174 protein-coding genes and 2 pseudogenes are annotated in these 201,916 nt (G+C 61.9%); 66 read left to right on the top strand and 110 right to left on the bottom strand.

Features of this window, described 5'->3' with window-relative positions:
* Positions 1-960: 960 nt before the first annotated feature.
* The 7 genes from QOL82_RS11985 to QOL82_RS11955 form a co-directional block, all read right to left on the bottom strand.
* The gene (locus tag QOL82_RS11985; RefSeq protein WP_283442493.1) at positions 961-1,302 is read right to left on the bottom strand and encodes a hypothetical protein; all 342 of its coding nucleotides are present in this window, start codon (positions 1,300-1,302) and stop codon (positions 961-963) included.
* 265 nt (positions 1,303-1,567) lie between these two features.
* Entirely contained in the window at positions 1,568-2,464 is an 897-nt protein-coding gene (locus QOL82_RS11980) for a VWA domain-containing protein (protein ID WP_283442492.1), read from the bottom strand.
* Complete coding sequence (locus QOL82_RS11975) at positions 2,461-2,988, bottom strand: hypothetical protein (protein WP_283442491.1); 528 nt, start codon at positions 2,986-2,988, stop codon at positions 2,461-2,463. The genes QOL82_RS11980 and QOL82_RS11975 overlap by 4 nt, the downstream gene beginning before the upstream one ends.
* Entirely contained in the window at positions 2,985-4,007 is a 1,023-nt protein-coding gene (locus QOL82_RS11970) for a vWA domain-containing protein (RefSeq protein ID WP_283442490.1), read from the bottom strand. The genes QOL82_RS11975 and QOL82_RS11970 overlap by 4 nt, the downstream gene beginning before the upstream one ends.
* Positions 4,004-4,873 (bottom strand): calcium incorporation protein MxaA, encoded by an 870-nt coding sequence (locus QOL82_RS11965; protein ID WP_283442489.1) that lies wholly within the window; start codon positions 4,871-4,873, stop codon positions 4,004-4,006. Before QOL82_RS11965 ends, QOL82_RS11970 begins: the two co-directional genes overlap by 4 nt.
* On the bottom strand, positions 4,870-5,721 hold the full coding sequence (locus QOL82_RS11960; protein ID WP_283442488.1) for a DUF58 domain-containing protein: 852 nt from the start codon (positions 5,719-5,721) through the stop codon (positions 4,870-4,872). Before QOL82_RS11960 ends, QOL82_RS11965 begins: the two co-directional genes overlap by 4 nt.
* Positions 5,722-5,739: 18 nt before the next feature.
* Positions 5,740-6,711: an AAA family ATPase gene (locus tag QOL82_RS11955; protein ID WP_283442505.1), complete on the bottom strand. Its 972-nt coding sequence runs from the start codon at positions 6,709-6,711 to the stop codon at positions 5,740-5,742.
* Between the two features lie 382 nt (positions 6,712-7,093).
* Between QOL82_RS11955 and QOL82_RS11950 the strand changes: the two genes are divergently transcribed.
* Positions 7,094-7,408: a hypothetical protein gene (locus QOL82_RS11950; protein WP_283442487.1), complete on the top strand. Its 315-nt coding sequence runs from the start codon at positions 7,094-7,096 to the stop codon at positions 7,406-7,408.
* A gap of 100 nt (positions 7,409-7,508) precedes the next feature.
* On the opposite strand, the gene QOL82_RS11945 is transcribed toward QOL82_RS11950, so the two are convergent.
* Together QOL82_RS11945 and QOL82_RS11940 are read right to left on the bottom strand one after the other, a co-directional pair.
* Complete coding sequence (locus tag QOL82_RS11945; RefSeq protein WP_283442486.1) at positions 7,509-8,999, bottom strand: methyl-accepting chemotaxis protein; 1,491 nt, start codon at positions 8,997-8,999, stop codon at positions 7,509-7,511.
* A 705-nt stretch (positions 9,000-9,704) separates the two neighbouring features.
* Positions 9,705-10,949: a c-type cytochrome gene (locus tag QOL82_RS11940; protein WP_283442485.1), complete on the bottom strand. Its 1,245-nt coding sequence runs from the start codon at positions 10,947-10,949 to the stop codon at positions 9,705-9,707.
* 314 nt (positions 10,950-11,263) lie between these two features.
* On the opposite strand from QOL82_RS11940, the gene QOL82_RS11935 reads away from it, so the two are divergent.
* The 3 genes from QOL82_RS11935 to QOL82_RS11925 all read left to right on the top strand — a co-directional run bounded on the left by QOL82_RS11935 (position 11,264) and on the right by QOL82_RS11925 (position 12,940).
* A complete protein-coding gene (locus tag QOL82_RS11935; protein ID WP_283442484.1) occupies positions 11,264-11,935 on the top strand; it encodes an RNA polymerase sigma factor in 672 nt (223 codons plus the stop codon).
* Positions 11,936-12,038: 103 nt separating this feature from the next.
* Entirely contained in the window at positions 12,039-12,569 is a 531-nt protein-coding gene (locus QOL82_RS11930) for a DUF4142 domain-containing protein (RefSeq protein WP_283442483.1), read from the top strand.
* Between the two features lie 8 nt (positions 12,570-12,577).
* On the top strand, positions 12,578-12,940 hold the full coding sequence (locus QOL82_RS11925; protein ID WP_283442482.1) for a cupredoxin domain-containing protein: 363 nt from the start codon (positions 12,578-12,580) through the stop codon (positions 12,938-12,940).
* A gap of 117 nt (positions 12,941-13,057) precedes the next feature.
* Here the strand turns inward: QOL82_RS11925 and QOL82_RS11920 are convergent, their stop codons facing one another.
* The 4 genes from QOL82_RS11920 to QOL82_RS11905 form a co-directional block, all read right to left on the bottom strand.
* The gene (locus QOL82_RS11920) at positions 13,058-13,960 is read right to left on the bottom strand and encodes an MBL fold metallo-hydrolase (protein WP_283442481.1); all 903 of its coding nucleotides are present in this window, start codon (positions 13,958-13,960) and stop codon (positions 13,058-13,060) included.
* Between the two features lie 177 nt (positions 13,961-14,137).
* Positions 14,138-14,380 (bottom strand): hypothetical protein, encoded by a 243-nt coding sequence (locus QOL82_RS11915; protein ID WP_283442480.1) that lies wholly within the window; start codon positions 14,378-14,380, stop codon positions 14,138-14,140.
* A 235-nt stretch (positions 14,381-14,615) separates the two neighbouring features.
* Entirely contained in the window at positions 14,616-16,613 is a 1,998-nt protein-coding gene (locus tag QOL82_RS11910) for an alkyl/aryl-sulfatase (RefSeq protein WP_283442479.1), read from the bottom strand.
* A gap of 37 nt (positions 16,614-16,650) precedes the next feature.
* Entirely contained in the window at positions 16,651-18,327 is a 1,677-nt protein-coding gene (locus tag QOL82_RS11905) for an alkaline phosphatase D family protein (RefSeq protein ID WP_283442478.1), read from the bottom strand.
* On the opposite strand from QOL82_RS11905, the gene QOL82_RS11900 reads away from it, so the two are divergent.
* Positions 18,326-19,402: a LysR family transcriptional regulator gene (locus tag QOL82_RS11900; protein ID WP_283442477.1), complete on the top strand. Its 1,077-nt coding sequence runs from the start codon at positions 18,326-18,328 to the stop codon at positions 19,400-19,402. The genes QOL82_RS11905 and QOL82_RS11900 overlap by 2 nt on opposite strands.
* A 341-nt stretch (positions 19,403-19,743) precedes the next feature.
* Here QOL82_RS11900 and QOL82_RS11895 read toward each other — a convergent pair whose 3' ends face one another.
* From QOL82_RS11895 to QOL82_RS11870, 6 genes are all read right to left on the bottom strand, one after another.
* The gene (locus tag QOL82_RS11895; RefSeq protein WP_283442504.1) at positions 19,744-21,060 is read right to left on the bottom strand and encodes an MFS transporter; all 1,317 of its coding nucleotides are present in this window, start codon (positions 21,058-21,060) and stop codon (positions 19,744-19,746) included.
* 536 nt (positions 21,061-21,596) lie between these two features.
* Positions 21,597-22,289 (bottom strand): dioxygenase family protein, encoded by a 693-nt coding sequence (locus QOL82_RS11890; RefSeq protein ID WP_283442476.1) that lies wholly within the window; start codon positions 22,287-22,289, stop codon positions 21,597-21,599.
* 132 nt (positions 22,290-22,421) lie between these two features.
* Positions 22,422-23,762 carry an MgtC/SapB family protein gene (locus tag QOL82_RS11885; RefSeq protein WP_283442475.1) on the bottom strand — a complete coding sequence of 447 codons (1,341 nt, stop codon included), beginning with the start codon at positions 23,760-23,762 and terminating at the stop codon, positions 22,422-22,424.
* Between the two features lie 317 nt (positions 23,763-24,079).
* Positions 24,080-24,916, bottom strand: coding sequence for a metallophosphoesterase (locus QOL82_RS11880; protein WP_283442474.1), 837 nt, complete (start codon positions 24,914-24,916; stop codon positions 24,080-24,082).
* Between the two features lie 184 nt (positions 24,917-25,100).
* A complete protein-coding gene (locus QOL82_RS11875) occupies positions 25,101-25,523 on the bottom strand; it encodes a VOC family protein (RefSeq protein WP_283442473.1) in 423 nt (140 codons plus the stop codon).
* A 179-nt stretch (positions 25,524-25,702) separates the two neighbouring features.
* Positions 25,703-27,253 carry a M20/M25/M40 family metallo-hydrolase gene (locus tag QOL82_RS11870; RefSeq protein WP_430438470.1) on the bottom strand — a complete coding sequence of 517 codons (1,551 nt, stop codon included), beginning with the start codon at positions 27,251-27,253 and terminating at the stop codon, positions 25,703-25,705.
* 642 nt (positions 27,254-27,895) lie between these two features.
* On the opposite strand from QOL82_RS11870, the gene QOL82_RS11865 reads away from it, so the two are divergent.
* Positions 27,896-28,213 carry a hypothetical protein gene (locus tag QOL82_RS11865; RefSeq protein WP_283442472.1) on the top strand — a complete coding sequence of 106 codons (318 nt, stop codon included), beginning with the start codon at positions 27,896-27,898 and terminating at the stop codon, positions 28,211-28,213.
* A gap of 229 nt (positions 28,214-28,442) precedes the next feature.
* A complete protein-coding gene (locus QOL82_RS11860) occupies positions 28,443-29,390 on the top strand; it encodes a diguanylate cyclase domain-containing protein (RefSeq protein WP_283442471.1) in 948 nt (315 codons plus the stop codon).
* Positions 29,391-29,592: 202 nt separating this feature from the next.
* Here the strand turns inward: QOL82_RS11860 and QOL82_RS11855 are convergent, their stop codons facing one another.
* The 3 genes from QOL82_RS11855 to QOL82_RS11845 form a co-directional block, all read right to left on the bottom strand.
* Positions 29,593-29,877, bottom strand: a complete 285-nt coding sequence (locus QOL82_RS11855; RefSeq protein WP_283442470.1) for a DUF433 domain-containing protein — start codon at positions 29,875-29,877, stop codon at positions 29,593-29,595.
* A gap of 171 nt (positions 29,878-30,048) precedes the next feature.
* Positions 30,049-31,878 (bottom strand): malto-oligosyltrehalose trehalohydrolase, encoded by a 1,830-nt coding sequence (gene treZ, locus QOL82_RS11850; protein WP_283442469.1) that lies wholly within the window; start codon positions 31,876-31,878, stop codon positions 30,049-30,051.
* 168 nt (positions 31,879-32,046) lie between these two features.
* On the bottom strand, positions 32,047-32,532 hold the full coding sequence (locus QOL82_RS11845; RefSeq protein ID WP_283442468.1) for a response regulator: 486 nt from the start codon (positions 32,530-32,532) through the stop codon (positions 32,047-32,049).
* A 431-nt stretch (positions 32,533-32,963) separates the two neighbouring features.
* Here QOL82_RS11845 and QOL82_RS11840 point away from each other — a divergent pair, with 431 nt between their 5' ends.
* Complete coding sequence (locus QOL82_RS11840) at positions 32,964-33,401, top strand: Hsp20/alpha crystallin family protein (RefSeq protein WP_283442467.1); 438 nt, start codon at positions 32,964-32,966, stop codon at positions 33,399-33,401.
* Positions 33,402-33,418: 17 nt separating this feature from the next.
* Positions 33,419-33,817, top strand: a complete 399-nt coding sequence (locus QOL82_RS11835; protein ID WP_283442466.1) for an Hsp20/alpha crystallin family protein — start codon at positions 33,419-33,421, stop codon at positions 33,815-33,817.
* 119 nt (positions 33,818-33,936) lie between these two features.
* Here the strand turns inward: QOL82_RS11835 and QOL82_RS11830 are convergent, their stop codons facing one another.
* The 10 genes from QOL82_RS11830 to QOL82_RS11785 all read right to left on the bottom strand — a co-directional run bounded on the left by QOL82_RS11830 (position 33,937) and on the right by QOL82_RS11785 (position 44,184).
* Positions 33,937-34,755 carry a class I SAM-dependent methyltransferase gene (locus QOL82_RS11830; protein ID WP_283442502.1) on the bottom strand — a complete coding sequence of 273 codons (819 nt, stop codon included), beginning with the start codon at positions 34,753-34,755 and terminating at the stop codon, positions 33,937-33,939.
* 491 nt (positions 34,756-35,246) lie between these two features.
* Positions 35,247-36,032: a helix-turn-helix transcriptional regulator gene (locus tag QOL82_RS11825; protein WP_283442465.1), complete on the bottom strand. Its 786-nt coding sequence runs from the start codon at positions 36,030-36,032 to the stop codon at positions 35,247-35,249.
* Positions 36,033-36,355: 323 nt separating this feature from the next.
* Positions 36,356-37,138, bottom strand: a complete 783-nt coding sequence (locus QOL82_RS11820) for an SDR family NAD(P)-dependent oxidoreductase (RefSeq protein WP_283442464.1) — start codon at positions 37,136-37,138, stop codon at positions 36,356-36,358.
* 9 nt (positions 37,139-37,147) lie between these two features.
* Entirely contained in the window at positions 37,148-37,864 is a 717-nt protein-coding gene (locus QOL82_RS11815; protein ID WP_283442463.1) for an ABC transporter ATP-binding protein, read from the bottom strand.
* Entirely contained in the window at positions 37,848-38,597 is a 750-nt protein-coding gene (locus QOL82_RS11810; protein ID WP_283442462.1) for an ABC transporter ATP-binding protein, read from the bottom strand. Before QOL82_RS11810 ends, QOL82_RS11815 begins: the two co-directional genes overlap by 17 nt.
* Before the next feature lie 15 nt (positions 38,598-38,612).
* Positions 38,613-39,866 carry an ABC transporter substrate-binding protein gene (locus QOL82_RS11805; protein ID WP_283442461.1) on the bottom strand — a complete coding sequence of 418 codons (1,254 nt, stop codon included), beginning with the start codon at positions 39,864-39,866 and terminating at the stop codon, positions 38,613-38,615.
* Positions 39,867-39,895: 29 nt separating this feature from the next.
* The gene (locus tag QOL82_RS11800; protein ID WP_283442460.1) at positions 39,896-40,891 is read right to left on the bottom strand and encodes a branched-chain amino acid ABC transporter permease; all 996 of its coding nucleotides are present in this window, start codon (positions 40,889-40,891) and stop codon (positions 39,896-39,898) included.
* Positions 40,888-41,748, bottom strand: a complete 861-nt coding sequence (locus QOL82_RS11795; RefSeq protein ID WP_283442459.1) for a branched-chain amino acid ABC transporter permease — start codon at positions 41,746-41,748, stop codon at positions 40,888-40,890. Before QOL82_RS11795 ends, QOL82_RS11800 begins: the two co-directional genes overlap by 4 nt.
* A gap of 287 nt (positions 41,749-42,035) precedes the next feature.
* Entirely contained in the window at positions 42,036-43,370 is a 1,335-nt protein-coding gene (locus QOL82_RS11790) for a metal-dependent hydrolase family protein (RefSeq protein ID WP_283442458.1), read from the bottom strand.
* A 37-nt stretch (positions 43,371-43,407) separates the two neighbouring features.
* A complete protein-coding gene (locus QOL82_RS11785; RefSeq protein ID WP_283442457.1) occupies positions 43,408-44,184 on the bottom strand; it encodes an alpha/beta fold hydrolase in 777 nt (258 codons plus the stop codon).
* A gap of 231 nt (positions 44,185-44,415) precedes the next feature.
* On the opposite strand from QOL82_RS11785, the gene QOL82_RS11780 reads away from it, so the two are divergent.
* A complete protein-coding gene (locus QOL82_RS11780) occupies positions 44,416-45,270 on the top strand; it encodes a helix-turn-helix domain-containing protein (protein ID WP_283442456.1) in 855 nt (284 codons plus the stop codon).
* A 24-nt stretch (positions 45,271-45,294) separates the two neighbouring features.
* Here QOL82_RS11780 and QOL82_RS11775 read toward each other — a convergent pair whose 3' ends face one another.
* The 14 genes and pseudogenes from QOL82_RS11775 to QOL82_RS11710 form a co-directional block, all read right to left on the bottom strand.
* A complete protein-coding gene (locus QOL82_RS11775) occupies positions 45,295-46,041 on the bottom strand; it encodes an ABC transporter ATP-binding protein (protein WP_283442455.1) in 747 nt (248 codons plus the stop codon).
* A gap of 1 nt (position 46,042) precedes the next feature.
* Positions 46,043-46,867, bottom strand: coding sequence for an ABC transporter permease (locus tag QOL82_RS11770; protein ID WP_283442454.1), 825 nt, complete (start codon positions 46,865-46,867; stop codon positions 46,043-46,045).
* Between the two features lie 8 nt (positions 46,868-46,875).
* A pseudogene (locus tag QOL82_RS11765) lies at positions 46,876-47,854 on the bottom strand (aliphatic sulfonate ABC transporter substrate-binding protein).
* Between the two features lie 43 nt (positions 47,855-47,897).
* Complete coding sequence (locus QOL82_RS11760) at positions 47,898-49,109, bottom strand: acyl-CoA dehydrogenase family protein (RefSeq protein ID WP_430438469.1); 1,212 nt, start codon at positions 49,107-49,109, stop codon at positions 47,898-47,900.
* 171 nt (positions 49,110-49,280) lie between these two features.
* Positions 49,281-49,877 carry an RBBP9/YdeN family alpha/beta hydrolase gene (locus QOL82_RS11755; RefSeq protein ID WP_283442453.1) on the bottom strand — a complete coding sequence of 199 codons (597 nt, stop codon included), beginning with the start codon at positions 49,875-49,877 and terminating at the stop codon, positions 49,281-49,283.
* A gap of 34 nt (positions 49,878-49,911) precedes the next feature.
* Positions 49,912-50,478, bottom strand: coding sequence for an NADPH-dependent FMN reductase (gene ssuE / locus QOL82_RS11750; RefSeq protein ID WP_283442452.1), 567 nt, complete (start codon positions 50,476-50,478; stop codon positions 49,912-49,914).
* Positions 50,479-50,770: 292 nt separating this feature from the next.
* The gene (locus QOL82_RS11745; RefSeq protein ID WP_283442451.1) at positions 50,771-51,523 is read right to left on the bottom strand and encodes an EAL domain-containing protein; all 753 of its coding nucleotides are present in this window, start codon (positions 51,521-51,523) and stop codon (positions 50,771-50,773) included.
* Between the two features lie 156 nt (positions 51,524-51,679).
* The gene (locus QOL82_RS11740) at positions 51,680-52,495 is read right to left on the bottom strand and encodes a MetQ/NlpA family ABC transporter substrate-binding protein (RefSeq protein WP_283442450.1); all 816 of its coding nucleotides are present in this window, start codon (positions 52,493-52,495) and stop codon (positions 51,680-51,682) included.
* A gap of 42 nt (positions 52,496-52,537) precedes the next feature.
* Positions 52,538-53,344 carry a MetQ/NlpA family ABC transporter substrate-binding protein gene (locus tag QOL82_RS11735; protein WP_430438468.1) on the bottom strand — a complete coding sequence of 269 codons (807 nt, stop codon included), beginning with the start codon at positions 53,342-53,344 and terminating at the stop codon, positions 52,538-52,540.
* 35 nt (positions 53,345-53,379) lie between these two features.
* Positions 53,380-54,735 (bottom strand): LLM class flavin-dependent oxidoreductase, encoded by a 1,356-nt coding sequence (locus QOL82_RS11730; RefSeq protein ID WP_430438474.1) that lies wholly within the window; start codon positions 54,733-54,735, stop codon positions 53,380-53,382.
* Positions 54,736-54,739: 4 nt separating this feature from the next.
* Entirely contained in the window at positions 54,740-55,966 is a 1,227-nt protein-coding gene (locus QOL82_RS11725; protein WP_283442448.1) for an SfnB family sulfur acquisition oxidoreductase, read from the bottom strand.
* 13 nt (positions 55,967-55,979) lie between these two features.
* The gene (locus QOL82_RS11720; RefSeq protein ID WP_283442447.1) at positions 55,980-57,254 is read right to left on the bottom strand and encodes an SfnB family sulfur acquisition oxidoreductase; all 1,275 of its coding nucleotides are present in this window, start codon (positions 57,252-57,254) and stop codon (positions 55,980-55,982) included.
* Between the two features lie 55 nt (positions 57,255-57,309).
* Positions 57,310-57,954, bottom strand: a complete 645-nt coding sequence (locus QOL82_RS11715) for a methionine ABC transporter permease (RefSeq protein ID WP_283442446.1) — start codon at positions 57,952-57,954, stop codon at positions 57,310-57,312.
* On the bottom strand, positions 57,947-59,065 hold the full coding sequence (locus QOL82_RS11710) for a methionine ABC transporter ATP-binding protein (RefSeq protein ID WP_283442445.1): 1,119 nt from the start codon (positions 59,063-59,065) through the stop codon (positions 57,947-57,949). Before QOL82_RS11710 ends, QOL82_RS11715 begins: the two co-directional genes overlap by 8 nt.
* A 211-nt stretch (positions 59,066-59,276) precedes the next feature.
* On the opposite strand from QOL82_RS11710, the gene QOL82_RS11705 reads away from it, so the two are divergent.
* Both QOL82_RS11705 and QOL82_RS11700 read left to right on the top strand, forming a co-directional pair.
* The gene (locus tag QOL82_RS11705) at positions 59,277-60,233 is read left to right on the top strand and encodes a fatty acid desaturase (RefSeq protein WP_283442444.1); all 957 of its coding nucleotides are present in this window, start codon (positions 59,277-59,279) and stop codon (positions 60,231-60,233) included.
* A complete protein-coding gene (locus tag QOL82_RS11700; protein ID WP_283442443.1) occupies positions 60,230-61,039 on the top strand; it encodes a phosphate/phosphite/phosphonate ABC transporter substrate-binding protein in 810 nt (269 codons plus the stop codon). Before QOL82_RS11705 ends, QOL82_RS11700 begins: the two co-directional genes overlap by 4 nt.
* A gap of 102 nt (positions 61,040-61,141) precedes the next feature.
* Here QOL82_RS11700 and QOL82_RS11695 read toward each other — a convergent pair whose 3' ends face one another.
* Entirely contained in the window at positions 61,142-62,290 is a 1,149-nt protein-coding gene (locus QOL82_RS11695; RefSeq protein ID WP_283442442.1) for a sensor histidine kinase, read from the bottom strand.
* 567 nt (positions 62,291-62,857) lie between these two features.
* Between QOL82_RS11695 and QOL82_RS11690 the strand changes: the two genes are divergently transcribed.
* A complete protein-coding gene (locus QOL82_RS11690; RefSeq protein ID WP_283442441.1) occupies positions 62,858-64,774 on the top strand; it encodes a hybrid sensor histidine kinase/response regulator in 1,917 nt (638 codons plus the stop codon).
* Positions 64,775-64,784: 10 nt separating this feature from the next.
* On the opposite strand, the gene QOL82_RS11685 is transcribed toward QOL82_RS11690, so the two are convergent.
* The 4 genes from QOL82_RS11685 to QOL82_RS11670 all read right to left on the bottom strand — a co-directional run bounded on the left by QOL82_RS11685 (position 64,785) and on the right by QOL82_RS11670 (position 69,177).
* Positions 64,785-65,927: a sensor histidine kinase gene (locus QOL82_RS11685; RefSeq protein ID WP_283442440.1), complete on the bottom strand. Its 1,143-nt coding sequence runs from the start codon at positions 65,925-65,927 to the stop codon at positions 64,785-64,787.
* A gap of 51 nt (positions 65,928-65,978) precedes the next feature.
* Positions 65,979-66,704, bottom strand: coding sequence for a Crp/Fnr family transcriptional regulator (locus QOL82_RS11680; RefSeq protein ID WP_283442439.1), 726 nt, complete (start codon positions 66,702-66,704; stop codon positions 65,979-65,981).
* A 379-nt stretch (positions 66,705-67,083) separates the two neighbouring features.
* Complete coding sequence (locus tag QOL82_RS11675; protein ID WP_283442438.1) at positions 67,084-68,013, bottom strand: DUF72 domain-containing protein; 930 nt, start codon at positions 68,011-68,013, stop codon at positions 67,084-67,086.
* Between the two features lie 717 nt (positions 68,014-68,730).
* On the bottom strand, positions 68,731-69,177 hold the full coding sequence (locus QOL82_RS11670; RefSeq protein ID WP_283442437.1) for a hypothetical protein: 447 nt from the start codon (positions 69,175-69,177) through the stop codon (positions 68,731-68,733).
* Positions 69,178-69,418: 241 nt separating this feature from the next.
* Between QOL82_RS11670 and QOL82_RS11665 the strand changes: the two genes are divergently transcribed.
* The 7 genes from QOL82_RS11665 (at position 69,419) to QOL82_RS11635 (ending at position 78,109) form a co-directional block, all read left to right on the top strand.
* On the top strand, positions 69,419-72,088 hold the full coding sequence (locus QOL82_RS11665; RefSeq protein ID WP_283442436.1) for an autotransporter family protein: 2,670 nt from the start codon (positions 69,419-69,421) through the stop codon (positions 72,086-72,088).
* An 80-nt stretch (positions 72,089-72,168) separates the two neighbouring features.
* Positions 72,169-73,005, top strand: a complete 837-nt coding sequence (locus tag QOL82_RS11660; RefSeq protein ID WP_283442435.1) for an alpha/beta hydrolase — start codon at positions 72,169-72,171, stop codon at positions 73,003-73,005.
* The gene (cysC, locus tag QOL82_RS11655) at positions 72,978-73,598 is read left to right on the top strand and encodes an adenylyl-sulfate kinase (RefSeq protein WP_283442434.1); all 621 of its coding nucleotides are present in this window, start codon (positions 72,978-72,980) and stop codon (positions 73,596-73,598) included. Before QOL82_RS11660 ends, cysC begins: the two co-directional genes overlap by 28 nt.
* A gap of 302 nt (positions 73,599-73,900) precedes the next feature.
* Positions 73,901-74,953, top strand: coding sequence for an ABC transporter ATP-binding protein (locus QOL82_RS11650; RefSeq protein ID WP_283442433.1), 1,053 nt, complete (start codon positions 73,901-73,903; stop codon positions 74,951-74,953).
* A 49-nt stretch (positions 74,954-75,002) separates the two neighbouring features.
* On the top strand, positions 75,003-76,304 hold the full coding sequence (locus QOL82_RS11645; protein WP_283442432.1) for an ABC transporter substrate-binding protein: 1,302 nt from the start codon (positions 75,003-75,005) through the stop codon (positions 76,302-76,304).
* 96 nt (positions 76,305-76,400) lie between these two features.
* A complete protein-coding gene (locus QOL82_RS11640) occupies positions 76,401-77,276 on the top strand; it encodes a carbohydrate ABC transporter permease (protein ID WP_283442431.1) in 876 nt (291 codons plus the stop codon).
* Positions 77,273-78,109 (top strand): carbohydrate ABC transporter permease, encoded by an 837-nt coding sequence (locus QOL82_RS11635; protein WP_283442430.1) that lies wholly within the window; start codon positions 77,273-77,275, stop codon positions 78,107-78,109. The genes QOL82_RS11640 and QOL82_RS11635 overlap by 4 nt, the downstream gene beginning before the upstream one ends.
* A 202-nt stretch (positions 78,110-78,311) precedes the next feature.
* Here the strand turns inward: QOL82_RS11635 and QOL82_RS11630 are convergent, their stop codons facing one another.
* Both QOL82_RS11630 and QOL82_RS11625 read right to left on the bottom strand, forming a co-directional pair.
* On the bottom strand, positions 78,312-79,886 hold the full coding sequence (locus tag QOL82_RS11630) for a sensor domain-containing diguanylate cyclase (RefSeq protein ID WP_283442429.1): 1,575 nt from the start codon (positions 79,884-79,886) through the stop codon (positions 78,312-78,314).
* A 227-nt stretch (positions 79,887-80,113) separates the two neighbouring features.
* Complete coding sequence (locus QOL82_RS11625; RefSeq protein ID WP_283442428.1) at positions 80,114-81,151, bottom strand: tyrosine-type recombinase/integrase; 1,038 nt, start codon at positions 81,149-81,151, stop codon at positions 80,114-80,116.
* A 392-nt stretch (positions 81,152-81,543) separates the two neighbouring features.
* On the opposite strand from QOL82_RS11625, the gene QOL82_RS11620 reads away from it, so the two are divergent.
* On the top strand, positions 81,544-81,729 hold the full coding sequence (locus QOL82_RS11620) for a hypothetical protein (RefSeq protein ID WP_283442427.1): 186 nt from the start codon (positions 81,544-81,546) through the stop codon (positions 81,727-81,729).
* Between the two features lie 270 nt (positions 81,730-81,999).
* On the opposite strand, the gene QOL82_RS11615 is transcribed toward QOL82_RS11620, so the two are convergent.
* A complete protein-coding gene (locus tag QOL82_RS11615; RefSeq protein ID WP_283442426.1) occupies positions 82,000-83,016 on the bottom strand; it encodes a sensor histidine kinase in 1,017 nt (338 codons plus the stop codon).
* Positions 83,017-83,978: 962 nt separating this feature from the next.
* On the opposite strand from QOL82_RS11615, the gene QOL82_RS11610 reads away from it, so the two are divergent.
* The gene (locus tag QOL82_RS11610; protein ID WP_430438473.1) at positions 83,979-85,109 is read left to right on the top strand and encodes a sensor histidine kinase; all 1,131 of its coding nucleotides are present in this window, start codon (positions 83,979-83,981) and stop codon (positions 85,107-85,109) included.
* A 161-nt stretch (positions 85,110-85,270) separates the two neighbouring features.
* Here the strand turns inward: QOL82_RS11610 and QOL82_RS11605 are convergent, their stop codons facing one another.
* The 5 genes from QOL82_RS11605 to QOL82_RS11585 all read right to left on the bottom strand — a co-directional run bounded on the left by QOL82_RS11605 (position 85,271) and on the right by QOL82_RS11585 (position 92,000).
* Complete coding sequence (locus tag QOL82_RS11605; RefSeq protein ID WP_283442424.1) at positions 85,271-87,652, bottom strand: hybrid sensor histidine kinase/response regulator; 2,382 nt, start codon at positions 87,650-87,652, stop codon at positions 85,271-85,273.
* A gap of 182 nt (positions 87,653-87,834) precedes the next feature.
* A complete protein-coding gene (locus QOL82_RS11600) occupies positions 87,835-88,629 on the bottom strand; it encodes a DeoR/GlpR family DNA-binding transcription regulator (protein ID WP_283442423.1) in 795 nt (264 codons plus the stop codon).
* Positions 88,630-88,733: 104 nt separating this feature from the next.
* Complete coding sequence (gene pdxA, locus QOL82_RS11595) at positions 88,734-89,729, bottom strand: 4-hydroxythreonine-4-phosphate dehydrogenase PdxA (RefSeq protein WP_283442422.1); 996 nt, start codon at positions 89,727-89,729, stop codon at positions 88,734-88,736.
* Positions 89,729-90,988: a four-carbon acid sugar kinase family protein gene (locus QOL82_RS11590; RefSeq protein ID WP_283442421.1), complete on the bottom strand. Its 1,260-nt coding sequence runs from the start codon at positions 90,986-90,988 to the stop codon at positions 89,729-89,731. Before QOL82_RS11590 ends, pdxA begins: the two co-directional genes overlap by 1 nt.
* A 10-nt stretch (positions 90,989-90,998) precedes the next feature.
* A complete protein-coding gene (locus tag QOL82_RS11585; protein WP_283442420.1) occupies positions 90,999-92,000 on the bottom strand; it encodes a 2-keto-3-deoxygluconate permease in 1,002 nt (333 codons plus the stop codon).
* Between the two features lie 690 nt (positions 92,001-92,690).
* On the opposite strand from QOL82_RS11585, the gene QOL82_RS11580 reads away from it, so the two are divergent.
* Positions 92,691-92,993, top strand: coding sequence for a DUF4148 domain-containing protein (locus tag QOL82_RS11580; RefSeq protein WP_283442419.1), 303 nt, complete (start codon positions 92,691-92,693; stop codon positions 92,991-92,993).
* Positions 92,994-93,032: 39 nt separating this feature from the next.
* On the opposite strand, the gene QOL82_RS11575 is transcribed toward QOL82_RS11580, so the two are convergent.
* From QOL82_RS11575 to QOL82_RS11560, 4 genes are all read right to left on the bottom strand, one after another.
* Positions 93,033-95,048: a hybrid sensor histidine kinase/response regulator gene (locus tag QOL82_RS11575; protein WP_283442418.1), complete on the bottom strand. Its 2,016-nt coding sequence runs from the start codon at positions 95,046-95,048 to the stop codon at positions 93,033-93,035.
* A gap of 10 nt (positions 95,049-95,058) precedes the next feature.
* Positions 95,059-96,222: an acyl-CoA dehydrogenase family protein gene (locus QOL82_RS11570; protein ID WP_283442417.1), complete on the bottom strand. Its 1,164-nt coding sequence runs from the start codon at positions 96,220-96,222 to the stop codon at positions 95,059-95,061.
* 876 nt (positions 96,223-97,098) lie between these two features.
* Entirely contained in the window at positions 97,099-97,452 is a 354-nt protein-coding gene (locus tag QOL82_RS11565; RefSeq protein ID WP_283442416.1) for a hypothetical protein, read from the bottom strand.
* A gap of 117 nt (positions 97,453-97,569) precedes the next feature.
* Complete coding sequence (locus tag QOL82_RS11560) at positions 97,570-98,223, bottom strand: TetR/AcrR family transcriptional regulator (RefSeq protein WP_283442415.1); 654 nt, start codon at positions 98,221-98,223, stop codon at positions 97,570-97,572.
* Between the two features lie 91 nt (positions 98,224-98,314).
* On the opposite strand from QOL82_RS11560, the gene QOL82_RS11555 reads away from it, so the two are divergent.
* Complete coding sequence (locus QOL82_RS11555; RefSeq protein ID WP_283442414.1) at positions 98,315-98,755, top strand: ester cyclase; 441 nt, start codon at positions 98,315-98,317, stop codon at positions 98,753-98,755.
* A 140-nt stretch (positions 98,756-98,895) separates the two neighbouring features.
* Entirely contained in the window at positions 98,896-99,651 is a 756-nt protein-coding gene (locus QOL82_RS11550) for an oxygen-binding di-iron domain-containing protein (protein ID WP_283442413.1), read from the top strand.
* A 72-nt stretch (positions 99,652-99,723) separates the two neighbouring features.
* Here the strand turns inward: QOL82_RS11550 and QOL82_RS11545 are convergent, their stop codons facing one another.
* Positions 99,724-100,749 carry a GlxA family transcriptional regulator gene (locus QOL82_RS11545; protein WP_283442412.1) on the bottom strand — a complete coding sequence of 342 codons (1,026 nt, stop codon included), beginning with the start codon at positions 100,747-100,749 and terminating at the stop codon, positions 99,724-99,726.
* A 210-nt stretch (positions 100,750-100,959) separates the two neighbouring features.
* Here QOL82_RS11545 and QOL82_RS11540 point away from each other — a divergent pair, with 210 nt between their 5' ends.
* Both QOL82_RS11540 and QOL82_RS11535 read left to right on the top strand, forming a co-directional pair.
* Positions 100,960-102,027 (top strand): class I SAM-dependent methyltransferase, encoded by a 1,068-nt coding sequence (locus tag QOL82_RS11540; RefSeq protein WP_283442411.1) that lies wholly within the window; start codon positions 100,960-100,962, stop codon positions 102,025-102,027.
* Between the two features lie 343 nt (positions 102,028-102,370).
* Entirely contained in the window at positions 102,371-102,715 is a 345-nt protein-coding gene (locus QOL82_RS11535) for a hypothetical protein (protein ID WP_283442410.1), read from the top strand.
* Between the two features lie 191 nt (positions 102,716-102,906).
* On the opposite strand, the gene QOL82_RS11530 is transcribed toward QOL82_RS11535, so the two are convergent.
* The 3 genes from QOL82_RS11530 to QOL82_RS11520 form a co-directional block, all read right to left on the bottom strand.
* On the bottom strand, positions 102,907-104,457 hold the full coding sequence (locus QOL82_RS11530) for a methyl-accepting chemotaxis protein (RefSeq protein WP_283442409.1): 1,551 nt from the start codon (positions 104,455-104,457) through the stop codon (positions 102,907-102,909).
* A 170-nt stretch (positions 104,458-104,627) separates the two neighbouring features.
* On the bottom strand, positions 104,628-105,098 hold the full coding sequence (locus QOL82_RS11525) for a cache domain-containing protein (RefSeq protein ID WP_346772294.1): 471 nt from the start codon (positions 105,096-105,098) through the stop codon (positions 104,628-104,630).
* A gap of 534 nt (positions 105,099-105,632) precedes the next feature.
* Positions 105,633-105,827 carry a hypothetical protein gene (locus QOL82_RS11520; RefSeq protein ID WP_283442408.1) on the bottom strand — a complete coding sequence of 65 codons (195 nt, stop codon included), beginning with the start codon at positions 105,825-105,827 and terminating at the stop codon, positions 105,633-105,635.
* Between the two features lie 750 nt (positions 105,828-106,577).
* On the opposite strand from QOL82_RS11520, the gene QOL82_RS11515 reads away from it, so the two are divergent.
* On the top strand, positions 106,578-107,432 hold the full coding sequence (locus QOL82_RS11515) for an OBAP family protein (RefSeq protein ID WP_283442407.1): 855 nt from the start codon (positions 106,578-106,580) through the stop codon (positions 107,430-107,432).
* Between the two features lie 105 nt (positions 107,433-107,537).
* Positions 107,538-108,104: a uracil-DNA glycosylase family protein gene (locus QOL82_RS11510; protein ID WP_283442406.1), complete on the top strand. Its 567-nt coding sequence runs from the start codon at positions 107,538-107,540 to the stop codon at positions 108,102-108,104.
* Positions 108,105-108,364: 260 nt separating this feature from the next.
* Here QOL82_RS11510 and QOL82_RS11505 read toward each other — a convergent pair whose 3' ends face one another.
* The 6 genes from QOL82_RS11505 to QOL82_RS11480 form a co-directional block, all read right to left on the bottom strand.
* Entirely contained in the window at positions 108,365-109,408 is a 1,044-nt protein-coding gene (locus tag QOL82_RS11505) for an aldo/keto reductase (protein ID WP_283442405.1), read from the bottom strand.
* Positions 109,409-109,838: 430 nt separating this feature from the next.
* Positions 109,839-110,846, bottom strand: a complete 1,008-nt coding sequence (locus QOL82_RS11500; RefSeq protein WP_283442404.1) for a Bug family tripartite tricarboxylate transporter substrate binding protein — start codon at positions 110,844-110,846, stop codon at positions 109,839-109,841.
* A 139-nt stretch (positions 110,847-110,985) separates the two neighbouring features.
* Positions 110,986-111,624 carry a maleylacetoacetate isomerase gene (gene maiA / locus QOL82_RS11495; protein ID WP_283442403.1) on the bottom strand — a complete coding sequence of 213 codons (639 nt, stop codon included), beginning with the start codon at positions 111,622-111,624 and terminating at the stop codon, positions 110,986-110,988.
* A gap of 84 nt (positions 111,625-111,708) precedes the next feature.
* Positions 111,709-112,416 (bottom strand): fumarylacetoacetate hydrolase family protein, encoded by a 708-nt coding sequence (locus QOL82_RS11490; RefSeq protein WP_283442402.1) that lies wholly within the window; start codon positions 112,414-112,416, stop codon positions 111,709-111,711.
* A gap of 24 nt (positions 112,417-112,440) precedes the next feature.
* Positions 112,441-113,493 (bottom strand): gentisate 1,2-dioxygenase, encoded by a 1,053-nt coding sequence (gene gtdA, locus QOL82_RS11485; protein WP_283442401.1) that lies wholly within the window; start codon positions 113,491-113,493, stop codon positions 112,441-112,443.
* Positions 113,494-113,549: 56 nt separating this feature from the next.
* Positions 113,550-114,806 (bottom strand): flavin-dependent oxidoreductase, encoded by a 1,257-nt coding sequence (locus QOL82_RS11480; protein WP_283442400.1) that lies wholly within the window; start codon positions 114,804-114,806, stop codon positions 113,550-113,552.
* Positions 114,807-114,932: 126 nt separating this feature from the next.
* On the opposite strand from QOL82_RS11480, the gene QOL82_RS11475 reads away from it, so the two are divergent.
* Positions 114,933-115,835, top strand: a complete 903-nt coding sequence (locus QOL82_RS11475; protein WP_283442399.1) for a LysR family transcriptional regulator — start codon at positions 114,933-114,935, stop codon at positions 115,833-115,835.
* 166 nt (positions 115,836-116,001) lie between these two features.
* On the opposite strand, the gene QOL82_RS11470 is transcribed toward QOL82_RS11475, so the two are convergent.
* Positions 116,002-116,988: a Bug family tripartite tricarboxylate transporter substrate binding protein gene (locus tag QOL82_RS11470; RefSeq protein WP_430438467.1), complete on the bottom strand. Its 987-nt coding sequence runs from the start codon at positions 116,986-116,988 to the stop codon at positions 116,002-116,004.
* Between the two features lie 118 nt (positions 116,989-117,106).
* Here QOL82_RS11470 and QOL82_RS11465 point away from each other — a divergent pair, with 118 nt between their 5' ends.
* Positions 117,107-117,316, top strand: a complete 210-nt coding sequence (locus QOL82_RS11465) for a hypothetical protein (RefSeq protein ID WP_283442398.1) — start codon at positions 117,107-117,109, stop codon at positions 117,314-117,316.
* Here QOL82_RS11465 and QOL82_RS11460 read toward each other — a convergent pair.
* Both QOL82_RS11460 and QOL82_RS11455 read right to left on the bottom strand, forming a co-directional pair.
* Positions 117,313-118,449, bottom strand: coding sequence for an acyl-CoA dehydrogenase family protein (locus QOL82_RS11460; RefSeq protein ID WP_283442397.1), 1,137 nt, complete (start codon positions 118,447-118,449; stop codon positions 117,313-117,315). The two genes, QOL82_RS11465 and QOL82_RS11460, sit on opposite strands and share 4 nt — an antisense overlap.
* Before the next feature lie 92 nt (positions 118,450-118,541).
* Entirely contained in the window at positions 118,542-122,063 is a 3,522-nt protein-coding gene (locus tag QOL82_RS11455; RefSeq protein ID WP_283442396.1) for an indolepyruvate ferredoxin oxidoreductase family protein, read from the bottom strand.
* A 133-nt stretch (positions 122,064-122,196) separates the two neighbouring features.
* Here QOL82_RS11455 and QOL82_RS11450 point away from each other — a divergent pair, with 133 nt between their 5' ends.
* Positions 122,197-122,655, top strand: a complete 459-nt coding sequence (locus tag QOL82_RS11450; RefSeq protein ID WP_283442395.1) for an Lrp/AsnC family transcriptional regulator — start codon at positions 122,197-122,199, stop codon at positions 122,653-122,655.
* Positions 122,656-122,892: 237 nt separating this feature from the next.
* Here the strand turns inward: QOL82_RS11450 and QOL82_RS11445 are convergent, their stop codons facing one another.
* Complete coding sequence (locus QOL82_RS11445; RefSeq protein WP_283442394.1) at positions 122,893-124,194, bottom strand: MFS transporter; 1,302 nt, start codon at positions 124,192-124,194, stop codon at positions 122,893-122,895.
* Between the two features lie 75 nt (positions 124,195-124,269).
* Positions 124,270-125,685 carry an FAD-linked oxidase C-terminal domain-containing protein gene (locus QOL82_RS11440; protein WP_283442393.1) on the bottom strand — a complete coding sequence of 472 codons (1,416 nt, stop codon included), beginning with the start codon at positions 125,683-125,685 and terminating at the stop codon, positions 124,270-124,272.
* 221 nt (positions 125,686-125,906) lie between these two features.
* Here QOL82_RS11440 and QOL82_RS11435 point away from each other — a divergent pair, with 221 nt between their 5' ends.
* Positions 125,907-126,854 (top strand): LysR substrate-binding domain-containing protein, encoded by a 948-nt coding sequence (locus tag QOL82_RS11435; protein WP_283442392.1) that lies wholly within the window; start codon positions 125,907-125,909, stop codon positions 126,852-126,854.
* A gap of 294 nt (positions 126,855-127,148) precedes the next feature.
* Here the strand turns inward: QOL82_RS11435 and QOL82_RS11430 are convergent, their stop codons facing one another.
* Both QOL82_RS11430 and QOL82_RS11425 read right to left on the bottom strand, forming a co-directional pair.
* A complete protein-coding gene (locus QOL82_RS11430) occupies positions 127,149-127,721 on the bottom strand; it encodes a nucleotidyltransferase family protein (protein WP_283442391.1) in 573 nt (190 codons plus the stop codon).
* A gap of 164 nt (positions 127,722-127,885) precedes the next feature.
* Positions 127,886-128,227, bottom strand: coding sequence for a YciI family protein (locus QOL82_RS11425; RefSeq protein WP_283442390.1), 342 nt, complete (start codon positions 128,225-128,227; stop codon positions 127,886-127,888).
* Between the two features lie 1,859 nt (positions 128,228-130,086).
* Between QOL82_RS11425 and QOL82_RS11420 the strand changes: the two genes are divergently transcribed.
* Positions 130,087-130,809 carry a type 1 glutamine amidotransferase domain-containing protein gene (locus tag QOL82_RS11420; RefSeq protein ID WP_283442389.1) on the top strand — a complete coding sequence of 241 codons (723 nt, stop codon included), beginning with the start codon at positions 130,087-130,089 and terminating at the stop codon, positions 130,807-130,809.
* Positions 130,810-131,028: 219 nt separating this feature from the next.
* Positions 131,029-132,171 carry a glutathione-independent formaldehyde dehydrogenase gene (locus QOL82_RS11415; RefSeq protein WP_283442388.1) on the top strand — a complete coding sequence of 381 codons (1,143 nt, stop codon included), beginning with the start codon at positions 131,029-131,031 and terminating at the stop codon, positions 132,169-132,171.
* A gap of 107 nt (positions 132,172-132,278) precedes the next feature.
* Here QOL82_RS11415 and dctA (QOL82_RS11410) read toward each other — a convergent pair whose 3' ends face one another.
* From dctA (QOL82_RS11410) to QOL82_RS11400, 3 genes are all read right to left on the bottom strand, one after another.
* The gene (dctA, locus tag QOL82_RS11410) at positions 132,279-133,643 is read right to left on the bottom strand and encodes a C4-dicarboxylate transporter DctA (protein WP_283442387.1); all 1,365 of its coding nucleotides are present in this window, start codon (positions 133,641-133,643) and stop codon (positions 132,279-132,281) included.
* A gap of 233 nt (positions 133,644-133,876) precedes the next feature.
* Positions 133,877-134,830 carry a tripartite tricarboxylate transporter substrate-binding protein gene (locus QOL82_RS11405; protein WP_430438472.1) on the bottom strand — a complete coding sequence of 318 codons (954 nt, stop codon included), beginning with the start codon at positions 134,828-134,830 and terminating at the stop codon, positions 133,877-133,879.
* An 82-nt stretch (positions 134,831-134,912) separates the two neighbouring features.
* Positions 134,913-136,079, bottom strand: coding sequence for a mandelate racemase/muconate lactonizing enzyme family protein (locus tag QOL82_RS11400; RefSeq protein ID WP_283442385.1), 1,167 nt, complete (start codon positions 136,077-136,079; stop codon positions 134,913-134,915).
* Positions 136,080-136,194: 115 nt separating this feature from the next.
* Here QOL82_RS11400 and QOL82_RS11395 point away from each other — a divergent pair, with 115 nt between their 5' ends.
* Positions 136,195-137,115: a LysR family transcriptional regulator gene (locus QOL82_RS11395; RefSeq protein WP_283442384.1), complete on the top strand. Its 921-nt coding sequence runs from the start codon at positions 136,195-136,197 to the stop codon at positions 137,113-137,115.
* Between the two features lie 972 nt (positions 137,116-138,087).
* A complete protein-coding gene (locus QOL82_RS11390; protein WP_283442383.1) occupies positions 138,088-138,519 on the top strand; it encodes a YybH family protein in 432 nt (143 codons plus the stop codon).
* A 404-nt stretch (positions 138,520-138,923) separates the two neighbouring features.
* Here the strand turns inward: QOL82_RS11390 and QOL82_RS11385 are convergent, their stop codons facing one another.
* The 3 genes from QOL82_RS11385 to QOL82_RS11375 are packed head-to-tail and all read right to left on the bottom strand — an operon-like array spanning position 138,924 to position 141,882.
* On the bottom strand, positions 138,924-139,889 hold the full coding sequence (locus tag QOL82_RS11385; RefSeq protein ID WP_283442382.1) for a Bug family tripartite tricarboxylate transporter substrate binding protein: 966 nt from the start codon (positions 139,887-139,889) through the stop codon (positions 138,924-138,926).
* Positions 139,890-139,916: 27 nt separating this feature from the next.
* Positions 139,917-141,092 carry a CaiB/BaiF CoA transferase family protein gene (locus QOL82_RS11380; RefSeq protein ID WP_283442381.1) on the bottom strand — a complete coding sequence of 392 codons (1,176 nt, stop codon included), beginning with the start codon at positions 141,090-141,092 and terminating at the stop codon, positions 139,917-139,919.
* A 13-nt stretch (positions 141,093-141,105) separates the two neighbouring features.
* Positions 141,106-141,882, bottom strand: coding sequence for an enoyl-CoA hydratase/isomerase family protein (locus QOL82_RS11375; protein WP_283442380.1), 777 nt, complete (start codon positions 141,880-141,882; stop codon positions 141,106-141,108).
* 63 nt (positions 141,883-141,945) lie between these two features.
* On the opposite strand from QOL82_RS11375, the gene QOL82_RS11370 reads away from it, so the two are divergent.
* Complete coding sequence (locus QOL82_RS11370; RefSeq protein WP_283442379.1) at positions 141,946-142,626, top strand: GntR family transcriptional regulator; 681 nt, start codon at positions 141,946-141,948, stop codon at positions 142,624-142,626.
* A gap of 130 nt (positions 142,627-142,756) precedes the next feature.
* Here the strand turns inward: QOL82_RS11370 and QOL82_RS11365 are convergent, their stop codons facing one another.
* Entirely contained in the window at positions 142,757-143,536 is a 780-nt protein-coding gene (locus QOL82_RS11365) for an SDR family oxidoreductase (RefSeq protein ID WP_283442378.1), read from the bottom strand.
* Positions 143,533-143,859 carry a nuclear transport factor 2 family protein gene (locus QOL82_RS11360; protein ID WP_283442377.1) on the bottom strand — a complete coding sequence of 109 codons (327 nt, stop codon included), beginning with the start codon at positions 143,857-143,859 and terminating at the stop codon, positions 143,533-143,535. The genes QOL82_RS11365 and QOL82_RS11360 overlap by 4 nt, the downstream gene beginning before the upstream one ends.
* 103 nt (positions 143,860-143,962) lie before the next feature.
* Between QOL82_RS11360 and QOL82_RS11355 the strand changes: the two genes are divergently transcribed.
* Complete coding sequence (locus QOL82_RS11355) at positions 143,963-144,871, top strand: LysR family transcriptional regulator (RefSeq protein ID WP_283442376.1); 909 nt, start codon at positions 143,963-143,965, stop codon at positions 144,869-144,871.
* A 234-nt stretch (positions 144,872-145,105) separates the two neighbouring features.
* Here the strand turns inward: QOL82_RS11355 and eno are convergent.
* From eno to QOL82_RS11340, 3 genes and pseudogenes are all read right to left on the bottom strand, one after another.
* A pseudogene (gene eno, locus QOL82_RS11350) lies at positions 145,106-145,349 on the bottom strand (phosphopyruvate hydratase); the annotation flags it as partial.
* Between the two features lie 25 nt (positions 145,350-145,374).
* Entirely contained in the window at positions 145,375-146,451 is a 1,077-nt protein-coding gene (locus QOL82_RS11345) for a tartrate dehydrogenase (RefSeq protein ID WP_283442375.1), read from the bottom strand.
* A gap of 198 nt (positions 146,452-146,649) precedes the next feature.
* A complete protein-coding gene (locus QOL82_RS11340) occupies positions 146,650-147,639 on the bottom strand; it encodes a Bug family tripartite tricarboxylate transporter substrate binding protein (protein WP_283442374.1) in 990 nt (329 codons plus the stop codon).
* Between the two features lie 103 nt (positions 147,640-147,742).
* On the opposite strand from QOL82_RS11340, the gene QOL82_RS11335 reads away from it, so the two are divergent.
* The 3 genes from QOL82_RS11335 to QOL82_RS11325 all read left to right on the top strand — a co-directional run bounded on the left by QOL82_RS11335 (position 147,743) and on the right by QOL82_RS11325 (position 152,657).
* Positions 147,743-148,684: a LysR family transcriptional regulator gene (locus QOL82_RS11335; protein ID WP_283442373.1), complete on the top strand. Its 942-nt coding sequence runs from the start codon at positions 147,743-147,745 to the stop codon at positions 148,682-148,684.
* A gap of 577 nt (positions 148,685-149,261) precedes the next feature.
* Positions 149,262-150,578, top strand: a complete 1,317-nt coding sequence (gene dctA / locus QOL82_RS11330; RefSeq protein WP_283442372.1) for a C4-dicarboxylate transporter DctA — start codon at positions 149,262-149,264, stop codon at positions 150,576-150,578.
* Between the two features lie 12 nt (positions 150,579-150,590).
* Positions 150,591-152,657 (top strand): 4-oxalomesaconate tautomerase, encoded by a 2,067-nt coding sequence (locus tag QOL82_RS11325; protein ID WP_283442371.1) that lies wholly within the window; start codon positions 150,591-150,593, stop codon positions 152,655-152,657.
* A 36-nt stretch (positions 152,658-152,693) separates the two neighbouring features.
* Here QOL82_RS11325 and QOL82_RS11320 read toward each other — a convergent pair whose 3' ends face one another.
* The gene (locus tag QOL82_RS11320; protein ID WP_283442370.1) at positions 152,694-153,599 is read right to left on the bottom strand and encodes a LysR family transcriptional regulator; all 906 of its coding nucleotides are present in this window, start codon (positions 153,597-153,599) and stop codon (positions 152,694-152,696) included.
* Positions 153,600-153,761: 162 nt separating this feature from the next.
* On the opposite strand from QOL82_RS11320, the gene QOL82_RS11315 reads away from it, so the two are divergent.
* The 5 genes from QOL82_RS11315 to QOL82_RS11295 all read left to right on the top strand — a co-directional run bounded on the left by QOL82_RS11315 (position 153,762) and on the right by QOL82_RS11295 (position 159,220).
* Positions 153,762-154,601: an HTD2 family dehydratase gene (locus QOL82_RS11315; protein ID WP_283442369.1), complete on the top strand. Its 840-nt coding sequence runs from the start codon at positions 153,762-153,764 to the stop codon at positions 154,599-154,601.
* 9 nt (positions 154,602-154,610) lie between these two features.
* Entirely contained in the window at positions 154,611-155,792 is a 1,182-nt protein-coding gene (locus QOL82_RS11310) for a CaiB/BaiF CoA transferase family protein (protein ID WP_283442368.1), read from the top strand.
* A gap of 8 nt (positions 155,793-155,800) precedes the next feature.
* Positions 155,801-156,625, top strand: a complete 825-nt coding sequence (locus QOL82_RS11305; protein ID WP_283442367.1) for an HpcH/HpaI aldolase/citrate lyase family protein — start codon at positions 155,801-155,803, stop codon at positions 156,623-156,625.
* Positions 156,626-156,675: 50 nt separating this feature from the next.
* Positions 156,676-158,028: a class-II fumarase/aspartase family protein gene (locus tag QOL82_RS11300; protein WP_283442366.1), complete on the top strand. Its 1,353-nt coding sequence runs from the start codon at positions 156,676-156,678 to the stop codon at positions 158,026-158,028.
* A gap of 199 nt (positions 158,029-158,227) precedes the next feature.
* Positions 158,228-159,220 carry a porin gene (locus QOL82_RS11295; protein WP_283442365.1) on the top strand — a complete coding sequence of 331 codons (993 nt, stop codon included), beginning with the start codon at positions 158,228-158,230 and terminating at the stop codon, positions 159,218-159,220.
* Between the two features lie 640 nt (positions 159,221-159,860).
* Here QOL82_RS11295 and QOL82_RS11290 read toward each other — a convergent pair.
* The 3 genes from QOL82_RS11290 to QOL82_RS11280 all read right to left on the bottom strand — a co-directional run bounded on the left by QOL82_RS11290 (position 159,861) and on the right by QOL82_RS11280 (position 163,339).
* Positions 159,861-161,189 carry an MFS transporter gene (locus QOL82_RS11290; protein ID WP_430438471.1) on the bottom strand — a complete coding sequence of 443 codons (1,329 nt, stop codon included), beginning with the start codon at positions 161,187-161,189 and terminating at the stop codon, positions 159,861-159,863.
* Positions 161,190-161,496: 307 nt separating this feature from the next.
* Positions 161,497-162,495 (bottom strand): transketolase family protein, encoded by a 999-nt coding sequence (locus tag QOL82_RS11285; protein WP_283442364.1) that lies wholly within the window; start codon positions 162,493-162,495, stop codon positions 161,497-161,499.
* Entirely contained in the window at positions 162,482-163,339 is an 858-nt protein-coding gene (locus QOL82_RS11280) for a transketolase (protein WP_283442496.1), read from the bottom strand. The genes QOL82_RS11285 and QOL82_RS11280 overlap by 14 nt, the downstream gene beginning before the upstream one ends.
* A gap of 117 nt (positions 163,340-163,456) precedes the next feature.
* On the opposite strand from QOL82_RS11280, the gene QOL82_RS11275 reads away from it, so the two are divergent.
* A complete protein-coding gene (locus tag QOL82_RS11275) occupies positions 163,457-164,455 on the top strand; it encodes a LysR substrate-binding domain-containing protein (protein ID WP_283442363.1) in 999 nt (332 codons plus the stop codon).
* A gap of 87 nt (positions 164,456-164,542) precedes the next feature.
* Here the strand turns inward: QOL82_RS11275 and QOL82_RS11270 are convergent, their stop codons facing one another.
* Complete coding sequence (locus QOL82_RS11270) at positions 164,543-165,292, bottom strand: SDR family NAD(P)-dependent oxidoreductase (RefSeq protein WP_283442362.1); 750 nt, start codon at positions 165,290-165,292, stop codon at positions 164,543-164,545.
* A gap of 35 nt (positions 165,293-165,327) precedes the next feature.
* Here QOL82_RS11270 and QOL82_RS11265 point away from each other — a divergent pair, with 35 nt between their 5' ends.
* Genes QOL82_RS11265 through QOL82_RS11255 form a run of 3 tightly spaced genes read left to right on the top strand, consistent with a single transcriptional unit; the run spans position 165,328 to position 167,430 of the window.
* A complete protein-coding gene (locus tag QOL82_RS11265; protein WP_283442361.1) occupies positions 165,328-165,660 on the top strand; it encodes a hypothetical protein in 333 nt (110 codons plus the stop codon).
* Between the two features lie 53 nt (positions 165,661-165,713).
* Complete coding sequence (locus tag QOL82_RS11260) at positions 165,714-166,151, top strand: YciI family protein (protein WP_283442360.1); 438 nt, start codon at positions 165,714-165,716, stop codon at positions 166,149-166,151.
* On the top strand, positions 166,141-167,430 hold the full coding sequence (locus QOL82_RS11255; RefSeq protein WP_283442359.1) for an RNA polymerase sigma factor: 1,290 nt from the start codon (positions 166,141-166,143) through the stop codon (positions 167,428-167,430). The genes QOL82_RS11260 and QOL82_RS11255 overlap by 11 nt, the downstream gene beginning before the upstream one ends.
* A 162-nt stretch (positions 167,431-167,592) precedes the next feature.
* Here the strand turns inward: QOL82_RS11255 and QOL82_RS11250 are convergent, their stop codons facing one another.
* Complete coding sequence (locus tag QOL82_RS11250; protein WP_283442358.1) at positions 167,593-168,774, bottom strand: NAD(P)/FAD-dependent oxidoreductase; 1,182 nt, start codon at positions 168,772-168,774, stop codon at positions 167,593-167,595.
* A 301-nt stretch (positions 168,775-169,075) separates the two neighbouring features.
* Positions 169,076-169,648 carry an outer membrane beta-barrel protein gene (locus QOL82_RS11245; RefSeq protein WP_283442357.1) on the bottom strand — a complete coding sequence of 191 codons (573 nt, stop codon included), beginning with the start codon at positions 169,646-169,648 and terminating at the stop codon, positions 169,076-169,078.
* A 308-nt stretch (positions 169,649-169,956) separates the two neighbouring features.
* On the opposite strand from QOL82_RS11245, the gene QOL82_RS11240 reads away from it, so the two are divergent.
* Both QOL82_RS11240 and QOL82_RS11235 read left to right on the top strand, forming a co-directional pair.
* Entirely contained in the window at positions 169,957-170,265 is a 309-nt protein-coding gene (locus QOL82_RS11240; protein WP_283442356.1) for a hypothetical protein, read from the top strand.
* Positions 170,266-170,493: 228 nt separating this feature from the next.
* Positions 170,494-172,047: a sensor domain-containing diguanylate cyclase gene (locus QOL82_RS11235; protein WP_283442355.1), complete on the top strand. Its 1,554-nt coding sequence runs from the start codon at positions 170,494-170,496 to the stop codon at positions 172,045-172,047.
* Between the two features lie 143 nt (positions 172,048-172,190).
* Here the strand turns inward: QOL82_RS11235 and QOL82_RS11230 are convergent, their stop codons facing one another.
* The 4 genes from QOL82_RS11230 to QOL82_RS11215 form a co-directional block, all read right to left on the bottom strand.
* Complete coding sequence (locus QOL82_RS11230) at positions 172,191-174,782, bottom strand: bifunctional diguanylate cyclase/phosphodiesterase (protein ID WP_283442354.1); 2,592 nt, start codon at positions 174,780-174,782, stop codon at positions 172,191-172,193.
* Positions 174,783-175,281: 499 nt separating this feature from the next.
* Positions 175,282-176,202, bottom strand: a complete 921-nt coding sequence (locus QOL82_RS11225) for a LysR family transcriptional regulator (RefSeq protein WP_283442353.1) — start codon at positions 176,200-176,202, stop codon at positions 175,282-175,284.
* 55 nt (positions 176,203-176,257) lie between these two features.
* The gene (locus QOL82_RS11220) at positions 176,258-176,518 is read right to left on the bottom strand and encodes a hypothetical protein (protein ID WP_283442352.1); all 261 of its coding nucleotides are present in this window, start codon (positions 176,516-176,518) and stop codon (positions 176,258-176,260) included.
* 302 nt (positions 176,519-176,820) lie between these two features.
* Positions 176,821-177,528 (bottom strand): superoxide dismutase family protein, encoded by a 708-nt coding sequence (locus QOL82_RS11215; RefSeq protein ID WP_283442351.1) that lies wholly within the window; start codon positions 177,526-177,528, stop codon positions 176,821-176,823.
* A 709-nt stretch (positions 177,529-178,237) separates the two neighbouring features.
* On the opposite strand from QOL82_RS11215, the gene QOL82_RS11210 reads away from it, so the two are divergent.
* The 4 genes from QOL82_RS11210 (at position 178,238) to QOL82_RS11195 (ending at position 181,252) form a co-directional block, all read left to right on the top strand.
* Positions 178,238-178,855 carry a DJ-1/PfpI family protein gene (locus tag QOL82_RS11210; protein ID WP_283442495.1) on the top strand — a complete coding sequence of 206 codons (618 nt, stop codon included), beginning with the start codon at positions 178,238-178,240 and terminating at the stop codon, positions 178,853-178,855.
* 303 nt (positions 178,856-179,158) lie between these two features.
* The gene (locus QOL82_RS11205; protein WP_283442350.1) at positions 179,159-179,512 is read left to right on the top strand and encodes a DUF2141 domain-containing protein; all 354 of its coding nucleotides are present in this window, start codon (positions 179,159-179,161) and stop codon (positions 179,510-179,512) included.
* Positions 179,513-179,655: 143 nt separating this feature from the next.
* Positions 179,656-180,120 (top strand): YaiI/YqxD family protein, encoded by a 465-nt coding sequence (locus QOL82_RS11200; protein ID WP_283442494.1) that lies wholly within the window; start codon positions 179,656-179,658, stop codon positions 180,118-180,120.
* Entirely contained in the window at positions 180,101-181,252 is a 1,152-nt protein-coding gene (locus QOL82_RS11195) for an alpha/beta hydrolase family protein (RefSeq protein WP_283442349.1), read from the top strand. The genes QOL82_RS11200 and QOL82_RS11195 overlap by 20 nt, the downstream gene beginning before the upstream one ends.
* A 110-nt stretch (positions 181,253-181,362) precedes the next feature.
* Here the strand turns inward: QOL82_RS11195 and QOL82_RS11190 are convergent, their stop codons facing one another.
* A complete protein-coding gene (locus tag QOL82_RS11190; protein WP_283442348.1) occupies positions 181,363-182,241 on the bottom strand; it encodes an NAD(P)-dependent oxidoreductase in 879 nt (292 codons plus the stop codon).
* Between the two features lie 598 nt (positions 182,242-182,839).
* Between QOL82_RS11190 and iscB the strand changes: the two genes are divergently transcribed.
* Positions 182,840-184,222 carry an RNA-guided endonuclease IscB gene (iscB, locus tag QOL82_RS11185; RefSeq protein WP_283442347.1) on the top strand — a complete coding sequence of 461 codons (1,383 nt, stop codon included), beginning with the start codon at positions 182,840-182,842 and terminating at the stop codon, positions 184,220-184,222.
* On the top strand, positions 184,219-184,731 hold the full coding sequence (locus tag QOL82_RS11180) for a monooxygenase family protein (RefSeq protein WP_283442346.1): 513 nt from the start codon (positions 184,219-184,221) through the stop codon (positions 184,729-184,731). Before iscB ends, QOL82_RS11180 begins: the two co-directional genes overlap by 4 nt.
* A gap of 71 nt (positions 184,732-184,802) precedes the next feature.
* Here the strand turns inward: QOL82_RS11180 and QOL82_RS11175 are convergent, their stop codons facing one another.
* On the bottom strand, positions 184,803-185,180 hold the full coding sequence (locus tag QOL82_RS11175; RefSeq protein WP_283442345.1) for a cupin domain-containing protein: 378 nt from the start codon (positions 185,178-185,180) through the stop codon (positions 184,803-184,805).
* A gap of 241 nt (positions 185,181-185,421) precedes the next feature.
* Here QOL82_RS11175 and QOL82_RS11170 point away from each other — a divergent pair, with 241 nt between their 5' ends.
* The 7 genes from QOL82_RS11170 (at position 185,422) to QOL82_RS11140 (ending at position 195,380) form a co-directional block, all read left to right on the top strand.
* Positions 185,422-186,381 carry a Bug family tripartite tricarboxylate transporter substrate binding protein gene (locus tag QOL82_RS11170; RefSeq protein ID WP_283442344.1) on the top strand — a complete coding sequence of 320 codons (960 nt, stop codon included), beginning with the start codon at positions 185,422-185,424 and terminating at the stop codon, positions 186,379-186,381.
* Positions 186,382-186,384: 3 nt separating this feature from the next.
* The gene (locus tag QOL82_RS11165) at positions 186,385-187,605 is read left to right on the top strand and encodes a CaiB/BaiF CoA transferase family protein (protein ID WP_283442343.1); all 1,221 of its coding nucleotides are present in this window, start codon (positions 186,385-186,387) and stop codon (positions 187,603-187,605) included.
* A 91-nt stretch (positions 187,606-187,696) separates the two neighbouring features.
* On the top strand, positions 187,697-188,860 hold the full coding sequence (locus QOL82_RS11160) for an acyl-CoA dehydrogenase family protein (RefSeq protein WP_283442342.1): 1,164 nt from the start codon (positions 187,697-187,699) through the stop codon (positions 188,858-188,860).
* 14 nt (positions 188,861-188,874) lie between these two features.
* A complete protein-coding gene (locus QOL82_RS11155; RefSeq protein WP_283442341.1) occupies positions 188,875-189,678 on the top strand; it encodes an enoyl-CoA hydratase/isomerase family protein in 804 nt (267 codons plus the stop codon).
* Between the two features lie 6 nt (positions 189,679-189,684).
* Positions 189,685-190,572 (top strand): LysR substrate-binding domain-containing protein, encoded by an 888-nt coding sequence (locus QOL82_RS11150; protein ID WP_283442340.1) that lies wholly within the window; start codon positions 189,685-189,687, stop codon positions 190,570-190,572.
* A gap of 293 nt (positions 190,573-190,865) precedes the next feature.
* Complete coding sequence (locus QOL82_RS11145; protein ID WP_283442339.1) at positions 190,866-194,012, top strand: amidohydrolase family protein; 3,147 nt, start codon at positions 190,866-190,868, stop codon at positions 194,010-194,012.
* A 384-nt stretch (positions 194,013-194,396) separates the two neighbouring features.
* Positions 194,397-195,380, top strand: a complete 984-nt coding sequence (locus QOL82_RS11140) for a hypothetical protein (RefSeq protein WP_283442338.1) — start codon at positions 194,397-194,399, stop codon at positions 195,378-195,380.
* Between the two features lie 350 nt (positions 195,381-195,730).
* Here the strand turns inward: QOL82_RS11140 and QOL82_RS11135 are convergent, their stop codons facing one another.
* From QOL82_RS11135 to QOL82_RS11110, 6 genes are all read right to left on the bottom strand, one after another.
* Complete coding sequence (locus QOL82_RS11135) at positions 195,731-196,993, bottom strand: MFS transporter (protein ID WP_283442337.1); 1,263 nt, start codon at positions 196,991-196,993, stop codon at positions 195,731-195,733.
* The gene (locus QOL82_RS11130; protein WP_283442336.1) at positions 196,986-198,221 is read right to left on the bottom strand and encodes an NAD(P)/FAD-dependent oxidoreductase; all 1,236 of its coding nucleotides are present in this window, start codon (positions 198,219-198,221) and stop codon (positions 196,986-196,988) included. The genes QOL82_RS11135 and QOL82_RS11130 overlap by 8 nt, the downstream gene beginning before the upstream one ends.
* Before the next feature lie 15 nt (positions 198,222-198,236).
* Positions 198,237-199,682, bottom strand: a complete 1,446-nt coding sequence (locus tag QOL82_RS11125) for a TRAP transporter large permease (RefSeq protein ID WP_283442335.1) — start codon at positions 199,680-199,682, stop codon at positions 198,237-198,239.
* A gap of 9 nt (positions 199,683-199,691) precedes the next feature.
* Positions 199,692-200,219, bottom strand: coding sequence for a TRAP transporter small permease subunit (locus QOL82_RS11120; protein WP_283442334.1), 528 nt, complete (start codon positions 200,217-200,219; stop codon positions 199,692-199,694).
* A 65-nt stretch (positions 200,220-200,284) separates the two neighbouring features.
* Positions 200,285-201,379 (bottom strand): TRAP transporter substrate-binding protein, encoded by a 1,095-nt coding sequence (locus tag QOL82_RS11115; RefSeq protein WP_283442333.1) that lies wholly within the window; start codon positions 201,377-201,379, stop codon positions 200,285-200,287.
* Positions 201,380-201,721: 342 nt separating this feature from the next.
* A partial coding sequence (locus QOL82_RS11110; protein ID WP_283442332.1) for an isochorismatase family protein occupies positions 201,722-201,916 on the bottom strand: 195 nt, incomplete at its 5' end.

Here is a 201,916-nt window from a genome sequence, read left to right as displayed (position 1 = left end):
CCACCATCAACTACTTGTTGAATTACTTTAAGCTGATCCAGCGCGCGCATCGTCATCGTGATACTCCCAGCTTTGTTCATCGCGATCTCCCTGTGAGCAGCAAGAATGCGCTGCCTCAGGGAAAACCGGACATTTCAACTTTGCTAAAAGCGGACACTACTACTTTGCCGTAACAGCCAGACTGCTGATAATTAAGGTTATGTAAAATAAAAAATCGGTGTGATCCATCCCCTGACGCAAGGTTCGGCGCACTGCGCCCTGGTCCTACCCGTCCGCGGACCGCAACCGAAAGCTGCCGCAGAAGTCCGCGTTTGTGTCGTGCTTAATTCGCTTTCGGCGTCTGCACGTTGAACTTGCTTTTCTCAGGCCGTGCTGTGCTTCACCTTGTGGACGATTAAAGTATCGATCGCCTTGGCTTTGAATCAGGCTGGACACATTCCAAGACTGAACTTAATCTTGTCTGAATCCGGGTCTGAATATTTTTTGAGCGGCTTTGCCCGTTCCTTGTTGGGGCAACCGCCTTAGCCGTTTTGTCTGTCGGCGGTTCCCTCGCCTGCTCTGAAGCCGTTTTGACTCGATCTGCGAGTTTGCGACTGCCCGACCGCAGTCAGACAGTTCACCGTAGATATGTCGAAATCACAAGCGGTCACCTTATGGGCGTACGCGCTATACGACCGGTAATCTTCTGTCGACGAGGTTTCGCTGCTTGCGACACCCGTCGACTGCCCTGCTCCGTCCTTACCTTGTTGGTCTGTTAAAAACGGCTCCATTCCATAAGTAAGCAATTTGGGTAAGCGTATTTACATTGTCCTGGGAGATGGCCAACATGGGATGCACATCAAATGAGATCGAGACAAGGAAGAATCGCAATCGAAAAAAAACACCGCGGAGGTTTTCTCGCCGCGGTGCTTTTCTTGCTGGTCCACGCTGAGCGCGATCAGCATGGCCGGCGTCATGCCATTACTTGTGGTCCTTGTGAACCTTGGCGGATGCGTCGACCTGGGTGTCAGCTACATCCTTCTTGGCAGCCAGGATCTTCTTGTCGGCCTTGGCTTCTGCACCGGCTTTGGTCTTGGCAGCTTTGGCATCGGCCTTGGTCTCGGTCACGGCCTGATCCGCCACGGCCTTGTTGATCTTTTCAGTTGCCTTGATTTCGGCTTTTTCGACTTTCGCCGCGGCCTTCACATCGCCCTTGGTTGCCAGCTCGCTTTTGGCAGCCGGCTCGGTGACGACAGCAGGCGCCTGGGCAAAGGCAACACCGGCAAACAGGGTGGCAGCGATCAGAGCAGACAGTTTTTTCATAAGGACCTCAGTGGTTGTTGATCAATCGAAGTGCAACGACTTGCTGCGTTCTTCTAGGCAGCACGATAGCGAACTCTTCACCGAAATGGTGTAAGAAATTGTATGAACTGACCGGAAGATGTAACGAACTAGGACAGGATCCTTGCTGGTGATTGAAACAGGCAATGCCTGATCAGCCTGCAAGCACACGCTTCGACTTGACTGCCATGATCGGCTTGATAGCAACCACCAGGTTCTGTGGTGTCGCGCGCTACATCGCATTCGCCTATATTTGGACGCGATCCAGGGACACGGCGGCACGCCGCGGCAGGAAGAATGCGATCAGCAGCAGTGCAGCCGCCAGGGCCGGGACCCAGCGTACGTCGGTCGGCACGCGCAGCGTCTGCGCCAGCGCCGGGTCTTGCGAGGCGCGCCGGAATGCGGCGGCGGAATCGATGCGTGCGTAGGACAGGCCAGTGACACGGGCCAGCGCCTGCAGGTGCCTTTCATGCAGCGCCGACAGCTGCTCCTGGCTGTCCGGCCCGTCTTCACTGCGGTTGCGCTGCACCACGTCGTCCGCTTCCCACCAGCCGATGAAGCGGCCGCTGCTGTCGCTGCGCGGTATCGGCTGCGGCATCAGACTTCCCACGCCCATCACCACGCCGCGCACTGGCGTCCGCGGCGCCGAGAACTCGGGTGCGTTTTCCTCATCCACGGGCGGCGCCGAATGGCCATCGCTGATGAACAGCAGCGACGGTGGCTGTGGAAGTTCGGCCGCGGCTTCGATGGCAGTGTAGAGGCCGCGTGCGATCACGCTGGCCTGGGTCCAGGCCATACGACTGTCCACCTGGCTGATAGCCTGCTCCAGTTCATCGTAATTGGCGCAGATTTCGACCGGCGCCAGCACCATCAGCGTGCGGCGGCTGGCGAATACCGAGAGCCCAAGGCGGGAGCCGCAAGGCAGGTCCGCCAGCGCCTGCGTAGCCATGCGCTTGCTCCAGGCGAGGCGGGTCAGGCTTGCGCCGTCGATCGACTGGTCTGCCACATTCATGCTCTGGGTGATGTCGAAGACGAGCAGGTGCGAAAAAACGTGGCGCTCCATGGCCACCGGCGGCAGCAGTGCGGCCAGCACCAGCAACAGCGTGGCCAGCAGCAGCAACCAGTCGCGCGTCCATCCCCTCACGGCAGTTCCCCCGGCTCGATCTTGGACGCCGTCAGCCGCCGTTCGCGGGCCTTGTCCTTGTCCTTGACGCCGATCCAGGTTACGCTTTCGGGCTGCAGCCAGAGCGCGCGCTCAAGGTTGTAGCGGGCCTCCTGGTGCGCTGGCTCCTCGGCCAGCACCTGCCGGTAATACTGCTTGGCGAGTTCGACCAGCGGCACCGCCGCCATGTCGTCCCGCCGCATGGCCAGCGCCTGGCGCAAATGCAGGTTGCCCAGGTTGTAGCGCGCCATCCTGCGCAGCGTGGGATCGCCCTGCTGCAGCGGCACCTGGAATGCCTGTTGTGCGGCACTGGCATCGCTGGCGGCGGCAAGAAGCACGCCGCGCGACAAGGCCGCCACGGGCGTCGGTCCGGCTGACGCCTGCGGGGCGGCCAGCGCCTGGTTATAAGCGGTCGCTGCGCGGTGCGCCAATAGCGCCTGGCCCAGCACGGCTAGGCAGGCAATGGCCAGTGCCGCAAAGAGCCAGTGGATGGACCGGGTTCTCATGGCGCCGGCGCCAAGGGTTTCCGCACCGGCGGCACGGCCAGATGGCGCATCCGCAATACCAGCAGCAGCGCAAAGGCCAGAACGGCGCACAGGAAGGCCAACCAGGCGCCATCGGCGCGCGGCACCTTGACCTGATAGCTGATGGGCAGCATCTGCTGCCGGCTCAGTTCGGCGACGGCCTGGTCCATCGCCAGCGGGCTTTCCGCTTCAAAAGCACGGTACGGCGTGTCCAGCGCGCTGAAGAAACGGTGCATCGCCATCTCGACGCTGCGGTCGTACGCCGGGTCGGCGCTTTCGGCCAGCGGCGGCTGGTTAAACGAGCGCAGGTAGATCCAGTAGAGCGTGATCTTGTTGCGTCGCAGGTTGGCGGCAATCTCGGCGCGCGCCTGTGGTGTAATCGGCGCGCCGCCGTCAGAGACCAGCAGCAGGATGCGGTTGCCATTGGCGGGCCTGTCGTCGAAGCGGGCAATCGCCGCCAGCAGGGCGCCGCCGACGTCGGTGTCGCCCAGGCCGGAACCGATGCCGCCGGCCTGGATGGCCGCCTGGATCATCTCCGGCTGCGAATTGAAGGGCAGCACCTGGAACTGGTTGATGCTGAACATCATCAGCGCAAACACGTCGTTTGGCCTTCCGGCAGCCAGCTTGGCCAGTGCGCTGCGCGCGATCTTGCGTTTTTTCGGCTCCGCATACTTGTCCGAGCGCGGCATCTCCCCGCGTGGCACCAGGGCTGCGTCCATGCTGGCGCTGCGGTCCAGCAGCACCAGGATCTCGGCGCCGCTGCCTTGGCGCGTGGCGACGGTCTGAGGCAGGCCGATGCCTGCCATGCCCAGGGCCAGGGCGATCAGGCCTGCCACGGCGACTGCCTTTTCCAGTCGCTGCCGCCAGCGACCGACGGGATCGGGCGGCAGCAGCGCATTCCAGCCAAACAGCTGCTCTTCCTGCGGCCGCCGCAGCAGCGGCAGCAGGGCCAGCAGCGACAGCAGCAGCCACCAGGGCTGAACGAAGCCGATGCCGCTCATGATGCGTGCCGCCTTTCAAGACGGGCCAGCCGGTGCGCCAGCGTACGCACGCCGCCGGCCGGCGCAGGCGCCCCGTCGTTGAAGAACAGCACGCTTGCTTCGCGACAGAACTGCTCGATGGCGGCGCGCTCGGCTGCCAGATAGGGCACATGTTCCAGCAGCTGCTCAACATTGCCGGCACGGACCACCTGTCCCGCTGCATCGTTCAGCGCATGCTGCAGCCGCCGCCATGCCTGCGGCGCATCGTCGGGCATGCGTGCCAGGTCGCGCAGCGCGCGCGCAAACGGCAGGCCGCCGCGCAGCGAACGGCGCCGGAGGTACAACGCCGCCATCCACAACAGCAGCGTCAGCGCGAGCGCGCCGGCGGCCAGTTTCATGCGGCGCACCAGCGGCGCCAGGGGTTGCGGCGCCGGCAGCATGTCTTCCCGCATCGCGCCCAGGCCCTGCGCATTGAATGCTTCCGGCGGCGTCAGCGGGCCGATCGAAAAGCGCCAAGGCGGCACGTCGAGCATGCCGTCGGCCCCGGCATCCCTGATCTGCAGCGGCGGCAGGTACCACACTTCCAGCGCGGGCGGCGCATTGATGATCTGATACTCCACCAGCAGCCAGTTGCGTCCCTCGGCATCCTTCGCAATGCGCGCATCGCGGCGCCAGAATGAACTGCCGACCCGGCCCGGCGGCGGCAGCGACTCAGGCTTGAAGTCCTTGCCGTTCCGTACTAGCGGCACCTGCTGGACGACGATGTCGCCGACCGTGTAGCCAAAGGTGCGCGGCGCCGGCGGCAGACCCTCGGCCGTGGCGACCGGAGGCAGCGTGAGCCATGCGGCACAGGCCGCCGGCAGAAAGGCGCGCAGCCTGCGCATCATGGCGTCTGCTCCACGAAATAGCGCGACAGCGCCGCCGCATCGAAGCCGCCATCGAGATAAAGGGGTTGCAGGCCGCGCGAGCCGAACAGCGCATCGAGCGCGCGACGACGATTCTCAAGCTGTGCCGCCCAGCGCTGGCGCAGCCGCGCATTCACCCAGACCGGCGTGGCCGCTCCGGTCTCGGCATCGCGCAGCGTGACGAAGCCGTCCACCGGCGGCGGCGCGAGCTCGGTGCGGTCCCAGACGACCAGCGGCACCAACCATGCATGGCTCAGCATGTCCATCGCTTCGGCCATTACCGCCAGGGGCCAGTGAAAATCCGATACCAGCAAGACCAGCTCGCGGCGTCCGGCAAGCTGGCGCGCCGTCTCCACCAGGCCGCAACCGGCGGTCCGGCCTGGCGTGCAGGCGGCGATGGCCAGGCGCATCTGCATCCCGGCGCCGCGGCTGTGGACGACCGGGAAATACAGGTCTTCGCGGTGCGCCGCATCGAACGCCAGCAGGCCGACCGCGTCGCCTACGGCAAACGCGCTGTGCCCCGCGGACTCGGCGATCTGGGCGGCGATGTCGAGCTTGCGCAGCGGCGCGCCGACCTGCATGGAGGCCGATATATCCACCAACAGCCGCAGCGTGATTGCCGCGCGCTGCCGGTAGGTGCGCACCAGCCATTCGCCGCGTCCAGCGCGCAGGCTGGCGCGCACATCGAGCCGGCGCGGATCGGGAAGATCGAACAGCCGGGCGTGGCTGTGGAATGCATGGCCTGCGCCATTCGTGCTGGCCTGGTGAGCGCCCGGCCGGTGCGCGCCGCTGCGGCCGGGAATGCGGTAAAAAAAGGCGATGGGGTCCATGGTGCCGGGCGCCTGCATTCAGGGCGCGGCGATGCGGGAAACCATTTCGCCCAGCAGCGCCTCGGCAATTTCCGCCTGGCGCAGCGCGTAGACGGGTGTAAAGAAGATGCGGTGCAGAAAAGCCGGACGCAGCACTGCCTGCACGTCTTCCGGCGTCACGTATAGCCGCTCGTCCAGCCAGGCCGCCACCCGGGCCGCCCGCATGAGCGCGCTAATGCCGCGCGGACTCACGCCCGCCAGGATCAGCCTGTCCATGTCGACGCCGTCGAGCCGTATGCCGTACCGGACCGGCGTGCTGGTGGCCTGCCACAGCTCCAGCACATAGTCCTGCAGCGCCTCGCTGGCCGACACCTGGCGCTGTACCAGCGCCGCCAACGCGTTCATCGCGGTCCATGGCAGCATGCCGGCCTCGACACTGTCGATCAACGCGTCAGCGTCATGAAAGACCGGGTCCAGCGCAAGGGCGCGCCGCACCTCGGGCGAGGTCGGCGTGGTCATCCGGACCTCGAACAGGAAACGGTCGCGCGCGGCAGAAGCAAGCTCGAAGGTCTCCTCTCGCTCGATACGGTTGCGATCGGCGAAAACGGTCATATGCGGAAAGCGGTATTCCCGGTTGAACGCCGACACCGTGCGCTCCGCCATCGCTCGCAGCAGCAGGGACTGCACCTGCGGCCGGGCACGGTTGATCTCGTTGAAGAAAAAGGTGACCAGTTCCTCGCCATGCCGCAAGAGCGGCCCCGGATCGATGCGCGGACGGCCTTCCGCATCGACATAGGTGTGATAGACCAGGTCGCCGGGCATCATGTCCACCGTGCCCTCTACCCGCTCGAACTTGCCGCCGATGGCCCTGGAAAAGGCCCGCAGCACGGTGGTCTTGCCGACGCCGACATCCCCTTCGAGCAGCACATGGCCGCGGGCAAACAAAGCGATGTTGATCAGCCGGATGGGTTCGGCCTGGCCGATCACGGCGCGACCCACCGCTGCTTCCATGGCCAGCGCCTGGTTGCGCCATTCCTGCAACACGGTGTCATCCCTGCCTGTACCGAAACCGGCACGGCGGCCGGCGTCCGCCGGGCTGGCTGCTAACTCCCCAAAAATCATTTGACGCCCCTAGAAATGTGGCGGTACGCCGGCGCCGGACAAGCACGGCATTGCTTCCTGCGCGCGGGCAAGAACATTACGCAGCAATAAGCATTCCAGCGGGCTAGGCAACGGTTTCCGCATACTTCCGCCGGAGGTTCCGGTCGGTTAGGTTTGTGCACTTCCCCGCGCCGGCTGCAAAGGATGAGGTGTAGGTGGGCACTTCCTGGCATCGAAAGCGGACGCCACATGGATGGACGCGGTCACTGGTGTCCGGAGGTTGACCAACGTCATGGCCGAAATCGCCGGGGCCAGCATTGGGCAGTGCGCCGGCACTGCTTTGATCAACCTGGCAATCGCGCAAACGGACCAGGTGACCGGGCAGAATGCTGTCCTGCTTGAAGCGGCTGCTGCCGTAATTTTTCCGGTCCGAAGAGCATTTGAGGGCCGGAGCGACCGCAATTGGCCGACTGCGGTCCCAGCCAGAACGGGGAAAAACGACCTGCGGCAGTCTTTCGTGATTCCCGGAAGGGCGCAACGAGACATCAGTTACATCAGCGACGAAGGTAACGACATGAGTGGGCCGCAATTAAAGGAGGAGACCTAGATTGTCAGCCGGCTAAAACAATCTCTAGCAAAAAAGGTGCAGTAGAAGTAGAGATCAGCGTTTAAAGAGTGGATCCGTTTTAATCCTCGTGTCTTGCGGGCTAATTAAAGGCAAGCATCGGTGCACACGATTTCCCGTCGGAACTCGCGTCATTGATGCGGAACACGCCAACAGCTTCCACCAGTCGAGATGCTTGGTCCTGCATCGATGCCGCGGCCGCAGCAGCTTCTTCCACCAGTGCCGCGTTTTGCTGGGTAACCTGGTCCATCTGCGCAATTGCCATATTGACCTGTTCGATACCCGCGCTCTGCTCCTGGCTGGCTGAGCTGATCTCGCTGATGATGTCAGTAACACGCAGCACGCTCGACACCACCTCTTCCATGGTCGTTCCGGCCTCTTCCACCAGTCTGCCACCGGCCTTCACCGTGGCTGCAGAGTCGCCAATAAGGGTCTTGATTTCCTTGGCGGCAGCGGCGCTGCGCTGTGCGAGGCTGCGCACTTCAGTCGCCACTACGGCGAAACCGCGGCCCTGCTCGCCGGCGCGGGCCGCTTCGACTGCCGCATTAAGCGCCAGGATATTGGTCTGGAACGCGATGCCGTCGATCACGCCGATGATGTCGGCGATCTTGTTCGATGAAGCATCGATCGCGGCCATGGTGCCCACGACCTGAGCGACCACAGCACCGCCGCGACGCGCCACTTCTGACGCCGAGATCGCAAGCTGATTCGCTTGCCGCGCATTATCGGCATTGTGTTTTACCGTGCTGGTCAGCTCTTCCATCGACGACGCGGTCTCTTCCAGTGAACTGGCTTGCTGTTCGGTGCGTGTCGAGAGATCCATATTTCCGGTGGCAATCTCGCTGCTTGCACCGGCGATCGTGCGTGTGCCGCTACGGACCGTGCTGACGATTCCTACCAAGCTGTCATTCATGTGCCGCAAAGCCTGCATCAGCTTTCCGATCTCATCCGTGCGTGCCGTATCAATAATGCCAGTCAGGTCACCCTCGGCGACGCGCTCGGTGATGGCAACTGCTTCGGCGATAGGACGCACGATTCCACGCGACAGCAGAAGTCCCGCGCCGATGCCAGCAGCCAGGCCCACGATCATCAGAGCGATGCTGACAACGATTGCCCTCTGGCGTTGCTCCGCTGCGTGTGTCTCGCTGGACGTCGCTACCGATTCAATCTTCTCCCTGGCTTTGTCGAGCAGGGCTACCGGTGCGCGGTCCATTCCCTTGACAGCGACATCGCCGGCTGCAGGCTCGAATCCCGCTGCTTTAAATGCGTGAAGCCCTTTGCGGTAATCGATTCCCTTCTGTTTATGTGCAGCGGCAAAACCGTTGATCAGCTTGCGGGTTTCGGTGTCGGAGAGACGGGTTGCGAGTTTTTGGGTGGTCAGGGCAACCTTTTCCTCGTGTTTCTGAAAGGCTGCCCAATAACGCTCAAGCTGCTCGGGATCCTTGCCTCGCAGCAGTACGTTTTTCCACTCCTGAACCTGGGTCTTGAAGTCTTCCATTATCGACATGGTGACATCTTTATTGGCAATGTCGACCTCTATGACCCGCATATAGGTATCGAGGGCCTGGTTCATTTGAAAAATGCCAGACAGTCCGGTAATAGCACAAAGCAGAGCGATGCAACTAAAGGCAAGTGGGAGTTTTCGGCTGAGATTCATAGTCAAAATTTCGAGATGATAGTGCGGTTGGCCGATCTGACCCCGATTGGATTTGCCTGGATGCAACTAATCTTTACGGCACATATTTCAGTTTCTTAAGGAAATTTTTGCTACTTGCCTAAGATTTTCATAGTGCAAGAACAGCAAGCGTGTAGGTCGGGGACGATGGTCGGCATTCACACGGTGGTGAACAAGATGCGTTCTTAAAATTCGATTAATTAAGGCGTCACAGTCATTCAGCGAGTCTGAGCCAAGGAACCCGACGCCAAAGTGGCGATCTCTCTCCGCCCGCTCCTGGCCGGATGTCGCCTGGCCGGGACGCGCAACAGCCACCCAATGCAGCTGCTCATCGGGACTTCACCAGCGGCGGGCAGAGGAACAAAACCTGAAAGTCAGTTTGCAAGTCCCACCATCCGGGCTGAAAGGGAAACACGCACCTATCATTGGCGGTTTCTGAAAAGAGGCGGCCCTTTATTGACCGGCAGCTGTTCCACGGAGCTTTCGCAATGTAAAGCCGCGGCAAACCGCGATGCTATTCAGGATGCGACGAAAAAAGGGCAGTATGGTGGTGGGCAGAGTGCCTTGGCACTATCGATTATTCGGCAGTTGGTAAGGGAGCGACTACAACGACTTCAGATACTGTGCAAGGTCTGAGACTTCCGCTTCCGTCAGCCCCAGTGCCTGCTTGTCGTTATACGTTCGCACCACCTGTTCTGCAGTTGCTGCCGTCCCGTTATGGAAATACGGCGGATGCTGCCATAAGCCACGAAGCGGTGCGGTGCGATAGCGTTTCGTAGCGCTCCTCGACGCATAGCTCGGCGCGCCGTCCGGCTCCGGCTCGCTGGCTACTTCCGAAGGCAAATGCAGCCTTGAATTCGCGTCGGTCATCTGAGCCCCGCTATGGCAACTGATGCATTTCCCTACACCAGCAAAGACTCGCTGTCCCCTCGCCGCTGCATCAGCGTCAAAGCTTCCAGGCGGCGGAGGCGGTGGCAGCAGGCTGAGCTGGTAAGCCCTTAACGCGGGAAGCTTGGCGCTGATCCGGTCGTCCGTTCCATTTGTCACGTCGATCCCAAGTCGCGGATCGACGAATGTGCCATGCCCGCCCATCTGCGTAATGCCAACGTATCGGTTCCAGTATGAAACATCATCACCGTCGCCAGTAGATGTGATGGAATGGATGCCTTCAAGTCCGTATGCGGGAGGAATCACTTGCGGGCCGTTCTCGCCGTCCTGATTGAAGCGCGGGTCGTACTTTCCTTTCCCCCAGGAATTGTAGACGGCTTTCATGGTCGCACTCAAGGCAGGCGACAAGGCAATGATTGCCCCTGCATTTAAATCGCGGTTCGCCCAACCGTCCAGCCTTTTGCCAATACCCGGCGCGAACGAGTTATCCACCGTCGAGTGGCACAGCGCGAATGTGATCCCTACGCGTGTCAGGGTATCCTTGCCATCGACGACCTCCACCTTCCCCTGAAGGCCTACCACGGCATTCAGCTTCAGCAACGCGACCGTCGTGGCCGGGCTATTGAGGTCGACGCTCCCATCGCGGATGCCTAGTGTCACCGAAGCAGGCAAGGCGTCCGCATCCACTTTCAAGCCTATCGCCAGGGCAGTTGTCGGATCAACCGCGCTGCGAATGACTTCATGCATGCGCAGTGTGTCGGTCCAATGCAATTCGTCACCGAAGGTATCGAACCGGAAGAGGGCTTGCCCATCGGCGAGCAGGCGCGCATCAGGCACGGCGGCAAACGCCTGGTCTGTAGAGTGATCGCTTCCGCCGCATGCGCTCATCAGCAGGACGCTCATACTTGCTGCTGCCAGTGATTTAACGGTTGACCGGTCATACTGATTCCATCTTTTCATGGCAATCTCCTCTCATCGCCAGAAAAACTTGTGCAACACCGCGCTGGCAATCCGCTTGAACCTGACCGGTCTGGAACGCTGCATCGGAAGGTCGTATGCACGTCACTGCTTTTTCATCACATTAGATGAAGTCACGAATTGCGGCGTTCCGGCAAAGGCCTATAAAGGCGAGATTGCGGGTGGAAGCACAGGCATCGGGTGGGACAAGAAGAAATCGGGAACGTGGGGCGCAGCGACTTCATCTAATGTCACATCACGAGAAAAAATTGGAGCGAGCCATGGCGACTGGCGCAGTAAGGAAGGCTGGACATGCCGTGTCCGACAGCGAAATCATACGGCGCGTTCTGGCAGGAGACAGGAATGCATTTGAATTGCTGATGCGACGCTATAACCGGCCTCTTTACCGTACCGCCCGCAGTATCGTGACAGACGATGCCGAGGCCGAAGATGTACTCCAGGAAGCGTATCTCCTGGCATTCCACAATCTTGAAAAGTTCCGAGGCGAGTCCACCACGCTGACCTGGCTGACCCGCATCGTTGTGAATAACGCGATTGCCCGTTCTCGCAAGATCAAGCGGCGCGCCGAGATTATTGCGATTGGCAGCGAACCTGACTGGGAAACGCACCCAGCAAGCGCTTCCCTGCACCTGGATTCGACAGAACAACCGGAACAAGCAATGGAACGCAGCGCGATGCGACGCCTGATCGAGAAGAAAATTGACGATCTTCCCGAGACCTTTCGTACTGTGTTCATGCTGCGGGCACTGGAGGAAATGTCAGTGGAAGACACGTCTGCTTGCCTAGGCATTCCTGAAGCGACTGTCCGCACACGATATTTCCGTGCCAAGGGCCTGCTGCGTGAGGCGCTATCGCGGGAGATGGACTTTGCGCTGGAAGGTGCGTTCTCCTTCGATGGCGCACGCTGCGACCGCATCGTTTCCGGAGTGTTCTCTCGCCTGGGCGGCGCATCCGGGGACCATGCATAAAACTTGATTCATAAAAATCATGTCATCCTGTATTACAACGCTTTTTGTCAGCAGCAACTGGTTACCGGCGCAACCCACCATCATCGCTTAAGGAGTGTTTATCATGAAAATGATCAACATCAGCATCAGCGCCCTGTCAGTCTTCCTTGCATTGACCAGCACGGCCGCATTCTCCCAATCTACAGCGCCAAACGACGCGCAAATTGCAGGGATCGTGGTTGCCGCCAACATGGTAGATATTGATGCCGGAAAAATGGCCACAGGAAGAGCACAGGGCAAGGATGTAAAGCAGTTTGCGCAGCAAATGGTGACTGACCACACTGGCGTCAACAAGCAGGCGAGCGCCCTCGTTCAAAAACTCAAGCTAACACCGCAGGAAAGCGCTACCAGCAAAAATTTAAAGGATGCCGGAAAGGCCAATGAGGACAGGCTGAAGTCCCTGAAAGGCAAGGACTTCGACAAAGCTTACGTGGACAACGAAGTGACTTATCACCAGGCTGTGATCGACGCGCTTGACAAGACACTCATCCCCAGCGCGAATAACGCCGAACTCAAAGACCTGCTGGTCAAAGTGCGGCCAGCTTTCGTAGCTCACCTGGAGCATGCCAAGCAAATTCAATTATCGCTGCAATAGGGCCGGCGATGTCACTCCCGTCACGGCAACAAGCACGACGAACAGGCCGTCGAAAAGCGGCAGCCCTGTCGTTAATCGCGTTCTGCGGAACAGTGGTCCTGGCACATAGCCAAGTCAAGCCGCATCAGCATAGCGTCCTGATGGTAGGAGTGCGGTTTTTGCCGATGCTCCTTGAGGTCAAAGCTGGCGACACCATCGTGTGGGAAAACAGAGACCCGTTTCCCCACAACGTCACCGCCGACAATGGGCAATTTCGTTCCGGCGACATCGCGCCTGAGCAGACCGGAAAGATTACGGTCGACAAACGGGGACGATTTCTCTACGTATGCACGCTGCATCCCGGCATGAAAGGCGTGCTAACAGTGAACTAAGGCTGTAAGGACACGGCGTAGGTAACGACGGCCTCTTTGATGGTGTGCTTACAGGTGAATGTGGAAGCTTATGGCATCACTGCCGATGTCGTTTCAACATCTTCAATAGCCGCTTTATTACCGCGGCCGAACGTCATCGTGGAGACGCATGTCCGGCATACCCTTGGCGCCTACGGGACTGCGCTGCGAGTGGCCAGCAAGACGTTCGTATTCAAACGGGTCATGTGCACAGAAAAGCTCGACGTCGCCACCATGCGAATGACGCAATTGGCGCAAACGTTGTTGATTGCCGAGCCGTGCGTCCCGGTCCTTCTCCATCATGGTTTGGTAAAAACGCAGGCCAGGGGTACACCACGGTTGAGTAAAGTCCATTTCACGATGATAGAAATAGGCGTCGCCTGCCTGCAATAGCCAGCGTTCCGACGTCTGGATTGCAATACCGGCATGCCCCAAGGTGTGGCCCGGCAAGGGAACAAACAGGATTTCGGGCGGCAAGCCGGCAATGTCCCGTACGCAGTCAAAATCGTACCAGCGTTCGCCACGTCCGACACCGTACACTTTCCAACGATCTCGGCTGGACCATTGTCGGGGCCGAAAGCGCTGGCGATCCAGCCATGTTTTTTGCGCGAATGCATAATCACGCTCCTGCTGCAGCATGTGGATAGTGGCATTGGGGAAATCATCCAGGCCGCCAGCGTGGTCGAAATCGAGGTGTGTCAACAAGATGTGCCGGACGTCGGCAGCGCGAAATCCCAGCTGCTCAACCTGGCGCACGGCGGTCATTTCTTCGCGGAAGTCCGGGCTTAGCAGCGTCATGAAGAATGCGCTCAGGCGACTTTTAGGATCGGCCACATCGCGTAGTCCGAAGCCGGTATCGACCAGGACTAGCTCGTTGTTTGTTTCAATCAGAAGGCAGTGGCAACATAGCTCGCCTCGCTGCAGGACGGACGGCGTACGTCCGTCCATCAGTCTTCCACCAAGTGGACATGACGAAACGCAGTTCAGGTGATGGACGCGCATAGGAAATTCTTTCAGCGAGAATAAGCCGGATGGCCGCCGTAAACATCAGGCGGAATGCATATAGGCCCGCCTGTGGAGGTGTCCTTATCTAAACTGACACAATTCAGCTTGATCGGTTCCACAGGGGAAGGTCGTAATTGCCAGCCAGTCCAAGCGGGTTGTAGCTGCATTCCGCGTTCAACTACCTAGCGGACGGCTCCGCCAACCTTTTTTAGGTAGCTGTTTGCCAAAGCGTGAGGGTTTCTCGATTTTATTTAAACGCAAACCACCAGAGGCTATTTGAAATCCTCCAAAAATGGAAACGGCCGTGACATTCGCGCCATCTTGCATGCAGGTCCACAATGGTTGTTGATAAAGCTGTATCAACCAAAAATGCGCGATCAGGACGCCAGAAGTCCGCAGTGCTTCCTTGATAGGCACATTCTTCACTGGACCCTGGCTGTTTTTACCTGAGGGGCCTTGCTATCGTCCAGCTACAACGGCTAATGAGCCGCTCTACGCCGTCGCGTCAGAAGCGGTAAAAACGACCCGGCGCACCGGCCAGCGCGGTTTCATGGCGCGCTCTCATGCAAATGAAAGTGAACTGTCAAACTCATTCGTCGCAGTTGGAGTCAGGCGTAACGGAGATCGCAGCCCTCCAGGATCGCCTTAGGCACTACCGCCGCGTCAGTGGCGTCACGATATTGAATCCCGGCGAAAACGTGTCCAGCATGCCGAACAGCGCAGCGACCGACTGCCGGTCGCCAGTCACCTGCAGTTGTCCCTGGCTGATCGCATCGCTCATTTTCACTTTTCCTGTAAGGATGCTGTCCAGCACCGGCTTGCCAAGCGTTAACGTTGCAATTGGCCTGGCATGCTCGGCGCCCGCACGGTAAGTCAGCGCGCTGTTGTTGAGTGTCATCGCGTAACGCTCATCGAGGTCCGGGAATGCCCAGTTGATCGTCATGCTCTTGCCAGCGGCCCTGTCTGCATTCAGCCGCACCGCGAGGTAGTCAAAAAACATGGGAACAGTCAGCGCCTTGATCAGATCGGGCGACGCTGTCCCGCCGCCCAGGTTGGCTGCTACGCCCTGCCGCAATTCCTGCGCACCGCTCAGGTAGGCGTTGCGCCAGGTGCTGTTTTCGCTCTGATAGCCCAATTGCTCGAGGGCGGCCGCCTGCAACTGGCGCGCTTCCTGGTTCTCGGGTTCAGCGAATACCAGTTGATTGACAATCTGCGCTACCCAGCGGTAATCCCCTTGCGCGAACGACTCCTGCGCCTTCGCCAGCACCGCACCGGCGCCGCCCATCCATGCAATCGTCTTGCGTGCAGCTTCGACTGGCGGCAGCGGGTTGAGGCTGGCCGGGTTGCCGTCGTAAAACCCCAGGTAGCGCTGGTAGACAGCCCGTACATTGTGGCTGATCGACCCATAATAATCGCGGGCATACCACTGGCTGGCGAGCGGCTCGGGCAGCCGCTTCAGGCGCTCGGCAATGTCCATCGGCGTGTATCCCTGGTTAACCAGACGCAGCGTCTGGTCGTTCAGGTAGGCATACATATCCCGCTGGTCGGCCAGCAGCCGCGAGAGCCGCTGCTGGCCCCAGGTCGGCCAGTGGTGCTGGCCCAGCAATACGTCGGATTTTTCGCCGTAGCGCGCCAGTGTCTGGTCGAGATAAAAGGACCATTGCTTGGCGTCCCTGACTTTTGCGCCGCGCAGGGTCAGCAGGTTGTGCTGGGTACGCACCGCATTTTCGGCAATGCACAGCGTGCGCATCTGCGGAAAATAAAGGTTCATTTCAGCTGGCGCCTCGGTGCCGGGCGTCAGCTGAAATTCGATATCGACGCCATCGACGCGCCGCGTTTCGATCGGCTTCCTGATCAGCGCATTCGGCGCGATCAGCGTGACGGTGCCCCGCGACAGGCCCTTGCCAAGGCCGGCATCGACCTGCCCGGCCGCGCTTTTTGGCAGCAGCGCACCATACATGTACTGTGCACGCCGGCTCATTGCATTCCCGGCCAGGACGTTCTCGCTGACCGCTTCTTCCATGAAGCCTTCGGGTGCGATCACCTGCACGCGGCCCGAAGCCGCGTCTTCCTCGCGGATGATGCCCTTGACGCCGCCGAAATGGTCGACGTGGCTATGGGTGTAGACCACCGCGCTGACCGGCTTGCGCGGACGATGCCGGTAATACAGCGCCAGTCCTGCCGCCGCCGTTTCCGCCGACAATAGCGGGTCGATGATGATGATGCCGGTATCTCCTTCGACAATGGTCATGTTCGCCAGGTCCAGCCCGCGCAACTGATAGATACGTTCGGTGACCTTGAACAGGCCGGACACATTGTTGAGCTGCGCCTGGCGCCACAGGCTGGGATTGACCGTGTCTGGCGCAGCACCCGATTCGAATCCGTAGGCTTGCCGGTCCCATACAACGCGACCGTCCGCGGTTCTTATCTGCGGCTGCTCAAGGTCGGCGATCAGGCCGCGCCGCGCATCCTCGTAGTCTTGCCGGTCTCCGAAGGGCAATTGCGATAGCCAGGCCCGGTTGGACCGGACGGTGGCGGGTTCGGCGGCCGACGCGGCTGCTGTGCGGGCGATTTCGGGGCTGCTGGCGCATGCGGCCAGCTGCAGTGCCATGCAGAGGACGGTCAATCCGGGCAATCGCGATGTCTTCATGTTCACCTGCTCAATGTTGGGCCTGCTTGCTCCGCGCTCATCCGCGCGGGATCTCGAGCACGTCGTACGGCTCAAGGCGGCTGATCGCGTCGAACGGGTCGGGTTCGCGCCAGGCAAACAGCTGGCATGTCATGCGGTCCGGCGTGATGTCGACAATACTGAAACCGTTTTTCTCCGCCGGCTTTGCATTGCGCTCCAGCGTCAGCGCACCGGGCGCTGCCGGTCCGAGTCCGCGTGGACCGCTGGGCCAGCCGGCCAGCCCCGTGCCCAGCGGGCCGTTCAGGATGATATTGATCGGGTTGGCGCGCAGGTCAATCTCGCCACTTTTCAGCATGCGGTCCCAGCCGGTCGCATGCAGGTCGCCCGACATCATCACTGCCGGCCGGTTCTGCGCCGTCATTGCCGCGACGATGCGCTGGTGCTGGGCAAACCAGCCGGACTGCCACATGTATTTCTGGCGCTCGGTGCTCAGGCGCAGGTTGGTCCCCTTGACGCCGTTGAACGGCTGCGACAGGACGGCGGGCGGGGCCGCCATGATTTCGTCCGACACGACCAGGTCCGGGTACCATTCGCGCCATTTTCCCGCCGACCAGCCAAATGGCGTGGACGGCATGTGGATCATGTGCCGCGCGTCCGACTGGCGGGTGCGATCCAGCAGCCACTTCTCGGCTTCCGGCGGCACCAGCCCTGCATGCCTGTCCTTCAGCGACAGGTAACGGCCGCAGTCCATCATCAGCATTTCCAGCAGCTTGCCATAGCGCAGCGTGCCAAAGCATTCCGACACCTTTGCCGCCCGGTCGCTGGCATTACTGCCCGGCAGGATCAGCGAACGCCTGGCATCCGGCAGGAATTCGGGGAAGTACATGTCCTGCACCGTGCGCGCGAGCGTCAGGTCGAAATTATCGGGTGGGAAGGTGATGAACTTTTCTTCCGCTTCGTCATTTTCGAAGTAATCATGGTCGTCCATCAGGAAGAATACCGGTGTGGAACGCAGGCGCGTACCGTATAGCCGGGCAATCTGCGGGTCCACCATCTTTTCCAGCAGCGCTTCGTTGGCGCTGCCAAGCACGGGTTGGCTGGTGTCGAAGCGCCCTACTCCGTCATAGTAGTCGTTCGCCGCCTTGCGCAGCGTCGGGCTTCCGCTTTCCATCCAGGTGCGCTGGTCCTGGTAGACATGGTCGCCATTGGCGATCACCACGTCCGGCCGGTAAGACATTCCGCGGTCCAGCAGCGCATGGCGTATGGCCATGGACCGGAACGCCTCCATGCCGCCTGGTCCCCGGGCGTCGGGATTGCCGCCGGCGCAGGTGTAGATCAGCAGCCGCAGGCGGGTTGGCGCGGCATCCGGCGCCGGAAAGGTTTTCAGCGGCCAGGGCGCGCACAGCGGTCGTCCGGCCGCGCTAACGAGTTGCAGCGTGTACACGGTGTCGGGCTTCAGGCCGGGGCTGTCGAAGCGCCAGAAGCGGCCCTGGCGGTCCGTCATGCGGCCGGGCAGACGCCTGCCATCGATCGCAAGTTGCGGCGTCTGTGCGAGCGCGGTTCCAAACGAGGCCTTGATCAGGAAGCGGTCGTGTGCGGCGGCAGGCAGCAGGTGCCTGAGGTCGCCGGCGTTCCAGCCGTCGCTCGCGGACACAGCATGGAAGGGAAGCGACAAGCCGGCGGCCATGATGGCGCCAAGCTGCAGGAAATGACGGCGTGAAAACGGGTCTGGCATGGTGTCTCCATCGTGTAGTTATGGGCAGAGCTCCCCGGTCGCATGGTTTGCGCGCGCCGCATGCCGGGTACGGCTCTTTGGCCGGGCAAAACAAATTGCTGTCCGAGCCGCATTAGCGAACTATCGACCGCCAGATCCGCAAAGTAAAATAACCGCCACGCTGAAAGTCATAACCTTGGGGAATGCCATGCTTGGCGACGATCTCGACTATTTTTTGGCGCTGGCCGCATCTGGCACCTTTACGGGCACCGCCGAACGGCTGGGTATTTCGCAGCCGGCACTCAGCAAGGCAATCCAGCGGCTTGAACGCAAGGTCGGCGCACGTCTGGTCACGCGCTCCTCGCGTGGCGCCGAACTGACCGAGGCCGGGCGCGCGTTTCATGACCGTCTGCGTGCTGCTTCGCAGGACATGGACGATGCGGTGCAGGAAGCACGCAACCTGGGCGGGAACGACGCTGGCCTGCTGCGCATGGGCCTGACGCCGGCCACGACCGACTTTGCGCTGAAGGCCTTGCTGCCCGCGCTCACCACGGAGCGGCCGGCAGCCAGCCTCCGCTTCAGCACCGCGTTCAGTGACGGGATGATGGACAAGGTCGTCCGGCGGGAAGTCGAACTGGCGGTCTGCCCGGTACCGGAGCAACTGCCGGAACATCTGACCTGCGAAGCCCTGTATGAAGACCCCTGCAGGCTGATGATGCAGGACAGCCATCCGCTGGCGCAGCAGGACATCATTGCGCTGAAAGACCTGGTCCGCCACGATTGGGCAGCCACCGGGCAGCATGAATTCACACGGCTCCAGGTCAGGCAGGCATTTTCCAGGCACGGGCTGCCACCGCCGCGTATCGTGGTGGAAGCCGATACTCTGCATGCACTGGTCGAAGTGGTGGCGCGCACCCACCTGATCAGCATGATCAACCTTCGCAGTGCGCTGGCTGGATCGCTCCCCCCTAAGCTTTTGCTCCGGCCATTCACGGTAACCGGCATGAGCCGCCGGATAGGTATCGTGCATCGCACCGGCTATCTGTCGCCGATCGCGCAGCGGGCGTGCGAACTGCTGCATGCGGCGGCGGCATGATGTGTACCAGGCAAGGAGCTCCGGCGCCCCTGCTTGCTGAGTTGCGCTGATCGTGTCAGGTCGCGAGCGCGCTTGGCCGCCTACTGGTTTATCTTCGCATGTCCCCTTTTAAACGGCTTGGGCGAACTGCCGCCGGTGCCGGAATACCGGGTTCAAACCCTTGTTCCCTGCCGCTATTCGAAGGAATTCCCAAAAAATACGGTTTGCTTGGCGGCTTTTCGTTAATCGCTGGACTTTTAATGATCCACCTGGACAGGCGACATGCCTTGGATTGGTATGGCGCCGGTAAGATGGAGCATGCCTGCCCATTGCCGTAAGTATCGGTCCGATCCGCGCAGTGCTTAACGATTGACCAGGCTGCGCGGTTGCAGCAATGCCAGCACCGCGCCCAGGAAAAGGGCGCCCGAGACCACATACATGCCGGCGTTGGTGCTCTGGGTGACATCCTTCATCCAGCCTATGATGGACGGGCTCACGAAGCCGGCGAGATTGCCGATCGAGTTAATCATGGCGATGCCCGCAGCGGCGGCGGTGCCGCCCAGGATCGCGCTCGGATAGGTCCAGAACACCGGCATCGTCGCCAGGAGGCCGGCAGTGCCCAGGGACAGCGCCGCCATCGCCAGCACGACATTGTCGCCATAGATGGTCGCCAACATCAGTCCCAGGCCGCCAAGGGCGCTGGCGAAGGCAAAGTGCCAGCGGCGCTCCCGGGTGCGATCCGCGCTTTTGGCGATGGCCAGCATGGCAATGACGGCGCAGCCGTAAGGGATGGCGGTCAACAGGCCAACATCCAATGCATCCTTGACGCCGGCTGCCTTGATCAGCGTGGGTAAATAAAAGCCGACGCCGTACAGGCCCATCATGCAGCAGAAATAAATTGCGGCCATCAGCCAGACGCGCGCGTTGCTGAACACGCTGGACAGCGCGTGGTCGCCCTTGCCGGCGTTATCGCCCGCGATATTTTCTTCCAGCAGCTGTTTCTCTGCGGGCGTCAGCCAGGACGCGGCGCTGATGCTGTTAGGCAGGTAGAAAATCGTGATCACACCCAGGACCAGCGAGGGTATTGCTTCAACCAGGAACAGCCATTGCCAGCCGGCGATGCCATGGGAGCCATTCAGGGCATTCAGGATCCAGCCCGACAGCGGGCCGCCTACCACGCCGGCAATCGGGATGCCTATCATGAACAGTGCATTCATGCGGCTGCGACGTTGCGCCGGAAACCAATAGGTCAGGTAAAGCACGATGCCCGGAAAGAAGCCAGCCTCGGCCACGCCGAGGAAGAAGCGCAGCACATAGAACATGGTCGGGCTGTTCACATACATCATGGCGCCGGACAGGATGGCCCAGGTAATCATGATGCGGCCGATCCAGACGCGCGCGCCGACCTTGTGCATGATGATATTGCTCGGCACTTCAAAGAAGAAATAGCCGATGAAGAATATGCCCGCCCCGAGACCGTAGACGGTTTCGCTGAACTGGAGGTCGTTCAGCATTTGTAATTTTGCGAAGCCGACATTCACGCGGTCCAGGTAAGCCGCGACGTAGCAGAGGAAGAGGAAGGGCAATAGTCTTGCGGTGACCTTCGCATAGGTTTTGGCTTCCAAATGCTCGCGCTCCGCCAGCTGGGCGCCATAGGGAAGAGATGTCGTGGAGTTCATGATGTTGATGACTGATGCTTGATGAGAAATCGGAGACGCTGACAGACAGATGGCAGCAAAGGCCGCAATTATGGACGACTTCGCAAGTGGCCTTGCCGGTATAAACATGAATAATTTTTGCCGCATACAGTTTTTCGCGCGTCTGCGAGCAATAATTTTCATGCTGTGGGACGTTGACAACGGCATTGGCTGAGCGTCGCTAACGACGCTGTCTACATGCTAAACAGCAGAATGTAGTAAAAGTAAAGCGGTCAAACTGTGCTTTGCAGCATCTTGATGAAGTAATGAAGTTAACTGCGTATTTGGCGCGCCGTAGACGCGGATCCGAACGATACCGACGAAATCGGCCTGCATTTCGAGCCGTCTTCATCTCGGTCTCCCGCGAAACGTCCGGCGACAGGACCGGCAGTCCGCGGATCAAGTCGACGCAGGCGTGTGAATGGTGCTTCGCGGCAGCGCTGCGGTTGGCCTCCACGCAATGCCGGGCTCGCGCTGCCCGCCTCGCCGTTCCGCCAAAACGGCATGTGCGTCAAGGCTCAGGACACCGCGGTCATTCCCAGCACGATATCGAAGCGTGCGTCCAGTTCTCCCGGTCTCTGGGTGCTGGGCAAGAACGGGACCAGCAACGCATCGCGCTGTAATGGGTCGCGGATGCTGCGCAGGACGCCGTCGCGCTCGTTGAGCGCATGTCCGCGCACGTAGAGCTGGGTGGTCAGCAGATCACGGCCACCCCTGCTGATCTTGACGTGAATGTGCGGCGTGCGGCCGGGATATGGCACGGGCCTGATCGTGCGGAAACGGTAGGCGCCATCCCGCCCGGTCTCGAATCGGCCGAACCCCTGAAAGTTCGCATCGTTGCGGGCGCTCGCATCCGCGGTATGGATGTAACGGCCGTTGTTGTCGACTTGCCAGATTTCAATGACTGCGCGGTCGAGTGGCTTGCCGGACACATCGAGGATGCGCCCTGTCAGATCGGTCGCCGTGCCCGCAGCCGGCGCGGCATGACCTGCAACCAGGGTCAAATCGTTATCCCGGTCCAGCGGCAGCCGATCCGGATAAAACGGCCCTTCCGTTTGCGCCGGCGTGGGCAGCCGGTCTTGTGTGAAGGCCGGTTGCGCCGCGCAGGCAAGCGCGCCGAACACCATGCGCCGCCTGAGGCGATTTACCCCGTCCGCGTGGTGCTTCACTGGAAGCGGCGACTGACCTGGAACGGTATGGAGGTACGGCATTGCAGTTCTCCCTGGCATCCCTCGCCGTCGGTTGGCGAAAGAAAATCGCTCAAGCGCCTAGGATAAGGGAAACAGCCTAGCTGCGCACTGCGTGCGTCGCTTCATGCGGACAGCAGGCGAAGGCGAGGCGCATTAGTACAGGTCCGGAAAATACACATCGATCAGAGACATCCCTGCCACGCCAAGCGGAACGCCGACGATGCCAAGCAGTGCAATGACGCCCATCGCAATGGAAAGGCTGATCGACACCTGGCGGTTCTTGGCGCGGAAAACAAACGGCAGATTAATGGCGACGCTTGCTATCGAGGCGATCACGGCGCCAGTGGCGGCCACGCCAGGCAGGATGGACCCGTTGGACGCAAGGCTGGCCGCAGCGGCGACGGCGCTGGCGCTGGACACCGCGCCACCGATCAGGCTGACCAGGTAAAAGCCGACATCGCCGAGGAAGCGTTGCGTGACGATGCCGGCTATGTGGAGAACCAAGAAGATGAACCCGAACTTCAGGGCCGCCCACAGCGAAAACGGCAAGGCCAGCGACGTCCTGCCGTCGCCGTGGCTTTCGTCCGGCAGATTCGGGCCGGCCGGCTTGCGTCCAAACAGCGCCCACCCTGCGCTGGCCAACAGCATCAGTCCGAACGAGACGCAGGCCGACGCCGCAGCGCCTGGCGCAAGCAGGATGAGGATCACCGTATTGCGGGCCAGCATCGCGCACGTCGCGAGCAGGATGCCCTGGTAGGCTGCGCCGATTTCATGCCGGCTGCGGCTTTTACCCATGCGGGCGGCAAGCTCGCTGACCGTCACGCTGCTGTTGACCAAGCCGCCGAGAAAGCCGGCTATAGTCACGCCGCGCGCGCCATACATCTTCCACAATACATAGTTCACAAAACCGATTCCCGCGATCAGGATGACCGTCGCCCAGGCGGCGCGCGGCTCGATCAGCCCCCACGGACCAATCGTCCCGACCGGCAGGGCTGGATAAATCACGATGGCCAGGATCGCGAGCAGCAGCGCCGAGCGCAGTTCATTCTCGGTTAGTCCGATGCTGAAGCCCTGCAACCGGTCCTTCCAGGCAAGCAGCGCGGTTGCGCTGACCATGATGGCCGCGGGCGTCAGCGTATGGCCCTTTCCGCACAAGATGCCGACGACGCAGGTGACCAGCATGGCGGCTGATGTCGTCAGTTCCGTGCCTTTATGCAGGTGGAATTCCTGCAGGTTCAGAAACACGGTCAGCAAGGCGGTAAAGGCCAGGATGATGTAGGCGTAAGGGTCGCCCAATGCGGCGCCAACTGAGCCCAGCAGCGCAATAAAGCCGAAGGTGCGCAGGCCCGCCTCTTTCTTGCGGCGTTCGCGTTCAAGCCCGATCAGCAAGCCCAGCGCCAATGCCAGCGCGAAGCGCGCAAGCATATCGAGATACGGCCATTTGTCGATGGAATCGGCGCCCGCTGCGTTAACGCCGGATGCCGCTACGGTCATGAAGGATGTCTCAAATACCATGCGATGTATTATTTTTTTATCGATTAGCTAATGGCGTATTTTACGACTAACGGAGAAATGCGCTTTGCGCGCCAAGGTGTTTCGGCGTCTTCGCGACAAAACTTTTGTCCCGCAATAAAGGGGTACGCTGCAGTCCGATTGCCTGCCGCTTTATAATTATTCTGCAACGTTGGCTTATATATCGGCCATTGCACGGATATGTCCGCGCACATGCGCAATCAGCCTGACGCTGAACATTGTCCCCGGCGTTATCGCACCCTGCCCTTTTCCTCGGCGCTGACTGGACAGCTTGCGCGCTAAGTGATTTCCACGACAAATCGTTCCCGGAAGGCCTTGTCCTCGCCTTTCTCGGGATAGCCACGCGGATTGGCGATCACCCGGCATGAATAGGGTTCGCCATCGGCGATGCCGCTGGCGACGAAGTCATTGGCGCAATGCAGGTGGCCATGCATCCAGACGTCGGATAAGGGCAGCAGATCGTCGAGGGAATTGCAAAAACCTGCGGTGCCCGGCGTCATTCCATAGCGCGGATCCGCGCTTTGCAAGGTTGGGGCGAAATGCGTGACCGTTACCGTGCTGCCGTCGAATGGCGACGCCAATGCGTCGCGCAGCCAGCGCTGGCATTCGTGCGCGAGCAAGCGAATATCTTCTGCGAGCATGGGCACGCCGTCTTTAAACGTCGTGTTCTTGCTCAGATAGAAATTGGCCGCGCGATATGCCTTTTCCAGCGCCTTCATTTGTTCCGTCATGGTGGCCTGCGACTTGGCGAGCGCCTCGAAATCGCTCCATAAGGTCGTGCCGATGAAGCGGACCGCGCCGACAATGATCGTCTCGCGCTCCAGCCATTCAATGCCCAATCCGTCGCATGTGTCACGCAACTTCTGGTAGGTAGCATCGAACTCGAGCCCGTCGAATTCATGATTGCCCGGGATGTAGAACACGCGGGGCCATTCGGAACCTGGCCTGCACGGTGAAAAGCGGCGCAAACCGAAGTCGTCGCTCGTGAGACGTGAACCCGCCTGGTAGGAGCCGATATCCCCGGCCAGTATCAGAACGTCGATACCTGGAGCGGCCTGAGGGACGTAGTCCGGGTAGTTTTCGAGATGGAGATCGGAGATAAGCTGGATGCGCATGTCACCTATGCTACCGTATCCCGGCGTTAGAGACAGCTAAGCATCAGGTCGATGCGCGCGGTCATGGCCGGCTTTCCTGCCGTGACCGTTCGAACTCGCGAAGAGACGGCGTAGCATGACGGTGTCGGCTTGTAAGGCTCAGGATAAGCGACCGGCACTGATCCGCGCACACGGGCCCGCCCGTTCACTGGGCCGGAAGCATCCCCGGATTGTATGCCACTTCCCAGAGGTGTCCATCCGGGTCGGTGAAGTACGCCGCGTAACCGCCGTAAAAGGTGTCCGCAGCCGCCTTGACCGGGCGGGCGCCCGCAGCCAGCGCCTGATCCATCACAGCGTTCACCTCGTCTCTGGAATACACGTTATGCCCGATCGTGAACGCGGCGGTCCCACCGGCTCGCAGCGGCAGCCCGGTATCGGCGGCGATGCTCTTACGCGGCCACAAGGCCAGCTTGATACCGCCCTCCAGGTCAAAGAATACGACCGCGCCGTTTTCAAACTCGGTGCCGACAATGCCATCCGTCTTCAATCCCATTCCATCGCGATAGAACGTCAGGGACCGTTCGAGATCGTCCACGCCGAGTGTGAGCATCGTGATTGCGGGTCGCATGACGTCCTCCCAGAAATGACCATCGCCTGCAATGCCACGTGCGGCGAAAAACGCGCGCCCAGGTTGGGCCAGGCGCGTCGTGCACCGGACCGCCGGCGCACGACGGGCTGGCCCGGCACAGCCGGTGAAACAGTACTATAGGCCGTTTTCGCCACGGCTTCCCGCTACCGGCTGTGCAGCTACTTCGTGCTAGCGATAGGTTCGGCAAGGATGCCGGCAAGGCCCCGAACGCCTTCGAGATAATTCCCCAGCCGCATATTTTCATTTGCGCTGTGCTGGTTGTTATCCGCATTCACCAGCGGCACGATGACGAAAGGAACCTTCAATGCGTCCACCATGGAGCCGGTCGGCACCGTGCCGCCCATCATCCGGATTTGCACCGGTTCCTTGCCATAGGTTTTCGTGAACGCGCTGCGCAGCCAGGTCGCGATCGGCGACTTCAGGTCGGTCCGTACCGCTGTGCTGGACGCCGATACTTTCGCAGACTCGAAACTGGCGAGCTTGGGATAGCGCGCCCGGTCGTCGTCGGTCGGGACGCCATTCACCAGATGGAAACCCTGCCCCTCGATGTGCTTGGCCAGCAGTGCGTACAGGGATTCGGGAGGCGTTTCCGGCACGGTCCGCAAGTCCAGTTCAGCGGTCGCCGATTCAGGAACCACGGTACGCGCGCGGGAACCGATTTCCGCCGCCTGCATGCCGCGCACATTCAGCGACGGGTATTGCATCGCCTCCTGGTAATTGCCGCCGACCTTTTCCGCTGCGGCGATGCCGAGCCGCTTGCGCAGCGCGGCTTCGTCGTCCGGCACCGCGGCCATGATGCGGCGCGAATCGTCATCCAGTTTCACCGGCTCGTAATAGCCGGCGATGGTCACGCGGCCGTCATCGTCCTTCATGGAAGCGAGCAGGCGCGCAAGGGTTTGCGCCGGGTTGGCCGCGTAGTTTCCATAATGGCCGCTATGGCTGTCCTGCTTCGGGCCATAGACCTTGAGCGTTGCCCGCGCCACGCCGCGGTTGCCAAATACCAGCGTGGGCGCATTGCTGGGATGCATGGGGCCATCCAGCACAACGAGCCTGTCCGCTTTCAGTAGCGCCTGGTTTTGCGCAATGACGGCGGCGAGCGAGGGCGAGCTTTTTTCCTCTTCCGAATCCAGCAGCACCTTCAGGTGGAATGCGGGCGCGTTGCCGGATGCCTTCAGCGCATCGAGCGCGGCCAGCAGCATCATGATCGGCGCCTTGTCGTCCGCCGAGGACCTGGCGAACAGACGCCATTCCGGGTCCACGGTTTGACCGAAAAGCCGATCGATCGGCAGGGCTTCCCATTGGCCAGCGCCATTGCGCTGCTTCAGCGTCGGCTTCCATGGGCTTTCCTGCTGCCATTCCGATGCTTTGACTGCCTGTCCATCGAGGTGCATATAGAACAGCACGGTCGGAGTCCCGGCGGGCGCATTGGGCAGTTCGGCAAACAACATCGTCTTGCCGTCGTTGGGCAGCTGCCTGGTCGTCAATCCGCGACGCTTGAACGCTTGCTCGAACCAGTCGGCGTTGCGCTGGATATCGGCAGGCACCACGGAATCATTGGGAAGCGCGAGCACTTCGGCCCATTCCCTGAAGCTGGCCTGGGCGGCTGTCTGTAGCTGGGCAGGGGTTGGCGCCGCGGCCTGCGCCAGCGGCAGGAACAGGCATCCGGACAGGGCGGTGAGCAATAGATGGCGAGATGAAGTTTTTGGCATTGTAGATGGTTGGGAGTCGATCGGAAGGAATGCTCCGGCAAATTATATCTGCTCGATTTTTCTTTCGTCTCGTGGCGGTCTGCTTACATCGTCGATCCGGCTGAATTGACCTGGAATTCGCATGGCTGCATTCGCCTGGCTTCTTTCTTTCGGAGACGGCGGAAACCAGTGGTTAGCCCGTGCAAGTGACATTCGATCGAACGTGGCAGCATCGAACGGGGCTTGCTGGTTAAGACTGCGCCTGAACTTATGGCCCATGCTGGCGGTCGACATCGCACTGCTGCAAAATCGGGCAGTCCGCTCTCTCCATGCCCCTCGACCAATGGTGCTGCAGCGCTTGTGACCAACACTGAACCCATGGGAGCATGTTCGCCGTATCTCCTACATGCACTTCAGTTATTCACCGATAACATCGTGCGCCATATCGCGATAAATTAGACGCTTAATCTATTCAACAACATTTGTCTCTACGATTCGTAGTGAAGTCGTCCAGTCTGGCTGCATTGCGGGGAATTTTTACCGTCAGCGCGCGTCTACATACCATATCGGGATCGCGCAACATTCCGGCGCGACCGACCGGATACAGGCGGGAAGAGTTTATGACCAGACCCTGGTATTGGCAATAGAACAAAAGGAAACACAATGATCTATCGATTCACGCAGCAGGAATCAGTTACGTTGCAAACGAAGTCGTCGACCTATGATCCGGGTCACTTGCTCGACCGCTTGCGCGAGAAGATGCGCCTGAAGCAGGATTCCGCGCTTGCGAAGGCGCTCAAGATCGACAAGCGCCTTATTTTGAAAATCAGGGAACGTCGCGTGCAGATCAGCGGATCGATGCTGCTGCTGATGCAGGAAGTAAGCGGCATCAGCGTGGATGACCTGCGCTCGATGCTCAAGGACAGAAGGCGCAAGAGCCGCATGGAAGGCGTCCCTCGTTTTCCGCTGGCCAGGAAATAGGATGCCCCAGCATTTTTGTCCGGAATACGTGACGGACATTGCCGCGCCAGGTCGCCGGCGTGGCATCAGCAGAGTATGCGGCGCACTGCGCAAGACGAGGAACGATAGGTAACCGTGACCGCGCCGTATCTGCTGCGACCGGTATTGAAACGCACGACATGCCAGGCGGATTGAACAAATAGCCTGAGAAGCACCTTCGCTTTGCCACTGCCGGTTATCACTCCTGCCCATGATCAAGTCCAATGATTTCGAACGCGCGCGTATCCTGATTGTCGACGACTGCCCGGATTCCGCCACGTTGCTAGCCGACCTGCTGGCAATGGAAGATTACCATTCCGTCGATGTCACTACCGATGCAGCCGTGGTGTGTGATCTTCAGCATCTGAACGATTACGACATGATCCTGCTCGATCTGCACATGCCCTATGTCAGCGGCTTGAACATCATGGCGCAAATGCGCAAGCTGGCGCCGGATGCGTTCCTCCCAGTGATCGTGCTCACCGGAGATGACAACCTGCGTCTCGCCGCATTGGAAGCAGGCGCCTACGATTTCCTCACCAAGCCCGTCGACATCGTCGAGTTGGGGGTCCGCATCCACAACATGCTGGAAGTGCGCATGCTTCAAAAATTCACGGAGGAGCAGTGCAGTCTGCGTCAGCTCACCGCAATACACGATCCATTGACCGGCCTGCCGAACCGGCGGCTGGCGCTGGACCGCATCGGCACCGCTGTCAGGCATGCACAGCGGCAGCTGTCGACGACCGCCGTCATGTGCCTGGGCATAAGCGGCCTGAACCTGGTGAACGATCAGCACGGGCATCATTATGGCGATGAATTATTAAAGCGCATCGCGAACCAGCTGGCGCATCAGCTGCGCGGCGTCGACACGGTAGCGCGGATCGGAAAAGAAGAGTTCCTGATCGTTCTGTCCGACATTAATGACATTGGCGACGCCGCGCGCATGGCGCAGAAGATCCTCGATCGATTTTCCGCAGCCGCGACATCGGAGGACGGCGTCCCGGCGTTGACTGCGAGTCTTGGCGTCGCACTGTATCCATTGCACTCCGACGATGCGGACGCACTGGTGCAGCATGCCGACCAGGCGCTATACGAGGCGCAGCGCGCCGGCAGGAACCAGTTTCGTTTCGCCAGCGCGATGGCGCTGTGCACGGCATGAGCGCCGTGGTCTCCCAGATTTGAAGCAGCCTGCCGCTGCACACCCCTTCATTGCAGATCGCCAGCCGCTTTCAACGGTATTCGCCTGCGCTGGTGCGCCCGATGGACGCCTCTCGCCATGCATACCAGCGATGACAGGCGTGCAAGGACGATTGTTCAAGCACTATCGGCCGCCAACGACGTCGGCGATGTCTCCAGCCCACTCAAACGCCGCGGCTCAGCCCGCTGCAGGCCTCGTCGGCCAGAATCTTCCACAACGCGAGTTCCTCATCGTCGACGTGGCCTCGCATCGCCGTGAGCGGGAATTCCCCCGTGCGCAATGCATCGACCACGGATTCACGCGGCATCGCCGGATACGCTTCGAAGATCTCGCTGAGGGTATGCCCGTTGGCCAGGTAGTAAAAAAGAACGACCACTGGAGTGCGTGATCCGTGAAAGCACGGCGTGCCCCCTAGGATCGCCGCATCGATCTGAATAAGTTCGGTCATTGCATCCTTGTCCTATTACACACGAGCCATAGTCGGGACTGCAGCCTGCGTGCCGCTGCACGCTCAGGCTGCGGCAAAGTCGGCAAGCCGCTAACGCCGCGCAACCGTTGCCGTCCCTTTGGCATGGCTGGAAACTGCCTGAAGCCGATCCGTTCCCGCGGTTTTTCCATGTCAGGAATGAGTCTGCGGCGTCGAGAGAAAGGCGACGAGCGCATCGCCGGGCAAGTGGCCGGAACGGGCCGCAATGCCGGCGCCCGGCGTCTCGAACAGCAGGCGATGATCACCGGCGCTTAGATTCCTTTCATAAGGCACCGGCTCGCTCGCCAGGTTGATCGCGATCTCCAGAACAGTCCCGTCGCCCATGCGCCAGCGCGCGGACGTCGCCTTAGCCGACAGCACTTGCGCCGTCTCCGCAGTGCAGCCGGCGAGGCGTGGAATGATTTCCGCATGACGGACCTTGAGCAGCGATCTCGTCCACGACAGCCACTGGCGACATTCGCGGTCGAGGTCCGGGTCGGCGGCCGTGGGCGGGATCGATGCGTCGAACGTGTCCGGATCGTTGGGATCCGGGATGCAGCTGCGCTTTTCCTCATCTTCAAATTCGGCGAAGGCCGCGAACTCGCTGCGCCTGCCTTCTCGCACCGCCGCCGCGAGCTGCTCATCCGCGTAATCGGTGAAATACCTGAATGGCGCCTTGGCGCCGACCGGCTCTCCCATGAAGAGCAGCGGAATCTGTGGGGAGAGCAGTACGAGCGCCATGGCGGCCCGCAATGCGGATGTACGGGCAAGGGTCGTCAGCCGGTCGCCGTACGCCCGGTTTCCAACCTGGTCGTGGTTCTGCAGGAACAGCACGAAGGCGGTCGGCGGCAGATGATGGCTGGGCCGTCCACGGGGTATGCCGTTGCGATGGCTCGACGGCTCGCCCTGGTAGATGAAGCCCTGCTCCAGGCAGCGGGCAAGCTTGGCGGCCGTGTCGTCGGCATAGTCGGCGTAGTAGCCATGGGTCTCGTCGGTCAGCATCACGTGCAGCGCGTGATGTCCATCGTCATTCCACTGGGCGTTGAAGGAAGTCGGCAGCAGATGCGCGGCATTGTCCTCATGCTCCATCACCAGGTGAATGATGCGGTCCGGGCTGATGCGCGCCCGGATGTCGGCGGCCAGTTCAGGCAGCCACTCCTGTTCGGTAATGGCATGCAGCGCATCCAGCCTAAGCCCGTCGAAGTGAAATTCGTTAATCCAGTACAGGGCGTTCTGGACAAAGAATTCCTTCACTTCGGGCCGCCGGAAATCGATTGCAGCTCCCCACGGCGTATCGAGGTCGTCGCGGAAAAAGGCGCGCGCATAATTGCAAAGGTAATTGCCGTCCGGTCCAAAATGGTTATAGACCACATCCAGGAACACCATGATGCCCAGCGCATGCGCGGTGTCCACCAGGGCCTTAAGCTCGTCCGGGCTGCCGTAGGTCTTCTCGGGCGCGAATTGCAGCACGCCGTCATAGCCCCAGTTGCGGCTGCCCGGGAATGTGGCGATCGGCATGAGTTCGACCGCGGTGATGCCGAGCCGCGCTAGCGCTGGCAGCCGCTCGGTGACGCCGGCAAATCCGCCGTATGCGCCGACATGCAGCTCATAGAACACGGTCTCTTCCCAGGGACGCCCGGTCCAACCGGTATCGCGCCACTGGTAGCTGTGTGGGTCGACCACGATGCTGGCGCTGTGCGCATCGCCTTCCTGCGCACGTGACGCCGGGTCGGGTACCTCGAGCCTGCCGTCGAAACGGTACAGGTAGCGCGCCCCGGCGCCGCACCTCGCAACGGCTTCGAACCAGCCGTCGGCCAGCGGCGTCATCGGGATTGTTTCGGTTGCGTTGACAAGCACTTCAACCTGGTTCGCATTCGGCGCCCAGACCCGGAACCTGGTCAGGTCGGGACCGTATAGCGTGGCGCCGTAGGAAGTCATCGGTATGTCGGCGATAGTCTGCTGGGGTAGGTCGTGAGTCTGCATGTTGATTTCCTGTTTTTTTATTCTTGCGGCGTCGGCATCAGATCGTGCGCCGACGCCAATTGGATAGATGGGTAAGACGCCGGCGTTTGCCCGCATCCGGTTCGCCGCGCCTGGGCGGCATTGCAACGGCGTCGGGTCGTGTCGATTGGCCAGGGCGGCGTGAGGACGCTACTGCGCATACCTCGCTTCGTTTGCCGGCTGGCTAACTTTATTCAGGCATACGTTTGCGTTTAATTGGCAATTCATTCGGCGTCCCGCGTGGCCGCCGACCATTGACAGTGCGTCGTGAATCCTGGCTTCCAGCTCCTCCTGTCCGAAGGGCTTCAGGAGGAACGCTACGGCGCCGGCGGCGATTGCGGCTGCCCTGCACCGGTCGTCTCCGGATATGGCAATCACCGGCACGCACTGCCCGGACGATTTCCCGCGCAGATGGCGCATGATGTCCAGGCCGTCCCATCCCGGCATGTGCATGTCAAGCAGGATCAGGCCATAGCGGAGCGCAATGTCTGCCTTCAGCAGTATTTTGCCGTCCGTCACAAATGAGACGTTCGAATAGCCTAGCTGGTTGAGAAGCACCCGTAACACGCCGCCGGTATCGTGGCAGTCGTCGACAATCAAAATAGGGGCAAGTCGGACATCGGGCGGATTCGGCATGGCTGGTGCAGCAGGGGTTAGGAAACTGCGTGCCAATATGCGCTTTCCGCGCCGTCATTTCAGTCATGTTTAATACATATGGAATGGAGATTAAGGTCTTTCTCCGGTTTTTCTCGGCGTTAATGCCGAGGATCAATGCAGGAGTTTCCGCCTGATAATTAATTGAGATGGCTGGGAATATCGGCCTAACCCCGCGGCCCGGGTAACGGCGGTTTCCGGCGCCTGTAACTTCTTCCGGCGCGGTGCGTTGGACTGCGAGCGCGGCCGGCCTTGATCCAGCCTATGCAAGGCACACATTCCGTGCGCCAGCCCACCGCCTCATCCCGGTCAAAAGAGGCTCTTGAAACACCATCAGGTGTCCCTATTTTGCCAATCGAAGGCCACGGTTAGTCCGTGCGTCATTCGTGGACAATGATAGGAGGACTGTAAAAATGTTCCAGTCAGCGTTTTCAAACGACCTCTTCTCGGAGCTGGCGAACCTGCATCAGCAGGTGCAGCGCGCTTTCAATGCGGGTAATGCCATTCGCGGCAACATCCCCGGCGCCTATCCGCTGCTCAATGTCGGCAAGACGGCGCAGTCCGTCGAGCTGTATGCGTTCGCGCCAGGCCTGGATCCGGGCAGCATCGAGGTCAACCTGGAAAGCGGCGTGCTCACCCTCTCGGCCGAGCGCCGCAGCGACCTTCCGGCCGAAGGAGAAAAGGCCACCATCCATATCAACGAACGTTTCACGGGCCGCTTCCGGCGGGTATTGAGCTTGCCCGAGGATATCGATCCCGACGGCGTATCCGCTCTCTACCGGGACGGCGTACTACACATACAACTGAAGCGCCGTGGGTCTGCCCAGGCACGACGGATTGCAGTGCAGTGAATACACGGAGGACGATCATGAATGAAAGAACCAGCGTTGCGAAACAGGACAGGCAAGTATCGGCGGAGGGCCAGGATCGGCGCGATGTGGCGATGACGCCCCCGGTCGATGTGATCGAGGATGCCTATGCGATCACCCTGCTGGCCGACATGCCCGGCGTGTCGAAGGACAAGCTGAACGTCCAGTTTGAGACCGACACTCTGACAATCGAGGGCGAGGTGTCGCTCGACCTTCCGGAAGGCATGGAATCGTCGCATGCCGAAGTCAGGTTGCCGCTGTATCGGCGGGTCTTCAGTTTGTCCCGCGAACTCGATACCGAAAATTCATCGGCCGAGTTCAGGAATGGCGTCCTGAAGTTGCGCATCCCCAAGGCCGCCCATGTGCAGCCGCGCAAGATCGAAGTGAGGACAGCCTGAGCCCGGGGTCTTTCTGCCGCCCCCGCGTGCAGTAAGACCCGTGCCCTGGAACGCAATGCGGACCGGGGCAGGGTTCATCGAGCCTGTGACGCACTTTCTCGATGGTCAAGGTCCAGGCGCTAACGTCGGATCGAAACGATGTGCGCCTGGATTTTGCCGTCCACCCTGCCCGTGCCGAATCGCTCTGCAATCGCGTTCGCCGCCAGTTCCGTGACTTCCGCCAGTCGCGACGCGTCCCGCGCCTCGAGTTCGCTTCGTAGCGGGGTTCCCTGGCAATAGGCAAACGCCGGTATGCGTGCCGACTCGGCCACGCTGCGAGCGGAGACGGTGGCCAGTTCAGGCGCGCCCGCAAAACCGCCGTCCGCCAGGTCCTGCCTGATGACGGCAGGATCATGGTAGCCATGCGGAATCCGTGCCAGGAACTGCGGCGGGTAGCTTGGGAAGCGCATGCGGAGTGCGCCGGTGACGACGTCGGCAAATTCGTTCTCGGCTATCCGGTCCCATACGTTGAAGAGGAAGCGCCCGCCGGGACGGAGGACGCGCCTTGCCTCGGCATAGGCCTTCGCCCGGTCCGGGAAAAACATCGCGCCGAACTGGCACACCACCACATCGAACGTGCCATCCGGAAAAGGAAGTTCCTGCGCATCCGCCTGCCGCCACGTCACGGCGCGATCCGTGCCCACCGCCGCAGCTTCATCGAGCATCGGCTGGTTCAAATCCGTTGCGATGATGGGCACCGCAGGCGGCAGCAGGCGCGCGAGATGACGGGTCACGGCGCCGGTGCCCGCCGCAAGCTCGAGCACCTGTTCCGGCTGCAACTGCGCGACACGCGAGGCGATATCGGCGGCATACGGTTCGAAGATGAGCGGCACCATGTACCGGTCATAGAGTTGTGGGATCGTACCCGCGAATGCGGTGTCGTCATCAGAAGATTTCATCATCGCCTCACTGGATCCGCTTGCCGGCCTTGGCGTATCCCTGCTGCCGGAGCAAGCACCCCGTCAGCCTAATCCGGTCTGGATGCAGGGATTTTGATGCCGGTTGAATCCGGTAAGGCTGCCGGCCCCGGTATTTCCGGAGACCGGCGGCCATTGGTCCTATTTCCGGGTGCAGGCGCAGCCGGTGCCGCACTTGCATTGCGGGCCGCAGGGGCAAGCCGTGCTGGCGGCGGCCTGTTGCGCCGGGATCGTCTGGCAACCGCAGGCACAGCCCTCCCCTGGGCAGTTTTTGCAGGTGCAGGGGGCTTGAGGGATGGCGTTCATGGCGTTCATGGCATTTCTCCTTTGTTGAAAGTGAGATGCCAGTCTAGGGTCGTGCCCGCAATGCGAATTGAATGAAACGGCTAATCGCAGACAGCCAGTCGCGGGCTGGCGCGCGGCCGGCCGGCATGCGGCTGCGGGAGAAGGACGATGGAGCCGTCCAGCGCCGGCTAGGCGCGCTGAACGCCGATCGCGGTCACGCCGAACATGCGCTTGAATGTCCGCGAAAAGTGCGCGGAGTCGGCGAAGCCGCCCGCGTGCGATGCCTCCGTCAGGCTGCTGCCGGCCTCGTACCGCGCGAGTGCGACCTCCAGCCGCAGCCAGAGCACATAGGGCCGAAACCGGATGCCGGTCTCCTGCAGGAAAAGATGGCGGAAGCGCTCGGAGGAAAGATGCACCGCATCGGCAATCTCGCTCATCTGGACCGCATCCGCAAGCCGTTCACGGAGGAGATCGATGGCGCGCGCGATCCGCTTGTCGAGCGGCTTTGGCGAAGAATGATGCATCGAAGACAGCCCGGTGGTCACGGCTTGCGCGCATGACGCAAGCGCTTCATCGCCGTCATGCCGCGCATAGCTGGCCGCGAGCCAGTCAGCCTGCTCGGCAAGCAGTCCGCCGTCGAGCGATGCAATGCCGTCCGGATAGCGTTCCCGCAGCGCCCGGCCTTCCAGCGACTCGGGCTCGACGAACACCAGCGCGACCAGTGTGTCGCGCGCGTCGAATGCATGGGATGCATGGGCCGCGACGATCGCCGCCCCGTAGCTGGCCCAGGCCTGCCCGGGCTGGCGAAAACGCAGCATGCCGCCCGCCAGCGCGAGCGTGATCTGGATCGCATGGTGCGCATGGTTTTCGGTTTCCCTGGCGGCATGCCCGATCCACAGGCTGCCGCCGCGCCAAAAGACAATACGGCCGGCGCCGAACGGGCTGGCCGTCGATCTGCGTCTGCTGCCGTTCATAGGCTTATTTCAAGGAACTCGTGATTACCGCGACCGTGCCCGCCCTGCCCGCGCTTGTTATCCGAAGCGCTTGCCACGACCGCTTGTCGATTCTCCCTTATACCAGCCCTGGCTCGCAAGGCGCCATGGAACTCCCTAGGGTGGAATAGGCGCAAGCGCATAACACCATTCGCTGGGGACGGACGATGGTGCTTGATCGGCCGGTGGTGTAATGCGCTGCGCTTATTACACACTAAAAGGCATGTTTGCGGATCGGAAACGTCGTTCTCATCCGGTACGCCCTGACTTTCGATCGGGCCCGTGGATGCGCCGACGGTTCCCGCTCAGCTCAACGAAAGCCCGCCATCCACTTTCAGGATCGCGCCCGTGGTCCATGCCGAGTCATCGCTGGCAAGATACACGGCCAGCCCGTTGAAATCGTCGGTGCGTCCGATCCGACCGCTCGGGTACAGCGAGGAAATCGATTCCGCGATTTCTGCCTGCTGCTCGGTCGGCAGCCTGCTGATCGTGTTGCGGCGCAAGGCCGTGTCCACCGTGCCAGGGCTGATGGCATTGACCCGGATGCCCTCGGGCGCCAGTTCGAAGGCCATCGCCTTGGTCAGCGAGTTGAGCGCGCCCTTGGTCAGCGAATAGACGCTGGACGGACGGTTCCACAGCAGCTTGTCGGCAAAGTACGAGGACATGTTGATCACCGATGCGCCGGGCTTGCGCATCAGCGGCAGCAGGCTCTGCGTCAGGAAGAGCGGCGCGGCGACGTTCAGGTTGACCTGCCCTTCGAATTCCCGCGTCGTGATCCGGCCCAGCGGCGTGAAGACCGAGGTCCCGGCATTGTTGACCAGCACGTCGATTTTTCGGTTGCGGTTGATGATTGCCAGCGTATCGACCAGCTCCTCGCGATTCTTGCCGTCGCTCAGATCGGATGCATAGGTCTGCACCTCCGCGCCGCATTCGCGCACCTGCGTGGCTGCGAGGCCGAGCTTGGCCTGGTCGCGCGCCACCAGGATGATGTCCGCGCCTTCGCTCGCATACGCCTTCGCGATCGCCAGTCCCAGGCCCTCGGAGCCTCCGGTGATCACTGCCAGTTTTCCAGCCAGTCGTTTCGTCACGGCGTCCTCTCAATGGGTAGCGATGCCAAGATATTGGTGCTGCAGGTTCTCGTCCGACTGCAATGTTTCGGAGGAGACCGTATGGCTGACCACGCCGCCGGACATCAGCGCCACTTCCGCGGCCGCCGTGAGTCCGGCGCGCATGTTCTGCTCGACCAGCAGGATGCTGGTGCCCTCGCGGTGGCACTCGGCAATGAGCTGCAGCAGGTGCTCCACGATCAGCGGCGACAGGCCTTCGGAAGGCTCGTCCAGCACGATCAGCCGGGGATTGGTCATCAGCGCCCTTCCCAGCGCAAGCATCTGCTTTTCGCCGCCCGAGAGCTGGTTGCCATAGTTAGTCTTGCGTTCGGCGAGCCGCGGCAATTCCCGATAGACGCGGGCTGCATTCCATGGCCCGGGCCGACGGCCTTCCATCAGGCGCAGGTGCTCGTCGACCGTCAGGGACGGAAAGACGCGCCGCCCCTGCGGGACCAGCGTAATGCCGGCCGCGGCGATGTCATGCGGCGGCTTGCCGGCCAGTTCGACGCCGTCGAGCGTGATCGAGCCGCTCCTGACCGGGAGCATTCCCATGATGGCCAGGCACAGCGTGGACTTGCCCGCGCCGTTGCGTCCCAGCACGGCCAGCCGCCCGCCTGTGAGCTGCAAGTTCAGCCCATGCAGGATAGGCTGGGCGCCGCGATCGACGTACAGGCCCCTGATCGATAGCGCGCTAGTGGGATTTGCCAAGGTAGATCTCCTTTACGACCGGGTTTGCACGGATCGCGTCGGGCGTCCCGGTCGCGACGATTTCCCCGTCCCGCATGACCGTCACCCGGTCTGCCAGGCGCAATGCGACGTCCATGTCATGTTCGACGAACAGCATGGTGATGTCGCGCGGCAGCGCCTCCAGACGGCGCACCAGTTCCTTCCGGGCTTGCGGCGACATGCCGGCAGCCGGTTCGTCGAGCAGCAGCAGGTCCGGCTTGCCGATCAGGGCCATGCACAGTTCGATCTCGCGCTGCTGCCCGTAGGACAGCTCCCCGACCGGCTGCGCGGAGACCTCCATCAGCCCGAACGCCTGCAGCGCATCGTCGACCCGGCGCTCCATCGCGGGCATCCGGCTCCAAGGCCGGATGCCGATGCGGGGGCTGCCGTTGCCGAGCAGCGATACCCGCATGTTTTCCCGGACGCTGCGGTCGCCGAACGACAGCGAGGTCTGGAAGGTGCGGGCAATGCCGAGGCGCGCCCGCTGGTAGGCCTTCAGGCCGGAAATTTCCCGGCCCCGAAACGAGATGCGTCCCGCCGCCAGCGGCACTTCGCCGGCGATGCCGTTGAAGAGGCTGGTCTTCCCGGCGCCATTGGTGCCCAGCAGCGCATGACGCTCGCCGCTGCGCAGCGCCAGCGACACGCCGTTGACGACCCGGATGACACCGTACTGGATGCTCACGCCGGCCACGTCGAGAATGGTTTCCGATGCCATCGCGCTGGTCCCGGCTTACTGCGCGGTGCACGCCGGATTGTCGCGCGAAGCCGATCCCAGCTTCAGGAACGCGTCGCGCGGAAGTCCGAGGGACTGGGGCACGGCCTTGGCGGTTTTGACCAGCTTGTTCTGGAAACTGCCATTGCTCCCCTGCACCACCTCGGTCACGTAGTTGTCGGCGATCGCCTGCCGGTTCTCGTCCAGCACGACCTTGCCGGTGGGCGAATCCAGCGTTAGCGAGGCAAGCGCCTTCTGGAATTTCTGCTGGTTGTCGCTCAGGTCGCCCTTGACCTGTTCCAGCGCGAGCAGGGCCGCCTTGGTATTGACGTAGTAGCCATGCGCGAACAGCGAAGGCGAGCTGAAACCGTCGGGGAATTTCTTCTTGTAGGCGTCGACGAAGGCAACCCATTTCGGATCGGGGTTGGCATCGGCGATCGGGCCTGCGGAAATGAGCCCGATCATCTTGTTGCGGAACGCGCCCTTGGTGCTCAGCACATTCTGGTCGACCGTCACGCTGCCACCGATGATGTTGGCCTTGCCGCCCGACTGGTAATACTGGGTAAAGAAATTGACCGCGTCGGAGCCGCCCAGCAGCACGTAGACCGCGTCGACATCCTGCGGCAGGCGCGCGATGACGGACGTGTAGTCCTTGGTCCCCAGCGGCACCCAGTTTTTCTGGGCGATCTTGCCGCCCCGTGCGCAGTATTCCAGCTGGAAGCCCATCACCTGCGAATACGGGAAGGAATAGTCTTCGGAGATCACGGCGATATTGCGGTATTTCTTCACGTCATAGGCATAGCTGCCCAGCCCCGCCTGCCATTGCGCGCCGTCGGTCGAGAAGCGGAAGAAGTTGGGCGCCGGGTTGCGCAGCGTCGTGTCCTGCGCGCCGGACGTGCCGTTGAGGAAGGTCTTTCCAGGGACCGTGTTGGCGTAATCCTTCACCGCCAGTCCTTCGCCGCCGGACAGCGGGCCGACGACGAAGTCGACCTTGTCCTGCTCGATCAGCTTGCGGGTCCGCGCCACGGCCACGTCCGGCTTGGCGTTGCTGGATTCCTTGATCAGTTCGATCTTCTTGCCCGCGACCTTGTAGCCGGCTTCTTCCAGCGCCAGTTCGACGCCGCGCAATCCGTCCTGGCCGGCCTGCGCGAACGGGCCTTCCAGCGTCGTCAAGGCGCCCATGCGGATCGTCTGCTGCGCGTGGACGCCGGCGGATGCGAGGGCCAGCGTGGACAGCGCGGCAAGGCCTGCCAGATTGATCATTTTTTTCATCTTGTCTCCTGTGTCTTATAAGTAGTGAATCAACGGGTAACTTTCTCGAGAGTTACTCGGGGTGCTCGGGAGAGCGACTTTCTAAAGAACTGCGACGCGTCCCGCACGATGCCAAGCAGGCCGTCGCGCGAGACGGAAACGATCAGCATGAAGGTGATGCCGATCACGAGGTTGAAGCGCTCCCGGCTGATCAGCTCGGCGGCGAAGTTCTCCAGCAGCACGTAGACCATGGCGCCCAGAAACGCGCCGACCGGGCGCTTCATGCCGCCGATCACGGCCACCACCAGCAGCTGCACGGCGGCATGCACGTCGATAGACGACGGGGAGACCTGGCCGTTGTACCAGGTATTAAGCACGCCGCCGATGCCGGCGATAAAGCCGGCCAGCGTGAACCCCAATAGGCGCAGCGCGACCGTATTGAAGCCGAGCGCATTGAGGCGCAGCGGCGCGTTGCGGTAGGCATGGAACAGGGAACCCGCCGGGGTGCTCTCCAGGTAGGCGACCAGCCCCGCCAGCGCGACCGCGACGGCCAGGCACAGGAAATAGAACGGCGTCGGCGCACGCAGGTTTGTGGACCCGACCGTGGGCGCCCTGATGCCGTTGATGCCGTCGAACCCGTTGAAGACCGCGGTATTCTGCGAAACGAAATAGAACATGCAGACCGAGATCGCCAGCGTGATCATCAGCAGGTAGATACCTGAGGATTTGATCGAGATCGCGCCGAAGACGAAGCCGGTGAATGTCGCCAGCGCAATCGCGGCCAGCACCGCGAGCGGCCAGCCGATTTCAACGCCGACACCGGAGGTATTTGCGGAAAGCAGGGCCAGCGTATAGGCGGCCGACCCGGCGACGGCCATCTGGGCAAAGGAGACCAGGCCCATGAAGGACGCGAGGAAGGTCAGGCTGAGCGCCAGCACGCCCAGGATCAGCATCCGGCACACCACCGTCGCTACCCAGAATTCGCTGGCCCAGAAGGGAAAGGACAGCGCCGCGAGCGCGGCCAGCGCAACCGCCGCGCGCTTCATACCGCCCTTCCCATCAGGCCCTGCGGCCGGAACGCGAGCACGGCGACCATCAGCACGAAGGTCATCAGGATCGCGTAGTTCGGGAAAAATGCCAGCCCGAACTGCTCGGTGAAGCCGATCAGCACGGCGCCCAGCGCCGCGCCCGGCAGGCTGCCCATGCCGCCGACGATGACCACGACCAGCGACGACAGCAGGAAGCGGGAATCCTCGCCCGGCGCGACCGACAGCGCGCTGCCGCCGATCACGCCGGCCAGGCCTGCCAGGCCGGCGCCCAGCGCGAAGACGGCCAGGACATAGCGCGACACATTGAAGCCCATCGCGCCGAGGATGGGCGCATCGTCGACGCCGGCGCGGATGGCCATGCCCAGCCGGGTTTTCTGTATCAGCGCCCACAGCAGCAGGCCGACCACGACGGCCACGGCGATCACGACCAGGCGTATCGTCGGATAAGCCCCGATGATCGGAAACGGCGTCGCATCGAAGATCGCTTCCGGCGGCTCGTACTGGACGGTGGCGCCGCCGTAGCGGATCAGCAGCAGATCGCCGAGGACGATGGAGAAGCCGATGGTGACCAGCGCCTGCCGGAGTTCGTCGCCGGCGAGCCGCTTGACCAGGGTCTGGTGCAGGACGACGCCCACCAGCGCCACGAGCAGGCAGGCGCCGCCCAGTCCGGCCAGCCATGACCCGGTCTTCAGCGCAATCTCGTAGCCCGAGTACGCGCCCAGCAGGTAGAGCGCGCCGTGTGCCATGTTCACCGACCGCAGCAGGCCGAAGATCAGGGAAAAACCGCTTGCAACCAGAAAATAGAGGGATGCGACCGTGATCGCATTCATCGTCACACTGAATAGTAGCTTCATGCCTGGCCCACCTTATGAGGACCTGAACCGGCGCCGGCATGCGGGCGCGCCTGAAAACCGGCGCGCGGCCGGCTTTCATTCAGGTCATGGACTTCACTGTTGCATCGCCGATGGCGTCTCCGGAGCAGGATGCTGCCCATGGGACTCGCACCGATGGCGGCCTGCTCCGCCAACGAGCCGCTGCGCCGCCGGGATGGCAAGCGAGGCGTTCCAGCGATGGCGCGGACGCGACCGCTCCAGGCCGACTGCTGCGGGCAGCCGGCTCTCCCGGGGCAATGTGCCGCCCTTCAGCTCGCCATTGCTTCCTTGAGACCCTCGTCGGCCAGCGGATTCTCACGCGGTGGAAGATGGATCGATGCATCGGCCGGGCTGGGGTCCGAGGGGGTCTTGTACGTCACCCCATCCTTCATGACCATCGCGATCCTGGACGGCTCGGTCAGGTAGCCGAGATTCGTCAGCGGGTTGCCGTCGACCAGCACGAGGTCGGCCAGGTAGCCGGGCTTGAGCTGCCCGAGTTCATGCGGACGCATCATGATTTCGCCGCCCAGTCTGGTTGCCGACAGCAGCGCTTCCTTCGCCGTCATGCCGACGTAGTCGACCAGGTATTGCAGGTCGTTCGCATTCGTGCCGTGCGGCATCCAGGCGAAGCCGTAATCGCCGCCGGGCAGCACCCGGATGCCGCGCTTGTGCATCTTGCGCAGCGTTTCCGTGGCCGCCTCGAGCTCGCGCTTGTAGCCCATCTTCTCCGCGATCTCGGGCGTGATGCCGTATTCCGACGCATTGAAATTGGTGCGGATGAGCCAGGCCAGTCCCGGCGCGACGAAATGCTTTTCCTTGTTTTCCTCCAGCATGTCCAGCGCTTCCTCGTCCGCGAAGCTGGCGTGGTAGACCAGTTCGATCCCGTGGCGCACGCATTGCTTGACCGAATCGCTGGAACGGGCATGCGCTGCGACCCGCTTGCCGTTGCGCTTTGCTTCGCGGACCAGCATCGCGATTTCTTCCTCAGAGAAAGGCGAGGCCTCGGCCGACAGGCCGGCGATATATTCGCCGGACAAGTTGATTTTCAGATGGTCGACGCCGTACTTGATGAACATGCGGGCGCATTGCCGCATTTCCTCGGGGCCGCTCACCATGCTGCCGAAACTCAGTTCCTCGAACGGCAGATGCGGCAGCGTGTTGTCGCCGAGGCCGCCCAGCGTGCAGATTTCCTGGCTGCCCGCCAGGTAGCGCGGCCCGGGAAACTGGCCGGACTCGACCGCGTTGCGAAGCACGACGTCCAGGCGCGGCTTGGCTGCCGCCGCGCCGATCGCCGATGTCCAGCCCATGTCCAGGTAGCGCTTCGCCACGCCGACGCACCACAGGATGTGCTCTTCCGGCGGCATCATCTGGATCGCGTTCAGCGACGGCTGGTCGTTCCACGAGAAGTGGGTATGGGCTTCCGTCATGCCGGGCATCAGGAACTTGCCGCCGCCGTCGATGACCTTGTCGGCGGCGCCATGAAGCTTGCCGGGCGCACGGGCCACCTCGACGATCCGGTTGCCTTCGATCAGCACCTCGCCCTTGTAAGGGTCTTCGCCGCTGCCATCGAACACGAGCACGTTGGTAATTGCAGTTTTCATCATTGCTGTCTCCTCTTTTTTTATGTACTTGCGCTACCGGTCAGGCCGACAGGAATTTTTCCAGTTCGGCATTGCACTCGGCAGGCTTCTCGAAGGCGGTCCAGTGGCCGCAGCCGTCCAGCACGACCACCCGGCTATTCCTGATCCGCTGTCCCATTGCCTGCACCGCCTGCGCCGGCGCCACGCCGTCCTGGTCGCCGGTCACCAAGAGCGTCGGCACCGAGATCGCGTCGATGTCGGCGGCTTGCGCATTGCCCAGCGCCCTGCAGCTCTGTGCATAGCCTTCCGGCGACTGGCGCATCACGCTTTCGCGCACGAGCGCCACCGCGGCCGGCTGCTGCGCCCGGGTTTCCTTGCTGATTGCCGCCCCGACGATGGCGTCGGCGATTTCCTGCATTGCCGCGAGCCCGCCGGCCGCCTTCTCGGCACGCGCGAGGATGTTCGGGCGCGCTGCCTCCGGCGGGCACACCAGCGGGCCGAACAGGGCCAGGCCGCTCACGCGCTCCGGGTGCTGCACCGCGATATGCTGGCAAACGATGGTGCCCATCGAATGTCCGCAGAACTGGGCCTTGTCGATCCCGAGCTGGTCGCAGACGCGCAGGACCGCATCGACCATGGTGGCGATGCTCAGCTCGCCGGGCGGGTTTGCCGAGCGGCCGCTGCCGGGAAGGTCGATCCGCACGATACGATGGCCCTGCATGGCGGGCATCAGCGGCGTCCAGCTGTTGCTCGTTCCTCCCAGGCCATGCACGCAGACGATGGCGTCGCCGTCGCCGTCGATTTCTACTGCCAGATTCCCGATGATTTGTGTCGCCATTGTTTCCTCGGTGATTAAAGACTTTTAATTAAATTAAAGTGTGCGGCGTCGTTGACCGTTGCCGGAGTCTAGGAGGTCGCCCGGGTTCGCGCTTGTCATGTCGTCCACGTACTTATCCCCTGATCGCGCCGCTTATCAATGCGTCTGATATCTTTTTCCCGAATGCGTGATCGGAGGGTTAACTGCGTAGAATTAATAAAAAGCCGGATTACACGGCACAAGGAGACAAGCATGGCAGAGGCATACGCCGTCTATGAGGGCGCTTTTGGACAAGCCATCGTGCTGGAATCGCGTTCCAACCTGGTGGCGCATTCGCATTCGGAATCGCAGATCGCTTTCTGGCTGGGCGGCGCCCGTGCCCAGGCGCATGTCGGCAGCGACATCATCGAATATGGCGAGACCGTCGGCCTGGCGACCAACGCCTACCAGGCCCATGACATGACGCTGACGGAAGGAAATGGTTCGGCCGTGTTCCTGTGCCTGATGATTTCGCATTCGTGGCTGAACGAGCGTCGAAAAGTCACCGGCCGGCCATTCATTTTTCCCTCGCCGCGCGTCCCTGTCGACGATACGCTGCGCCGGGAGTGCTGGAAGGTGCTCGACCTGATCCTGACAGCCCGCGAGGCCGGGCCGGGCGTTGCAGAAGAAGTCGAGCGGCTCATCCTTGCCACGATCGACGCCACGACCGCATCCAGGGAAGCCGCCAGTATACGCATGCTTCCGCCGCTGCTCGACCATCGCCTGCGCACCGCCATCGCATTGATGCGGGAAAATGTGTCGTGCGGCATCACGCTGGACGACATCATCGGCAAGACCGGTCTGTCGCGCGCCCATTTCTTTGCCCTGTTCAAGGACCAGCTGCGCACGACCCCGCAGGTGTTCTGGAGCGCCGTGCGCGTGGAGGAAGCCATGCGGCGCCTGATCCGGCAGGGCGAATCGCTGACCGACGTGGCGATGGACCTCGGTTTCTCGGCGCCCAGCAATTTCTCGCGGTTCTTCAAGGAACATATCGGCGTGTCGCCATCCACCTACCGGCGCAGCGCCATAGGGGCGCTGCCGATCAAGGTCACCGGCCTGATTCCCTGATCCGCCGGGCGCGCGGCCGCTGGTTCAGATTGCGTGGGCTGCGTGCAGATGCGCGAGAATGTCGGCCTTGAGCGGCGCGAGCGCCGCGTCGCCCCGGTCCCGCGGATGGGGAAGCGGCAAGACAAATTGTGCACGCAACGGCGCCGGCACGCTGTCGAGTTGCAGCACGCGGTCGGAGAGGTGCAGCGCCTCGTCGATGTCGTGCGTGACCAGCAGGACGGTCAGCGCATGCTGGCGCGCCAGACGCAGCAGCAGGTCCTGCAGTTTCATGCGGGTGAAGGCGTCGACCGCGGAGAACGGCTCATCCAGCAGCAGCAGGCGGGGCTGGCTGTACAGTCCTCGTGCAATGGCCACACGCTGGGCCTGCCCGCCGGAAAGCTGCTTGGGCAGCGCATTTTCGTAGCCGCGCAAGCCGACTTCATCGAGCAGCATCGCCACCCGCGCCGCGTGGCTGCGGCTGTGCCCGCCGCCGGCGCCGAAGGCGATATTCCCGGCGACCGACAGCCACGGGAACAGCCTTGGTTCCTGGAAGATCAGGCCCACCGTGCCCGGCATCTCGCCAGGCGCGCGGCCGTCGATGGCAATGCAGCCGCGGAACGCGTGGTCCAGCCCTGCCACCAGGGACAGCAGCGTGCTCTTGCCACAGCCGCTGGCGCCGATCAGGCTGACGATCTCGCCCGCATCGAGTTGCAGATGCAGGTCGCGCAGCACCAGGCGCGCGCCATGGTGCTTCTCGTCGACATGGAGTCCAAGCATGGGCTGCACGGTCATTTCAACGATCCTCCACGCTCGTGTCGCGCCAGGCGAGCAGGCGCCGTTCGAGCCGCTGCATGAGACTGTCGCTGGCCTTGCCGAGCAGGGCCAGCAGGCCGATCGCCGCAAGCACGATGTCGGCGCGACCGGTTTCGCGGCCGTCGGACAGCAGGTATCCCAAGCCGCGGCTTGCTGCAATCAGTTCGGCGGCGACCATGAACATCCAGGCCAGGGAAAAGCCGTTGCGCAGGCCGGTCAGGATCGACGGCAGCGCGGATGGCAGCAGTACCCGCCAAGCCAGCGCGGAGCCGGACAGCCGGTATAGCCGCGCCACTTCCACCAGCTTGCGGTCGGCGCCGCGAATTCCGGAAGACACGCCCATGTAGACCGGAAAAAAGGCGCCGATCGCTATCATCACGATTTTGGGCGCTTCGTCGATGCCCAGCCAAAGGAGCAGCAGGGGCACCCAGGCCAGGGATGGAATTGCGCGCAGCGCCTGGAAGCTGGGATCGAATAGCGCTTCGGCGCGACAGTCCAGCCCGACCAGCGCCCCGAACAGGATGGCCAGCGCCGCGCCGATCATGGAGCCGGCTGCCACCCGTGCGGCGCTGGCCAGCAGATGCGCGGCAAGGCCATGCTGGGCCAGCCACACGATGGTCCGCGTCACCTCGCTCGGCGCCGGCAGAAGGTTTGCCGGAAGCCTGCCGGCGCGCACGCCCACCTCGACCGCAAGCAGCAGCGCTACGGGGAACAGCAAACCAAGCAGCGCACGCCGCGATAAGGGCTTGCGTCTGCCGGGTACGGTCGCTGCAAGCGCGGGCAGCTTGGACGAAGGCGTCGCCATTGCCGGCCTTACCCGCGCGCCAGCAGCGATTGGGCGAACCGAACGTCCACCAGATCGGCGATTGCGCGGCTCAGGTCGGTGCCGGGCTTGACAAGCGCTTCGTCCTGCAGGATGGGTGCGGCGACCTGCAGCGCCTTCATATGCTCGGCCGTCGGCAGCGGGTTGCTGAAGTCGGTCCGCAGCTTCACCTGCATTAGCGCGACCGGCAGGCTGACCTTCGCTTCCTCGGCCAGGATTTTCGCTGCCTCGGTCGGGTTGGCGAGTGTCCAGAGCCGGGCGCGTTCGTATGCCTCGATCACCCGCCTAACTTCCGCCGGGCGGCTCGTGATGAAGGCGTTGCGCACGTTCAGGAAGCCGTAGGTGTTGAAGGCGATGTTCCGGTAGATCAGCCGCGAACCGCTTTCCAGTTCGCTGGCGGCCATCATCGGGTCGAGCCCGGCCCAGGCATCCACCCGGCCTTGTTCCAGCGCCGTGCGGCCGTCCGCATGCTGCAGGCCGACATGCTCGATGTCGCTGCGCTTGAGGCCGGCGGTCTTCAGGGCACGCAGCAGAAACAGGTAAGGGTCGGTGCCCTTGGTCGCCGCGACCTTTTTCCCCCTGAGGTCGGCCACGGTACGGATGGTCGATTCCTTCCTGACCACCAGCGCGGTCCACTCGGGGCGCGAGAAGATGTAGGGCGCGGATCGGTGCGCCGTTGGCACGGGCCAGCAGGGCCGCCAGGCCGGCGGACGAGCCGATGTCGATGCTGTTGGCGTTCAGGTATTCGAGCGCCCGGTTGCTGCCAGCCGAGAATACCCATTTGATGCTGGTGCCATCGCTCCTGAATGCTTCTTCCAGCCAGCCGAAGCGGCGCAGGACCAGGCTGGTCGGCGAATAATAGGCATAATCCAGCCGCAGCTCCGTGAGCGGCCCGGCGGCGCGCGTCAATGCGGGAGCAATCGTGGCGGCCGCGCCGGCGGCAGCCTTCAGGAAGGTTCGGCGTTGCATGTCGTCCTCGTGGTTCGTTGTGAATCGGGTGCGATCGCCCGGCTCAGGAATACGCAGTTGGCTCGGGGTAGCTGCCGTCTAGCATGTGGCGGCCGATGTCGCGCAATTTATAGTCCACCGGATCGTGCAGCGTATGCACCCGCGCGTTGCGCCAGAAGCGGTCCAGACCGTAGCGGCATGATGTGGCGCGTGCGCCCATGAGCTCGAACATCTGGCTGCTGACCTCGATAGCTGCGCGGTGCGACAGGCACTTGGCTTCGGCCACCGCGATGGCAACCCGTCCGCGCGCGTCCGGATCCAGCGGCCCGGTGCTGTTGAACGCGTGGTCCAGTCTGGCGGCGGCGTCATCGGCCAGCAGTTGGGCCGGGCGCAGGAGCAGCCAGAGCTCTCCGTAGCGGTGCTGGATATACGGGTCTTCCACCGCTGCGGACACGCCGGATGCCTGCCAGGGCCGCGACTCGTCCGCGGTGTAGCGGCGTGCCGACGCGTAAGCGCCGAGTCCGATGCCGAGGTAAAGATTGGTCATGATCAGTTGCGACACGAGAGTGCGCAGCGTCGTGCGTGTCGTAGGGATTTGCAGCGGCGCCTGCAGCACCAGTTCGTCCGGCAGCAGCGCCTGGGTGAAATGGACATTGCCGCTGTCGGTCTGCCGCTGCCCGAATGCATCCCAGTCCGCTTCGACACGTATCTTTTCCTGCATCGTCGGCAACACGCCGATCACCGCGCTCTGCGTCTCCTCGTGCCAGGCCGACACGGTCATCCAGTCCGAGCCCACCGACCCGGAGCAAAAGCTTTTCACGCCGTCGATCAGATAAGCGCCGTCAATGCGCGTGGCGATGGCACGTTTGTCCAGCGGGTTCAAGGCATTGCCCCAGAACAGGCGTCTTTCCGCGGTATGCGACAGCAGCCGCTGCTGCTGCTCCGCGTTGCCGTACAGCCGGACGCCGGCCAGTTGCAGGTGATGGAACGCATACACATGTGCAAGTGCGCTGTCGGCCTGTGCGAGGATGCGGACAGTTTGATACACGGTGGCCCAGTCTGCGCCCTGCCCGCCGAATTCGACGGGAATGGACAGCGCCAGCAGGCCGGACGCGCGGATCCATTCGCGTTCCTGCGCCGCATGGCCTCCCGCGCGGTCGCGTTCGGCAGCGCTCTCCGCCAGCCGGAGCGCGAGTCCCGTGGCGACGCTGAGCGCCTCGGCAGCGGTACCGGCGGCCTCGTCGGGGACAGTGGAACTAATGAATGGCAAAGGCATTGTTCAGAAAATGGAAAGTGGGAACGCTGCCAGTATTGCGCGCTGAATCGACGTTCGTACACGAATACATTTGCAGTTGCTTATGCAAAAAAAAGCCGCTGCGTCAGGTCTGCACCGGCGCAGGGTTGCACGGACGGGCAGCGGCAGCGCATTGCATCGGCATGCATGCCGTCATCGTCCGGCAGGCGTCCTGGTTTCAGATTCGCTGCCGCATGCGCAACGGGCGGGCGATGGCAGGCGCGCCAGCAGCCGGTCGAACTGCGCTATTCCCTGCGGCCATGCACCGATGCCCGAATCGGCATTGATGTGACCGAGTTCGCCCGCATTGAAAAACGCGGCGCCCCATCGCCGAGCCCACCATGCCGCGCTGACGACGTCCATCCACGGATCGTTGGCGCTTGCCACGACCGTTGCCGGGCAAGGCAGCGTCAAATCGCGCAGGGTTGCGCCCAGCCGGAAGCGCTGAGGATCCGCGGGTGCCACCAGGAAGAGGCCATGCAGATTGCGCGCGCCGCCTGCGGCAGCATGCACCGCGGCCAGGCAGCCGAAGCTGTGCGCTACCAGCACGGCGGGGCGTGCCGAGCGGCGCAGGGTGCTGGCGACGCAAGTCGACCAGGCATCGATATCGGCCACGTTCCACTGCGCCTGCTCCACACGCTCGAATCGCGGGGCGTGCTGCTGCCAGAGCGTTTGCCAGTGTCCGGGCCCGCTATCTTGCAGACCCGGAACGATCAGGACGCGAAAGCGGTCGGCTGCCGGGGTCATCATGCGTGCGACTCCTTCCATGTCTCCGGGGCCGCCGTCAATCCAGGGGCACGGCCTCAGGCTCGCTGAATTCGCGGCGTGCCAGCAGGCCGGTCGAGAGCGCGTCCACGCCATCCTGGAGGCGCCGCGCAATACCCGGCTCGATCGACAGACCGTCCTGCTCGGACCACTGCACCTGCGCGTCGGTTGCATAGATGCTTGCCAGCACATGGCGAGCGCCCAGCGCCGACAGCACCGGCCGCAGCGCGTAGTCCAGTGCCAGCATGTGCGATTGGCTGCCGCCGGTGGCCAGCGGCAGCACTACCTTGTCGTGGAGACCGTCCTGCGGCAGCATGTCGAGAAAGGCCTTGAGTACGCCGCTGTAGGCGGCCTTGTACACCGGCGTGGCTATCACGAGCGCGGAAGCGTCCGCGACCAGCGAAACAGCACGGGCCAGCTCTGCATTGGTGAAATCGGCATGCAGCAATGCCTCGGCAGGCAGGTCGCGCACCTGGAGCCGGTGCGTGCGATGGCCCAGCAGCGTAAGCCGCTCGCCCGCGTGGTGCAGCAGGCGAGTGGAACGGGATGGCGTCAATGGACTGCCGCCGATCAAGAGTATCGTCATGACGGCTCAGCTCCTCGCCGGCCAATCCGGCCTGATACTTGTGCTGGCTGTTGGTAAAAATGCGTGGTGACCCATGAAACGTCCCCTGAAACAGTGTGTAGGAAGCTCAGATTAAACGCCGGCGCTGACAATGGAAACGAACGATTTGACGCAAGCTTATGTTTCAGGCGCATAAGCGCGGCATGCATCATCGCGCGGCCGGCTAGTGATCCAGCCATCCGGCGCCGAGGCCCTGCACCGAGTTCACATCTGCCTGGATGACCATTCAGGTATTGAACGCGAGGCGGCTGCGCTAGCGGTTGCGAAGCAGGGCACTTGCCTCGCCAGGCAGCCTCGCGCGCGTCGCGCCGCCGGCGCAGCCTCGATCGCTCGCGAATTTTTCATTCGGTGTCGTCAGCGTGGCTTCGGGCCGATCCCATGCATGTCCCTGCGCGAGGATGAAGCGCGCGCTTTCTGCCGCACTGGCGACGGCCGCGCATTCGACCTGCTTCAACAGCAGCACGGTGCCGAGCAATCGGCACCGTGCGGCCAGCGCGTCCAGCGCAGCGGCGCTGCTAATCTCTCGTGCATCGAGCTTCAGCACATCCGGGGTAATCCGGTCGAGCAGCCGTAGAGCATCGGCGACGTCGAGCGCGTTCAACGCGACCCGAAAACCGCTGCGCCGGTAATTGTCGGCGACATAGCTCAGCAGGAATTGCTGACCTGGCCGGGCAGGCGGCATTTGCAGCACGATGCGATCGATCGGCAGGCCAAGGCTGACCAGGACCCGCCGGAACACCACGCCGTGGCTGCCCGACACCGCTGCCAGCAGGCGCTCATGCACGCTGAGGTAGAGGTCTGCGCTGTCGCCCGGTGACTGCCGGAAGAAATTAATGGCGTGCAGCATCCGGCATAAGCGGTCCAGTGCAATGGACTCGTCGTCGCTGGCGGCGCCTTCCAGCAATTTCCAGATCGACAGCGCGGCGTTGTGTTCCGACGTGCTTCGCACGAAGGCTTCGTAGCCGACCGGCTCCGCGCCGGCAAGCCGCCGCACTGGCTGGAACACGCTGGTGAGCGCGCAGTTGAAGTACGTTCCGTGGACCTGCCCCGGCCCGTCGCGCCAAAGCCGGTGATGCGTGCGGCCTCGGCAGGCAGGCGCCGCAGGTAATCGTCAAGTACCGGAAAGCGCATCGTGGAGTCTCCGCTGAGTCACAGGACAGCCCTAGCCGCGCGGCAGCCAGGCAAATGTATAGAGGCGGTCATTGTTGCCATGAGACTTCTTGAGCTGCGCACGCACCTCCGGCGACTCCTGGTAGATCCGGACGAAGCGCAGCAGGCGCGGGTCGGCCGCATTGTCCGGGCGCGCGACGAAGCGGATCGCGAAATCGAGGTCATCCACACCCGAGAGCAGCAGCGCGCTGCCGGGGTCCATGGTGCCGGCCGCGACCAGGTGGCCGGGATAGCCCTGGGCGAGGTCGACGTCGTCGATCGCCCTGACCAGTTGCGGACCTTCGATTTCGAGGATCTTCACTTTTTTGGGATTGGCGACGACGTCGCGCAGGCTGCCGCGCGTGCCGACACCATCGCGCAGCTTGAGCACGCCGGCCTTCTGCAGCAGCAGCAGGCCGCGGCCCTGGTTGACCGGGTCGCTCGCTACGGCGACCGTCGCACCCGGCTTCAGGTCGGCAATCTGCTTGATCCGCCTGGAGTAGAGCCCGATATTGGACAGCACGCCGACGCCGACCACGTTGAATGCATAGCCGCGTTCCTTGACCGCATTATCGAGGAAGGCCTTGTGCTGAAAATAATTCACATCCAGGTCCTTGTTCGCCAGCGCGAGGTTGGGCGTGGTCCAGTCGCTGAACTCGATGACCTGCACGTCCAGACCCTGCTTGCGCGCTTCCTCCGCGGCGACGTTGACCGAGTCGGCCAGCGCGCCGGGCGTGACGCCAATTTTCAGCGGTGCGGCCTGAGCAGGAAACGCCAGAAGCAGCGCGGCGAACGCGGCTGCCAAAATTCTTGCAATCGATGGTGTCATTCGAATCTCCAATTCAATGGCGGTTCAATGGCTGCGGCGCGCTCATTGCGCCAGCCAGGCAAGGTTGTAGAGCTTGGCATTGTTGGCGTACGACTTGCTGATCTGCTCGCGCACCGCCGGGGCCTGCTGGTAAATCTGCACGAAGCGCTTCAGCCGCGGATCGTCGGCATTGTCCTTGCGCGCAACGAAGCGTAGGGCGAACTGGGTATCCTCGATCCCTGAAAACAGCAGTGCGCTGCCGGGATCGAAGGTCTTCGCGGCCACGATAAAGTGCGGATAGCCCTGCGACAAGTCGACATCGTTGATCACACGCACCAGTTGCGGGCCTTCGACCTCGGTGAATTTGAGCTTCTTCGGGTTGTCGGCGATATCGGCCAGGCCGCCGGTGAAGCCGACGCCATCGCGCAGCTTGATCAGGCCGGCCTTCTGCAGCAGCAGCAGTCCGCGGCCCTGGTTGACCGGATCGCTGGCGATTGCGACGCGCGCGCCGACCGGCAGGTCGGCGAACTGTTTGTGTCGTGCCGAGTAGAGCCCGATATTGGGCAGGATGCCGACGCCGATGACCTGGAATGCGTAGCCGCGCTCCTTGATGGCATTGTCCAGGAACGCCTTGTGCTGGAAGTAGTTGGCGTCCAGGTCCTTGCTGGCCAGGGCCAGGTTGGGCGTGGTCCAGTCGCTGAACTCAACGACCTGGACATCGAGTCCTTCTTTCTTCGCTTCCAAAGCCGCCGCCTGGATCGAGTCGGCATAGGCGCCGGGTGTGACGCCTATCTTGAGCGGCGCTGCCAGCGCAAGCCCGCTGACCATGATCGACGCCAGTGCGCCTGCAGTCCAATTCCGTAATTTCATTTTCGTTGCTCCCTTTTGATTACATTGGTAAAAAATTACACGCGGCGAAACCCGGCGGCGGGATGGCGCGCTGGAAGGCGGCTGCCTTCGCCAAAAAGCTTGTGGCGGAAGCTGCCTTCCTCGTATCCAGTCTTGTAGGAGCCGCGGCTCTGCAGTTCGGGCACGACAAGTTCGATGAAGTCGGCGTAGCTTTCCGGCGTGACCGTGCGCGTGAGGTTGAAGCCGTCGACGCCGGTTTCGGCCACCCAGGACTCCAGTTCGTCGGCGACCTTCTGTGCGCTGCCGATTACGGTCGGATAGCGGCTGCCGAGCTGAAAACGTTCCAGCAGCTTGCGCTTGGTCATTGCGTTCGCCGCGGCATTGCTGGCGACCGACTGGATGCCGTTGCCCTGGCCGTAGTCGACCGGGTCGTCCATGCCATAGCGCGAGAAATCCACGCCCACCGAGCTGGCGAAGTGCGCAAGGCCCGCTTCCGGGCTCGCATAGCGCCAGTACTCCTCGAATTTCTCCTGAGCGGCGCGGTCGCTGTCGCCGACAATGGTGGCTAGTCCCATGAAGATCTTGAGATCGTCCGGGCGCCGCCCTGCCCTGACCGCCTGCTCGCGCAGCCCGTCCACGGTCCGGCGGGTCGCCTCCTTGTCCTGCGCCATGATGAAGATGCCTTCCGCGTGCGCGGCGGCGAACTGCTGGCCGCGCCCGGAACTGCCGGCCTGGAACAGCACCGGCGTGCGCTGCGCCGACGGTTCGCACAGGTGATAGCCTTCCATCCCGTAATACGGGCCCTGGTGGCGCACCAGATGGACTTTGGCCGGATCGGCGAAGACGCGCGCTGCCTTGTCGCGGCGTACCGCATCGTCCTCCCAGCTGCCTTCCCACAGCTTGTAGACCAGTTCGAGGTAATCGTCGGCACGGTTGTAGCGCTGGTCATGCGCATCCTGCGACTGCAGGCCCATTGCCCGCGCAGCGCTGTCGAGATAGCCGGTGACGATGTTCCAGCCGGCCCGCCCTTCGGTCAGGTGGTCCAGCGTGCTCATGCGGCGCGCAAAGAGATAAGGCGGCTCGTAACTGAGGTTGACCGTCACGCCGAATCCGAGGTGGCGGGTCACGGCGGCCATGGCCGGCACCAGCAGCAGCGGGTCGTTGACCGGGAGTTGCACCGACTCGCGCAGCGTCACGTCGACCGAGTGCTGGTAGACGTCGTAGACGCCGACAATATCGGCAATGAACAGTCCGTCGAACAGGCCGCGCTCGAGCAGCCGTGCAAGGTCGGTCCAGTAGCGCAGCGACTTGTAGTCGGTCGAGTTGTCGCGCGGGTGCGTCCACAGGCCATGGTTGATGTGGCCCACGCAGTTCATGTTGAATGCGTTGAGCAGGATTTTCTTTTTTGCGATCATGTCAGAGCGCTCCGTGCCGCGGCGGCAGCTTGTTATTCAGGTAGTAATTGCCGATCGCGTGGAATTTCCAGCGCACCGGGTCATGCAGGGTGTGCGTGCGGGCATTGCGCCAGTAGCGGTCCAGGTTGTGCCCGTCAAGGGTGGACGCCGTGCCCGCCAGCTCAAACAGCCGGGAGCCGGCCTTGAGCGATATCTCGGTGCTGAGCACGCGCGCCTCGGCTACCGCAATGGACGCCGCGGCGACCGACTGCGCATCCGGCGAGCGCTGCGCTGCATCCACCAGGCGCCCGGCGCGGCGCAGCAGCGCATGCGATGCCCGCAACCGTACATGCAGGTCGCCTACCCGCTCCAGCGTCAGCGGGTCGTCCGACGCCCGGTCCACGCCGGCGTCTATCCACGCTCGCGCATGATCGCGGATGAAGGGCAGCGTGGCGGCATACGCGCCTTCGGCAATCCCGTGGTCAATCGCCGCATGCATGATCTGCGCGAACGGGCCGATGGTCGTGGGACGGTCGAACGAGGCCTGGAAGGGAACGACCCACTCGGCGTCGACATGGACATTGTCGAACGTCACCGTGCCGCTGCCGGTGATGCGCTGTCCGAAGCCGTCCCAGTCGTCGATCACGGCGACGCCGGACGCGGTGCGCGGGACGAACACCAGGTAGGACGTGCCGTCGGCTGTGGTCGCCAGGGTCGGTATCCAGTGGGCATACAGCGCGCCGGTGCAGTAGAACTTGCGACCGTCGAGCCGGTAGCTCTGCCCGGCACATGGGGTAAGGCGCGTGCGCCGCTTGAAATCCTTGTGGCCGATTTCCGCCAGCGCATTGCCGAAGCGCTGTCCTGCCAACGCGAGCTGGTAAAAGGCGCGATGCTGGGACGGGCTGCCGCCAACGCGCAGCGCCTCGAGCGCGTAGTAATGGTTTTGGGGAATCTGTCCCAGCGCGCCGTCGGCGGCGCTGACGATGGCGATGACCTCCGCCAGCGTCACGCTGGACACGCCCGCCCCGCCGTGTTCCTTCGGCACGGTGATGCCCCAGAGACCGCTGCGCGAGTAGCGGTCCAGTTCGTCCCACGGCAGGCGGCGGTCGCGGTCGCGCAATGAGGCGTCGCCCGCGAAGTCCCGGGCCAGCGCCCGCGCCGTTTCCAGCGCCTGGGCATCGTCGGCGATCACGCGCACCGGACCGGAGAGCGCGGGCGCCGGGTGGGCATAAGGTATCTGCGAACTCATCGAGTGCTTCCTTTCAGTTCCATTGGTGGCGCTTGGGAAAGACGCCGTTGAGCGCGTAATTGCCCAGCGCGTGGTATTTCCATCGCACCGGATCGTGCAGCGTATGGGTGCGCGCGTTGCGCCAGTGGCGGTCCAGGTTGTGCGCGGCGCGCGTGGCCGAGGAGCCCGCCAGTTCGAACAGCTTTTCGGCGGCCTCCAGCGCGATTTCCGTGGTCAGGATCTTGGCTTCGGCCACGGCGACCGATGCACGGGCGCTCGATGCCGCCGTCACCGGCGCGGCGGCCAGCGTGTCGACCAAGGCCCCGGCCTCGCGCAGCACCGCGTTGGCCGCGTGCAGGTCCACCTGCAGCCGTCCGACTGCCTGGATGAGGTAAGGATCGTCGGTCGCGTCGGTCAGGCCGGAATCGACCCATGGCCGGGCGCGTTCGCGCACGAACGCCAGCATGTCGTCGATCGCGGCCTGCGCGATGCCGGCGTCGATCGCCGCCTGGATCAGCTGCGACACCGGCCCGGTCAGGCCGGGCTGCGTCGCCATTTGCCACACCGGCAGCACGTTGTCCGGGTCGACCCGGACCCCGCTGAACTCGACGCTGCCGCTTGCGGTGGTGCGCTGGCCAAACGATGTCCAGTCGTCGATCACGGTCACCCCGGCCGCGCCGCGCTCGACCAGCACCAGCACTGCACGTCCCTCGCTGTCGAGCGCCCGGCTTGGAATCCAGTGCGCAAACAGCGCGCCGGTCGAATAGAAGCGCTTGCCGTCGAGGCGCAGGCCGCCGCCGGTTTCCTGCAGCCGCGTAGTCTGGTGCAGCACCGTCGCCGTGCCCCGTTCAGGCCCGGCATTCCCCAGCCGCTGCCCCGCGAGCACGGCCTCGTAGATGCGCTGCTTCTGCGACGCCGTGCCGATCTGGCGCACCACGCCCAGGACGCCGAACTGGTTCTGCGGGATCTGGCCCAGCGCAGGGTCGGCGGCGGACAGGATGCGGAAGACTTCGGCCAGCGTCACATGCGACACGTCCGCACCGCCATGGCTGCGCGGCACCGTCATGCCGCCCAGGCCGCTAGCGGAATAATGGTCGATTTCTTCCCACGGCAGCCGGTGCTCGCGGTCACGCCCGGCCGCGTCGGCGCGGAACAGGTCGGCCAGCCTGTGCGCGGCGGCCAGGGCTTCGTCATCGCTGGCGATGCGCGCCACCGCGCCTGGGTCGGGTAGCGGCGCCTGGCGCTGCGCCAGCGGCCCGGACGGCGTCGCACCGATTTCTGCGGCGGGACGGATTGCAGTACTGGACATGGCTGCTCCTTCTAAAAAATTCTCGGTTCAATGGCGGCTTGCAGGGCAAATCCGTTCAGGCCCGATGGTCGAAACGACGGGAAATGCGGTCTCCCGCCGCCTGCACGAAGGTCACCAGGACGACCAGGCCGACCAGCACTGCAAACATCAGTTCGGTGTTGAAGCGCTGGTAGCCGTAGCGGATCGCGAGATCGCCAAGGCCGCCCGCGCCGACCGCCCCGGCCATCGCTGACGAGCCGATCATGGCGACCACGGTGATGGTCAGGCCGCTGACGATGCCCGGCAGCGCCTCGGGCAGCAGCACGTGCCGGACCACGTGCCAGCGCAGCGCGCCCATCGCCTGCGCGGCCTCGATCAAACCGCGGTCGACTTCGCGCAGGCTGACCTCCGCGATGCGGGCGAAGAATGGCGTTCCGGCGATGGACAAGGGCACCACCGCCGCCCACACGCCTATCGTGGTGCCGACCACCAGCCGGGTGAAAGGCAACAGCACGACCAGCAGGATGATGAAAGGGATCGAGCGGAAGACATTGACGATGTTTCCGATCACCCGGTTGGCCAGCGGCGATGCATACAGGTCGCCTGGACCCGTGGTGACCAGCACGAGGGCGAGCAACAGGCCGAACAGCGCGGAAAACAGCGCGGAGACGGTGACCATGCCCAACGTCTGCAGCGCGGCATTGATGTACAGGTCAAGCATGCTGGGCTCCCGCGTTGAGATAGCCCAGGTGCCGTACCCGCTGGCCGCGCCAGCCCGGCAGCGCGGTCCACGCGCCCACGTTCAGCGTGGTTTCGCGACTGCCCGGCACCGCCAGCACGAGCCTGCCCTGTGCCCTGCCCTGCACCTGCTCGATGACGCCGTGCACCAGCCGGATCTCCGGCTCGGACAGAGCGCCGACCAGGGCGACTAGGTCGGGATCGCTCCCGCCCTGGCCGTCCACGAGCACCTCCAGCAGCAGTGCGTCCTTCGGACTGCGCCGGGCGCTTCCAATCTGCTCCCGGAAGGCGGGCGGCAGGTCGTGCGTGACCGTTTGCAGCAGCGCGCGCGTCGCATCTGCCTGCGGCGAGCCGAAAACCCGCCAGACCTCGCCGATTTCGACGATCCGGCCGCGCTCCATCACTGCGACCCGGTCGCAGGCGCTGCGGATGACTTCCATCTCATGGGTAATGAGCACCACGGTCAGGCCCAGCCTGCGGTTGATGTCCCGCAGCAGCTGAAGGATGGATTCGGTGGTTTCCGGATCCAGCGCGGAGGTGGCTTCGTCGCAGAGCAGCACCTCCGGGTCATGCACCAGCGCACGCGCAATCCCGACCCGCTGTTTCTGGCCGCCCGACAAGCGCGCCGGATAGACGTCCCGCTTGTCCGAAAGCCCCACCAGTTCGAGCAGACTGTCGACCTTGCTTTTGATCTGTGCGGCGGGAATGCCGGCGATGCGCAGCGGCAGGCCGATATTCTCGGCGACCGTGCTTGACGAGAGCAGGTTGAAATGCTGGAAGATCATGCCGATGCGCCGTCTGGCCTGGGCCAGCGCACGCTCGCCCAGTTGCGACAGGTCCGTGGCATTGAGCAGCACGCGCCCGGCGCCGGGCTTTTCCAGCCTATTGATGGTGCGTACCAGCGTCGACTTGCCCGCGCCGCTGCGGCCGATGATGCCGAAGATCTCGCCGGCGGCGATCTCGAAGTCGATATCGATCAGCGCATCGACATCGCCCTGCGCGGAACGGTAGCGGTGGCTGACGTGTTCGAAGCGGATGCCGGCGCTGTCGCGCCGGGCGCCGACGACATAAGTCAGATCGGAAAGATCGGTCATAGAGCCTCGCGGTGTGTTGAATTGGTCGCACTCTAATCTTTATCCTTCGTTCGAATAACGAATCATTCCTTCTATGTTTATGCGTTAAAGGCGGATCGTGCGGACGCAGGTCCTTGTGCAAAGTTTGCATATACAAACGCGAAGAGATTCGTTTGCGCAGTGGCTTGCGTGCGTTAACCTTGCGGTCCTTACCAAGGACGCGAACACGCACATGGCGCACTACTTGAACGATGAACAGCGCGCGCGCATCCGCCGGCACCTCGGCGAGGCGACGCACGGCGAATGGCAGACATGGCTGGTGACGGCGATGGTCTACGGCGGATGGCTGGCGGCGCTGCTTTTTCACGATGCGCTGACTCTGCTGCCGAGCACCGTGATCCTGATTCTTTGCTGCGTCTGGTACATGTCGCTTCAGCATGAGTTCATGCATGGACATCCGACGCGGCATGCCTGGCTCAACAAGATGCTGGGCTACGCGCCGCTTGCGGTATGGTTTCCCTACACGCTCTACCGCGAAACCCATATGCGCCACCACCAGGACGAGAACCTGACCTACCCGGGCCTGGACCCGGAGTCGCACTACATCGCTCCCGAGGTATGGCGTCGAAGCGGGCGCGCGATGCGTGCGCTCTATCGCATCCGCAAGACCTTCTGGGGACGGCTGGCGATCGGGCCGCTGCTGGCCATCTGCGGGACGCTTGGCAGTTCGGGGCGCAGGATCGTGAACGGCGATCTGCGGGAGCTGCCGATGTGGCTCACGCATGGCGCGTTGCTCGCCGCCATGCTGTACGGAGTGCAGCGCTGGACCGGCATGCCATGGTGGCATTACCTGCTGTGCGTTGCCTATCCTGCGCTATCGCTGGCGATGGTGCGCTCTTATTTCGAACACAGGGCGGCGGACGACTGCAAGCACCGCATCGTGATCAACGAGGCCGGCCCCCTGATGCGGCTGCTGTTCCTGAACAATAACTACCACCTGGTCCACCATGACCTGCCGCACCTGCCGTGGTACCTGATTGCCCGGGTCTATTGGGCGGACCGCAATGCCTACCTCAGCCGCTGCAACGGCTTTCTGGTGCATGGCTACCTGGACCTGATGCGCCGGCATGGTTTCACGCCGATCGACGAGCCGCCGCATCCGCTGGCGCGCGACCGGAGCCGCCAATGACGCACTGGAAGATCGGGCTGCCGATGTACAGCGGCTGCGCGCCATCGGACCATCGCCTGCTGGTCTCGCGCATCGTCGAAGGGCTGCGTTCGGGCGGATGGAATGAACCCGTCGAGGTGGTCGAAGCGCCGAACGATCTACATGCGTTCTGGCGCCGCGCCGACCTGCTGCTCGGGCAGGCCTGCGGCTACCCGCTGGTGACGCAGCTTGCGGGGCAGGTGCGGCTGCTGGGCACCGCGCATTACGACTTCCCGGGCTGTAGCGGCTTTTGGTACAGCAGCCATATCCTGGTCGCCGAACGTGCCGGCGCGCGGTCGCTGGCCGATCTTCGGGGTGCGCGCGCCGTGTTCAATCAGCGCGACTCGCAAAGCGGCATGAATGCGCTGCGACACGCCATCGCACCGCTGGCGCTGCACGGACGCTTCTTTTCCAGCGTCGCGGAATCCGGATCGCACCGCGCCAGCCTGCAGATGGTGGCGGATGGCCATGCAGACGTCGCGGCGGTCGACTGCGTTACCTATGGTTATCTTGCGCTGCATGCGCCGAATGCGCTGGCCAGCCTGCGTATCCTGTGCCGCACGGCGCCCACGGCCGGGCTGCCGCTGATTACGTCCTCTTCGGTTGACGACGCGACGGCTGCGCTACTGCGTCAGGTGCTGGCCCAGGTGTTCACGACGGACCCGGCCGATGCTCCGGCGGCGCGGTTGAGGATAGGCGGTTTCACGGCGACACGGCTCGCGGACTACGAGAGCATTCTTGCAGCGCAGACCCTTGCGCACGATTTCGCTTATCCCGAACTTGCCTAGGGTTCTTTTCAGCGGCGGGAAGTCACCGCTGCAGAAAACAGCGGAAATACGTTTCGCGTGCGACCGGCTGGCGACCATGCCCCAATTTCGGTGAATTCCCAGCTACCCTAGCGTGGGGGCATTCTGGAACGGTCGCGAGTCGACGGGGATGTCGATGGACACGGTCGTGCCCCGCTCTTCGGCGCTGTCGACGTCGATGCTGCCGCCATGACTTTCTGCCACGCGGCGGACGTATGGCAGGCCGATGCCCCAGCCCTGCTGGATGCCGTCTTTCGCCGCCTGCGCCCGGCGAAAGACCTGGAACAGGCTTTCGACCTGGTCGGGCGGAATGGGACGGCCCTGGTTGTGCACGGACAGGAGCAGGCGGCCGTCGTATTCCTGGGCGCTGATGCCGATCGGCGTCCCCTGTGCGCCATACTTGATCGCGTTGCTCGTCAGGTTCTCGAGGGTGCGCCTGATCGCGTCCCGGTCCCACCATCCGTTGACGGACGCGCCCAGGACTTTAAAGCGCGGGCCATGGACATCGGACGCCTGCTCAGTGGTTTCCTGTATGACTTCCATGATGTCGAAGTTCGACGGATGCAGCGAAAGGCGTTCGCCATGCTGGAACACGACGGTATCGAGCAGATCCTGGATCATCTTGTCGATCCGGCCGAGATGCTCGCTGATCTTGTGCGCGAAGCGGTCGATCTTTTCGAAGTCCCGGACATGGACGATCAGATCCGCTGCGGCGGTCGCCGCCGCCAGCGGGTTGCGCAAATCATGCGCCAGCGATGCCACGAACTGTTCCCGGAAGGCGGCATGCGCGAGGGTGAACGCCGTCACCGCTTCCCGTATCGCGCCATCGATCGACGAATTGATGATTTGCATTTCCGCGTCGCTGACGGGAACGTCATGCCGCCTGAGCACGTCGAGCACCGTCGACCTGAGTATCTGGTATTCGCTGATCACGGCCGGCGCTTCGTAGGACGTCAGGCGGGCGCGTTCGCCGCCATGCTCCAGCGCGACGGACGGCATGGCAACCGCAGCGCTCGTCCTCGGATAATCCGGCGTCAACGCCTCGGTGATGTTGTCGTACATCGTCGGGAGCGTGTTGATCAGGATGGGATGGGGCAGCGCATCCGCGCCCTTGACGGAAGCCCGCACTCTTTTTTCCCATTCTGCAAACACGTCGGCCCGAAGGTCCAGCATCCTCTGGCTCAGCGGCGACAGACTGCCCGGTTCGGTATTCTGGTCACTTGCAAAAATCACGTTTCTTTCCTTCATTTCCGATGGCAGTTATTCGTTAAGGAGCGTAGCCGAGTGGATATCCGTTAGCAAGCGACTAATTGTTGTCGGCAAAGCCAGAGGCATGACGATCGTATGGGCTGTGTTTTCGGTCCGTCGCGGAATGCCGATGGCGAATATCGCGAATTCACCATGACCGCCGATGGATGCTTAGCCTGGAAACAGGGACAGGCGAGCGCACGGAAATACTTTCGCGCCTATTTGCCGTCCCTGCCGGACCCATCAACACATGAACGGGAATAAGTCGGCACTATAGGGTTGATGTCCGGACTTGCGCAGCGCGAGGTCGCCTGCGAATCGGTTCCCGTGTGCAGCGACGAATGCGACAGGCGATCGCATTCGAGCACTGGCAGCCGGATGATGTCATAATTACAATAAAATTGGGTGGAGTACAGTTAAACAAGGCGATCGCCCCTGTTCCTGCAGGGCGCACAGGCATCTCATTCATGGTGGTCATAAAGCGGCACAGGCTCGGCCCCATGTTGCATTTTAGAAGTTCAAGGCTTGATCAGTTTTTAAAGGTAGTAAATCATGACTAACGGTGACAATCCAGCGAGTGCAAGTTTAAAGATTGAAAACCGGTTTGAGTTGCTTGTGGCGGGTATCAGCGACTATGCCATTTACATGCTTAGTCCGGAAGGCATTGTCGTCAGCTGGAATAGCGGCGCGGAGCGGTTTAAGGGGTACACGGCAGACGAAATCATCGGCCAGCATTTTTCCCGGTTTTATTCGGAAGAGGACCGGAAAGCCGGCTTGCCGTCGAAGGCGCTGGACATCGCGCTGAAGGAAGGGAAGTTCGAAGCGGAAGGATGGCGCATCCGCAAGGATGGAGAACGATTCTGGACCAGCGTCGTGATCGACGCCCTTTACGATACGCTGGGACAGCATATCGGTTTCGCCAAGGTGACCCGTGATATTACCGAACGCAAGCAGGCCCAGGTGGCGCTGCGCGAGAGCGAGCAGCGTTTCCGCATGCTGGTCCAGGGCGTGACCGATTATGCGATCTACATGCTGTCGCCGACCGGCGTGGTGACGAACTGGAACGCCGGCGCCGAGCGCATCAAGGGATATACGGCGGCCGACGTGATCGGCACCTCGTTTGCCCGCTTCCATACCCCCGACGACCAGGCGGCCGGGTTGCCGGCGCAGGCGCTGGCGGCCGCGGCGAAGGAAGGCCGTTTCGAGCGCGAAGGATGGCGCGTCCGCAAGGATGGAAGCCGTTTCTGGGCGCATGTCGTGATCGACGCGATCCATCATGACGACGGGACGCTGGCCGGTTTCGCCAAGATCACGCGGGACATCACCGAGAAGAAGCGGGCTGCCGATGAGCTCGAGCTGGCCAACGCGGCGCTGTTCCATTCGCAGAAGATGGAAGCGATCGGCCAGCTCACCGGCGGCATCGCGCATGATTTCAATAACTTGTTATCGGTCATCAGCAGCGCGCTGGAAGTGCTGCCCCTGAAAACCCAGGAGCCAGCCGATCTGAAGATCGTCGACAGCATGCGGCGCGCGGTCGATCGCGGCGCGACGTTGACCCAACAGCTGTTGTCGTTCGCGCGTCAGCAGCCATTGAAGCCGGAGAAGCACAGCGTCAACACGATTTTGAGCGGATTCGAGGCTGTCCTGCGGCGCGCAGCGAATTCATCGATTTCGCTGGAATTCGACCTGGCGACCCGGATCAGCACGGCCAGCATCGACGCCGCCCGCTTCGAGACCGCTGTGCTGAACCTGGTGGTCAATGCCCGTGACGCGATGCCGTGCGGCGGCTCGCTCGTGATCGCCACGCGCGATGTCACGCTGGCCGACAAGGAAGTCGGCGGCCTGCCTGCCGGCCCCTATGTGTTGGTCTCGGTGGCGGACACTGGCAGCGGCATGGCGCCGGAAGTCGCGGCACGCGCTTTCGAGCCCTTCTTCACGACCAAGGAAATCGGCAAGGGAACGGGCCTCGGCCTGAGCCAGGTATACGGCTTCATCGCGCAGTCCGGCGGCAGCGCCACCGTCGCTTCGACGCAGGGCAAGGGAACCACGGTCAATCTGTACCTGCCGGCCCTGGCCGAAAGCGCCGAGGCAAGCGCCGACCAGCATGCGGGCGCCGACAAGGCGCTCGTCGTCGACGACGAGCCGGATGTGCTGGAACTGGCCGCGGCGCTCTGCCGCAGCATCGGCTATGAAGTCTACACAGCGAGCAACGGACAGAATGCGCTGGAGATCCTGGAGCGGGAGAAAGACATCTCGGTGCTCTTCAGCGACGTGATGATGCCCGACGGGATGAACGGCATCGAACTGGCCCAGCTTGCGCGCGAGCGTTTTCCAAAGGTGAAGATCCTCCTGGCGTCCGGTTATCCGCTCCCTGCCCTCAAAGCGCAGAACATCAGCGTCGGCGAATTCGCGTTCATGAACAAGCCGTATCGCCTGGCGGAGCTGGCCAGAAAACTGCGGGTCGGATAGCGCGCCCGATTCACGCGAGCAGCGGTATTCCCCGCGGAAGGGTGACGGTGAAGACCGTGCCGTCTTCCTGGTCCGATGCCACCGTGATCGTGCCGCCATGGGCGGCGGCGATTTCCTTTGCGACGAACAGGCCCAGCCCCAGGCTGGTCTTCGGGCGCGTGTCCATTTCGTCTTCGACCGTCAATTGCACCAGGGGCCTGAACACCGAGTCCAGGTCGCGCCCGGAAATGGGCGTGCCAAAATTCTGCACACGGACCATCACATGCTCGTTGGTGGAAAACGTTGTCAGGGTGACCGGCCGATGCTTCTCGCCATATTGCGCGGCATTGACCAGCAGGTTGGTGACGAGCTGGTGCAGCCGGACGCTGTCGAAATAGCCGTTCATGCTGCCCGAACCATTGAAGGTGAAACTGGTGTTCGGGTAGGTGGCATGGGCATCCTCGATTGACGCATGGCAGACCTCGGTGACGTCGGTCAGCCGGGGTGTGACAGGCATGCCGCTGCCGAGATGGGTCCGCGTGTAGCCGATCAGGTCATCGACCATGATGGCCATCATGCGCGAGCTGCGCCTGACGCGCTCGCCGATCTTGCCCACTTTTTCCCTGCCGGCGGACTCCATCTTCAACAGGTCGCCTGCCATGGTGAGCGTCGCCAGCGGCGCACGCAGGTCATGTCCCAGGATGGCCAGGAACAGTTCGCGGGTCTGGTCGGCTTTTGCCGAATAGGTGACGATCGATTCGGCCAGTGCCTGGTCGATGGCTTCGTTGAAGCGCACCATCTCATAGACGGTCGTCGCAGACATGCTGGCCACTTCCGGCAGCCACAGGCGCAGCACCGTGGCGCGCAGGGCACGGAATTCGGCGCTGAGCTGGAGCAGGGAGAAGTCGCTGGCCTGACGCAGGCTGCCGTGAATCGAGGCAGCGCTTTGCGTGGCGTCGTTGCCCGGCGTGAGGTCCCGGGACTTTTCCCATTGCTCGGTCGCATCCTGCGTGGTGGCGATATCGAGCGCGATCGCCTCGAGGATGCCTTTCGCGTGGTCCTGCAGCGTCAGGGTCGTCATGGTATCGGCGGCAGGTCCAAGCTTGCGCGCGAACGATTCCCACTCGCCGATAATCTTGTCGATGCGGGTAGTGATGAAAGTCGAAAGCTTCATTCGGTTCCTATGTAAAGGGGTCGATCGTGATGGCATGCAGAGCGCTCTGGCCTAGCCATAGGGCACGCCGAGCACGAGCTTGAACTGCCGGCGGACGGACGCGTAGCATTCGCAGGATTCCGCTTCCAGCTTCGTACGGTCCAGTATCTTCACGTGCCCACGGCTGTATTGCAGCACGCCGGCCTGCTGGAAATTTGCCGCGACCACGCTGACGCTCGGGCGCTGGCATCCCAGCATGTCGGCCAGGTATTCATGGGTCAGCATGAATTCCTGCCCCTGGACACGGTCGTGGGTGATGAGCATCCAGCGTGCGAACCTCGCTTCGAGCGAGTGCTTGCGATTGCAGGCGACCGATTGCGAAAGCTGCGCGAGATAGCCCTGGAAATAAAGGTGCGCGACATGGCGCAATGCGCCTGAATCCCTGAGCGCATCCAGGAAATCGCCGGCTTTCATCCGCAGATGATCGCCTTCGATCTGGCAGACGCAGGTTTCCGTCGCCGCCGTCGCGCCGATCAGCAGCTCGACGCCGGAGAAACCCTCGTTGCCGATCGTGCCGACTTCGACCGCCGACCCATCGACCAGGATGATCAGGTTCGACAGCGCAGCCGTATGCGGAAAATAGACGAAGGGAATGATGTCGTTACGTTCATGCACGACATGCTTGCGGTCGGTATGCGCCGCCTCGAACAGCGGACAGAGCGGCCCGAGCTGCTCGTCGGAGAGTTTCGCTAGCAAATGGTTCGAGTACAGGCGTGCTTCGCCGAGAGTGACAGCCATGGCGCTTCCTTCATTAAAGATTGTCGGAGACAGAAGAAGCAAGCGCCGTCGTGCCCGGATTGGCGTGATTCGACCTGATAGCAGGTCTTACAAGGAGAGCATCAGAGTGAAATGTCTGCGCTACAGCGAGAAAGAGAAATGAGCGTGTGGGAAGAATGGATGTCGCAACACTGCATGGTCGGATTATGACAGATGCCGTGTGCCGACGCTGAAATCAAATGATCGTGGGCGCATCGAACGCTTTAATCCGTGATGAAAAGGCATAGGGAAACCAGCTTCAAGACAGGGAAATGGTATTTCTTGCAAGCTCCGGACGATATCGTGCAAACCCGTGAATGCCGCCCGCGATTATTAATGGCTGCGCATTTGGCGCGACTGCCTAGGGGCGAAGCAATACGTTTAAGGAATGGGCATTTTTTGTCGCATAACCGTCATAGTCATTATTGAAATAAACCCAGACGCGCTTCGCGCCGCTTTCCCGGATCCGTGTGGCCCATGCGGCTAATTCCTCGTCCGAATAATCATGGCGATACCATTGCTTGACGCCATGGAATCGTATGTAGATATCCTCGGCCGTTCTGACCAGCTGGTCCGGTAGCCTGGGCCCGCTGCACGAGCAGAAAATCGTGCCAGTTTCCCGGAAGGCCGAAAAGACATCGTCATTCCACCAGCTGGCATGCCGGAATTCCACGACGTTGCGCCGCGTATGGTCGAGCTGGCTCAGGATGGCTTTCAGCCTGGCGGCGGTGTAATGAATACTCGGCGGGAGCTGAAAGAGAAAGCATCCCATGCGCGGCCCGAGCATATCGGCAATGAATCCGAAATCCCTGACCAGCGTTTTCGTGCCTTCGAAGCGCTTTATATGGGTAATCAGCTCACACACTTTCACGGTGTAGATGAAATCCCTGCCCTCCGCCTGCCTGATCCAGGTTTTTACCGTCGCTTCGGTGGGCCATGAATAAAACGATGCATTGATTTCGACAGTATCGAAATGCGACGCATAATGCTCGAACCAGCCACTTGTCGGCAACTCCTCCGGATAGAAGTCGCCGCGCCAGCGCCAGTAAAACCAGCCCGAGCAGGCAATATGATATTCAGTGGCGGCCGGTGTCTTGCCAGGCGGCGCTGGCGAAGTGACTTCAGGGGCAGCGGCTTTCTCGGACTGAATGCGGAGCTTGTGCATTTTTTCCGCGCGTCCGATATTGGCGGCGCGCTGCTTTTCCCGCCGTTCCTCCTTTTTTCGCCGCCGTTCTTCCTTGGCCGCCAGGAGTTCTTCGGGTGATTTTTCCGCAGTCGTGTTTTGAGTCATGGATTTTCAGGCTGAACGCAATTGAATATGTCTGAATCGCTGTCAGCGACAGGCGCAGTGAAACGATCACGTCGGCAGGGCGCAGCCACCGGCGACGGTATCGATGCTGCGTTCCTTCGGTAGAGCTGCAGATGCATGTATGTCCTTGCGTTATCTGGGTGAATCATGCCAAAAGTTCACCCAACGTCAGGCGCCGGGGGGTCTTCATGCACGATTCCGACAAGGCCGCCGCCTCGGCTGGCTCTTGCTTGATGCGACTGTTGAATATCTCCAGGCACAGTTTGGAAACGAAGATTGTTCGCCAGCGGGTCGTCGCTGCGTGATCGGAAAAAAGAATTGCTCGCGCCCGCCGGCGGCATTCATCTCGTGCAGCGTCGTCGACTAAAGGTTATCGGCCACGACCCGGCAGAATGGGCTATAAGGATGAAGCCTTTTCCCAGCATGTGCGACCGGCCCGATCGCGGACAGATCCGGATGCCCGTGAATTCAGGGCGCAAAACGACCATAAAAATGACGTTATGTTGCGGGATCGCAACTAACTGGCGTATTTGAGTGAAAACCAGAAATTAAGAATTTTTTCCATGTGGAAATAGTTAGACTGGTTGGCAGCTGTCCCACCATTCAAACAACGGAGTTCCACTTGCCTTCCCGCCCAGGTTTTTCCAGGCTTCATCTCGCATCTTCCGCACGGCAGGCCAGAAGGGGAAAGCACCAGATTCACCCGGTTCCCAAAGTATTGGCGCAGGCAGTCTTTGCCGCTGTATTGTCTTTTGGCGCAGCGACGCCAAGCTTCGCCATCCAGTTCCCGTCCATTTTTTCGGTCACCACGGCAGCCGACAGCGGTCCTGGCTCGCTTCGCCAGGCGTTGCAGAACGCCAGCCAGACATTCAACAGCACCATCGTCGTCGATCCCTCGGTGACATCGATATCGCTACAGACCGCTTTGCCTTCGACAAATTCGGCGTTCACGGTGGTCACCAGCGCGCCGCTCTCGATCGATCTGCAGGCCATTAACGGACAAGGTCCGCTGACGCTGCGAGGCAGCGGTAATGTTGCACTCAATGCGATCGTCCCAGGGTTGGCGACATCGGGATCCAATGCACTGACAATCAATCCGTTAGCGAACCCACTGTCGGTCGCGCTTGGTTCCACCAGCGCAGTCATTGGAGGCGGCGGTGCAACTGGCGCTGCTGGAATACCGGCCAGCCCGGCTCTCAGCGGGGTCGATGGCGGGCCTGGAACATCCGGCAGCCAAGGCGTACGAGGTGGCGCTGGCGTCGCGGGGTCGGGTTTTAGCCTGGATAATGCAGGCAGCGTGGCTGGCGGGGTCGGCGGTGTTGGCGGAGCGGCTGGCGCAGGCGGTATCGGCGGGGCGGGAATCCTGGGAGCGACGGGTTACGACGGCATGAACGCCGATGAGTATTGCAACATGGTGTGCTTGATTCCAGGCGGTACCGGTGGCGCCGGTGCCGCTGGCAGCAATGGGCGCAAGGGTGGCGATGGCGCAAGTGGCGCAGCGGGAGCTGCAGGCGGTGCCGGCTTGACCGGGTCGAACTTCATTCTGAACAATAGTGGCAGCATCACGGGTGGCACGGGCGGCGCGGGCGGTGTGGGTGGCACCGGGGGGACAGGCGGAACGGGTGGTAAAGGCGGCACTGGCGGCCACGGAGGTGATGGTGGCTTCGGTTGGATTGAAGATGGCCCAGGTGGCGCAGGTGGTCGAGGCGGCAATGGTGGCACCGGCGGCGCCGGCGGCGTCGGCGGCAATGGCGGCGCAGGCGGCATTGGTGGTGCGGCTGTCTCCGGCGATAACTTTGTGCTGCGCAACACCGGGACCATCACTGGTGGAAATGGCGGCATGGGTAGTGCCGCAGGCGCAGGCGGTGCCGGTGGCGCGGGAGGTAACGGCGGTTCCGGCGGCACGCCGGGTTCAGGTTCTGTAATCGGAGCGCTTGGTGCTGTCGGCACCGCCGGTAACACGGGCGCTGCTGGCCTGGCAGGCGCTGTCAGCACCGGTGGCCAAGGCGGCGTTGGCGTGAATGCGACCGGCAATTCCACCATCAGCAATGCTGGAACGATTGCGGGCGGCCTGGCCAACGGGGGCGCCGGTGCGCGTGCCGATGCAGTCCAGTTTTCCAACGGCGCAAACAAGCTCGTCCTGGAAAGCGGCTCGATCCTTATCGGCAACGCCGTCAGTCTTGGCGAACTGCTCAACGGCGGCGACACCCTGGCGCTCGGCGGCGATGTCAATGCCGGCGGGGGGAATACCTTCGACCTGGCCACCATCGGGAACACCGCGCAATACCGCGGCTTTCAGAAGTTCAGCAAGGAAGGCAGCAGTGAATGGACATTGCAGGGTGCCGGATCATCGAGCTGGTCGGTGGAGTCCGGCACGCTCGGCCTGGCCGACGCTGCCGCACTTACAGGCTCGATCGACGTCAAGGCCAACGGCACACTCAGGGGCGGCAATGGCACGATGACCGGCGACCTGACCAATGTCGGCCTGATCACCATCCCCGCCGGCAAAACGTTCGTCGTCAACGGTAATTTCTCCACCTCCGGCACATTTAAAACCGGCGTCGCCGACGCCGCGGCTGGCCGGCTGCAGGCGAATGGCGCCGTGACGCTGGGCGGCAGCCTGGTCGTCGATACCGCAGGCGTCACAAGCGCCAATACCCACAACGGCACGGTTGCCAATGTCATCACGGGAACGACGGTCGCTGGCACGTTCGGCTCGACGAGCGATAACAGCTTGCTGTTCAACTTCAAGCCCGTCTACACCGCCACCAGCGTGAATCTGCAGCTGGAACTGGCCCCGGTTATTGTCTTGCCGACACTGACGCCGCCGCCAGTGCTGACGCCAGCGCCAGCGCCAACGCCTGGCGAAGCAGCACCGGTTGCCCTGGAATTGCCTCCCCCAGCACCCGTCTTGGTTGTTCCCCCGCCGATTCCTGCGCCGACAGGCGGGATCACCGCGGCGGCGGTTGCAAACAGCAATTCGCCCGCCTTCGCGGCAGCCCGCGTCCTTGACGCCGCGCTCTTCGCCAACCCGGGCAGCAACCTGGCCCTGCTGTTCGTTCCCCTGGCGACCCAGCAGCAAGTGTCCCAGGCCGTAACGCAAACCCTGCCTTCGCTGGCCGCGAGCTCGGCCAACGTCACGCGCTCAACCATGTCCAACGTCAGTCAGATTGTGCAGTCGCGGCTGGATTCGGCAAGGGGCATGTCGTCAGGCGACGAGTTCATCACCGACAAGAGGGCGTGGGTCAAGCCATTCGGCTCGTGGGCGAACCAGGCCGACCGCGACGGCGTTTCCGGGTTCAAGTCCAGCACGTACGGACTGGTCACCGGCGTCGACGCGGACGTGTCGAAGACCCTGCGCGTCGGCGGCGCATTCGCCTACTCCCGCAGCGATATCGACAGCCGCTCGGTCGTCGCGCCGCAGGGATCGACCGTCGACGCCTACCAGGTCATCGGCTACGGCGCCGTCGACCTGGGAAGTCGCACGGAGTTGAGCTGGCAGGCAGACCTTGGCCACAATGCCAATAAAGGCCATCGGCAGATTTCATTTGCCAACCTGCGCGCAAAGTCGGACTTCAGCAGCAGCACCGCCCATGTCGGCGTGGCGCTCGGCCGCGACTTGCCGCTGTCGGACCTCACGACATTCACCCCTTCGGTGCGCGCCGATTACACCTGGATTCGTGACCGGTCCTACGCCGAGACCGGCGCGGATGCGCTGAACCTGGCGGTGGAAGGTCGGACCACGAAGTCGTTCATCATCGGCGTGGACGGCAAGCTGCAGCAGCGCGTCGGCGACCGCGGCGCCATCGTTGGCAATGCGGGCGTCGGCTATGACACGATGGACCAGAAAAACACCATCGTATCGAGCTTTGCCGGCGCGCCGGGCGCTGCCTTTACCCTGTCGGGCATCGAGGCAGGCCGGGTGGTGTCGCGCGCGGGCCTTGGCTACGTGTATCAACTCACGAATGGCGTGGAACTGACTGCCCGGTATGATGCCGAGCACCGCACCGGTTTGAATAACCAGACCGCTTCGGTCAAGGCCCGTTGGGCGTTCTAAAGCGGGAGTGATAAGCACGAGGGGCGATAGGATGGTCTATGGCCCCTTTTTCATTATCATTCAACACAGGCCATCAAAATATGTCCCAGCAGGCACGGATACTGTCTTCGCTGCTGTGTGCGCTGCTCGTCGCAGGCTGCGCGCTCATTCCGACCCCGGAGGCGCGCCGGGATAGCGCACGGGCGCTAGCGGCCAGCCAAGGTTGGCGCATGCAGGCCCTGCCGGTGCAGCCCTTCGCGCTGGCGGCCTTTTTTCCGCCGAACGCCGCGCCTGCGGACAGGCTCACCGTCTACCTGGAAGGCGACGGCATGGCCTGGACCGGACCGTCGCGTATCTCGGAGGATCCGACGCCGGTCAACGCAATGGCATTGCGACTGGCGCTGGCCCAGCCGGCCGGCGCCGTCGCCTATCTCGGCCGGCCCTGCCAGTATGTCTTCGCCGCCGCATGCGAGGCATCCTACTGGACTGCGCGCCGCTTCGCGCCCGAGGTCGTCTCGGCGACCAGCGATGCGATCGACGTCCTCAAGAAAAGGTTCGGTGCGCGCGAGCTGACGCTGGTCGGCTATTCCGGCGGCGGCGCCGTCGCCATGCTGGTCGCCGCACGCCGACAGGACGTCGTGCGGGTGGTGACCGTGGCTGGCAACCTCGATCATCGAGCATGGACGTCGCTGCACCGGCTGGATCCGCTGCGCGGTTCATTGAACCCGGCGGACGACGCGCCGTCTTCCCGGCGCTTCGTCCAGTGGCACCTCGCGGGTGAGAAGGATGCGGTCGTCCCGCACCGGCTGATCGAGGACTTCGCCGGCCGATATGCAAAAGATAGGCCGTCGGTGCGCGTGGTTCCTGGATTCGACCACCAGTGCTGCTGGGTCGAGGCCTGGCCCGGTATGTGGAACAATTTTCAGGAAATGCCCTGACGGACAATGTGTTCCACCAGGCCCCGTCCGTATGCCGGGCAGCGCGCGAGCGCCTGAATGGGCACCGCGCCCTCGTCATCTGGTTCACCGGCCTGTCCGGCGCGGGAAAGACCACCCTTGCCAACGCCCTTGAGGCGGAGTTGCACCGCCAGGGGCGACGTACCCTGGTGCTGGACGGCGACAACGTCACGCAGGGCTTGTGCGCCGATCTCGGGTTTCTAGTGCAGGACCGCCATGAGAATTTGCGCCGCGTTGCCGAGATGGCGCGCATGACGGTCGAGGCCGGTGTGGTCACCCTGGCCGCGTTCATTTCACCGCTCGCAGAAGACCGCGCGATGGTGCGCAGCATCGTCGGCGCGGCCAGCCTGTTCGAGGTCTATGTGCGTTGTCCGCTGGACGTCTGCGAAACCCGCGATGTGAAAGGACTGTACAAGAAAGTGCGCCGCGGCGAGATCGACAATTTCACCGGTATCTCTGCGCCGTACGACGCGCCGGATTCGGCAGACCTGGTGCTCGATACCGGCGTCATGCCTGCTGCCGCATGTGTGGCTATCTTGCTCCAGCGCCTGCAATCGCGCATGGCCCTTCCGTAGGCGGTTGGCCGCGGGCGCGCGGCGATAGGTCGGGATTAATCGACTTTCACCACGTGGACGAATGAAGCCGGAGGCGAGCGCGTCACCCCGGCGCGTGTCCCCGCGTCGCCTTCTTTCTTGTCTTTCGCCGGCATTTCCGATATCGTACAAACGTTCACCGCACGTGAGCATATGTGCACAACAATAACGGAGACCGGCAGTCCCTGCCGTACAAGCCCCGATGTTCCGGACGCGGCGCGCTGGCGCAAGCAGTCGGTGCATGACGGGCTGCGCGGGACGCCACATCAGGCTGAGGACAGGCTATGGCGGCAATCTCGCTGCAAGGCATTACAAAAAACTGGGGCGATACGCAGGCGGTCAGGGACATCGCTTTCGAGGTGAAGTCAGGCGACTTTGCCGTGCTGCTCGGTCCATCGGGCTGCGGCAAGTCGACGACGCTCAGGCTGATCGCCGGCCTCGACACCGCCTCCGCCGGCACGATAGCGATCGGCGGGCGCGACGTCACCGGCCTGCCGCCGCCGCAGCGCAAGATCGCGATGGTGTTCCAGTCCTATGCGCTGTTTCCCCACCTGAGCGTCCGTGAAAACATCCTGTTCGGCGTCAAGGTGCGCAAGGAGCCGGCGGCCAATTACGAAGCGCGCCTGAAGCGCGTCTCGGACATCCTCGGCCTCGACAAGCTGCTCGACCGCCGTCCCGGCCAGTTGTCCGGCGGCCAGCAGCAGCGCGTGGCGCTGGGCCGCGCCATCATCGCCGACAGCCCGGTATGCCTGATGGACGAGCCGCTGTCCAATCTCGACGCGCAGCTGCGGCAGGAAATGCGGCGCGAGATCCGCGCGCTGCAGCAGCAGCTCGGCATGACGATGATCTACGTGACCCACGACCAGACCGAGGCGATGAGCATGGCCGACCAGGTCATCCTGCTGCGCAATGGCAGCATCGAGCAGAATGCGCCGCCCGCGCTGCTGTACGCGCAGCCGGCCTCGGTGTTCGCCGCCCGTTTCATCGGCACGCCGCCGATGAACATCCTGCCGCTCGCCGAAGGCGCGGACGGCGCGGTCATCGAAGGCAGCGACGGCCCGGTGATCCTGCCGCGCGGCAGCGGGCGCGGCCTGCAGCTGGGCGTGCGGCCCGAGCACATCGCGCTGGTCGAGCGCGGCATCGCGGCGGTGGTCGAGTCGGTCGAATACTTTGGCGCCGACACCATCGTCGGCGCGCGCATCGGCGCCGCCCCGCTGCTGGTGCGGGTGCCCGGGCAGCTCACGCTGGCCGCCGGCGACCGCGTGCGGCTCGGCTGGGACGCGGCGCACCAGTATTTCTTCGATAGCGCCACCGGCCTGCGTCGCGCGCCGGGCTGAGCGCGCCGGCCCGCACGTTCACCATAAGTCGTCAACCAAGGAGAGCATCATGCGTAGAACCGTACTGAGGGCCGCAGCCGCCATGGCTGCACTGGCTGCCGCCGGCCTGGCCAGCGCACCCGCGCTGGCCGCCGACCCGGTCGAGGTCACGTTGTATTACCCGGTCGCTGTGGGCGGACCGGTGACCAAGACCATCGACGCGATGGCCGCGGAGTTCGAGAAGCAGAACCCGGACGTCAGGATCAAGGCCATCTACGCCGGCACCTACCAGGAGAGCCTGGTCAAGGCGCTGACGGCGCACAAGGGCGGCACCCCGCCGACGCTGGCCGTGCTGCTGTCGACCGATCTCTTCACGCTGATCGACGAGGATGCGATCGTGCCGATCGACGGCCTGGCATCCAGCCCCGAGGACAAGCAGTGGATCAGCGGCTTCTACCCGGCCTTCATGCAGAACAGCCAGACCGGCGGCAAGACCTGGGGCATTCCCTTCCAGCGCTCCACCATCGTCATGTTCTGGAACAAGAAGCTGTTCAAGGAAGCCGGGCTGGATCCCGAGAAAGCGCCCGTTACCTGGGCGGAAACCGTCGATTACGCGAAGAAGCTGACCAAGACCGACGCCAGCGGCAACGTGTCGCAATGGGGCATCAAGATACCGTCCACCGGCTTCACCTACTGGATCTTCCAGGGCATGACGACGCCGAATGACACGGTGCTGATGAACAGCGCCGGCACGCAGACCTATTTCGACAAGCCCGGCGCGGTGGAGGCGCTGCGCTACTGGGTCGACCTCTCCGCGAAGCACAAGGCGATGCCGTCCGGCGTGATCGAGTGGGGCACCACGCCCAAGGACTTCATGGAAGAGAAGGCCGCGATGATCTGGACCACCACCGGCAACCTGACCAACCTGCGCACCAATGCCAGCTTCCCGTTCGGCGTGGCGATGCTGCCGGCGGCCAAGCACCCGGGCAGCCCGACCGGCGGCGGCAATTTCTATGTGTTCAACAAGACGTCGCCGGCGCAGCAGAAGGCGGCGATGAAATTCATCCGCTGGGCCAGCGAACCGCAGCGCGCCGCGCAGTGGAGCATTGCCACCGGCTATGTCGCCACCCGCCCGGACGCATGGGACACGCCTGAGATGAAGAAGTACCTGCAGGACGTGCCGGCGGCCGGCGTCGCGCGCGACCAGCTGAAGTACAGCGTGGCCGAACTGTCCACGCATGACAACCAGCGCGTGACCAAGGCGCTCAACGACAACCTGCAGGCGGCACTGTCGGGCACCAAGACGCCGGAAGCCGCGCTGAAGGATGCGCAGCGCGAGTCCGACCGCATCCTGCGCACCTGGCGCCGCTAGTCCGTTCCGCCGGCCGGCCCCGCGCTCCGGCCGGCGAGACGGGGCCTCATCGCCGACCACCGCTGACCACCGCTGACCACCGCTGACAAGGTTTCCATGCAACGTACCCACACGCCGCTCACCCCCTGGCTGCTGCTCGCGCCGGCGATGGTGCTGCTGATCGGCTTTACCCATTACCCGGCGGTGGCCACCATCTGGCACAGCTTCTTTTCGACCGCCAAGGCGTCCAATCCGTCGGTCTTCGTCGGCATGGAGAATTACGCGCTGGCGGCGGACGATCCGGTGTTCTGGCGCGCGCTGACGAACAACCTGTGGTTCGCCTTCGGCACCATACCGGTCTCGATCGCGCTGGCCATCATGATGGCGCTGTGGATCAACGACCGGGTGCCGGGCCGCGGCCTGCTGCGCCTGGCCTATTTCACGCCGACCGTGCTGCCGATGATCGCGGTCGCCAACATCTGGCTGTTCTTCTATACGCCGCAGTACGGCCTGCTGGAGCAGCTGACGCAGGCGCTGGGCCTGCCGTCGCATAACTGGCTGGGCAACCCGGACACGGTGCTCGGCTGCCTGGTCGTCGTGGCGATCTGGAAGGAGGCCGGTTTCTTCATGATCTTCTACCTGGCCGCGCTGCAGCAGATCTCGCCGGTGCTGGCCGAGGCCGCCAGCCTGGAAGGCGCGTCGCGCTGGCAATACTTCTGGCGCGTGCAGTTCCCGCTGCTGATGCCCACCACGCTGTTCGTGCTGATCAATGCGCTGATCAACTCGTTCCGGCTGGTCGACCATATCGTGGTGATGACCAAGGGCGGGCCGGACAATGCCAGCTCGCTGCTGCTCTACTACATCTACGAAGTCGGCTTTTCGTTCTGGGACTCCGCCTATGCCGCCGCGCTGACGGTCGTGCTGCTGCTGGTGCTGGCGATCGTCGCCATCGTCAAGTTCCGCTTTCTCGACCGCAGGACACACTACCAATGAACACGCCCGCCGTTACCGACCCGTTCGGGCGCCGCAGCCCGGTGCTGGAAACCCTTGCGGCCTGGCTGCTGGGCCTGCTGTGGCTGCTGCCGCTGCTGTATGCGATCTGGACCGCCTTCCATCCCGCCGCGTTCGCCACCCGCTTCTCGCTGTCGGCGCCGCTGACGCTGCAGAACTTCGTCAATGCCTGGCATGCCGCGCCGTTCCCGCGCTACTTCCTCAACACCTTCCTGCTGGTGACCATGATCCTCGCCGCGCAGATAGTGCTGTCGACCATGGCCGCCTATGCATTCGCCCGCTTCACTTTTCGCGGCGCCAACCTGATGTTCATGCTGGTGCTGATGCAGCTGATGGTGATGCCCGACATCCTGATCGTGGAGAACTACGCGACGATGAACAAGCTGGGGCTGCGCGACACCATCCTGTCCATCGGCCTGCCCTACTTCGCTTCCGCCTTCGGCATCTTCCTGCTGCGCCAGACCTTCAAGACCGTCCCGCGCGAACTGGACGAGGCCGCCACCGTCGAAGGCGCCAGCGCGCTGCAGGTGCTGATGAAGGTCTATGTGCCGCTGGCCAAGCCGATCTACCTGGCGTTCGGCCTGGTGTCGATCAGCACCCACTGGAACAACTTTCTGTGGCCGCTCATCATCACCAACTCGGTCGAATCGCGGCCGCTGACGGTGGGCCTGCAAGTTTTCTCGTCCACCGACCAGGGCGTGGACTGGTCCATCATCACCGCGGCCACGCTGATGACATCGGCGCCGCTGCTGCTGGCCTTCCTGCTATTCCAGCGCCAGTTCGTGCAATCGTTCATGCGGGCCGGCATACGGTAACGTCGGCGTGGACCGGCATGCTGGCGCTGCGGCTGCGGTAGCGGTACGCCTACCCATTGCAACATCTGCATGCTGCCGGCGAGCCGCCGACGTGCGGTGCTGAAGACCGCAGCGCGCGGCGCTGTCGGATGTCTCCAGAGCTTGGGTGTAGCTTTTCAAGCAACGCCTTGCCGGACCGTTCAGGCAGGTCCAGTCTGCCTGATCATCCAACCATGCTACGTAGTTTCGGCAAATCGGCGCACACCCGGTTGCGGCCGCCGTCTTTCGCCCGGTACAGCGCCTTGTCGGCCGCTTCGATGAGTGCGTTGCCGCTGGCCTGGTTCCTCCCTGGACGGCATGAGGCCACGCCGATGCTCACAGTCACGAACCCCGCCGGATTTCCTGCATGCGGGATAGCCTGTTCCAGCACCGCTTGCCGGAACCGTTCGGCCAGCTCCGCAGCGCCGCCGGTATCGGTGTTCGGGAGCAGCACCACGAGTTCCTCCCCGCCGTATCGGGCCGCCAGGTCGCCGGGACGGCTGTGCGCGAGCCGCAGGGCGGTGCCGAGCTGCTTCAGGCAATCATCGCCGGCCGGATGGCCGTAGGTGTCGTTGAAACGCTTGAAGAAGTCGACATCGATCATCAGCAGCGCCAGCGGCGTATGCGCCCGCATCGCCCGTTTGAATTCCTCTTCCAGCGCCATGTCGAAATGGCGCCGGTTGCTCAGACCGGTCAACCCATCCTGCAACGACAGGCGCTCGAGCTCCCGGTTCACCGATTCCAGCGCATGCTGTGCCTCGGTCAGCGCCTGCTGCGCGCGTTCCCGCTCGCCGATCAACGCAATAAGCCGTAGCCCGAATACCATCAGGACGAACAGCAGCACGGCGCCCGTCGCAAGCGTCCTCTCGATGTTCTTTCTCCATGCCGCCAGCACATCGTTCATGGACAAGGCGCTGGCGACCACGAGCGGATAATGGTCCAGGTGCCGGTAACTGTAGAGACGCTCGATGCCGTCGACCTTCGCGGTCATCACGGCGGTTCCTTCCGGCCCGGTGGACCGGTACATTTTGAACACCGGTCCCCTGGTCACATCCGCGCCGACGAGGCTGGCGTCGAAAGGGCGGCGGGTCACCATGATGCCGGTGTCCGTCATCAGCATGATCGCGCCCTGGTTCTCGAGCTTGAAGCGTGCCTGGAATTCCCGAAAATAAGCGATCTCGATCGTGGCGACGGCCACGCCGGCAAAGGTGCCGTCGGCATGATTGATACGTCTTGAAATGGGAAGAATCAGCGCCCCCGAAACCCGGCTGGTGTTGGGTGTGCCGACATGCGCCTGCGTGTCGTTGTTTCGCGCGTGGTACTGGAAATATTCACGGTCCGCGATATCGAAGCTGCTGGTAATCTGCTGCCTCGACGTGATCAATCCGCGGCCCTGCGCGTCGTAGACATTCACGCCATCGAGGGCAGGCAGCTTTGCCGCGGTCTGCTTCAACAGCCTCTCGATCTGGGCTAGCAGCGAGGGCGCCATGCCCTCCGCATTGAGCCTGTCGACCACGCCGACCAGCGCCACGTCGGCGGCGCGCAAGGTGTCGTCGGCTTGCTGCGCCAGGGCGCGCGTCATATTGAAGGTGGCAATGCGCGCATTGTCGATTTCGACGTCCCGCATCTGGACCAGCGCCCATCCCTGGGCGATCAGAAAGGAAAGCATCACCAGAGCGACAAAATAGATCGCTCCGGCTTTTGCCGGCCTTACCCGGATCGGGGCATTACCGGCGGTTTCCCAGTGGCGTAATGGCATCTGGCACGTTCATATTTAAATGTTCGATTAGCGTCCATCGATAATTCCATGATTTATACACCAAAAGGTTTCCCCCAGGCGACGGGAAACGGCGAATTTCACGCGGACGGCGGGTATTGACCGGCGTTTTCACCGGGGAGTTATTCCACCGGCATTGTATTTTGAGCATTCCCGAGTAGCGAGTGCGAGTCGCAGCGGGCTCGCAAGGGTGTGCCTCGCTGGTTAAGTCAAAGCGGCGGGCGATATTTTCGGACCAGTCCGACAAAGCTTTCCGTCGTCTTGACGTCCCGATGCCCCATCAGGTCATAGAGCTGTTCCACTGCGGTCCCGAGTGACAGTTCGCGCACCGCGAAGGTATTGCGCAAGGTACGCCCGCCCTGGTGGTCGACCGACATCAGGTCAGCCCGCTCGAACGTGGCCTTGATCTGCCGGTACAGCGTGGCCTGGTCGATCTTGTCATTCTTCCTCAAGCCGGCGGGGAAAAGCAGCGCGCCGGGCAGGTCGAGACTCGCGCGCTCCTTGAGCCAAGGCTGCAGGTAGCTGACATACGACTGGCGCAGCACGGTGTCATGCGGCAGGCTGGTGCCATCGGAAGCGGCCGGGTTAACGTTGATAACGATGGACCCGTCCCCGCCAGGCGAGCCGATGTTTTCGACATACAGCCCACGGATCTCGGACACCTTCAGGCCGGCGCCGATGGCCAGCGCCAGCATGGCGCGATCGCGCCGCCGCTTCCAGTTCTGGCTCGTATCTCCCGGATCGCCCGGCAGGGCAAGCAGGAAGGCCTGCTCCTGCTCGCGCGTGAGGGCCACGGTGTCCTTGTCGACACCGGCAGCCCCCTGCTCCCGGTTCCGGTACATGCCGTGGGCAGCCTGCGAAGCCGGATTCGGCGACACTTCCAGGTGCTGGTAGACCCGTTCGAGCAGGCGCACATGGCGGGCCCGGATCGTGCTGACCATATCGATGTCGCCCTTGCCGCGGCCGGTCAGCTGCGCGTCGAGAAAGCGCAGGATGTGGTCCGGCTGGACCGCGAACAGGCCGACCTGCTCGCCCGCGATCCATTTGATGAACTTGCCGAACATGTGGATGAGGTTCTTGCGGGTGGAATCGCGCAGCGGGCGCTTGTTGCTGTCGGCGTCGGTGGCGGGCGGACGGCGGCCATGATCGAGGTAGGCCTCGGACCGGACGAATTCGGTAAAGGCCTCCAGCGGCTCGCGGCGCCAGCCGTCGGGATTGTCATACAAGCCGAGCGATTTCATATCCATCCGAGGACTCCGTTACAAGCTGGGCGGCGCAGCCGCCTGGCATTTATTTCTTCTGCGCTGGACCGTCGATATATCGCCGCCGCAGCAGGGAAGGGAGGTTGTTTTTGCATCCGGCAAAGCACGTGTTACTACTGGGAAAGCATACAGGAAACAACAGGTAAGAGACAAGAACGCAATAATCTATCCAGCTTGGCATCAAATACATCAAAACGGTGACTTAACGGCCTAACGTGACAATACTCCCTCAAAGATTTAACCACCATAAACCCCAGACACACCTTCCCCCACAGCAAGTCACCGCGCTCAACTGGAAATAAAAAATAAAAAGAAAAAAGAGGAAATAACCGCCTAAAAAATAAAGACGATCTCAGAGCACCAAAAGAATAAAGCGCTTGCAAGAAATCGAAGCCCAGATGGTGGCGGCCAGGCAATCCTTGAGACGTACGGTCAAATGGGAAAAGGAATTAAGGTATATACCAGTCGTTCCAGGGACGGCGAACTACATCAACCAGCGACGTTCGCCGAAGCCGGCGCTTGCGCAAGAGAAAAAAGGCAAAGAAGAAAATAAAAAGGACTGAACGGAGACGGGGGCAGGGGTGGAACATCCCGAACCATCGCCGGAGCCGGGATCATCGTCGTGCGCCGCGCTGGATTGATTATTGCAATTTTGTCGGGAAGAGGCGATCTGAGACTGTCAACCCAGAGACTTGAATATTCGCGACGATTGAAGGGGTGGTGAAACCAGAAGACCTGGCGTCCGTACTCCAAGCAAATTAACGCTCTATCAGCCGCCCCTATTTCGTCGCCTTTCGCTTGCGACACGCCCGCACTACCCTGCCCGACTGCGGCTAAGGCTCCAGTGTGTATCGCGGAAGGCTAATGGTGAACAGGCAGCCGGTACCTGGCAGATTCGTCACGCTTAATATTCCGCCCTCCGTGGCAATGTCCTGCCTAGCGATTGGCAGGCCTAATCCCAGCCCGGTCTTGTTGTCGCCAAGCTGTGTGAAGGGTACGAACATGCGTTCCACATCCCCTGAGGGCAGCCCGCCGCACTGGTCGCGAATCTCGATGAAAATGCGATTGTCTTTTTCGTATGCACTTAAATGTACTTCCGTGTGCGCATGGGTGAACTTCAGGGCGTTATTCAGCAGATTTGCTACTGCCCCAAGAAGTAAATCCCGATTACCGCTAATCGCTAGATGCGGGTCTACTTCGGACACCGACAATCGGCAGCCTCGCGCCTGCGCATCCAGCTCTGCAGCCGCCCCGGCCTCGGCAATAAACCCGGCCAAGCCAAAAACGTGCTTTTTTGACGCAGTGCTTTCCGAGCGAACTTGCTCCAGGGAACCATGCACCAGCTTGCTCATCGTCTGAATGCTGCGTTTTAACATGGCGCCGGTTGCGCCGCCAAGTCCGATGCGTCCCGACTCCATTGCGCCCATCGCAAGCGTTGCCGTGTGAAGCAGATTGCCCAGTTCGTGCATGAGTGCGCCCAAATGGGCATTCACGTCGCTTGTCTTTTGGTCCAGGATCGCCAACTCGCGCAGCAGGCTGAACTCCGTCACCGCATCGGCAATCGCATTGTCCAGGCACCGGTTCAAGGTCCGGAACTCGTCGATCGTAAACGGGGCATCGCGTTCCACCGCCAGATCGGTAATGGCCTGGCACAGGTCGCCGTAATCATGCACGACCTGGTCGACCGTGTAGCCCAGCCTGAGCAGTTCGGTGCCATGCGCGCTCGCGGTCACCCCGATTTCGGACAGATCCGGGCGGTCGCCTCCCGACGCGCCGGAGATACGCAATCCCGTTTTTGCCTCGCCCTCCTGCTCGGCCTTTAACGTCCGTATCAGTTGGTCGATAAACATGGGAATGCCGGTTTGCAACTGTTTAGCCGACGCATTGCGCTGAGGTCGCCTGGCGACCTTTTTCTGCGCACCGGGCAATCAGCTCAAGGCGATTATTGGCAAGAAAGTTATGCAGCATCGCATACCTCGATGTCGAATGACCTGGAGGCGCCTACTTGAGAAACAACGCAGCGCCAATTACAGAGGTACAACATTACGGAAGGATTCGCACATTATGCGTGGCTTTGAGACTTAGGACGATTCCCTCCTTCCATATTCACGTTCCGTGCCTGTCCCTCGCTTCCGGCGCAATAAAGTAGACTTTTTCTAGGCAACTTTTAAAGTTTTGGTCAAAATGAGATTAATGAAGATAGCGCGCGACCATAGCGTTTACTTTGTCTAACGCTCGCGCTTTTTTTGAGGCCAGCGCCCGGTTTGAAATGGGATGCGACCGGTGACGCTTGGGATGCCAAGATTCGCTTCGGCCTTAACCGCCCGGGCGTAATCGCATGATGGAAAGGCTATATGTGCGAAAGAAATCAGTAGGGCGCCGGGCGCCAGCGCACCGGGCAAGCCTGTCTGTACCAAGGATCGGTGCCGCAGCGCCTGTTGAGCTTTGAATACGCGGCAGCTTTAACTTCGGATTGGTATCAAGTCGGGCGGGTTGCACATTCTGCCGCCGTTGCGCTGCAGGGTCCGGAGCGTACTTAGTCCACGACCAACGTCATTTGCTTCACGCCCACCATCCGCGAACGCCGAGGCGATCAGGCTCGCAACCGCCTGGTCGAAGCGATGCAAAAAAATCATCGAAGCAAGCGCTCATGATGGAAAGCTCCTCGCTTCATCTTGAAAGGATTTAAGGAAAGGGATCGCATGCGAGTACCATGGCAATCCTGTAGGTTCAGCAAAATACCTCGTCAAGCATGTAGCGGTGAGCCAATTTTTCGACTTTTTACGACTTGATGATATGAGGTGTTCCCATGATGCACGACTTTTTAGCGAACAATCACGACGAGTTGATTGCCCGGTGCATTGAAAAAGTCTCCAGAAGGCCCAAGCGGAACGCGACTCCAAAGCAGCTGAAGAATGGTATCCCGCGGTTTCTCGGACAACTGACCCGGACGCTGGAAGCAGAACAGGATGGCGACGCCGGCGCGGGCCTGAAAATCTCCGGGGCTTCCGGGGGAGACGGCGCCGCGCTGTCCGAAATGGGCGTTAGTGCAGCCGCCCACGGCACAGACTTGTTAAACCTCGGCTACACGGTGGACCAGGTCGTGCACGACTATGGAGACCTGTGCCAGGCCATTACCGATCTGGCGTTCGAGCGCGATGCGCCTTTTTCGGTAGACGAGTTCCGGACCTTGAACCGGTGCCTGGATAATGCGATTGCCGATGCCGTGACGGAATTCAGCTTCCAGCGGGATTCCGCAATCGCTCTGCAGCAGTCCGCAGATCTGAACGAACGACTTGGCTTCCTGATGCACGAACTGCGTAACTCCCTTAATTCGGCCACCCTCGCGGTAACGGCGATCGAGTCGGGGACCATGACCATGGCCGGTGCAACGGGATCGGTGTTGAAGCGCAGCCATGTCGCGATGGGCAGGTTAATCGACAGGTCGCTCGATGAAGTGCGGATCAAGGGGACGCCGCAAGAGCCGCACCAGGTGTTCCCGCTCGCCCCCTTTATTGCAGAGGCGCGGGATGCTGCGGAGCTGGACGCGAAGACGCGCGGCTGCACGTTCACGGTGACTGAAGTCGACCCGTCATTAGGCATCCAGGGAAACCGTGACCTGTTGCTGGCCGCGTTGGCGAACTTGCTCCACAACGCCTTCAAATTTACGCATTCCCATACCGAAGTGACGCTGAACGCCTACGCGCAAGGCGACCGTATCGTCATCGTTGTCAAAGACCACTGCGGCGGGCTGCCACCGGGGGACCCGGAGCAAATGTTCACGCCTTTTACCCAGCGCGGCGAGGACAAGACGGGCCTGGGACTCGGGCTGTCGATTGCCCGGCGGAGCGTGGAGGCGGACGGCGGCATGCTGAGCGTGGCCAACTTCCCGGACACCGGGTGTGCGTTCACCATCAGTCTCCCGCGCCGCTCGCTGCAGTAGCCAGCGAAGTCGCATGCGGTTCAAGCCGCGCAGCATTCTCATGGCGATGCCGATGAGCATCCCCACTTGCGACGTGAGTGTTGGGCCAGCTGCCAGTGACAGACCACGGCTTGCGGCCAGGGGTCGCAATCCCTCGCTGTCAAAGGCCCGTCGCCTTGCCCTTAAATGACCGTTCCAAGCAATGTGACCACCTGGTCAAGATTGACGGGCTTGACCAGGTAGTGGTCGAATCCCGCTTCTCGTGCGTGCACCTTGTCTTGTGCCTGCCCATAGCCGGTGACGGCTACGAGTAGCGATCGTTGCATTTCCGGTAAGGCCCGCAGCCGGCGGGCGAGCTCGAAGCCATCCATGTCCGGCAAACCGATATCCACGAACAGTACTGCCGGCGAATTTCGCTGCGCGAGCGCCAGGGCGTCGAAGGGATTGTACGAAACAAGGACCTGGTGCCCCAGTGTCTGCAGGAATAAGGACAGCGTATCTCCGGCATCCCGGTTGTCATCGACAATAAGCACTTGCAGCGGCTTGGCGGCTCGCACAAATCCGTTTTTCAAGCCCTTGTGCCCGGGTGCGGAATGCGGCCCGTTTTCACGGGGCAGGCTCACCGTAAACACGCTTCCCTGTCCTGCGCCGTCGCTTTGCATCGCGACCGTGCCGCCATGGAGCCCTACCACGCTCTTCACCAACGCCAGACCTAGTCCCAACCCGCCCTCTGCCCGGTCTGGCGTCCTTTCCGCCTGGGTGAACAGGTCGAAGATATGCGGTTGCAGGGACGGGACGACGCCCGCCCCGTTGTCCTCGACTGTCACTTCGACGCTGGCTTCGCCGCCCGTCACCCGCAAGGTGATGCTTCCCCCGGAAGGGGTGTACTTTGCTGCATTGTTGATGAGGTTGGAAAAGACCTGGATGAGGCGTATGCGGTCGCCGTTCACAAAAAACGGCACCTCCGGCACGAGTACGCTAAAACGATGGCACTTCGTTTCAATGAACGCGTTCGTCTGTTCAACGGCGTCCAGAAGGATGCCATGGATATCAAGCGGCTCCATCCGGAGCGTGACGAGGCCACGCGTTACCCGGGAAACATCCAGCAAGTCATCGACCAGTTTCGTCATATGCGTGACCTGGCGGGAAATCACCTCGCCGGTTTTCCGCAGCCTTGCCTGGTCGGAGCCGCCCAGCTTGAGCAGTTCGGCGGCTGTCGCAATCGGCGCGAGCGGGTTGCGCAGTTCATGGGCAAGCATGGCAAGGAATTCATCCTTGCGACGATTCGCTTCCAGCAACTCGTCTTTTGCATTTTCCAGCGGAGTCACATCGGTGCTGGTGCCAAACCACTGGACGATATTGCCGTCCCCGTCCCGCAATGGCGCGGCCCGGGAAAAAAAGGTGCGGCATTCCCCGTTTGCTGCACGTAAGGGAAACGACATCTCAAACAACTGCCCATTTGCGACGGAAGCTTTCCAGTTCTCTTCGACCGCCGAATGCATATCCCCGGAAAAGAGCCCGTTTGCCCCGCTTCCCGGCATCTCCGCGACGGTCGTGCCGGTGTACTCATACCACCGGTCGTTGTACCAATTCACACTGCCGGCCGCATCGGCTATCCAGGCCAGCTGCGGAATGGTATTGGCCAGCTGCCGTAATCGCTCCTCGCTCTCGCGAAGCGCCCGATGCGCGCGGACCGCTTCGGTGACATCGCTGCCCTCGACAAAAATGCCCGTTATTTTTCCAAGGTAATCCAGGGTAGGTTGATAGACGAAGCTAACATAGCGCTCTTCAAGCGGACCATCCGGCCGACGCTGCAACCTGACTAAGGTCTCGTGGGCGATAAAGGGATGCCCCGTCCGAAAAACCGTATCCAGCAACTCGAAGAAACCCTGGTCCGCCAGTTCAGGGAGCGCTTCGCGAACGGTTTTTCCGACAACATCGCGCTGCCCGACCAACTGAAGAAAAGCGTCATTCGCAATTTCAAAAATGTGATTCGGTTCCCGCAGAACGGCAATAAGGCCGGGCGCCTGCTGGAACAAGCGTCGCATGCGCTCATATTCCGCAATCCGGTGGCGTTCGGACAGAATTTGTGAAGTCGTTTCCGTGACGGCACAGAACATGCCTGCGACGTTGCCGCTTTCATCACGGGTTGGCGAATAGGAAAATGTGAACCAGGCCTGTTCACCGCGGCCCCGCCGGTACACGGTCAAGGGCAGGTTCTCATGGAAAGTCGGATTGCCTTCCAAGGCCTGTGCGACGATCGGGAAGATATCGTCCCAGATTTCAGGCCAGACATCCTGAAAGCGCTTCCCAAGCGCCAGCGGATGTTTCGCGCCAAGGATTGCGGCGTAGGCATCGTTATAAAGGAAACCCAGCTCCGGCCCCCAGGCGACAAACATCGGAAATTTCGACCCCAGCATGGGACCGACGATCGAACGTAACGACTGTGGCCAGAATTCTACCCGGCCAAGGGGGGAATCGAGCCAATCATGCGCACGTATCAACGCGCCTGTATCGCCGCCGTCCGTCAAAAACGCGTTCGTTCCTGCTGTAGATGTTGCCATGTTTACACTTCTCTTCGGCAGACAGGAAAATTGCAGTAAATGATTGTAGCGGATGAAGACGCGCACCTCGCCTTACGCACATGTCAAAGCGCGAATTATGCAAGGGATTGAATAAGTTGCTGAAAGAAAAACCTAAGCCGGCCGCAAGGCAAACAGCCCCGGTGCGACTGCCGGACCGTCCGTCAGCCGCCCTCCCCCGGGCCTTCGGAAGCGACAAGAACCGTGACCATCGGGTCCGCCCGGAACGGCGCCAGCTGCTCGGCGCTGGCGCCGGCATCCGTCACCAGCGTCCACGGCCGCTCCAGCGGCGTCCAGGCCTGCTGGCCGGTGTAGCCGAGCTTGGTCGCATCGGCCAGCACGTAGATGTCGCCGGCCTGCGCAATCATCCGGGACTTCAGCGAAGCCTGCTCCTGCGTGGCCTCGCACAGGCCGCGCCCGGCGGCAAGGCCGTCGGCCCCGAGGAACACCTTGTCGGCGGTGATGCGGCCCAACATCAGTTCGGCGAGGGGGCCGACCGTGCCCATGCTCAGCCGGCGTACGCTGCCCCCGAGCACGGTCAGTTCGATGCCCTCTTCGCGCGCGAGGGTGGACAGTGCGCTGATGTTGTTGGTAAGGATGTGCAGCTGCTCGCGGCCGGCGAGCGCGCGGGCAAGCGCCGCGGTGGTGGTGCCGGCGTCGAGGATCAGGCTGTCGCCGGCCTGCACGTGGCGCGCGGCCAGGCGCGCGATCATCGCTTTCTGGTCGCTGTGCAGCTGGATGCGTTCATCGAGCGACGGTTCGCGGCCATGGCCGTGGAGGAGCGCCGCGCCGCCATAGGTGCGCACGATGCGGCCGTCCAGCGCAAGTTCGGCGAGATCGCGCCGTATCGTCGATTCCGACACGCCGAAATGCCGGCTCAGCGCTTCTACATTGGCGTCGCCGCCGGACACGATGCCCAGGATGGTCTGACGCCGCTTCTCGGTCTTGCTGATGGCCATGGCTGATGGAAGGGAAGTAAACGCCGGCTAATGTACACGACCATCGCAGCAAACAGAAATGCGGAACGCCGCGCCATGTCGGCGCGCCGGCCCTTCCCGCCACGTCAGCCGCGCCGGGTCGCCAGCGCGATGGCCTGGCGCAGCGCTTCGAGCATGCTGCCTTCGTCCGCGATGCCCTTGCCGGCGATGTCGAACGCGGTGCCGTGGTCGACCGAGGTGCGGATCACCGGCAGGCCGACCGTGATGTTGACGCCGGCTTCCAGACCCATCACCTTGACCGGGCCATGGCCCTGGTCGTGGTACATCGCGATCACCAGGTCGAAATCGCCGCGGGCGGCGCGATAGAACAGGGTATCGGCCGGCAGCGGACCTTCGACCGAGCGGCCCAGCGCCTGCTGCGCCTTGACCGCCGGGATGATTTTCTCTTCCTCTTCGCCGCAGCCGAACAGGCCGTTCTCGCCAGCATGCGGGTTGATGCCGCAGACGCCGATGCGCGGATTCTCGATGCCCGAGCGGACCAGCGTTTCATAGCCGCGGTCGATGGTGCGGCCGACCAGGCCCGGCTCGATCTTGCGGATCGCGTCCAGCAGGCCGATGTGGGTCGTCACGTGGATCACCCGCAGCTTGGGCGCGACCAGCATCATCGACACTTCGGGCGTGCCGGTCAGCCTGGCAAGCATCTCGGTATGGCCGGGGAAGATGTGGCCGCCGGCATGCAGCGCTTCCTTGTTCAGCGGCGCGGTGCAGATCGCGTCGATCTTCTGCGCCATCGCCAGTTCCACCGCGCGCTCGATGTAGCAGTAGGCGGCATGGCCGCACAACGCCGAAAGCTGGCCGAACGGATGGCCGGCGGGGATCAGGTTGAGGTCGATGCAGTCGACCGCGCCATGCTCGAACTTCGCCTGGTCGACGTCCGTGATCACATTCACGGCCAGGCTGCTGCCGACCAGCGCGCCGGCCTCGCGCAGGCGGCCGGCGTCGCCGATCACCAGCGGACGGCAGCGTTCGTACAGGTCGGCGGCGCCGAGGCTTTTCATGACGACTTCCGGGCCAACGCCGGCGGCGTCGCCCATGGTGATGGCAATGATAGGGAGATACATCAGGAACCTTTCGTGTGGAATGTCGGGATGAGCGCTGCATCACGCGCCTGCAGCAGCATGCGGTGGCAGTTCAGCAGGGTATCGCGGTTGCCGAACGCGCCGGCCTTGGTGATGACCGTCAGCGGGCGCGGGCCCGCTGCAATCGACAGCGGCACGCCGGGTTCGATTTCACCGACCAGGCGCAGGCCGTGGTAATGCATCGCGCACAGCATCGCCCGCGCGGTCTCGCCGCCGGTCGACACCAGTGCGCCGACCATGCCGGCCAGCGGCGCAACCAGTTCGGCCAGCGCCTGGCACAGGTGCAGGCCTTCGCTCATGTCGACCGCGTCGTCCATGCCGATGGTCAGCAGCAGATCGTGGCCCTGTCCCAGCGATGCGTCCAGCGTTTGCTGCAGGCCGGCCCAGCGGGCATCCGTCCGGCCCTGCCGCAGCACGCCGGCCGGGATGTCGATGCTATCCATGCCGGTGGCTTCCTGCAGCCGCTCGGCCTGTCCGCGGGACACGCTGGACAGGCTGCCCACCACGGTCAGGATGGCACCATTCACTGAAATGCCTGCCGGCGGCGATGCTGCGTCGCCGGCCGCCTGCGCCAGATGAGCGGCCAGGCCGGCGGAGCCGACCCAGAAGCTGGGCACGGTCACCTGCAGCGAGGCCCGGGCGATAGCCTGCAGGTCGTCGTCGGTCTCGACATCGCAGACCAGCGCCTGCAGGCCTTCCTGCGCGGCCGAATGAATGCGGCCGGCCAGCGCCGTCGGCCCGGAGCGTACGTCGGCAACGCCCAGCATGCCGGCGCGTATGCCGTGCTGTTCCAGCATCGTCGGGATATGCGCGACGCCGGCAATGCCTTCGGCGCGCCACACCTCGCTGTCCTCCAGCGGCATGCCGTTCAGATACTGCCGGCCGTCGCGGGTAACGCGGCCGGCCGGCGGGAAGGCCGGCGCGACGATGGCCAGGCCGGCGGCGCCGGCGATGGCCGCGATCTCGGCGGCGAAATTGCCGCGCAGCGTGGAGTCGATCTTCTTGTACAGGACCTGGCCCGGGGCGGCATAGCGCGCATACAGGTCGCTGTGCAGCCGCGCTGCCTGGGACGCCGGCATGCGCCGGCTGTCGGCATCCAGCGCAACGACGTCGGCCCCGCCGGTGTCGCCGGCGGCATCGCGATCGATGACGACCAGCGTTTGCCTGCCCGCCTTGGCATAGGCGCTTGCGCAATCCGCAGCGCCCGACAGGTCGTCGGCAATGATGAGTATGCTCGCCACGGCCCGCGTCCTATACCCGTTCCGGCACGTCCGTGCCCGCGATTGTGCCGGCAGCGCGCGGCTGCGGCCGCTGGCGGCCTGCCAGCCAGGCGGTCAGGATAGGCACCAGGATGGACGTCACCACGACGCAGGCGGCGATCACGATGGTCGCGCTCTTCGCGGCTTCTAGGTAGACCGGGTTGGCGGCGGCGACGATCATCGGCACGGTCGCGGCATTGCCCGCCGTGCTGGCCGCGGCGACGCCGGCGACGCCGTTGCCGCCGGTCAGGCGGTCGACCAGGTACAGCGGGATGCCGGTCACGACGACCACGGCCACGCCCATGCCCAGTCCCAGCAGGCCAGCCTGCCACACCTTGTTCAGGTCCAGGCCGGCGCCCAGCGCAAAGGCGAAGAACGGCAGCATGACCGGCACGGCCTTGCTCAGGAACGCGCGCATTTCGCGGTCCAGGTGGCCGATCAGCATGCCCAGCGCCAGCGGCAGGATGCTGCCCACCAGCGTCGGCCACGGGAAGGCCGACAGGCCGGCGACGCCCAGCGTGACCATGGTCAGGAACGGACCGGACTCGACGGACATGACCGAATACGCGCCGACATCTTCCGGCTTGCCGTACTGGCCCATCAGCGCCATGTACAGGCCGCCGTTGGTGTCATTCATCGCCGCGACGATGGCCAGCGTCGACAGCCCGGCGAACATGCCCGCGGCAATCGGCGCCTCGCCGAGGAAGTGGCCGAACACCAGGCCGAGCAGGATGCCCATGATGATCTTCACGGCGAACAGCGAGCCGCCCTTCTTCAGGATGTAGGGCGTGGCCTGGACATTGATGCTGGCGCCCATGCAGACATAGAACACGGCGAGGATGGGCAGCGCGCCGGTAAACAGCGCCCCGGTGAAGGAGCCGAAGAATTTCGGGGTCGTGGGGAAGAAGGTATTGATGACCGCCCCCAACAGCAAGGGCACCAGCATCATGCCGCCCGGTATGCGGTCCAGCGTTCGTTTGATTGGAATTTGCATTGTCTTCTCCGCGTCAACTGTTCGATCGTTTTTATCTGCGATTTCAGCCAGCAATGCTCAAACCGCGCATTAAGAGCAGCGATTTTAAATCCGTATGCGTAGTTCATGCAATAGATGAGCAAAAGATAATTAAATTGCGCAGTTTGCTATGCATGCCTGATGCTTTTGCGCAATCGTTGCCGACTGCCTTGCGCAGCGTCGGCAATTTTCAAAACATGCCGTCAGGTGTTCCATACGAACGGCAAGGCGGGCAATTCCCATTCCGATTCACCAGGCGCCCGAAAACTCCTTAGGGTGTACTAAGCGCAAGCGCATTACACCATCGGTTGCGAACAGGCGGCCGTGGTTGATCAGCCGGTGGTGTAACGCGCTTCCGCTTAGTACACCCTACGAAATCGAGCCTTGGATCTCATCCGGCGCTGCATGACCTGAAATCGGTGTACAGCCATGTTTGCCGTTCGCGTTTTGCCTCAGCGCCGGCATATCCGTTCACAACCGGCGCGTCATTGCGGCCGCTGCAATAAGCTATTGACGACGCTGCCGTTTATTGCGCGGCGCGATGCCAATAGAATGGATCCATCGATGAGCACACGGACAAACCGGTGCGACTCAGCGAGGCAGGACCCGACGGGCAGCATGAATGCCTTGACCGCCGAGCCCGGAGTCATCTACCCACTTTGGAGAAATACCATGAACGTCAAGAACCTCTTCGCCGCTGTCGCCGTGTTTGCCGCCGCCGGCTCCGCCTTCGCCCAACAAGCCGAATTCGTTGCGCCCGACGCCGGGTTCCGCTCCACCCTCACCCGCGCCGAAGTCCGCCAGGATCTGGCCCAGGCCGCAAGCCAGGGCGCCATCGCCCAGCGCCAGCATGACGGCCAGGACACGGTCTACGCCGCCGGCAGCCGCAGTCGCCAGGAAGTGCGCGCGGAATCCATCCAGTCTGCGCAATCCCGCCGCGCCGGCAATGTGAACGACCTGTATTTCAGCGCCTGAGCCGAGCACCGTGGTCCAGGGTTAACGCTTCGTCCTGGTCTACCTGGCGGCGTTCGCCATGTCCGCCGCCATCGTGAGCAGCGCGATGGCCTCAAAGGGTTTGCCGATGTGATTCTGGAAGCCGGTCGATAAGGCCTTTTCCCGGTTCGCCGGATCGGCAAACGCCGTCAGGGCAATCGCGGGCAGATGTGCCCCGTTCGGCGCCCGGCTGCGTATGGCGCGAAGCAGTTCGTAGCCATCGACGTCCGGCATCCCGATGTCGCTGATGAGCATCTGGGGGTCGAATGCCTCGATGACCTGCAGCGCATGCGCCGCCGAATCCGCTGTCCTGACGACTGCGCCGTGGTTCCGGAACAGGTGAGCGACCAATGCCAGCGCATCGGGCTCATCGTCCACGACCAGGATGCGCAGTCCCCGCAAGGCGGGGGCGAGGTCGCATGCCGCGCATCCCGCCGGCGGCGCCTTGTCCGGGGCGGAGAAGGCGTTCGCAACGGGCAAGGCCAGCGTGAATGTCGATCCGAGCCCGACGCCGGCGCTGGATGCCGTGATCGTGCCGCCATGCATCTCGACGAGCTGCCGGACGATCGACAGGCCGAGGCCCAGGCCGCCCTTTTTCTTGGTGATGGACGAGTCGGCCTGCCGGAATCGTTCAAATGCATGGGGCAGGAATGCCGGACTCAGTCCTTCGCCGGTGTCGGCCACCGAGACCAGCATCGATCCGCGATCCTGCTGCACCGAGATGCGGATGCTGCCCCCGCCGGGGGTGAATTTGATCGCGTTGGACAACAAATTACCCATGACCTGCTGCAGCCGATGCACATCGCCGCTGACCAGATCGGTGACGACATCGGCGGTGACCGTTAGCGTCAAGCCCTTGGCCAATGCGGCCGGCAACGCCGCCTCTGCCGCGCTGTCGACGATGCTGCGCAGGCCGACAGGCTGGAGCTGCAGCCGCAGCTTCCCGGTGACGATATTGGACACGTCCAGCAAGTCTTCAATGAGCCTGGCCTGGTGACGCGCGTTGCGTTCGATGATCGCCAGGCCGTCGGCGCGCTTTTCCTCCGACAGGCTGCCCATGCGCAGGAGCTGCGCCCAGCCAAGGATGGAATTGAGCGGAGTGCGCAGTTCATGCGACAGGGTCGTGAGAAAGTCATCCTTGAGCCGGCCGATGCTTTCCGCTTCTTCCCGCGCCAGCCGCTCCATCTCGAGCTGCCGGCTGCGTTCGGTCACGTCGCGCATGAACAGCGAGGTGCCGATCAGGCTGCCGCGTTCGTCCCGCACCGCGGAGAAAACGGTTTCCACCAGCATCGCGCGATCACCCAGCGACAGCGCGAATTCCGCCGTCACGGACCTGGAAGCGGTTTGCATGGCGTCGAGATGGCTGGCCATGGCGTCCGACCATAGCGAGGTCGTTTTCAGCGTCCTTCCGGTCGCGGCCTCCGCGGTGATCCCCGCCAGCCGTGCGGCACCCGCACTGAGAAACATGATCCGCTGCGCCGCATCCAGCGACACGATGATGTCCTGCGCCTGGGTCAGCAGGCTGGCCAGGTAATGGTCCGATACCACGAGGCGGCGATATTCCGCACTGTCCACGGCCTTCGGGGCCTGTATCTGGAGGTTCGCACGGTCGAGCGTGGTGCGCAATTTGAGGCGCCGCTGCGCGCCCCGTATCGCGTCGGCCACCTGCTTGGGCAGCGACGGCTCTCCCGCTGTCGCCAGCGACCAGTCGACACCGATCATCGGCGCACGGCTCAGCTCGCGCTGGAGGGCGGCCATCCGGCCGGCACGCGCCACGAAGATGATGTGGCCTTTCGCCGCCGCGGCGCGCAGCTGCCGCGCCAGGTGCAAGGGTCCTGGCACGGTCGGTCCAATCAGGATCACCGCCGGTTCTTCTCCTGCGAACACGGCTTGCTTCAGGCAGGGCAGCGATTGCGAGACCGACGTCCTTGCGGCCAGCACGTCCGGCGCGCGAACCTGCTCTTCCAATGCGTCGGCATCGTCCCATCCATCGGCAGTCGCGTCGTCCGCCTCGATGATCAATATCCGGTGGCTCAAGATAGCGCCCTCAAAGCAGGGGCAGACCGAGCAGCGTCCTGCCTGTCCATACTTTCAGCATGTCCGTGGTCGGGGACATCACGTGGCTGGCGCGCGCATCGCGCAGCAGTTGCGCCACCCGGCTGTTCTCCCGGTAGGCCGCGCCGCCGCATATCGTCATGGCCTCGTTGGCCAGAAAGACTGCCGTATCGCCGGCGTCGGCCTTGCACGCCAGGATGAAGGCAAGCGCGTCCGGATGGCCGAGGTCGCCGCGGCGGGCGGCCTCGTAGATGAGATTCCTGCTCTTCTCGACGGCAATCCACATGTCGGCGTAGCGGGTCTGGAGAATATCGACGTCCCGCAGCGAACTGCCGGAATGGTCGTAATGCCGCGACCGGAGATGGGTTCCCGCCGCGTCTAGCGCCGCCTGCGCGATCCCGAGGTAGGTTCCCGCCATCGCCATCAGGAAGTACGGCGCCACCACCTCGAACACGTACCAGACCTGGTCGCCCTGCTCGCCGAGCAGGTTCTTCTTGAGCACCGCCGCATTGTCGAACTGTAGGCCGCGCGCCGAATTGCCGCGCATCCCGAACCCCTGCCACTGCTCCAGCCAGGTCATGCCCGGCGTGTCCTTGTCGACGACCAGGCAACTGAAATCGCCCACACTCGCCTCGTCGTCGCCGACGGTGGTCGAGACGACATAGGAATCGGCATGGCCGCCATTGGTCACGAAACGCTTCGTGCCATTGACGATGAAGTGGAGCCCTTCCGAACGCAGACTGGTCTGGGGCAGGTAGAAATGGGCGCCGGTGCCGCTTTCGGAAAGCGCCAGCGTCGTGATGTGCTTTCCCTCGGCGATGGGCCGCAAGTAATGCTCTTGCTGGTAGGGCGTCGCCTTGGCCGCCATGACGGCCGTGCCGACGCAATGCATGCCGAAACACAGCGCGGAAGACGGGCACGCCCGCCCGATCACTTCCGCAATGGCGGTCAGCGCAAGCAGGCCCTGGCCGTGGCCGCCGAGCGCGACGGGAACCTGGAGGCCGAGCAGTCCGGTCGCGGCCAGCGCGCGCATCGAATGGTCGGGCCAGCGGTAGTCCCGGTCCACGGCTTCGGCCATCGGCGCAATGACCTGGTCCACGACGACTTCAGCCGTGTTGCGAAGCGTGTCCAGTTTTTGTGAAAAGCCGGTTTCCATCGATTCCTAAAACGCAAATATGGTCAGTCAATCAGGCAAGACGCCGCAGTTTCTACAAAGAAACAATTTTAAAGGCGTGCCTGAGTCTACCCTACCGCCCGGGAATGACCGGTTAAAGCGGGGTAACTGTTGTCCAGACGCGCTTCAAGGGAAAATGCCTGGGCTTGGAGAGCGAAAACTGTCCGGGAGGAGACGCGGGTCGGGCCGGGGTCGCAATGTGCGTGGACGATGTCGCGCAGCAGGATCAAAGATTCAACGCGTAGTGGCGCGTTATGCCTTCCGCCCCCTCTAGCAGATCGGCCTGCCACCGTCATTCACAAATCGAATAATTGGTATTGGGAATGGAAATTTACTGTACCCGGGGAAACTCGCTATAGTGGCCCTGTCTCCTCCACCCTCCCAAAGGATGGATTTAGCCCGCCGTGATTCTTCCGGTGGGCTTTTTTTTTGGCCGGTTTCCGCTAGCCCAAAGAAAAAACCCGCGATCGATGCCGATGCGGGTTTCCCTGTCTTCTCTCGTCCCCAGCTCTCGGGTCTGGATTTTGGGGGATGATGCATCTAAAACAAGCGTGTGTCTATGTGCAGCGCAGCATGCACTGGCGAAAAAAAACCCGCCGGGCGGAGCCGCAGCGGGTTTGAATCCATTCGCAGGGAACGGAGGAGACAGGTGCATCCTATCGAAAAACGGTCGAGTTGGAAGTCAGCGGATTGCTCAACGCGTTGTAGGAGTTTGTGCGACGCACCAGGAATGAACAGTTCTGGTACAACCGGGTAGGTGGGGTCCACCGGTGCGCGCATCGGCCAGCGGCATTCACCGGCGGCAAGCAATCGGCTCTATCCCGATCAAGCGTGACGTCCTGCAGCCCAGGCTGTCGATCAGCCATCCCGGCCGGTCTTGCGTGAAATAAGCTTCAAGGTCTCCCCTTCCACCGCCGCGGCCAGCGACGCCTTGGAAAAAGGTACGGTCATGAAGACGCTGTTGTTGTTATCGGAAGATACGCACAGCTGGACCCTGAATGGTTTCTGCCTATGGTCGAGAAGGACCTTGACCGTCCGGGTTGTCGTCGCCGGATGCCAGACGATCTCTCCGAAGAAATAGGTCCGCCACGTCCCGCCATGCGCAGGCTCGGCCAGGAGCTTCAGTTCATGCGTCAGGAAAGCATGCAGGGCGTCGAAGCTTGCATCGATGGCCGGGGCGTCGGCAGCCGCCATCAAATCCGGTTGGTTCATGGCCTTGCTCCGATAGCGTGCCGGTTTCGTTTCATGGATGAGCACCGTCCTTCCCGGCCCATCCCGTGTCGGTCGGCGGCCGCATCTTCCGTGATGACATGCTTGCGCCGCACCGTATCAGGACCCTGCCTCGGCCAGCGCCTGGCGCACCAGCGACTGGGCGGCCCAGATGCCTGCGGCGATGGCCTGGTCCCTGTTCGCACCCGCGACATCGCGCATCGCCAGCACCGCTTCGGTTCCCAGGGTCATTGCCAGCGCCGTGCGCAAGCGGCGCCGGGCTGCCTCGTCCAGCCGGTCCGCCAGGGCGTCGACAATGGGATCGATATAGTTCATCCGCCGCGCCATGCGGGAAGGACGGTCGTCCGGCGGGTTGTCCAGCCAGATCTGCATGAAAGCGCGTTCGACGATGTGCACGCCGGTTTCATTGTCCAGCAGCAGGCGATTCATCACGTCGGCAGCGCGTCCGATTGCGTCCACCGGGTCGGTGCCGGGCGCGATGAAAGTATCCAGCGGCACCGCGCCCCGACCGAAATACGCTTCGTGGATCAGCGCATCGACCGACGGAAAGTACCGGTACGCGGTGGCGCGGGACACCATTGCCTTGTTGGCGATGTCCTGCAGCGTCGGCTGCTGCCCCGTCTCGCTGAGCCCGAGCGCCGCGTCGAGCAGCGCCTGATAGGTGCGCTGTTTCTGGTTGGCGCGCCCCTCCTGCAGATTGGTCCGCGGGGCGCTGGCGTCGGGCTGCACGGTTCTTGACTTCCGATTTGGCATGGTCTATTAATGAAACACACGTCTCATATGAGACATGTGTTTCATTATAGCCAAGGCAAGGGCTTTGTCATCCATTTTTTAGGGGAAAATCATGGCTGGTTTGACAAAATCTCAATTCGATTCCCTGATCGACCGGCATTTCCGGTACGAGGCGGAAGATGATGTTGACGGCGTGCTGTCCACGCTCGTGGACGACCTCACGCATGACCTGGTGGGCTGGCCGGACGGCGCCTCGCGCGACAAGCAGACGGCGCGCGCATTTTACGAGCAGATGTTCGCGGACCTTGCCGGCGAAAAGGTCACGTCGGTCAAGCGCCTGTACGGCGACGATTTCGTGGTGGACGAAAGTATCTGGCAAGGAAAGGCGGTCGGCAATCCGATGGGCCTTCCCGGACACGGCAGGCCGCTCAGCTTCCGCATCCTGCATATTTTCGAGGTCACCCCGGAAGGCAGGATCAAGCGCGAGAATGTCTGGCTCGATCACGCCGCGATCGTCCGGCAATTGTCCGAACCGGTCGCGGTCCCGGCCTGAACGCGGCGGAGGGACACGGACGATGGGCGGAGTCAAGCCGGCTGCGGTCGAAGCGATGATCCCGGTCCGGCGAATCGGCGCGCCTGGAGCCCCTGCGCCCACCCGCTTTTTTTAATCAGCTATGTTATGCGGAGGTCGATATGGCCATTACCAATGCATCTGCCGGCACCAATATTCACGAGATTGCCGATGGGGTTTATCGCATCAATACGCCCGTGGACATCGTGCCGGGCGGTTTCTCGTTCAATCAATACCTGATCGTCGATGATCAGCCGCTGCTTTTTCACACGGGACCCCGAAAAATGTTTCCCCTGGTGCGGGAAGCCGTCGACAGCGTCATCCCGGTCAGCCGGCTGCGCTTCATTGCCCTGTCCCATTTCGAGGCGGACGAATGCGGCTCGCTGAACGAGTGGCTCTCTGCCGCGCCGCAGTCGGTCCCCCTGTGCAGCCAGGTCGCGGCAATGGTGTCCGTCGACGATTTCGCGGACAGGCCGGCCCATGCGATGGCCGACGGCGCCACGCTCTCGCTGGGCAGCCGCGCCGTCAAGTGGCTGGATGCGCCCCACCTGCCGCATGGATGGGAAACCGGCTTCCTGATGGATACCCGGACCAGAACGCTGTTCTGCGGCGATCTTTTCACGCAGGGTGGCACCGGCGCGGCGCCATTGATCAGCGAGGACATCCTGGAAAATAGCGAAGCCTTCCGCAAGCCGATGGATTACTTTTCGCATTCGACCCATACCCGCCAGCTCATCGGGCACCTTGCCGCCGAACTGCCCGGCACACTGGCCTGCATGCACGGCAGCGCCTGGACCGGGGATGGCGCAACGCTGCTGCGCGCCCTCGGCGAAAGATTGGTCGGGAACGGCTCGCGGCCAATGGGACTCGACCTGTGAAGCGCCTGAACGTCGCATGATCCGGCAAGCGGCTTCTGCAGCCGCTTGCCGGTCAGCGGCAGGAAAGAAGGGCTAGTACGGACAGGAAAAATCGGGGATCCGGAAACGCCGCCGGTAATCGCCCGGCGCAAGCCCGGTAGTGCGCTTGAACAACCGCCGGAAAAAGGCCGGATCTTCGTAGCCCACCAGCCAGCTGACTTCATCGACGGACGCTTCCGTGCGCTCGAGCCGGCGCTTCGCATCCTCGACCCGCAGGCGCTGCACATAGGCAAGCGGCGCGAGCCCGGTCGCCTGCGTGAAACGCCGCTTGAAGGTCCGGTCGGCAAGGCGGGAGCGCTTGATCATTTCCTCCACCGGATGGGCCACGGAAAAGTGCGTGTCCAGCCAGTGCTGGGCGCTCTGGATGTCGCCGTCGCCATGGCTGCGGTTGCCTTCGAACACCATGTAGGGCGTCAGGCCGTCCTGGTGCCATTGCAGCGCGAACAACCGCGCCACTTCCTGCGCCGCCGTCGCGCCGACCCAGCGCGTAATCAAGTAAAGCACCAGGTCATGCCAGCTCATCGACGCGCCCGACGTCACCAGCTCCTCGCGTTCGCCGGAGACAACCAGCACCCGTTCCGGATGGATGGGCACGGTCGGATAAACGCTGGCGAACATGTTGGCGTAGACGAAATGCACGGTCGTATCCCGGCCATTGAATAGGCCGGATTCGGCCAGCAGGAAGATGCCCGAGCAGGCCGAGCACAGGACGGCCCCGTGCCCGTGCATGCGGTGGATCCAGTCGACAAGGCGGGGGAAGCGGCCCGTCTCCCAGCCTTCCGGGCGCAGCAGCACCGACGGCACGATCACGATGGCGGTATCGTCGATCTCGTCGATCGACCGCTGCACCTGGATGGGCACGCCGCTCGCCAGGTCCAGCAGCCCGGTGGTCTCCCCCACGATCTCGACCTGAAACGGCGCCGTCGCGGCCGGCCCGCGATGGCCAGCATCCAGCAGTGTAAAGGCATTCAGCACGTCGTAGATGCCCGTCAGCGTGGAAACCGCGGCGTCTGGCAATGCCACAAGGCTCACGTGGCGGCTGGCCGGCTGCCCGCTCATGGCCGGTCCTCCCGGCCGGCTCGCGCGATTGCGGCCGGCAACCGGATTGAAAAAACTCCCGCAACGCGCCCGCGCGACCCAGCGCGGCAATCAGGCAGTGGCGTAATCGAACCGTTTTCGGGCGATTCCGGCTCTGTTCGCCACGGCCGCCCAGTGCGATTCTGTCCTCGCAGTCCAACACCTTTTAAAACATCCGATGAGGGCAACACCATGGACACCTCCACCATCGATCACGCAAAACTCGACGCTTTCATGACGCGCGCCATAGGCGACCTGTCCGCCGGCTACGGCGGCGTCATGGTCAGCCTAGGCAGCAAACTGGGACTTTACAAGGCCATGGCGGATGCCGGCCCGATCAGCCCGCAGGAGCTTGCCGCCCGCACCGGCTGCGCCGAACGCTATATCCGGGAGTGGCTCAATGCGCAGGCGGCAGGCGGATACGTCGACTACGATGCCGCCAGCAACGCCTACGCACTGTCGCCGGAACAGGCACTGGTGCTAGCGGATGAAGCCAGCCCGGTATATATCCCCCATGCATGGAATGTCCCGGCGTCGATGTGGTTCGACGAGGACAAGGCAGTCGACGCATTCCGCACCGGCAGCGGCGTCGCGTGGGGCGATCATCATGGCCGGCTGTACTGCGGCGTCGCCGCCTTTTACCGCAATGCCTACCGCGGCAGCCTGCTGTCGTCCTGGCTGCCGGCGCTGGACGGGGTGACGCAGCGGCTCGACGCCGGCATCACCGTGGCCGATGTCGGCTGCGGCCACGGCCACTCGACCTTGCTGATAGCCGACGCCTATCCGAATTCGCGCTTCCGCGGCTTCGATACCCATGCCGATTCGGTGCGGGAAGCAAGCCGGAACGCCGAGACTGCCGGCTGCGCGCAGCGGGCCCGCTTCGACGTCGCAAGGGCGGACGACTATCCGGGCCGGGATTACGGCCTCATCTGTTTCTTCGACTGCCTGCACGACCTCGGCGACCCGCTAGGCGCTGCCCGGCATGCGGCCGAGGCGCTGGCGCCAGGCGGTACCGTGATGCTGGTCGAACCGTTCGCCAACGACCGGGTCGAGGACAACCTGTCGCCCGTGGCCCGGATCTACTACGCAGCGTCCACCATGCTCTGCTGCGCGCATGCCATCGCCGAAGGCGGCCATCGTGTGCTGGGGGCGCAGGCCGGCGAAGCGCAACTCGCCGAGGTGTTCCGCGAGGCCGGGTTCCAACACTTCCGGCGCGCAGCCGAGACGCCGTTCAATTTGGTGCTGGAAGCGCGTCTTTGAGGCCGGACGATGGTCAGGATGGCCGCGCGCCGGCTGTCATTGCCGGAACCGGAGCGGACACCGCGATGGATTAATTGCTTGATGAACTGAATGCGGCGCCAGCGTTGCGCCGCGAGGGAGGGAAGAGGCGCTGACGGCAGGCAAGGTTCGACGCGGCGGGGATCATCACAGGATTTCCGTCCGGTGACAACGGACTCGTCCGCTGGATGCGCGATTGCAGTGGCGCGGCCGCGTGTTGTCGGGAAGACGGACCACGGCAGCGCCCGGGTACGACTTCCGCAGGCATCCTTCGCTGGGAAGGCTGCCGGGAGCAGAAGTCACTTTATTATTCAGGAGTGGAAAAATGCATACCAGATATCTGATTGCTGCCGCAGCGATGCTCGTTTCCGGAGCCGCCCTTGCCGATACGACCTATCCATACGTGGACCACAGCAAATTCGTCGGCGTGAAGTCCCGCGCCGAGGTGCAGGCCGAGCTGGCAGGCGCCGGGACCATCGCCGCCAGGCAGCATGAATTCGTCGACTACACCCGCGTCGCGTCCGGTGTGAACCGCGCGGACGTTCGCGCGGAGCTTGCGCGCAGCTATGCGGATGGCAGTTATGCGTCCAACCGGATGTCGGAATTCACCGACTTCAGCCAACCCGCCCAAGCGGGCCGCGCTGCCACCACGCTTGCGCATGCGAAGTGATGCGGCGCCCGGGCGGCCTGGCGCGTCGCCCGGCATCAAAGCTGCCCGTGCTGCCGCCGGACGTCCCATTGCGGGAGTGCGGCGCCAGCGCGCGCAGGCTGTCGTCGCCGGCGCCGGCATCTGGGCAGCCCGGTCTGCGTTTGCAGCCTATGCATTCCCGGGCGCCCGAAGGAAGGGCGTCGGCCAGAACCCTAGTAAGCGCCGTTGGACGCCAACTGGCGGTAGCCATTGTCCGGCGCTTGCAGTTGCTGCGCCGCATTCATGTCCAACGCCATTGCCTGCTGTGGCTGGAGATCCAGCTTGAAGACGCTGACCAGCTGCGACAGCTCGCCGGCCTGTTCCCGCAGCGTGGCCGCCGCCGCCGCCGCTTCCTCGACCAGCGCGGCGTTTTTCTGCGTTACCTGGTCCATTTGCGTCACTGCCTGGTTGATCAGGCCGATGCCTGAAGTCTGTTCCTGGCTGGCGGCCGTGATCTCGGCCATGATGTCCGTCACGCGCTGGACGCTGCCGACGATCTCGTCCATCGTCCGGCCGGCTTCCAGCACCTGCCCGCTGCCGGCCTCGACGCGCTGTACCGAGTCGCCGATCAGGGTCTTGATTTCCCTGGCGGCCGCGGCGCTCCTCTGCGCCAGGCTGCGCACCTCGGCGGCCACGACCGCAAATCCCCGGCCCTGCTCGCCCGCCCGGGCCGCTTCCACGGCGGCATTCAGCGCCAGTATGTTGGTCTGGAACGCAATGCCGTCGATCACGCTGACGATCTCGACAATCTTGCGCGACGCATTGTTAATCTCGCCCATCGTGGTGACGACCTGCGAGACGACCTGCCCGCCCTTGACCGCGACGTCCGAGGCGGACAGCGCCAGCTGGTTTGCCTGGCGCGCATTGTCGGCGTTCTGCTTGACGGTTGCGGTCAGCTCTTCCATCGATGCGGCGGTTTCTTCCAGCGAGCTGGCCTGCTCCTCGGTACGGGCTGAAAGATCCTGGTTGCCCGCGGCGATTTCGCCCGACGCGGTGGCGATGTAATCGGTGCCCTGCCGGACCTGGCCGACCAGGTGCGACAGGCTCTGGCGCATGTCACGCAGCGCGCGCAGCAGCCGCGCCGCCTCGTCCCGACCGTTCACCTCGATGTCCGCAACGAGGTCGCCCTTGGCCACGCGTTCCGTTGCTTCCACCGCCAGCTGCAGGGGGCGCGTGATGCTGACGGTCATGCGCCAGGCGATCAGGCTCGCCATGATCATCAGCAGCACGCCGGAGGCGACGATCAGTCGCTGCGCCTGGACGCTGCTGGCGTTCGCTCGCGCGGTCGCATCGACTGCGTGCGCTTTCTGCAAGGCGATGAACGCGGCAATCTGCACCGAGGCGCTATTGAAAAGCGGATCGATTTTTCCGGTAATCACGCTGGCGGCCTGCTCGGTGTTGAACTGGGCCGCCAGGTCGACTGCCGTTTTGAACTGTGCCTCCATCAGCCGGTCGGTCTCGGCCAGCCGCGCGAAGATCTCGCTCTCCTTCGCGCCCAGCCCTGCCGCTTCCAGCTTGCCCCTTGCCGCCAGGTAGGCGGCGCGCTGCTTCTTGGCCTCCATTTCGTCCTTCTGCACGGCTTCCACCTTGCTCTGCAAGCCCATGCTGCGGACGGCGATCGCGCTGCTGTAGAGGGCGTTGCGCATTTCATTTGCAAGGTCCTGCTGCGCCATCGCATGCTGCAGGGTTTTCAGAAGCACGGCGCGCTCAGTACCGTTGCTCATGACCGACCCGAGCAACATGCCGCAGGCAGCCAGCAGGATCAAGCCGAATCCGAGCGCAAGCCGGAGGCCAATTTTCAAATCGCGTAAGCTCACTTTAAGTCCCGGAAACGTGAAAGTCTTGATCAATGACGCTTGCCCCGGTCAGGAAGCAAGCTCGGGGCGCGCGGGAATTAAGACTTGTAAATGCCGCAGCCGACCAGCGTGTCGCCGACGCGCTCGAGGTACATGGCCTTGCCCTCGATTTTCTGGGTTGTCGGATTAAGGAATTTGTAGCCTTCCACCCAGCCCTTGCCCTTGCTCTTGGCGAGATCGACGAACATCTGGATCAGTGGCTTGCCGTCGGGATCCTTCAGGCCGATGAGGTCCTTGCCCACCAGTTTCGGATTGGCGCCCTGCGCCAGGTTCTTTCCGTTCAGGTCGTAGACGATCACATACAGGTCGCGGTCCTTGAATGACTTGCCGTTGGTGAATTCGTCATAGGCCTTCGCCGGGCCCTCGGTTTTAATCAGCGTCACGGCTTTCTTGACCATGGCTTCGGCTTCCGCCGCGGTGCCCTGGTCGGCATGGGCGACACTCGAAAAAACCAGGCTTGCAAGCATCACAACGCGGGTCAGGACTTTCAGGATGGACAAACTTTTCATATAAACCGCTCCAGGAATTAATAGGTCGCCGGGGCTGCGCATGATGCGCCGCCTCCTCTAGCATATTGCTTATCGACATTTATTGCTAAAAATTAAGGATTTATCCGCATGACACCAAAATAGTTCCGCAGCGCGACAGTTTCCTGCCGGTTTCGGCATTCTTTGCCATTGCTTGCGGTGAACCACGCTGCCCGTACCAGCGTGTTGTGAGCGCCAGCAAACGCGGACCCAGCGCATGCACTAAAGGCAGGCAGCGCCCTTGCTGTCCATTAAAGATCGGCGTCGATCCGGGACTGGCGTACCACTTGATGCATCCGCCAGGGAAAACCGGCGGTGTCACCGCTCCCGCATGCGCGAGGCGCACGCGGCGGGCTGGCGCGGATTCCGCCCGCCGGGAAGGAATTGGACGCACGCCAGACCGGCGACGTGCGCATCGGTCGCGAATCCGGCTATGACGCCTGCCGAGCGATTGCAATTACCAATAGAGGGAGATTTAGGCTCCGACCGTCATGCCAGGCCGTCGCACCGCCGCATCTACGCATACGGCTCGGCATCGTCGTTTTCGAAACAGATCGAATGCCTGCTGCACGGCGGAAATTTGGTCTCGCAATCGTCGAGGGGATCGAACAAAAGGCAGGTCTGGAACTGATCGGCGGCTTCGGGATTGGTGAAGCCATAGATGAAACTACGGACGCGCACTTCGTCAATGGAAACGCGGGATGCCGACATGATGGGCCTCTTGGAGGGCTATACAGGCTTGGAAGTTTAGCAGCGGTTCTCCGGGATTCAAGCGCGCCGCGACTGCGCGCTTTCATGCCAGCGACGAACGTGCTGCCGATGCGCTTCGCCCGGGATGCAATGCGGCAGGCGTCGCCCGGGCACGGGCAAGCTGGCTCGCGGCTCGGCCTTGCCTACCCGGGTTCAGGGTTCCAGGTCGATCATGGCGGACGCCATTTCCCTGGCATTCGCGACTGCCTGCTCCAGGCTCTCGCAGCAATTCTGATCCCTGTTCGCTGCAGCCCTGATACCGTCAACGGTGAAAGCCCATGTCCACCGGTTTTCTATTCTTTTTGTGAATATCTCGACAACCCGGCCTTTGTAATCGAATCGCTCCATGGTCCTGACCATTTGGTATGGGGAATACGGCTACAGCCAATATACCCGGCATGCGCCGGGACAACTCTTGAGATGCGTCAGAAAGCATTCCCGGCAACATGCGGACCCGGACTCTGCAAGCATCCTTCCCAACATCCGGGCGCACCGGGCGGCGCATGATCGAGGGAACAGGCCGCGCCCGGCTCGGCAAGACTGGCAGCTTGCTCGATATCGTTGTTTGCCTTCGCCGCGGCATGCGTATTTGCGCGCGGCTTATAAAATTTGCAGGCGGCGAACGATGCACCGACATCGCAGACGTGTTGTCGAGCCGACGTTTTCAACGCAGGCTCGCGGCGCCGGGCATCCGGCGCAGCGACCGATGCAATGTATCGGGACGTACGGTCCGCCATCTACTCCATCGACAAAAGGAACACGATGACAAATTCAAACCGATTTACGCTGGCAATGCGCTGCCTGGTCGCGGCAACACTGGTTGCCGCCATGCCATCGGCACAATCCCAGGAGCGCGACGAACCGAAGACGACAGTAAGCGGCGATGTGAAATCAGGCAAGACGAAGGCCCTGGAAGCCGGCGCAAAACTGTTGCAGTCCAAGGCGCCGATGCGCGGCTTCGACATCTATCTCGTGGGCTTTCATCCGATGAAGGCGCATCCGGAGATGCAGATGGAAGCGCATCATTATTGCCACCAGGTCAACGAGGACTTCGCGCAATGCGTGCTGTTCGATGGCAATACCGCCAAGGCCAACATGAACGGGATGGAATACATCATCTCGGAAAAATTATTCGGCACGCTTCCGGAGGGAGAGCGTGAATACTGGCACCCGCACAATGGCGAAATCCTGTCCGGTCAGCTGGTCGCGCCGGGCATTCCGAAAGTCGCGGAAAAATCATTGATGAAAAAGAAGATGAACAGCTACGGCAAGACCTGGCATGTCTGGAACACCGGCATGGAAGGACATGCTGGCGACAAGCTGCCACTGGGGGGCGCGGAGCTGGCCTGGTCATTTAACCGCGACGGCGAGGCGTTGCCCGGCATGGTGGAAAAACGTGACAGGGCGTTGGGCATCGACAGCAAGCAGGCGCGCGGCGAACGGGCCGACTTGACGCCGCTGGCCAAGCCGCAATCGGGCGTCGATGATCTCAAGGGCAAGTTCGGACGGCCCACGGAGGAGATTCCCGGTGTCGTCGATAGCAAGGCAGGCGCAACACCTCGCTGAAGACGAAAGGAAGGCCCAGGCTGGCATCGCCGCGGTGCGTGCCGTGACACCGCGCCATGCCCGACAACTCACTCCAGCAGGCAAACTGTGTCGACACTCGCAATAATGTTGAAAGAAGTAAGCCAGTGCACCCTGTGCGCTGCGCACTTGGCGCTAGGACCCCGGCCGGTGGTCCAGGCAGCGGAAGGGTCGCGGATCCTGATCGTCGGACAGGCGCCGGGCCGCAAGGTACATGCGAGCGGGATTCCCTTCGACGATGCGAGCGGCGACCGGTTACGCGGCTGGCTGGGATTATCGAGAGACCTTTTTTATGATCCTGCGCTGGTGGCGATTGTCCCGATGGGCTTCTGCTATCCAGGCACGGGCAAGTCGGGTGATCTTGCGCCACGTCCGGAATGCGCACCGGCCTGGCGCGAGAAACTGTTGTCGAGACTGCAGCAGGTCGAGTTGACATTGGTGATCGGGCAATATGCGCAGCAGTATCATTTTCCCGACGTACGGGTCAACGTGACCGACATGGTGCGAGCGTGGCGGAGCCATGGGCCGCGCGTCGTGCCGCTGCCCCATCCCAGTCCACGAAACAATCTTTGGCTGAAGCGCAATCCCTGGTTTGAGCAGGAATTGTTGCCGGAGCTGCAGCTGCGCGTGAAGCAGCTGGTCATGCCTGCCTAAATTACCGCGATGATTTCAACGCAGGCGCTCAGGGTCCGATCGAGGTGGCCGTTAAGGCGTCTGTCACCCTGTCCTCACGGTGAGGTCGCGATGGTGCTGCTGAAGGTCCCAATCGGCAAAGACTGATTGGCGCAAAACTGCTAACGCATCGATCACCGATGCACTGGTGCTTCGGTGCGCGGGTGCATACAGTCCTGCAACGGGATGCAAGAAGCCGCGATCGCCGCACTGTCAGGTAACCGGTGTTCCGAAGCTGGGCATCAGACCGGCGTTTCACCCAACTGCTTGCGCCTTGTCTCACCCTGCCGCTCGAACATCCAGCCCGGATATTCCGGCGGCAGGCGGCTGCACTCATCGAGTTTGTGCAGCTCCTCTGCATTCAGCCTGACGTCGGTGGCGGCGAGATTGTCGGCAAGCTGCTCGGGCCGCTTGGCGCCGATGATCACGCTGGTGACCTGCGGCTGGTGCAGCAGCCAGGCCAATGCGATCTGCGCGACCGAGACGCCGCGAGCCTCGGCGATCGGTCGCATTACATCGATGCAATCCCACGCGCGGTCCTTGTTCACCGGCGGGAAATCGAAATTCGTGCGCCGGCTGCCCTCTTCGCCCTGCTGCTCGCGGCCATATTTTCCGCTCAACAGACCGCCCGCCAGAGGGCTCCACACCATCAGGCCCAGGCCTTCGCTGTGCAGCATCGGGATCAGTTCGCGCTCGAGGTCCCGCCCTGCAATCGTGTAATGGGCCTGCAGCGATTCAAAGCGGGCCAGGCCCAGCCGCTCCGAAATCCCGAGCGCCTTGGTGATCTGCCAGGCCGCCCAGTTCGAGATGCCGACATAACGGACATGCCCATGACGCACCAGTTGATCGAGTGCGCGCACGGTCTCCTCGATCGGCGTCGCCGGGTCGAAACCGTGAATCTGATAAAGATCGATGTGGTCGAGCTGCAGGCGCTTCAGGCTTGCCTTGACGCCGTCCAGAATGTGGCTGCGCGTGGCGCCCCTCGCGTTCGGACCGGTCCCGGTTTCGCCGAATACCTTGGTGGCGACGATGACGTCTTCACGCGCGATCTTGAGATTCTTCAGGGCCTGGCCGGTAATCTGCTCCGACAGGCCACCCGCGTACACATCGGCCGTGTCGATGAAATTGATCCCGGCGTCGAGCGACTGCCCGATCAGGCGTTCAGCGTCGTTCTGTTGCAGGGTGCCGATCTTGCCCCACATGCCGTCGCTGCCACCGAAAGTCATGGTGCCAAGACAAAGTTCGGAAACGAAAATGCCGGTGCGGCCTAATGCGTGATAGCGCATGGGAGGGACTCCTGGTATGTGGGGAAATTGGGCGTGATGCGCGCCGGAGGCTTGTCATTAGCATACGCTTTGTCAGGCCGGCCTGCTCGTGCGCGGAATGGTCGCGCTGGCTTGTCGATACCGTGACGTGCAGGATGCGGCTTCCACGCTGCCTGTGCCATCGCAAGCGCTTCTTTCCAGCGCGGTGACGGAGCAACGATCGCGTCGTCGCTGGACTTGGTCAAGACCAGTCAGCTCAAGTGAACAGGGCCGCGTCTACCGCAGCCCAAGATGGTGTATTCGCCGATCGTGCCGTTGCTGAAGCGGGTACTGAAGAGCCCAGTTGCCTTGCTACCAATGGCTACATCCCGTTCGGGCCGGGCCAGGGTAATCTCCAGGGCGGCATCGGGGGCGATTCCATGTGCTGCCCCCCTGAAGGCTTGAATAATGCTTAATCCGCGCTGATCTTGGCCCGCTTGATCACATCCGCCCAGCGCACCGAATCGCTCTTCACAAGCGCTCCCAGCGTCTCGGGTTTGCCGGGCGTCGGCACCAGGCCCTGCTTGTCCAGCGCGACATTCACGTCCGGCATCGCCAGGATCTGGTTGATCTCGTTGTTGAGGCGCAGCACGACCGATGCCGGCGTCCCTGCCGGCGCCAGCAAGCCGTACCACAGGTCAACGTTGGAGTTGGCCACGCCTTCTTCCGCGAACGTCGGCACGTCCGGCGCGCTGGGCGCACGCTTTTCCTGCGCGACGCCCAGCAGGCGCATTTTGCCGCTCGACGCATGCGTCAGCGCGGAATGCACCGGCAGGATCATCGCCTGTACCTGGCCGCCCAGCAGGTCCGTGATCGCGCCTGCCGATCCCTTGTACGGCACATGCAGGATGTCCACGCCGGTATTGAGCTTGAGCAGTTCCATGGCCAGGTGCTGCGGCGTGCCATTGCCCGGGGAGGAATACGAGTATTTGCCCGGGTTATTCTTGAACAGGGTAATCGCCTCCCGCAGCGTCTTCGCCGGGAAGGAAGGATTGACCGCAAACGTCAGGACGCCCCGTGCAGTCGGCGCAATCGGCACGAAGCTCTTGACCGGGTCGTAGGGCACATTCTTGTAGAGGCTTGCATTCATGACGAAGGTGTTGACCGTCATGAGCAGCGTGTGGCCATCGGGCGCGGCCCTCGCGACAAACTCGGTGCCGATGTTGCCGGAAGCGCCGGCCTTGTTTTCCACGATGACCGGCTGCCCCAGCCGCTGGGAAAGTTTTGCGCCCAGCGTGCGTGCCAGCACGTCGATGCCGGTGCCGGGCGTGAATGGCACGATCATCGTGATCGGCTTGGACGGCCAGGCGTCCTGCGCCATGCTCAGTCCGGGCAGCGCGCATGTCGCCAGTGCGCCTGCGAGCATCAGCATGCGGCGGCGGGCAGGCAGGGCGGCTTTCGCCGATGAGGTTGGGTGCATGGGAATCTCCTCGTATTTGTTGTAGGGGGTGTGTCTCGCTGCGGCAACGCCGCAGGTGAGACGATAAGGGAATGCAGCGTTCGCGCGGGACAACGTTACCTGGTTTGCAGCCTGGACGATTGTCTGGCTGTTCACTGTATTAGCCAATGAAGTCGGGCTGACTTTGCGGCGCCGCGGCGATGAAGGCGGGAAGCGCGGTGCAGTGCTCGTAGATCTTCCGGATACGGCTGAATTTATCGATATCGCAGCCCATGCGCAAGGCGTTGGCTACCTGCGGTATCAGGCAGCAGTCAGCCACCGTGGGGGAGTCGCCAACGCAATAGACGCCGCTCGATGCACTGGCAAGCATGGTTTCCACGGCCGCCAGGCCCTCCTTGACCCAGTGCGCGTACCACCCGGTCTTTGCATCGGCGCCGATCCCCAGTTCCGTGGTGAGATAGTTCAGCACCCGCAGGTTATTGATCGGATGAATCTCGCAGGCGATCGTCTGCGCAATTTCCACAGCCCTTATTCGCAGGTCGATTGCCTCGGGCACCATGCGGGGAAGCGGATGGACCTGGTCGAGATAGTCGATGATGGCAAGGGACTGGGTCAGCCGGATGTCGCCGTCGACCAGCGTGGGCACGATGCCGGCCGGGCTCAGCGCGCGGTAGCCGCTGTCGCGCTGCTCGCCGGCGCGCAGGTTGACCGGTACATATTCGTAGTGGAGTCCTTTCAGCGCCAGCGCGATGCGCACCCGGTACGACGTGGAGCTGTTGAAGAAGTTATAGAGCTTCATGCCATCTCGTTCCATTAAGCCATGCTCGTTTATTTCAGCGACTCCATCACCGCCAGCCGGCGGCGAGGGAAATCGTCGTGTAGCTTACTGTGCGGCTGCCGGGCCGACCTTCACCCGGATCTCGCCGAGACCGTCGACGCCGCCGCTCATCACATCGCCCGGCACGACGGCGCCGACGCCGGCCGGCGTGCCGCTGTAAATCAGGTCGCCCGGCTGCAGCTCGAAGTAGCGCGACAGGTAGGCAATCGTCTCGTTGACGCTCCAGATCAGCTTGGACGTGGTGCTGTCCTGGCGCTTTTCGCCGTTGACATCGACCCAGATGCGGGCGTCAGCCAGGTCGCCGACCTGGCTGGCCGGGTAGATGGGGCCGATCGGCGCGGACTGGTCATAGGCCTTGCCCAGTTCCCATGGGCGGCCTGCCTTGCGCAGTTCCAGCTGCAGGTCGCGCCGGGTCATGTCCAGCCCGACCGCATAGCCGAAGACATACTGGGCCGCGTCGGCCTCGTCGATATTGCTGCCGGCCTTGCCGATCGCCACGACCAGCTCGATCTCGTGATGCACGTTGGACGACTGCGACGGATAGGGAATCGTGACCGTTTCGCCGGGCGGAACATTGACGATCGCGTCGGCCGGCTTGGCAAAGAAGAACGGCGGCTCGCGGCCGGTGAAGCCCATCTCCTGCGCATGCTCGGCATAGTTGCGGCCAACGCAGTAGATGCGGCGCACCGGGAAAGTCTGGTCGATGCCGACGACGGGGACCGAAGCGACGGGCAAGGTAAATACATGGGACATGACGATCATTCCTTTCTGATTCGATTACTGGGTCTCGAGCCGCTGCTCGCGCAGGATGCCGAGCGCCTGCTGCACCGGCCGGTCCGAAAAACTGAAGAGCACTGCATCGTCCTGCGTCTCGAAGCGCACGCTGTGCCACGACGGGACGACGAAATGGTCGCGCGGACCGAACGCGAAGCGCCAGGTCTGCTCGCCGCGGGTGATGACGGCGGCGCCGCTTCCTTCAACCACGGAAAACACCGTGCCGTCCGTGCTGCGATAGGGCTTGCCCTGGAAGCCTGCCGGCAGCAGCTGCATGAAGGTGCCGATCGTGGGCATGGGCCAGCCGCCGGTCGCCGGATTCACGTAGCGCATCTTGACGCCATGCCATGCGTCGACCGGGCCGTTCTGCTGCAGCGTGTGCAGCGCTTCCCGGGTACGGGCATACGGATAGTTGAAGATCGGCGAGGTCGCCCGGTACGGCGCGTCGTATTCGAGCGGCAGCATGTTCGCGCCATAGCGGGCGAAACTGTCGCCCTCGGCCCGGACCAGCGGCTGCTCGGCTTCGGGATAGCTTTCGGCGAAACCGGCATCGAAGAAGCCGACCATCGGGATATCGAGGCCGTCGAGCCAGACCACCGGCTTGCCATCCTGTTCCTCGCTCCGGTTGCCATGGTCGTGGAAGGTCCAGGACGGCGTGATGATGAAGTCGCCCGGATGCATCTGGGTCCGCTCGCCATTGACCGCGGTCCAGGCGCTCGCGCCCTCGACGATGAAGCGCAGCGCGCTCTGCGTGTGCCGGTGGCTGGGCGCAATCTCGCCCGGCATGATCAGCTGCAGTCCCGCATACAGGCTCTGCGTGATGCTGGCCTTGCCGGTCAGCAGCGGATTCTCCAGGATCAGCACGCGCCGCACCGCCTCAGCCGCGGTGATCAGCTCGCCCGAGCGCATCAGCTGCGGCCGCAGCGCCTCGTATTGCCACAGGTGCGGCACGCAGTGCGCGGCCGGCTCTTTCGGCACCAGCGTGTGCAGCGACTCCCACAGGGGCGCCAGGTGCAGCGGCGCGATCTGCCGGTAATACTCTTCACGAACGGTCATCGCGTTCTCCTGTCGGTTGGGCTTCAGTTGCGCGTCGGTTGCGCGTCAGTTGCGCGTCAGTTGCGGATCGCGCTATTGAGCGCGTCCTTGTTGAGGCCGGCCACGTTCTTGTAGCTGTTGGAGATCGCGGCAAGCTCGCTGGCGCTGATGACGTCGTCGATCGACGCGAACGGCTTGCCCCCGGTCAGCTCGTGCACCGTTTTCAGGATGGCGTCCGGCGGCGCCTTGCGGTTCATCAGCACGACGTCGCCGGTTGCCTTGACACGCACGTTGTCGTAAGCGGTCAGCGCCTCGGGCGTCAGGCCCAGGGTGCGCAGCTTCTCCACCAGGCAGGGCACGTCGAGGATGGCCTGGCCGGCGCCGTTGGAGCCGCGCGGCACCATCGGATGCGCGGCGTCGCCCAGCAGCGTGACGCGGCCAAAGCTCCAGCGCGGCAGCGGGTCCTGGTCGACCATCGGATATTCAAGGATGGTGTCGGTGTTCCTGATCATCGCGGCGACATCCAGCCAGTCGAAATGCCAGTCGGCGAAGGCCGGGAAGAAATCCTCCAGCTTGCCGCGGCCGGTCCAGTCGCGCCGCGCCGGCTGCTCGGCCTCGATCTCCGCGACCCAGTTGACGAGCTGGTTGCCCTGCCCATCGACATTGTCGCGGATCGGGTAGATCACCATTTTTCCGACCGACAGCCAGCCGGCGCGCACCATGGTCGCGCCGCTCAGGAAGGGTTTCATCACGATGGTGCCGCGCCACATGTTCACGCCCGAATAGCGCGGCGGGCCGTCATTCGGATAGAGCTGCTTGCGGATCGACGAATGGATGCCGTCGCAGCCCACCGCGATCGCCGCGCGGACCGGCGCGCGGGCATTGCCGGCATTGTCCTCGAAGCGGATGGTCACGCCATCGTCGTCCTGCTCGAAGCCGGCGCAGCGATGGTCGCTGACCACGGCGTCGTCACCCATGCGCTCCCGCACCGCTTGCAGCAGCACGGCCTGCAGGTCGCCGCGATGTATCGAGAACTGCGGCCACTTGTAGCCGGCATGGCGGCCGGCAGGCTCGCTGTAGACGAACTGCCCGTGCGCGTTGTAGAACGCCGACTCCCTGGTCGTCACGCCGACCTGGGCCAGCGCGTCGAGCAAGCCCAGGTGCTCGAGTTCGCGCACCGCGTGCGGCAGAATATTGATGCCGACGCCCAGCGGCTTGATCTCCGGCGCCGATTCGAACACGCGGCAGGAAATCCCGGCCTGGTGCAGGCCCAGCGCCAGGGTCAGCCCGCCGATGCCGGCGCCGACGATCGCGATGTTGCAGTCCTGATTCATATGCATTCCTCGTCTCGATGGGGAGGCGACGCGATGCAGGCCAGCCCCGGTTTAGTGCAGGCTATTAAACAACGCCGGCTGCTATTATAGAAATTTGGATATTCAATCAATTGATAACCAGCTCTTATGAATTACACGCTTCGTCAGCTCAATGCCTTCCTGCTGGTCAGCAAGCTGGGCAACTTCACGAAGGCCGCCGAGCGCATGCACATGACGCAGGCCGGCTTGAGCGTGATGATGCGGGAGCTCGAAGCCCAGTTCGGCAGCCGCCTGTTCGACCGCACCACCCGCATGGTCAGCATGACGGCGGCCGGCGAAAAGCTGCTGCCGGTCGCCCAGGCGGCCGTCGAGCAGCTTGAAAAGGTTGCTGCCGAAATCGGCGACATCAGCAAGAGCGCGCGCCAGACGCTGCGCGTGGCGGCGACGCCGCTGGTGTCGTCCAGCCTGCTGCCGGCGGTCTTCGGTGTTTTCCATCAAAGATATCCCGATCTCACGCTCCAGCTGTTCGACGACGACCTGAGCCGCGTGCATGCGCTGGTCGAGTCGGGGGAAGTCGATTTCGGGCTCGGCTTTTTCTTCAAGGCCGCGCGCGGCATCGAGCGTACGCTGCTGTGCTCGTTTCCGCTGATGCGGGTGACGCCGCTGCGCGACGGCACGCAGCAAGGCATACAGCCTGTCGGCAGGGTGCCCTGGAGCGCGTTGAAGGACGAGGTGCTGATTGGCCTGCCGTACGACAACCCGATCCAGCAGTTCGTCGACAGCCACCTGGTGAAGATCGGCCGCGGCAATGAGGACCGGCTGAGCTTTCGCCATTTCGACACGCTGATCGGCATGGTCGCGGCCGGCATGGGCAGCACGGTCATCCCGTCGTTTGCGCTGCTGGCCTGCCACCACCACCGGGTTGCGACGGACATCCTGGTCGACCCCGAGGAAAGCGTCGGCTTCTACCGCATTACCATGCGCGGCAAGGCCAAGCCGGAGCTGATGGCAGAATTCAGCGACACGCTGGTGTCGCTGCTACCGCGCTGAAGGCCGGCTGCCCGGGCGCGGGGATGCAGAGCAAGGATGCCTGGCGAGAAGGGCTGCGTCCGGGCGCGACGGCCGTGAACGCAGCGGAAAGCAGCGCGTCGGAACAATACGAAACGTCATGCAGTGCGGGCGGCAAAGGCGCGCCGCCCGCAAAGTCCGCGCCACCTTACTCGGCGAGCATGCCGGCGCTGCGCGCCACCTTGCCAAGCCGCTCGTATTCTGCGCGTCCCAGCTCGGTCAATTCCTGCGGGCTCGACCCGCGCGGCGAGAATCCCGCCTGCAGGAGCTTCTCCTTTACTTCCGGCATGGCCAACGCGTCGCTATAGGCGCGGCTCACCGCCTGGACGACGTCGGCGGGCATGCCGGCCGGCCCGTAGACGCCGAACCATGGTTCGACAACATAGTCCGGCACGCCAGCTTCGGCCATGGTCGGCACATTCGGCAGCGACGCCGACCGGGTCTTGCCGGTCACGGCCAGCGCGCGCAGCTTGCCGGCCTGGATATGCGCGAGCGAAGCCGGAAGATTGTCGAACATCATCGGCAGATGGCCGCCCAGCATGTCGTTGATCCCGGGCGCGCTTCCCTTGTACGGGACATGGGTCAGGCTGGTGCCGGTGCTTTGCGCAAACAGCACGCCGGCCAGGTGCATCGAGGTGCCGACCCCGGCGGTGCCATAGGTCGATCCCGGGGCCTTCTTCAATTGCTCGACGAGTTCGGCGACGTTTCGGGCCGGCATGGCGGGCACGACCTGCAGAACGATGGTGGACGTTCCCAGCAAGCTGATCGCCGTGAAATCCTTGCGCGGGTCGAATGCCATCGATTTGTAGATGTGCGGATTGAGCGCATTGGTCGAGATGGCGCCCATGCCCAGCGTGTACCCGTCCGGGGCCGATTTCGCCACCGCATCCATGCCGATATTGCCGCCCGCGCCCGGCCGGTTCTCGACGACCACCGGCTTGCCCAGCCTGGCGGCCACCCGCTCGCCGACCACGCGGGCAACGAGGTCGGTCGTGCCGCCGGCCGCGTAGGGCACGATGAAGTGGATCGGCTTATCAGGATAGGCGGCAGCCTGGGCGGCCAGCGCGCCGGTGGCAAGCAAGACCGCCGCCAGCAGGCGGCCGCTCATGTGCTTCAAGGGGGATTGGGTTGTCATCATGCGCTCCGTGTCATTGTTTTTGGTATTCGCCGGCCGCCGCAGCGCAACCGTGAGCCGATGCAGGGACCGCGCAAACCCGCGGGAACATCAGGCTTTAGGTCTTCTGGAGGGCCTGATGCATCCGATCGACCATGCGGTGGCGACGCTGCCGGCGAACCTTGAGTGTACCAAGAACGACTGTACTTCCTCGTTGCTGCGGCACCGGACGCGCACCGACTGCCGGGCCGCAGGCGCGCATCAGTGCAATGGCGATGAAATGCCGGGCGACGAACGTCCCGGACGGCAGATAACGCCTCGCCACGCTCAAGGCATTGGCCGGCCCTAGGCAGCGGCAATCGTTTTCGCGATCACCATTCGCTGGATGTCGCTGGTGCCTTCGTAGATTTGCGTCACGCGCGCATCGCGGTAGATGCGCTCCACCGGAAAGTCGCGGGTGTATCCGTATCCGCCCAGCGTCTGCAGCGCGGCGCTGCAGACTTTCTCGGCGCCTTCGGACGCAAACAGTTTCGCCATCGACGCCTCCTTGAGGCACGGCATGCCGGCATCCTTCAGCGCAGCCGCATGCAGCGTGAGCTGGCGCGACGCCTCGATCGTGGTTGCCATGTCCGCCAGCCGGAACGCGACTGCCTGGTGCGAGATCAATGGCACGCCAAACGACTGGCGTTCCTTCGCGTAGGCCAGCGCCGCTTCATACGCGGCGCGTGCCATGCCGATCGATTGCGCGGCAATGCCTATGCGCCCGCCCTCGAGGTTGGACAGCGCGATTTTGTAGCCCTGCCCTTCCTCGCCCACCAGCGCGTCGACTGGCACGCGGCAGTTTTCAAAACTGATTTGCGCCGTGTCCGACGCATGCTGGCCTAGCTTCTTCTCGACGCCCGCGACCCGGTAACCGGGAGTGTCGGTCGGCACCAGGAAGCAGGACATGCCGTGCTTGCCCCTGGACGGATCGGTCACCGCGATCACGATGGCGACATCGGCCTCGCGCCCGGTGGTGATGAACTGCTTGACGCCGTTGAGCACCCAGCCGTCGCCGTCGCGCCGGGCGCTGGTCGTCAGCGCGGCGGCGTCCGAGCCGGTCTGCGGTTCCGTCAGGCAGAAGCAGCCGAGCAGGCGACCCGTCGCAAAGCCGTGCAGGTAGCGTTCTTTCTGAGACGCCGAGCCGAACTTCGCGGTGATGCCGCACACCAGCGAATTCTGCACCGACACGATGGTCGACGTCGCGCCATGGCCCGCCGCGATTTCCTCCAGCACCAGGGCCAGGGTCACGTAGTCCATGCCGGCGCCGCCATACTGCTCGCTGACGGCCACGCCCATCGCGCTCAGGCCGCCGAGCGCCTGCAATGCCGCGCGGGGGAAGATCGCGTCCGCTTCCCATTGTTCCGCAAACGGCAGCAGCTGTTCCTGCGCGAAGCTGCGCATCGCATCGCGCACCATTTCCTGCTCCTGGGTCAAAATCATCTGGTCTCCGAATCGTTATGAAACGGCGCCGCTGTCTGCTGCGCGCCGCATTGATGCCTGTTCGCCTTGCCGGCTTTCCGCCGGGCCGCCGCTCAAGCGGCCTTGAACGAGATCGTCTTGTAGCCCGACAGGTCTACAGGACGATTGAACCGCTCCAGCATTGCCGCATTGTCCTTCTCGTACTTCACGATGGCCGCATGCTTCACCGGGCCATAGCCGCGGATTTCTGCCGGCAACTGCGCCAGCGCAGCGGCGGCTTCGTAGTTGTGCTTGCCGACGAGCCTGGACAGGTTCTCGATCATGCGGAAATACCCGGCAACCAGCTCGCGTTCGCTTTGCCGTTCCCGGGTGTAGCCAAAGGGATCGAATGGCGTGCCGCGCAGGCCGCGCAGCTTCGCAAGCCCCGCAAAGGCGATAAAAATCCATGGCCCGAAGCGGCGCTTCTTCGGCCTGCCGGTTGCCGGGTCGATGCGCGACATCAGCGGCGGCGATAACCAGACCGACAGTTTCTCGGTCGATGAAAACTGCTTCTCCAGCGAGGCCCGGAATTCGGGCGCGGCATACAGACGCGCGACTTCATACTCATCCTTGTATGCCATCAGGCGGAATCCCTGCTCCGCCACCGCCATCGAGAAGGCTTCCGAGCCATTCCCGACCCGCAGCTCGGCCTGCCGCGCCTGCCTGACGAGGTCCCGGTATCGCTGCGCGTAGGCGCTGTCCTGGTACGCCGCCAGTTCGTCCGCAAGATAATCGACCGTGCCCTCGAAGTCCGCCGGGCGTACGCGCGCCGCGGCGGCGCTGGCGCCACCGTCGTCATCGGCGTCGATCTTCGCCAGCATGGATGGATTGGCCGCGGCGATGCGGCCCCAGGCCAATGCGCTCTGGTTCATTGCCACCGCGGTGCCGTTCAGTTCGATCGCCCGTTCCAGCGCCTGCAGCGACAGCGGCACCAGGCCGCACTGCCATGCATAGCCCAGCATCAGCGTGTGCGCTGCCACCGTGTCCCCGAACAGGGTTTGCGCCAGGGTGCTGGCGTTGAAGCTGCGAAAGCGGTCTGCCGCCGTGCGCTCGCGCACGCGCTTGAGCATCTCGTCGACCGGCAGGCTGGCGTCCCGCTGCGCGACGACGTCGGCGGTCTGGGTCTGGTCCAGGTTCACCACGGCGGCGGTCCGCGCCGCCCCGAGACGCTCCAGGTTGTCGGGCGCCGCAGCGACGACCAGGTCCGTGCCGATCAGCAGATCGACCGCTGCCGTGCCGATGCGCACCGCATGAATCGCCTTGGTGCCGGACGCGATGCGGACCTGGCTGACCACCGCGCCATTCTTTTGCGCCAGCCCGGTGAAGTCGAGCACGCTGGCGCCCTTGCCTTCAAGGTGCGCCGCAGCGCCCAGCAATGCGCCCAGCGTCAGCACGCCGGTGCCGCCAATGCCGGTGACATAAATATTGTAGACGCCGTCCAGCGGCGGCACATTCACCGCGGGCAAATCCCTCAATGCGGCTGACTGCAGGTCCGGCAGCCGCCTGGCATCGGGCTTGCGCAATGTCACACCGTCGATCTCCACGAAGCTCGGGCAGAAGCCCTTGACGCAGGAAAAATCCTTGTTGCACGCGCTCTGGTTGATCTCGCGCTTGCGGCCGAAACCGGTGTCGATCGGCTGCACCGCGATGCAATTCGATTGCACCGAGCAGTCGCCGCAGCCTTCGCAGACGCGATGGTTGATGAAGAGGCGCTTGTCCGGGTCCGGGAAATCGCCGCGCTTGCGGCGGCGGCGCTTTTCCGATGCGCAGGTCTGCTCGTAGACGATGGCGCTGACGCCCGGCACTTCGCGCAGCGTGCGCTGCACCTCGTCCAGCGCGTCGCGATGATGGACCGTCACGCCCCTGGCCAGATCGGCATTGCCTTCCCAGCGCGCCGGGTCGTCGGAGACGAATGCGATCGTCTCGACGCCTTCGGCATGCAGCTGGCGCGTGATGCGCACCGGGTCCAGCTGCCCCTCGGCCTGCTGGCCGCCGGTCATGGCCACCGCGTCGTTGTACAGGATCTTGTAGGTGATATTGGTCCTGGCGGCAATCGCCGCGCGAATCGCGAGCAGGCCGGAATGCTGGTAGGTGCCGTCGCCCAGATTCTGGAATACGTGCGGCGTCTTCGAGAAAGGCGCCGCGCCTATCCATTGCGCCCCTTCGCCGCCCATCTGGCTGAACGTGGACGTCTTCAGCTTGGGATCGGACAAGGCCATCACATGGCAGCCGATGCCGCCGCCGGAGATCGACCCGTCCGGCGGCCTGGTCGACGTGTTGTGCGGGCAGCCCGAACAGAAAAACGGGCGGCGGACCGGCATGGCCACGGCTTGCGGCGCGAGCACGCGGGCTTCGAGTTCCGCCAGCCGGGCACGCAGCGCGGGCGCCCTGTCGCCAATGCGCGCCACCAGGGCCCTTGCCAGCATCAGCGGCGTGAATTCGAGGATCTCCGGCAGCAACGGCTTGCCGTCCTGGTCAGTCTTGCCGACGACACGGGGCCGCCTGGCGGCGGGTTCGTGGAACAGCGCATCCTTGAGCTGCGTCTCGACGATCGCGCGTTTTTCCTCGACCACGAACACTTCTTCCCGCCCGTCGACGAATTCCCTGATTCCCAGCGTTTCGAGCGGCCAGCTCATCGCGACCTTGTACACCGCCACGCCGAGCGCTGCCAGGTCTTGCGCATTCAAGCCAAGGTCCTCGACGGCCTGCATCAGGTCCTGGTGCGCCTTGCCGACCGTCACAATGCCCAGCCGGCCGCCTGCCGACGACACGACGGTGCGATCGAGCTTGTTGGCGCGCACCCATGCCAGCGCCGCCGGCAGCCGCTCGTTGATCAGCCGCCGCTCCAGCTCGGCGCGCTCCCCGGGCCATGCCACGCGCGGGTCCCAGTTGAGGCCGTGCGCCGGCATCATGAAATCGCCAGGGGTCACATATTCGGGACCGGGCGGCAACTGGATCGAGCCCGCGGTCTCGATGACCTCCGCGATCGTTTTCAGGCAGACCCACAGTCCCGAATAACGCGACAGCGCAATGCCCGCGAGGCCGAACTCGATGATTTCATCAAGGCTGGACGGCTGCAGCACCGGAATGGACGCAGCGGAAAAGATGCCGTCGGTCTGGTGCGGATACATCGACGACTGCGCGGCATGATCGTCGCCGGATACGGCTAGGACGCCGCCGAGCGCGGAGGTGCCGAGCATATTGGCAGTGCGGAACACATCGCCGGTGCGATCGACGCCTGGCCCTTTTCCATACCAGATGCCGAACACGCCGTCGGCCCGGGTTTCGCCATAGGCCTTGTGCATCTGCGCACCCCACAGCGCGGTGGCGGCCAGGTCCTCATTAAGGCCCGGTTGGAACACGATGTCATGCGCGGCAAGCACGCGGGACGCCTTCCAGAGCTGCATGTCATAGGTGCCGAGCGGCGAACCGCGATAGCCCGATACCAGGCCGGCGGTATTGAGCCCGCGCGCCCGGTCCAGCCTGCGCTGCATGATCGGAAGGCGTACCAGCGCCTGCGTCCCGGTGAGGAAGATTCGACCGTCCTCGCGTGTATATAAATCCTCGGCCGAATAGGATAAATCCACCTGTGCCATGCGTTCTCCAATCGCTTTTGTACGGTAAAAAGTATAGGGCGGGCACGCTAGCAATTGAGACCAAAAACGACTACGATTAATTGCCGTTTTAGATGTTTTGACCTACTGCTAAACTCGTAATAGTTCATTCATAATGAAACTCGATAAATTTGATTTCAAAATCCTTAATGCGCTCGCCAATGATGGACGCGTCAGCTGGCGCGACCTGGCGGAACAGATCGGGCTGTCGCTGACGCCGACACTGCGGCGCGTGCGCCTGCTGGAAGAAGAGGGATACATCCAGGGTTATTTCGCGCGTCTGGATGAGACGCGGCTGAGCGGGGAGCTGGTGGTCTTCGTTTCAGTCGCGATGGACAAGCAGGCGGTGGAAGCGCTGACCTTGTTCGAGGAACGGGTGGCGCAAGTGCCGGAAGTGATGAGCTGCTTCCTGATGACAGGCGATGCGGATTACCTGCTGCGCGTCGTGGTCCGCGACCTGCATACCTACCAGTCCTTCCTGGTCAATACGCTGACCCGGATACCGGGCGTCGCCCATATCAAATCGAGCTTTGCACTCAAGACCGTGCTGATGCGGAATGCGCCGCCCTTTTGATTTGGCGGCCTGGGCGCGCTTTTATGGCTTCGGACGAAAGCGCAGGCTGGTGCGAAGCGGCGCGGCATCGCATTCCGTGCGGCGTCGTTCATTAAAGGATGGTGCCCGATCACATCGACCGGACGCCAGACGCATGCGGCCGCCGTGAGCGGGGGAATGGGCTTTTAGCAGCGTCTCTGCGCCATCGCCCATTCCCCGCCGCCGGCGGCCTCGTCCCTTTAATGGCTTTAAAGATCGTCAGCGCAGCTTGGACGACGTGAAGAGCGTCAGCAGGCCGCCCATCAGCAGGCAGCCTGCCAGCATGTAGACGCCATTGTCGAGCGACCCGGTAACTTCCTTGATCCAGCCCATCAATGACGGACCGACGAAGCCGGACAGATTACCGAAGGAGTTGATCAGCGCAATGCCGGCCGCCGCCGCCGCGCCGCCCAGGTAGGCCGTCGGAATGCTCCAGAAAATCGGCAGCGCGCTCATGATGCCCATTGTTGCAATCGACATGCCTAGCATGGCAATCGGCACATTGGCATTGAATTTCACGGCAATGAGGAAGCCGATGGCGCCCAGCACCGACGGAATCGCGATATGCCAGCGCCGTTCGCCGCACCGGTCAGCGCTGCGCGCCATCAGCACCATTGCGATCACGCCGGCCGCCCATGGCAAGGCGCTCAGCAGGCCGATATTGAGCGCATCCTTCACGCCGGCGGCCTTGATGATCGTCGGCAGCCAGAAGCTGATGCCATACAGCGAAAAGACGAACAGGAAATAAATGATGCTGAGCAGCCAGGTACGGCCGCTGGAAAACGCCTTGCCGATGGTGGAATGGGATTTGGTGACCTCTTCCTTCTGCAGCAGCGCAACGACTTCGCGTCGTTCGGCTTCGGTCAGCCACTTTGCATCCTCGACCTTGTCGTCTAGGAAGCGCAGCAGGAAGAAGCCCGCAAGCACCGACGGAATGCCCTCGATCAGGAACATCCACTGCCAGCCCGCGAGACCCGCCAGGCCATTGGTGTCGCGCAGGATCCAGCCCGACACCGGCCCGCCGATGACGCCGGCAAGCGCAATCGCCGTCAGGAAAAGCGATGTTGCGCGGCCGCGCCGGTCGGCCGGATACCAGCGGGTGAGGTAATAGATAATGCCGGGGAAAAAACCGGCCTCCGCCAGCCCCAGCAGGAAGCGCAGCACATAGAACGAGGTGGCGCTATTGACGAACATCATCGCGGCCGACAGGATGCCCCAGGAGATCATGATCCGGGCAATCCAGCGTCGCGCACCGACCTTGTGCATGATGATATTGCTGGGCACTTCAAAGAAAAAATACCCGAGGAAGAACACGCCGGCGCCCAGGCCGTAGACCGCTTCGCTGAATTGCAGGTCGCTGAGCATCTGCAGCTTGGCAAAGCCGATATTGACCCGATCCAGGTAGGACAGGATGTAGCAGAACAACAGGAACGGGATCAGCCGCCAGGTGATTTTCTTGTAGATCCGGTCGATATTGGCCGTATCGTTGAAGCGCACGCCTTCTGCCGTGATGTCACTCATTTTTTTGTCTCCAATTATGGTTATCCGGCGATCGCCGGCTTGTCCCCTGCGGCCCTTTGCCGCCGCACTGCCGGCTCAATCGAGCTCGAATATCTTCCCCGGGTTCAGCAGGTTCATCGGGTCCAGCGCCCGCTTGATCGCGCGCATGACGTCCAGCGCGTCATCGCCCTGCTCCGTCCGCAGGAATTCCTTCTTGTGCATGCCGATGCCATGTTCGCCGGTGCAGGTGCCTTCCATCGCCAGCGCGCGTTCGACGATCCTGGCGTTGATCCCCTCGGCTTCCTCCCGCTCCTCCGGCTTGTGCGGGTCGATCAGGATGATCACATGGAAGTTGCCGTCGCCGACATGGCCCACGATCGGGCATGGCAGCGACGACGCCTGCAGATCCGCGTCCGTCGCGGTCACGCATTCGGCCAGCCGGGAAATCGGCACGCATACGTCGGTGACCACGGCCTTGCAGCCGGGCTTGAGCTGCAGGGCGGCGAAGTAGGCGCTATGGCGCGCATTCCACAATTTCTTGCGGTCCTCGGGATGGGTAGCCCATTCGAAGCGATGGCCGTCGTTGCCCGCCGCGATCTGCTGCACCGTTTCAGCTTGTTCGGCCACGCCGCTGGCGCTGCCGTGAAATTCGAAGAAGAGCGTCGGCATTTCGGCGAGATCGAGCTTGTCATGCCGGTTGATCGCCCGGATCGACAACGCATCGACGAATTCGACCCGCGCAATGGGCACGCCCATCTGTATCGTCTCGATGACGGTCTGCACGGCGCTGGCGACGGTTGGAAAGGCGCAGACCGCCGCGGAAAGCGCTTCCGGCTGCGGGAATACGCGCAGCGTGACCTCGGTGATGATGCCAAGCGTGCCTTCGCTGCCGACATAGACGCGCGTAAGGTCGTAGCCGGCCGACGACTTTCGCGCGCGGGTTCCGGTCTGGATGATCTTGCCTTCGGGCGTGACGACCGTCAGCGCCAGCACGTTCTCGCGCATGGTCTGGTAGCGCACGGCATTGGTGCCCGACGCGCGGGTCGCGCACATGCCGCCGATGGACGCGTCGGCGCCGGGATCGATCGGGAAGAACAGGCCGGTATGCTTGATTTCCTCATTCAGCTGCTTGCGCAATACGCCTGCCTGGACCGTGACGGTCAGGTCTTCCGCATGGACCGCGATCACGGCATTCATGCCGCTGAGGTCGAGGCTGATGCCCCCATGCGGAGCGAGGAAATGGCCTTCGATCGACGTGCCGGCGCCGAACGGAATGACAGGCACGCGATGCTGTCCGCAAAGCCGGATTACGGCCGCCACTTCGTCGGTGCTGTTGACGAACGCGACCGCATCGGGGGCGATGATGCCGAACGGCGATTCATCCTTGCCGTGATGCTCGCGCACCGGGAGGGACATCGTAAAGCGCGCCTCGAGCAAGGCGCTCATTGCTTCCTGGAATTGAGCCGGTAGGGCCGTCTGCCCTGCATGCGTGCGATTGAATAGTGCAGTCATGGGTTGTCTCCGTTCTAATGCATCGCCACGGCCTGCAGCACTTTGGCGATGGCTGAATGACGGCACAGGTTACTGTGAAACCAGACGCGGGACGTCATATCGATTGCATATCCATTGTTCTCGTTTCGAGATGACTCGATACGGAATACCTGCGAAGATGATCGGGTAATTGGAAAAAGGAAAGAAGCGCCAACAAGAGGCATAGGCCCGGAGACGAATAATTGGAAATCAGGCAAATCAGGTATTTTCTAGCCGTGGTCGATAGCGGCAGTGTTTCGCGCGCGGCAGGAAGGCTGTTCGTGGCGCAGTCGGCGCTGAGCAAACAGATATCGGACCTGGAGGCCGATCTCGACGTGCAGTTGCTGCATCGCAGCCGCAGCGGCGTCTTTCCAACCGAAAGCGGCAAGGTGTTCTACGAATATGGCAAGGCCATCCTGAAGCAGATGGGCGACGCCCGGGAAGCCGTGCATTTCTCGACCGACGCCATCTTCGGCAATGTCGTGGTCGGCGTGCCGCAAAGCGCGTCGGTGGCCCTGGCGCTCCCGCTGATCAATGCCGTGCAGGCGCAGTTGCCGAATATTTCCCTGCACATCAACGAGGAACTGACCGGCAATTTGCTCGAACAACTGTGGCAGGGCCGCGTCGACCTGGCAGTCTTCACCTCGAACGTCCGCCTGCAGGGCTTTTCCTTCAGCCCGATCGCGGAAGAAGATTTCTATCTGGTGAAGCCGGCGCACGTCCCGCAGGCGAACAGCTCCGACCAAGCCGACATCAGCCTCCAGGAGGCGCTTGCCGGGCCGCTGATGCTGTCGGGCCTGCAGCACAGCCATTGCATCCGCACCATCATCGAGGAGACCGTGGTGCGGCAAGGCATGCGCATGCCCTCGCTGTTTGCCGAGATTAATTCCGTGCACATCCTGAAAAGCGCGGTCGAGGCCGGCAAGGGCAACACCATCATGCCGCTGGCCCTGGTCGAGCAGGAAGTCCTGCAGGGCCGACTCACGGCCAGGCGCATCGACCCGGCCCAGATATCCCGCACGCTGGGCATCTGCATGTCGAACAACATCCCGGCGACGAATGCGAAGCGGGCCGTAGCAGAGCTGATCATGCGACTGGTGGACGAGCTATGCGACAGTGGCAGGTGGCCGTCATTGCGTCGCACGGTCTGACCGCCGTGCGTCTTTCGATACCGCCCGACAGCACGCCTTTTTCAGAACGTCCTTCCTGCCGGACGCCTTCGGCGCGACACTGACGGCCCTTACCCGCACCGTCGCAAGATGCGCAGCGCCGCGCATGCCCGACGCCGCGCGCACATTTGCCGCGCAAGCCTGTGCCCGGCAGCGGACCAAAGAAAAGGTTTCGCCGCTTCAATCGCTAAAAGCTGGGGATAAAGAAGTCGTCCTGTTTTGCAGCAGGAACGGATCAGCGCGCCCTTTGACCGATGTTTAAGCCAAGCGGTGGGTTCAATCCGGTTCGACGGGCGGCATTTCGATCCTGAGGCTGGGCCAGACGGCTTGCCAGTCCTTGCTGCGAATCCGATCAACATAGATCGAGCGCTTTTCGGTCCCGAACCGTTCTGTTGGCCGCACGAGCAGCGCGAAAAAGTCGGTCAGACCAAAGGGCGCAGCGACGTCGATGACCCCCTGATCATTAAGCCGGACGCCCACCGCCGTCGCCGTTTCTGGCCAATAACGCATCGCGTCCGTCGCAGACGAGTAAGGTTGATCCGCGTTACGCTCATGCATACGTGCCTGGTTCTTGACTGACCATTCAAGCGTGCTGTCCAGCGAATATAACGTCGATTGCATTACAGCGTCGTGCCCCGGCCACACCTGTATTGGATCGTACCAAATCACATCGATATCGCTCGGCAGTGGCGACGGCGAACGCCGGTGCCGATCGTCCCAGACACAGCTACGCACGAATCCCGCCGCAACCCAACAATCGGGCAGGTCAAGCCCTCGCACGATACGGAGGATGCGCATCCGTTGCTCATCCGCAGCGATCAGCGACTGCAGTTGTCCAAATAAATCCATGAACATTTCTTTCAATGTGCCTGTCGGGATTGGCGCCGCTATCTGAGGGGCCGACTTGCGGAATGACCACCCCTGGCCGAACCCGGCAGCGCATTTTCGCGCATGCGTAGAGGTTGCACGCAATGCTGACCCAGCTAAGGCGCCTATCTTGCCGCTGCTCCTGTTCAGCTTTCCGGGTCGTAGTAAAACTCGCGAAGCTCTTGTGCACAGCGGCAGGCTGCAGCCATTTTCGCGGCCCATTGGACGGCAACTGCCCTGGACGGAAGCTCTAAGACACAAAAGCCCCCATCGAATTCCCGGAACTGGCGGTATGACTCCGTTGTGCAGCTTCCGTCCGCTGCAACCATCACTGGCGCGACTTCACCGTTGATTCCGCCGCCAAACACGTAGACCCCCTCCGCTTTCGCCTGTCGGACAACCGCATGCGCCGCAACACTCACATCAGGCATGTCCTCGGCTGGAACATTCAGCGCACTCGCGGGAAAGGCAATAAGATACTTTGTCATGATTTCATTCTCTACTGTGGTGAAGTTTCACATACGGAAAGGGTAAGGAGACGTCAGCGGCAGCGCCGGCTACCCTGCGACATTTGCTGCCCGACTCCAGGCGGTGAGTGTCCGGCAGTTGTCGATCAACAGTGACCAGTCGCCCGTGTGCTCTCAATGCCGCCTTACTCTTCCATGGCAGGCGCTTAGCCTTGACGCCCCAGTGCTGGTCGAATCCCACAGCGCTGGCCACCATGGGTATGGCATCATTGACTGCCGGTGAAAAGGGAACAGTCACAATGTCCACCTTGCAAGAATCCGTCATCATCCTAAGCCTGTCTCTGGGCATGCCAGCTGCTTCCGCCATTGCACACCCGCCACGTTTACGATTAGATTTATAGTATGCAGTCTAGCTTCAGGAGGAAATATGGGATACCGGGATCTACATGAACGCCACATTTCAGCAAAAGAGCGAGAAAAACTCGCGGCCGACCGCGTAACGCGCGCGACGACGGAGGCCGAGAAGGAGAAAGCCCAACGATGGGCCGAAGCGTGGGGGGCCGTCTCGCGCGTGCATCCGTTACGCCGGAGTTGAACGGGTCAATTGATCAGTTCTTTCCGTTCCGAAGCCAAGCCGATTCAGTGCGGGTTTCTCCTGCATTTATGTAGGGGCACCGATGCATCACGAGCCAAAATAGATGTCCAAACCGCGTAGCTCGACCGTCTGGTCGCTGAGTCAAACCGAACAAAAGCAAATGATGCAAGATGGTGATGCGGACTGCAGCTCCACGCTCTGATAGCTTGCCGCCCTCAGGGGTGATCTGCATTTAGTCATTGTGAGGCCAGCGTCTACCCAAAAAGCCACGCTGGCTTCACCACCATTAGACCCGGCCTGCTCTGGCATTGAATGCAATATAGCTAGTTCAAATAGCCCCGAACACAACCGCTGGCTTCACCGCAGAGCCGGGCTGACTATGCTTCAGTTCGGCGCTCGCTCACGTAGGCAAAAACGCTCGGCGGAAGCCGTGTGTTGGACGAAGCCAGGTAAATCCCGACGTGAAGCGAAGGGGGTGTTTGGTAGATCAATTCCCCATTCAATTCATCCACGATTGTTTGGTTTAGCATCTGTTTATGAGTTCTGTGTAACCTGTGGCTTTTCTGCCGCTTTCATAAAATCTTGCGCAGATCGGCATTCGAGTCGATCGATACATTTTTCCATTTCCCCGTGCTCATCGATGCGTGCCAACCAGGGCGCGCGGGAAACCGTCTTCACTGATCGTCCTTGTCCCATAAGGGCCAGCGCGTGAGCGACCCCGGTCTCCAGCAAGCTCGACATTCTCCTTCAGCATCGCGTCTCATCGATAGCAGAAAGCCGCAACTAGCTCGACTGACAGCGCTCGACGTTATCCCCTACCTGGATCGAAACCGAAAGGCTGATGGGAGGGTCCGGATGTTGGTGCCGGAGGCGTCCCATTCTGAAAGCAGAATAAACTGCAGCCGAAGCGTGCAGAGTCGTTGTTTTGACACCGTGATGTGTTCGCCTTTTTATTGAACTTCCGTGTGCAAAGCAGTTCACATTCCTACACTGAGTCCGTGATGCCGCCGACCTTCTCGCATCTTGCGAAGGCCGCGGATCGTCAAACTCTACTAGGAAGAATACCTTCATGGCCAATGAAGATGCAGCCATGGCTGGTCCGGCGGTATCGGAGTCGCCGAAGCTGGCCCCACCGGGACATCATCGCGCCACCGCGAAATGGGAACTGGTATCGGTCCATGAATCAACGGCAGCGCTACGTGTTCAAACGAAGCCGCGCCGGCGATCTCCTGCTGAAGTAGCGCGACGCGCGCAAACGAGTTCTCCCCCGTATTAGAGGACATATATGCCTGCACTGAATACACTAAAGGGCCGCCGCATCGCCGTGCTGGCAGTCGACGGCTTTGAAAAGGTCGAACTCACCGTGCCCGTCGCAGCGCTCGAGGCAGCAGGAGCGAAGGTCGACATTGTATCGCTGCATGCCGGGCGGATCCGTGGCGTCAATCTGCATGAACCGGCAAGCATGGTGCGCGTCGATAAAACGCTGGACCGGGCAACCCCTTCGGAATACGACGGACTGCTGATACCGGGCGGATTCATCAACCCGGACCTTTTGCGCCAGTCCGCCAAGGCGCGTGATTTCGTGCGCTCGTTCGACCGGCAGGGCAAGCCGATTGCAACGCTCTGCCATGGACCCTGGCTGCTGGCGTCCGCGGGACTCACCTCGGGAAGGACCATGACTTCCTGGCCGGGGATACGCGATGACATGGTAAGCGCAGGTGCCACCTGGCTGGACAAGGAAGTGGTAAGGGACCGCAACTGGGTGACCAGCCGCGGACCACAGGACATGGTGCCGTTCGTCGGCGCGATGACTGCGTTGTTTGCAGGCGCCGCGGACGAGCAGCAAGCTGGTCGACGCACCCGTTCGGATCCGCAGCGGGAGCAACCGCCGGCGGTCGTGGTAGATGCCATGCGCTGGTTACCGCGCCCGGCATTCCGGATCCTATTGGGCGTGGCATTGCTCGGCGCGGCGATGGCGGCGGACCGCCGGCGCGTGGGTAATCCCTGAGCCAAACGACGGAACATCATCGGCGATCGCAGGCTGCGGCGTCAAACGCCCGTTTCCAGGTCGCGGATCTGTAATGAATATTGCTTGATATCCTGAGTTGTCGAGGCCCCGTGCCCAATCGGTGCGGGCAATGTGGTCACGCTGTCCGGTCCGGTTCACCGACCCATGCATTCAAGGGCGCTGCGTCTGGCAGGCACGCGTGTGAACCGGAGAACTGTGATGAAAGCTGTCGTTTATAGAGGGCCGCGCGATGTCCGCGTGGAAAATGTGCCCGATCCGAAAATCGAGCGTCCAACGGATGCGATCGTGGAGATAAAAAGCACCAACATCTGCGGTTCGGATCTGCATATGTTTGAAGGCAGGACCGACTTCGAAGCAGGAAGGGTTTTCGGGCATGAGAATCTCGGCCAGGTCAAGGAGGTGGGGCCAGCTGTCGAGCGCCTTGAAGTCGGGGACTGGGTCTGCATGCCATTCAACGTCAGCTGCGGCCACTGCCGGAATTGCGAAAAGGGATTGACAGCATACTGCCTGAACGCCAACGAACCCGGCCTTGCCGGCGGTGCCTATGGCTTTGCCGACATGGGCCCGTGGCAAGGTGGCCAGGCAGAATACCTGCGCGTTCCCTGGGCCGATTTCAACTGCCTGAAGCTGCCTCCGGATGCCGAGAAAAAGCAGAACGACTACGTGATGGTCGCGGATATCTTTCCGACCGGCTGGCATGTGACGCGGCTGGCCGGCCTTTGTCCAGGCGATGCGGTGGTGATCTATGGCTGCGGTCCGGTTGGGCTGATGGCGGCGCACTCGGCAATGATCCAGGGTGCCTGCAAGGTGATGGTGGTGGACCGCCATCCGGATCGGCTGAAGCTGGCTGAATCGATAGGCGCGATCGCCATCGACGATTCCAAAGGGGACCCGGTGCAGCAGGTCCTCGATGAAACCCATGGCAAAGGCGCGGATGTTGGCTGTGAATGCGTCGGCTACCAATGCCACGATCCTGCCGGCAAGGAAGTGCCGAATGCGACGATGAACGACTTGGTGAAGTCGGTCAAGTTCACCGGGGGCATCGGTGTCGTCGGCGTGTTCGTACCGCAAGACCCGGGCGCAGCCGACAAGCTGGCGAAGAAAGGCGAGATTGTCTTTGACTGGGGGATGTGCTGGTTCAAGGGCCAGCATATCGCCACCGGCCAGTGCAATGTCAAAGCCTATAATCGCCAGTTGCGTGACCTGATCCATGCCGGCAGGGCAAAGCCCTCTTTCCTCGTGTCGCACGAGATCGAACTGGGCAAGGCGCCGGATGCTTACCAGCACTTCGATGCGCGTGATCACGGCTGGACGAAAGTCATCCTGAAGCCTGGAAAATGAAAAGATTTTTGTTGACGTTATTAGCCGATGTCGCCGGCGAGCCGGGTGCAGGGACAGCCTTTTAACCTGCCCGGCTTGCTGAGGCGTGCATTTGGCATGCGCCCAGGTCAACGCGTCCGGTAGCCTGCGGACGTGACCGCTTGTGCCGCGCGCAAATGGGGCGGGACTGGTTGCGGGGCGACGGTTTCTTCATCGAAATCGACGTCGACCTCGCGGTCCAGCACCGCTCGTGCGCGCTGCATGTCGATGGCGCCCTCCCAGCGGGCCACTGCAATCGTTGCCACGCCGTTGCCGATGAGATTGGTCACGGCTCGCGCCTCATTGAGGAAGCGGTCCACGCCCAGCAGCAGCACCAGTCCGGCCACAGGTATATTCGGCATTGATGCCAGTGTTGCAGCAAGCGCGACAAAACCCGCGCCCGCGACTCCGGCCGACCCTTTCGACGTGAGCAGCATCACACCGAGCAGCAATACCTGATCCCAGATCGACAAGTGAATATTCATTGCCTGCGCTATGAAAAGCGAGGCCATCGTGAGATAGATGGCGGTCCCGTCTGCATTGAATGTATAGCCCGTGGGAAGCACCATGCCGACAACCGGCTTTGCGCACCCCAGCTTTTCGAGCTTGACCAGCATCTGGGGAAGCACGGCTTCGGTGGAAGCCGTCCCAAGGGTCACGAATATTTCATCCTTGATGTAGCGTAAGAATTTCCAGAGAGACAGTCCGGACATCTTCATCACGATGCCAAGAACGACCGCGATAAAAACGGCAGAGGTCACATAGAGGGCGAGTATCAGCTGTCCATAGGACGCTAGCGTTCCAATTCCATATTTTGCGACCGTGAAGGCCATTCCTCCAAAGGCGCCAACCGGCGCAACGTACATCACGATGCGCACGATGCCGAACATCCCATGCAGGAACATGTCGAGCATGTCAACCAAGGGCGCGGCCTTCGCGCCAAGCCGTCCAAGCGCGATGGCAAACAGCATGGAAAACAGAATGATGGGAAGCATCTCTCCGCTCGCAAAGGCGCCGACCACGCTGTTCGGAACGATGTTCATCAGGAAGTCGAAGAACCCGTGCTTCTGGGCCGCCTGTGTGTAAGTGCTGACCGCCGCTCTGTCGATTTTCGCAGGGTCGATGTTCATGCCGCTGCCGGGCTGGAAGACGTTGCCCACGACCAGGCCGACGATAAGCGCAAGCGTGGAAGCAATCTCGAAGTACACCACGGCTTTCACGCCCACCCTCCCGGCCTCGTGAATATTGTTCATCCGCGCGATGCCGACCACCACCGACGCAAAAATGATCGGGGCCAGGAGCATCTTGATCAGCTTGATGAAGATGTCGCCGAGCGGTTTGAGTTCCGCGCCGATATTTGGGGCGTAATGACCCAGGAGCACGCCGGCGATGATGCCGATTAGAACCTGGACGTAGAGTTTTGAGAGGGAATTCTTGATTCTAGCGAGCACCATGTCGATCTCCAATATGGGCATTTATAATGAAATTTCATTAACTCGTCCTATAGCTCCGCCCAGCTTCGAGCAAGGGAGGCTGCTAAAGCGCGGGGCCTGACGTTTTTTATTTTTGGAAACGAGCGATATGCGGAAGGTACTGCCCAGTCGGGCAATACCTTCGTGGTCCGACTGGCAAGGCACGCCTAGCCGGAGTGAAACGGAAGCGTTATGGGAACCGGGTCTCCAGTAAATTATTCAGGCTGAATTCCAGCGTCCTTAATCACCCTCGCCCACCGGTTGACTTCACCCTCGAAAAATTTCTTGTGGCCTGCAGGTTCTGCGCGGGCGTCTGCCACAACGGTAATGCCCAGGGCTTCCTGGCGCTTCACCAGGCTGGGATCCTTAATGGCTGTGCGTAGCGCTGCGTTAATTTTGTCGAGTATGGCCGGAGGGGTGCCGCGAGGCGCGTAAAGACCGTGCCAGACCGTGAAGTCGAAGCCCTTTAACCCGGCTTCCTCGAGTGTAGGCACGTCGGCCAAGGCCGGTGTCGTCAGCCTTTTTGTGCTGCTGACGCCATAGACCTTTACTTTTTTACTCTCGATTTGAGGAGAGCTGTTCGTGACCTGTTCACACATCAGGTCGACCTGCCCGCCCATCAAATCGGTCATGGCCGGCGCCGTGCCTTTGTAAGGCACGGAAGTCATATTGCTCTTGAGCGCGTTTTGCAAGATAAGTCCGCACAGATGTGAGGCTGAACCTACCCCTGCGTTGGCAAGATTAATCTTGCTATCGTTCTCGGCAATATATTTTCGCAAGTCCGCCAGGCTATTTCCGGGAAGCGCGGTTTTCCCGATAAGTGTGGATGGGGCTTCATTGATCAACCCGAGAAACTCGAGGTCCTCGGTCTTGTAGCCTGGCTTCTTATACAGCGAAGGCGCCGTCGCAAGGCCGATATGATGAACGAGAAGCCTGTATCCGTCGTTCGGTGCGCGCGCTACGCGTGCGGTTCCAATGGAACCGCACGCGCCGGCAGTATTTTCGACCACGACCGTTTGACCCAAGGGTTTTCGCAGCGCTTCCGCGAGATCACGCGCTATCTTGTCGCTTGGTCCGCCGGCTGAAAAGGGCACGACGATGGTGACGAGCTTTTCAGGATATTCCGCCAAGGCGCTGCCCGAGACAGCGCTTGCAATCAAGCCTGACATTACTGCGATACTGATCTTCCTTGTTCTAGCAAAGTCGGTCATGGTCTTGTCTCCTGTGTATTTTTAATGGATTGCTTCCTTCTCAGGCGGACAGTTCCTGCATCACCTTGTAGAGATCCGATTTGCCCTCGAAGCCGATGCCCGGCAGATCCGGCATGGTGATATAGCCGTTTTGCACCTTGACGCCGTCCGGGAAGCCACCAAAAGGCTGGAACAGATCAGGATAGGATTCGTTACCGCCAAGTCCGAGGCCGGCTGCAATATTGAGCGACATCTGATGGCCGCCGTGCGGAATGCATCGGGAACGCGACCAGCCGTGTTCATGCAGCATGTCGAGCGTGCGCAGGTATTCGACCAGACCGTAGCTCAGTGCGCAGTCAAACTGCAGCCAGTCGCGGTCGGCGCGCATGCCGCCGTAACGGATCAGGTTCCGGGCGTCCTGCATCGAAAACAGGTCTTCCCCTGTCGCCATCGGGTTGGGATAATAATTCCGCAAGGTCGCCTGCAGTTCGAAATCGAGTGGATCGCCCGGCTCCTCGTACCAGAACAGGTCATATTGCGACAGCGCCTTCGCATACTCGATGGCGGTGTCGAGATCGAAGCGACCGTTGGCATCGACTGCAAGCTTTTGACCGTCCTGGAGCACGCTCAAAATCGAATCGATACGCCGCAGGTCTTCGTCTAGCGATGCGCCACCGATTTTCTTCTTGACGACGGTGTAGCCGCGGTCGATGTAGCTGCGCATCTCGTCCTTCAGCTTGCCGTGGTCCTGCCCCGGGTAGTAGTAGCCACCTGCCGCATAGACAAAGATCTTGCGGTCCGGCTGGCCATTGCCGTAGCGGTCCGCCAGCAGTTGAAACAGCGGCTTGCCTTCGATCTTGGCCACGGCGTCCCAGACTGCCATGTCGATCGTGCCGATCGCCACCGAGCGCTCGCCGTGGCCGCCCGGCTTCTCGTTGGTGAACATCGTGTTCCAGATCTTGTGCGGATCCAGATTGTTGCCGGTGCTGTCAACCAGCGACTCTGGATCGGCTTCCATCAAACGCGGGATAAAACGGTCACGCATCAGCTTGCCCTGCCCGTAGCGCCCATTCGAGTTGAAGCCGTAGCCGACCACAGGCTTGCCGTCCCGGATGACGTCGGTGATCACCGCGACCAGGCTCAGCGTCATCTTGCTGAAGTCGATATAGGCGTTGCGGATCGGGGAGCTGATGGGCAGGGTTTTCTCGCGGATTTCGACGATTCTCATGATTGGTCTCCTTAAGGCATCACGCTTGGGGATGCAACGGGTGATAGGAGCCGCTAGGTTATTCGCTAAAAGCAGCGTTATGATTCACACAAATTTACTTTTTAATTAACCTGCGGTGAAAACTGATATCGCTTCTCATCTCGAGTTTTTTGTCTTGCTGGCCCGGCATGGCAGCATGTCGACGGCAGCGCGGGACCTCGACATCACCCCTCCTGCCGCTACCAAGCGGCTGGCGCAGTTGGAAGAACGCCTCGGGGTGCGGTTGGTCAACAGGACAACGCGCAACATCAGCCTTACCAGCGAAGGTGAAATCTATCTACACTACGCAACGCGGATCCTGGCCGAAGTACGGGAGATGGAGGATGTCGTGTCGTCCAGCCGCTCGGTGTCAAAGGGATTGCTACGCGTTAATGCGTCCCTGGGCTTCGGCCGCACGACCATTGCACCTCTCGTTTCCAGGTTTGTGAAACAGTATCCGCATGTGGAAGTCCAGCTCGACCTTACGGATCGGCCCATTGACCTGGTTGAAAGCGGGGTCGATCTCGCGATCCGCTTCGGTGCGTTGCCGGACAAGCGGCTTAACGCACGCTGCATCATGCAAAACCGACGTTTCCTATGCGCGTCGCCACGTTACCTTGAGCGGCATGGCATGCCTGGAGACCTTGCCGAACTTGCCGGGCATCGCTGCATCATTCACCGTCAAAACGACGACGCGTATGGCGTGTGGCGATTGATGCACCACGGCCGCAGCGAGGTCGTTAAGGTGCAGGGAATGTTATCCAGCAATGACGGCGATATTGTCCTGAATTGGGCACTTGACGGACATGGCATCCTGCTGCGATCGGAATGGGATTTGGCAAAATACCTGGAGAGTGGACGCCTGCGTATCGTCCTCCCGGAGTTTGTCCAACCCTCGGCAGATCTGTTCGTCTATTACACGAGCAAACGGAACCAAACTGTCCGTGCTAGGGCGTTCATTGACTTTCTTGTCGAACATTTTCAGAAAGTCGCAGTGCGTGCACAGCAACCAGTCTAGTTATGGGGTGAGGTGAACACCTAGGTGGATTCAGCGCATTAAGCGAGAAACGGTTCGCAGTCGTTACTCGTGCATGTGGGTTAAAGATACTGACATTCACCATAAAAGCGTCGCTTATTTAAGGTCCCCTTTCGTCTCTTATCTGGGGCGGCGGGTATGCTGCTTGTATCTAACTACTTATCTGATTATCGGTCCTAAGGTTCGCCTGCAATACGACGAAGGGGGGACACCGGCTCACCTAAGCATGCATCCATTAAATAAATCGACTGATTCATGCAACGGCTTGATACCCCAGCACTGCATTTTCGGGAAGCCCGACCGTTTCGCATAGAAGATTTCTAATAGTTGGATCTTTATAGATACGCCACTCCCATAACTGTAGAGCTGTACCGACTCCGGTTATCTGAAACTTATACTGATTCAGTGCAGACGCGTTGAACACATCGTCGTCCGAATTGGCTTCTCATCCACTTGCAGATCAATAACGGAGGCGACCGGGCTAACTGACGCAGCCCTTAGGCCCTGACGCGACGACCGGATAAACTGTCTGCTGAACATCCTTCCATTCGACGGACGGCGGCGCTGAAGGTACTTTGTCTCCATTCATATTGATCGCATGGGCTGCGGTCTGGTATGCGGATTTCCAATTGGTTCGGACTTGGGCCAAGGCGTGCTCTTTTGATGGCACGGACAAGCCACATATCCGTTTATCTATTTAACGCATCGTGAAATCGGGCCTCGGCAATCCTCTTGCGTCCAGCAACAATCAATTCTTTACCGCGATCTGGACAATTTTCAGATGTTCGGTCTGTCGTTAAGGATTTTTGCACAGCGCGGCTAAGCAAAGTAGCCGGCATAGAAGTGTTGAGATTTATCAGGACTGACGAAATAGGAAAGAATATCTTTATTTCAATCCTAAAAAATACCCAGGGCTTTTTCAAAACGTCATATTGTCGTGAGGAGACGCTCATCATGTTTAATAAAATAATCCTTTCATCAGCTTTTCTAGCGCTTTCGGGTTGCGCGTCAATAGAGATGTCAGACGCTGGTGTGCGACAGGGAATGTCCGCCTTTCAAGAGGCATTCAACAGGCAAGATTCCCCTTCGCTTGCCATGGTCTATGCCGAGGACGCCCGGCTTATGCCATCCAACGTTCCTATGCTGGCTGGGCGAGCAGGAATCCAGTCATTCTGGCAAGCACGGTTTAACCAGGGGTTGTCTCATATAGAAAAGACGCCTATCGAAATTCAGATGCTGGGTCTAACGGCCATCGAGATGAGTCGCTATGTCGTCACCGTAGGAGAAAGAAAAGTCCAGGGCAAGGACATATTGGTCTGGCGACAGGGAACGGATGGCAAGTGGCGCATCGTGGCTGATATCTGGAACAACGACCACCCTTTGTAGGATTTTTGCTCATTTTTTTATAAGGCGGTCACCTGCATCGGGCCGGGGATAGCCTGCTTTTGCTCAGGGACAGTCCCTTGCCGCTCCGTCAGCCGTCAGTCTAAAGCCGCCTGCGGATCGGCACTATCTCTTTATTGAGTAATGGCCGTCCGGGTGCAGGCCCAAAGCTTAGCTGTGCTCCTATTTAAAATTAGCTTTAACAGAGTAATTAATTATCATTTTCCGGAAACACTCTCTTGCGCGTGCTCCTGATCGATGGCGACGCTACGATCCAGAGCACGCTACCTCCTGCTCGACAATCAGTCCGCTTCGTCCGCGAAGCCTCACTCTGGCTGATATTGCATCACTCCGTCGTAAGGACAATGCCAGCATCGGCTTATCAAAAATTGCGTGCCTATAAAAAATTAATCGACCTTTGCCCCGGATTTTTCCGTCAGCTCCTTCGATAGTTTGCCTTCGGCTTGCGCCCATTGCGCAAATTCGGTCGGAGACGTCGAGGGAAACGCTTCATTGCCAGACTGCGCGAGCTTGGCCTTGGTCTCTGGGTCGCCCAGGGCCTCGATGCTTGCCTCGAACAATTTGTTGACGATTTCCTTGGGAAGTCCTGCCGGACCATACAGGCCGAACCAGAATGAATAGTCGTAGTCCTTTAGTCCTGCTTCCGAGATGGCCTGCAGGTTTGGAAACAGCGGTGAGCGCTGCGCTGTAGTCACCGCGATGGGCGTGATACGCCCTGTCTGCGCGATTGGCAAAATGGACGGTGGCGTCCCAAACGTGATGTCGACATCGCCGGAACCAACCGCCTGCACGGCGGGCGCGCCACCCTTGAACGGCACATGCATCATTTGCGCGCCGCTTTGCAGTTCAAACAGCCTGCCGGCGAGATGCGGTGCAACCCCGTTGCCAGATGAAGCATAGCTGACCTTGTCCGGCGCGCTCTTGGCACGTGCAATCAGGTCCTGGGTCGATTTAATACCACTTGCTGTATTGACGGCAAGCAGCATGAGCGAACGCGTCCACCGTGCGATCGGCATAAAATCTTTTGCTTCATACTTGATGCCCTTGTAGAGCACCTTGTCCGCTCCATAGATGCCGGCACTACCCATGTATATGGTGTAGCCGTCCGGTGCTGCGCGGCTGACATAAGTGGATGCAATCGTCGTACCGGCGCCGGGCCGGTAGTCCATGATGACGGGCTGTCCGAGCAATTTGGACATCTTGTCGGTCATCAGGCGTGCCACGCCGTCCGCACCGCCGCCCGGTGGAAAACCGATGACCAAAGTAATGGGCTTGTTCGGATAGTCCTGGGCCAATGCTGCGCCGCCTACCATGGCGAGTACCGCTGCTACTGCAACTTTCATGCAATTCATTTTTGTCTCCTTTAGTTTTAATAAATGCTAAATGCCGAGTTCTCTGAGCAATGCTTCACGGTGCTGATCCAACGCGGGCGCTGGCGAATGTTCCTGCCGCTTCTCGCCGGCAAACTGAACCGGGCAGCCCGCAGTGATCAAGGTCTCGCCATCGGGAAGAGGCAACTCGATCAACATGCCACGGGCATTGATTTGAGGATCGCGCATGACGCCAGCCACATCGTTTACAGGTCCGCTGGGAATGCCGAGTTCCTTTAAGTGCCGTAGCCACTCGGCCGCGGTTCTTGCAGCCAGCGCCTGTTCCATTAGGATCTTGAGTGCGCCATGGTGTTCACACCGCAGCGGGTTCGTGGCAAATCTTGGGTCCGCCTTTGCTTCCGCCATGCCGATCGCATCGCATAGCCGGGGAAACATGCGATCATTGCCCGCCGCCACTGCCAGGTAAGCGTCTTTCGCCTTGAACACACCGAACGGCGTGATCGACGGATGACGCGAGCCGATGGGGCCGGGCACGACGCCGTCCACTTGATACCGCACCAATGCGTTTTCCAGCATCGCGACTTGTGAATCGAGCATCGAAATGTCGACATGTTTGCCGAGACCGGTACGCATGCGTTCAATCACTGCTGCCTGAATGCCAATGGCGCCAAACATTCCCGCGCCTATGTCGCCGATGGACACGCCAACCCGCGTGGGCGGGCCGCCCTCTTCGCCAGTCAGGCTTAGTACGCCGCCCATGGCCTGTACAACCATGTCATATGCCGGCAGCTCACGATATGGACCGGTCTGGCCGAATCCAGAGATGGACGCCAGGATCAAGGAGGGGTAGCGCCCCTGCAGGGTATCCCAGTCGTAGCCGAGTTTGCCCATGGTGCCTGGCGTGAAGTTCTCCACCAGGATGTCGGCGCTTGCAAGCAATCGATCGAACAGCTCGCAGTCGGCTTCCTGCTTGAGGTTTAGCGCAATGGACTCCTTGTTACGGTTTATTGAAAAGAAATAACCGGACGTGGAAGATGCGTCTTTATGATTAATAAAGGGGCCGGAATGGCGGGCGTCGTCGCCAGTGCCAGGCATCTCGACTTTGATCACCCGAGCGCCAAGGTCTGCAAGCATCATCGTGCAGTAAGGGCCGGCAAGCACGCGTGTCAGGTCGATCACGACGAGGCCGGCCAAGGGGCCTTCGGTTTTGGCTGCTAATTTCATGCTTATCGTCTCCTTAACGTGCCTGCCTCTGCCTTTTCGCATCCTTGATCCGTTCAGCGATCAGGGCCGGGTCATAGGCATCGATCAGGGCAGCCCTTTGTGCCGGCGCACAGCCCTCTCCCAACGCAGAGGCATTAAGTGTCTGCTTCATCGCGGCCAGCGGCTTTGCCGGCATCAAGGCAATTTCCTTTGCCATGGCGAACGCACGCTCCAGCACTGCGTCAGCAGGAAGCAGTTCATTAAGGAAGCCGATCGCAAGCATTTCCGTGGCCGGCAGTTTCTCCGCCATGAATACCAGCCGCTTTGCATGGTTTAATCCGAGACAGCTGACATAACGTTGCAGCGCGCCGGCATAGAGCGGCAAGCCGATGCGCGCTGCCGGCATTTGCATATACATGCCTTCCACACCCAAGCGCAAATCGCAGGCCAATGCAAAGTCGGTTGCGCCGCCAAGGACCGGGCCATTTAGCGCAGCGATCGTGATCAGGCGGGTGTTTTCCAATCGGTTGGCGAAATGCTCAAAGGCGCTGTCACGCCCGACCGACTCCTTCTCGTCCACGCCTCGAGCCGACATTAGCGCGCGCAGGTCATAGCCAGCGCTGAAATACTCACCACGTCCGGTAATAATTAGTACATGGACTTGCGGATCGGCTTCGCATTCGTCTAGTAATCGCTCAAGTTCCTGCAAGTCGTCGGGCTGGATCCGGTTCGCATTACCTGGACGATTCAGTTCGATTAGGGCAATTTGACTGCCCGAACGGTTTAATAATGGATTGGTCTCTTCAGTCACGTCATCTCCTGGCATTCCAACCAAAGTAGTTGGTATACCAGAAGACTAGGTTAAAATGCCAGCATGATCAAGCCTCCTCCGACAGAAAATTTATCCGAGACCGTTAGATGTGCCATGGAGCAGAGCTTCCTTGATGGAACATTCCTCCCGGGGCAAGTGTTTGACGAGCGCTCTCTTGCGGAAAAATATGCCGTCTCGCGTACGCCGGTGCGTGAAGCTATTTTGCGACTCGTTACGCAGGGGCTTTTGCAGGTCATGCCCCGGGCAGGCGTTCTCGTGCCAAAGCTGAGCATCAAGGAGCTTCTGTCGCTGCTGGAGATGCTGGCCGAACTGGAAGGGGCATGCGCCAAGTTTGCAGCCAAGCGTATGGATAGCTCCGAGCGACTGGCCTTGAAGGAAGCCTTCCTGGCTTGCGAAGCGGCTGCCCATGCAGGTGATAGTGCCGCTTATAAAAAGGCAAACGCACAGTTCCATGAAGTGATATACGCGGCCAGCCGCAACGATTGGGCCAAGACCCAGATCCGTGCATTACGGCTGCGCTGCGCCAGCTACCAGCGATCGCGTTTCGATTTGCCGGGACGGCTTGAACAGTCGTTGCAGGAACACCGTGAAGTTCTACTACGGATAGAGGCCGGCGATTGCGAGGGCGCGCGGCAGGCTATGATCGCCCATATCTCTGTCGGGGGGCGTGACTTCGCCGAATTCGTCAGTTCGCTTCCGTCCGAGTTTATCGGTCAAGAATAAGGATTTGTATTGAGGAAAGGATGATTCGTGCACGCCGCGGTGTTCACGCGGATAGGCGCTATCTAATCAAGCTGCGCCGACCGCGTATCGCCGCTCGCTTTCCACTTTAATCCAGACATTGACGTCTAACCTAGACCGTCGGAAGCGTGCCGCCATCGACCACATACTCCGCCCCCTGGACGAACCCGGCGCGTGACGACAACAGAAATGCTACTACCTCCGCCACGTCCTCAGGACTGCCAGGGCGCCCAAGTGGTATGCCTCCGAGCGATTCCATTAATGCGCCGCGTGCTTCGTCGTCGCCGACATTACGGTGCAGCGCCATCTGCTCGATCAGTGCGGACGCTGCGGTAGTCTCGATAAAGCCTGGCGCCACGGCATTGATGCGGATGCCGCGCGGTCCGAATTCGTTCGCCAGGGCCTTGCTGTAGTTGGCAAGGGCCGCTTTTGCCGCGGCGTACGCCACGGTCGATTCATAAAGGGGCAGGCGGCGCTGGATCGACGTGATGTGAACGATGGCCCCGCTGCCTTGCGCAACCATCCGCGGTAAAAAGGCGCGATCCAGCCTGACTGCCGCCATCAGGTTGGTCTGTATAGCGGCTTCCCAGTCGGCGTCGGTCAGCGCAAGGGCGCCGCCACCCGGCACCGATGAACCGCCCACATTATTGACCAGCAAATCGAGAACGCCAAAATCGCGCTCGACGGTTTTGACGACCGTACCAGCCCCTTCCGGGGTCGCGACGTCGGCCTGCAGGTAGCAAACACCGGCCAGTGGGCTCGCGGGCAACTGGCGGGCCGTCGCGATGACGGTTGCCCCGCGTTGGGCCAGAAGGCGCACGACCGCTTCGCCCATGCCTTTGGTGCCGCCTGTCACGAGGGCCCGCTTGCCATGAAATTCCAGCGCACTCATATGCCGATCTCCAGGGCTGCGATCCTGTCGCCGCGCAGGACGAAGCGGTAGGCGAGCGTCGCGGGGCTACCTGGAAAATTGCCGCTTACGAGCGCGTGCAGGCAATAATTCGGTGGATCGCCTTCGACGCGCTGGGCTTCTATGGTGGGACTGTAAAGAACATCAGTCTTCTCTTTCCACGCCACAATCGCCTCGACACCGTGATATTCCTTCCCTTCGTCTTGAATAATGGCATCAGCGGTAAAGCAGGCGCGCAGCGCAAGCGGATCGTTGGCATTTGCCGCGGACAGATAAGCGGCAACAGGTACAGGAAGATTAAGCATGGTCGTCTCCAGAAGTTGAGCAGAAAGTCTAGACCGAATTAATCTTGCGAAAAATGGGTGGCAGATACATGCCTTATGAACCTATGGTTCATAATGTCATGCCATGACTTCGCTCGACCTCATCCGGATATTTTTAGCCGTAGCCAAACACCGCAGTTTTTCAATTGCAGCGCAAGACCTGGCCATCAGCCCTACCGCTTGCAGCAAAGGAGTGCGGGCGCTCGAACGCCGTCACGGCGTGATCCTGTTCCGGCGCACTACGCGCAGCGTGTCACTGACGGAATCCGGTGTCAGCCTTCTCGCCATGCTTAAGCCAGCCGTTGAGCAGATCGAAGAAGCGTTTACGGCACTTGAGTCATTCCGTGAACGCCCGGCGGGCCGTCTGCGCATCACCGCCCCGCGGGCACTCGGTTTGCGTGTGGCGCGGCTGTTAGTGCCGCGCCTGCGGACGACTTATCCGGACGTGTCGGTCGACCTGTCGCTGGACGATGGCGTGATCGATCTGGTCGCGGAGGGATACGATGCCGGCATCCGTTTGGGACAGTCGATCGAGCAGGACATGGTAACGGTACGCCTGAGCAGGGAAATGTCCTGGTCGGTCGTTGCCGCCCCACAGTATCTTGAAAGGCATGGCATGCCCGGCGTGCCGCAAGACCTGCTCGGCCATCTGACGATCCGGTATCGCTTCAAAGGGTCCGGCCTTCTGCATGCGTGGCGGTTTTCCGGCCCGGACGGCACGTATGAACTCGAAACTGACACCGCCCTGGTCGTCAGCGACACGGTCGCTATTGCGGAGTTTGCCCGGCAGTCGTTGGGTTGTGCCTACCTTCCGGACATGGAAATCGAGGCCGATCTGGAAAAAGGCCATCTCGTGCGGGTGCTTACGGCTTTCGTACCAAAAACCACCGGCCTGTTTTTGTACTTTCCAGTTCGAACACAGGCGCAGCCAAAGATGCGCGCCTTGATCGAAGAAGCTCACAAACTGGCAGCGCAGGGCGAGCTCGATGTCTGACTGCGATACGGTCAAGCGAGTATTTAGAAGAACCCCGCCTCGGCCTCATCCGAACTAGTCCGTTTGCCGCTGGCAAGCGCCCTGCTGTCGGTTGACAGGAAAGCGACAGCAAGCAGTTGAACGTGAAGGTATAGGACAAACATCGTTATGAGCCGGCGCCGCGGGGATCCAATGTGGACTTTGCTGGGTCCCTGACGCAAATTGCTGCAGCCGTTAAACCATACTTGCCCCGACGCCGGTCTTGAGCTGCAGCGCATTCATGCCCACCGCGATGTCGGTGATGTGTGTCCCCGATCTCGCCGGAACGGTGCGAGATGACAGCGGTTCAGCTGGCCGCCTCGGCCATTTCGATCGCGGCCAAGGTCTCGGTCAGCGTGCCGATCTGGTCTGTCCTGATCGGGATGGCGTTGGCGATGTTCTTCCGGATGCATTCCTTCCGGATCTGCGTGTTGGTCACGAACCGGTCGACACCCAGCAGACCACCGCCCCTCGTTGCCGCTTGCTCAGGCCGTAACGGTTTCCGAAGCGGCGATGTACTCACAAACTGCCTTGGTGACATCGGCGGTGCTCGCCTTGCCACCCAGGTCCGGCGTGTGAACCTTGTTTGCGGTAACCGCTTCGATCGCCTTCATCAGTTTCTTCGCCGGTTCGAATTCACCCAGGTGTTCCAGCATCATGACTGCCGTCCAGAAGGTTGCGATTGGATTTGCCACGCCCTTGCCCGTGATGTCGAAGGCCGATCCATGGATAGGCTCGAACATCGAAGGAAACTGGCGTTCCGGGTTCAGATTAGCGGTCGGCGCGATGCCCAGGCTACCGGACAATGCCGCAGCCAGGTCAGACAGAATGTCTGCGTGCAGATTGGTGGCTACCACGACGTCCAGTGTCTTCGGCTTGAGCACCATGCGGGTCGTCATTGCATCCACCAGTTCGCGGTCGGTCGTGACGTCCGGATAGTCCTTGGCTACTTCCGCGAAGATTTCATCCCACATCACCATGCCAAAACGCTGCGCATTGGACTTGGTCACCAGCGTCAGGTGTTTGGCGGGACGTTTCTGGGCAAGCCTGAACGCGAAGCGGTGAATACGCTCCACGCCTGCACGGGTAAAGATGGCGACTTCAGTGCCCACCTCAATCGGCAAGCCGCGATGCGCGCGCCCACCATTACCCGAGTATTCACCTTCGGAATTCTCGCGCACGATGACCCAGTCAATGTCCTCACCCCCTGCCAATGGACTTTTTACGCCTGGCAGGACGCGTGCGGGCCGCACGTTGGCATATTGGTCAAAACCTTGGGCGATCGGCAGCCGCAGACCCCAGAGGGAAACATGATCCGGGACTTGCTGGCTGCCGACCGCGCCAAAGAAAATCGCGTCGAACTTCTTCAGGGTTTCGAGCCCCCCTTCGGGAATGTAATAGCCGTTTTTCAGGTAATACTCAGAACTCCATGGAAAATGCTCGATTTCCAATTTGAAATTGCCGTCCTTGGTAGACAATGCCTCCAGGACTTCCAAGCCAGCCGCAATGACTTCCGGACCGATTCCATCTGCCCCGATGGCAGCAATTTTGTGTACACGCATGATGTCTCCTGGATGGGTGAATGTGGATAAAACGGGTTCGCAACACAGTGCTTCCGCTGATGTTCCGCGCCCTTGAATTCTGCAAAATATGCAAATTAGCCGGAAATTTAAAATCTGTCATTTCCTGACGGAAGGTGCCTTTAATCATGGCATTAATTTCCGTCCCCTCGAATTCCAAGGCATGAAAGCGTTTTGCCGCTATTCGATCTTGACGTTGCCTGCCCTCACCAGGCCGGCAAATTTTTCGGTTTCTTCCTGAATCTGCCTGGCCATTTCTGCCGGTGTGTTTCCAACCGGCTCGGCGCCAATTTCCGCCATCTGCTTCTGAAACTCGCCAGACTTAATGATCTGCACGATCTCCTTGTTGAGCCTTTGCGTAATTTCTTTGGGTGTTGCCGCGGGAACCAGCAGTCCAAACCAGGTGCCGATATCCAGTCCGGAAATACCGGCTTCCTGCATCGTCGGCACATCGGGCAACACAGACGAGCGCTTCGCAGTCGTTATGGCCAGAGGCCGAAGCTTGCCCTGCTTGATAAACGGAAGAACCGGCGTGATGGTGTCGAAGGACATATCAATCTGTCCACCAAGCATGTCGGTTGTCAGTGGCGCGCTGCCTTTGTATGGGACATGCAAAATTGTCGTGCCGCTGATCTGCTGGAACTGCGTGCCGATCAAATGTTGCGCGGTCCCATTGCCGTTGGATCCGTAGCTCAACTTGCCAGGCGCGGCCTTCGCGTCAGCAACCAAATCGCTCACGTTCTTGTACGGCTTGGATGTGCTGACAACCAGCACGTTGGGCACCAGAGCAACTGTCGTGATTGGCGCAAAATCCTTTTGGAAGTCATAGCTCATTTTTTTATAAACACTGGTCGCAATGGTGTGATGCACCGCGCCCATGAGCATCGTGTGACCATCCGGCGCCGCTTTTGCGACCAGCGCAGCCCCCAAGGTCGCGCCCGCACCCGGCCTGTTATCGACGATCACCGACTGGCCGAGCACAGGGCCAAGCTTGACCGCAATTGCGCGTGCCAGGACATCGGTCGTGCCTCCCGCAGGAAACGGAACGACGATGGTCACCGGTTTCGTCGGCCAGGCTTCCGCGTGAGCGAGGTTGACTATGCCAACCAGGAACAGGGGGGCGAGGGCGAGCAGCTTCACCAGGCGTCCTGCGTTAAAAGAGTGATTCATCGTTGTCTCCTGAATTTTTTTGGATTTGGTGAGACGCATTCTAGGTTGACTTTGGCTCAAAATTTGCCTACAAAGTTAAACTGTCATTAACTTCAAGTTCACTATGTCCAAGGCAATCAATCCAAGTGATTTCGACTTTTTTTCGACGCTTGTCAGTTGTGGGAGTCTGGCGGCTGCCGCGCGGGAGCTGGGCATTAGTACGCCGGCTGTCAGCAAGCACCTGGCATTAATGGAGGAGCGCCTGCGGTTGAGATTAATGAACCGGACGACCCGCCGGATGAGCCTGACACCCGAAGGCGAAACGTATCTGGAGGCCGCCCGCAAGATTCTGAGCGAGATCGATGACCTGGAAAACTTCCTTTGGGGAACGACGCAGACGCCGAAAGGGCTGTTGCGGGTCAACGCCACCCTGGGCTTCGGTCGGAGCTATGTAGCGCCGCTTGTTTCAAGCTTCGTACAGCAATACGCCGATGTTGACGTGCAATTGCAACTCTCGGTGACCCCTCCGCCACTGTCCGAAGACATTTATGATGTATGCGTTCGCTTCGGTCCGCCGCCCGATACCCGTGCAGTCGCCAGATTCCTCGCAAGCAATCGCCGTATCCTGTGCGCGTCCCCCGCCTATTTGCAGCGTCACGGCGCACCAAAGTCACCTCAGGATCTGATGGCACACAACTGCATCGGGATCCGCCAGGGGGATGAATATGGTGTGTGGCGGTTCACACGCAGCCGCCCAAAGGGCAAGGGTTCTGCCAAGGTGGACGAGCAAAACATACGTATCAGAGGCAACCTTACGACCAACGACGGTGGCGTCGCTGTGAACTGGGCACTCGCCGGCAAGGGCATATTGCTGAGGGCTGAATGGGATGTGGTTGAATATATTCAGCGTGGAACATTGATCCATGTTCTGCCAAACTTCGACACTCCAGATGCCGATATATATGCGGTATATCCACAGCAGCATCGTTCAACGACACGGGTTAAAGCCTTCGTGGATTTTCTAGCGGCATCGTTTGAGAACGACGCCGGTTTAATAGCCAGATGATTTCAGGCTACAGCAGAACTTGAGGCGGCTACTGGATTCAATACGACGAATGGCGGCTCAGTGCCGAACACGACCATACGGTGAACCACCACTACCGGCTTCTCGTATCCCTTCTGCTACACCCTGTCACTATTACTCCCCCGTATCGCTTTTGCCCAAAGCCCTGAAGCACCTGTGCCCCTAGCCGTTTTATCCATCCCTTCCCGCGCCAGTCTGGACATAATTCCTTCAACAATGTCGCGCCATGAAGCGGTGGCATCGTTAATTAAAACTTACCGCTCTGACGCATTCTGCTGGTCATTGACCTGGGACTGCAACGCAGGCATCTCCCCTATTCATCAATGTTTGGCGCGCATCATTAGCAAAAAAATTTGCAATATACAAATCAATCCGTTCACGCGACACTTTAGTCATGCCAGATGGAGTACGGAGCCTGCCGCCGTATGCATCGATTAAGAGCGCATTCCGGGATTGGCAATTTCACCCGGACCAAACGCCGAAGACTGCTCCATTCATCCTCGTGCCAGCTTCATCCAAAGCCGGCGTCAGATATGACAAATTGTCTTAGGAGACGAACGTGAAAACCAAGGCTGCATTCTATAAGTCGCTGTATTTCCAGGTGTTAATCGCGGTGACCGCTGGGGTCGTGGTCGGGCATTACTGGCCTGACTTCGGCAGCTCTCTCAAACCGCTCGGCGATGCGTTCATCAAGTTTGTAAAAATGATGATTGCGCCGATCGTGTTCTGCACCATCGCTCTTGGCATTGCAAAAATGAGCAACATGAAGGAGGTCGGCAAGACGCTGGTCAAGGCAATGGGCCTGTTTTACCTGCTGACGTTCATTGCGCTTGCCACGGGACTGGCGGCGGTCTACCTGATGCAGCCTGGCGTCGGCATGCATATCTCCCCGTCCGCCCTGGATCCTTCCGTGGCCGCCAAATATGTGAAGCCGGACGCCCCACACGGTTTTGTCCCGTTCGTCATGCACATCATCCCGGCGTCGTTCTTTGGCGCATTCGCGGAAGGGGAAGTGCTTCCTGTGCTGTTGCTTGCCATTTTGATCGGGTTCGGCATCGCGCACACGGGCCGAAGCGCACGTCCGGTGCTCGATGCAATCGACGCGTTCTCGCATGTGCTCTTCACGGTCTTCGGATTCCTGATGAAACTGGCCCCGCTCGGCGCGTTCGGCGCCATGGCGTTTACCATCGGCAAATACGGCGTCAAATCCGTCAGCTCGCTCGGCCTGCTGATTGCCACTTTCTATGTGGCCTGCCTGTTCTTCGTGTTTGTCGTCCTCGGCACGCTCGCCAGACTGCATGGGTTCAGCCTGCTGAAGACGCTGCGTTATTTCAAGGAAGAACTCGTCGTGGTGCTGGGCACCTCTTCCACCGAGCCCGTGCTGCCGCGCATGCTGTTGAAGCTTGAACGACTGGGTTGCCAAAAAGGCGTCTCCGGCCTGGTCCTGCCCATGGGCTATTCATTCAATCTCGACGGCAGCGCCATCTATCTGACTCTGGCCACCGTGTTCATTGCACAGGCTTGCGATATCCATCTGTCCGTCGGCCAGATCCTGGCCATGCTCGCCGTGATGCTGCTGACGTCCAAGGGCGCGGCAGGCGTCACCGGAAGCGGATTTGTCGCCCTGGTCGCGACCCTGGCAATCATGCCGGACATCCCGGTTGCCGGCGTGGCGCTGATCGTCGGCATCGACCGTTTCATGTCCGAAGCGCGCGCCCTGACCAGCCTGGTCAGCAATGGCGTCGCCTCGATCGTGGTGTCACTGTGGGAAGGCGCATGCGACCGCACGGTCCTCTCCCGTGAGCTGGACCGCGGTTTTATGGAAGACGAGCTGGAGGAAGTGGCGCAGCCCCATTCCACTGCAATCGCTGCCTGACAGGAAAAGAACATGAGTAAAACGCTTCCTTGCGTATTGATGCGCGCCGGAACATCGCGTGGGCCATTCTTCCTGCGCGAATGGCTGCCGGAAAACACGGATGCACGCGACCAGATACTGATTGGCGCAATCGGCGCCTCCGATCCGCTCCAGCTCGATGGCGTGGGTGGCGGCAGCACGCTTAACAGTAAGGTCGCGATCGTATCGCGGTCGAGCCGGACCGACTGCGATCTCGACTATCTGTTTGCGCAAGTCGGCGTCGGCCAGCGCTCCGTCGATACCCGGCCCAATTGCGGCAACATGCTCGCCGGCGTAGTGCCCTTCGCGCTGGAGCAGGGACTGATCAAGGCAAGCAACGGCACCACGACGGCGCGCGTATTCAATGTGAATACCGGTTCCCGGATCGAGGTGACGGTGCAGACGCCCGGAGGCCGCCTCACCTACGACGGCGGCACCCGGATAGACGGGGTGGCGGGAACGGCGGCGCCCGTCTACCTGAATTTCCTGGACGCATGGGGCGCGGTCACCGGCAAGGTTTTTCCGACCGGCCGACGGATCGACAGGATCGACGGCATCGAGGTGACCTGCATCGATGCCGCGATGCCCCTGATGATCGTCCGTGCCCGCGATTTGGGCGTGACTGGCAGCGAGAGTCCTGCCGAACTCGATGCCGATGCCGATTTGCTGTTGCGACTGGAAGGCATGCGGCTGGCGGCAGGTGAAATGATGGGTTTGGGAGACGTCTCCGCCAGCGTCATTCCCAAGCCGGTGCTGATCAGCGAAGGCGATAGCGATGACAGCATCCGCTCACGTTATTTCACGCCGCGCCGGTGCCATGCGTCGCATGCGGTGACAGGAGCGATTGGCGTGGCAAGCGCTTTGGCGCTGCCTGGCACTGTTGCAAGCCGCGTCCGAAGCGAGGCCGGCGTCGCCCGACGCAACCTTGTGGTGCTCCACCCCGCAGGCCGCATCGACGTCGAGGTGGAGACCGAAGGCGACGGCGACGCGACCCAGATCAGGCGTGCTTCGCTTGTGCGTACGGCACGCAAGATACTGCAGGGAGATCTGCACATACCGGATTACGTGCTGTCACGACCCGACGAAGTCGCCGCCATGATCCGGCCCGCCGCGCACGCGGCGACCACGACCGACGCCACGTCCGCGATAGCGATGCCATTTCCTGGCAAGCCGATCACGATAGTCGTTCCGACTTTCGCCGGCGGCGGCAATGACGCGATGGCGCGCGCCATCGGGCTCAAGCTCGGCGCGCTGCTGGGGCAGGCGGTCATCATCGATAACCGGGCCGGGGCGCAAGGATCCATCGCTAGCGAATACGTGGCGCGCGCCACCCCGGACGGTCATACCCTGATGCTGGGATACATCGCCACCCATGCGATGAATCCTGCGTTGCAAAAGGTCGGCTACGATCCTGTCGCCGACTTCGAACCGATAGGATTGGTTGGCTATTCTCCGACGGTGATGGTGGCGAGTTCGAATGTCCCTGCATCCGATGTCAGAGACGTGGTGCGCCAGCTGCGCGCCGCCCCGGAAAAGTACAGTTACGTTTCCGCCGGAACAGGCACTGCGCCGCATTTCGCGGGCGAGTTGTTCAAGCTCAGTTCCGGTACGCGCATGATTCACGTTCCTTACAATGGCGCCTCGCCGGCCTTGACTGAAATGCTCACCGGCCGGGCGCACTTCATGTTTCCCAGTCTCTTTACGGCCGCGCCCCAGATCAAGAGCGGCAAACTTCACGCGCTTGCCGTAGCTGGGCCAAGGCGCAGCGCCGCCTTGCCCGACGTGCCTACGCTCGCGGAAGCCGGGATTGACGGCGTGGACGTCACGCAGTGGTATGCCTTGTTTGCGCCTGCCCGAACGCCGAAGGCCCTGATCGACACTTTGAGCAAGGCGCTCCACGCGGTTCTGGCGGATCCGCAGATCATCCAGCGGATGGAGCAGGACGGCGCAGAAGTCCAGGCCAGTACGCCAGCCGAGCTGCGTGAACTTGTGCAGTCCGAACTGATGAAGTGGAAGAACGTCGCACGGGAAGGCAAGCTGGTCGACTCTTCCGCAGACTAAACCAAGCGCGCGCCCTGGCGTCCGCGAGTCCGACGGCTACTTCACGCGGCGCGGCCAGGTACTCTCGATTAGCTGGTACAAGTGCAGCGCCGAGGGCGTCAGCTCGCGACCGCGCCTGCGAACGAGGCCGACCATCCGCTTCACGCTTGGGTCCGTCAGCGGTACGCTGATCAGCGTCGGATGCCCGTCAGCAGGCATGGACAACCGTGGCACCACGGCAATGCCCAGCCCCGCTTCGACCAGGCCAATCAACGTGGAAACATGCTTGGCTTCATAGCACCATGCAAGATTGACGCTGGTGTGGGCCAGCGCCAGGTCCAGCAACAGCCGGTTGCCGCTGCTGCGGTCGACCGTCATGTAGTCGTACTGGCCGATTTCTGCCCAGCTTACCGTGGACCTTGATGCCAGCGGATGGTCGCGCCGGCATGCCACGACAAAAGACTCGGTAAGGATGCCCTGAAAATCGATGTCCGGCTCCTGGTTGCCCGTAATGTTGATGCCGAACTCGGCCTCGCCGCGTGTCACGCTTGCCAACACGCCGTTGGCGCTGTCGTCAATAATCCGCACCCGGATGCGCGGATACTGCTTGTGGTATTCGGTCAGCACTTTCGGCAGGAAGTAATAGGCTGCCGAGGGCACGCAGGCAATCACCACCTCTCCCGTTTGCGATGCTGCCACCTCGCGCATGCTGAGCAGCGAATTTTCCAGGTCGTCGAGCAGGGTGCGCGCCTTATGCGAAAAATCCCGGCCGACAGCAGTCAGCGCGATGCGCCGCGTGGTGCGCTCGAATAAACGGATCCCGAGCGCTGCCTCGAGCTTTTCAATACGTCGGCTGATTGCAGGCTGCGACAGATGCAGTGCCGTCGCCGCTGCCCGAAAACTGTTCATCTCGGCAACCGCGACAAAAGCGCGCAAATCGGCTAAGTCGAAATTCATGCTCATGGCGCATCAAAAGCAAAAAATTGAGCAATATACAAATCAATACCTTAGACGGAAAATCTTTTCATGGCAAGGCGTCGCCACATCGGCAAAGGCGACGTGAATCAAGACAAGCCTTGCTCGACGATTCCCCATTTTTGTTTCGTACATGAGGAGACCCCTACCATGAATCTCAGCGAGTGGATCGGGAAGAGCGAATGCGTTTCGGACCTGGTCACGGCGACACCCTATGCCGCCCTTTCGGCAACCCTGGACTACACGGCGGACCGACCGGCACAAGGAACGCCGCTGCCCGCGCTGTGGCACTGGCTTTACTTTCTGCCGCTCTATCGGCAATCGGAGATCGGCGCCGACGGGCATGCGAAGCGCGGCGCCTTCCTGCCGCCGGTACCTTTGCCGCGGCGCATGTGGGCCGGCAGCCAGTTCATCTTTCACCAGCCCCTGCGGATCGGGGACCAGGTCACAAGGACATCCACGATCGATGACGTGACTGAAAAATCCGGGCGGACCGGGCCGCTGGTGTTCGTCAAAGTCAGACATGAAATCCGCCGTAATGGCGCGCCCGACATCGCATTGACCGAGTTCCACGACATTGTCTATCGCCAGGCCGCGCAAGCCGATGACGTGTCGCCCTCGCCCACCGCAGCGCCGGCCTCGTCTGCCTGGGAACGGAAGATCGTCCCCGACGACGTGCTGCTGTTCCGTTACTCGGCGCTGACCTTTAACGGTCACCGCATCCATTATGACCGTCGCTATGTCACCGAAGTCGAAGGCTATCCGGGGCTGGTGGTTCACGGCCCCATGATCGCCACCCTGCTGCTCGATCTCCTGCGCCGGCAGTTGCCCGACGCCCAGGTCGAGCGCTTCGCATTCCGGGCCGTGCGCCCGACATTTGACATCCATCATTTTTTCGTCTGCGGTGAAGCGGACGGCAAGACCATACATCTGTGGGCCAAGGATCACGAAGGCTGGTTGACCATGGATGCAAGCGCCACCATCAAGTGAGGACACCAGATGAAACCTCTTCAAGGCATTACCGTCGTTACGCTGGAACATGCAATCGCTGCGCCGTTCTGCACCCGCCAGCTGGCTGATCTGGGCGCACGAATCATTAAAATTGAACGTCCGGGCGTCGGCGATTTCGCGCGCGGCTACGATGAACGGGTGAGCGGACTGGCATCCCATTTTGTCTGGACCAACCGTTCCAAGGAAAGCCTGACGCTGGACGTCAAGCACGACGAAGCGCAGAAAATCCTCCAGCGTCTGATCATGGAGGAAGCCGATATCGTCGTGCAAAACCTGGCGCCTGGCGCGGCGGCGCGACTTGGCTTGTCCTATGAGATCTTGTCCGCAGCCAAGCCAGGCATCATCGTCTGCGACATTTCCGGTTATGGCGGCAACGGACCTTATCGCGACAAGAAAGCGTATGACCTTCTGATCCAGAGCGAAGCCGGATTCCTTTCAGTCACCGGCACCGACGACCAGCCATCAAAGGCCGGCCCGTCGATCGCCGACATTTCCGCCGGCATGTATGCATACAGCAGCATCCTTGCCGCGCTGCTGCAGCGCGAGCGGACGGGGCGCGGACAGCACCTGGATATTTCCATGCTGGAGTGCCTGGTCGAATGGAACAGTTATCCGCTGTACTACGCGTATGAAGGCGCGGCGCCGCCGCCACGCACCGGCGCCAGCCATGCGACGATCTATCCTTACGGTCCTTTCCCCGCTGGCGATGGCAAGACCGTCATGCTGGGGCTGCAGAATGACAGAGAGTGGACCCTGTTCTGTCAGAAGGTGCTGCTGTCGCCGGAGCTGGCAGGCGACCCGCGCTTTCTCACCAATTCGAAACGCAGTGCTGCAAGGGACGAGATTCGCGCGCTCATCGTCGCGGCCTTCTCGACGCTGACGTCGGCGGAAGTGGTGGCCCGCCTCGATGCCGCCCAGATTGCCAACGCCAACGTCAATGATATGCATGCGGTGTGGGCCCATCCGCAACTGCAGGCGCGCGAGCGCTGGCGCCAGGTCGATTCGCCGGCCGGCAAGATCCCGGCGCTGCTGCCGCCCGGCTCCTGGGAAGACGAGCCGCCGCGCATGGACGCCGTGCCGGCGCTCGGCCAGCACACCGAGGCAATCCTGAAAAGCCTGGCGTATTCAGACAAGCAGATCGCCGACATGCGGGCGGCCCACGCGATATGAGGTGCGCCATGAATAGACAAGACAAGCTGCCGGCCACCTACCTGTTTGTTCCGGCAAACCGCCCCGACCGCTATGCCAAGGCATTGGCGGCCGGCGCCGACGCCGTAATCGTCGACCTGGAAGACGCCGTTTCGCCCGACGAAAAGGCAAGCGCGCGCCGCGCCCTTGGAAACTGGTGCGATGCGCATCGCGATATGGCTGCCGCACTCATCGTCCGCATCAACGACGAAACGACCCGATGGTTCGACGACGACCTTGCCCTGGCAAGCGCCGCCGGGATCGGCGGGGTCATGCTGCCCAAGGTGGAACTGGCAAGCCAGGTCGGGCGCGTCAAAGCGGCGCTCGCTTCCGGGAGCGCAATCATTCCCATCATCGAGACCGCCCGCGGCTTGCTCAATGTCGACGCAATTGCGGTATCGGCCGGCGTCCAGCGCCTGGCGTTCGGCACGCTGGACTATGCAGTGGATCTTGATTTGTCGGGCGACGAGCGTGGCCTTGCGTATCCGGCTTGCCGCATGGCGCTGGCTTCACGCGCCGCCGGCCTGGCTGCCCCCATCGCAGGCGTCACGGCCGATCTCGCCGACGATGACGCCTTGCTGGCGGATCTTGCTTTCGCACGCGCCTGCGGATTCACCGCAAAGCTATGCATCCATCCGAAACAGGTGACTCTGATCCGCCAGGCGCTTGCGCCAAAAGCCCACGAGGTCGAATGGGCGCGGCGCGTCGTCGCTGCCGCCGGGGCCGGCCGGGGCGCGGTACAGGTTGACGGAAAGATGGTGGATCGCCCGGTCCTATTAAAGGCAGAGGCAATTCTAGGCCGCATCCCGGCCTGAACTGGCCAGCAACTCACATTTACCGCGTTTAACATCAGGAGATAGCAATCATGGCTGCAACCATCATCGACTCTTCCATATTCGGCAACATATTTAGCACCGCAGCAATGCGGCAAGTCTGGTCCGACGAGAACCGCACTGCGAAGTATCTTGCCATTGAAGCGGCGCTGGCCCGCGTCCAGGGACGTCTCGGGATTATTCCCGCGGAAGCCGCAGACGAAATCGTGCGCAACTGCGTGCTTGAAAAAATCGACATGGAAAAACTGGCCGCGCAAACCCAGCGTATCGGCTACCCGATTCTTGGGGTGGTTTCGCAAATCAATGCGCTGTGCCGGGACAAGCTTGGCGAGTTCTGCCACTGGGGCGCGACCACGCAGGACATTACCGATACAGCGACCGTGCTGCAAATACGCGAAGGACTGGATCTCGTCGACACTGAGCTGACGGCGATTTCCAGCCTCATGGCCAGCCTGGCCAAGCGCTATCGCGACACGCCAATGATTGGGCGAAGCAATCTGCAACAGGCGGTTCCGATCACCTTCGGCTACAAGGTGGCCGGGCTGCTGAGCGCGGTCGAACGGCACCGCACCCGCCTTGCCGAACTCAGGCCGCGGATCCTGGTAGGCGAATTCGCGGGTGCGTCCGGCACCCTGGCGTCGATTGAAGTCGGCGGCCTAGAAACCCAGGCCGGACTGATGCAGGAGCTGGGCCTGGGACAGCCCGACATCGCCTGGCACACGATCCGCGACAACATAGCCGAAGTGGGGTGTTTCCTCGGCCTGGTCACGGGCACGTTGGGCAAACTGTCGACAGATGTAAAACTGATGATGCAGACCGAGGTTGGCGAGGTCTATGAGCCTTACGCGCATGGTCGCGGATCCAGCAGCACCATGCCGCAGAAACGCAACCCGATCTCCTCCTGCTACATCCACGCATGCACCAGCGTGGTCCGGCAGCATGTCGCGGCGCTGCTCGACGCCAACGTCGCCGATCACGAACGCTCCACTGGGCCATGGGAAATCGAATGGATTGTTCTGCCCGAGGCATTCTGTCTGGCAGCCGGCGCGCTGGCGCAGGCGCGCTTTGTGCTGGAAGGACTGGAAGTCGATGAAAAACGCATGCGCGCCAATCTGGAAATGACGAACGGCCTGGTGGTCTCCGAGGCGGTCATGATGGGTCTTGGCCCCCATCTCGGACGGGAATATGCGCACGACCTGGTGTACGACATTTGCCGCGTCGCGATCCAGGAGAACCGGCCTCTACTCGACCTGCTGGTGGAAAATCCCGAGATTTCCAGGCATATGAACCGCGACGAATTGAGCAAGCTGTGCGATCCCGCGAATTATCTTGGCTTGTCCGGGGAGATGGTCGACCGGGTGCTCCGTAGGCGGGAAAACCGCTAAGGCTTTTGCTGCGCCAGCCGGTTCGAAGCATGTCTGAAATGGGCCACGGCCCATCGGCTGCGCAGCGGCCCTCGCGCGCAGGCTCTATATCGAACCAATTGTTCCGCCGGAACAAGCGACCGGTCACGTCCAGGCGCTTCATAACAAACAGCCCTGCCGGTATTGAAACAGCCCTGCCGGTATTGAGAGAGACACAGAGATGAAAACATCAGTAATTGCTGCCGCTGCGCTGCTGGCGCTGTCAGGCATGACCCATGCTCAGACCAGCGTTTCCATTTACGGTATTGTCGACGCCGGGCTGGTTCGCGAGAGCGGCGGCCCCGACGGCAATGTCACTGGCCTTGGCGGTGGCGTCGCATCGGGCTCCCGCCTGGGGTTCAGGGGCAAGGAAGACCTCGGTGGCGGCCTGTCCGCCAACTTCCTGCTGGAGAACGGGTTTAATTCTGATAACGGCACCTTGGGACAAGGCGGCTTGCTGTTCGGTCGCCAGATGTATGTTGGCTTGTCAGGCAATTTTGGCGCGGTGAGGATGGGCCGGCAGTATTCACCGTATTACCTGGCACTGCGGGACATCGCGGATCCTTTCGCGGCTGGCCTCGCTGGCCGGGCTGGAAACGTCATGGCAACCAACACGCGCGTCAACAACATGATTAACTACCAAACACCAAAGTTTGGCGGATTTTTCGCCGACCTCGCCTATGGCCTTGGCGAAATTGCCGGTGACGCGCAGAAGAGCCGCACCATTGGCGCGGCGATCGGCTACGAACAAGGACCTGCCGCGATAAAGCTGGCCCACCACCAGCTCAACAATGCGACGGCTACAGACAGGACGAAAAATACCCTGCTAGCGGCGCGCTACAAGTTCAGCCTTGCCGAAGGCAGCATCGGATATGCCGTTAACAAGGGCCTGGGAGCGGCTGATAGCAGGGACTTCATCCTGGGCGTGTCCGTGCCGTTCGGCCCAAACCGATTGCTGGGTTCCTACATCCGGCATGACGACAGGACGGCAATGAATCGCGATGCTCACCAGTGGGCTATCGGTTACTTTTACGGCCTGTCTAAACGGACCGATCTCTATGTTGCCTACGCCCGGATCGGCAACGATAACGGAGCGGACTTCAAGGTAGGCAATGCAACCGATACGGGCACCGGAGACAAGGCATTTAACCTCGGAGTTCGACATACTTTCTAAATGTAGACGTCTACCTGCCGAGCAAGCCTGGGCAATGGGTGCATGAGACGATCATGGATCTTGGCACGGTCCCCGGGATTCAGCCCCTCGTTCCAAATATCGGTTTGGCAATGAAAACACTAATCACGAATTCAGCAAGTGGGCAAACTCGGTGTGCATCAACGTGCTGCGTGACACCAGAACTATTCGTGCTATGACAACGAAAACCGGTAGTGCTGCAAGGATCATGGAGAAATTCGACATGGCGGGTCCCTCGAAATGGTAAAACGATAAGCGTTCGATAGGGCTGGGAATCGCGTCCCAGCCAACCCGCTAAGTTTAGGCGCGAGGCTGAAAGCGCGGAAATGATCATTTCCAATTGCTGCTATTCGCAGTCGGCATAACAACCGGCAACAATGCGTGGAGATGAAGCATTCTTGGATGTCGACTAAAAAAAGGGGCGGTCAGAAAGTGCAACGACGAATGTTTTGCAACAACTTGACGCTGCGTAAGATTCGATCCCTTCTTTCAATATCTCCAAGCAAAATTGTATGCGGTCAGGGATGCAATCCGGGGGTGATGGGCGTGATTTGGTCAACCTGCATCCCGGTTGTTCAGACGAACATTCCGGGCTGCAGGCTGAAACCAGATCACCGCTTGGTCAGCGATTCACAGTCTTCGCCGGCAAGAGCAACACGAGAGCCGCCCCGACCAAAAGCGCCGAGGAGGTAAACATCAGTCCCGCGTTTTGATTTCCGGTGAAATCATTGAGCCAGCCGACTACCGAGGGTGACACGAAGCCGGCGAGGTTGGCGATGCAGTTGATGGCCGCAATGCCGGCGGCCGCAGCCATCCCGCCCAGGAAAGCAGTGGGCAGTGCCCAGAACTGGGAGCTCGACGCAATGCTGCCGATGGCCGCGCAGCTTAGAAGGCCCAGCGCAATGCCGACGCCGCTGGTGGCGGGCAGCAGGAAAAGCGAAGTTGCTGCCACCACCATCGGCGCTGCGCAATGGAGCCGCCTGGCCTTGGTCCTGTCCGAACTCATGCCGATGAATGGCAATGCCACCAGCGAGCAGATATACGGAATGGCTGAAAGCAGGCCGACCATGACCACGCTGCTGACGCCGGCGTTCTTGACGATCGTGGGCAGCCAGAATGTAATGCCGTACTGACCCATGACAACGCAAAAATAGATCGCCGACAGGAGCCAGACCCGACGATCCCGCAGAAACGCGCCAATGGACGGATGGCTATCCTTTTCGGTATTGTCTTCGGCGATATTATCCTGCAGGAGCTTCTTTTCTTCGGGCGTCAGCCACTTGGCGGCAGCAATGCTGTCGTCCAGGTAGAAAAGGATGGCCACGCCGAGCACGAGCGACGGGATGGCTTCGAGCATGAACAGCCACTGCCATCCGCGAAGGCCCTGGTAATCCGCGAACGTTTGCAGGATCCAGCCTGACAAGGGACCGCCCACGATATTCGCCAGCGGTATGGCCATGAAAAACACCGACAGCATCTTTGCGCGGCGCTTGCTTGGGAACCAGTAGGTGATGTACAGGATGACGCCCGGTGCAAACCCAGCTTCGGCTGCACCGAGCAAGAAACGCATGACATAGAACATGGTCGGCGTCGATACAAAGGCGAAGCAGGCAGAAATCACCGCCCAGGTCAGCATGATGCGCGCGAGCCAGCGGCGTGCACCGTACTTATGCAGGATCAGGTTGCTTGGCACTTCGAACAGAAAGTACCCGAGAAAGAAAACGCCGGCGCCAAGGCCATAAATCGTGTCGCTCCATTTCAGGTCATTCAGCATCTGCAGCTTCGCAAAGCCGACGTTGACGCGGTCCAGGTAGGCGCCCAGGTAGCAGAGCATCAGGAACGGTATGAGGCGGCGCGCCACCTTGGCATACGTGCGGGATTCAAAATTGCCGGCCGTCTGGGTTGGCATGCCGCTGCCAGCGTCGAGACTTGCCGTTGTGTTAGATTTCATCATTGTCTCCTTCGGTTTAATCCTCGGTTTACAGCGTCACGCGCAGTCCCTCCGGACCGGGTCGGCAAGCGAATGCCGGTCCGGCAGCGGAAATGACGGCTGACGGTCGTCAGGTTCAGGTACGGGTGGGCCCGACGATTGGCTGTCGCTCCCGAGTCGCCGGCAAGCTCCGGAGATAGCCTCGCGATTCGGGCGACGCTGCGCGCAACTCAGGCAATTACCATGCGCCAGTCGTGCAAGGCATGCGAGGTCGACGGGTAAGCAGTGTGGCGCTCATGCCGTGTCCTCGCTGTGATTGTTCTTGTGATCAGAGCCAGCTCTTTAGGCTTTCCGCAATGGCATCGGCCGAGATGCCGTAGCGGTCATGCAGTGTCGGTAATGCACCGGCATCGAGAAATGCATCCGGCAGCGCAATCTGCCGGAAACTCGGGGCGACGCCGGCACGCAGCAAGGTTCCCGCGACGGCTTCGCCCAGGCCGCCGATGGCTGAATGGTTTTCCGCGACCACGACCAGCCGGCCCCCGCGCGAGGCTTCCCGGATAATGGTTTCCTGATCCAGCGGCTTGATTGTCGGGCAATGCAGCACCGCGACATCGATACTGTCGGCCTGCAAAGCATCGGCCACTTCGAGCGCGCGCATGGTCAGAATGCCGCTCGAGATGACCAGGACGTCGCGCCCATCGCGCAGCAGCTTCGCCTTGCCAAGCTCGAAGGTGTAGTCATATTCATCCAGCACCAGCGGCACGCGGCCGCGAAGCAGGCGCATATAGACCGGCCCCTGATGGGCGGCTATCGCAGGAACCGCCTGCTGGATATCCAGCGCATCGCATGGATCGACGATCGTCAGATTCGGCACGCCCCTGAAAATAGCGATGTCTTCCGTCGCGGTATGGCTCGGACCGTAGCCCGTCGTCAGGCCCGGCAGCGCGCAGGCGATCTTGACGTTCAGGTTTTCCTCGGCAATTACCTGATGGATAAAATCATAGGCCCTTCGCGACGCAAAGACCGCATAAGTGGTCGCGAAGGGCACGAAGCCCTCCTTGGCCATGCCGCCTGCCGCGCCCATCAATAGCTGCTCGGCCATTCCCATCTGGAAAAATCGCTCCGGAAAGGCTTGCGCGAAGATATGAAGGTCCGTGTACTTTCCGAGGTCCGCGGTCATCCCGACGATGTCTGCTCGCCGGCTGGCCAGCTCGACCAGGGCATGGCCAAACGGCGCACTGACCGTCCGTTGCCCCTCCGATGCGATTGACGCGATCATTGCCGAGGTCTTCAGCCGCGGCTTGCCTGCATTAGCGCTGCTCATTTGCACTATCTCCGAAGTAATCGTTATCCAGAAAATGAATGGCCTGCTCCCATTCCGCCGCGTCGACGCTGATGAAGTGATTCTTCTCGCGCCGCTCCAGGAAGGGCACGCCTTTGCCCATCAGCGTGTCGAACAGGATTGCGCGGGGCTGGGGGTCCGGATGCTTGCGTGCGGCATCGAATGCCTGAAGCACGGCAGGAAGGTCGTTGCCGTCGACACGTTGAACGAACCAGCCAAACGCGGTCCATTTGTCCGCGAGCGGTTCGAAGCCAAGCATTTTTCCCGACGGGCCGTCGGCCTGCTGGTTGTTGATGTCGATGAGGTTGATGATGTTGCCAAGTCCGAAATGGCTGGCCGACAGGGCAGCCTCCCAGGTCGAGCCCTCGTCCAGTTCCCCGTCCGACATCGAGTTATAGACGAAGGCTTTATTATTCTTCTGGCGCAGGCCCAGCGCCATGCCGACCGCGATGATCAAGCCTTGCCCGAGTGAACCTCCCGACATTTCCATGCCCGGCGTATAAGTGGCCATGCCGGACATCGGCAGGCGGCTATCATCGCTTCCATAGCTGTCGAGTTCAGCCTCGGGAACGATTCCGGCCTCGAGAAGCGCGGCATAGAGTGCAATGGCATAGTGGCCGTGGGAAAGCAGGAAGCGGTCGCGCCCTTCCCACTTGGGATCTGCGGCGCGGTAGTTCAGCGCATGGCGGTATGCAACCGCAAGAATGTCCGCCATGCCAAGCGCCTGGCCAATATATCCCTGCCCCTGCACCGCGCCCATTTGCAGGGCATAACGGCGGATACGGTAGGCGGCGCTTTTCAGGGATGTGATAGGGTTGTCCTGCATCACTTGATCTGTCTCCGGTGGGTTTATAAGGAAGAGAAACACGAGGAATTTGCACTCCTCGAAATCCAGTGTATAAACCTCGTCCAAAATCGGATAGCGATGAATTCTTACCAATAGATGAAATCAGTTCAGCGATATATTGCATTGCGCAAAGCGTCGATCAAGAGCCTGCAGGCGTTCGAAGCAGCCTATATGCACCAGTCCTTTGCGGACGCCGCAAAGGAGCTGTCGATCACTGCATCGGCGATCAGCCATTCGATCCAGTCGCTGGAAGAGGTGCTCGGGACGCTGCTGTTCCAGCGGGTCAAGCGCGGCGTCATCCCGACGGAAGCAGGCGCGCGCCTGTATGCAGTAATAGGCCGCGCTTTCAGCGATATCGATGCCGAGATGCGTGCGCTTCTCGACAAGAGCGACAAGCCGCAGATAGTCACCATCCAGTGTTCACCGAGCTTCGCCGCCATATGGCTGATGCCAAGACTGCCGGCATTCCTGCTTTCGCATCCAGGCATCGATGTACGCCTTTGGGCCGTGCATGAACCGCCCGACTTTTCCAGCACCGGCGTGGATATTGCCGTCACCTATGGACGCCCCCAGGCCTCAGCCGGCGTCAGGATCGAACCCATTGCGCCGGACGAGCGCTACGTTCCGGTGTGCAGCCCCAGCCTGGTCGAGGGCCAGGCGCTGCCACTGCAGCCCAGCCGGATTGAGGACTTCTATCTGATCCAGAACGATGTGTCGCTGACTTCGTGGGATGAATGGATCGAACGGTTTGCGCCGGGCTGCACAAACATCGTTCGCGGCTTGCGGCTCGACCGGGCATTCATGACGCTAAACGCCGCTGAAAACGGTCTGGGAATGTGCGTGGAAAGCACTGTGCTAGTGCTGGAATATTTGCAGCAGGGACGACTGGTGCTGCCATTCGGGGACATGGGATTGCCCATCAAGGCGCACTATCTGGCGGTGCCGAAAAGCAAGGAGAGCCTGGACACCGTGAGGACCGTTCTCGACTGGATCAACTCGTGGATGGCCAACCGAAGTTCCGGCGACCCGCATGAGGCAGTGCCGATCGACGGCAAGAACGAGGCAGCGGATTCGCCTTCCGGCAATGGCAGGTAAGCGCGCGCACCGGTGCGCCGGTCGACGCAAGGAGGCACTGCCGTAGGCCAATTGAGGCCACAACAGCGCTCCCCCGGTTCGGGGCAATCAGTGGATCAGCATGCCGCCGTTGACATCCAGCGTGATTCCCGTGCAGTAGCTCGACAGATCGCTGGCAAGGAAGACGACGGCGCCGGCGATATCGTCCGCCCTTCCAAGCCGCGCCAGCGGAATATCCTCTGCGATCTTCTCCTTGCGCTCCTCGGTCAGTTTGCCGCGGATGATATCTGTCGCGATCAGCCCTGGCGTGATGCAGTTGACCCGGATGCCATCCGCGCCGAATTCCCGCGCCATGGCCCGTGCCAGCCCGAGAACGCCCGCCTTGGCGGCAGAGTAATGGGGGCCACCGAGTATGCCGCCGCCGCGTTGCGCGGAAACCGACGAGGTGCAGATGATGGATCCGCCTTTTTGACGCTGCATCACCGGCAGCACCGCTTGCGACATCAATAGCGTGCCGCGCAGGCTCACATCGAGCACCGCGTCATAATCGGTAGCCGATATTTCCAACGTTTTGCGCGGCTGGGTAATTCCGGCATTGTTGAACAGGATGTCAATGCGTCCATAGCGGCCCAGCACCGATTCAGTGGCCGCATCGCACTGCTGCTTGCTGGTAATGTCTGCAACGACGCCGAGATGGTCTGGCCCAAGCTCTGCCGCAGCCGCGGTCGGGTTGGCGGACGCCAGGTCAAGGATGGCAACCGTAGCCCCCTGCGCGGCCAGCATGCGCGCGGTGGCAAATCCCAGCCCATTGACGCCGGCGCCGCCGGTGACGATTGCAACGCGATCTTTCAGTAACATGATTCAAGCTCCTATGTATTTATAAAATCTTGTTTATGAATACAGCAGAGAAGATCGTCTTATATGCGCCGAATGAACTCAAACGATTAAAACTCACCGGTGCATCAACCGAATTCATGCATCGACGCCGCGCCAGCGGCGCCCGGCATGCAGATTGGATTGCCAACGCATCCGACCGGCACGCGGTGCATAGCCTCGAAAAATCGGCCGAACGGCAGAACGCGACTGGCTGGCAGTGGAGACCGCCGCGCTGGTCTAGGCGCGGATTTCCGGTCGGACCAGGCAAGCAACGTGCGGCAGCTGCCGAACGCCGCACTGTGAATAACTTCAGGCAGTATGTCGATTTCGGCCCTGCTCGTTCGTCGTAGTCATGAAGGTGGCGAATGGTTCGCGGCCCGACGACCCGTGAAGGAGAATCGACATGCGTGTACTGGTCATGGTCAAGGCAACAGCGGAATCCGAATCCGGCGCAATGCCGACGACCGAGGAATTGGCAGAGATGAGCCGCTTCAACGAGGAACTGGTGAAGGCCGGCGTGATGCTGGCCGCCGAGGGCCTGCAGCCGAGTTCGAAAGGAGCGCGTGTGCGTTTCTCGGGCAAGACACGCACGGTGATCGACGGCCCGTTTACCGAAACCAAGGAGCTGGTCGCGGGTTTCTGGCTATGGGAAGTCAGCTCAATGGACGAAGCCATCGAATGGGTACGGCGCTGCCCGAACCCGATGCGGACGGATTCCGAGATCGAGATCCGGCCCATCTTTGGCGCCGAGGACTTGGGCGAGAACTTCACGCCGGAACTGCGCGAGCAGGAAGAGCAGCTGCGCCGGCAAATCGCAAGCAAGGATGCGAATGGCGCGTGAAGTCGCGCGCCACGTCGAAGCGGTCTGGCGCATCGAATCGGGCCGTATCGTGGGTGGTGTGGCGCGACTCGTGCGGGACGTCGGGCTGGCGGAAGACCTGGCACAGGAGGCGCTGATGGCTGCGCTCGAGCACTGGCCAGTCGCCGGCCTGCCCGAGAATCCCGGCGCCTGGCTCATGACCACGGCCAGGAACAAGGCGCTGGACTACCTCCGCCTTCAGGCGCTGCAGGCGCGCAAGCATGCCGAGCTAGGCGCCGATGCCGATGCGCGTGGCGATGCTGTCGTGCCCGACTTTGTCGACGCGCTGGATGCGGCGCGCGCGGATGACATCGGCGACGATCTCCTCCGCCTGATCTTCGCTGCCTGCCACCCCTTGCTCCCGCAACAAGCGCAAACCGCACTCACGCTGAAACTGCTGGGCGGCCTGTCCACATCGGACATTGCCCGTGCTTACCTGGTATCGGAGGCAACGATTGCGCAGCGTATCGTGCGCGCGAAGAAGACCCTCTCGCAGGGAGCCGTGCCGTTCGACGTGCCGCGGGGCGAGGAGCGCGTGCGGCGGCTGACTGCGGTGCTTGAGGTTATCTATCTGATCTTCAACGAGGGTTATGCGGCCACGAGCGGCCCCCAGTGGATGCGACCTGCGCTGTGCGAGGATGCGCTGCGGCTGGCCCGCACGCTTGCCGCCATTTTGCCGCAGGAAGCCGAAGCGCACGGCCTCCAGGCGTTGCTGGAGATCCAGGCCTCCCGGCTGCGGGCTCGCACCGATGCCCGGGGCCAGCCGGTGCTGCTTCTGGATCAGGACCGGACGCGCTGGGATCGACTGCTGATCGGGCGGGGCCTGGCCGCCCTTGGCCGCGTGCATGCACTGGGCCAGCCCCGGGGATTCTATACGCTGCAGGCGGAAATCGCTGCTTGCCATGCGCGCGCCGCCGCGCCGCGGGACATCGACTGGACAGCAATCGTCGCCTTGTACAATGAACTGGCCCACGTCCGCCCTTCGCCGGTCGTCGAACTGAATCGTTCGGTCGCTATAGGCATGGCCCATGGACCCGAAGCCGCACTCCCCCTTGTCGAAGCGCTGGCAGCCGAGCCAGCAATGCAGGGATACGGCTTGCTCCATGCGGTGCGCGGCGACATGCTGGCGCGCCTCGGCCGTGCGGCGGAAGCCTGCAAGGCCTTCACCCGGGCTGCCGAACTGGCCACGAATGAACAGGACAAGGCCCTGATGCGCCAGCGTGCCGACAAGTTGCGCGGCGAAGGGACGGATGCCGATTGAGGGCAGCACAGCAGGCCTATCCTCGGCGGGCTTGCCAAGGCGCTCGGTGCGAAGGGTGTCGTGTCACTGCCGAAAGCGACACGGCCCCCACGGGCGCAATGGCTATCCATTCAACCTGGTGCGTCCTGCGCGGGCAGGCCGACGATCAGCAGGAACTTGTCATCAAAGGATGCCGCGCTCTCGATAAGGCGCATGCTTGAGCACGCGTTCATAACCCATGCGGCTCAAATCGATGGTTTCGAAGCGACCCTTGTCGATCAATTCTGCAATCCCGCGGCCGGCTGCCGGCGCGTGCATCATTCCATGTCCCGAGAAGCCGGCGACCACGTAGAAGTTTTCGTGGTTGCCGGTCCAGTTGCCAATGATCGGGTTGCCATCCAGCTCGCATTGCTCGTACAGCCCCGACCAGGTGCGATGGCACTTCACGCCTTCGAAGGCAGTCGGGAAGCGGTGCGCCAACGCCGGCCAGACGACCTTGTCGAAGTAGCCGTGATCCACGTCGAAGTTGAACCCTCTCGGTTCATCCGAATTGACCAGCCCACCGGAAAAACCCTGCCCCTCCGAGCGAAACGCCAGACGGTTCAAATCTTTCACATAAGGGAGAGGCTCGATCCTGCGGTGACCAGTAAAGTAATGCTCGAAACGCCGTAGCGGCGAGACGGGCAGGCACATGCCCGCCATAGCGCTTACCTGGGCTGCCCATGGGCCGGCGGCATTCACAAAAGAATCGGCTTTCACAGTGGCGCCGCCAGCCAGGATCGTTCCGGCAATTCTGCCGCCCGTGTTGGTGAAGCCGGCTACCCGATCGCTGATGAACTCGACGCCTAGCGATCCGGCTTTCTTGCGAGTGCCTTGAAGGAAGCTGTTCGGGTCGCACCAGCCGTCCCCCGGCGAGTACGCGGCGCCATCGAGATCGGCGACGTGCATGGAGGGGAGAAGGTGTTTCAGCCCTTCGCGATCCAGCAACTGGATATCGGCTCCCAGCGAGCGCTGCACATGCGCATTTTCTTCCAGCAGGCGCATGGCCTTCACGCCCGAGACGATGAAGAGATAGCCCTGCTCCACCCAATCGATCGCCGCAGGACTGTCGCCGGCCGCCATTTCAGTGGAAAAATTCTTGATGCGTTCAATGCTGAAGCTGGACATCGCGATGTTCTCCGGGCAGGAAAACAAGCGCCGGGCGCCGCCGGAGGCACGCACTGTCGACGCATATTCATAAGTCGGGTCCGCTTCGATCACCGCGACGTCGATGGCCGGGTTGCGCTGCTTGAGGAAATAGGCGACATAGCAGCCAAGGATGCCGCCTCCTGCAATCACCACATCATATTTGGCACGCACGCTCATTCTTCCTCTCCCGTATCGTGTTCCGGCCTTGACAACGACAATGTAGCCTGACTGCGGGCGGAAGAAAACACGCGCTGCATCATTCCAGGGACGGACCGCATGCCAGATGAACAGTTGCGCAATCTTGTCGCGCTGGCTGCGTGAACCTGGATCTGACAGGCAGGAAGCGCATTCAGGGGGCTGGTCGCCATATCGCCTTCATCTGCGCTGCCCTGACTGAACATTCGCCGCACCGGCCGGCATGCCTTCTCGGGACGAAAAAAATCCGGCCCGAAAGCCGGCTTGACCTTGGCGTATCGCCTCAGAACGTATAGCGCAGGCCGACCGAAACCATCTGCGCCTTGGTGTTGGTTTCATTCTTTTCCAGCACCTTGCCAAAGTTCTCGTACTCGGCAACGACGCTCAGCTTCGGAGACACGTTGTACGCGGCGCCAATGCCAAACATGCCGGTGCCATTTCCAGCGCGACCGTTCTTGGTGTCGCCATTGAATGTCACGGTGCCCTTCGCATAGTTGACTGCGACGCCGCCCTTGGCAAACAGCGAGAAGCCGGCGCTCACCGGCAACGTGGCCGTGCCGGCCAGGTAGAGCACCTGTGCTTCGTAGCGCAACGATGCGCTGTTCACGCCGTTATCGAGGGCGGCGTTGACCTTGCCCAGGTTGGCATAGCCAAGTTCAATACCGAAATGATCGGTGAAGCCATAGCCGGCGTAAACCTTGGCGCCCGTCTTGTCCTCGGTCGTGGAATCGCCGTTGACGTTGAACTTGTGCTCGACGCTGCCAACGTTGGCCCCCAGGTAAGCGCCCGCGGCATGGGCAGCCAGCGGAAAGGCAAACGCGGTGAACACCAGGGCTGTACATAGATGCTTTTTCATTTTTTCATTCCTGCTTGAATAGTGGCGAGCGCACCGGCGGTGCAGAGGGGGAACACCGTTCCGCGCCCTCAAAATCGCGAAAGGATTCTAACCGGCCAAATTTCCATGAGGCAAGTTGCCGGGTCATTCCAATCCCGTAATGCGGCGGGAGTGTGCCTACACTGCAACAACCGTTGTCAATCGGGAACCGGGCGTGCAAAAAGAGCAATGTTGCAAAATGACTTCAGGCATGTTTGCTTTATAACAATTCGCCGCCCAGAAATAGGTTTACATTCGTGAGTAATTACTTAACAGAAACAGGAATCGCCATGGACAATACGCATCCGCTGACCTCGCAGCCAGAATACGACCCGGATAACCTGCTCGATTCGCTGCTGAAGAAACTGGAATTGAAGAACGACGCGGCGCTGTCGCGCGTCCTGGAAGTCGCGCCGCCGGTGATCAGCAAGATCCGGCATCGCCGCCTGCCAGTGGGCGCATCGATCCTGATCCGCATGCACGAGGTATCCAACCTGTCCGTGGGCGAACTGCGGGAACTGCTGGGCGACCGGCGGAAAAAATTCCGTCTCAGCCCCATCCAGGGCATGCCTCGCGAAGGCGGCAACCGGCCGGAGTAACAGGCGGGCGGCTGCACATGTGCCAGGAGTCTTATCCGGCAGACCAGCCGACCATCCGTCGCTGCCGCCAGGCAGCGCCGGGCGGCGGCCGAACCTTGTCCGATTCAGAACTATTCAGGAATTGGATCGGTTTCTGCTGTTTTTTACAGATGCACTGAAATTATTTCGTAGAAAGTTATTCATAGCCACTCGTGAATAACTTCCGGCGTCGCTTGCGACGCCCCTACGATGATGCTTCCGATTACCGCCCAGCGCGCCTTTACCCGGCTTCGTCGTCCACGCACCATCCAGTCGGTCTCCATTCTCTTCGTACTGTCGATCGTGCTGTCGTTCGTGGGTTTGCAGGGCTGGAGCGTCCAGCAGGCGCGCAGCAAGCAGATCGAGACGGCACGGGTCGCCACCACCAACATGACCCGCGCCCTCGCCCAGCACACCGACGACACGGTGCGTGCTGCCGAGGTTGCCTTGGTGGGCGTCGTGCAGCAGCTGGAAGTCGATGGTGTGGAGAAGGATGCCCTGGCGCAGGCCTTGGTGCTGCTGCGCCTGACGGTCGAGAAAACCCCGGGGCTGGACAGCGTATCGGTCTACGACAGCCAGGGCCGTGGACTGATCACGTCCCGCTCGCGGATCACGGGCTCCTTCAATGTTTCCGATCGTGATTATTTCCGTCATCACGCCGCTACGGCAGGACGGGAGGTGTTTGTGGGCGCGCCGGCACGCAGCCGCACGTCCGGGCGCTGGATCCTGCCGGTGTCGCGCCGCATCAACGGGCCCGACGGCGCATTCCGCGGGGTTGCCGTCGCCACCATCGAGCTCGCGTATTTCCAGGAATTCCACAACAGCTTCGACATCGGCCGGGACGGCGTCATCCTCCTGATGTCCGGCGACGGCAGGATCATCGTGCGCCGGCCGTTTGCGGAAGCCCAGATCAATTCCGACGCCAGCGGCGGCCCGGTCTTCCAGACTTACCGGACCAAGGGCAAGGAAGGCAGCGCGGTGCTGACTGCACGGATCGACGGCATCGAGCGCATGTATGCCTATCAGCAGCTGGCCCACTATCCGCTGATCGTGGCGAGCGCCCTGTCCATCCGGGATGTCCTGGCGAACTGGCGGCAGGACACGTTCTGGATCGTCGGCGTCGAAGCGCTGCTGCTGGCGCTGCTGGGCTTGCTGGGATACCGAATCCTGCGACTGATCGGCGAGCGCGAGCGCGCGCAGATCGAGCTGCGCAAGGCGAAGACCTCGCTGGAAAAGATGAACCAGTCCCTCGAGCGCCTGACGCTGCAGGACAGCCTGACCGGGCTGGGCAACCGCCGCCTGTTCGATACCGCGCTGTTCGATGAATTCCATCGCGGGAAGCGCGCGGCGACGCCGCTGGCGCTGATCATGATCGATGTCGACTACTTCAAGCGGTACAACGATCTCTACGGCCATCCTGCCGGCGATGAATGCCTGCGACGGCTTGGCGAGACGCTGATGGAATCCGGCTGCCGGCCCGGCGACGTCGCCGTGCGCTATGGCGGCGAGGAACTGGCCGTACTGCTGCCCGACACGGATGTGGATGGCGCCAATGCCATGGCCGAGCGCTTCCGGCATGCGGTGCTTGCGCAGGCCATCCCGCACGGCGGCAATCCCGTGGGCCTGGTCACGGTCAGCATCGGTGCGGCCGCATGCTGCCCCGGCGAGGATGCCGCATCGTGCGAGTCGCTGCTCCAGGCAGCCGACAAGGCGCTGTACGCAGCGAAGGCTGCGGGGCGCAACCAGGTCTGCAACGCCGCCTGAAGCTCGCCGGACGGGTCCGACGGGACGGCATCAACCGCGGTCATCGGAAGCCCGCGCAGAGCCTGCTTTACTGCGCCTCGCCGCCGGCAGGCCAATGCCCGCCACGCCCGCCCATGCCACACGCCCGGGTAGCTGCCTGACGCCTACGGAGCCGGGAAAAGGAAGCGCTTCTCCAGCAGCATTGCCGCCTCGGCGGCCGGCACCGGCCTGGCGATAAAGTAGCCCTGCACTTCCTCACAACCCAGCGCCTGGAGCGCGGCCAGTTGCTCGGCAGTCTCCACGCCTTCGGCGACAACCCGCATATCGAGCGCGTGCGCCATCGACACGATGGCTTCGTACAGCGCGGCATCGGCCCGGCTCGTGCCCAGCCGTGACGTGAAGGCGCGGTCGATCTTGAGGCCATCCATGTCGAGGTCTTTCAGCTGGGCGAGACAGGAATAGCCGGTGCCAAAATCATCCACATAGAGTTTGATGCCTGTCCTCTGGATAGCCGCCAGTTCCGACACGGCGGCGCCGTCCTTGGTCACGGTCGCCGACTCGGTCACTTCGATTTCGAGCAGGCTGGCGTCCAGGCCGTTTGCTTCGAGAACGCCGGTGAGCATTGTGCTGACCGTGCCGGTGTCGATCTGCTGCGCCGAGACATTGACCGAGACCGGCACCACCCGCAGGCCCTGCGTTCGCCACTGCGCAATCTGCTCGCATGCCATTCGCGCCACTTCCGCACCCAGCGGCACGATCAGCCCGATCTTCTCCGCCATCGGGATGAATTCGCACGGCGGGACCAGGCCCAGCACCGGGTGGACCCAGCGTACCAGCGCTTCCATGCTGGTGATTTCGCCGCTGTCGCCCCTGACCCTGGGCTGGTAGTAAAGAATCAACTGGCGGCCTTCGATGGCCAGCTTCAGCTCGGCTTCCCGCGTCAGCCGGTTGACCAGCCGCCGCTCGAGGCTGGGTTCGAAGAACCGGTATCTGCCCTTTGCATTCTCCTTGGCGTCATACATCGCGATGTCCGCATGCTTGAGCAGCGTCTCGCCATCGGCCCCGTTCAGCGGGAAAAGGCTGATGCCGACCGACGCATGCACCGCATGCTGACGGGTTCCATCGCCAAGTACGAAGGGCGCCTTGAGCGTGTCGATGATCCGCTCGGCGACGGCGATGACGTCCTCACGGGTCTGCGCCGCCTCGACGATGATCGTGAACTCATCGCCGCCAAGCCGCGCGATCTTGTCCTCCGGCCGGATCACCGCCTGCAGGCGCAACGCGGCTGCTTTCAGCAGCTCGTCGCCGGTGGCGTGGCCGAGCGTATCGTTGATGTTCTTGAAGTCGTCCAGGTCGACGAACATCACGGCCAGCATCCGGCCCGCGGCCCGCGCATGGTCGATGGCTGTCGGAAGATAATTCATCAGCCAGTGGCGGTTGGGCAGCGACGTCACGGCGTCGGCATTGGCGAGCCGCTTCAGCGCCGCTTCCTGGTTCTTGGTTTCCGTGACATCCCGCAGCGTCAGGGCCAGGCCGGCGCTGGTGCGCACCAGGCGCCGCTGCAGCCACTGCGTCGCGCGGTTCCCGCGCGCCGGCACCAGCATTTCATCTTCGAACAGTCCGGTCTGCATCGCCTCTCGGCACTGGGGCAGCATGTGACTCGAAAACAGGACGGGCAGGATGTTCGACACGGTACGGCCGATCAGGGATTCCTTCGGAAGGCCACGGAACATCGCGCCGCGCTCGTTGCAATCCTCGATGAGGAAATCGACGATGCTGTTGTCCGGTCCATAGCAGGGCCGCAGCATGTAGAAGCCTTCCTTTGCATTCTCGGTCGCGACCCGGTAGGCCTCATGGACTTCGCGGGTGGATTGCTTCTGCCCGACCCGCAGCGCGGTGCGCCGCGCGCCTGCTGCGCCGAGGACCAGCAGCACCAGGCTGGCGCTCAGCATGCTCGCCCAGATCTCGCGGTAGCGCGGCTGATAGGCCTGCTGCAGTGCCGCATCGGACGTGCCCACCAGCAGCATCACCGGATAGCTGGCGGTGGTGTACCAGGCCACGATCCGCGCCTTGCCATCGATGTAATTATCGCCGGCGACGTGCCGCACGCCTTGCGGCCCCGAGACCACCCGCTGTCCCCTGAAATTGGGCGTGGTCGACTGGGCGCCATTGCCCTTTTTCGATGCGAAGAATGCGCCGTCCGACCGCCGGATCGACACGAAATCATCGGGTCCGAGCTTGGTGTCGTCGACGAAGGAGCCAAGGAACTTCGGCTCGATCGCCAGCGCGATGACGCCGGCGAAAGCGCCCGCCTCGTCGTCCAATCGACGCGACAGCAGCACGATATCGCGATTGGTCAGCAGGTTCAGCGTCGGCTTGGAGATGAACACATCATGGCTGGCGTTCGCCGCATGAAACTGGAAATGCTCCAGCGCCGCGACGCTTCTGCGCTTGTGATGGGCTGGAATGGTGGTCGTGACCGGCATGCCCGTGCGGTCGAGGATGGTCACGGAGATCCGCGCGGACTTGGGCACCAGGCCGGCATAGACATGCTCTTCCAGGTTCAGCGCGCCGCCATTGCGCTGCCAGTTGAACTGGAGGCTGCGCAGGATGTAGTCGAGTTGCCCGATCGTGCGCTCGACCTGCTCGGCGTAGGTCCGCGCCTGCGCCGACACTGCGCTGTGCGCCTGTTTGCGGATGTCAGCCTGCTCGCGGTCAATGGTGCTGAACCCCCACCACCAGACAACCGCGATCAACAGGCCGCAGATCAGCGGCCATGGCGCCAGATACCTTGCACGATGCTGCAGAAAAACGACTGTGTTCCGAAATGTCATCGGCCGGAATTGAGCAAGTAGGAATGACGCATGACGCTGATACAGATTTGGCAACAAGTGTAATTTAAAAAACGAAATTTCCGGTCGTTTTATTCAAGGTGCGCAGCGCCCGGGAGATGCCGACCGGCGACGCAGTTGCAGTCATGCGAACTATTATACTTTCCATCAAGAAACTGTTAAACCACCAGTTCACAATTTTCAGGGACAGGGAAAACCGTGTCTGCAAAAAGGAACAGAGCGGCCAATTTCGTCCAATCGAACTGAAAACGGCATTCGGTCCAAATCCAGATGTGCCGACGCAGCCCGGGCACGGCGCCGCCTGCGCGCCGGGGCCGCCGTGCCACCGCGGGTTCCAGCTGCATTCCGCGGCTAGAAAGGAGACACACGAACCGCGTCAGTAAGGCGAGTCAACCGCTGAGCCCTATTCCTTTCCGGCCAGCTGGCGTCCGTAGAGCCGGCATTCGGCAGCGAGCGCCAGCAGGTTCGGGTCGCGTTCGCGGCTGGCGGAAAACATCAGCGTGACCTGCTGATGGGACGCATATTTCTTCGCCAGCGGCAGCAACTGGATGCGTGAGCTGAACGCCCCGATGCGCCCCGGTAGCAGGCCGTAGCCTATTCCTTCGCTGACCAGGTTGATCAGCGAAAAGATGTCGCCGACCTCCATCGCGATCCGCGGACTGTAGCCGCTGATTTCGAAGGCCCGGCTGAAGCTGTCGGACGTCACGAAGCCTTCGCTCAAGGTCACGAACGGCTGATCCCGCATGTCGGCGAGATCGATCTCCGCCGCATCGGCGTAGGGCGACCCGAGGTGCGCTGCCAAGTAGATCAGGTCGTTGAAGAGCGGCACCGAAACCAGGTCCTGGCTCACGGGCGGCTCCTTCAGGCCGATGATGATTGCGTCGAGCCGCCCTTCCTCCAGTGAATTCAACAGCTCGCGATTCGAGCCCAGCGTCAGGTTGACGTCCAGCGTCGGCTTGCGCAGCTTGAGGCCGATAATCACTTTCGGAATGCAGCGCAGCGTCAGTGAATACAGGGAGCCTATCCGCAGCCGCGGCGCATTGAAACCCGACATCTCACGCACCTCCGCCACGCCGGCCTCGCATGCCGCGATCGCGCGCTGCGCATGTTCGGCAAAGGCATAGGCCGACTTCAGCGGAATCAGGTTGCGCCCTTCGCGCTTGAACAGGGGGCACCGCAGGCCTTCTTCCAGTGAATGAAGCGCACGGTGCACGCTCACCGCGCTCAAGCCAAGCCGTTCGGAAACGCGCGTCAGATTACTCATCTGCATGAACGCAAGAAACACTTCCAATTTTTTCAACGTAATTTCGTCGTCGATCGCCATGCCTTCCCCTAGCACCTTCATTACCCTGACAGTAATGATCGCACTGCGCGCTTGATTAATGCAGTTGTCTCGTCAAATTATCTTGGTCCCATGAAATGCCGATCGGAGGAGGCCGCGCGAATACCCAAAGCCGCCTGATCCGGAATAAGGCACGCGTCTGAACGAAAGCAATGGGAATGCGGAAGCGGTCGGCGCCCTCGCCTTGCACCGCCCGGTGATGACCTATCTGCGTGCTGGCATGGCGCAGATGCGGTTGAACACGACGCGCATCGCTGAGGACCTGGCGGACAATGTCGTCAAGCCTGCGTAATGCCATGCCACAGTGCGCCTGGCATGGGAACGCGGCGCGAGACTTGCCTCGTTAATGCAAATGGGGACGGTACTGACCAGCCTCACCGCGCCGGTGCTGACCGGCGGCCAGACAATCAGATGCGAAAACACGAACCTGGACACGATGCAAGTCCTGATGGCACGCGGGCGTTGAGAAAGATGACGAGTGTAGGCTTACAGTGGTGCCCGGCGGCGTGTTCGCGACGTCGCATCGGGAACGCATCATCGATGCCGGTATTGAAGCCGCCTCGCAGGCAACCCGGACGTCGACCAGGCATCCTGAGACGGCTACCTGTCGATTAACTTCTTGATCACCCCGCACGCAATCCTGTCGCCGGAATCGCCCGTCCTCTGCGTAATTTCGTCCGGCACGGTCGCGGGCGTCTCCGTGGGCTTGGAAGCATACCGGCTGGACGGAATATTGGCATAGTTGTCCGGCGCCGCATGGACAATGATCGCACTGCCGTCGCTGTCAAAAAGATCAGCAAGATCGAAGCGATCGGTACTGAAAATGGCATTGGCTGTCTCGTCTGCCGTCACGAGCAGGACAGGAAAGTCGCCGGAATGGTTTTGATGCGTATGCGGTTGAGCCGGCGGCGTTCTCCCGGTATCGAAGTGACCGCCAGCAGAAACAAAATCCGGCGTGCCTGGCGTACCCGGTACGCCAGGCACGTCCTGGGTGGGCGGCGTACCACGGACACATTCCCCAACGGTATGCACGTGGAACCCGTGGAATCCTGCTGGAAGGCCGTGAACCCGCGCCTGGACAATGATCTCGCCGCTCCCTAATTGAATAAGTCTGACGACTCCCACATGATGCTCATTGGTACCATGAAGCCTTGCTTCTGCAGCCAGCGTCCACGCGTCTGCGGGGGCTATCAGTCCGACGAGCGAAGCCGCGAGCAGGACCGGTGCACCGAACCTGGCCCTCAAGCCTCGTGTGATATTTTCTCGGACACCTCGTTTCAGAATGGTTGGATGCTTCACTGCAAACATGATTGGCTCCATGACTTGTCTTCGGATCGACCTGTCCCGCATTGACGCGCGCAGCACTCTGAGACCTTAGTCGATCCGCATCATAGTTAAAGATGGGAGATTCAGACCTTTAGCGCATCTCAAAAAACGCTGGAAATTGCCTTTTCTTTTTAAAATCCGCCTCCCGAGGTGAGTGTCATTGCGGCAATCGATTTGCCTGACGCGAGGCGGAAGGCATTCGCAAGCGGGGCAACCTGGCGAGGCCGTAAGCCGCCTTCTGAAAAGGTGCCGCATTGAAACGCGACCTAGGCCGGCGCACTTTCAATTTCTTCCCTCTTGTTTTAAATAACAGAATTCAGCTCTGCATTCTCACGGTTCCTGCCGACATTCCCGATCGCAGCAGCGTTCTGAAAACGCCATGAAGCACGATTATTCATGGGATCGGCGCAATCAAAAATTGAATGGGTCTTTTTGGTCAGCCCATATCTTTCTCCTTCATTCCGTTCTTCTTCTGGAAGTTGTTGGGACGGATACATTCACCTGAACATGTAGAAAACGGCCCGGTCGCATGGCCTGATCGTCCGAGATGTCGCCAATGCCTGGTTAATCGCCTGCCTGCCGTCTTCAAGCTGAACGTGCGTCCATGCCGTTTTTGCATAATCCTTGCCTGCCTATGGGTAAAACGGTATGTTTCCGCACCGATACCGCCGCTGACGCTAAAAGGGATTTCATGCATATCGCCATACTGACCTTCGAAGGATTCAACGAACTCGATTCATTGATCGCACTGGGCATACTCAATCGCATCAAGAAGCCCGGCTGGCGGGTTTCGATCGCCAGCCCCGCCGCGCAGGTACGGTCGATGAATGGCGTGGTCCTCGAAGCACAGGCGTCACTCCGGGACGCAAGCGAGGCCGATGCGGTCATCGTCGGCAGTGGCATGCGCACGCTGGAAGTCATTGACGATGCGACGCTGATGTCCCAGTTGCAGCTCGATCCCGCCGGACAACTGCTCGGGGCGCAATGCTCCGGCGCGCTGGTGCTGGCGAGGCTGGGCCTCCTTGACGGCGTACCTGCCTGCACCGACCTGACGACAAAACCCTGGGTCGAGCAGGCAGGCATCGACGTACTCAACCAGCCGTTCTTTGCCAGGGACAATGTGGCCACCGCCGGCGGGTGCCTTGCGTCGCAGTATCTCGCTTTCTGGCTCATTGCCCGCCTGGTTGGCATCGAGGCGGCGCAGGAGGCGCTTCATTACGTTGCGCCGGTTGGCGAAAAGGAAGACTACGTTTCACGTGCGATGCGGAATGTCTCGCCGTATTTGCTTGAGGCCGGTGCAGTCATCTGACTGTGCAGGCTGGCATGGGTCCAGGTGACGGAATCTACCTGTGTCCGCCGCCTGATGCGCCGGCACGAATGACACCACTAGCAACACCACTAGTCGTCCGCAGCGCCCTTTCACGCCCGCCGGCCTGCATTTCGTCGTATTCTTCGTGCCGATCTTGCCCGCACGGCATACAGTCGTCCCATTACCAACCACCCGACCAGGGACAATATGGCACACCCCGCACCCGCATCATTTCTGCCACGCGCCTTTGCTACGGCGTTGCTGGCTGTGGCCGCCCATGGCGCCTTCGCCGCAGACCTCACAGTGGCGATCGAAAACATCCGGGACGACAGCGGGCAGGTGCGGGTAGGCGTGTTTGACTCCGCTGCCGCTTTCCCAAAGCATGCGGTGCAGGGAAAGTCGGTTCCCGCGTCGGAACGCGATAGCAGCGGCATCGTCAGGATCAGGTTCGCCGGGCTGCCGGCCGGCACCTACGCGGTGTCCGCCATTCACGACAGGGATGCCAACGGCAAGCTCACGACCAACCTGGTCGGCATGCCGACCGAGCCGTACGGCTTTTCCAGGCAAGGCAGAGCCATGTTCGGCCCGCCGGCATTCGAGGAGGCTGCTTTCAGTCTCCCTGCCGAGGGCGCGGCAGTCAGCATCGGCACCAAATAACGCCGCGCCTGGCTGCGGCCAAGCCGGGCAGGCGCCTGACAGCCACGATGGCGCAGCGCGGTTAGGGCCACGGGCTTTGCCGAGGGCCTGGGCGCCGGCTTGCAGCTACAATGGCGCTATCTGCTGCTCTCCTTCTGCCTGCCATGCACATCTGGGTCGATGCGGACGCCTGTCCCGCCGTTATCAAAGACATCCTGTTCCGGGTAGCGGAACGCCTGCAGCTCCACGTCACGCTGGTGGCCAACCAGTTGATCCGCGTGCCTGGTTCGCGCTTCATCCGCGCGCTCCAGGTGCCGGCCGGCGCAGATGCGGCTGATGCCGAGATCGTCGAGCGTGTCAGCGCCGGCGACATTGTCGTCACCGGCGATATTCCGCTGGCGTCCCTGGTGCTGGAGAAAGGCGGGCTGCCGCTCAACCCGCGCGGCGAGTGGTACACCAAGGACACGATCGCACAGCAACTGACAATGCGGTCTTTCATGGAAGAGCTGCGCAGCAGCGGTGTCGACACGGGCGGCCCGGCGGCATTCAACCATGCCGACCGCCAGAATTTTGCCAATGCGCTCGACCGCGAGCTGACGCGGGGTGGAAATGGCGCAGGTACGCGCTGAGCATCGTCATCGTCCTGCATGGCGAGGCCTTGCAAGCGTCGATGCGTTTTCCGCATGGAGCGCCATCGCCATGCGTCTCGCACCGGCTTGGATTTTCACTCTGGTCATTCTGCTCGGCTCCGCATGCCCGGCATTTGCTTCCGTGGGCATGGTGGAACTCGCTTCCAACCCGTCATCCGGTCCGGTCACGATATTTTATCCGGCAAGCGCCGAGGCCCAACTGCATCGTCGTGACGCATTTCAGTTCGAGCTTGCGCTCAATGCCGCTCCTGCCCCCGGCAATCATCGCCTGATTGTGATCTCGCATGGATCGCCCGCGTCGCCATGGGTCTACCTTGAACTGACGCGAACCCTGGTGCTGGCCGGATTTACTGTGGCAATGCCCGAACACCATGCGGATAACTACAAGGACGACAGCGAGCCCGGCCCCCCCAGTTGGAAACGTCGGCCGATCGAAGTATCGCGCGCCATCGACAGGCTGCGCGACGATCCGCAGTTTGCCCGCTCCCTGGATTTCACCCGTGTCGGGATGTACGGCATGTCTGCGGGCGGGCACACGGCATTATCGCTGGCTGGGGGACGCTGGTCGCCATCCCGTCTGCGCACGCACTGCCAGCAGCATCTGGTCGATGACTTCCACGCCTGCGCCGGCCTTTCCACATCGCTGACGGGCGGGCCGCTGGACAGACTGAAACTTGCCGTCGTTGAGTCCATCATCAACCATAAGCTCGATGACGAAACCTGGTACGAGCACACGGATCCCCGTATCGTGGCCATCGTCGCGGGAGTGCCATTCGCCGCCGACTTCGACCCGGCTTCCCTGGCCCAGCCACCGGTCGCGCTTGCGCTGGTCACGGCGCGACTCGACCGCTGGCTCGTCCCAAGATTCCACAGCGACGCAATCCTCGCGGTCTGCCGCTCCTGCGAACATCTTGCCGACATGCCAGGCGGCGGCCATGGCGCGTTGCTGGCGCCGCTGCCGCCTGATATGGCCCGGCTGACAGCCACCCTGATCGGCGATCCCCCGGGCTTCGACCGGCAAGCCGAGGTTACAAGGCTGAACGAAACAATCACCGCATTCTTCATCCGCACGTTGGCGCCGGCACAAGACCGGGCGCCAACCCCACGCTGACGAGCCTGCCCTGAATCACCGCCGCATGCGACAACGATCGCCGCGCGAGGCTGGCATGTCCCTCATGCGGCAACGCTTGCCTGGCCATGCTGCCTCAACGGCGAAAGGAATCAGCCCGCCCCGCGCCGCCGCGCGGCATTCTTGCCAAGCGCCGCCAGGTCGAGGTCTGCATCGCCATGGTCCACGGCTTCCTTCAGCACTGTTTGCAGCGCGTCGCCGAACGCCAGCGGCAGGCCCAGGTCGCGTCCAGCCTCCACCGCCAGCCGCACATCCTTCTGCCCGAGCGACAGCTTGAAGCCTGCGGGGCTGTAGCGCTCTTCGGCGATCATGCCGCCATAGCCCTTGTACACCGGCGAGCCGGCGAACAGGGTGCCCGTAATGAGTTCGATGAAGCTGGCAGCCGGAATGCCATGCGCGCCGGCCAGTGCCGATCCTTCTCCCATCGCTTCGATAGCGCAGGCGAGGGTCAGGTTGCATGCCAGCTTCACGGCGTTTGCCTGCTCCGGCGCCGTGCCGAAGCGCCAGGTTTTCTGGCCCATCAGGTCGAGCAGCGGCTGCACGCGGCTGACCAGTTCGTCGGCGCCGCCAGCCAGGATGTTGAGCTTGCCGGCGGCGGCCACGTCGACCCTTCCCAGCACCGGCGCGGCTAAATAGCCGATGCCGCGCGCAAGGTGCAGCGCCGACATCTCGCGCGCGAACGCGACCGAGACGGTGGCCATGTTGACGTGGATACTGCCAGGGGCCAACGCATCCAGCACGCCGCCATCGACCAGCACCGCGCGGGTCGCGGCGTCGTCCGCCAGCATGCTGAAAACGACGTCGGCGATACCGCACTCGGCCGGCGTGGCCGCAGGCCGCGCGCCCTGCTGCGCAAGTGCCTGCACGGCTTGCGGAGAGCGGTTCCATACATAGACCGGCTCGCCGGATTTCAACAAATTGGCGGCCATGTGCTGGCCCATCGCGCCGAGTCCAAGGAAAGCGATAATCATGAGTGGTGTTCCTTTCGGTGCCGGTACCCCGGCAGTGGACAAAGATCCTATTAGACCAGCAATCGCCGACACGCACGGGAAGCGGTGCGGTCAACACATGCGGCGATGTGTCTGGCCGCGACCTTTGACCAATGCAATGCAATGCAATGCCTGCCGAGCAGCGTCGGCTGGCCGCATTAACGAACGAGAGTTACGCTAATATGCCAGCCAGACAATTTTCAAAAGATTGCGGTGTCCCAATGGCGCAGGAGACAAAGTTGTATTGCAACCCGCGCCGTTCTCACCTCAAGGTTCCAGCGCGGAGAGATGGGTCAACTACCCCGGCCTGACGGCCGGAGCTTGAAAGGAAACTGACAAGCTCGGTTGACCAGACGAAGCGGTACCCAACCCGCTACGTTGCAACGAAGTACAAAACTCACCTTGGAATGCTTTCTAAGTTCCAGGCTCTGAAAGCGGTAGAAGCAGACAAGCATAGGGTAAGCACGAAACGGTCTGTCGCGAGGGAGAAATCCTGAAGCTGCGTTGCACCATCGTCGAAGGAAGAGCACCGAAAGGTGCCGTAACAAGGCCCGTAGGGGCAGAATTTGAGGAGAAGGACGTGGCGGTGTTTGTGTTGGATCGATGCGGCAAGCCGGTCATGCCGTGCACGGAGAAGCGCGCGAGGTTGCTCCTCGAACGTGGCCGTGCGCGCGTGCACCGTGTTTTGCCGTTTGCGATCCGGCTGATTGACCGTACGGCCGACTCCTGTGCGTTTCAACCGCTGCGCCTGAAACTGGACCCGGGCAGCAAGACCACTGGGCTGGCGCTGGTGCGCGAGTTCAATGGCGGCATCGCGGTATTGAATCTGTTTGACCTAATGCACCGTGGTCGGCAGATTTCCGAGGCGCTGACCGCCCGGGCCAGCATGCGCCGTGGCCGGCGCGGCCGCAACACCCGACACCGGGCGCCACGGTTTCTGAATCGCCGCAAGCCGGATGGCTGGCTGGCGCCGTCCCTGCAGCACCGCGTCGACACCACCATGTCATGGGTCAAGCGGATCTGCCGCTGGACGCCGGTGACGGCGCTGAGCACAGAGCTGGTCCGCTTCGACATGCAGGCCATGGAAAACCCCGAGATATCCGGCGTCGCGTACCAGCAAGGCACGCTGGCCGGCTACGAGTTGCGCGAGTATCTACTGGAAAAATGGGGCCGCAAGTGCATGTACTGTGACAAGGAAGGCGTACCACTGCAGGTCGAGCACATCCATGCGAGAGCAAACGGCGGGACTGACCGCCCGAGCAACCTTGGCATCGCCTGTCAGCCATGCAACCAGAAAAAGGCCGCTCGCGACATCAAGGCGTTTCTGAAGAAGGATCCGGCGAGGCTTGCAAGCATTCTGGCGCAGGTTAAGCGGCCGCTGAAGGATGCGGCTGCAGTCAATGCGACAAGGTGGGTCTTGCTCAACCGCCTGAAAGCCACCGGGCTTGCCGTCGAAGCATCCTCCGGCGGGCGGACCAAGTTCAACCGATGCCGACTGTACCTACCCAAGACCCATGCGCTTGATGCGGTGTGCGTCGGGAATGTGGCTGCTGTGGCAGATTGGCGCCGACCTACGCTGGCCATCAAGGCAACCGGCCGTGGCGCCTACCAGCGCACCCGCTTGGACAAATACGGCTTCCCGCGTGGTTACCTGATGCGTGAAAAGTCCGTCAAGGGATTCCAAACCGGCGACGTGGTCCGTGCGACCGTCACAAAGGGCAAGAAGATCGGGACCTATGTAGGCCGGTTGGCAGTGCGAGCCTCTGGCAGTTTCAACATCCAGACGGGCAAGGAAGTGATACAGGGAATCGGCCATCAGTACTGCACCATGGTGCAACGGGCAGATGGCTACGGTTATTCGTTCAACATGGATAGCACTATTTCAGCGGGTGCAGGGGACGCTTCGCGTGCCGCGCTATCCCTCCCCGGCATGAATGCCAGGGTATCTCGCGCAAAAGCATGATGAACAGTAAGGTACACCGTCGCACAGTGGATCTCTCCGCCTATCCGGACTTGGTCGTCATCTACCTCGGCATGCGCGTCAATGCGTTTTCCGGACTCAAAACCCTGTTCGGTTTTGGCCCAAAGATTGCCGCCTCCGTTACAGCCATGCCGGAGGGATTGCTGTTGCACGAGAATTTCATGTTTTCCGTTTTTCCGCCGCATGTGGGGATGCGCCAGTACTGGCGGGATTTCGAATCCCTTGAATCATGGGCCCGCTCCGAACCTCACCGCGGATGGTGGCAGCAATTCCTGCGTAATTCGGGAGGCACCGGCTTCTGGCATGAGGCCTACTTCATGCGCGGCGGAATGGAAGCGGTCTATGACGACATGGTCGATGCCACCGGCTTCCTGCATTTCGCTCCAGTGCAAGAGGCGCGCGGCCCGATGTTTTCCGCGCGAGGCCGGGCGCAACGGCAAGGCAAGCCGGCAGGGCCGCTTCCGGTGTCGGAAAACGATCTTTACGGATAAGTGCGCGCTGCGAATCCATTCCAGGCTTTTCCGCCCAATTCTCCAAAACGCGGTGACCGTTCTTCCCGCTGCTAGCGGATGACTTTGGCCGGGTCCTCGCCATAAGGCGGCGAATAGATCACCATCAGCTTGACCGGCGTTTCGCTGGTTGCGGTAAATACATGCGGGATATCCGCCGGGAAGAAGCAGCAGTCTCCCGGCACCATCTCCCGGCGCTCTCCGCCGACTTCGGCAACGGCCGTGCCTTCCAGCAGGTAGCACACCTGCTCGATGCCGGGGTGGGCATGCGGCAGCGCGCCATGATTTTTCTCGATGACCCCGATCAGCACCTCGAGATGCTTGGCGCCGACCGTCTCCGGGGAAATCAGGCGGTAGTTGCTGGTGCCATGATGGTTGGCGGGATGATACGGCTCAACGTCTTCCATGCGGATGAAATGACTCTTGCTCATAACGGACCTTTATTCACGGGGTATCTGTCGATGTGATGCGAACTCGGCTGCGGGTAATGAGCAGATTCCATAAGGCTCACCCGCCGGCTTGCGGATTGTAATGGCCCGGTTAAGCGGCTTTACGATATTTTTTATGTATCGTACGAGACGTTTTTACAATTGGACATGGATCGATTGCTGGTCAAAGATGCGTCGATTGCCTGCGATGATAAAGGCGACATAAAAAATACCGGAGACAGATATGAAGTCCATTAAATTAATGCTGGCTACTGTTCTTGCACTCGCCAGCGCAGCCGCAGGTGCGCAGACCTACCCCTCACGTCCCATCTCGCTCGTCGTCCCATTCGCCGCCGGCAGCGGCACCGACGCGGTTGCCCGCGTCGTCGCCAAGAAGCTCGGAGAGCGGATGAACCAGACCGTCATCGTCGACAACAAGCCTGGCGCCAGCGCGCAGATTGCGACCAATTTTGTGGCGAACGCCAAGCCGGATGGCTACACGCTGCTGATGACCACCAATACTGGCCATTCGGCGAATCCCAGCTTGTTCAAGCAGCTGAGCTATGACCCGATCAAGGGCTTCACGCCCATCACGCTGGTGGGCGAACTCCCTTTTGCGGTGGTCGTGAACAACAAGCTTCCGGTCAGGACGATGAAGGAGTTCGTCGACTATGCAAAGGCCAACCCGGGAAAATTAAGCTATGGCACGCCCAACAGCACATCGCTGGTCGCCACCGAGACGATCAAGCGGCTGGCCGGCATCGATTTGCTGGCGGTTCCCTACAAGTCCAGCCCGCAGGCGATGACGGACCTGATCGGCGGACAGATTGATTTCTATGTCGTCGATTTCGGGTCTGGCATGTCCATGATCAAGGCCGACAAGGTCAAGACGCTGGCCGTCACGACCAAGACGCCGTCGAAGCTGCTGCCGGGCGTGCCCCCGGTGGCGCAGACCATTACCGGCTTCGATCTCACGTCCTGGAATGGGATCTTCGGTCCGGCCAATCTGCCCAAGCCCATCGTCGACCAGCTCAACACCGAGATCCTCGCCGTGCTGGCAGACAAGGACGTGCAGGAGCAGCTGACGCAGCAAGGCTTCCAGGTCGGGCCGTCGGCAACCACCCGCGAGTTTGCCGACTATGTGGAACGCCAGCTCGTCCACTGGCGCACGCTCATCAAGCAGGCTGGCATTCAACCGGAATAAGCGATGAAACAGAGTTCGGGCCCGCTCGCGGGCATCAAGATCCTCGACATGACCTCCGTCATCATGGGTCCCTACGCGACCCAGCTGCTGGCTTCCATGGGCGCCGAGGTGACGAAGATCGAGACCCCGGACGGGGACAACATGCGCCATGTTGGCCCGATGCAGAATTCCGGCATGGGCCACATTTTTCTGCATGCGAATCAGGGTAAGCGCAGCATCGTCCTGGACCTGAAGCGTCCCGAGGCCCAGGAAGCGCTATTGCGGCTGGCCGAGCAGGCCGATGTGCTGATCACGAACGTCCGGCCGCAGGCGCTCGCGCGTCTCAACCTCGACTACGATTCGGTGAAGGCGCGCAACCCGAAGATCATCCATGTCAGCTGCTGCGGCTTCGGGCAGGATGGCCCCTATGCGGCCAAGGCCGCGTATGACGACCTGATCCAGGGCGCGACCGGCCTGCCCTGGCTGATGCAGCGCTATGGCGCGAAGGACCCCTGCTATGCGCCGATCACGCTGGCTGACCGGGTCACCGGACTGCACGCGGTCTATGCGGTGACCGGCGCGCTCTTTGCGCGCGAGCGCAGCGGCGAAGGCCAGGCGGTGGTGGTGCCCATGTTCGAGGTGATGGCGCAGTTCGTGCTGGGCGACCACATGGCCGGGCTTTCATTCGACCCACCCGCCGGCGACGCCGGTTATGCGAGGCTCCTGACCTCGCACCGGCGACCGTACAAGACCAAAGACGGATACCTGTGCGTGCTGATCTATAACGACAAGCACTGGCGCAATTTCTTCGCGGCGATTGGCGACGCCGACCGCTTCATGACGGACCCGCGATTTTCAACGCATGGAAACCGGGCGGCAAATATCGATGCGGTCTATGCCGAAGTCGGGCGCATCATGCTCGAGCGCACCGTGTCCGAATGGGAGACCTTGCTGGACGCGGCGGATATCCCGAACATGCCGATGAATTCGCCGCAGGACCTGCTCGACGACATTCACCTTCAGGCAGTGGGACTGGTCCGGAACACCGAGCATCCGACCGAGGGCAAGCTGCATACGATAGGCAATCCCACTTCCTGGTCGAACACGCCGCTGGACGCGGAAGCCGCACCCGCGCCGCGCCTGGGCCAGCATTCGGTCGAAGTCCTTCTGGAGGCCGGGTACAGTGCGGCCGAGATTGAAGGATTGATCGCCGATGGGGTCACAGCCGGCAGCAGCCCTGCCTGAATTCATCAACCCGATTCGTCATGGATGCGTCGAAGGCACCCAGCGCCGGACAGCATTCCCGATAATCCACATACCAGCGCAGAGGCAAGGCATGGATTTCACATTCAGTGAAGAGCAGGAGCACATCAGGAACGCCATCGAGCGTCTCTGCCAGCCATTCGACGACGACTACTGGCACCGCAAGGACAGTGACGGCACGTTTCCGCACGATTTCCACAAGGCCCTGGGCGACGCGGGCTGGCTGGGCATCGCGATGCCGGAAGAGTATGGCGGCGCCGGGCTGGGCATTACCGAAGCAGCGCTGATGATGCAGACGATATCAGCCACGGGCGCCGGTCTGTCCGGCGCGTCGGCGGTGCACATGAATATATTCGGCCTGCACCCTGTCGTCGTGTTCGGCAGCGACGAGCAAAAAAAGCGTTGGCTTCCCCCATTGATCCAGGGAATCGACAAGGCCTGCTTCGCCGTGACGGAACCGAACAGCGGGCTGAATACGCTGAAGCTCAAGACCCGCGCCGTGCGCGAAGGCGACCATTACGTGGTGACCGGACAGAAGGTCTGGATTTCCACCGCACAGGTCGCCAACAAGATGCTTCTTCTCGCGCGCACCACGCCGGTGGAAGACGCAAAGGGGACGGAAGGCCTGTCGCTGTTCTACACCGACCTCGACCGCCGGTTCGTGGAAGTGCGGAACATCGAGAAAATGGGACGCAAGGCAGTCGATTCCAACCAGGTCTTCATCGATGGCCTGCGCATCCCGGTCGAAGACCGTATCGGCGAGGAAGGCAAGGGCTTCAGCTACATCCTGCATGGATTGAACCCCGAGCGTATCCTGATCGCGTCCGAAGCCATTGGCCTGGGCCGGGTCGCGCTTGCGCGCGCAGCACGCTACGCAAAGGAACGTGTCGTGTTCGAGCGGCCCATCGGGCAGAACCAGGGCATCCAGCATCCGCTGGCAAAGTCCTACATGGAACTCGAGGCTGCCAACCTGATGGTGTTCAAGGCCGCTTCCTTCTATGATGCCGGCAAACCTTGCGCCGCCGAAGCCAATTCAGCCAAGTTTCTCGCCGCGGAGGCCTGCTATCACGCCTGCGAGAATGCGATCTTCACGCATGGAGGAATGGGCTATGCCAAGGAGTATCACGTCGAGCGCTATCTGAGGGAATCATGGATTCCCCGCCTGGCGCCGGTGAGTCCGCAGCTCATCCTCTGCTTCATTGCCGAAAAGGTGCTTGGCCTGCCGAAATCCTACTAGCCCTCGGGAACACGATGAATTACCAGACGATCGAAGTGGAAGTCGCCGGCGGCATTGGCACGATCTGGCTGAACAGGCCAGATATTCGCAATGCGATGAACGAGACGGTCATCGCGGAGCTTGCCCATGCTGCCCATGCATGCGAACAGGACGAGCGCGTGCGGGTGGTCGTGCTGGCCGGTCGGGGAAAGGCATTCTGCGCTGGCGCCGACCTGGGCTGGATGAGGAAAACCGCGACCTATAGCGAAGCGGACAACCTTCGCGACGCACAAGCGCTGGCGTCCATGCTCCACAAGCTATACCGGCTGAAAAAGCCCACCATCGCCCGCGTGCATGGCGCGGCCTACGCCGGCGGGATGGGGCTGGCGTGTACATGCGATGTGATCGTTGCCGAGCCGGATGCGGATTTCTGCCTGTCCGAAGTGAAGATCGGCTTGATCCCGTCGACCATCTCCCCCTATATCGTCCGGGCGCTGGGCGCGCACCAGTCCCGCCGGTATATGCTCTCCGGCGAACGCATGTCCGCCGCAGACGGATACAGGCTGGGCTTCGTTCATGAGCTGAGCGAACGCGGCGGCATCGACGACGCCGTTCGCAGGATCGCACGCGCTTTTCTCTGTGCCGGACCGACGGCCGTGGCGACCACGAAAACATTGCTGGACTGGGTTGCCGAGGAGGCGATCACGGCGGACGTCATGAATGAAACCGCATTGCGTATCGCCAGCGTTCGAGCCTCGCCGGAAGGTAGGGAGGGGATCGCGGCTTTTCTAGAAAAGCGTGCGCCCGACTGGATAGGAGACAATGCGGAAACCTATTGAGGCGATATGGAACTGAGGCATCTTCGTTATTTTGTGGTCCTTGCCGAAGAGCTGCATTTTGGCCGCGCGGCGCTCAGGCTTTCCATTACCCAACCGCCGTTGAGCTTCGCAATCCGCGCCCTCGAGCAGGAGCTCGATGCCCAGCTTTTCGTGCGCGACAACAAGAGCGTCAGCCTGACGGAGGCCGGGCGGGCCTACCTGCTGGAGTCCCGTGCCATCCTGGACCGGATGGCGCATGCAAATGCGACGGCGCGGTCGATTGCATCGGGCAAGTCGGGGCGGATCGATATCGGATTCACCGGGTCCATGGTTTACCGCGAAGTGCCGCAGATCGTCTCGCGTTTCTTCGAGCGTCACCCCGGAATCGAGGTCACGTTGCGGGAGATGGCGTCCGCCGAACAGGTGGACGCAGTGCTGCATGGCCAGCTGCATGCGGCCTTCGTCAACCTGCCCCTGGTTCCCGAAGGCCTGCAGGGACTTGCGCTGTTGAAGGATGCGTTCGTATGCTGCCTGCCCGACAGCCACGCGTTGGCGAACAGGAAGCAGATCGACCTGGTCGAGATAGCCGGCGATCCCTTCGTGATGTTCATGCGGGAGATCTCTCCGGCGAACTATGACAATGTCGTCGGCGTATGCCGGCAAGCGGGGTTCGAGCCGGAAATCCGGTTTGCCGCCCGGCAGTGGCTCACCATCGTCGCGCTGGTCGCCAACGGGCTCGGCGTCTCGCTGGTGCCACGGTCCATTGCGCAGTCGAAGATCGCGGGCACGCGTTTCGTTCCGCTGCGCGGGACCGAAGCGTTTTCAAGCGCATACCTGCTGTGGCAGACGGAGAATACGACCCCGGCCCTACAGCATTTTCTCGACGTGGCCGCAGATACCTTGCAGCCGGGCTAGGTCCGGGCTACCGGCAGACAGCCGCTTCCTGCACCGCCGTGCCATACCGTTTTGCGACGCATCATGCACCTGGGTCCAGCTGCGCTGCCCGGGGCTGGATCTGCCCTGCACTTTTCCCCCTTCCCTATTGAACGTCCGCATCGACCTTGAGCCCAATCAATCCTGGTTTCACCTTGGAACTTCGCTGTCCGGGCTGTAAGACGCTCGTAAGAAACGTGTCCTAGGTTGAAAGAACGGCAGCCGCCTCTTTTTGGTGCAAAGCCGCAAACCTACAATGACAACGGAGACATGCAATGAAATTGCCATCCAACCGCAGTACTGTGGAAAGCCGGACGCAATCCCTTCCCGCCAAAACCATGCTCGTCGTCGCCATGAGCGCAGCGCTCCTGAGCGCCTGCGGCGGCAGCGACCACAACGACAGCAGTAATCCCACTGCACCGCAGATCAATCAGCTGAGCACCTTGAAGGGCTCGACGAAAGACGTGACGGTGGAACTGCATGAAGGCACGAACATGGCGGTTGCCCCGTCGCCCGATGGGCAGCGGCTGGTCTTCAGCGCCCAGGGCGCCTTATGGGTGATCCCGATTGCGGGCGGACAGGCGACCCGGATCACCGGTTGGGAACTCGAACCTACGGCCCCTGTCTGGTCCCCAGACGGCAAGACCATCGCATTTCAAAACTATGCGCCGGAAGGCAATTACCACATGTGGACTGTCGCGCCGGACGGCAGCAATCCGACCGAACTGACCACCGGCCCGAATGACGACCGCGAACCGGCCTGGCTGCCCGATGGCAGCGGACTGGTGTTTTCCTCCGACCGGAGCAACGACGGCCAGTACAAGATCTGGAGCGTCAAGCTGAGCGGGAACGCGCTGACGCAATTGACCAGGGGCGCCGGCGCGGAAAGCAATCCCATCGTGTCGCCCGACGGCAAACAGCTTGCTTACGTCGACACCGGCAATGTCTTCACCGTCAGTATCGGCGGCACCGACGCGCCTGTAAAGGTCGCCGCGGGCACGGCGCCTGCGTGGAATCCTGCCGGCACGGGGCTCGTTTACCAGACGCCGACGCAGGCCATGGTCATCGGCGGCAAGGAAGCATTTGCCGGCGAGGATGTCTTTCCGTTCCCGGTGCGCTATCTGCCCGACGGCCGCTTTGTCTATGCAGCCGACGGCAAGATACGCATACGCGACGCGGCCGGGACCAACCCGCAGGACGTCGCTTTCAGCGCATCGCTCACGGTGCGCCGGCCCGTCATCAACACGCCGAAGGATCACGGCTTCAGCAACCTCGCCGCGCGCCCCGTCACCGGCATCAGTGCGCCTGCGCTGTCGCCGGATGGAAAGAGCATTGCGTTCGTCGCGCTTAATGATGTATGGGTCATGGCCATCGGCCAGGCCCCGGTCCGGCTGACCAACGACACCGACCGCGATGGCAGTCCGCAGTGGACGCCGGATGGAACGGCCGTCTACTTCTCCTCTGAGAAAGGCAATGCCGGCCAGCTGGCGATCGACCAGATCAACGTCGCGACCAAGGCCCGTACCCGCCTGGCCGCCATCACCGGCAAGTCGATGGTGACGCCGAAGATGTCGCCGAGCGGCGACCGCATCGCCTATACCACGCTGTCGGGCCAGCTGGAGATCTGGACCATCGCCAGCAAGTCGGCACAGGTGATCCTGCCGTCCCTGAGCACCCAGGTCAGCACGCCTTCGTGGACGCCGGATGGCAGCAAGGTCATGGTCGTGGACAACGAGCGCATCAACAACCGATTCCGCGAAGGCTACAACAAGCTGCGCGTAATCGACCTGGCAAGCAAACAGGGGACGTTTTATCCGGTGGCCGCGGCGCCGCGCCAGATTTCCGAGCGCGATGAAGGCGCGGCAGTGCTTTCACCGGACAGCACCAAGGTCGCGTTCATCATGGACTCCCTGCTGCACGTGATGCCGGTCAGGCCGGATGGCTCGCCGTCCGGCCCCGCGGTGGCCATCACCAGCGAGGCGGCGGACCTGCCCTCCTGGTCCGGCGACTCGCAGACCATCCTGTACAAGTCCGCCAGCAAGCTCAAGACCGTGGCCGCCGGCGGCGGCGGCGCGCAGGAAATTGCCGTCAACCTGCAATGGACCCCGGCCGTACCCGTCGGCACCACGCTGGTACGCGCCGGCGCGCTGTGGGATGGCATCAGCCCGACCCTGCAGCGCAATGTCGATATCCTCATCACCGGCAACCGCATCACGTCGATCAAGGCATCGCAGGCGGGCGCGGAAGCGGGCGCGACGCGTTTCATCGATGCGTCCGCGCTTACCGTGATGCCCGGACTGTGGGACCCCCACATCCACCCGCTCACGCTGTACCAGGGCGGCCAGTTCGGTCAGATCGCGGCGCTGATGCTGTCGTACGGGCTGACGTCCACCCAGTCGGTCGCCGGCCCGCTGCACCAGAGCATCGAGATACGCGAGGCGCTCGAAGCCGGCAACCTGGTGGGGCCGCGCCTGTTCGTCTCGCCGCCGCTGTGGGAAGGCAATCGTTTGTTCTATAACTTCGCCCGAACGCTGCGCACGCCGGAAGTGGCGGACATGGAGATCGCCAAGGCCAGGGCAATGGGCGCCGATTTCCTGAAGTCCTATGTGCGTGCGCCGATTCCGATCATGTCGAAGATTGCGCAGGCCGGCCTCGACATCGGCATTCCGACCGGCACGCATATGCTTTCGCCGGGCGCGGCGACAGGCATAGGCGGCACCACCCACCTGTCTGCGACCCAGCGCATGGGCTATGGCTGGGCAAAGTCGAGCGGGCAGGCGCTGACCTACCAGGATGCGGCAGACCTGCACGGCAAGGCGGACTTCCACCTGATCGACACCCTGTTCTCGGCCAATGCATTGACCGCGCAGGACCCGACCGTCCTCAGCAGCGACCGTTTCGTGCTGGTCCCGCCGAACTTCATCGCCGGCCTGCAAAGCGCCCCGGCGCCGACGGCGGCCACGCTGGCAACGATCCGCAAGGACGCCCAGCAGCAGGCCAAGGTGCAGGCGGCAGGCGGGCTGCTTGCCAACGGCACGGACTCGCCGCTGGTCGTTCCCGGCATCTCGCTGCACATGAACCTGCGCGCGGCGGGCCTGGTGATGACGCCGCACCAGGCCTTGCAGTCGATGACGATCAACGCGGCGAAGATGGCCTATGTCGATCGCGACCTGGGCTCGGTGGAAGTGGGCAAGCTGGCCGACCTGGTGGCCGTGCGCGGCAATCCGCTGGAAGACCTGAAGGCGGCTGCCAACACCGAGTACGTGATCAAGAACGGCAACGTGTTTACCCAGGCGCAGATCCTGGCGCCGTTCAAGACACCGCTCGCGCTGGCCGCGCGCCGCAAGGCCATCCTGGCGTATAACAAGCTGTGCAAGGCCGACGCGGCGAACTGCGGCGAGGTCGGGATGCATGCGGACTGAAAGGCGCCAGGCGACGGTCCGGGCCGCTGGCAGGAAAGCGGTTCGGACCGGTTACTGTTGGTTGGCAAGGAACATGTGTATTGCCACCATTGGTCACTGCGGTCGCCGGCTGAGGAGCAGCCATCAGTTCGGCGGCAACCGGTAGTTCTCCACAGGTTTTGTGGACAAGTGGGCCCGTATCGGCGTATCGCCAAACGCAAGTAATTGATCTGAATAAGAAAATTTTTATGCCTAAAATTTAGGCACAGACGCAGAGAATTTTACAAAAAGGAACGCTTGCATCTTGACAACCGGGGAGAAGCCACGCGCCAAACCGTGGCAAGCGATTGCCAGCCGCCCTATAATCAGCGCTCCCTTACTTCCTTACCTTCAGTCGGAGAGCGCATGGCTTTCAATGCCATTACCTATCAGCAGTCCATACGCGCACTTGCCCTCCCCGTCCCTGATCCGCATATCCTGTCCGACATTTTCGCCATCGAGGGCGACGCCATGGTCCGGGCCGTCGACGCATTCAACGCTGGAAATGAGCAGGCGAAGAATTACCTGAAAGGCATCCTGTATGCGGTCATGCCGGCGACAAGGGAAAGACTGGCCCGCCGCGGCCTCGCCGTTCCCGGCATCGGCATATTGATTTCCATTGGACGACACGAGGGGCCGGGCTTCTCCATCAAGCTCAAGTCCTGGGATGAAGGTGGACTGGACGATGGCGACGACGCCCGCTACGTTCGCCGCACGCTGGCGCGCCACCTGGAACGCGCGGCGGCGCCGGCCATGTCAGCCGGCAGGTTTTCGGGCCGCCAGGCGCCGCCGCGTGACGAGGCATTGCAGCAGGTCGACCCGTCGCCAGCGGAAACGCCATGGCCCGATGACGACAGCGAAACGGGCTCGAGTCCGGACGGGGACCGGTTCAAGTCGTTTCATGTCTATGGCGGCAAGTTCGCGGCCTGTTTTTCCGAAGATACGACGCAGCGCGGCATCCACACGATACGCGTCGAGGCGACCGAAGCGAGCGGCCAGCGGACCTATAACTGGAAGAATAAGGTTGCCATCCAGCTGTCGCAGCGCGAGCTGCCGCTGATGCTGGCCACGCTCATGCTCTGGACCAGCCGGTTTGAAGCCAGGGGACACGGCCAAAGCAACGAAAAATGGATGACCCTCGAAGCGCAGCCGGGCAAGCTCTACTTGTCGGTGCAGAGCAAGGGAACAGGCGCACGCGGCATCGCGATCGCGCCAGGCGATGCGTACCCCATCACCACGATGATCGTCAAGCAGATGCTGGCCAACGACCCGTTCCTGAGCGCCGACCTGGTGTTCAAGCTGGCAAAGAAGCAGGTCGAGATCATGCAGCACGGCCAGCAACAAGGGTAATCCGTCGCCGGCTGGCGGGACGGCTATGGCGCGTCGGCTGGACCGCCATCGGATTCGCTTCCGCCGCCCTTTCCCCGGGAGTGCAATGGCAGGCGCAACGCATAGTGATTCGGGATAAATCTGGCCGGTAAACCGAATCGCTCACGACCATCCGCTGGCAATCAGTGATGGTGCCGGGCGTGCCTGAGCGTTTTATGCAATGCGGCACGACCCTATAGCGATTGATTCATCCTTGGAGCGCAGATGTTTTTCTTTTTTTCCAGCAGGCTGGGTTGCCTCGGTTCCATCCTCCTGTCGGCAGTGCTGACCTTGCTGCTGCTGTTATTGCTTGGCGTATTCTGACGACGGTCCTACCGCAACGCGATCTGCAGGTTACGCCCGGCCCCGGCCGCTGCGACTGCGGAAGCGATGGCACAAAGGACGAAGGCGAGCCCGACGGCGTTCCAGTCATTGCTCGCAGCATGCAGCAACCCGGCGCCAAGCGGCGCGGCGGCGGCGATCGTGTAGCCGATGCATTGCGTCATGCCCGACAGCGAGGCGGCAACGTTCGCGTCCGGGGAGCGCAGCACGATCAACGCATTCGCGATGCTGAAGGTGCCGCCCTGCCCCAGTCCCAGCACCACCGCTGCCAGCCATAGGGCTGCGTGCGGGCCGTAAAGGCAGCCGAGGAAGCCGAGTATCGTCATTCCCAGCAATATGTAAATGGCGCTGCGCTGGTCCTTGCTGCGGGTCGCCAGCCACGGACCGGTAAGGGATGTCACCAGCTGCGCGCCGATGGAGAGGGACAGCAAGAAACCGGCAAGCGCCGGACGCACGCCGCGGTCCACCAGCATCGTCGGCAGCCAGGCGAAGACGCAGTAAGCCAGCGCCGACTGCAGCCCGGAATACAGCGCCACCTGCCATGCAAGCGCGTTGCCCAGCAGGCCGCCTGCCCTGCGCGGCAACACGGCTTGCGCCGCTTTACGACGGCCTGCCCGGCGCCAATAGGCAACGGCGGCGGCGATAATGACGAGCGCAGCAGGCGCGGCCCACACGGCCTGCGCCATGCGCCAGCTGCCGGTCAGGTCTTTCAGCGGTATCGCCACGGCGGAGGCCAGGGCTGCGCCGATGCCGAGCGTGGCAGTATAAAAACCGGTGATGCTCGCGGCGCCGCCCGGGAAACAGAGTTTGATCAGTCCCGGCAGCAGGGTCATCGTCAGGCTGATTGCCGCGCCGATGATCAGCGTGCCTGCAAACAAGGGGGCAATACCTGGCAGGCTGCGCAAGCCTATGCCGCCCAGCAGCGCGACGATGCACCAGAACACCACGCGCTCCGGTGGCAGGAGCCTGGCAAGCCGCGGCGCCAGCGGCGCGAACAGGCCGAAGCACAGCACGGGCAGCGTCGACAGCGCACCGGCCGCGGCAACGGAAATGCCGGTCTCCGCGCGGATCGTTTCCAGCAGCGGCGCCACGGTCGCCAGCGCGGGGCGCAAGTTGATGCCGACCATGAATAGCGCCAGGAGCAGCAGCCACGGCGGCGCACCGACTGCTTGTACGCCGACCGGCTTGCCTGGCTTCACCTCGTCCCGCTCGATGACAGTGCCTCGCGGGCCCGAGGCGCTACGCTCACGCAAGCGCCAGTTTCACGGTTTCGCGTACCGGCAGGTCCGCGTCCGTGAGCCGGTTTGCATCGACGACGGCGCCTGCGGCGATGAGCCGGCGCAACGGCGTCATTTCTGCACCGCTATTGACCGCCAGGACATAACGAAGTCGATCGTCCGCGAAGCCATACACCGAAAACTTGCGGTCGGACTCCCGGCCGCGCATACGGTAGTCCAGCCCCGCGTCGGGCATGCCAAGCATCTGGATATTCATCTCCAGCTGGTCAGACCAGAACCACGGCAGCACGTCATAGCTGGCAGGCAGGTCCAGCATGCCGCGGGCGGCCACTTGCGCCTGCTCCTGCGCGTTCTGCCACGATTCGAGCCGGACATGGCGCTGCAGGAAACGGCTCCGATGCGACGCGCAATCCCCGGCGGCAAAGATACCCGGCGCAGAGGTCTCGCAGCGGGCATCCACGACAATGCCGTTGTCCACCGCCAGGCCCGCTTCCTGTGCAAGCTCGACATTCGGCAGCTGGCCGACTGACGCCAGCAGGAAATCGGCATGCAGGATTTCGCCGCTGTCCAGCGCGACGGTCACGCCATCGGCGCCCGGCGCGACGGAGCGCGTCATCGCATTGCACAGCACCCGTGTGCCGGCTTCCTCATGACAACGCTGCAGCCAGGCGCCGACCTGCGGCGGTGCGGCTCGACCCAACAGTTGCGGGCCGGCTTCGCAGACGGTCAGGGCTACGCCCTGGCCGCGCGCCATGCCGGCAAATTCGAGGCCGAGGAAGCCGCCGCCGATCACGATCACGCTGGCGCCGGGCTGCAGCCGCCTGCGCAAGCGCCGGGCGTCGTCCAGGCCGCGCAGGTAATGCACGTTCGGGGCGTCAGGCGGAAGTCCGGGAAGCAGCCGCGCGCGGCCGCCGGTGGCAAGCAGGCAACGGTCGAACGCAAGTGTCTCGCCCGATGCCGTGCGGGCGCAGCGGGCAGCGACATCGAGCGACCGCACTTCTGCGCCGGGACGCCAGTCCATCTTCAGGCTGTCATGGAAATCCGGCTTGTGAAGGAACAGCGTCTCCTCCGCGCCGGCATCATGGAGCACAGCCTTGGACAGCGGCGGACGTTCATAGGGCCGATGCGGCTCGATGCCTGCCAGCGTGATGCGCCCCTCGTAGCCTTCGCGGCGCAAGGCCGCCGCGGCGCAGCCGCCCGCCTGGCCGGCGCCGATGATCAGGATGGATTCGGGCAAGGTCATCTGCTGTTCTCCGTTCTAGCGGCGATCATCGTTGAACATGCGGGCCGGATCGTCGCTGCTGCTGTTACCGGGATAAGCGTCGCCCGCCGGCGCTTCGATCCGGATCGACTCGATGTCGACTTTCTGGTGTTTTTCCACGTTCCCCGTGACCAGGCCGGGAAACAGGATGACCGCGCCAACCATCATAAGTTGCATGATCACGAACGGCACGGCCCCCCTGTAGATGTCGGCGGTCCGCAGGTCGCGGCTGGCGACGCTGCGCAGGTAGAACAGCGCAAAGCCAAACGGCGGATGCATGAAGGAAGTCTGCATGTTAATGGCGAGAATGACGCCGAACCAGACCAGGTCGATGCCCAGCTTTTCCGCCACCGGCGCCAACAGCGGCACGATGATGAACGCGAGTTCGAAAAAGTCGAGGAAGAATGCGAGCAGAAAGACAAGGAGATTGACCACGACCAGGAAACCGATGACGCCGCCCGGCAGGGCCAGCAGCAGGTGCTCGACCCACAGGTCGCCATTCACCGCGCGGAAAGCCAGGCCGAATACCGTCGAGCCGACCAGGATGAAGATGGCGAAGCAGGTCAGCTTGGCGGTCTTGTCCATTGCCTGGTTGAGCAGCGACAGGCTGAGGCGGCGGCGCATCAGAGCCAGCACCAGCGCGCCGAATGCGCCCATCGCGCCGCCTTCGGTCGGCGTGGCGATGCCGAGGAAGATCGTGCCCAGCACCAGGAAGATCAGCACCAGCGGCGGCACCAGCGAGGTCAGCACGCGCATGCCGAGCGCCGCGCCGTGCAGCGTGCGTGCTTCGGGCGGCAGCGGCGGCGCCGAACCCGGCTTGATCATCGAATAGGCAAAGACATAGATGGCATAGAGGCCGGTCAGCACCAGGCCGGGCACCAGCGCGCCGGCATACATGTCGCCCACCGAGCGGCCCAGCTGGTCGGCCATCACGATCAGCACCAGAGATGGCGGGATGATCTGCGCCAACGTGCCCGATGCGGCAATGACACCGGCGGCCAGCTTGTGGTCGTAACCGTAGCGCATCATGATGGGCAGCGAGATCAGGCCCATCGAGATCACCGACGCCGCGACGACGCCCGTGGTGGCGGCCAGCAGCGCGCCCACGAAGATCACCGCATAGGCCAAACCACCGCGCACCGAGCCGAACAGCTGGCCTATGGTGTCCAACAGCTCCTCGGCCATGCCTGATCGTTCCAGTATCAGGCCCATGAAGGTAAAGAATGGAATGGCCAGCAGCGTCTCGTTGAACATGATGCCGAAAATACGCTCGGGCAGCGCCTGGAACAGCGCGGGTTCCAGCAAGCCAAGCGCGATGCCGACCAGCGCAAAAAAGAGACCGTTGGCGCCGAGAGCAAACGCGACCGGATAACCGACGACGAGAAACAGGATCAGCGAAGCGAACATGATCGGCGCCATGTTCGCAATCAGGAATGCAGACATATCAGCTTTCTAGTTTGCCGGCGCTGCCGCATCGGGCAGGCGACGCAGTTCATCGATGGTCTTGATCACCTGCGACAATGCCTGTAGCAACAGCAGCAGAAAGCCTGCCGGAATCAGCAGTTTCACCGGCCAGCGCACCAGCCCACCTGCATTGCTCGATATCTCGCCGCTGGTATAGGCGTCCACGAACGGCGCCCAGGACAGCACCAGCACCAGCACGGCCACCGGCGCCAGGAAAACGATCAGTCCAAACAGCTCGACGAACAGCTGCTTGCGCCGCGATAGGCGCGACAGCAGCACGTCGACCCGCACATGCTCATTACTGAGCAGCGTGTAGCCGGCGCAGAGCAGGAATACCGCGGCGAACAGGTACCACTGAATTTCCAGCATGCCGTTCGAACTGAGCGAAAACGCCTTCCGCGAAAATGCATTGAATGCGCTGATCAGCACGGCCACCAGGATCAGCCAGCGCGCAGCCTGGCCGACCAGGGAATTGAGCGCGTCAATACCCCGCGCAAGCTTGAGCAGTAACTTCATGAATAGCCTCTTGAAGCTGCCGGCGGCCGGCAACGCAGCCAGCACGCCGGTCCGGGTTGGCGCCCTTACTTGGGCTTGGCGGTTACGGCGGCGAACGTGTAGTTGTCGAGCGCGCTGTCGGCGACGCGGAACCAGCTTGCCTCGTTCTGCTGGAAGGCTTTCCACTGCGGCAGCATGGCCTTGAAATCGGGATTTTTTTCCGACAGTTCGCCATACAGCTCATGCGACGCCTTGAATGCCGCATCCAGCACTTCCCTCGGGAAGAATGCAAGCTTGGCGCCCTGCCCCAGCAACCGTCGCAGCGCATCGGGATTGCGGGCGTCGTACTTTGCCAGCATCTTCATGGTCTGCTCATTGGCCGCGCATTCAAAGGCTGCCTTGAAGCGAGGCGACAGCGCCTCCCAGGCCTTGGCATTGACCATCGAGGTGATGGACGCGCTGCCTTCCCACCAGCCCGGCGCATAGTAAAACTTCGCGACACGGTCAAGGCCGAGCTTCTCATCGTCATACGGCCCGATCCATTCGGCCGCGTCGATCGTGCCCTTCTCCAGCGCCGGGTAGATGTCTGCCGTGGGAATCTGCTGGGGCACCGTGCCGAGCTTTTCCAGCACCATGCCGCCCAGCCCGCCGATACGCATCTTCAGGCCCTTCAGGTCGGCCACGCTCTTGATTTCCTTCCGATACCAGCCGCCCATCTGCACGCCGACGTTGCCGCAGGTGAAATTGACGATGCTGTACTTCTTGTAGAGCTCGCGCAGCGCGTTGAGACCGCCGCCGTACTGTATCCATGCGTTGTGCTGTCGGGCGCTCAGGCCGAATGCGAGGCCGGCGTCAAAGGCCAGCGCCGTGTTCTTGCCGATATAGGCGGACGCTAGCACGTGGTTGCACTCGACCGTGCCATTGCTCACCGCATCCATATTCTGCCCGGGCGGCACGAGTTCGCCACCCGCAAATGCGCGGATCTCGAAGGCGCCCTCGGTCAGCTCGCCCACACGCTTGCAAAACTCTTCGGCCGATCCATGAATCGTGTCCAGGCTTTTGGGCCAGCTGGTCGACATGCGCCATTTGACCTGCTTGTTGTCCTGTGCGATGGCTGGCATGGACAGGCCGGCAATCGCGGTTGCGCTGCCTGCCTGCTTAAGAAACCGACGTCGTTGCATGAATCTCTCCTCTGGTTGACAAATTAAGCGAAGCCCTCGGGCCCGTTACCGACTGTGGCGCCTGCCGCGCCGGTTTCCTGCAAAGGCGATGCCTCAACGCGTAAAGCATGCGAACGGTCGAGCTGCCAGGTGCGAGGCCATGCCGACGACGTTGAAAACCTTGATACTCAGCATGCTGTCTGATTTAGTCAGCGTACTGATCAAATTTACCGCTGTCAATACAGTTTTGCCGCTGGCCGCTCCGTATTTTTTGCTTCCCATTTTCGGGGCCGCCGCCATGCCGTTTCAGTGCATTACTGCACTGTTGCAACGCATGATGAGCACCATGGGCTCGCTCTTTTTTCAGGCCGTTGCCGCCAGCGCCTGCGCCAGCGGCATCACGGCCGCGTACTTCTGCCGCATGTCGAACAGGTTGGCTTCATGCGGACCCAGCGCCCTGTCGCCGACGCAGTCTTCCACCACCAGCGGCCGGAAACCCAGCGACATCGCGTCCACCACGCTGGCCCGCACGCAGCCGCTCGTCACGCTGCCCGCCAC

Origin of the sequence: Noviherbaspirillum suwonense (assembly GCF_900182955.1) — a bacterium.
Taxonomy (GTDB): domain Bacteria; phylum Pseudomonadota; class Gammaproteobacteria; order Burkholderiales; family Burkholderiaceae_D; genus Noviherbaspirillum_A; species Noviherbaspirillum_A suwonense.
This window is presented reverse-complemented; position numbering and strand designations above follow the sequence as displayed.

Excerpts from the sequence above, each read along its gene's own strand:
- QOL82_RS11985 (WP_283442493.1), bottom strand. The coding sequence starts at position 1,302 with ATGAAAAAACTGTCTGCTCTGATCGCTGCCACCCTGTTTGCCGGTGTT.
- QOL82_RS11975 (WP_283442491.1), bottom strand. The coding sequence starts at position 2,988 with ATGAGAACCCGGTCCATCCACTGGCTCTTTGCGGCACTGGCCATTGCC.
- QOL82_RS11970 (WP_283442490.1), bottom strand. The coding sequence starts at position 4,007 with ATGAGCGGCATCGGCTTCGTTCAGCCCTGGTGGCTGCTGCTGTCGCTG.
- QOL82_RS11965 (WP_283442489.1), bottom strand. The coding sequence starts at position 4,873 with ATGATGCGCAGGCTGCGCGCCTTTCTGCCGGCGGCCTGTGCCGCATGG.
- QOL82_RS11960 (WP_283442488.1), bottom strand. The coding sequence starts at position 5,721 with ATGGACCCCATCGCCTTTTTTTACCGCATTCCCGGCCGCAGCGGCGCG.
- QOL82_RS11955 (WP_283442505.1), bottom strand. The coding sequence starts at position 6,711 with ATGGAAGCAGCGGTGGGTCGCGCCGTGATCGGCCAGGCCGAACCCATC.
- QOL82_RS11950 (WP_283442487.1), top strand. The coding sequence starts at position 7,094 with ATGGCCGAAATCGCCGGGGCCAGCATTGGGCAGTGCGCCGGCACTGCT.
- QOL82_RS11945 (WP_283442486.1), bottom strand. The coding sequence starts at position 8,999 with ATGAACCAGGCCCTCGATACCTATATGCGGGTCATAGAGGTCGACATT.
- QOL82_RS11940 (WP_283442485.1), bottom strand. The coding sequence starts at position 10,949 with ATGAAAAGATGGAATCAGTATGACCGGTCAACCGTTAAATCACTGGCA.
- QOL82_RS11930 (WP_283442483.1), top strand. The coding sequence starts at position 12,039 with ATGAAAATGATCAACATCAGCATCAGCGCCCTGTCAGTCTTCCTTGCA.
- QOL82_RS11925 (WP_283442482.1), top strand. The coding sequence starts at position 12,578 with ATGTCACTCCCGTCACGGCAACAAGCACGACGAACAGGCCGTCGAAAA.
- QOL82_RS11920 (WP_283442481.1), bottom strand. The coding sequence starts at position 13,960 with ATGCGCGTCCATCACCTGAACTGCGTTTCGTCATGTCCACTTGGTGGA.
- QOL82_RS11910 (WP_283442479.1), bottom strand. The coding sequence starts at position 16,613 with ATGAAGACATCGCGATTGCCCGGATTGACCGTCCTCTGCATGGCACTG.
- QOL82_RS11900 (WP_283442477.1), top strand. The coding sequence starts at position 18,326 with ATGGTGTCTCCATCGTGTAGTTATGGGCAGAGCTCCCCGGTCGCATGG.
- QOL82_RS11905 (WP_283442478.1), bottom strand. The coding sequence starts at position 18,327 with ATGCCAGACCCGTTTTCACGCCGTCATTTCCTGCAGCTTGGCGCCATC.
- QOL82_RS11895 (WP_283442504.1), bottom strand. The coding sequence starts at position 21,060 with ATGAACTCCACGACATCTCTTCCCTATGGCGCCCAGCTGGCGGAGCGC.
- QOL82_RS11890 (WP_283442476.1), bottom strand. The coding sequence starts at position 22,289 with ATGCCGTACCTCCATACCGTTCCAGGTCAGTCGCCGCTTCCAGTGAAG.
- QOL82_RS11885 (WP_283442475.1), bottom strand. The coding sequence starts at position 23,762 with ATGACCGTAGCGGCATCCGGCGTTAACGCAGCGGGCGCCGATTCCATC.
- QOL82_RS11880 (WP_283442474.1), bottom strand. The coding sequence starts at position 24,916 with ATGCGCATCCAGCTTATCTCCGATCTCCATCTCGAAAACTACCCGGAC.
- QOL82_RS11875 (WP_283442473.1), bottom strand. The coding sequence starts at position 25,523 with ATGCGACCCGCAATCACGATGCTCACACTCGGCGTGGACGATCTCGAA.
- QOL82_RS11870 (WP_430438470.1), bottom strand. The coding sequence starts at position 27,253 with ATGCCAAAAACTTCATCTCGCCATCTATTGCTCACCGCCCTGTCCGGA.
- QOL82_RS11865 (WP_283442472.1), top strand. The coding sequence starts at position 27,896 with ATGATCTATCGATTCACGCAGCAGGAATCAGTTACGTTGCAAACGAAG.
- QOL82_RS11860 (WP_283442471.1), top strand. The coding sequence starts at position 28,443 with ATGATCAAGTCCAATGATTTCGAACGCGCGCGTATCCTGATTGTCGAC.
- QOL82_RS11855 (WP_283442470.1), bottom strand. The coding sequence starts at position 29,877 with ATGACCGAACTTATTCAGATCGATGCGGCGATCCTAGGGGGCACGCCG.
- treZ (WP_283442469.1), bottom strand. The coding sequence starts at position 31,878 with ATGCAGACTCACGACCTACCCCAGCAGACTATCGCCGACATACCGATG.
- QOL82_RS11845 (WP_283442468.1), bottom strand. The coding sequence starts at position 32,532 with ATGCCGAATCCGCCCGATGTCCGACTTGCCCCTATTTTGATTGTCGAC.
- QOL82_RS11840 (WP_283442467.1), top strand. The coding sequence starts at position 32,964 with ATGTTCCAGTCAGCGTTTTCAAACGACCTCTTCTCGGAGCTGGCGAAC.
- QOL82_RS11835 (WP_283442466.1), top strand. The coding sequence starts at position 33,419 with ATGAATGAAAGAACCAGCGTTGCGAAACAGGACAGGCAAGTATCGGCG.
- QOL82_RS11830 (WP_283442502.1), bottom strand. The coding sequence starts at position 34,755 with ATGAAATCTTCTGATGACGACACCGCATTCGCGGGTACGATCCCACAA.
- QOL82_RS11825 (WP_283442465.1), bottom strand. The coding sequence starts at position 36,032 with ATGAACGGCAGCAGACGCAGATCGACGGCCAGCCCGTTCGGCGCCGGC.
- QOL82_RS11810 (WP_283442462.1), bottom strand. The coding sequence starts at position 38,597 with ATGGCATCGGAAACCATTCTCGACGTGGCCGGCGTGAGCATCCAGTAC.
- QOL82_RS11805 (WP_283442461.1), bottom strand. The coding sequence starts at position 39,866 with ATGAAAAAAATGATCAATCTGGCAGGCCTTGCCGCGCTGTCCACGCTG.
- QOL82_RS11800 (WP_283442460.1), bottom strand. The coding sequence starts at position 40,891 with ATGAAGCGCGCGGCGGTTGCGCTGGCCGCGCTCGCGGCGCTGTCCTTT.
- QOL82_RS11795 (WP_283442459.1), bottom strand. The coding sequence starts at position 41,748 with ATGAAGCTACTATTCAGTGTGACGATGAATGCGATCACGGTCGCATCC.
- QOL82_RS11790 (WP_283442458.1), bottom strand. The coding sequence starts at position 43,370 with ATGATGAAAACTGCAATTACCAACGTGCTCGTGTTCGATGGCAGCGGC.
- QOL82_RS11785 (WP_283442457.1), bottom strand. The coding sequence starts at position 44,184 with ATGGCGACACAAATCATCGGGAATCTGGCAGTAGAAATCGACGGCGAC.
- QOL82_RS11780 (WP_283442456.1), top strand. The coding sequence starts at position 44,416 with ATGGCAGAGGCATACGCCGTCTATGAGGGCGCTTTTGGACAAGCCATC.
- QOL82_RS11775 (WP_283442455.1), bottom strand. The coding sequence starts at position 46,041 with ATGACCGTGCAGCCCATGCTTGGACTCCATGTCGACGAGAAGCACCAT.
- QOL82_RS11770 (WP_283442454.1), bottom strand. The coding sequence starts at position 46,867 with ATGGCGACGCCTTCGTCCAAGCTGCCCGCGCTTGCAGCGACCGTACCC.
- QOL82_RS11760 (WP_430438469.1), bottom strand. The coding sequence starts at position 49,109 with ATGCCTTTGCCATTCATTAGTTCCACTGTCCCCGACGAGGCCGCCGGT.
- QOL82_RS11755 (WP_283442453.1), bottom strand. The coding sequence starts at position 49,877 with ATGATGACCCCGGCAGCCGACCGCTTTCGCGTCCTGATCGTTCCGGGT.
- ssuE (WP_283442452.1), bottom strand. The coding sequence starts at position 50,478 with ATGACGATACTCTTGATCGGCGGCAGTCCATTGACGCCATCCCGTTCC.
- QOL82_RS11740 (WP_283442450.1), bottom strand. The coding sequence starts at position 52,495 with ATGACACCATCGATTGCAAGAATTTTGGCAGCCGCGTTCGCCGCGCTG.
- QOL82_RS11735 (WP_430438468.1), bottom strand. The coding sequence starts at position 53,344 with ATGAAATTACGGAATTGGACTGCAGGCGCACTGGCGTCGATCATGGTC.
- QOL82_RS11725 (WP_283442448.1), bottom strand. The coding sequence starts at position 55,966 with ATGAGTTCGCAGATACCTTATGCCCACCCGGCGCCCGCGCTCTCCGGT.
- QOL82_RS11720 (WP_283442447.1), bottom strand. The coding sequence starts at position 57,254 with ATGTCCAGTACTGCAATCCGTCCCGCCGCAGAAATCGGTGCGACGCCG.
- QOL82_RS11715 (WP_283442446.1), bottom strand. The coding sequence starts at position 57,954 with ATGCTTGACCTGTACATCAATGCCGCGCTGCAGACGTTGGGCATGGTC.
- QOL82_RS11710 (WP_283442445.1), bottom strand. The coding sequence starts at position 59,065 with ATGACCGATCTTTCCGATCTGACTTATGTCGTCGGCGCCCGGCGCGAC.
- QOL82_RS11705 (WP_283442444.1), top strand. The coding sequence starts at position 59,277 with ATGGCGCACTACTTGAACGATGAACAGCGCGCGCGCATCCGCCGGCAC.
- QOL82_RS11700 (WP_283442443.1), top strand. The coding sequence starts at position 60,230 with ATGACGCACTGGAAGATCGGGCTGCCGATGTACAGCGGCTGCGCGCCA.
- QOL82_RS11690 (WP_283442441.1), top strand. The coding sequence starts at position 62,858 with ATGACTAACGGTGACAATCCAGCGAGTGCAAGTTTAAAGATTGAAAAC.
- QOL82_RS11685 (WP_283442440.1), bottom strand. The coding sequence starts at position 65,927 with ATGAAGCTTTCGACTTTCATCACTACCCGCATCGACAAGATTATCGGC.
- QOL82_RS11680 (WP_283442439.1), bottom strand. The coding sequence starts at position 66,704 with ATGGCTGTCACTCTCGGCGAAGCACGCCTGTACTCGAACCATTTGCTA.
- QOL82_RS11675 (WP_283442438.1), bottom strand. The coding sequence starts at position 68,013 with ATGACTCAAAACACGACTGCGGAAAAATCACCCGAAGAACTCCTGGCG.
- QOL82_RS11670 (WP_283442437.1), bottom strand. The coding sequence starts at position 69,177 with ATGACTGCGCTGGTGGAACCAAGCGCGACCGACAGTGGGTTCGCTAAC.
- QOL82_RS11665 (WP_283442436.1), top strand. The coding sequence starts at position 69,419 with ATGAACGCCGATGAGTATTGCAACATGGTGTGCTTGATTCCAGGCGGT.
- QOL82_RS11660 (WP_283442435.1), top strand. The coding sequence starts at position 72,169 with ATGTCCCAGCAGGCACGGATACTGTCTTCGCTGCTGTGTGCGCTGCTC.
- QOL82_RS11650 (WP_283442433.1), top strand. The coding sequence starts at position 73,901 with ATGGCGGCAATCTCGCTGCAAGGCATTACAAAAAACTGGGGCGATACG.
- QOL82_RS11645 (WP_283442432.1), top strand. The coding sequence starts at position 75,003 with ATGCGTAGAACCGTACTGAGGGCCGCAGCCGCCATGGCTGCACTGGCT.
- QOL82_RS11640 (WP_283442431.1), top strand. The coding sequence starts at position 76,401 with ATGCAACGTACCCACACGCCGCTCACCCCCTGGCTGCTGCTCGCGCCG.
- QOL82_RS11635 (WP_283442430.1), top strand. The coding sequence starts at position 77,273 with ATGAACACGCCCGCCGTTACCGACCCGTTCGGGCGCCGCAGCCCGGTG.
- QOL82_RS11630 (WP_283442429.1), bottom strand. The coding sequence starts at position 79,886 with ATGCCATTACGCCACTGGGAAACCGCCGGTAATGCCCCGATCCGGGTA.
- QOL82_RS11625 (WP_283442428.1), bottom strand. The coding sequence starts at position 81,151 with ATGGATATGAAATCGCTCGGCTTGTATGACAATCCCGACGGCTGGCGC.
- QOL82_RS11615 (WP_283442426.1), bottom strand. The coding sequence starts at position 83,016 with ATGTTTATCGACCAACTGATACGGACGTTAAAGGCCGAGCAGGAGGGC.
- QOL82_RS11610 (WP_430438473.1), top strand. The coding sequence starts at position 83,979 with ATGCACGACTTTTTAGCGAACAATCACGACGAGTTGATTGCCCGGTGC.
- QOL82_RS11605 (WP_283442424.1), bottom strand. The coding sequence starts at position 87,652 with ATGGCAACATCTACAGCAGGAACGAACGCGTTTTTGACGGACGGCGGC.
- QOL82_RS11600 (WP_283442423.1), bottom strand. The coding sequence starts at position 88,629 with ATGGCCATCAGCAAGACCGAGAAGCGGCGTCAGACCATCCTGGGCATC.
- pdxA (WP_283442422.1), bottom strand. The coding sequence starts at position 89,729 with ATGTATCTCCCTATCATTGCCATCACCATGGGCGACGCCGCCGGCGTT.
- QOL82_RS11585 (WP_283442420.1), bottom strand. The coding sequence starts at position 92,000 with ATGCAAATTCCAATCAAACGAACGCTGGACCGCATACCGGGCGGCATG.
- QOL82_RS11580 (WP_283442419.1), top strand. The coding sequence starts at position 92,691 with ATGAACGTCAAGAACCTCTTCGCCGCTGTCGCCGTGTTTGCCGCCGCC.
- QOL82_RS11570 (WP_283442417.1), bottom strand. The coding sequence starts at position 96,222 with ATGGAAACCGGCTTTTCACAAAAACTGGACACGCTTCGCAACACGGCT.
- QOL82_RS11565 (WP_283442416.1), bottom strand. The coding sequence starts at position 97,452 with ATGAACCAACCGGATTTGATGGCGGCTGCCGACGCCCCGGCCATCGAT.
- QOL82_RS11560 (WP_283442415.1), bottom strand. The coding sequence starts at position 98,223 with ATGCCAAATCGGAAGTCAAGAACCGTGCAGCCCGACGCCAGCGCCCCG.
- QOL82_RS11555 (WP_283442414.1), top strand. The coding sequence starts at position 98,315 with ATGGCTGGTTTGACAAAATCTCAATTCGATTCCCTGATCGACCGGCAT.
- QOL82_RS11550 (WP_283442413.1), top strand. The coding sequence starts at position 98,896 with ATGGCCATTACCAATGCATCTGCCGGCACCAATATTCACGAGATTGCC.
- QOL82_RS11545 (WP_283442412.1), bottom strand. The coding sequence starts at position 100,749 with ATGAGCGGGCAGCCGGCCAGCCGCCACGTGAGCCTTGTGGCATTGCCA.
- QOL82_RS11540 (WP_283442411.1), top strand. The coding sequence starts at position 100,960 with ATGGACACCTCCACCATCGATCACGCAAAACTCGACGCTTTCATGACG.
- QOL82_RS11535 (WP_283442410.1), top strand. The coding sequence starts at position 102,371 with ATGCATACCAGATATCTGATTGCTGCCGCAGCGATGCTCGTTTCCGGA.
- QOL82_RS11530 (WP_283442409.1), bottom strand. The coding sequence starts at position 104,457 with ATGAGCAACGGTACTGAGCGCGCCGTGCTTCTGAAAACCCTGCAGCAT.
- QOL82_RS11525 (WP_346772294.1), bottom strand. The coding sequence starts at position 105,098 with ATGAAAAGTTTGTCCATCCTGAAAGTCCTGACCCGCGTTGTGATGCTT.
- QOL82_RS11520 (WP_283442408.1), bottom strand. The coding sequence starts at position 105,827 with ATGTCGGCATCCCGCGTTTCCATTGACGAAGTGCGCGTCCGTAGTTTC.
- QOL82_RS11515 (WP_283442407.1), top strand. The coding sequence starts at position 106,578 with ATGTATCGGGACGTACGGTCCGCCATCTACTCCATCGACAAAAGGAAC.
- QOL82_RS11510 (WP_283442406.1), top strand. The coding sequence starts at position 107,538 with ATGTTGAAAGAAGTAAGCCAGTGCACCCTGTGCGCTGCGCACTTGGCG.
- QOL82_RS11505 (WP_283442405.1), bottom strand. The coding sequence starts at position 109,408 with ATGCGCTATCACGCATTAGGCCGCACCGGCATTTTCGTTTCCGAACTT.
- QOL82_RS11500 (WP_283442404.1), bottom strand. The coding sequence starts at position 110,846 with ATGCACCCAACCTCATCGGCGAAAGCCGCCCTGCCTGCCCGCCGCCGC.
- maiA (WP_283442403.1), bottom strand. The coding sequence starts at position 111,624 with ATGAAGCTCTATAACTTCTTCAACAGCTCCACGTCGTACCGGGTGCGC.
- QOL82_RS11490 (WP_283442402.1), bottom strand. The coding sequence starts at position 112,416 with ATGTCCCATGTATTTACCTTGCCCGTCGCTTCGGTCCCCGTCGTCGGC.
- gtdA (WP_283442401.1), bottom strand. The coding sequence starts at position 113,493 with ATGACCGTTCGTGAAGAGTATTACCGGCAGATCGCGCCGCTGCACCTG.
- QOL82_RS11480 (WP_283442400.1), bottom strand. The coding sequence starts at position 114,806 with ATGAATCAGGACTGCAACATCGCGATCGTCGGCGCCGGCATCGGCGGG.
- QOL82_RS11475 (WP_283442399.1), top strand. The coding sequence starts at position 114,933 with ATGAATTACACGCTTCGTCAGCTCAATGCCTTCCTGCTGGTCAGCAAG.
- QOL82_RS11470 (WP_430438467.1), bottom strand. The coding sequence starts at position 116,988 with ATGACAACCCAATCCCCCTTGAAGCACATGAGCGGCCGCCTGCTGGCG.
- QOL82_RS11465 (WP_283442398.1), top strand. The coding sequence starts at position 117,107 with ATGCATCCGATCGACCATGCGGTGGCGACGCTGCCGGCGAACCTTGAG.
- QOL82_RS11460 (WP_283442397.1), bottom strand. The coding sequence starts at position 118,449 with ATGATTTTGACCCAGGAGCAGGAAATGGTGCGCGATGCGATGCGCAGC.
- QOL82_RS11455 (WP_283442396.1), bottom strand. The coding sequence starts at position 122,063 with ATGGCACAGGTGGATTTATCCTATTCGGCCGAGGATTTATATACACGC.
- QOL82_RS11450 (WP_283442395.1), top strand. The coding sequence starts at position 122,197 with ATGAAACTCGATAAATTTGATTTCAAAATCCTTAATGCGCTCGCCAAT.
- QOL82_RS11445 (WP_283442394.1), bottom strand. The coding sequence starts at position 124,194 with ATGAGTGACATCACGGCAGAAGGCGTGCGCTTCAACGATACGGCCAAT.
- QOL82_RS11440 (WP_283442393.1), bottom strand. The coding sequence starts at position 125,685 with ATGACTGCACTATTCAATCGCACGCATGCAGGGCAGACGGCCCTACCG.
- QOL82_RS11430 (WP_283442391.1), bottom strand. The coding sequence starts at position 127,721 with ATGGATTTATTTGGACAACTGCAGTCGCTGATCGCTGCGGATGAGCAA.
- QOL82_RS11425 (WP_283442390.1), bottom strand. The coding sequence starts at position 128,227 with ATGACAAAGTATCTTATTGCCTTTCCCGCGAGTGCGCTGAATGTTCCA.
- QOL82_RS11420 (WP_283442389.1), top strand. The coding sequence starts at position 130,087 with ATGCCTGCACTGAATACACTAAAGGGCCGCCGCATCGCCGTGCTGGCA.
- QOL82_RS11415 (WP_283442388.1), top strand. The coding sequence starts at position 131,029 with ATGAAAGCTGTCGTTTATAGAGGGCCGCGCGATGTCCGCGTGGAAAAT.
- dctA (WP_283442387.1), bottom strand. The coding sequence starts at position 133,643 with ATGGTGCTCGCTAGAATCAAGAATTCCCTCTCAAAACTCTACGTCCAG.
- QOL82_RS11405 (WP_430438472.1), bottom strand. The coding sequence starts at position 134,830 with ATGTCAGGCTTGATTGCAAGCGCTGTCTCGGGCAGCGCCTTGGCGGAA.
- QOL82_RS11400 (WP_283442385.1), bottom strand. The coding sequence starts at position 136,079 with ATGAGAATCGTCGAAATCCGCGAGAAAACCCTGCCCATCAGCTCCCCG.
- QOL82_RS11390 (WP_283442383.1), top strand. The coding sequence starts at position 138,088 with ATGTTTAATAAAATAATCCTTTCATCAGCTTTTCTAGCGCTTTCGGGT.
- QOL82_RS11385 (WP_283442382.1), bottom strand. The coding sequence starts at position 139,889 with ATGAATTGCATGAAAGTTGCAGTAGCAGCGGTACTCGCCATGGTAGGC.
- QOL82_RS11380 (WP_283442381.1), bottom strand. The coding sequence starts at position 141,092 with ATGAAATTAGCAGCCAAAACCGAAGGCCCCTTGGCCGGCCTCGTCGTG.
- QOL82_RS11370 (WP_283442379.1), top strand. The coding sequence starts at position 141,946 with ATGATCAAGCCTCCTCCGACAGAAAATTTATCCGAGACCGTTAGATGT.
- QOL82_RS11365 (WP_283442378.1), bottom strand. The coding sequence starts at position 143,536 with ATGAGTGCGCTGGAATTTCATGGCAAGCGGGCCCTCGTGACAGGCGGC.
- QOL82_RS11360 (WP_283442377.1), bottom strand. The coding sequence starts at position 143,859 with ATGCTTAATCTTCCTGTACCTGTTGCCGCTTATCTGTCCGCGGCAAAT.
- QOL82_RS11355 (WP_283442376.1), top strand. The coding sequence starts at position 143,963 with ATGACTTCGCTCGACCTCATCCGGATATTTTTAGCCGTAGCCAAACAC.
- QOL82_RS11345 (WP_283442375.1), bottom strand. The coding sequence starts at position 146,451 with ATGCGTGTACACAAAATTGCTGCCATCGGGGCAGATGGAATCGGTCCG.
- QOL82_RS11340 (WP_283442374.1), bottom strand. The coding sequence starts at position 147,639 with ATGAATCACTCTTTTAACGCAGGACGCCTGGTGAAGCTGCTCGCCCTC.
- QOL82_RS11335 (WP_283442373.1), top strand. The coding sequence starts at position 147,743 with ATGTCCAAGGCAATCAATCCAAGTGATTTCGACTTTTTTTCGACGCTT.
- QOL82_RS11325 (WP_283442371.1), top strand. The coding sequence starts at position 150,591 with ATGAGTAAAACGCTTCCTTGCGTATTGATGCGCGCCGGAACATCGCGT.
- QOL82_RS11320 (WP_283442370.1), bottom strand. The coding sequence starts at position 153,599 with ATGAGCATGAATTTCGACTTAGCCGATTTGCGCGCTTTTGTCGCGGTT.
- QOL82_RS11315 (WP_283442369.1), top strand. The coding sequence starts at position 153,762 with ATGAATCTCAGCGAGTGGATCGGGAAGAGCGAATGCGTTTCGGACCTG.
- QOL82_RS11310 (WP_283442368.1), top strand. The coding sequence starts at position 154,611 with ATGAAACCTCTTCAAGGCATTACCGTCGTTACGCTGGAACATGCAATC.
- QOL82_RS11305 (WP_283442367.1), top strand. The coding sequence starts at position 155,801 with ATGAATAGACAAGACAAGCTGCCGGCCACCTACCTGTTTGTTCCGGCA.
- QOL82_RS11300 (WP_283442366.1), top strand. The coding sequence starts at position 156,676 with ATGGCTGCAACCATCATCGACTCTTCCATATTCGGCAACATATTTAGC.
- QOL82_RS11295 (WP_283442365.1), top strand. The coding sequence starts at position 158,228 with ATGAAAACATCAGTAATTGCTGCCGCTGCGCTGCTGGCGCTGTCAGGC.
- QOL82_RS11290 (WP_430438471.1), bottom strand. The coding sequence starts at position 161,189 with ATGAAATCTAACACAACGGCAAGTCTCGACGCTGGCAGCGGCATGCCA.
- QOL82_RS11285 (WP_283442364.1), bottom strand. The coding sequence starts at position 162,495 with ATGAGCAGCGCTAATGCAGGCAAGCCGCGGCTGAAGACCTCGGCAATG.
- QOL82_RS11280 (WP_283442496.1), bottom strand. The coding sequence starts at position 163,339 with ATGCAGGACAACCCTATCACATCCCTGAAAAGCGCCGCCTACCGTATC.
- QOL82_RS11275 (WP_283442363.1), top strand. The coding sequence starts at position 163,457 with ATGAAATCAGTTCAGCGATATATTGCATTGCGCAAAGCGTCGATCAAG.
- QOL82_RS11270 (WP_283442362.1), bottom strand. The coding sequence starts at position 165,292 with ATGTTACTGAAAGATCGCGTTGCAATCGTCACCGGCGGCGCCGGCGTC.
- QOL82_RS11265 (WP_283442361.1), top strand. The coding sequence starts at position 165,328 with ATGAATACAGCAGAGAAGATCGTCTTATATGCGCCGAATGAACTCAAA.
- QOL82_RS11260 (WP_283442360.1), top strand. The coding sequence starts at position 165,714 with ATGCGTGTACTGGTCATGGTCAAGGCAACAGCGGAATCCGAATCCGGC.
- QOL82_RS11255 (WP_283442359.1), top strand. The coding sequence starts at position 166,141 with ATGGCGCGTGAAGTCGCGCGCCACGTCGAAGCGGTCTGGCGCATCGAA.
- QOL82_RS11250 (WP_283442358.1), bottom strand. The coding sequence starts at position 168,774 with ATGAGCGTGCGTGCCAAATATGATGTGGTGATTGCAGGAGGCGGCATC.
- QOL82_RS11245 (WP_283442357.1), bottom strand. The coding sequence starts at position 169,648 with ATGAAAAAGCATCTATGTACAGCCCTGGTGTTCACCGCGTTTGCCTTT.
- QOL82_RS11240 (WP_283442356.1), top strand. The coding sequence starts at position 169,957 with ATGGACAATACGCATCCGCTGACCTCGCAGCCAGAATACGACCCGGAT.
- QOL82_RS11235 (WP_283442355.1), top strand. The coding sequence starts at position 170,494 with ATGATGCTTCCGATTACCGCCCAGCGCGCCTTTACCCGGCTTCGTCGT.
- QOL82_RS11225 (WP_283442353.1), bottom strand. The coding sequence starts at position 176,202 with ATGGCGATCGACGACGAAATTACGTTGAAAAAATTGGAAGTGTTTCTT.
- QOL82_RS11220 (WP_283442352.1), bottom strand. The coding sequence starts at position 176,518 with ATGGCATTACGCAGGCTTGACGACATTGTCCGCCAGGTCCTCAGCGAT.
- QOL82_RS11215 (WP_283442351.1), bottom strand. The coding sequence starts at position 177,528 with ATGTTTGCAGTGAAGCATCCAACCATTCTGAAACGAGGTGTCCGAGAA.
- QOL82_RS11210 (WP_283442495.1), top strand. The coding sequence starts at position 178,238 with ATGCATATCGCCATACTGACCTTCGAAGGATTCAACGAACTCGATTCA.
- QOL82_RS11200 (WP_283442494.1), top strand. The coding sequence starts at position 179,656 with ATGCACATCTGGGTCGATGCGGACGCCTGTCCCGCCGTTATCAAAGAC.
- QOL82_RS11195 (WP_283442349.1), top strand. The coding sequence starts at position 180,101 with ATGGCGCAGGTACGCGCTGAGCATCGTCATCGTCCTGCATGGCGAGGC.
- QOL82_RS11190 (WP_283442348.1), bottom strand. The coding sequence starts at position 182,241 with ATGATTATCGCTTTCCTTGGACTCGGCGCGATGGGCCAGCACATGGCC.
- QOL82_RS11180 (WP_283442346.1), top strand. The coding sequence starts at position 184,219 with ATGATGAACAGTAAGGTACACCGTCGCACAGTGGATCTCTCCGCCTAT.
- QOL82_RS11175 (WP_283442345.1), bottom strand. The coding sequence starts at position 185,180 with ATGAGCAAGAGTCATTTCATCCGCATGGAAGACGTTGAGCCGTATCAT.
- QOL82_RS11170 (WP_283442344.1), top strand. The coding sequence starts at position 185,422 with ATGAAGTCCATTAAATTAATGCTGGCTACTGTTCTTGCACTCGCCAGC.
- QOL82_RS11165 (WP_283442343.1), top strand. The coding sequence starts at position 186,385 with ATGAAACAGAGTTCGGGCCCGCTCGCGGGCATCAAGATCCTCGACATG.
- QOL82_RS11160 (WP_283442342.1), top strand. The coding sequence starts at position 187,697 with ATGGATTTCACATTCAGTGAAGAGCAGGAGCACATCAGGAACGCCATC.
- QOL82_RS11155 (WP_283442341.1), top strand. The coding sequence starts at position 188,875 with ATGAATTACCAGACGATCGAAGTGGAAGTCGCCGGCGGCATTGGCACG.
- QOL82_RS11150 (WP_283442340.1), top strand. The coding sequence starts at position 189,685 with ATGGAACTGAGGCATCTTCGTTATTTTGTGGTCCTTGCCGAAGAGCTG.
- QOL82_RS11145 (WP_283442339.1), top strand. The coding sequence starts at position 190,866 with ATGAAATTGCCATCCAACCGCAGTACTGTGGAAAGCCGGACGCAATCC.
- QOL82_RS11140 (WP_283442338.1), top strand. The coding sequence starts at position 194,397 with ATGGCTTTCAATGCCATTACCTATCAGCAGTCCATACGCGCACTTGCC.
- QOL82_RS11130 (WP_283442336.1), bottom strand. The coding sequence starts at position 198,221 with ATGACCTTGCCCGAATCCATCCTGATCATCGGCGCCGGCCAGGCGGGC.
- QOL82_RS11125 (WP_283442335.1), bottom strand. The coding sequence starts at position 199,682 with ATGTCTGCATTCCTGATTGCGAACATGGCGCCGATCATGTTCGCTTCG.
- QOL82_RS11120 (WP_283442334.1), bottom strand. The coding sequence starts at position 200,219 with ATGAAGTTACTGCTCAAGCTTGCGCGGGGTATTGACGCGCTCAATTCC.
- QOL82_RS11115 (WP_283442333.1), bottom strand. The coding sequence starts at position 201,379 with ATGCAACGACGTCGGTTTCTTAAGCAGGCAGGCAGCGCAACCGCGATT.